The organism is Flavobacterium sp. MMLR14_040, from assembly GCF_033657265.1.
Lineage (GTDB): Bacteria > Bacteroidota > Bacteroidia > Flavobacteriales > Flavobacteriaceae > Flavobacterium.
This window is the reverse complement of sequence record NZ_JAWVWO010000007.1, coordinates 57,672-273,405: the sequence shown is the minus strand read 5'-3', so window position 1 is coordinate 273,405 and position 215,734 is coordinate 57,672. Positions and strand designations below refer to the sequence as shown.

Annotated in this window: 139 protein-coding genes, 1 pseudogene and 1 riboswitch (1 of these 141 running past the window's edge); of the genes and pseudogenes, 82 read left to right on the top strand and 58 right to left on the bottom strand. The window is 35.1% G+C overall.

Features of this window, described 5'->3' with window-relative positions; translation table 11 throughout:
* The first annotated feature begins 383 nt into the window (after positions 1-383).
* The gene (gene rpsA, locus SD960_RS12120) at positions 384-2,162 is read left to right on the top strand and encodes a 30S ribosomal protein S1 (protein WP_029270489.1); all 1,779 of its coding nucleotides are present in this window, start codon (positions 384-386) and stop codon (positions 2,160-2,162) included.
* Between the two features lie 162 nt (positions 2,163-2,324).
* Positions 2,325-4,916 (top strand): T9SS type A sorting domain-containing protein, encoded by a 2,592-nt coding sequence (locus tag SD960_RS12115; protein WP_318803399.1) that lies wholly within the window; start codon positions 2,325-2,327, stop codon positions 4,914-4,916.
* 89 nt (positions 4,917-5,005) lie between these two features.
* Here the strand turns inward: SD960_RS12115 and SD960_RS12110 are convergent, their stop codons facing one another.
* Positions 5,006-6,175: a DUF4861 family protein gene (locus tag SD960_RS12110; RefSeq protein ID WP_318803396.1), complete on the bottom strand. Its 1,170-nt coding sequence runs from the start codon at positions 6,173-6,175 to the stop codon at positions 5,006-5,008.
* A 228-nt stretch (positions 6,176-6,403) separates the two neighbouring features.
* Here SD960_RS12110 and SD960_RS12105 point away from each other — a divergent pair, with 228 nt between their 5' ends.
* From SD960_RS12105 to SD960_RS12070, 8 genes are all read left to right on the top strand, one after another.
* A complete protein-coding gene (locus SD960_RS12105) occupies positions 6,404-7,333 on the top strand; it encodes a hypothetical protein (RefSeq protein WP_318803395.1) in 930 nt (309 codons plus the stop codon).
* Positions 7,334-7,414: 81 nt separating this feature from the next.
* Positions 7,415-7,879 carry an NUDIX hydrolase gene (locus tag SD960_RS12100; RefSeq protein WP_318803394.1) on the top strand — a complete coding sequence of 155 codons (465 nt, stop codon included), beginning with the start codon at positions 7,415-7,417 and terminating at the stop codon, positions 7,877-7,879.
* Positions 7,880-7,956: 77 nt separating this feature from the next.
* A complete protein-coding gene (locus SD960_RS12095; protein ID WP_318803392.1) occupies positions 7,957-8,592 on the top strand; it encodes an HAD family hydrolase in 636 nt (211 codons plus the stop codon).
* 521 nt (positions 8,593-9,113) lie between these two features.
* Positions 9,114-12,041: a triple tyrosine motif-containing protein gene (locus SD960_RS12090; protein ID WP_318803390.1), complete on the top strand. Its 2,928-nt coding sequence runs from the start codon at positions 9,114-9,116 to the stop codon at positions 12,039-12,041.
* A gap of 512 nt (positions 12,042-12,553) precedes the next feature.
* Positions 12,554-16,516, top strand: a complete 3,963-nt coding sequence (locus SD960_RS12085; protein ID WP_318803389.1) for a family 16 glycosylhydrolase — start codon at positions 12,554-12,556, stop codon at positions 16,514-16,516.
* A 148-nt stretch (positions 16,517-16,664) separates the two neighbouring features.
* Positions 16,665-19,331, top strand: coding sequence for a beta-1,3-glucanase family protein (locus SD960_RS12080; protein ID WP_318803386.1), 2,667 nt, complete (start codon positions 16,665-16,667; stop codon positions 19,329-19,331).
* A gap of 113 nt (positions 19,332-19,444) precedes the next feature.
* The gene (locus SD960_RS12075) at positions 19,445-21,076 is read left to right on the top strand and encodes a glycosyl hydrolase family 18 protein (protein ID WP_318803385.1); all 1,632 of its coding nucleotides are present in this window, start codon (positions 19,445-19,447) and stop codon (positions 21,074-21,076) included.
* A 584-nt stretch (positions 21,077-21,660) separates the two neighbouring features.
* Complete coding sequence (locus tag SD960_RS12070; protein ID WP_318803384.1) at positions 21,661-24,534, top strand: RICIN domain-containing protein; 2,874 nt, start codon at positions 21,661-21,663, stop codon at positions 24,532-24,534.
* Positions 24,535-24,710: 176 nt separating this feature from the next.
* Here SD960_RS12070 and SD960_RS12065 read toward each other — a convergent pair whose 3' ends face one another.
* The 16 genes from SD960_RS12065 to SD960_RS11990 form a co-directional block, all read right to left on the bottom strand.
* Entirely contained in the window at positions 24,711-25,184 is a 474-nt protein-coding gene (locus SD960_RS12065) for a hypothetical protein (protein ID WP_318803382.1), read from the bottom strand.
* 47 nt (positions 25,185-25,231) lie between these two features.
* Positions 25,232-25,849 carry a hypothetical protein gene (locus tag SD960_RS12060; protein WP_318803379.1) on the bottom strand — a complete coding sequence of 206 codons (618 nt, stop codon included), beginning with the start codon at positions 25,847-25,849 and terminating at the stop codon, positions 25,232-25,234.
* A gap of 219 nt (positions 25,850-26,068) precedes the next feature.
* Complete coding sequence (locus tag SD960_RS12055) at positions 26,069-27,334, bottom strand: DUF6624 domain-containing protein (RefSeq protein WP_318803378.1); 1,266 nt, start codon at positions 27,332-27,334, stop codon at positions 26,069-26,071.
* Between the two features lie 208 nt (positions 27,335-27,542).
* Positions 27,543-27,959: a hypothetical protein gene (locus tag SD960_RS12050; RefSeq protein ID WP_318803377.1), complete on the bottom strand. Its 417-nt coding sequence runs from the start codon at positions 27,957-27,959 to the stop codon at positions 27,543-27,545.
* Positions 27,960-28,271: 312 nt separating this feature from the next.
* Positions 28,272-29,420 carry a cytochrome-c peroxidase gene (locus SD960_RS12045; protein ID WP_318803376.1) on the bottom strand — a complete coding sequence of 383 codons (1,149 nt, stop codon included), beginning with the start codon at positions 29,418-29,420 and terminating at the stop codon, positions 28,272-28,274.
* Positions 29,421-29,501: 81 nt separating this feature from the next.
* Complete coding sequence (locus SD960_RS12040) at positions 29,502-30,965, bottom strand: hypothetical protein (protein WP_318803375.1); 1,464 nt, start codon at positions 30,963-30,965, stop codon at positions 29,502-29,504.
* Positions 30,952-32,430 carry a RagB/SusD family nutrient uptake outer membrane protein gene (locus SD960_RS12035; protein ID WP_318803374.1) on the bottom strand — a complete coding sequence of 493 codons (1,479 nt, stop codon included), beginning with the start codon at positions 32,428-32,430 and terminating at the stop codon, positions 30,952-30,954. Before SD960_RS12035 ends, SD960_RS12040 begins: the two co-directional genes overlap by 14 nt.
* A gap of 4 nt (positions 32,431-32,434) precedes the next feature.
* Positions 32,435-35,761, bottom strand: coding sequence for a SusC/RagA family TonB-linked outer membrane protein (locus tag SD960_RS12030; protein WP_318803373.1), 3,327 nt, complete (start codon positions 35,759-35,761; stop codon positions 32,435-32,437).
* A 42-nt stretch (positions 35,762-35,803) separates the two neighbouring features.
* Complete coding sequence (locus SD960_RS12025) at positions 35,804-36,904, bottom strand: FecR family protein (protein ID WP_318803371.1); 1,101 nt, start codon at positions 36,902-36,904, stop codon at positions 35,804-35,806.
* Between the two features lie 67 nt (positions 36,905-36,971).
* Complete coding sequence (locus SD960_RS12020) at positions 36,972-37,571, bottom strand: RNA polymerase sigma-70 factor (protein ID WP_318803369.1); 600 nt, start codon at positions 37,569-37,571, stop codon at positions 36,972-36,974.
* Between the two features lie 297 nt (positions 37,572-37,868).
* Entirely contained in the window at positions 37,869-38,510 is a 642-nt protein-coding gene (locus SD960_RS12015) for a hypothetical protein (protein ID WP_318803366.1), read from the bottom strand.
* A 248-nt stretch (positions 38,511-38,758) separates the two neighbouring features.
* Positions 38,759-40,105 (bottom strand): DUF3526 domain-containing protein, encoded by a 1,347-nt coding sequence (locus SD960_RS12010; protein WP_318803365.1) that lies wholly within the window; start codon positions 40,103-40,105, stop codon positions 38,759-38,761.
* A 1-nt stretch (position 40,106) separates the two neighbouring features.
* The gene (locus SD960_RS12005; protein WP_318803364.1) at positions 40,107-41,543 is read right to left on the bottom strand and encodes a DUF3526 domain-containing protein; all 1,437 of its coding nucleotides are present in this window, start codon (positions 41,541-41,543) and stop codon (positions 40,107-40,109) included.
* Between the two features lie 8 nt (positions 41,544-41,551).
* On the bottom strand, positions 41,552-43,843 hold the full coding sequence (locus tag SD960_RS12000; RefSeq protein ID WP_318803362.1) for a TonB-dependent siderophore receptor: 2,292 nt from the start codon (positions 43,841-43,843) through the stop codon (positions 41,552-41,554).
* A gap of 25 nt (positions 43,844-43,868) precedes the next feature.
* On the bottom strand, positions 43,869-44,564 hold the full coding sequence (locus SD960_RS11995; RefSeq protein WP_318803360.1) for an ATP-binding cassette domain-containing protein: 696 nt from the start codon (positions 44,562-44,564) through the stop codon (positions 43,869-43,871).
* Between the two features lie 910 nt (positions 44,565-45,474).
* Positions 45,475-46,077, bottom strand: coding sequence for an RNA polymerase sigma-70 factor (locus SD960_RS11990; protein ID WP_318803358.1), 603 nt, complete (start codon positions 46,075-46,077; stop codon positions 45,475-45,477).
* A gap of 279 nt (positions 46,078-46,356) precedes the next feature.
* On the opposite strand from SD960_RS11990, the gene SD960_RS11985 reads away from it, so the two are divergent.
* The 8 genes from SD960_RS11985 (at position 46,357) to SD960_RS11950 (ending at position 63,415) form a co-directional block, all read left to right on the top strand.
* Positions 46,357-47,508 (top strand): FecR family protein, encoded by a 1,152-nt coding sequence (locus SD960_RS11985; protein WP_318803356.1) that lies wholly within the window; start codon positions 46,357-46,359, stop codon positions 47,506-47,508.
* Between the two features lie 272 nt (positions 47,509-47,780).
* Positions 47,781-51,377 carry a SusC/RagA family TonB-linked outer membrane protein gene (locus SD960_RS11980; protein ID WP_318803354.1) on the top strand — a complete coding sequence of 1,199 codons (3,597 nt, stop codon included), beginning with the start codon at positions 47,781-47,783 and terminating at the stop codon, positions 51,375-51,377.
* A 17-nt stretch (positions 51,378-51,394) separates the two neighbouring features.
* Complete coding sequence (locus tag SD960_RS11975; RefSeq protein WP_318803352.1) at positions 51,395-52,801, top strand: RagB/SusD family nutrient uptake outer membrane protein; 1,407 nt, start codon at positions 51,395-51,397, stop codon at positions 52,799-52,801.
* 103 nt (positions 52,802-52,904) lie between these two features.
* The gene (locus SD960_RS11970) at positions 52,905-54,044 is read left to right on the top strand and encodes a TlpA disulfide reductase family protein (protein ID WP_318803350.1); all 1,140 of its coding nucleotides are present in this window, start codon (positions 52,905-52,907) and stop codon (positions 54,042-54,044) included.
* 108 nt (positions 54,045-54,152) lie between these two features.
* A complete protein-coding gene (locus tag SD960_RS11965; protein ID WP_318803348.1) occupies positions 54,153-56,945 on the top strand; it encodes a pitrilysin family protein in 2,793 nt (930 codons plus the stop codon).
* 380 nt (positions 56,946-57,325) lie between these two features.
* Positions 57,326-59,326 carry a protein-disulfide reductase DsbD family protein gene (locus SD960_RS11960; protein ID WP_318803346.1) on the top strand — a complete coding sequence of 667 codons (2,001 nt, stop codon included), beginning with the start codon at positions 57,326-57,328 and terminating at the stop codon, positions 59,324-59,326.
* A gap of 22 nt (positions 59,327-59,348) precedes the next feature.
* Positions 59,349-60,845: an aminotransferase class V-fold PLP-dependent enzyme gene (locus SD960_RS11955; RefSeq protein ID WP_318803344.1), complete on the top strand. Its 1,497-nt coding sequence runs from the start codon at positions 59,349-59,351 to the stop codon at positions 60,843-60,845.
* A gap of 173 nt (positions 60,846-61,018) precedes the next feature.
* Positions 61,019-63,415: a TonB-dependent receptor gene (locus SD960_RS11950; protein WP_318803342.1), complete on the top strand. Its 2,397-nt coding sequence runs from the start codon at positions 61,019-61,021 to the stop codon at positions 63,413-63,415.
* A 575-nt stretch (positions 63,416-63,990) separates the two neighbouring features.
* Here the strand turns inward: SD960_RS11950 and SD960_RS11945 are convergent.
* The 4 genes from SD960_RS11945 to SD960_RS11930 are packed head-to-tail and all read right to left on the bottom strand — an operon-like array spanning position 63,991 to position 72,209.
* On the bottom strand, positions 63,991-64,839 hold the full coding sequence (locus tag SD960_RS11945) for an outer membrane beta-barrel protein (RefSeq protein WP_318803340.1): 849 nt from the start codon (positions 64,837-64,839) through the stop codon (positions 63,991-63,993).
* Positions 64,840-64,890: 51 nt separating this feature from the next.
* Positions 64,891-70,431, bottom strand: coding sequence for a T9SS type A sorting domain-containing protein (locus SD960_RS11940; protein WP_318803339.1), 5,541 nt, complete (start codon positions 70,429-70,431; stop codon positions 64,891-64,893).
* A gap of 15 nt (positions 70,432-70,446) precedes the next feature.
* On the bottom strand, positions 70,447-71,580 hold the full coding sequence (locus SD960_RS11935; RefSeq protein WP_318803338.1) for an ABC transporter substrate-binding protein: 1,134 nt from the start codon (positions 71,578-71,580) through the stop codon (positions 70,447-70,449).
* 53 nt (positions 71,581-71,633) lie between these two features.
* Entirely contained in the window at positions 71,634-72,209 is a 576-nt protein-coding gene (locus SD960_RS11930) for a phage tail protein (protein ID WP_318803335.1), read from the bottom strand.
* 537 nt (positions 72,210-72,746) lie between these two features.
* Here SD960_RS11930 and SD960_RS11925 point away from each other — a divergent pair.
* The 11 genes from SD960_RS11925 (at position 72,747) to SD960_RS11875 (ending at position 85,695) form a co-directional block, all read left to right on the top strand.
* Complete coding sequence (locus SD960_RS11925; RefSeq protein ID WP_318803333.1) at positions 72,747-73,979, top strand: PQQ-dependent sugar dehydrogenase; 1,233 nt, start codon at positions 72,747-72,749, stop codon at positions 73,977-73,979.
* Between the two features lie 231 nt (positions 73,980-74,210).
* Positions 74,211-74,426 carry a hypothetical protein gene (locus SD960_RS11920; protein WP_318803332.1) on the top strand — a complete coding sequence of 72 codons (216 nt, stop codon included), beginning with the start codon at positions 74,211-74,213 and terminating at the stop codon, positions 74,424-74,426.
* A gap of 177 nt (positions 74,427-74,603) precedes the next feature.
* Positions 74,604-75,083 (top strand): (2Fe-2S)-binding protein, encoded by a 480-nt coding sequence (locus SD960_RS11915; protein ID WP_318803331.1) that lies wholly within the window; start codon positions 74,604-74,606, stop codon positions 75,081-75,083.
* Positions 75,076-76,095 carry a xanthine dehydrogenase family protein subunit M gene (locus SD960_RS11910; RefSeq protein ID WP_318803330.1) on the top strand — a complete coding sequence of 340 codons (1,020 nt, stop codon included), beginning with the start codon at positions 75,076-75,078 and terminating at the stop codon, positions 76,093-76,095. The genes SD960_RS11915 and SD960_RS11910 overlap by 8 nt, the downstream gene beginning before the upstream one ends.
* 167 nt (positions 76,096-76,262) lie before the next feature.
* Positions 76,263-78,500, top strand: a complete 2,238-nt coding sequence (locus tag SD960_RS11905; protein WP_318803329.1) for a xanthine dehydrogenase family protein molybdopterin-binding subunit — start codon at positions 76,263-76,265, stop codon at positions 78,498-78,500.
* A 428-nt stretch (positions 78,501-78,928) separates the two neighbouring features.
* The gene (locus SD960_RS11900) at positions 78,929-79,453 is read left to right on the top strand and encodes a PPC domain-containing DNA-binding protein (protein WP_318803328.1); all 525 of its coding nucleotides are present in this window, start codon (positions 78,929-78,931) and stop codon (positions 79,451-79,453) included.
* 498 nt (positions 79,454-79,951) lie between these two features.
* Entirely contained in the window at positions 79,952-80,983 is a 1,032-nt protein-coding gene (metN, locus tag SD960_RS11895) for a methionine ABC transporter ATP-binding protein MetN (RefSeq protein WP_073398152.1), read from the top strand.
* Positions 80,976-81,629: a methionine ABC transporter permease MetI gene (gene metI, locus SD960_RS11890; RefSeq protein ID WP_318803326.1), complete on the top strand. Its 654-nt coding sequence runs from the start codon at positions 80,976-80,978 to the stop codon at positions 81,627-81,629. The genes metN and metI overlap by 8 nt, the downstream gene beginning before the upstream one ends.
* Positions 81,630-81,846: 217 nt before the next feature.
* Complete coding sequence (gene metQ, locus SD960_RS11885; RefSeq protein WP_318803325.1) at positions 81,847-82,665, top strand: methionine ABC transporter substrate-binding lipoprotein MetQ; 819 nt, start codon at positions 81,847-81,849, stop codon at positions 82,663-82,665.
* 158 nt (positions 82,666-82,823) lie between these two features.
* Entirely contained in the window at positions 82,824-83,435 is a 612-nt protein-coding gene (locus tag SD960_RS11880) for a biliverdin-producing heme oxygenase (protein WP_318803324.1), read from the top strand.
* Positions 83,425-85,695 carry an ATP-binding protein gene (locus SD960_RS11875; protein ID WP_318803323.1) on the top strand — a complete coding sequence of 757 codons (2,271 nt, stop codon included), beginning with the start codon at positions 83,425-83,427 and terminating at the stop codon, positions 85,693-85,695. The genes SD960_RS11880 and SD960_RS11875 overlap by 11 nt, the downstream gene beginning before the upstream one ends.
* Positions 85,696-85,778: 83 nt before the next feature.
* On the opposite strand, the gene SD960_RS11870 is transcribed toward SD960_RS11875, so the two are convergent.
* Entirely contained in the window at positions 85,779-87,176 is a 1,398-nt protein-coding gene (locus SD960_RS11870; protein ID WP_318803322.1) for a DUF1254 domain-containing protein, read from the bottom strand.
* A gap of 230 nt (positions 87,177-87,406) precedes the next feature.
* Positions 87,407-87,787 (bottom strand): helix-turn-helix domain-containing protein, encoded by a 381-nt coding sequence (locus SD960_RS11865; protein WP_318803321.1) that lies wholly within the window; start codon positions 87,785-87,787, stop codon positions 87,407-87,409.
* A gap of 92 nt (positions 87,788-87,879) precedes the next feature.
* Between SD960_RS11865 and SD960_RS11860 the strand changes: the two genes are divergently transcribed.
* Positions 87,880-88,869: an NADP-dependent oxidoreductase gene (locus SD960_RS11860; RefSeq protein WP_318803320.1), complete on the top strand. Its 990-nt coding sequence runs from the start codon at positions 87,880-87,882 to the stop codon at positions 88,867-88,869.
* Between the two features lie 66 nt (positions 88,870-88,935).
* On the opposite strand, the gene SD960_RS11855 is transcribed toward SD960_RS11860, so the two are convergent.
* The 9 genes from SD960_RS11855 to SD960_RS11815 all read right to left on the bottom strand — a co-directional run bounded on the left by SD960_RS11855 (position 88,936) and on the right by SD960_RS11815 (position 96,337).
* Positions 88,936-89,304 carry a response regulator gene (locus tag SD960_RS11855; protein WP_318803319.1) on the bottom strand — a complete coding sequence of 123 codons (369 nt, stop codon included), beginning with the start codon at positions 89,302-89,304 and terminating at the stop codon, positions 88,936-88,938.
* A gap of 398 nt (positions 89,305-89,702) precedes the next feature.
* A complete protein-coding gene (locus tag SD960_RS11850; protein WP_318803318.1) occupies positions 89,703-90,773 on the bottom strand; it encodes a BamA/TamA family outer membrane protein in 1,071 nt (356 codons plus the stop codon).
* A gap of 169 nt (positions 90,774-90,942) precedes the next feature.
* On the bottom strand, positions 90,943-91,458 hold the full coding sequence (locus SD960_RS11845; RefSeq protein ID WP_318803317.1) for a 4'-phosphopantetheinyl transferase superfamily protein: 516 nt from the start codon (positions 91,456-91,458) through the stop codon (positions 90,943-90,945).
* Positions 91,455-91,709, bottom strand: coding sequence for an acyl carrier protein (locus SD960_RS11840; RefSeq protein ID WP_042566812.1), 255 nt, complete (start codon positions 91,707-91,709; stop codon positions 91,455-91,457). The genes SD960_RS11845 and SD960_RS11840 overlap by 4 nt, the downstream gene beginning before the upstream one ends.
* A gap of 10 nt (positions 91,710-91,719) precedes the next feature.
* Positions 91,720-92,994 carry a beta-ketoacyl-[acyl-carrier-protein] synthase family protein gene (locus tag SD960_RS11835; RefSeq protein ID WP_318803314.1) on the bottom strand — a complete coding sequence of 425 codons (1,275 nt, stop codon included), beginning with the start codon at positions 92,992-92,994 and terminating at the stop codon, positions 91,720-91,722.
* Complete coding sequence (locus tag SD960_RS11830) at positions 92,991-93,428, bottom strand: 3-hydroxyacyl-ACP dehydratase FabZ family protein (RefSeq protein ID WP_318803313.1); 438 nt, start codon at positions 93,426-93,428, stop codon at positions 92,991-92,993. The genes SD960_RS11835 and SD960_RS11830 overlap by 4 nt, the downstream gene beginning before the upstream one ends.
* Before the next feature lie 19 nt (positions 93,429-93,447).
* Positions 93,448-94,500: a type III polyketide synthase gene (locus tag SD960_RS11825; protein WP_318803311.1), complete on the bottom strand. Its 1,053-nt coding sequence runs from the start codon at positions 94,498-94,500 to the stop codon at positions 93,448-93,450.
* Positions 94,497-95,210 (bottom strand): methyltransferase domain-containing protein, encoded by a 714-nt coding sequence (locus SD960_RS11820; protein ID WP_318803309.1) that lies wholly within the window; start codon positions 95,208-95,210, stop codon positions 94,497-94,499. The genes SD960_RS11825 and SD960_RS11820 overlap by 4 nt, the downstream gene beginning before the upstream one ends.
* On the bottom strand, positions 95,207-96,337 hold the full coding sequence (locus SD960_RS11815; RefSeq protein WP_318803307.1) for an NAD(P)/FAD-dependent oxidoreductase: 1,131 nt from the start codon (positions 96,335-96,337) through the stop codon (positions 95,207-95,209). Before SD960_RS11815 ends, SD960_RS11820 begins: the two co-directional genes overlap by 4 nt.
* A 139-nt stretch (positions 96,338-96,476) precedes the next feature.
* Between SD960_RS11815 and SD960_RS11810 the strand changes: the two genes are divergently transcribed.
* From SD960_RS11810 to SD960_RS11785, 6 genes are all read left to right on the top strand, one after another.
* Positions 96,477-97,082 carry a DNA-3-methyladenine glycosylase gene (locus SD960_RS11810; protein ID WP_318803306.1) on the top strand — a complete coding sequence of 202 codons (606 nt, stop codon included), beginning with the start codon at positions 96,477-96,479 and terminating at the stop codon, positions 97,080-97,082.
* Between the two features lie 174 nt (positions 97,083-97,256).
* Positions 97,257-97,778 (top strand): RNA polymerase sigma factor, encoded by a 522-nt coding sequence (locus SD960_RS11805; protein ID WP_318803304.1) that lies wholly within the window; start codon positions 97,257-97,259, stop codon positions 97,776-97,778.
* Positions 97,779-97,826: 48 nt separating this feature from the next.
* Entirely contained in the window at positions 97,827-98,036 is a 210-nt protein-coding gene (locus SD960_RS11800; protein ID WP_042567195.1) for a hypothetical protein, read from the top strand.
* 11 nt (positions 98,037-98,047) lie between these two features.
* A complete protein-coding gene (locus SD960_RS11795) occupies positions 98,048-98,890 on the top strand; it encodes a FecR family protein (RefSeq protein WP_318803301.1) in 843 nt (280 codons plus the stop codon).
* Positions 98,891-98,990: 100 nt separating this feature from the next.
* Positions 98,991-101,609 carry a TonB-dependent receptor gene (locus SD960_RS11790; RefSeq protein WP_318803299.1) on the top strand — a complete coding sequence of 873 codons (2,619 nt, stop codon included), beginning with the start codon at positions 98,991-98,993 and terminating at the stop codon, positions 101,607-101,609.
* A 5-nt stretch (positions 101,610-101,614) separates the two neighbouring features.
* Positions 101,615-102,457 (top strand): DUF4249 domain-containing protein, encoded by an 843-nt coding sequence (locus SD960_RS11785; RefSeq protein ID WP_318803297.1) that lies wholly within the window; start codon positions 101,615-101,617, stop codon positions 102,455-102,457.
* A 173-nt stretch (positions 102,458-102,630) separates the two neighbouring features.
* Here the strand turns inward: SD960_RS11785 and SD960_RS11780 are convergent, their stop codons facing one another.
* Both SD960_RS11780 and SD960_RS11775 read right to left on the bottom strand, forming a co-directional pair.
* Positions 102,631-103,401 carry an SDR family oxidoreductase gene (locus tag SD960_RS11780; RefSeq protein WP_318803296.1) on the bottom strand — a complete coding sequence of 257 codons (771 nt, stop codon included), beginning with the start codon at positions 103,399-103,401 and terminating at the stop codon, positions 102,631-102,633.
* A 230-nt stretch (positions 103,402-103,631) separates the two neighbouring features.
* Positions 103,632-104,387 carry a glucose 1-dehydrogenase gene (locus SD960_RS11775; RefSeq protein ID WP_318803295.1) on the bottom strand — a complete coding sequence of 252 codons (756 nt, stop codon included), beginning with the start codon at positions 104,385-104,387 and terminating at the stop codon, positions 103,632-103,634.
* A gap of 107 nt (positions 104,388-104,494) precedes the next feature.
* Between SD960_RS11775 and SD960_RS11770 the strand changes: the two genes are divergently transcribed.
* Positions 104,495-104,848 (top strand): helix-turn-helix domain-containing protein, encoded by a 354-nt coding sequence (locus SD960_RS11770; RefSeq protein WP_318803294.1) that lies wholly within the window; start codon positions 104,495-104,497, stop codon positions 104,846-104,848.
* Positions 104,849-104,921: 73 nt separating this feature from the next.
* Here SD960_RS11770 and SD960_RS11765 read toward each other — a convergent pair whose 3' ends face one another.
* Together SD960_RS11765 and SD960_RS11760 are read right to left on the bottom strand one after the other, a co-directional pair.
* Positions 104,922-106,088, bottom strand: a complete 1,167-nt coding sequence (locus tag SD960_RS11765) for an iron-containing alcohol dehydrogenase (protein ID WP_318803292.1) — start codon at positions 106,086-106,088, stop codon at positions 104,922-104,924.
* A gap of 69 nt (positions 106,089-106,157) precedes the next feature.
* On the bottom strand, positions 106,158-107,036 hold the full coding sequence (locus SD960_RS11760) for a helix-turn-helix transcriptional regulator (RefSeq protein ID WP_318803291.1): 879 nt from the start codon (positions 107,034-107,036) through the stop codon (positions 106,158-106,160).
* Between the two features lie 284 nt (positions 107,037-107,320).
* Here SD960_RS11760 and SD960_RS11755 point away from each other — a divergent pair, with 284 nt between their 5' ends.
* Both SD960_RS11755 and SD960_RS11750 read left to right on the top strand, forming a co-directional pair.
* Positions 107,321-109,501, top strand: coding sequence for an HAD-IIB family hydrolase (locus tag SD960_RS11755; protein ID WP_318803288.1), 2,181 nt, complete (start codon positions 107,321-107,323; stop codon positions 109,499-109,501).
* A gap of 1 nt (position 109,502) precedes the next feature.
* A complete protein-coding gene (locus SD960_RS11750) occupies positions 109,503-111,011 on the top strand; it encodes a glycosyl hydrolase family 32 (RefSeq protein WP_318803287.1) in 1,509 nt (502 codons plus the stop codon).
* Between the two features lie 408 nt (positions 111,012-111,419).
* On the opposite strand, the gene SD960_RS11745 is transcribed toward SD960_RS11750, so the two are convergent.
* The gene (locus tag SD960_RS11745; protein ID WP_318803284.1) at positions 111,420-112,016 is read right to left on the bottom strand and encodes a nucleosidase; all 597 of its coding nucleotides are present in this window, start codon (positions 112,014-112,016) and stop codon (positions 111,420-111,422) included.
* 223 nt (positions 112,017-112,239) lie between these two features.
* Positions 112,240-112,339, top strand: a riboswitch (SAM riboswitch).
* A 534-nt stretch (positions 112,340-112,873) separates the two neighbouring features.
* Here SD960_RS11745 and SD960_RS11740 point away from each other — a divergent pair.
* Positions 112,874-114,373, top strand: coding sequence for an aminotransferase class V-fold PLP-dependent enzyme (locus SD960_RS11740; RefSeq protein WP_318803282.1), 1,500 nt, complete (start codon positions 112,874-112,876; stop codon positions 114,371-114,373).
* Positions 114,374-114,634: 261 nt separating this feature from the next.
* Here the strand turns inward: SD960_RS11740 and SD960_RS11735 are convergent, their stop codons facing one another.
* The gene (locus SD960_RS11735) at positions 114,635-115,855 is read right to left on the bottom strand and encodes a DUF763 domain-containing protein (RefSeq protein ID WP_318803279.1); all 1,221 of its coding nucleotides are present in this window, start codon (positions 115,853-115,855) and stop codon (positions 114,635-114,637) included.
* 191 nt (positions 115,856-116,046) lie between these two features.
* Positions 116,047-116,382 carry a hypothetical protein gene (locus SD960_RS11730; RefSeq protein WP_318803276.1) on the bottom strand — a complete coding sequence of 112 codons (336 nt, stop codon included), beginning with the start codon at positions 116,380-116,382 and terminating at the stop codon, positions 116,047-116,049.
* 573 nt (positions 116,383-116,955) lie between these two features.
* On the opposite strand from SD960_RS11730, the gene SD960_RS11725 reads away from it, so the two are divergent.
* From SD960_RS11725 to SD960_RS11700, 6 genes are all read left to right on the top strand, one after another.
* Positions 116,956-117,393: a hypothetical protein gene (locus SD960_RS11725; protein ID WP_318803275.1), complete on the top strand. Its 438-nt coding sequence runs from the start codon at positions 116,956-116,958 to the stop codon at positions 117,391-117,393.
* Between the two features lie 186 nt (positions 117,394-117,579).
* On the top strand, positions 117,580-121,278 hold the full coding sequence (locus SD960_RS11720) for a two-component regulator propeller domain-containing protein (protein ID WP_318803273.1): 3,699 nt from the start codon (positions 117,580-117,582) through the stop codon (positions 121,276-121,278).
* Positions 121,279-121,655: 377 nt separating this feature from the next.
* Positions 121,656-124,625 carry a TonB-dependent receptor gene (locus SD960_RS11715; protein ID WP_318803271.1) on the top strand — a complete coding sequence of 990 codons (2,970 nt, stop codon included), beginning with the start codon at positions 121,656-121,658 and terminating at the stop codon, positions 124,623-124,625.
* A 16-nt stretch (positions 124,626-124,641) separates the two neighbouring features.
* A complete protein-coding gene (locus SD960_RS11710) occupies positions 124,642-126,384 on the top strand; it encodes a RagB/SusD family nutrient uptake outer membrane protein (RefSeq protein ID WP_318803269.1) in 1,743 nt (580 codons plus the stop codon).
* A gap of 244 nt (positions 126,385-126,628) precedes the next feature.
* The gene (locus SD960_RS11705) at positions 126,629-128,422 is read left to right on the top strand and encodes an alkaline phosphatase (RefSeq protein ID WP_318803268.1); all 1,794 of its coding nucleotides are present in this window, start codon (positions 126,629-126,631) and stop codon (positions 128,420-128,422) included.
* Between the two features lie 140 nt (positions 128,423-128,562).
* Positions 128,563-129,015, top strand: coding sequence for a hypothetical protein (locus SD960_RS11700; RefSeq protein WP_318803267.1), 453 nt, complete (start codon positions 128,563-128,565; stop codon positions 129,013-129,015).
* 41 nt (positions 129,016-129,056) lie between these two features.
* On the opposite strand, the gene SD960_RS11695 is transcribed toward SD960_RS11700, so the two are convergent.
* The 6 genes from SD960_RS11695 to SD960_RS11670 all read right to left on the bottom strand — a co-directional run bounded on the left by SD960_RS11695 (position 129,057) and on the right by SD960_RS11670 (position 138,027).
* Positions 129,057-130,253: an MFS transporter gene (locus SD960_RS11695; RefSeq protein WP_318803265.1), complete on the bottom strand. Its 1,197-nt coding sequence runs from the start codon at positions 130,251-130,253 to the stop codon at positions 129,057-129,059.
* A 143-nt stretch (positions 130,254-130,396) separates the two neighbouring features.
* Complete coding sequence (locus SD960_RS11690; protein WP_318803264.1) at positions 130,397-131,401, bottom strand: SDR family oxidoreductase; 1,005 nt, start codon at positions 131,399-131,401, stop codon at positions 130,397-130,399.
* 455 nt (positions 131,402-131,856) lie between these two features.
* Positions 131,857-134,907 (bottom strand): efflux RND transporter permease subunit, encoded by a 3,051-nt coding sequence (locus SD960_RS11685; protein ID WP_318803262.1) that lies wholly within the window; start codon positions 134,905-134,907, stop codon positions 131,857-131,859.
* 7 nt (positions 134,908-134,914) lie between these two features.
* Positions 134,915-136,000: an efflux RND transporter periplasmic adaptor subunit gene (locus tag SD960_RS11680; RefSeq protein ID WP_318803259.1), complete on the bottom strand. Its 1,086-nt coding sequence runs from the start codon at positions 135,998-136,000 to the stop codon at positions 134,915-134,917.
* 17 nt (positions 136,001-136,017) lie between these two features.
* Positions 136,018-137,352 carry a TolC family protein gene (locus SD960_RS11675; RefSeq protein ID WP_318803257.1) on the bottom strand — a complete coding sequence of 445 codons (1,335 nt, stop codon included), beginning with the start codon at positions 137,350-137,352 and terminating at the stop codon, positions 136,018-136,020.
* A 57-nt stretch (positions 137,353-137,409) separates the two neighbouring features.
* Positions 137,410-138,027, bottom strand: coding sequence for a TetR/AcrR family transcriptional regulator (locus SD960_RS11670; RefSeq protein ID WP_318803255.1), 618 nt, complete (start codon positions 138,025-138,027; stop codon positions 137,410-137,412).
* 370 nt (positions 138,028-138,397) lie between these two features.
* Here SD960_RS11670 and SD960_RS11665 point away from each other — a divergent pair, with 370 nt between their 5' ends.
* The 10 genes and pseudogenes from SD960_RS11665 to SD960_RS11620 all read left to right on the top strand — a co-directional run bounded on the left by SD960_RS11665 (position 138,398) and on the right by SD960_RS11620 (position 153,799).
* Complete coding sequence (locus tag SD960_RS11665) at positions 138,398-138,961, top strand: RNA polymerase sigma-70 factor (protein ID WP_318803254.1); 564 nt, start codon at positions 138,398-138,400, stop codon at positions 138,959-138,961.
* Between the two features lie 133 nt (positions 138,962-139,094).
* A complete protein-coding gene (locus SD960_RS11660) occupies positions 139,095-140,231 on the top strand; it encodes a FecR family protein (protein WP_318803252.1) in 1,137 nt (378 codons plus the stop codon).
* Positions 140,232-140,437: 206 nt separating this feature from the next.
* Positions 140,438-143,944 (top strand): SusC/RagA family TonB-linked outer membrane protein, encoded by a 3,507-nt coding sequence (locus tag SD960_RS11655; protein ID WP_318803250.1) that lies wholly within the window; start codon positions 140,438-140,440, stop codon positions 143,942-143,944.
* Positions 143,945-143,955: 11 nt separating this feature from the next.
* On the top strand, positions 143,956-145,359 hold the full coding sequence (locus SD960_RS11650; RefSeq protein WP_318803249.1) for a RagB/SusD family nutrient uptake outer membrane protein: 1,404 nt from the start codon (positions 143,956-143,958) through the stop codon (positions 145,357-145,359).
* A gap of 64 nt (positions 145,360-145,423) precedes the next feature.
* A complete protein-coding gene (locus SD960_RS11645) occupies positions 145,424-147,421 on the top strand; it encodes a TlpA disulfide reductase family protein (protein ID WP_318803247.1) in 1,998 nt (665 codons plus the stop codon).
* 21 nt (positions 147,422-147,442) lie between these two features.
* A complete protein-coding gene (locus SD960_RS11640; RefSeq protein ID WP_318803245.1) occupies positions 147,443-148,831 on the top strand; it encodes an alpha/beta hydrolase in 1,389 nt (462 codons plus the stop codon).
* A 111-nt stretch (positions 148,832-148,942) separates the two neighbouring features.
* A complete protein-coding gene (locus SD960_RS11635; protein WP_318803242.1) occupies positions 148,943-150,970 on the top strand; it encodes a protein-disulfide reductase DsbD family protein in 2,028 nt (675 codons plus the stop codon).
* A 253-nt stretch (positions 150,971-151,223) separates the two neighbouring features.
* Complete coding sequence (locus SD960_RS11630; protein WP_318803240.1) at positions 151,224-152,051, top strand: AraC family transcriptional regulator; 828 nt, start codon at positions 151,224-151,226, stop codon at positions 152,049-152,051.
* 138 nt (positions 152,052-152,189) lie between these two features.
* Positions 152,190-152,744: a sugar O-acetyltransferase gene (locus SD960_RS11625; RefSeq protein WP_318803239.1), complete on the top strand. Its 555-nt coding sequence runs from the start codon at positions 152,190-152,192 to the stop codon at positions 152,742-152,744.
* 36 nt (positions 152,745-152,780) lie between these two features.
* Positions 152,781-153,799, top strand: a pseudogene (locus SD960_RS11620) (alpha/beta hydrolase).
* Positions 153,800-153,958: 159 nt separating this feature from the next.
* Here SD960_RS11620 and SD960_RS11615 read toward each other — a convergent pair.
* The 9 genes from SD960_RS11615 to SD960_RS11575 all read right to left on the bottom strand — a co-directional run bounded on the left by SD960_RS11615 (position 153,959) and on the right by SD960_RS11575 (position 161,349).
* Positions 153,959-154,981 (bottom strand): hypothetical protein, encoded by a 1,023-nt coding sequence (locus tag SD960_RS11615; RefSeq protein WP_318803238.1) that lies wholly within the window; start codon positions 154,979-154,981, stop codon positions 153,959-153,961.
* Entirely contained in the window at positions 154,978-156,255 is a 1,278-nt protein-coding gene (locus tag SD960_RS11610; protein WP_318803235.1) for a glutamate decarboxylase, read from the bottom strand. Before SD960_RS11610 ends, SD960_RS11615 begins: the two co-directional genes overlap by 4 nt.
* Before the next feature lie 292 nt (positions 156,256-156,547).
* A complete protein-coding gene (locus SD960_RS11605; protein ID WP_318803233.1) occupies positions 156,548-157,360 on the bottom strand; it encodes a hypothetical protein in 813 nt (270 codons plus the stop codon).
* A 17-nt stretch (positions 157,361-157,377) separates the two neighbouring features.
* Positions 157,378-158,619, bottom strand: coding sequence for a TolC family protein (locus tag SD960_RS11600; RefSeq protein ID WP_318803232.1), 1,242 nt, complete (start codon positions 158,617-158,619; stop codon positions 157,378-157,380).
* A 205-nt stretch (positions 158,620-158,824) separates the two neighbouring features.
* Complete coding sequence (locus SD960_RS11595) at positions 158,825-159,211, bottom strand: hypothetical protein (RefSeq protein ID WP_318803231.1); 387 nt, start codon at positions 159,209-159,211, stop codon at positions 158,825-158,827.
* Positions 159,212-159,242: 31 nt separating this feature from the next.
* On the bottom strand, positions 159,243-159,695 hold the full coding sequence (locus tag SD960_RS11590) for a DUF2589 domain-containing protein (RefSeq protein ID WP_318803228.1): 453 nt from the start codon (positions 159,693-159,695) through the stop codon (positions 159,243-159,245).
* A 15-nt stretch (positions 159,696-159,710) separates the two neighbouring features.
* On the bottom strand, positions 159,711-159,992 hold the full coding sequence (locus tag SD960_RS11585; RefSeq protein WP_318803227.1) for a hypothetical protein: 282 nt from the start codon (positions 159,990-159,992) through the stop codon (positions 159,711-159,713).
* A gap of 31 nt (positions 159,993-160,023) precedes the next feature.
* On the bottom strand, positions 160,024-160,728 hold the full coding sequence (locus tag SD960_RS11580) for a DUF2589 domain-containing protein (protein ID WP_318803225.1): 705 nt from the start codon (positions 160,726-160,728) through the stop codon (positions 160,024-160,026).
* Positions 160,729-160,749: 21 nt separating this feature from the next.
* Positions 160,750-161,349, bottom strand: coding sequence for a hypothetical protein (locus SD960_RS11575; protein ID WP_318803222.1), 600 nt, complete (start codon positions 161,347-161,349; stop codon positions 160,750-160,752).
* A 188-nt stretch (positions 161,350-161,537) separates the two neighbouring features.
* Between SD960_RS11575 and SD960_RS11570 the strand changes: the two genes are divergently transcribed.
* The 8 genes from SD960_RS11570 (at position 161,538) to SD960_RS11535 (ending at position 172,048) form a co-directional block, all read left to right on the top strand.
* Entirely contained in the window at positions 161,538-161,771 is a 234-nt protein-coding gene (locus SD960_RS11570) for a hypothetical protein (protein WP_318803220.1), read from the top strand.
* Between the two features lie 651 nt (positions 161,772-162,422).
* Complete coding sequence (locus SD960_RS11565; protein WP_318803218.1) at positions 162,423-163,169, top strand: response regulator transcription factor; 747 nt, start codon at positions 162,423-162,425, stop codon at positions 163,167-163,169.
* Between the two features lie 361 nt (positions 163,170-163,530).
* Positions 163,531-168,087 (top strand): Ig-like domain-containing protein, encoded by a 4,557-nt coding sequence (locus SD960_RS11560; protein ID WP_318803217.1) that lies wholly within the window; start codon positions 163,531-163,533, stop codon positions 168,085-168,087.
* A gap of 196 nt (positions 168,088-168,283) precedes the next feature.
* Positions 168,284-169,189: an AraC family transcriptional regulator gene (locus SD960_RS11555; protein ID WP_318803215.1), complete on the top strand. Its 906-nt coding sequence runs from the start codon at positions 168,284-168,286 to the stop codon at positions 169,187-169,189.
* A 75-nt stretch (positions 169,190-169,264) separates the two neighbouring features.
* Entirely contained in the window at positions 169,265-170,101 is an 837-nt protein-coding gene (locus SD960_RS11550; RefSeq protein ID WP_318803214.1) for an SDR family NAD(P)-dependent oxidoreductase, read from the top strand.
* Between the two features lie 128 nt (positions 170,102-170,229).
* Positions 170,230-170,646, top strand: coding sequence for an OsmC family peroxiredoxin (locus tag SD960_RS11545; protein ID WP_318803213.1), 417 nt, complete (start codon positions 170,230-170,232; stop codon positions 170,644-170,646).
* A 110-nt stretch (positions 170,647-170,756) separates the two neighbouring features.
* The gene (locus SD960_RS11540; RefSeq protein WP_318803211.1) at positions 170,757-171,605 is read left to right on the top strand and encodes an AraC family transcriptional regulator; all 849 of its coding nucleotides are present in this window, start codon (positions 170,757-170,759) and stop codon (positions 171,603-171,605) included.
* 80 nt (positions 171,606-171,685) lie between these two features.
* Entirely contained in the window at positions 171,686-172,048 is a 363-nt protein-coding gene (locus SD960_RS11535; protein ID WP_318803209.1) for an aldo/keto reductase, read from the top strand.
* Between the two features lie 206 nt (positions 172,049-172,254).
* Here SD960_RS11535 and SD960_RS11530 read toward each other — a convergent pair whose 3' ends face one another.
* Complete coding sequence (locus SD960_RS11530; protein WP_318803207.1) at positions 172,255-173,061, bottom strand: hypothetical protein; 807 nt, start codon at positions 173,059-173,061, stop codon at positions 172,255-172,257.
* Positions 173,058-174,641: an arylsulfatase gene (locus tag SD960_RS11525; RefSeq protein WP_318803204.1), complete on the bottom strand. Its 1,584-nt coding sequence runs from the start codon at positions 174,639-174,641 to the stop codon at positions 173,058-173,060. Before SD960_RS11525 ends, SD960_RS11530 begins: the two co-directional genes overlap by 4 nt.
* A 376-nt stretch (positions 174,642-175,017) precedes the next feature.
* Between SD960_RS11525 and SD960_RS11520 the strand changes: the two genes are divergently transcribed.
* From SD960_RS11520 to SD960_RS11435, 18 genes are all read left to right on the top strand, one after another.
* Entirely contained in the window at positions 175,018-189,882 is a 14,865-nt protein-coding gene (locus SD960_RS11520) for a PKD domain-containing protein (RefSeq protein WP_318803202.1), read from the top strand.
* 43 nt (positions 189,883-189,925) lie between these two features.
* Complete coding sequence (locus SD960_RS11515; protein ID WP_318803199.1) at positions 189,926-190,843, top strand: type IX secretion system membrane protein PorP/SprF; 918 nt, start codon at positions 189,926-189,928, stop codon at positions 190,841-190,843.
* Between the two features lie 11 nt (positions 190,844-190,854).
* Positions 190,855-192,783: an OmpA family protein gene (locus SD960_RS11510; RefSeq protein WP_318803197.1), complete on the top strand. Its 1,929-nt coding sequence runs from the start codon at positions 190,855-190,857 to the stop codon at positions 192,781-192,783.
* 371 nt (positions 192,784-193,154) lie between these two features.
* Positions 193,155-194,759 carry an arylsulfatase gene (locus tag SD960_RS11505; RefSeq protein ID WP_318803195.1) on the top strand — a complete coding sequence of 535 codons (1,605 nt, stop codon included), beginning with the start codon at positions 193,155-193,157 and terminating at the stop codon, positions 194,757-194,759.
* A 226-nt stretch (positions 194,760-194,985) separates the two neighbouring features.
* On the top strand, positions 194,986-195,792 hold the full coding sequence (locus SD960_RS11500) for a DUF2490 domain-containing protein (protein ID WP_318803194.1): 807 nt from the start codon (positions 194,986-194,988) through the stop codon (positions 195,790-195,792).
* Between the two features lie 252 nt (positions 195,793-196,044).
* Positions 196,045-197,586, top strand: a complete 1,542-nt coding sequence (locus SD960_RS11495; RefSeq protein WP_318803193.1) for a histidine kinase dimerization/phosphoacceptor domain -containing protein — start codon at positions 196,045-196,047, stop codon at positions 197,584-197,586.
* A 146-nt stretch (positions 197,587-197,732) separates the two neighbouring features.
* Positions 197,733-199,343, top strand: coding sequence for a sensor histidine kinase (locus SD960_RS11490; RefSeq protein WP_318803191.1), 1,611 nt, complete (start codon positions 197,733-197,735; stop codon positions 199,341-199,343).
* 14 nt (positions 199,344-199,357) lie between these two features.
* Positions 199,358-201,304, top strand: coding sequence for a sigma 54-interacting response regulator (locus SD960_RS11485; RefSeq protein WP_318803188.1), 1,947 nt, complete (start codon positions 199,358-199,360; stop codon positions 201,302-201,304).
* 259 nt (positions 201,305-201,563) lie between these two features.
* The gene (locus SD960_RS11480; RefSeq protein WP_318803187.1) at positions 201,564-202,352 is read left to right on the top strand and encodes an alpha/beta hydrolase; all 789 of its coding nucleotides are present in this window, start codon (positions 201,564-201,566) and stop codon (positions 202,350-202,352) included.
* Between the two features lie 242 nt (positions 202,353-202,594).
* Positions 202,595-203,614: an alpha/beta hydrolase gene (locus SD960_RS11475; RefSeq protein ID WP_318803185.1), complete on the top strand. Its 1,020-nt coding sequence runs from the start codon at positions 202,595-202,597 to the stop codon at positions 203,612-203,614.
* 287 nt (positions 203,615-203,901) lie between these two features.
* The gene (locus SD960_RS11470) at positions 203,902-205,674 is read left to right on the top strand and encodes an amidohydrolase (RefSeq protein WP_318803184.1); all 1,773 of its coding nucleotides are present in this window, start codon (positions 203,902-203,904) and stop codon (positions 205,672-205,674) included.
* A 302-nt stretch (positions 205,675-205,976) separates the two neighbouring features.
* Positions 205,977-206,996 (top strand): MBL fold metallo-hydrolase, encoded by a 1,020-nt coding sequence (locus SD960_RS11465; protein WP_318803183.1) that lies wholly within the window; start codon positions 205,977-205,979, stop codon positions 206,994-206,996.
* Positions 206,997-207,307: 311 nt separating this feature from the next.
* A complete protein-coding gene (locus tag SD960_RS11460; protein ID WP_318803180.1) occupies positions 207,308-208,681 on the top strand; it encodes an alginate export family protein in 1,374 nt (457 codons plus the stop codon).
* A 43-nt stretch (positions 208,682-208,724) separates the two neighbouring features.
* Positions 208,725-209,225, top strand: coding sequence for a nuclear transport factor 2 family protein (locus tag SD960_RS11455; protein ID WP_318803178.1), 501 nt, complete (start codon positions 208,725-208,727; stop codon positions 209,223-209,225).
* 233 nt (positions 209,226-209,458) lie between these two features.
* The gene (locus SD960_RS11450) at positions 209,459-210,304 is read left to right on the top strand and encodes an oxidoreductase (RefSeq protein WP_318803177.1); all 846 of its coding nucleotides are present in this window, start codon (positions 209,459-209,461) and stop codon (positions 210,302-210,304) included.
* 29 nt (positions 210,305-210,333) lie between these two features.
* On the top strand, positions 210,334-211,290 hold the full coding sequence (locus SD960_RS11445) for a polysaccharide deacetylase family protein (protein ID WP_318803176.1): 957 nt from the start codon (positions 210,334-210,336) through the stop codon (positions 211,288-211,290).
* Positions 211,291-211,315: 25 nt separating this feature from the next.
* A complete protein-coding gene (locus SD960_RS11440; protein WP_318803174.1) occupies positions 211,316-211,438 on the top strand; it encodes a hypothetical protein in 123 nt (40 codons plus the stop codon).
* Positions 211,438-212,421, top strand: a complete 984-nt coding sequence (locus tag SD960_RS11435; protein ID WP_318803172.1) for an alkene reductase — start codon at positions 211,438-211,440, stop codon at positions 212,419-212,421. Before SD960_RS11440 ends, SD960_RS11435 begins: the two co-directional genes overlap by 1 nt.
* Before the next feature lie 117 nt (positions 212,422-212,538).
* Here SD960_RS11435 and SD960_RS11430 read toward each other — a convergent pair whose 3' ends face one another.
* Both SD960_RS11430 and SD960_RS11425 read right to left on the bottom strand, forming a co-directional pair.
* Positions 212,539-213,462, bottom strand: a complete 924-nt coding sequence (locus tag SD960_RS11430) for a hypothetical protein (RefSeq protein WP_318803170.1) — start codon at positions 213,460-213,462, stop codon at positions 212,539-212,541.
* 1,032 nt (positions 213,463-214,494) lie between these two features.
* On the bottom strand, positions 214,495-215,734 hold the 3' portion of the coding sequence (locus SD960_RS11425) for a hypothetical protein (protein WP_318803168.1). 53 nt of this gene lie beyond the right edge of the window; the window shows 1,240 of its 1,293 coding nt (coding positions 54-1,293); the start codon falls outside the window, past its right edge — the gene reads right to left on this strand; it ends in the stop codon at positions 214,495-214,497.

The following is a 215,734-nucleotide window of genomic DNA, read 5'->3' as shown; positions in this document are numbered from 1 at the left end:
CAATGATGTATTTCGCCCCGATAGAATTTTGCAACTTAGTTCTGTTTATCAATAGTTTATATTCAAAGATAAGATTTTGATATAATAATGTAAAGATATGAGCCCCGATAGAGCGGATATCCTTTTATGGTGGCGTTCACCATAAAAGATAGGAGCGAAAGCGGGACTGAACGTCTTGAAAAACCTGAAATCTTCTGCTCCTGAATAATTGATTGATTATCATTTGGTTTTATTTTGCCATTACAAATAAATGTATTAATTTTGCAGTCCTTTTGGCAAAGAAGAGTTTCCTTTAGGTATCAACTATTTATGTAAAACAACTTCTGTTTTTCTACTGCATTAAGAAACTCGAGAAATACAGAATACAAATTTTTTATCAGAGCATGTCTGAACAATTAAAATCACAAGAAGAGTTTTTAGCAAATTTTAACTGGCATAACTTCCAAGAAGGAATTGATGCAGTAGATGAGAAAAACTTACAAGAATTCGAAGAACTAGTTTCAAAAACTTTCATCGCTACAGATCAAGAAGAAGTAGTAGAAGGTGTAGTTGTTAGAATTACAGATAGAGACGTTATCGTTGATATCAACGCAAAATCGGAAGGTGTTATTTCTTTAAACGAATTCCGTTACAACCCAAACTTAAAAGTTGGTGACAAAGTAGAAGTATTAATCGACATCCGTGAGGATAAAACAGGTCAATTAGTATTATCTCACAGAAAAGCACGTACTATTAAATCATGGGATAGAGTTATTTCTGCAAACGAAACAGGAGAAATCGTTAATGGTTTTGTAAAATGCAGAACTAAAGGTGGTATGATCGTTGACGTTTTTGGAATTGAAGCTTTCTTACCTGGTTCTCAAATTGACGTTAAGCCAATTAGAGACTACGATGTATATGTAAATAAAATGATGGAATTCAAAGTGGTAAAAATTAACCACGAATTCAAAAACGTTGTTGTATCTCATAAAGCGCTTATCGAAGCTGATATCGAAGTACAGAAAAAAGAAATCATCGGTCAATTACAAAAAGGACAAGTATTAGAAGGTGTTGTTAAAAACATTACTTCTTATGGTGTGTTCATTGACTTAGGTGGTGTTGACGGATTAATTCACATTACTGACCTTTCTTGGAGCAGAATCAACCACCCAAGTGAAGTTCTTGAATTAGACCAAAAATTAAACGTTGTAATCCTTGATTTCGATGATGAGAAAACAAGAATTCAATTAGGATTGAAACAATTAAACGCTCACCCATGGGATGCTTTAGATGCTAATTTAACTATTGGTGATAAAGTAAAAGGTAAAGTAGTTGTAATCGCTGATTACGGTGCATTTATCGAAGTTGCTGAAGGTGTTGAAGGTTTAATCCACGTTTCTGAAATGTCATGGTCAACTCATTTACGTTCTGCTCAGGATTTCGTAAAAGTTGGAGATGTTGTTGAAGCTGTTATCTTGACTTTAGATAGAGATGACCGTAAAATGTCATTAGGTATCAAACAATTGACTCAAGATCCATGGACTGACATTACTTCTAAATACCCAGTAGGTTCTAAACATACAGGTATCGTTAGAAACTTTACAAACTTTGGTATTTTCGTAGAATTAGAAGAAGGAATTGATGGATTAATTTACATCTCTGACTTATCTTGGACTAAGAAAATCAAACACCCATCTGAATTTGTAAATGTTGGTGAGAAACTTGATGTAGTTGTATTAGAATTAGATGTTGAAGGACGTAAATTATCTTTAGGTCACAAACAAACTACTGCTAATCCTTGGGATCAATACGAAGATTCTTTCGCTGTAGGAACTATCCACAATGGTGAAATTTCTGAAATCGTTGACAAAGGAGCTACTGTAGAATTCGGAGATGATATCGTTGCTTTCATTCCTACTCGTCACCTTGAAAAAGAAGACGGAAAGAAATTGAAAAAAGGTGATACTGCTGATTTCAAAGTAATCGAATTCAACAAAGAATTCAAAAGAGTAGTTGCTTCTCACACTGCTATCTTCCGTGAAGAAGAAGAGAAAAATGTGAAAGCTGCAACTGAAAATACTTCATCTAACTCTACTACAAATGCACCAGCTGCAACTTTAGGAGATAACAATGATGTATTAGCTGCATTAAAAGCTAAAATGGAAAAAACTGAGAAAAAATAATTCTTAGTAGAGGCGCACAGCAGTGCGTCTCTACATTCCTATAGAAAATCCCACAGCAATGTGGGACTTTTTTTTGTTCTTTATTTTTAGTTTTAAGACATTTTAACAAATAAAGTTGTGTTATTGTCTTAAAAAGCTACTTTTGTAATAAAAATTCTATATATGAAGAAACTCTACTTTTTGGCTTTTGCTTTATGCTTTTTGAATACCTTGAATGCACAGATTATTAACATTCCCGACAATAATCTTAAAATGAAGTTGATATCATTAAATGTTGATACAAACTCTAATTTTCAAATTGAAACTTCTGAAGCACTAAATTTAAAATTTTTAAATATTAGTAATTCGAATATTAATTCTTTACAAGGATTAGAGAATTTTGCGAATCTTGAGTATTTGAACTGTAGCTCCAATCCAATATTTAATTCAATTGATTTTAACCTGCTTAAAAAGCTAACTTATTTAAACTATTCATATATACAAAGTACTACTTATTTTAATATTGATGGTTCAAATCTTACTACATTAATACTTGATGGATCTACAAATTTAAAACAACTTCTATGTACAGGTAATAAGAACCTAACATCATTAAGTATTAGCGGTGCAGTAAATATGACAGATCTCTGGTGTTCTAATAATAAGTTATCATCTCTAGATTTAAATGGGTTAACAGCTCTTAAAAATGTGCAATGTCAAGGTAATCAATTACAAACATTAGATGCAGGCAATTTAATCAATCTTAAAAGTTTAAGTTGTGGCGGAAATCTATTAAGCATACTAAACATTACCGGCTCAACAAGTTTAAATAGTTTATCTTGTCAAATGAATAAATTGCTTAAATTAAACGTAAGCGGTTTGATAAACTTAGTAAATTTAACATGTTTTTCAAATCAATTAATGGAATTAAACGTTAACGGACTAGTTAATCTTAAAGAGTTATACTGTGATGGAAATTACATTCCGTCGCTAAACTTAGAGGGTTTAGTTAATCTGGAGTGGTTAAATTGTACAGATAATCAATTAAAAACACTAACGGTAAATGGGTTGATAAATCTTAAGGGTATAAAATGTGGTTATAATCAATTAGGCACTTTAAATTTAAGCGGATTAACAAATCTTTTAAATCTTGAGTGTTATCATAACCAATTGAATACATTAGATTTAAGTGATTTAAATAAAATAGAACAATTTAGCTGCTATCAAAATGAGCTTACATCATTATTTATCAGAAACGGAAGCAATGAAGGAAAAACTTTAGACTTCTCGCAAAATCCTAATTTACAATATGTTTGTGCAGACGAGAGCCAGTTGGCAGATGTTCAAAACCTGATTACTAAATACGGTTATACTAATTGCAATTTAAATGCGTACTGCTCTTTTAAGCCAATTGGAACGTACTATACCATTCAGGGAATTAATAAATTTGACTTAAACAATAATGGTTGTGATGTTGCTGATTTAAGTCTTCCAAATTTAAAATTTAGTTTATCAGATGGAACTAATAATGCCAGCATAATAGCTGATGTAAATGGTGATTATTCAATTTACTTACCAGCTGGTTCACATACAATAACTCCGGTTCTGGAAAACGCATCTTATTTTAATGTTTCACCAACGGATTTCAATGTCACTTTTCCGGGACAAATAAGTCCGCTAGAACAAAATTTTTGCATAACTGCCAATGGTAACCATCCTGATTTAGAGGTTTCAATTTTACCAATTACCGCAGCTAGGCCAGGATTTGATTCTTCTTATAAAATTATTTATAAGAATAAAGGAAATACAACACAATCAGGTATTGTAAATTTAACTTTTGATGATGGTGTTTTAGATTTGGTTACCACAAATCCTGTAGCGACTCAAGCATTAAATAACTTATCGTGGAACTTTAGTAATCTAAAACCATTTGAATCTGCAGAAATTATTTTTACACTTAAAGTAAATACTCCAACAGCGGTTCCTCCAGTAAATAATGGAGATGTTTTATCGTTTAAAACATCTATAGTATCTGCCTTTACAGATGATACACCCTTAGATAATAATTTTACCTTAAATCAAACAGTTGTAGGTTCTTATGATCCAAACGATAAAACTTGTTTAGAAGGCTCAATTATTACATCTAGCCTTATAGGTGAGTATGTTCATTACATGATTCGTTTTGAAAACACTGGGACTTATCAAGCAGAAAATATTGTAGTAAAAGATATGATCGATTTAAGTAAATTTGATATTTCAACCTTACTTCCAACAAGTTCAAGTCATCCATTTATTACTAAAATCTCTGAAAATAATAAAGTAGAGTTTATTTTCGAAAACATTAATCTTCCTTTTGATGATACCAATAATGATGGTTATGTTGCTTTTAAAATTAAAACCAAACCGACACTTGTTGTTGGAGATTCATTCACCAACGATGCTAATATTTATTTTGATTATAATTTTCCAATCTTAACGAATAAAGCAATTTCAACTTTTAAAACTGTTAGTAATCTTGGGACTCAGGATTTCGAATTTTCAAATTATTTTACTTTGTATCCAAATCCGGCTAAAGATGTTTTAAATATTACTGCAACTCAAAGTGTAGAAATACAATCATTATCTATTTATGATATTTTAGGACAATTGATTATCGCTGTTCCAAACGCAAAATCAGCTTCTACTATTGATATTTCTAAACTTAGAACAGGTAATTACTTTGTAAAAGTGAAATCAGATAAAGGAAGTTCAAGTATGAAGTTTATCAAACAATAATAAATTCCTCTAAATAATAAGTCCCACAGCAATGTGGGACTTTTTTGTTTTTACGACATATAGGTTTGTTTCTAAAAAACATGCTTAGATTATTCTTTTACTTTCACAACAAGTGGATTATTAATCTTTTTAGCAAAAGAACTCAAATACGTTTCCCATTCTGTTTTGGTTTGAAACGGGCTTCCTTTTTTCCATCCAAAACCAACAAAATAGATTGCTTTATTGTCTTTTACTTTTAAGTTTCCATACAAATTACTTAAGTCTTTGTCATCAGTAAGATAATTATCAAAACTTGTTAAAGTGTTTTTTGGCGCAACTATACCGGTTCCTATTTCAGAATCATCAATTGGTTCCCAATGACTTAACCAGCCTTCTTTTATGTTTGTACCGATAGTTCCCTTTTTATCATGAAGTGTTAATCCCGCAGCTATTGTTTTTGTTCCTGTAATTGAAATTTCAAATCGGGATAAATAACTTCCATAATCCAGACTAATTAGTTTAGATTCGGTTATTTTATTTCCTTTTGCATCCCAATCGGCATAAGTTAGAATAAAACTGGTTCTAATTGGTCCTGTTGTAATAGTTTTCCAGCTAATGAAATTCTTAGAAAAGTAATATTTATTGTTAACTTTTACGGCTATTCCGCCAACGCCGCGGCTATTTCCAACATGAAAATTATCCAAACCTTCGCCAGTATCTTTATGATAAGTTCCTGTTCCGTTAGTGGCTTTTTCATACCATTTATTAATGATCGGATAATCGACTCTTTTTAGCCAGGCATCAATTCCGCTGGTCAGAGTTCCGCCTTCAATTTTATTCTCAACCATTTGTTGTGCTACAGGGCCATAAGTTCTAAAAGCAACCTTGTTGTTTTCCCAAGCATAATCGTCTGTTCTTTCGGGAACAAATCTCGAATAGCAAATACTATTTTTTGTTGCTTGTGTATTTTTTGCCATAACAATTTCAAAATCTTTTTGAGAAGAAGCATTTATTTTCGGCTGAAATAATAAAACATCCATTGTTCCGTCGCTATCGTTATCTACAGCTTGACTTTCGAGAAATAAATTACTATTTTTTTCCTTTACAGCAAATTCTTCCAATTTTGCAGAATCTGGTAATCTAAGTGATTTTTTTGTGAGTTCAACAGTTTCAAATTCCCTATCAATATTGAGAGAATTTATAACGGTTATAATTTTGTTTTGAGAATGAGCGACAAAATTACTTGCCAGAATTACGGTGAATAAAAGATATTTTTTCAATTTTTTGTGGTTTAATTTTCGTTAGAAAGTTTAGTGCTTTGAAATACTAATGACTTTCTAAAATTACAAATGAAACTTTAGATATAAATACATATTTGGTGTAAAAATGTACAAGATTTAATTGAGTGATTAATATAGATATCACTTTTTCTGTATTTAATCTATTGTATTGTAGTGTTTTGAGAGTTATTTATTACTTTTAGTGTATCAATTTAAATATTAGAAAAGATGAGAAAAAAATATTTGTTGATTACAATAATCCTCCTGAGTTTTCTAAAATTGTCTGCACAAGCTCAAACAGCTAAAAGTATTGACTACTGGAAAGAAAAGTTAAATTCAATAAATACTCAATTAGCAGATGCTTTTGTAAATAAAGACATCAATGTCATAATGAAATATTATGATGAAAATGAGCCAACCTGTATGCCTGAATATTATAAGGCAATATATTCAAAATTTGGTATAGCATATTACTATCAGCAATGGTTTGATAACGTTAAGATAAATTCGTATAAACGTACTATTTACGAAGTTTTGTTAATTAAAAATCACTTAGTAGAAATTGGAACTTTTACCAATAATTTTACTAAACCTGACAACACTTTATTTGTTTATGACGGAAAGTACATGAATGTATGGAGAATTGAGAAAGACGAGAATCTTACGCTTATATCAGAAATTTGGGGAGCCAACAGTGCAGTAGATAAATCTAATTTTTCATTCTTAAAACCGCAGGCCAGTACTATGCCAAAGCTCAAGGTAAAAAAATCTATATCTGATGAAGTAAACAAACGTAATAATCTTATTGCTAAGCTTGTAACAAAAAGAGAAGGAGAGAAACATGCTACAGAGTTGTTTACAAATGATGCCATATACATGACTTATGATACGCCAATGCTGGTAGGTATGGATAATATAAAACCTTATTTTGTTGAACATGAGAAACCAAATGGAGTATCAATTGATTTTTTAGAAATTAAAGCAAGCAAAATGATTGCTCTCGATAAATTTGTTATAGAATACGGCTATTATTATGTGGATGTTTCGTGGGACAAGAAAAAAGGAAAAGCAACTGTTACCGGAAAAAGCACAAATATCTGGAAAAGAGATGAAAATGGTGTTTTGATGCTATATCGACAAATGGTAAATCATGACTAAACAGAATCACTTTTGAAATAATATCAAATTGAACTTTTGCTAAATAAAAAGAAGTATCTTTAAGATTATAATATCAAAAAAATGAAACAAAGTGCCGGTTTATTACTCTACAAATTTATAGATGTAACGATTTACTTTTTATTAGTTCATCCTGGTGGCCCATTTTGGAAAAATAAGGATTTAGAAAGCTGGTCGATTCCAAAAGGAGAGTTTACAGATGATGAGGATGGATTGGTTGCCGCCCAGCGTGAGTTTCTCGAAGAAACAGGATTTGAAGTAGATGGCGATTTTATTAAACTGGAACCAGTAAAACTCAAATCAGGGAAAACAGTTTTTGCCTGGGCATTAGAATTTGATATTGACGTTACTTTAATAAAAAGTAATGAATTTGAAATTGAATGGCCGCCAAAATCAGGCAAACTTCAAAAATTCCCTGAAATTGACAGAGCCGAATGGTTCCAAACTGCAGAAGCCTTAAAGAAAATAAATCCCGCACAGGCAGACTTTATAGTTCAGATGGTATCTAAAATATCAGCTTCACTTTAATATTCAATAACTTTTTCAAAATTATTTTGTAATTTACATTCTTGTCAATTTGACGATTAAAATGTAAAAAATTAAATATGAATACTAAGTGTATAATTTTCGATTGTGATGGCGTTCTTGTTGATACCGAAAAAATTGGCAACGGAATTTTGCTTGCTATGGCCGCCGAACATGGTTTTGAAATGAAACTGGAAGACGCTTATCGCGATTTTAACGGTCGCAATTTAAAAGAATGTTTTCAGCATATAGAAACTGCAATCGACAAAAAACTTCCGGAGAGTTTTGAAAATGAATATCGTACCAAAAGTTTTGAAGCCTTTAGAACGCAGGTTAAACCGATGGAAGGTGTAGTTGAATTTATAGAAAAATTAAAAATCCCTTATTGTGTGGCTTCAAGCGGTCCGGTTGATAAAATCAGACTCAATCTTGAGGTTGCCGGATTATTGGATAAATTCGAAAATAGAATATTTAGTTCCTACCAAATTAATAGCTGGAAACCAGAACCCGGAATTTTTTTGCACGCAGCAAAAGAAATGGGTTTTGATGTAAAAGATTGTATTGTAGTCGAAGACAGCAAAGCAGGAGTAAAGGCAGGAAAAAGCGGTGGATTTAAAGTATATGGTTTTGCCAACGGGTATAACAATGAAGACTTGGCAAACGAAGGTGCAATTCTTTTTAATAGTTATGAAGAGTTAGAAAATCTTTTGAAATAGAGTTTCAAGCTGCGTAGTTCGTCTTTGCGAGGAACGAAGCAATCTCATTCGCCAAATCAAACTTTATTTATTTTTAGTGAGGTTACTTGGTTCCTCGCAATGACAATAGTGCGTTAAACCCGACAGGATTTTAAAAACCTGTCGGGTTTTGTGTTTATACTGCGTTAGCTTTGTCAAAGTTTAAAACTTTGACAAAGCTTTTACGAAACTTCATGTTCACGAGGTTTCGACTACGCCTGACAAGATTGTGTTTAGAAATTATCTTATTATCTAATTGCCCAATTATCTAATTAAACACATTATCAAATTATCTATTTCTAATGTAATTTGTTACAATAAAATAAAATTTTATATATTTGATTATATATAATTGTTTTTATAGCCCTGGAAATTATCAAATTATAATTTTTGAGAGCATTATAAAACGATTTTTTTTGCCTGAAAACAGCAATCCCAAGCTGTTGTTTTTAGGATTATGGTTTTCTCACGACCATAAAAAATAACCTACAGACAGAAACAAAATGACAAAATGTATAATTAGATTTTTAGTTGTATCGATCTTTTTTTTGCCTGCCATTATAAGTGCACAAATAAAAAAAATCGGGGTTCCGTTTATTACCAATTATAATCCAAAAACATACAAAGCAGCTTCAGAAAACTGGGATGTCTTGCAGGATTCCAAAGGAATGATGTTTTTTGCCAATCATTTTGGCATCATGCAATTTGATGGCGTGCGATGGAATATTGTCACACAGCCAGAAAATAAAAGTATGGTAAGGTCACTTGCAATCGATAAAAAGGATCGGATATATGTTGGGGCTCAATGCGATTTTGGCTATACTTTTCAGTTGCCAAACGGGCAATATAAGTATACTTCATTAGTAAAATTACTTCCGGTTTCGTCCCGAAATTTTGGTGATGTTCTGCATACTGTTGTTCGAAATAACGAAGTGATTTTTTTCTCAAACGAGAAAATATTTATTTATAAGAACAATAAAATCAAAGTAATACAATCTACTTCAAATTTTGATGAGTTTTTTAATGTTGATAATACTATTTATATTTTAGATAATGTAAAGGGTTTGTTGAAGTTAAAAGATGATGTTTTAATTCCCGTTGAAAATGGACAACAATTTTTGGGAATGAAAATTCGGAAAGCTTTTTCAACTAAAGACGGATTGATGCTGCTAACTCAAAAAGATGGTCTTTTTGTTTATAAAAATAATCAGATAAATCCTTTTGTTACAGAAGCTGATTATTTATTGAAACAACATCAAATTACAACCGCAATTTTGTTTCCCGATGGCTATTTCGGAATAGGAACACGACAATCGGGATTGATAGTTATTGACAGCGCCGGACATTTAATTCAGCACATTAATAAACAAATGGGGCTGCAAAATGAATATGTTACCAATCTTAAAACGGATAAAGAAGGCAATTTATGGGTCACTTTAAAAGAAGGCATTTCACTAATTCAGATTTCTTCGCCTTTGTCCAGAATATTAGATACATCAAGTTCGGAAACTAAAATATATTGCAGCCAGATTTATCAAAATAAATTATATATCGCGACGGATAACGGTTTGTTTTGGATGGATTGGCAGGCATATAAAAATGGAAAACGTGAAAGTACACATTTTCAACACATTTCAGGAATGTCTGAAAACGTGTGGAATGTTGGCGTTTTTGGCAAATCGCTATTGGCTTTTGAAAAAAACGGAATCTATGAAATCAAAGGTAATTCGGCTCAATTACTGGCAAAAACTGATGGTGCATGGCAAGGCATAAATATTCCTAATCGTCCTGATTTATTATTAGTTGGCGGTTATAACGGAATGCATTTGTTGAAAAAAATAAACGATTCCTGGGTTTATCAGCATAAAATTAAGGGCTTTGAGGAAAGCAGCAGGATAATTGTAACTGATAACGAAAGCATCTGGCTTGCTCATGGTTATAAAGGAATTTATAAAATTAAACTCAATAAAACATTTGATGCAGTTTCAGATCTTCAGTTTTACAATCAGGAAAGTGGTTTTCCTTCCAGTTTATTTTTGAATACTTTTAAAATTAACAATCAAATACTTTTCGGAACTACAAAAGGCATTTATAAACAAGACAAAACTTCAAAAAAAATGATTCCCGAGGCAGTTTTTAAAAAGTATTTGGGATTGGAAAATCATATTCGATTGCTTAAAGCAGATTATCAAAATAATATCTGGTATGTTTCCGGCGAAAATACCGGAAAAATGACCCGCCAGACCAATGGAAACTTTACTGTAGAAGAATTGCCTTTTAGAAAACTTCGATATTTATATGTTCCGGGTTTCGAAAACATTCAAACCACTACAAATGGCGATGTTTTTTTTGGTACACAGGATGGCTTAATTCATTACAACGCAACCAAAAATAAAAGTTATCAGGCAAAGTATAAAGCTGTTATTTCTGAGGTGAAATGTATTTTACCAAAAGATAGTCTGTTGTTTTCAAGTAGATATGATGTACTTCCTAATGATTTAAAATTGGATAAAAATGAACTTACTCCTGTTTTATCACATTCTAATAACGCTTTGCACTTTTCATTTGCTTCACTTTGTTATGATGAAGCCGATGCTACAAAGTACGAATATTGGCTGGAAGGTTTTGAAGAAAAATGGTCGGATTGGAGTTTGCAGACCGAAAAAGAGTATACCAATTTACCTGAAAACGAATATATTTTTCACGTAAGGGCAAAAAATATTTACGATGTTGTAAGTGATGAAGCTATTTTTAAATTTGAAATTTCACCGCCATGGTACAGAACAAGCTGGGCTTATATTTTGTATTTGCTGCTTTTTGGTGTTTTGATTTATGCGATTATCAAATATCAAAAAAATCTTGCCGAGCGCGATCGTGAACAATTGATTTTAAATCAGGAGAAAGAATTATTGCGAAACAGAGCAGAATTAAACGAACAAAAACTGGCATTAGAACAGGAAAACATGGCAATTATGCGCGAAAACCTCGAAGCGACCATTAATCTTAAAAATGCAAAAGTAGCTTCCAGTACGGTGAATCTTATCCATTTAAATGAAATTTTACTTTCGATAAAAGAACTTATCAGTCAGATTGATAAAAAGAATGACACCAATGTAAATTTCAGTTTATTGACCAAAATAAACCGATTGATTGATCACGAACTTCAGGGAGATCAGCATTGGAATGAATTTGAAGAAATTTTCAATCAGCTTCATGATAATTTTATGCAACGCCTGAAAACGAGTTTTCCTGAATTAACTCCCCGTGATATGCGTTTGTGTGCTTACCTGCGAATGAATTTCAATACCAAAGAAATTGCGCCGCTTTTAGGAATTTCCGTGAGAGGTGTTGAAGATACGAGATATCGCATACGCAAGAAATTACAGCTTTCGTCAGATGCGAATATTACGGAGTTTATTTTGAATTTTTAGTTTGATTTTTTGTCATTTCGAGGAACGAGAAATCACATAAAGTGAAGACACACAGTTCGTCGCTCTCTGGATGTGATTTCTCGTTCCTCGAAATGACAAACTAAACACAAAAACGAACTGCATTTCAAACCGGACAGGTTTTAAAACCTGTCCGGTTTAACGCATCCCGTTCTAAATTACAAAATAAGGACAGATTTATAATCTTTTTAATCATTTAATCTGTGGCAAATATTTCACTACGCATTCCTACAAAATAAATTCCAGTTCTTTCTCTCTAAAACCAAGGCCTGAGTAATTTTTAGTATCAGTAAAATCCTAAGTAGTTTTACGCTTTTTGAAAGCTGATTATTACATTTTTTTACAAACACCGTAGTCAAACCGTACCTCAAAATTGACATCTTGGATAGTTTATTTGTTAATATTGTCATCTTATTAATACAATATAGAACTGTTTTTTAAAAAACAGAAGATTTATTTTGTTAATAAGCTTTACTAATAAAAAACTAAAAAAAATGAAACAAAAAGACTTTTCTTTCGGCCGACCACCGGGAAGCAATTATTATTTTTTACTGAGGTGTATTATTCTGATACTATTTTTTCTTACACCTTTTTTAAAACTTCAGGCACAATGCAACACTTTAGTTTGGGCTGATGAGTTTAACGGAACCACAGTAGATTTAACAAAATGGCAAAGTATTTCCGGAAACGGCTGTCCTTCGCTTTGCGGATTTGGAAATGCAGAAGCGCAGCGTTATGATCCTAATCAGGCGACAATTGTTAAAGAAGGCACAGACAGTTATTTGAATATTCAGGCGAAATACGAGCCAAGTGCATCATTTCCGCAACAGCCCTATTCTTCGGCCAAATTAACGACTGAAGGAAAATATGCCATAAAGTACGGAAGAATCGAAGCCCGCATGAAGTTATCTAACGGAATGGGAGCGTGGCCTGCGTTTTGGATGTTGCCTGCAGGTACATCCAATTGGCCTTATACCGGCGAAATTGATATTATGGAAGCCAAGCACAGAAATCCAAAATCTGTAGACGGAACAATTCATTATGATGGCGGAGGCTATCATTTTACAGGAAGAAGTTATACATCACCAACAGATTTATCTAATGAATTTCACGTGTACGCTGTAGAATGGGGACCAAATATTATAAAATGGTTTATTGATGGCAATTTATTTCATACCGCAACGCCACAAACAACAGTAAACGGAGGCTGGCCTTTTAATGAGCAGCAGTTTTATATTATTTTAAATCTGGCTGTTGGTAGTTTAGGAACGCCTTATACAAGTGTAAATGGTGCAGGAGTTGAACCAATTCCGGCAGATTTTCCGGCAAAATTACAAGTAGATTATGTTCGTGTTTACAGCGGAAGTTTTAATTACGGCGTAGTGGGTGATGCAAAAGTGTACCAAAACGAAACCAATAAAACGTATTCTCTAAACGCAATTGCCGGTGCCACGTACAACTGGACAGTTCCTGCGGGCGCCAGTATTACATCGGGACAAGGAACAAACACTATTACGGTTAACTGGGGAACATCCGGAGGAGATGTTTCTGTAGCTACAACAGTTTCCGGATGTACTGCAAATACTTATAAACTGGCTGTAGCAACAGAAGCAGTTTTGCCGGTAGAAAAAATCCACGAAGATTTTCAGGCAAATCGAAATATAGTGTATGGTCTTAAAACAGGAGTTTTAACAGAAGCCACAGCAAACCCATCGGCAACAGGAATAAATACTTCTGCTTTGGTGGGGAAATATGTTCGCAACTCATCTGAATTATATGATGTTATGAATATTAAAAACGTCGTAATCAGCAATGCAAATGATTATGTCTACGGAAGAAAAAGAATGTCTTTTGATATTTATACATCTGCACCGGTTGGTACAAAAATCTCCATGCAATTAGAGAATAGCCTTGTAACAACAGCAACCAATTTTCCGTCAGGAAGACACAGCGGTTACAAAGCAACAACAACAGTACAAAACAAATGGGAAACAATCGAATTTGAATTCGAAAAAGTTATCGATCCCAACACAAGTGCGTTGACAATCAATACTGTAGTTTTTCTTTTTGAGTCTAATTCAAATTCTGGAGCCACGTATTATTTTGATAATCTATTGACAAAAGCAGCTCCGGAAAAGCCAATTATTGCGACAGATGTTTTGCAAAACTACGACGGCATCAATAAAATCATTAAAGGAACTACAACAGGAACTTATTCTGTAGTAGCAAATCCGGGGTCAAATTCAGTTAACGCTTCCGCGAATGTGGCGCGTTATGTTCGAAATGTAACCGAACAATACGACGTTTTATTTTTCAATACACAAAGCACGATTGAAGATGCCGGTTTATTGAAAAATCAGACCAATAAAATCATGATTGATGTTTATACTTCGGCACCAATTGGTACAGTTGTAAGTTTGAATTTAGAGAATAGCGCAACATCGCTTCCGGCTAATTTTCCAACAGGAAGAAACAGTAACTATGTAGCGATCACGACGAAACAAAATCAATGGGAAACGCTGACTTTCTATTACAATTCAAGTCCTGATGCAGGAACCTCAAATCTGGCAGTCAACCAAATGGTATTGTTATTTAATTCAGGTTCTTACACAAGCGATACCTATTATTTTGATAATATCAGAATTGGTTCAACCAAATTACCGGATACTTTTACGCCAGGCGTTGTTTATGAAGATTATCAAAACACACACAATATTACGTTTAGAGATGCCATCGGAACTTATACCGCAAACACGGCAAATCCAAACGCAAGTGGCATTAATACCTCTTCAAACGTTGGGCGATATGTTAGAAAATCAACTGAATTGTATGATAATTTTTCGTTCAATACGACTTTAACCAATATTGGAGATTTCAAATCAGGAACTAAAAAGTTCGCAATGGATGTGTATACTTCTGCGCCAGTTGGATCTATAATTTCGTGGCAGGCAGAAAGCAGCGCTTCGATTCCATCCAATTATCCTGCGGGAAGACATAGTATTTATCAAGGTGTTGTAAAACAAAGTAATGCCTGGCATACCGTAACATTTACCTATGCGAGTGCTCCCGATGCTTCAACATTAGACAGCGATGTAAATCGTTTTGTGTTCTTATTTGAACCTGGAACAAGTTCAGGAAACACTTATTATTTTGATAATTTAAGAGCTTTAAATTTAGTTTCTACAGAAAATCCTCCAACAACTTTACCTGCTCCATGGGTAAGTGCAGATTTAGGTGCAGTAACTCCTGCGGGAGAAGCAACACACGCTAACGGAACTTTCACCATAAAAGGTTCAGGAACTGATATTTGGGAAACCAGCGATCAGTTTCAATATGTATATCAACCGATAACTGGTGATGCCGAGATTATAGCCAGAGTAAATTCATTGACCAATACCAATACGTATGCAAAAGCGGGAGTAATGTTTAGAGAAACGCTTACGCCAACTTCTAAACATGCTATGACCACTATTACGGCTGCGGCAGGAGTAGAATTTTTATCAAGAGACGCAGTTTCAGTAGCAACAATTCAGCAGGGAGCAGCGGGAACTTTTCCTAAATGGCTTCGTACTGTTCGTTCAGGAAATGTATTTACGTCTTACACATCCGATAACGGAACAACCTGGACGCAAATTGGTACAGCAAGAACAATTGCTATGGCTAACACGATTTATGTGGGAATGGCAGTAACTTCTCATGCAAATGGAACTTTGACAACCGGAGTTTTCAGCGACGTAATTGTTCGAAATATTACACCTCCAAACAACAATGTCAATTTAGCTTTGGGGAAAATCGCAACAGCTTCAACAGAGGAAAATGCGACTTATTCTTCGGCGAAAGCCACAGACGGTGACGCAACAACCACAAGATGGGCGAGTAGTTTTGCCAATGCAAGCGAATGGATTTATGTTGATTTAGGATCTAATTACAACATTAATCGTGTGGTTTTAAAATGGGAAGCTGCTTTTGCAACCCAATATAAAATACAACTTTCTACAGATAATGTTTTCACAGAAAATGAAACCATAAATACTCAAACAGCAAGTGATGGCGCAACAGATGATTTAGCGGTAAGTGGAACAGGAAGATATTTAAGAATTTTATGTACTACAAAAGCACTGGCTCCGTACGGATATTCATTGTTTGAAATTGAAGCTTACGGATCTGCATCATCAGCTAAAATAGCAAATGTTGTGGAGGAAGCCGAAGTTGCCAATGCCGATTTTGTAATGTATCCAAATCCTGCAAGCAGTTACATCCAGGTTTCATTACCTGAAAAATTAGATCACAAAGTGGTTACCATTTATGATAATTCGGGAACAGCTTTAATACAAGCAAAAGTGGATGCTGATGCACACGAAAGCGTAATTGATATTAGCAGATTAACAAGAGGAATTTACATTCTGAATATTAAATCAGATCAAAAAAGCTGGACTAAAAAGCTGATTAAGCAATAATTATAATCCGTTGGGTGTAAAGTGATTTTAAAGAATATTCCCTGATCAAACCGGAATTTAAATTTAAAGGATAGCACCAAACAATACACCTGACGGACATAATTTTTTGATTTGAAAACTATTTAAGTAACCCCAAAATAATTTAGATATGAATAGAATTAAACTTAGAATTCCATTTTTGACAGCACTACTACTAGTGTTTTCAAATTTGATGTATGGCCAGGGAGCCATACCTTTTACAATTACCAATAGTTCAACCTTTAACGACAACGAATTGTACGTTGCCATTGTAGGTATCGATTATACAACCGGAAACCACGTTTGGGTCAATGCCAAAACGAGTCAGGTTTTGCCCATGAGTCCGTCTTATAATACCGTTACAGGACCCACAATTGGCGGAAACACCGGACCGGGACAAAACTCAAAATACGCAGCTTGTTTTACCAAGTTAAGCGAAATTCCAAATAAAACTTTTACATTGCCCTTAATCGCGGGCTGTAGAGTTTTTATTGCCAAAGGGCAGCAATTGTATTTCTACTTTTTTGGTGCCAATAGTGCGCCATCAGGATATACTTCGCCAAACCCTTTGAATGTTACAGATCCAAATCAGGGAATTTTATATGAAATCATCGAATTGACGAATAACCAATACGGTTTCTTCGGAAATCCTTCAAGAGTAGATTCGTATAAATACCCAATGGGATTAGAATTATTTGGTGCAAACGGATATCAGAAAAAAGTGGGTGAATTAAAAAAACACGCTGATATCGTGGCGGCTTTTAAAGCCAATGTTCCATCAGAATTTCAGGGATGTGTAAATGATGCCACGGGAGAAATTACAGCACCTTCAAAAACACCTGCTTTTGCAGACGGAACCGGAGGAACTTCTGTAGGACCTCAGGCCAATTATTTAAAATCTTATATTGATGCCATTTGGAACAAATATAAAAATGAAGATTTAATTTTTTACGCCGGAGATGCCGGAGTTTTCAAAGGAAGAGTTATTGGTGAACAACTGGAAATGGTTGGGCAATCAGGAGGTTTTGTTGGCCGAACAGGACGTGTTCAAAATCGCCCAACAACTCAGGAAGCCCTTGAAGGAAAAGGTGTTCTGGACAGAAGACTGGTTGACGGAGATTTAGATTTAGTAATTCAGGCACAATTAACGGCGGCAATAAACAGACATGTTGTAAATACGACTACGCCAAATCCGGGTCAGCAAAACTGGTACGATGCATCGAAATTTTATCAGGTAAACCCAACCAATCATTATTCTAAATTTTGGCATTTACCAGGTATTAGCATTGATAATTTGGCTTACGGTTTTGCTTATGATGATGTTGCCGATCAGTCGCCATCGCTTCATACGCCGCAGCCAACAAAAGTAATTGCTGTTTTTGGAGGATATGCCGGAACAGTTCCTTCGGTTCCTGCAACAACAGATGTGATTACGGTTTATAAAGATTGTAATTACGCAGGTTTTTCAGGCGGATTAACTATTGGAGATTACAACTTGGCGCGTTTAAATACTTTGGGTATTTTAAACGATGATATTTCTTCGCTTAAAGTAGCAAAAGGATTTCAGGCAATTTTGTATCAGGATGATAATTTTACAGGAACTTCAACGGTCATTAATTCTGATAATACATGTTTGAACACAACATGGAATGACAAAGTAACTTCGATCAGAATTCTGGCAAACGGAGTTACCACTTTAGGAAATCAAACTTTCTATCTTCAAAACAGAAACAGTAACCTAAATATGGATGTTTGGAATGCAAGTACAGCAAATGCTGCAAATGTGGCGCAGGGAACTCCAAATTCTGCAAACAACCAAAAGTTCACTTTCACACATTTAGGCGATGGATTGTATAAAATTATTGCCAACCACAGCGGACAATCTTTAGATGTAAATAATTTTAATAAAGATAATGGTGCCAATGTAGAGCAATATCCATACAATGCTACACCAAATCAACAATTTGTATTGGTGTCTACAGGCGACGGATTTTATAAAATTGTAGCCAGACACAGCGGTAAACTTATAGAAGTTGCAGGTGCAAGTACTACAAATGGTGCCAATGTACAGCAATGGCAGGATAACGGACAAACTTGTGCACAATGGAAACTGGTTCCGGCAACAAGTTCTCAAACTTCTGTTTTAATTCAGGCCGAAGATTACTCAGCCATGAGCGGAATTCAGGTGGAAGCAACTACAGATACCGGAGGAGGTTCGAATGTTGGTTACACAGAAACCGGAGACTGGTTGGCGTATAATAGCATTAATTTTCCAACAACAGGTTCTTATTTAATCGAATATCGTGTTGCAAGTGATGTTACAGGCGGAAGATTATCTTCTGATTTAAATGGCGGAACTATTGTTTTAGGTAATGTTGATATTCCGAATACAGGAGGATGGCAAAACTGGCAAACGGTTTCTCAAACAGTAAATGTAAATGCAGGAACATACAATTTCGGAATTTACATTCAAAATACTGGAATGAACATCAACTGGATTAAAATTACAAAAGTGGGTGCCGGTTTAGCTGCAAAAACACTTTCGACAGAAACAATTGAAGAAGATTCAGATGCGGCATTAAACGTTTATCCAAGTCCGGCAGAAAACACACTTTATTTTACAACTGCCGTAAGCAGTGAAAATGTAAGTATTGTAGATGCTCAAAGCGGAAATACAGTTTCTAAGCAAAAAGTAAACAATAATAGTGTAGATGTTTCTCAGCTTAAAAAAGGAATTTACCTGATTGTTTTAGAAAAAGATGGACAAAGAACGATAAAACGTTTTATCAAGAAATAAAAGATTTCAGATTTTAGAATTTAGATTTTAGATTCCAACCAATCTAAAATTTAAATTCTAAAATCTACCATTAAATATCCCCCATATTTATTAATCTATTAAAAAATGTTGCTATGAAAAACAATTACAAAGTGATCCAGCTAAAATGGATCTTAATTTTGGTTCTGGGTGTAGTTAATTTATCAGTTGCCCAAAAAAAAGTAATCGCTTACATTCCCAACTGGATCGATCTGAATTCATTTTCGAGCACTATTCAGTACAGTAAATTAACGCACATCAATATTGCGTTTGAAAATCCGGATGCCAACGGATATTTAACTTTCAACTCAGGATCAAACACAATTATTAATGCCGCACACGCACAAAACATCAAAGTTTTTGTTTCTCTTGGTGGAGGATCAGTTTCTGAGGGCGGCGCAATTCGTGACAATTATTTTAATCTGATTACGCCTGCTAATAGAACAGCTTTTATTCAAAAATTATATGATTACGTTGTAGCTCATAATTTTGATGGAATTGATGTAGATCTTGAAGGTCCGGCAATCAATGGCGATTACGGCGGATTTGTAATTGCGCTTGCTGCTAAATTGCATGCAAATGGCAAATTAATCTCTGCTGCGCTTTCAGAAGGATACGGTGGTGCTAATGTGCCAGCTTCGACTTTTGCAGCTTACGACTGGATTAATATTATGGCTTATGATGCAACAGGCCCATGGGCACCAGGTAGTCCGGGTCAGCATTCTCCTTACAGTATGGCTGTAAACCAGTTTAATTACTGGACAGGAAGAGGTTTACCAGCAAGCAAAGCCATCATCGGACTTCCGTTTTACGGTTACGGTTTTGGAGCTTCTGCCAATCAGGGAATTTCATATGCGAATATCGTAGCGCAATATCCTGGAGCAGAAAATGTAGACCAGGTTGGAAACACAATTTATTATAACGGAATTCCAACTATCAAAGCAAAAACAACTTTTGCGATTCAAAATGCTGGCGGAGTTATGATTTGGGAATTATCTCAGGATGCCGTTGGTTCAAAATCATTATTAACAGCCGTAAATCAGGTCATTACAGGAAGTCAGCCACCAGTTGGTACAGGAACTTTAATTCAGGCAGAAAGCTATTCGTCTATGAGCGGTATTCAAACTGAAGCAACAACAGATACAGGCGGAGGTTCAAACGTAGGTTACGCAGATACGGGAGATTGGATGGCGTATTTCAATGTTAATTTCCCAACTTCAGGAAGCTATGTAATTGAATATAGAGTAGCAAGTGCCGTTACGGGAGGAAGATTATCTTCTGATTTAAGCGCCGGAACCATTCAGCTTGGTGCTGTTAATGTACCCAATACCGGAGGATGGCAAAACTGGCAGACCATTACTCAAACCGTAAATGTAAATGCCGGAACGTACAATTTCGGGATATATGTTCAAAATACAGGTTTTAATCTAAATTGGTTCAGAATCACAAAAGCGGCTTCAGGTTTGGCGGCAAAATCTGCAGCTCCAACTTCAGAAGAGTTTGTGGCTTTAAATATATACCCAACTTCTACAGACAGCACACTTTCCATCAGTCAGGATGTAAGTACTGCTAAAGTAAGTATTGTTGATTCTCAAACAGGTGCTGTGGTTTCAGGACCAAAAGTAAACAACAATAGTGTAGATGTTTCTCTTTTAAAATCAGGTGTTTATTTGATTGTTTTTGAAAAAGAAGGTACACAAACCGTGAGACGTTTTATTAAAAAATAAGTATTTATAAAAAGTGCTATTTCTTCTTTTTGATCGAAAGGAGGAATAGTGCTTTTTTTTAAATTAAAAATTATTCATGTGCAGTATTAACATGTAGTTTGTCATTTCGACGGAGGAGAAATCTTCGCAAGTAACTCTGTAACGAGAATCAATCTTTGTCGAGCTTCTCGCGGAGATTTCTCCTCCGTCGAAATGACAAAAATGTGGATAAAATCTGCTCAATCTGCTCAATCTGCGAGAAAATTTTTGCCACAGATTTAAGGATTTACATAATTTTTATTTCACGCAGATTTTGCAGATTTTTATTTATCCTGTTTGAGCATAGTTTGTCATTTCGACGGAGGAGAAATCACATCCAGAGAGCAACGAACCGAAAATCCGTTATGTGATTTCTCCTCCGTCGAAATGACAAAAAATGAGAATAAATCGGCTCAATCTGCCAAATCTGCGTGAAAACACACACACAGCTATGTGCATTATAATCAAGTGAAACGCCTTTTTTAAGTTAAACAAAAGTCTATGTTTCTATGTGTTTAAATATACACACAGCATATCAAAAAGTAACCCCAAACCCCAAATACAATATGAAAAACAATTACAGATTTCGCTTAAGTTTATTTGTTTTTATAGCTTTTAGCAGTTTTGCCGTCGCGCAGACTTCTTTAGGTTCGAGTAAAGCATTTATGAATAATTTAAAAAACGGACTCGCAACCGCGACTTCAAAAAGTACTACAGAGAAAACAGTTTTGCTTCAGGCAGAAAACAAAAACTTCAACGGAAAAATCAATTACAAAAAATCAGATGCTTCAAGTGAATTTTTGATTGGAGAAATTAAGAATGTTCCAGAATCTTCTTTTTACATTAAAGTAATGGATAGATCGCTGGAAGGACACATTATTCTAAAGAAAACAAAAGAAGCTTACAAATACTATTCTGATGCAAAAGGAAATGCCTATGTTTCTAAAGTAGATATCAATACTTTGATTTGTATCAATTATGAAAATGTTCCTCAAAATACAGCAAAATCAGCAGATGTAACAGCGGCTGCACAAATTGCGCCTGCATTATTGAATCTGCAAAGTTTGCCAGGAGCGGCAGGTTGTGTAATGTTAGATTTTGATGGTTATAATATGCCGGCAGGAAATCTTTGGAACAACGGAAACGCCATTAACGCAGCGCCATCAGGAATGAGCGATGCAGATGTGCAGCAACACTGGGAAGTAGTTGCTGAAGATTACAGACCTTTTAACGTGAATATTACAACGAGTGAAGCTGTTTTTAACTCCTACCCAAGAAACAGAAGAATGCGTGTGGTGGTAACTCCAACCAATACTGCGGCCCCGGGGGCGGGGGGAGTAGCGTATATTGGTTCCTTCAATTGGGACAATGATGTGCCTTGCTGGGTATTTATTACCTCAGGCAAATCTGGTGGAGATGCCTCTGCGCATGAAGTTGGGCATACTTTCGACCTGGGTCACGACGGCCGTACAAATCCTGCAGAAGATTATTTTGTAGGGATAAACAATACTTCGTGGGCGCCAATTATGGGTGCAGGTTATTACAGACCTGTTGTGCAATGGAGTAAAGGCGAATACGATTATGCAAACAACAAACAAGATGATGTTGCCATTATTGCAAGTGCTAAATTTGGTGTAGGTTACAGAGGTGACGATTACGGAAACACAACTGCTTCTGCAGCCACTTTAGATTACAATGCAAGCGGAGCAATCAACCAAAAAAATGGAATTATTTCAAGTGAAGCTGATTATGATTTCTTTTCGTTTACAACAGGCGGAGGAAATGTTTCGATCAATGCTAAGACAGTTTCAAGAGACGGAAACCTGCATCTTTTAATTCGTTTATATAATTCTGCAGGAGCAGAAATGGGAACGTATTGGAACTCTGATCCGTTTGCTTTAAACGCTGCTATGAATGTGAATTTGCCAGCCGGAAAATACTTTATTGGTGTTGATGGCAACGGTGCCGGAAGTGCTGGTTATGGAGGATATTCGGCATACGGTTCTATAGGAAGTTATTCGGTTACAGGAACAATTCCGCCGGGAGGAAATATCGCAGCTTCTACAGATGTGATTACGGCTTATAAAGATTGTAACTACACCGGATTTTCTGGCGGATTAACAATTGGTGATTATAATCTGGCACGTTTAAATTCATTGGGACTTTTAAATGATGATATTTCGTCCTTAAGAATCACGCAGGGATTTCAGGCGATTTTGTATCAGGACGATAACTTTACCGGAGCTTCAACTGTAATTAATTCTGATAATTCTTGTTTGAATACTACGTGGAATGATAAAGTGAGTTCTATCAGAATTCTTGCAAACGGAGTTACCACTTTAGGAAATCAAACTTTCTTTTTACAAAACAGAAACAGCGGTTTAAATATGGATGTCTGGAATGCAAGTTTATCAAATGGTTCCAATGTCGCTCAGGGAACTGCAAATTCGGCTACAAATCAAAAGTTTACATTCACCCATTTAGGCGATGGTTTGTATAAAATTATTGCCAATCACAGCGGTCAGTCTTTAGATGTAAATAATTTTAATAAAGACAATGGTGCCAATGTAGAGCAATATCCGTACAACGGAACTACAAATCAGCAGTTTATATTGTTTTCTACCGGAGATGGGTTTTATAAAATTATTGCCAGACATAGCGGTAGAATTGTTGAGGTTGCAGGAGCAAGCACAACAAATGGCGCCAATGTACAGCAATGGCAGGATAATGGACAGGTTTGCGGACAATGGAAATTAATCTCAACAACAACTGCGCAAACTTCAACCCTAATTCAGGCAGAAGATTATTCTGCCATGAGCGGAATTCAGACCGAAGTTACAACTGACACAGGCGGAGGCTCAAATGTGGGTTATACAGAAACAGGAGATTGGTTAGCCTATAACAACATCAATTTTCCAACAACAGGTTCTTATTTAATCGAATACAGAGTTGCGAGCGGGGTTGCAGGAGGTAAATTATCATGTGATTTAAACGGCGGAACAATTATTTTAGGCAATGTTGATATTCCCAATACCGGAGGATGGCAAAATTGGCAAACTGTAACGCAAACGGTAAGTGTAAATGCCGGAACTTATAATTTTGGAATCTATATTCAAAATACGGGAATGAACATCAACTGGATCAGAATTACTAAAATTGGTGCTGCTGCAACTCCTGTAGCTTCGTCTATTACTGTTGAAGATGAAGTAGATTCAGTTGCTTTAAATGTATATCCAAATCCGGTTACAGATATACTTTTCTTCACTACAGATGTAGTGGGAGGAAATGTAAGTGTGGTAGATTCTCAAACAGGAAGTTTGGTTGTGTCACAAAAAATCAATGACAATAATTTGAATGTTTCCGGTCTGAGAAATGGAATTTATTTTATTGTTTTTGAGAAAGACGGGGCTAAAACTATCAAACGTTTTATTAAAAAATAGAGTTAGTTATGAATTATGAGTTATAAATTATGGCTTGTAATTTTAGTTAAAAGGCTGCCAGTTTAAACGGCAGCCTTTTCTATTATAATGTAATTATAAGTTATTTGCTTTGAGTTAAATTTTATGGTTTATGATTTTTATCCCTAACTCAAAACTCATAATTTATAATTCAAAACTCATTTTTTCGTTTTCTCCAATTCTCCAATAAACGGAATTTCATCCTGAACCGCAGATCTTATTGTGGTTTGAAAATATTGTTCTAACTGAATGAACTTTGCTGCATTAATTGGCCCAACTGCTTTTTTTGCTTTACCGTAAGCTTTAGATAAAAGCTTTTCAAAATCAACATTGTTTTTTAAATTATTTTTTGCCAGTTCATCAGCTTTTTCATCCGTAATTTTATCATAATTGATGGCGTAGTCGTTTATGATCTGCATTTTTTTCTGACCCAAAGCTTTGCGTTCGGCTTCATAATTATCGTAAACGGCCTGAAAAGCTGTAGCTTGTGGTTCTGGCAAATTCAAATAATCTTTTATAATATCTCCTTTAGATTTTCCGTAAAGACTTTGCACAAGTATCACATCATCTGTAGATTGAGCAAATAGGGTTGTTGAAGCTATAATGGCCAGGAAAAGAAATAATTTTTTCATAATTTGTGATGTTTATTGATTAGAGAATATTTTAAATACTATTGTGTTTATTTACTGAAATCATAACTTAAAGTCGCTCCTAAACCAAATTGATAGGTTGCTACAAAATCTGTTACACCAACCGGACCATAATAAGTCCAGTAATAGCTGGTGCCGACTGAGGCGGACATAGATTGTAAATAAGCATTTAAATTGATAGACCAAGGTGAAGAAGTTTTAATTTTTACACCACCTTTTATTTCCCAGGCAAAATAAGTTTCGTTTCCGCTTTGAGGTGTTTCAAGAATATTAATACCGGCTCCGGCGCCAAGATAGGGCATCACATTAGAACCAATATCAAAGTAATGTGCGTAATCAACTAAAATATAGTTTAACGCACCTTTATCATCTCCGGCATTCGCTTGATTTCCCAGAGGGCCGTATAAAGGTAATTTTGTATCAAGCCTGTTGTATTTTAATTCGATAGAACTATTTTCTACAATAAAATACTCAAAACCAATACCATATTCAAAGCCGTCTCCTACATAAGCATAAGAGTTATCATATTCTACTTTATCCTGAAAGGCGTAACCTGCATATAAATTAAGCAGAAATGAGTTTGAAGTTTGTGCTTTTGCAAAAATTGAAAATAAAAAAATAACGAATAATAGATTATACTTTTTCATAATTTTAGTTTTAATTTGATTTGTAATTAGCTCGTGTTAAAGACTTAACAGGGATTTAAAAATTATAATTCAAAATTAATTTTAGTTCTTAAGAAAAAATATTTAAACGCCTCAACTTGGTTTCACTTTAGAAAATGAAACAATTTTCATACAAAAATGCGTTGTATGGGGAATATTTTAAGGGGAAAATTTTGTTTTGGAATAATAAATTCGCGAAGATTATATTTGACTGATGATATCCAGCCATCTTTTTTCAGCAGAAAAACTTTTAAACTCTGTTTGATTCAGCACTTTTTTCTTGTTTAGGTTTCCTCTGAAAAATAGCAAAGTCAGAAAATCTAAGGAAATACTTCTATATTTTTCTTCGCCATTTTGATTGTAGATTTTGGCAAATAAAACTGCTGCTTCGTAATTTTGAAAATCCGACATTCCGCCCAAAATCATCGAAGCATTATTGTAATGATCGTATGTTTTTTGAAACTCTTTTGTTTGATATGCTTTTTTGGCTTCGTTAATCAATTGTAAAGCATCATTTAAATCTTTTTGATCGTTTTTTCGGGCTTCTTCAAAAGATATATTTTTATATTCAAATCCGTAGTTCAGCGCGTAGATTTTCAAAGGCAAAAGTTTAAAATCGGCACGTCTTTTATCTGCTAAATCTTCTTTAATGATAGGTCTGAAACCGGAGGCATTTCCATTTTGTGTCCAGTTTACCTGAGTTCCGTAAAGTTGCTTGTAGTTGAGATTGCATTGCACGCGATCATACAAAAAGGCGTAATTTTCCAGATCGATTTCTTTTGTTTCCATTAATTTTTCCATTTTGGATAAAGTTAATTTTTGAAACAAAATATCCTGATCAGCATGCTGTACGATAAGCCAGAAATTGTTTTGGCCGTCTTTTCCAATTTCAGTTATTTTTGGCCAGCCGTATTTTTCGATGATTTCTTTCGCTTCGTTGAGGTTCTTAAAATCGGAATCATTTATCTGCTGGTTCAAAACTTCTATTTCGCGTGGATCATTGGTCTGGCTTTTGGCAAACCGAAGTTTCTGATCCTGAATTGTCATTAAATTAATGCGTTTTCGCAAATCCGGAAGCTTTAGTGTTTTCTCGTATTGCTGTTCTTTCAACTTTGCTTTTTGTATGATAATCTGCCATTCAGCGTCATAATTATTTCGCAAAAAATCAAAATAAGGATCAATTACTAAAGCTTCAGTTTCTGTCCAGCCTTTATCCAAAGCCAAGTTTAAATATTGAAACGCTTCGGTTTTATTTTGATTTAATGCATAAACGCCTGCCATTTTGTAAGCGTTTAAAGCATCTGGCTGTTGTATTAAAAATGCTTTTTCGAAAGTAAGAATGGCATTTTTATATTCTTTTTGAAGATGAAACAAAGATGCTTCGGCAATTAATTCCTCATAATTATTCGTTTGCGCTTGACTATTAAAGTTGAAGAATAAAAGAAGTATAACAAAATATCGTTTCATTTCTATTTGATTTTCATCAACTAAATTACATATAATTTTTATAAATGCTTTGTTTATAGGTAGATATGGCTGTTTTTTATATTAAAAGCCCATTTAAAATAAATGAAACGTACCTTTTTCTTTGTCGATATACTTTGCGGGTATAATTTTTAAAATAAAAAAGCTCGTTCCAAACTAATGAAACGAGCTTTTGTTTTTTTTTAAAGGGTTATGCCATATCGATAAGACCTCTTTTTAGAAAATAATGATCATCATTTTTTACTAAATAAAATTGAGCAGCAAATCCCGAAGGTTCGCCTAAATAGGTTAAACTAACATCAAAATATCTTGTATTACCATTTTCTTCGGCCCACATATAATCATCTAAAATGTCAACATTATTTAACCATTCCAAATTGTTAAGCCATTCTTTTCCTTCAAAGGATTCATCTTTTGCAATCTCATGAATAAGATAATGATCGCGCCAGATTACATGTATAGATTCTTCCCAATCATCATATACATGATCGACTATATTTTTAGCATTGTCTAATTCGCCTTTTTTCAAATAAGCAAAAAAATCTTCTACTACTTTTTGTGCTTCAGTTTCAGTTGGTTTTTCTTTCCAGGTTTTAAGGGTTGCCATAATTTTAGTTTAGGATATATTTTTAAGAATGATTTCTCAGTTTTAAAAATTTGTTTTCATTACAAATAAAACAATTTCTTGTTAAAACTTTACAAACGCATTCCCTTTTTTTGTAAATATATTTGTACTTGAAACAGAAAGAAAACCATCAATAAGAATGCGGTTTTTTTTGAAGGTTGTTTGATTTTTTTTTAGTTGAAAAACTTTTTTAAAAAAATAATTGATTATTAATAAAAAAGCCCGTTCCAAAGTAATGAAACGAGCTTTATAATTGTGGAACTTTGGGGCGTATTCACAATTTATTAAATAATTTTATTTCGGCATTGTTGGCGTCATAATTCGTCTGGTTGGTGTGCTTAATGTCTCGATAAAAGCCAGTAAATCGCTAATTTCTTCTTTGCTTAGATTTAATTTTTTAAGCATTGGGTCTACTTTTGGAATCAGGGAATCTCTGGCAGTTCCTAAATATTTTTTCTGAATAGGAGAGGGATTTCCGCCATTGTACAATTCGACAACATCCAATAAAGACGGAAAATGCCCGTGATGCATCCAGGGTTTTGTGTTTGCGACTTCACGAAGTGTTGGCGTTCTGAATTTGCCAATATCTTTTACATCTTTTGTCACATTATATCTTCCAAAATCCTCATTTTTTGTTCCGAATAAAGTCTGACCATCATTATGAAATTGATTATCGCTAAAATAAGGTGTGTTATGGCAATTGATGCATTGCGCTTTGGTTCTGAACAAATGCAAACCTTTGACCTGAGCATCTGTAAAAGCTTCAGATTTTCCGCTAATGAAATTATCAAATTTACTTTTCGGACTATTGATTGATCTTTCAAAAGTCGCAATCGCATATTGAATTCTTTGCAGATTCACTTTTTTGTCCCCAAAAGCATTTGTAAATAGAGTATTATAACCTTTAATTTTCGCAATTTTATCTACTGCAATCGTTAGTTTTTCATTCATTTCCAATGGATCTCCAATCGGAAATTGTGCCTGATCTTCAAGACTGGAAGCTCTTCCGTCCCAAAATAAAGTTTTGGCATACGCCGAATTTAAAATCGTCATCGAATTGCGTTTTCCCGTTTGGCGATCGTGCCCAAAAGAACGCGTTAAGTTATCTGTCCAGCCCAATTCCGGATTATGACAGGAAGCACAGGCAATTTGCCCGCTAATGGATAACCTCGGATCAAAAAACAATATTTTCCCCAAAGCTTCTTTCTCTTTCGAATACGGATTATAATCCGGATACGGAACTGCAGGCAAAACACCAATATCTTCAAACTTAGATTTATCGATATTTTCATGTAATTCTGCCGCCGGCCATTTTGTAGCATCTCCGCTTGAATACAGTTTTCTTAATTCTGTAATATCGATATAATCGGGCTGTTCAACGCTCTTATAAGCTGTTAAACTTAGGAGAAGGACGATCGGTAGTATTAAGGTTTTTAATTTCATATTTATTTTTGTTTCAGGTTTCAGGTTTCAAGTTGCGGCAGAACATCAAACCTGAAACGTGAAACTTTTTTAATTTAAAACTTAAAGAGCGACTTCTTTCGGGCAAGCGTCGTTTATTGGATCTATTTTTGGATATGTTTTGTTGTTGTACATTTTGTATTGTGTAGAAACCGTTCCTCCAAAAAGTTCCTCATTGGTTAGTTTTAATTCAAAAGAAATTTCAAACAAACCAGTACTAATTTCTTTATAAGTTCCTTCACCAGCTATCGCAATAACATGAGATACTTTAGTAGTTCCAATGGTTATATATTGCGGAATAACAAGTACTTTTCCATCGGTTTTGCTGTTTCCATTTGTTGGAAAAAATTCAAGAGCCGAAGTAATATTAAATCCGGGAGAATATTGCGATGCTGTACTTTCGTTAGAGAAAAATCTTTTTAACCCAAATGAATTGGTTGTGTTTGTTCCGGTTACAACATTAAATCCAATTATAAAAGCATCATGATAAACATCATCAGCCGTATTTGTTGTGCCCTTATCACTATATAAAACAGCATTTTCGTTGTCTTTTGTCACTACAACAGGAAACGTAAAGGCATTAAAAGTCTGCCATGCACAGGTACCGCTTTTATCAAACCAATGCTCGCCGTAAGTCAGGTAAAACTGATTTGATAAATCATAAAATTTAGATGCAGGATTGGCCTGAACATCTCTTGGTGATTTAATTGGTTTTACAATTTGCAAAATCGTATTTCCGGTAGCGGTGTAATTTGTTGTATTGTTTAACGTAATATCAGTTTCATAACGAACATCATCATTTTGAATATCTTCTAAAAGCGTTAAATGATACGTAATTGAGCTTCTGTCATCTCCAAAATCATCGTGTGTTAAAGAATATTCAAAACCATTAAGAAATGTAAATATATCAAGATTTTCAATCTCAGAAGGAAAGAATCCATTTGGAAAATTGATTTTAAAATCTACTGTTTCTCCGGCCACTCCTTTAAGATTAATTCGGTTTACAGGAAAAGTATAAGTCGTATTTATTTCTCCCAGATTCACTGTAAACACGTCATTTACTGCTAATGTATTTAGATTACCAATGTGAATTGCAGGATCTGAAGTTTCTTTAAGTTTTAATGTAATACTTTGATTTGGCTGCCATCTTTTATCAAAAGAAAGAAAAAGGGTATCAGTAAGTTTTGTTCCTTCAAATAATAATTTATCAACAGGATTTAAAGTAAAATCATCTTCACTTCCGGTTGTGGTTACACTAAAAGAAGCTTCTACAGCATTTTTTAAATTTGTTGAGGTTAATGTTACTGGTATTTTTAAAGTTTTTACTGATTTATTTTCATAAATACCTGCAGGCAATAATGAAGTATTTATTGCCGGATATTCTAACGGAACACCACTACTTGTAGTCTGGAAATTAAACCTGATAAAGGGATCTATGTTGTTAGAATCTAATTTGTAATCATCTTTTGAACATGAAGTAAATAACGTTAAAACGATACTTACAGCTATAATTTTAATAGGATTCATTTTGTTTTAAGTTTGGGTTAACAATAATAGTGCTTCGTGGTATTGGCAATACAAATTTTGGCGACGGATAGGTTAAACTGCAACTAAGAGATATGCAGCCATCAGTACGGGAAATATTTTTTTTGTTTCTGGCAATATCAAAAAGCAGATGCCCTTCAAAACACAATTCTTTTCTTCGCTCAAGAAACAATGCCTCTTTCAAAATTTCAGTATCTGTTAATTCACTTGCATTTGCACGGGTTCTTATGGTATTAATGTCTTTTTTTGCCTGATCGGTATTGTTTAGTTCCAATGCTGCTTCGGCACGAATTAAATATTGTTCGCTCAATCTAAAAGCAACGTAGCCTGGATTTCCCTGAAATTTTTTAGTGAAATAATAATTTTGTTTGATTTGTTTATTGTTGACCAATGTTGATAATGGCTTTTCTAAAAACAGTTGCTTCCTAATATCCGTCGTTTCATACAAACTTAATAAGTCTTGAGAGGCTACATAGTTAGAATAACTGGCATCGCTGGTATAACCAAAATATGAAGATAATGATCCGCTGGCTGTTCCGTCTGAACCTTTTGGAATTGAAAACTCTAATAAAATCTCTGAAACAGGAAGATCGGGTTGTTCCCATTGTGCAATATAATCAGCCGAATTCATTAAGCTTACACCTGAATTTTCAATTACATCATTTGCTGTTTCATAAGCATTTTTCCAGTCTTTTTTAGACAAGTAAACTCTTGCTAAAAGAGCTTTTGTGCTTTTAGTATTAAAAAAGGAATAAACCGGACCTTGCAAAAGTGAACTGTCAGAATAAAGATTTAAGGCAGTTGTTATGTCATTAATTATTAAGGAATAAGTGTTTGCAGCAGTTTCCCTTGTCGGATATTGAATTCCTTCGGTAATAGATTTCGTATTATAAACAATTCCCAAATGTGATGCGTCATCAGTATAACCATAATTTTGGCTGTATATTTCACTCAATAAAAAGTGCATGTAGGCTCTTGCTGCTAATGCTTCGGCTTTTATCTGGTTTTTTTCAGCTTCAGTGGCGTCTGTTAAGGCATCTGTAAATTCTAAAATTAAATTGGCCTGATTGATAATATCATAACTATCGCCATAAAAAATTGAAAAATTAGATTCATCTGCAAGATCTCCAAAAGAATACAGATTTTTAATATTAGTCGGAATAGTCAATTGTCCTTGAGAACTGCTTGTTAATGACGGACTAAATTTTAAGTTTCCTCCCTGCAAATCTGCGTAAACAGCAAAACGTTCGCCTCTTACATTGGCTTCAATATCGCTATACAAACCATTTAATGCCTGTAAAACCCCTTGTTTTGTTTTTAATTGCTCAGTTATTGAAATCTGAGTTCCTGGTTCCTGTTCTAAAAAATCACTACAGCTTTGCAACAAACAAATTGTTGTCAAAAGCATAAGAAACTGTAATATCCTGATATTTTTGAAGTATTTCATCTTCTTAAAATTTAGTATTAATTCCACACGAGATAGTTCTGGCTTGTGGATAAGTGTAATTAAATTCTCTAATGCCATTCATTCCTGAAGGGCTTTTTTCTTTGTACCAGTAAAGCACATTAGACACATCTGCAAAAAGAGTTAATGTATCAAGAAAAGTATTTTTTAAAGGAACATTATAGCTCAGGTTAACATTGCTTATTTTGATGTATGAAGCATCATAAACATATTTACTCATGTTAGAAATTATAGTATTATCCCCAGGAGAAGGCTGTGAAACGATATCTCCCTGGTTTTTCCAATAATCATAGGCATTTACAGACATATTTCTGTTGGATGAAGTTCTGTATTTTGCTACTATTTCTTCTGAAACCAATTTATCTCCACCCCATTGAAAAGCACCATTAATTGATAAAGTAATTTTATTGTTTAATGAAAAAGAATTGCTGAAACCACCAAAAGCTTTTGGCTGTAAATCTCCAATTGGCACCCAGTCAGCCTCGCTAAATGTTCTTGCATAAGTTGTCGAATCATAAAGCTGTCCCTCTTTTTTAATAAGATCCCTCCCCGTTGCAGGATCAATTCCTACCCAGTTTACACCCCAAATAGTAGTGGTACTGTAACCTGTTTTTTGTGCAAGTGCAAGGTTTGAAATAGAGTAGTTGCTTCCTAAACCAACTAAATCGGTTACTTTATTGTCTACAGTTGAAATATTAAATGCTGAAGTCCACTTAAATTTGCCTTTTTGAAACCATTTAATTCGGGTTGTAAATTCAAAACCTTTATTATACATGCTTGAAGCATTTAATTGTACCGTTCCATATCCTGTTTCTGTTGGGATACTTCTGCTTGTAATCAAATCTTGTAAGTCATCATAATAATATTCTAATGATAATTCAACCGTATTAAATACATTAAAATCGATTCCGGTATTAAATTTTAGATTTTTTTCCCAGCTTAAATTTCCGTTGGGGGCAGCGCTTGGATTAGCTTCAAGATATCCGTTGTATCCATTTTGCGAAAGCGTATAAAGACCTTTTGAACGATACGAACCTATTCGGGAATTTCCCGTTGAGCCATAACTAATTTTAAATTTTAATAAATCTATCCATGAACTGGATTCTAAAAATTCTTCATTGCTCGTAACCCAGGCCAAACCTGCACCGCTGTTGTAAGCAACATTGGTATCATCTCCAAAAACAGAACTTTCGTCACGTCTAAAATTGACTAAAGCGTAATATTTCTTTTTATAATTGTAATTGATTTGCGTAAATAAAGAAACTCTTGAATTATTGCTAAAATCAGATCCTCTAACCTGTCTTGCCGTTGTCTCATCAACTAATGGAGTGGTCGTATCATCATCCTGAATGGCATCTTCAACTCTGTTAATTACATTTGGATTTGTAAAACCAGAAGCAGATGAATAATCAAAATTTGTTTTTTCTTCAGAAAGTTCAAAGCCTATTACGCCATCAATGCCATGATTTGGATTGATTTGTTTGTTATATAACATTTGTCCCTGCCAGTTCCATTTGGTTGAGTTTCGGTTATTAAAAAGTCGTCGTCCCCAATTTGGATAAGTTGTTCCATTTGAAATAAAAGATCCATTATTTTGTCCGCTTTCGTTTTCGCCCGAAAACCAGCGATCCTGAACTTTATCAACATAATCCATTCCGAATAAAGTGGAGAATTTTATATTTTTATTTAATTCGTAAGCTACATTCAAACTTCCTAAAAGTCCAAGTGATTCAGTCTCATTTTTATTCTGCTCAATTGCTGCCAGTGGATTTCCTCCCGTATTACCGCCAGATACACCTAAATTTGCATAAGTTCCATCAGCATTATATGGAGATATAGTGGGTAAATAAGCAAAATCATAATAAATATTTGGTGCATCTTTTTTAATATAACTGGGATTAAGCGATAAATTAATATCCCATTTTGATGCGCGATAGCCTAAGTTTATCCCACCATTAAGCTGTTTTGTAGTATTTCCTACTTGTGGCTCATCAATATTTAAATAAGAAATATTAGTTCGGTAAGAGAATTTTGAAGTGGCTCCCGAAACATTAAAATTGTACTTATTATAAATACCGGATCTGTTCAATAAACCAAACCAATCTGTATTAACTCCGTTATAAGCAACTGGAACATAGCCAGAAGTTGTGTTTTTTAAATACTGATTTCTTACTTCTGTATATTGTTCTCCGTTTAAATATTTAATTTGATTTATTGCAGAAGAAACACCAAGCTGATTGGAGAAACCGAATTTAGCTTTTCCTAATTTCCCTTTTTTTGTAGTAATCAAAATTACACCGTTTGCACCATCGGCACCATATATACCAACAGCTGCGGCATCTTTTAAAACAGTGAAGTTTTCGATATTATCTGGCGAAATCATTGCTAATGGGTTTGATAATCCTTCTGCCAGTCTTCCTCCGTCAAAATATTGGCTGTCAATTCCGGTTTGTTCACTCATAATTACACCATCAACAATAATTAATGGCTGCGTAGAAGTACCCAAAATAGAATTACTTAAAGATTTTAAACTTCCCTGACCGCGAATATTAATTTTCACCGGACCACCAACACCGGAAGTATTTTCGATTAAAACCCCAGCAATTTGTCCTTCCAGCATTTTATCAACGCTTTCTGAGGCTTGCTGTACAGGAATATCTTTCGCAGTTATAGTCGAAATACTTCCCACAATTTCTTCCTTCAGTTTTGTAGTTCCATAAGATGACGTAATTACAACCGGATTTAATTCGTCTACCGATTCTTCCAGATAAAACACAAAATCTTTCTTGTTTTCTGCCTTTTGAGATTGTGGAATCATTCCTAAAAAAGCAACTTCAAGAACAAGATTGTTGATGTTATTTCCTTTTAACTCATAAACAAATTTTCCATTAAAATCGGTTATAGCGCCCATTGCTGTTCCCTTGATGCGAATTGTAGCGCCGGGAAGAGGCTGTTTATCTTTGGCACTTAAAACGGTTCCGATAATAAATCTTTCTGTTTCCTGCGAAGGATTATTTGTAGAAACAGGAGCAGAGCTGGTTAGTAAAACTTGTTTATTCTGAACGTAAAATGAAATATTTTTTCCTTTAAACAATTGTGTCAAAACAGTTTCTAAAGCTGCATTATCTACATCAATCGAAACTTTTTGATCGGCATCAATTTTTCGGGCATTATAAATAATCCTGAAATTACTTTGCTCTTCAATCGATTTTATAATTACAGTTAAATGCTGGTCTTTGGCGTGTAATGTGATCGTTTTATTCTGGGAAAAACCTTTAAAACCAGATATGAACAGGGCTAGGAAAAATAGCATTTTCCTTAAATTGTGTATCGTAAATGTCATGTTTTTAGTTAATTATGGAATATTGGTAATGGTAATAGTATTTTCGTTTATGGCATAATTAAATGGGGTGTCACGTTTTAGTAATTCTAAAATATTCTCGACGCTCGACTCACTAATTTTTATAGAACCGGTAAAACTCTGTCTGGCCAAATCAGAATTTTCGTTGATGATTTTCACATCATAAGTGCGCTCTATAATTTTTGCAATAGTTGAAAATGGGGTATCTTTAAAAGCAATATCGCCTTTTGTCCAGGCAGCATAAATGCTCGTATCTACGAATTTGGTTGTAATTTTTTTCGAATTATTTTGCCATGTTGCCATTTGGTTTGGCACAATCAAAACAGCATTTGATTTGTTTTCGGCTTCAGCCATCTGAATACTTCCCTCGATCAAAGTGCTATTTACCGTTGGGTTTTCAGGATAAGCGCTTACGTTAAATTTCGTTCCCAAAACTTCAACTTCCACTTTGTTGGCGTGCACGATAAAAGGATGGGTTTTGTCTTTGGCCACTTCAAAAAAAGCTTCTCCCGTTAGATAAACATTTCTTTTTCCGTTAAGACCAAATTGCTCCGGATATTTTAAAGTTGTTCCCGAATTTAAATTCACAACAGTTCCGTCTGAAAGCTGGAGTTTAAATCTTTTCCCGTACGGAACTTTAAGTGTATTATACACCACTTCCTGATCCTGAACTTTTCCAAAATAAATAATTTGGTTTGGAAATTTTTTGGCAATCAAATCGCCTTTATCGTTTATGACTTTTGTTTCATTTTTCTGGATAATAAACTCAGAACTTCCATCAGCTAATTCTAAAACAATTTCTTTAGAATCTGTCTTCTGACTAAAGTTAAAAGCAAATTTCCCTAATCCAAAAAGCACTAAAAATACAGCAGCAAATTTTAAATATTTGATGACTTTATTTTTTGGTTTAAGTTGAATTACCGAAGTTTCACCAATTGATGCAACATCAGAAAGGGAAGTCATTGCCCAGATTTTTTTGGCGGTAATAAACTGTTTTTTGTTTTCTTCCGAAGCATCGATCCATTCAAAAAGAGTTTGAATTTCCTGTTCTGTCGCTTCGTTCGATAAATATTTATGAAGTATTTCTGAAATCATATTTTGAGTTTGGTTAATGTCTCCTAAGTAAGTACACGCGAACATTAAAAAACCCTATCTTTTATTTTTAATTATTACAAATAAGAATAAAAATAAGAAATAAATAATCCGATAATTTTGTTTTTAAAATCTTCAAAGCCTTTGTCATATGGGCTTCAACGGCTTTTAAAGTAACCTGCATTTCTTCGGCGATTTCTGCATTTTTTTTATTTTCAATTCGCTTTTTTATAAAAACTTCACGGGTTTTTGGAGGTAGATCGTTGATAGATTCATTAATGATGCGTTCTAATTCTGTTAATTCTAAAGTATCAAAACTTATCGAATTCAGAATTTCGATATTAAGTTCTTTTTCTTTTACGTTTAATACATCATTTTTAAAACGGTCTTTAACTTTGTTGTGCCTTATCGTATTTATACATTTTGATTTGGCGTAAGTGTATAAAAATGATCGTATTCCGTTGATAGAATCTATGTTTTCCTTGCTTTGCCATAAATGTAAAAGCGCTTCCTGTGCCAAATTTTCGGCTTCGTTTTTATCGTAAATAAACTGAACGCAAAAAGCCTGAATCCTGTTGAAGTATTTCTCGTAAAAATAAGTAAACGCAGCCTGATCTCCTTTTTTAAAAGATTCAAAAAGATTAAGTTCAAAACTGTTTTTATCAATCATCGAAACGGATTTCTGTTTTTGGAAAAGCACTATAAGTAATTTCTAAAAACCACTCGTTTTGCTCAGATTCCGGCAAATATAAAATATTATTTATACCAATTCTAAATAAAATTCAAATAAAGAATGTTTCCCGAAAAATTATTCAGAATAAGCGTAATTTTTTTTTCACCATATTAGTTCATATAAGTAATTTAAGTTTTAAGATGCAGAGATTTATATGACCTGTTTTGATTTAGCTTAAATCTGCACAAAGTATAATATGAACTTATATAACTTATATGGTTAAAACACACACAGTTAATTTACAATCAAATCGATATCTTTTGATAATCCCGTATCAATTTCGCCTTTTGTTCTGTTTGTCATTGTATACGGAGCAAGTCTGCCATTTTTAATGATTTCTTCTTTCGAATAAACTAAATCATAATACATAATCAGATCGTCTGGATTTGTTGGTACGGGAGTATTTTTTTTATTCGCCGGAATATCCTGATAATAGTATCTCGACTTTTTTAAATCCGGATATTTGCTTATTAAATAGTCGTTTATGGTATATGTTGCACCATCAACTTTATATAAATCTTCTGTTAGTATTCCCGTAATCGTGAGATCTTGAATATTTTGTTTTAAGTTTTTATAAGCTTCTTTTGTAGTCGAAAAATCAGATTGCAAAAGATTATTTTTATCTGATAATTTTCTGATGACAGAAAGCCTTACCAAATCGCCGTTTATTTCAATTACTTTAAAAGCAAAATAATAGTTCTGCATGCTTTGGCTTCCGTTTGAGCCTCTTTCTTTGCTAAAAATAAAACTGCCAACTTGTAGTTTATGTTCCGGACTGGTAATTGCTTTTTTCCATGCATAAGGTTTGTAAACGTATTGCTTAAGAACGTAGAAAACCGCAAGAACAAGTAAACCTATTAAGATTATTTTTTTCATTTCTACTTGGAGTATATTTTACCGCAAAGTACGCAAAGTTTTTTTATAGCAAAGAGCGCAAGGTTTTATTAAAAGCTGTTCTATTAATCGCACAAAGTCGCAAAGCCGCAAAGAAAATAAACTTTGCGTCCTTGCGACTTTGCCGCGAAATAAACTATCAAAGCTTTGTATAATCTTTGCGAACCTCTGTGTAAATCTTTGTGAATCTCTGTGGTAAAACTCACCACAAAGCTTAGCGAACCTTGCGGTTAAGAAACGTTACGCTTAAAATTTCGCCATCCAAAAACAATCAATAATAAATTGAAAAGTAATAAAGGTAAAAATGACTTCACAAAATTAGTTTCAGACGAATCACTAAAAGTTTCAACCTTAAATTTCGACCAGTTTTCTTTATCTACCGGAGTATTATCAAATATCTTCGGATAAAAATACAAACGCATTTTTTCATGAAAGTCTTTTGTTTTTTGCGTAAACAAAAGTTGATTTCCCAAATCAGATTTTGCAATTTCATTTAACTGAATTTGGGTGTGCAAAGTCGGAATAAATTGTGCAATTGTCTGGCTTGCCTGATTTCTTTGTGTCAGCTTGGTTTCTAATTCTTTCGACTGAATTGCCGATTCGTCGTCACCCATTTGCTGCATGGCATAATACCAAAGCCAGCTAAATTCCTTATCCGGCAAAGGATAAGTTTTAAATTGCGGATAATGTTTATAGAATTTATCCAGCGTTGTTTGCTTGTCCATATCCCATTTTTCGTGATAGGCATTTCGCTGTTTTAGTGTTAATTCTAAAGCTTCGGGAACCGGATATTTATTGACTATATAAGTATTAATTGTTGCCGGTAAAATGATAATCAGAAATAGCCAAATGGTTAACAAAATAACCGCATTAAAATTTGAATTCTTTTGCAATGAAACAATAAAAAAACAAACCGAAAACCAAAAAAGAATGTACAAAATACTAATCGTGTAAAATGTGAAAAGTGATTTGTTAAATGGAATATTCAGTATAAAAATGGCAATAAAAGTTACAATGGTTAATAATGCTAGTAAACTTAAAATTCGGATATAGAATAGTTTCAGAATATAAAAGAAAGTATTATCAGTTTGTGTTGCCACAATTTTCCAGGTTCCGCTTTCTTTTTCTTCAGAAACAATATTATAAGTAAAAGCGATTATTAAAAGCGGAAAAAGATAAACGAGAACAAAACTAAAATCAATATTCCCTAACAATAGATTGCTTGGATTATTTAACTCCGAATCATATTTCTGACCTTCCAAACCGCGAATCGTAACACTTTGAATGGACGGATTTACGTCTCGCTGTCCAATTGCCAAACCGTTTATAGGAAACGTTTTATTGACTAGCGAAAACTTGACATAATAGAGCAGAAGTCCCATTTCGTCTTTATGAAAAGCGGCATTTCGCGCAATATGTTCTTTTTGATATGCAGCAGCTTCGGTGATATTTTTAGTTTGTTTTTCCTGAAATTGTTTTCCAATTAAAAGGCTAATAAATCCGATAAGAAACAGAAACAATAATCCAACTTTTGTTCCTTTCGATCGAATGAAATTTTTAAATAGTAATACTAACATATTAAATGGCTTTAAGGTTTTTTGATGCTATTTTGATCAAAATAAATAAAAGACTAATCCAGAGAAATAAGGAAATAACAGAGATAATCTCATTTTTTAAAACAGCCCGGATACCTTTTGGTTCATAATGAAATTCCTTTACTTCTGCCCAATGATCTTTGCCAATTAAAGCCGGTTTACTTTTATCATTACTGATGTATTTAATTTGTAAAGCATTCATTTTTTGAGCCATATTATAACGATAGGTTTCGGCTTGTTTCTGGAAATCTATATACGAATCATAATCGGTATTGGATAAGGCCATCGAAAGGTTTTTCATGGCGATATACGGATTTAAAAATGACATAGCTCTGGAAAAACTGTTTTGTTTTTGGTAAACATGAAGCAAAGTATCCAAATGTTGGTTGTAAATTCTGGCGCTTATCTTTTCGCCTTCGGTCATGATAAAACCGGAATAATTAAAAGGTAATTTTTGAACCGAATCGACTTTGTAAACTGCAAGCAAAGAATCTTTGATTGCTTTATAATGCAAATCATTTGGATTGTGGCTGTCTCCTTGTTTCAGAATATCTTTTTCGATGTTGCTGTTAAATTCTATTTTAGAAGGAGCTTCAAAAATATAAGCACCGATTGCCTGCGTAACTCTTGGCAATATAATCGTAAAAAGCAACCAGATTCCGATAAGGGAAATCAAAGCTTTTTTTGAGGTTTTGCTTAAAGCAGAAATCAGAACCGCGATCACGCAAAAGAATATTAAATACAAAAAATGAAATACAATAAACAGCATCATCTTAATCGTTTCATCAAATGAAATGGTGAAATTTTGAAGCACTAACCAAATGAAAACCAAAACAATAATTGTTGGAATAAACAATATCATGATGACAGAAGCAATTCCGAGTGTTTTACCCAATAAAAGCTGTTTCCAGTTAATTCCCTGACTTAAAAGAAGTTTTAAAGTTCCGTTTTCTCTTTCGGCTGCGACCGAATTAAATCCGAAGAAAAAAATCAAAAGTGGCAATAAAATCTGCAAAATCATGGCAATGCTAATTTCCCCAAAACGCAACATGCTGTTGGAGAATCCGGCTTCAGAAAAATTGGCTGTATTTTGTTTGTGAGCTTCGAGGAAAATGGCATTTCCAAAAAACGGTTCCATTCCAAATTCAAAAACGCTTAGCGAAGTACTTTTGCGGAAAGCGAAATTGCCGTAATGCGCCATTCGGTGTGGATTTTTATCCGGATTTTTCAACCAGTCTTCACGAGATTCGTGCTGGTATTTTGCACTGGTTTCGTTTTGATTGGTATAATTTTCCCAACCGGAAAAAACGGCGTAAGCGAGTAAAATGCCAATAAAAAAGGTAATGATAAAAACAGCCGAATTCTTAAAAGCGGAGTTTTTTAAATGTTTTGCAATTAAAATTTCTACGTGTAAAGACATGGCTTTTATTAAAATTTATAAGTTAAAGTTAGCGTTGCATTTCGTGGCGCGCCAGGAAATAAGCGCAGATAATTTTGTGCGCCCAGCCAATAGGTTTTATTGAAAATATTGCCCGCATTAATGGCAATTTGCATATTGCTGTTAGTGGGTTTGTAATATAAAGCGGCATCAAAAACGGTAAAATCAGGAAGGGTAAAATCTCTGGTAAACCAAGGAATTTTGCTGCTTTGATACTGCATTCCCAAACCAATTCCGAAATCATTTAAAACAGAATCAGAGTTAAAATTGTAACGTGTCCATAAATTGGCGCTGTTTTTTGGTGTGTTTTGTTTTCTTGCACCAATTAATGAAGCGTCGCGATCATTTACAATTTTGGCATCGATATAACTGTATGAAGCGTTGATTTGCCAGTCGCGCGTGATATATCCCGACAAATCGCACTCGAAACCACGGCTTCTTTCGGCACCTCTGGTTACCAATAAATCAGGATTTGCAGGATCATTGGCATTCATCAAAATATTGCGTTGATTGATTTCGTAAACTGCCGCATTAAAACTCATGGTATTATCAAAAAAGGTTGCTTTTAAACCTGCTTCTTTCAAATTACTTTCCAACGGATCAAATAAGCTTCCGGCTGGTAAACTGCCTGTTTGCGGCATTAAAGTAACAGTGTTTGATTGTGGCTGATAGCCTTCAAGATAAGTTGTATATACGTTAATAGCTTTATTTACAGTATACGTAACGCCAACACGAGGCAGTAAAGCCTGTTTTTTTACTTTTAGTTCGTTGTTGGTTTCATAATTTGTAATGTCTTCAAACCATTCGTTTCTCAAACCCAGTAAAAAAGTAAATTTTTTCCATTGAATCATATCCTGAATATAAATGGCATTGGTTGTCGTTAATGCAGATGGCAATGCTGTTCTAACATTCAAAGTATAATCTTCGGGACTTCGAACTGTATATACCGGATTATTTAAGTTGAAAAAATTTACGTTTGGTTTTGGCAATACAACACCGTCAACCGTTATGGTTTGATAGTTTGAAGCATTTGCAGGAACAAAAGTGCTGGCAACAGTTCCGTCATTTAATAAATATCCTCTTGCTGCATTTTGTCCGCCGCCTTTGGTTTTGTTCCAACTGCTTAAATCATATCCAACTAATAATTTATGTTTTAGACTTCCGGTTTTAATATCAAAATTAAAATAAGTACTTAAATTGTCTACATTCCAATATTGCTCGCGCTGCACAAATTGCATCATCGCCAAACTGGTTACAGGCTGATTGTTCATATCGACCGCAAAAGCATTTGTTGTTCTGTGTTCCTGAAGATCTTCTGTCCAGGATTGCTTCATATATTGGGCATTAAAACCAATTTTTGAACTGAATTTATGCGCAAAATTGGTCATCATAATCAATTCTTTCGACTTAAAAAAATCACTTGGTGCACCCAAATTCAAACTAATTGGCGTTTGTTTTAAATTGGTAACTCCGGCAACGGCTCCAAAAATGGGCTGGCCACGATCCAGAATTCCCGTCATATCGCTTAAGATTAATTCGGCGTTAATAGCGGTTTTTTCATTGGGAATATAACTGAACGATGGAGAAACCAAAAACGATTTATTGCTCACTAAATCACGAAACGATTTGGCTTCCTGATACGCCGCATTTACGCGATACAAAAGTGTTTTTGATTCGTTTAAAGGTCCTGTAAAATCCAGTGTTCCGCGAAAAGTACTAAAACTGCCAACACTCAAAGTGACTTCTTTTCGGTCTGTTGCCAATGGTTTTTTGGTTACCAAATTGATGCTTCCACCGGGATCTACAGAAGAAAATGTAGCACTCGACGGACCTTTTATTACTTCAACACGTTCGATATTATTGGTTAAAGGCTGTAAAAAGTAATACTGACGCGTTCGCATTCCGTTGATAATCTGACCTTCTTCGTTCTGGCTGATTCCGCGAATGGTGTATTGGTTGTAATAACTTGACGGAATTACACCACTCGTCATTTTCACGGCATCGGCGAGATAAAATGCGGCTTTATCGGCAATTAATTCTTTGGTTACAGTCGAAATAGATTGCGGAATATCTTTGTTTAAAGCCGCCGTTTTTGTCGCTGCAAAAGAATAATCGCTGTTGTATTTTTTGGTAGACCGACCTACAATTTCAACAGTTTGCAATTCGTTGAGTGTTTCTGTTTTGGTGGAATCTTTAGCAATACTATCAGTAACTTTATTGGTTTGAGATTGTATGTAATTTGTACCAATTATTAAAAATATAAAGGAAAATATCTGTTTCATTTTTATGTTGATGGAATATTTCCTTTTAAACCGTTTGTAAATACAAATCTTCCAGTTCATTGGCCGAAATTTTCTCAGCTTCAATAACCGTTACCAGATTTCCCTGTTTCATAATTCCGATATGTGTTGCGACTTCACGCGCTCTGAAAATGTCGTGTGTTGCCATTAAAATCGCCGTTCCGTCTGCAGAAAGTTCTTTCAGGATTTGAGAGAATTCATTTGAAGCTTTTGGATCTAAACCACTTGTAGGCTCGTCTAATAAAAGCACTTTTGCTTTTTTGGCAATCGCAATCGCAATTCCCACTTTTTGTCGCATTCCTTTAGAATATCCGCCCAGATTTTGATCGTGCGCTTTGGTTTGCAAACCGGCTTTTGCTAGAAAATAAGTTAGTTCTCCCACAGAATAGTTAAATCCGGCGAGGGAAGAAAAGAATTTAAGGTTCTCTAAACCAGTAAGATTGGGATATAACATTACAGTTTCGGGAATGTAAGCCACATCTTTTTTTGTTTTTTCAGCATCGGTTACAACCGAAATATCATTGATTTTAATTTCTCCCTGCGTTGGTTTTATAAATCCCAGAAAAAGGTTTATCGTTGTCGTTTTTCCGGCACCGTTTTGTCCCAAAAGAGCAAAAATTTCCCCTTTGTTAATTGTTAAATTCAAGTTGTTTAGGGCAATATTATCGCCGTATTTTTTAGTCAGATTTTCTGCTGTAAGCATGGTTTATATTTGTTTGGGATTTAATTTTAATAATAAGATTACTGATTAATGAACTTTTTAAAGCTTATTAATTAGAACATTATATAATTTTGGAAGGTGTTGTTTACTAACGAATTATCCAGTTTCTTCAAGTAAGAAAAAGCGCATTTTAGATTTAGCATTCATCAAAAAAATGAAATAGTGATGTTCTTTGCTTCTAAATAAAGCAAAAGTTCAATCTAAATAAATTTCGTTAAGTAAACTAAAATAGAGTAGGAGGCGCTCGTAAAGCAAAGAGACTGCCTTTAAAAAATATTGAAGTGACTTTACGGTAGAAAAATACAGTTAAAGCCGAAACCTTTTGTTTTTGAAATGAAAAAGTATGAAATGAATTTGAAATAAAAGCACTAAATGTAAAATGACAAACAGGACAGTTATTTTCTACATTATGACTGTGTGTAATTTGGTTTTTGTGAGCGCTATATTTATGTTCGCAAGGTTTCTCTGTTAATTGCTTATAAACGTGCTCGTAAGAATGTATCGTTTGAAACAGCATGGCGAACAATACTGTCAACGACATTAAAAGATTAATTATTAAAAATTTCTTTTTCTTCATTCTTGATTTTGGAAAATCTTTTGCGGTAAATAACGCAACTTGGTTGCAAATATAGAATAAAATTAGAACTACTTTTTTATTTTTTTTGTTTTGCCACGGATTTGAAGATTAAAATGATTTTTGGTTTGCCACGAATTAAACTAATTTGCACGAATTAATTTAGTAGTTTTTGCCACGGATTGAATGATTAAAATGATTTTTGTTTGCCACGAATTGCACGAATTTACACTAAATCGTGAAATTAGTGGCAGAATATTTTTTTACAAAGATTAAAGTGATGGGAAATTTGTGCATTCGATACAAAAAAACTTTACTCTAATTTAATTCTAGTTTTTTCTTTTTTCCGAATAATAAAAACAGCACATTTTTTACTTTTTCTTCAAGAGAGGTGCGTAAAATAGAGAAGGCTTTGGTGATTTGGGCTTCGACAGTTTTTACAGAGACGTCAAGATGTTCGGCAATTTCTATATTGGTTAAACCTTCTTTTTTGCTTAAAATAAAAACCTCTTTACATTTTGGAGGTAAGTTCTGGATCTCTTTATTTACAACATTTAAAACACGCTGAAATGATTCTGAATCATCTTCAAAAACAATAGAATTCAAAGCATCATAATAAGATTTTTCGAGAGAAAACAACGATTGGTTTTTTCTGTATAAATCAATAAATTCATTGTAAACCAATTTATAAAGAAAACTTTTAAGGGCGTAATCTGATTTTAATCTGGTGCGCTGTTCCCACACTTTAATGAAAACATTTTGTACGATGTCTTCGGCGCTGTAAATGTTTTTTACCAGACTGTTTGCATAAACGCAAAGTTTATGATGATAAGTATCGATTAAATAGGCGTACGCTTTTTCATCTCCGTTTCTCAGAGCTTCAATCAGTACGTTGTTATCGCTATAATCATCATTTTTCATAGAAACAAATATATAAATTTATCGTTTTTAGGATTCATTTACTGGCTTAATTTCGCTCAGAATCGGTATTTTATCTTTTTTTATTTGAATTTTATTACAAATAAAAAGAAGCAAAATTGCAAAGATAAATCATTTACTTTATTATTTCTATTGAGTTAGTATAGTTTTATTGAAAGAAAAGACTTGTGAAAAACATAAAATTCATCAAAATGAAAAAAACTTTATCAAATTGTTAGGGTTTTGTTTTTTGGCTTCGTAATAATATTAAAAATAGCTAAAATGACAGTGAAAAAGTCAGAACGATTAATTGTAAAATACATCACCAATCAAGCCAATCAAAAAGAAATTGAAAAGCTAACAAAGTGGCTTGAAAAGGACAAAAACAAAATCACGTTTAAGGAGTTTGTAAAAACGAATTATGCCGTTGATAAGGTTATGTACACTTTTGATTCTACGGAAGTGAAAAAACAATTATCTGAAAGAATTCAAAGTGAGAAAAATGTTTTCTATAAAAGAAGATTCTCCTCTTATTATAAATATGCAGCGATATTGATATTGGTGCTGGGCAGTTTTTATTTCTATACAAATTCGACTTTATTTCAACATAAAGAGAATGTTGTGGTTCCGAGGGAAGATGAAATCGTTTTACAATTTGGTAACGAATCAGAACAAACGATTGATCCGTCTGAAGAGAGAAATGTTACCGATAAATTTGGAAACATAATCGGAAAACAAAGTAAAAACAAACTGGTTTATACAGATACTTTGTCGAGCGGAGAATTGGTTTATAATACGTTGAAGATTCCGTACGGTAAAAAGTTTGAAGTTCAATTATCAGACGGAACCATTGTGCATTTAAACTCTGGAACGTCATTGCGATATCCGGTTCAGTTTATCAAAAATAAAAGCCGACAAGTTTTTCTAACCGGCGAAGCTTATTTTGAAGTTGCCAAAGATAAAGCGCATCCGTTTACGGTAAATACACAAGAAGTTGATGTGGAAGTTTTGGGAACTAAGTTCAACGTGAATTCTTATACAGAAGATACAAGCACTGATATTGTGCTGGTTGAAGGTAAAGTTTCGCTTTATAAAGGTAAAAAAACAAACGAGAATCAGGTTTATTTAACTCCGGGATTAAAAGGAACGAATGTAAAAGGACAATTGGCAATTACAAAAGCAGAAGTCAATACAGATTATTATACGGCCTGGGTAAAAGGGAGTTTAGTGTTTAAAAATGAATCTTTTGCGTCGATCATTAAAAAACTCGAGCGTCATTACAATGTAACTTTCATCAATAAAAATAAAGTTTTAGGAAAAGAAATTTTTAACGCCCGTTTTGATAACGAACCTATAGAAGTAGTTCTAAAATATTTCAGCGACAGTTATGCTATTGATTATAAGATTGATGAAGATGAGATTACGATTAGGTAGTTAGGAGTTATGAGTTAGAAGCAAGAAGTTAGAAGCAAGAATATAGAATATAGAATATAGAATACATAATACATAATTAAAACAGAATCTAAAATCTAAAATCAACAATCTAAAATTAAAATAGAAATCTAAAATAAAAAAATGCCTATGAAGCAAAAATCCCGCTAAAGGATCGTGTTTAAAAAAAGAACCGGAAAATGCGCCAACATTTTCCGGTAGATAAAAATGCGATCAGTTTAATTAACCAACCACACTAAAAAACATTTAAAAGTATGAAAAAACTCTTGAACAAAATTAGGTTCGACAAGCCTTTTTTGAAATTTGATTTGAAAATGAAATTGACTACAATATTTTTATTGACCACTTTATCTGTAATGCACGCTGGAGTTTCGTACTCACAAAAAGCAAAGATTTCTTTTAATGCAAGAAATATGACTGTTGCAAAAGTGATAGAAAAGCTTGAGTATACTACAGATTACAGATTTGTTTATAATGTTAGATCTGTTGATCTCGATCGAATGATAGACATTAGTCTAACAAATGCTTCGATAGAAAATATTTTGAGCGTAATTTTTAATAATACAGGAACGGATTTTAAAATTTCGGGATCTCATATTATTCTAAGTGCTAAAAAAGCACCGCAGGAACCTGTAACAAACCCAATTCTAAAAGTATTTCAGGATTTTATTGTAAAAGGTAAAGTAACAGACGAAAAAGGAGTTCCGTTAGTAGGTGCCGCGGTTTCTGATAATGGTTCAGGAAGAGGTGTTCAGACTGACTTTAATGGTGAATATCAAATTATTGCAGTTAGCAGTGAAACTACTTTGGCCTTTGCTTATATGGGATTTGTGAGACAGGAAATTAAAGTTGACGGTAAAAGTGTAATTAATGTTGTACTAAAAGAGGAAACACTTCAATTGGGAGAAATTGTTTTAACTACGGGTTATCAAAATATTTCGCCTGAAAAATCTACCGGATCATTTTCAAGCCTGAAAGCTAAGGATTTTAAAGAACAGCGTTTAAGCAGTTTAGATAAAATTTTAGAAGGTCGTGTTGTAGGATATCAAAAAGGAAAAATTCGTGGAACGACTTCTATGAATGGTTTAACGACTCCTTTATATGTTATTGACGGTTTTCCGATAGAAAACACAAAATATACGCCTTATTTTAGTTTAGAAGAAAATCTTCCGAACCTGAATTTAGAAGATATTGAAACTATTACGGTACTAAAAGATGCCGCTGCTTCTTCTATTTATGGGGCGCGTGCTGCAAATGGTGTTGTGGTTATTACGACTAAAAAAGCCAAAGCAGGAGTGGCTACTATTTCTTTTTCAAGCAATTTAACGGTTACTCCGTATAGAAATTATACCGGAAACTTAACTGATTCTGCAGATATTATTGGTCTTGAAAGAGGTTGGGCTGCAGGAAATCCTAATTTGACGGGTGCAAACAGTGGCACTTATTCGCAATCTTTATTAGACAATGCAGCTTTTAAAAGCCAGGGAATGCAGACTATTTTAAACGGTTATGCCGGAAATATTTCTATGGCAGATATGAACAGCCGTTTAGATCAATTGGGTTCTCAGGGATATAAATATTATGATGATGTAGCCAAATATGCAAAACGCGATCAATATTTTATTCAGCATAACGTAAGCTTGGGTAAAGCATCAGAATCAAATAGTTTTAATGCATCTTTAACTTACAAAGGAAATAAATTTGAAGACAGGTATTCTGATAACCAATCTGTTGGTATCAATTTAAAAAATTCTACCCACATTAATGATTGGCTTTCTTTAGATGTAGGAACTTTTACTAGTTACAGCAAAAGCGATACACAAACGTATAATCCTCTTGGTACAGGTTTAGACCAGGTTAATCCGGGATATAGATTTCAGCCCTACAACCAACTGGTAAATGCAGATGGAACCAATTTTGTTTCAACAGCTGCATCCCGTTACAATGCTTATACGCTGAAGTCCATGCAGGATTATGGTTTGTATAACATGGATATTACACCAATGGATGAATTGGGAAGAAATTTGATTGAAGGAAAAAATCTTTTAAACAGGACTTTTGCAAAATTCAATGTCAAATTTAGTTCTGCTTTTACGTACAATGCTATGTTTCAGTACGAATACAGTGTTGACCGCACAAGTCAAATAAGAGAAAAAGAATCATTTGATGTAAGAAGTACCGTAAATGGTCTGGCTACTATTGTTTCTAATAAAGCCGTTTATAATTTGCCTTACGGTGATATTTTAAAAGAAAGCAATCAATTTTCTAATGCTTACAATTTTCGTCAGCAATTAAATTTTGACAAAACGTTTAAAAATGTACACGATGTAACGGCCATTGCAGGTATGGAAATACGTCATAACAAATTAGAATACAGCGACAATACACGTTATGGCTGGGACGAACAAACTTTGACTTTTACTCCTGTTAATCAGGTAGATTTGCTTAAAGTATACGGACCAATTTTTGGAGGTTATTTAAATCAGAATAATTTTGCGGCAGATCGCGAATTAGTAAATCGTTATGTTTCGTTGTACGGAACAGGTGGTTATACATACGACAAAAGATATTCTGTAACCGGAAGTTTACGCTGGGACCGTTCTAATCTTTGGGGAACAGACAATAAATACCAAAACAAACCAACCTGGTCAACCGGTGCGGCATGGAATATTGATAAAGAATCATTTTTTAAAGTTAGCTGGGTAGATGCGCTTAAACTTCGTGGTTCTTACGGTATTGGAGGAAATGTAGCTAAAAATTCAGCACCTTATCTTACCGCATCGTATTCTAATAATCCAAATGTTGGAGGAACGCAGGGTTACATTAATTCCAGACCAAACCCGGAATTATCTTGGGAAAAAACAACGACAACTAATATAGGTCTTGATTTTGCAATTTTTGGCAACAGATTAAGCGGAACTTTTGATGTTTACAACAAAAAAGGAGAAGATTTATTGGCCAACAGTGTAGGGGTTCCAACAGAAGGCTGGGGGTATTCTACCTATAAAATTAATAATGGTAAAATGACCAATAAAGGTTTCGAGGCAAGTTTAAAAGGAACAATTGTTACAACAGGTTCTTTCTCCTGGGATGCTTCTGTTTTATATGCATATAATAAAAATAAACTCGATTACATAAATGTAGAAGCTCCGGTTTATTATTTGCAATTAGATTATCCTGAAGCGTATCCAAGAGTAGGCAAAAACCTTAATTCTATTTACGGTTACAAATGGGCTGGTTTAAGCGATAAAGGTTTACCGCAGGTTTATAATGCAGCAGGCGAAAAAGTAATTTACAATCCGGCAGATTTAGATGCAATTCAGGATTATGGTTCAACTGTGCCTACACATAGCGGTTCATTTCATACAGCAGTAAATTATAAAAACTTCTCGCTATCGGCATTATTTATTTATGAATTAGGTCACAAAATAAGAAATACATTTTTACCGATGTTAAACAATAATTATTCTGGTGCATTGGGCGATTATGTAACAGATATTGCCGTGGTAAATAAAGACATTGTTAACCGTTGGCAACAGCCCGGAGACGAAGCGTTTACCAATATACCGCGTGTTGTATACGAGTACGAATCAGATTTTATATCAGATTCACGTGATATTTACCGTTACGCAGATATTAATATTCTGGATGCTTCAAATGTGAGATTAAGCAATGTTTCGCTGGGCTATCAAATGCCAAAAGAAGTGGTTAAAAGAGTAAGCTTACAAGATGTTCGCTTTAATCTTAATGCAGAAAATGTTTTTACCCTGGCCAAAAGCAGAGATGCTAAATATCTTTTAAATGGTTTTCAATCTCCATCTATCGTTTTTGGTGTAAATATTAATTTCTAATTTAAAAAGACTACACGATGAAAAAAATATATAAAAATATACTAGGCCTTTTAACATTAGGATTAGTTTTTACCTCTTGTGATAATTATTTGGACGAAGTACCAAAAGGTTCAAAAGTACCCACAACATTGGCAGATTTTGAGGCTTTTATTCGGGACGAATATACCAACCAGAGCGTAGATGTTACACAAGCATTAAACCTGCTCAATGATAAATATGTAACCATAGCTTCAATATCATCAGACAGGTTTGTAAAAGCCAATTATATGTGGGATGAAGAAGCAAATCGTATAGTGTTAAACCAGGCAGATGAAGGCACTTTTTACAGAAGTTATGCCGGAATTTCGACTTTTAACCTTATTATCGAAAATGCGCTAACAGCAACAGAAGCAACAGAGGAACAAAAAAGAGCAGTTTGGGCAGAAGCCAAGATTTTGCGTGCGATGAATTATTTCAATCTGGCCAATTTTTATGCCGATACATATCAGGCTTCGACTGCAGCAACAAAATTATCTGTTCCTTTAATTACTAGTGCTTCTATCAATGCACCAAGTAAACAAGTAAGTATTCAGGAAATTTATGATTTTATTCTTAAAGATGTAAATGAGGCTTTGCCTTACTTACCAAAAGTGTCACAAACAGCTTTACATCCTAATCTGGGAGCCGGTTATGCATTTTATGCGCGTGTGTATTTGCAAATGAACAATTACACAGAGGCTTTAAAATATGCAGATTTGGCTTTGGCCGAAAATAATAAATTGTATAACTGGGTACAAAATTACAATACCTATAAGGCTATAATCATTGATCCAAATTCTGATACAACAACTCCATCACCAATGGGATACAACTATGTTGAAAATTACAGCTATCGTCACGGCAGTAGTACTAGTTTAGGAACAGAAAATAGTATACCTGTAGAACGTGCAGCACGTTTTGAAGCCGGAGATGCGCGTTTCTTATCGCGTTGGAAACTAAGAACAGTAGGAGCCGACACGTATTACAGAAGAATATTGTCTGGTAATTTTAATTACGGAGGAATGACAACGGTAGAAGTGTATTTAATTAAGGCCGAATGTCTTGCACGCGCAGGTCAGATTACCCAGGCGCTTGATGTTTTAAACACCGTTCGTAAAACCCGTATTTTGCCAGAAGTGTATCAGGATATAACAACTTCAGACCAGGCAACAGCTTTGAATGCCATTTTTAAAACAAAAAACAATGAACTTATTTTAACCATTGTTCCTTTTGCAGATGCACGTCGATTAAACGCAGAAGGGGTTTACAAAGTGAGTTTTACTAAAGTAGATGCTGGAACGACGTATACATTATCATCAGAATCGCATTTATGGACAATGCCATTTCCACAAGGGGCAACAAACAATCCAGGAAACGGAACAATTACCCAAAATGTAAGTAAGTAGTATGCAGTTGCAACAACTTTGTCAAAGTTTTAGACTTTGACAAAGTTGTCAATGCTGGACTGAAAACTGCGACTAAAAAAATAATAAACAAAAAAATATCAATATGAAAAGTACAATCTTAAAATCAGGTTTTGCTGCATTGGCGCTGCTGACCGCACTTTCTTCATGCTCTAAAAAAGAAGAAGGATTTACTATTAACGGTACAATTGCCGGATTAGACAAGGGAACTGTTTATCTCGAAAATACAGATGAAAAAGGAAACAAAACAATAGCAGATTCTGCTCAAATTAATAAAGACGGCGCTTTTACCTTTACAGGAAAAGTTTCAGAACCATTATTGCATACGATTAAATTAAAAGGAGAAGAATATGGTGCTTTTTTTGTTTTAGATAATGAAAATATAAAAGTCGAAGCCAAAAAAGATTCTATTTTCAAGGCTAAAGTAAGCGGTGCAGCACAAAACGATATTTACAAATCGTTTTACGATAACGAATTCAAAAAAATACAAAGTATCGCAGGTCCTGTTTACAAATTATCAGATTCTTTAACTCAAAACGGAAAAGTAAAGCTGACTGCTGAACAGCAAACGATGATGGATAAAAAGTGGAAAGACCTTCAAACTTTTGCTGATGATTTAACAGATAAATTTATTAGAAAAAATAAAGATAAAATCGCTGCAGCTTTAGTAATTAATGACCGAATTGTTTCATACGGAACCCCGGAACAGGTAAAAACGTATTATGCTGTTTTATCTCCGGAAGTACAAAAATCAGTTTACGGAAAACAGCTAAAAGAAGCAATTGATCTTAATGATAAAACCGCTGTTGGCGTGACAGCTCCGGAATTTTCTCAAACCGATGTAAACGGAAAAGTAGTTAAACTTTCTGATTACAAAGGAAAATATGTTTTAGTAGATTTCTGGGCAAGCTGGTGCGGTCCATGCCGAAAAGAAAATCCAAATGTACTTGTAGCTTACAAAACCTATCATGACAAAGGTTTTGACGTTTTAGGAGTTTCTCTGGATGATAAAAAGAAACTTTGGGAAAAAGCAATTGAAAAAGACGGCTTAACCTGGACACATGTTTCGGATTTAAAAGGATGGAAAAACGATGCAGCTGTTTTATATGGCGTAAAATTAGTGCCAACAAATTATTTAATTGGACCTGACGGAAAAATCGTTGCCAAAAATCTTAGAGAAGAAGCACTTCAGTCAAAATTGAAAGAAATATTTAGTAAATCATAATTTTAGTCGTAGTTTTCAGTCGCAGTTTTCAGTCACAGTTACTGCGACTGCGACTGGGACTGAAAACCGAAAACTGAAAACTGAAAACTAAAAAAAATATCATAAAAAATGAAAAAATACATTTTTTTGGGCTACTGCTCATTAGCGTTTTGTACCTTAATTTCAGCACAAAATAAATCGGTTAACTTTAAGAAAATAAAAGAGTTAGGCGGAATAGAAGAATATTTATACACACCAAACGGTATGAATATTTTACTTTTGCAGGATAATGCATCACCGGTTGCAACCGTTCAAATTGTATATCGCGTGGGTTCTAAAAATGAAGTTTTAGGAAACACAGGCTCAACGCATCTTCTTGAACATTTGATGTTTAAAGGAACTACAGCTTTCAATAAAAAAAACGGAAATACAATTACGGATGTTCTTCAAAATACCGGAGCACAATTAAACGCTACAACCTGGTACGATCGTACTAATTATTTTGAAACTTTGCCAAGTGACAAAATTGGTTTGGCATTAGAAATTGAAGCCGACAGAATGCGCAATTCTCTATTATTAAAAGAAGATAAAGAAGCAGAAATGACGGTTGTTCGTAACGAATTTGAACGAGGCGAAAACGACCCAAATAGTTTACTGGACAAAGAAATCTGGGCTTCGGCATATATTGCACATCCGTATCATCATTCTACAATTGGCTGGAAATCAGATATAGAAAAAGCACCAATTGAAGTATTACGTAATTTTTATAACACTTATTATTGGCCGGATAATGCTACATTGACCATTATTGGTGATTTTCAGAAAGAAAATGTTTTTCAGTTAGTAGAGAAATATTTCGGTAAAATTACCAAAGCGCCAAACAAAATGCCACAACCGTATACAGAAGAACCTCAACAATATGGCCCTCGCAAAATTGTGGTTAAAAAACCGGGAGAATTGGGCGTTGTCAACAAAGCCTATAAAATTCCGGGTGCTTTGCATGAAGATTTACCGGCTTTAAATATTTTGGGTGAAATTATTGGCTCGGGACCTTCGGCGATTTTAAACAAGACTTTTGTAGACAGCCGTATGGGAATTTATGCGTATGCCAGTGCGACGAACTTTAAGGAAGTGGGACTTTTTACCATTGGTGTTGGTTTTCCAACAACATCAAAACATGAAGATATTGATGCCAAAATAAGTGAGGTTGTAGCTAAAATTCAAAAAGAAGGCGTAACGCAGGATGAAGTAAATCGTGTTGTGGCAAAAATTAGTGCTCAGACAATTTTGGCACGTGATGGTTCGGGTGTTATTGCATCAGAATTGAATGAAGCAATTGCTTCTGGGGATTGGACAGATTTTGTAACGGGAGTTGACCGACTAAAAAAAGTAACGCCTGCCGATGTGCAACGTGTGGCTCAAAAATATTTAGTTGAAGATCAAAGCACAACAGGATATTTTATTCCGAAACAATCTGGAAATCAAGGACAGGATCAGGCAAAAGCAGGGAATTTCATGCCAGAAAATGGTCCGTTTTATTATAGAGATACAAATCATAATCATTTAGAAGAAAGTCGTTCAGCTCTTTCATCGGAACAAAAAACTACAACAAAAGCTATTGATGAAAACTTAGAAAATGCAATTGAAAAAGGAGCTTCATCTTATAAAAGAGAAAAAATTGTCGGAATCGATGTGGTTTCTGTAAAAACTTCTGCCAAAGATTTTGTTACCGTTGCAGCAAGTATTTCGTTAGGAAACTTTGCAGGTGAAACTAAAAATTCGATGATTCCTTCGTTAACAACATCCATGTTATCAAAAGGAACTACGCTTAATGATAAATTCAAATTTTCAGAAAAACTTCAAAAATTAGGCGTAAACATTAATATTGGTGCATCAAACACGAAAATCAATATTGGTTTTAAATGTTTGAAAAAAGATTTGGATCAGGTTATTGTTTTATTGGCAGAAGAATTGCGTTCGCCATTATTTGACAAAACTGAATTTGAAAACCTGAAAATGCAATTTACCGGAAACACACAGCAAAACTTAAACGATCCGGGCGAAAGAGGAAGCATTGCTTTGTCACAATCAATTTATGAAAAAGGAAATCCAAATTACGATTTAAGCGTTGAAGAGGATTTAGCCAATATCAAAAATGCAACACTTGATGAAGTAAAAGCATTTCATAAAAAATATTTCGGTCCTGCGTCTATGCATTTTGTAATTGTGGGCGATACAGAAGGGGCAAACTTAGCTGCATCTTTAAAAAAATCATTTAAAAACTGGAATGGCGGCGTGACTGAAACGTTGAAATTTAATGAAACTCAAAAAGCAGCATCAAAAACAGAAGTGGTTACCATTCCTGAAAAGCCAAGTGCCGAATTATTTATTGGGCAGTACACAGGTTTAAAAAGAGCCGACGCAGATTATATTCCGTTTTACATTGCCAATTACACTTTAGGTGCTGGTTTTGCAGGACGTTTAATGCAGACTGTTCGTGATAATGATGGTTTAACTTATAGCATTTCGTCTGGTTTAGGCGGAAATATCACCACCGGAGGATATTGGTTTGTAAATGCCTCTTTCAACCCAACTTTGTTTCAAAAAGGATTGGATGCCACTATGGTTCAGGTTGATAAATGGGTAAAAGACGGAATTACCACATCAGAATTAGAGAATAAGAAAACCAATTTAATTGGAAGTTTTAAAGTAGGAATGTCAACTACAAACGGTATGGCCAGAACGATTTTGGGTTTTGTCGAAAGAGGTTTAGAGCCAAATTATATCGAACAATATCCAAAAGATATTGAGAAAGTAACGTTGAAAGAAGTAAACGATGCTATCAAAAAATACATTCAGTTAGATAAAATGATTATCATAAAATCCGGGTCTCTTGATAAGGATGGTAAGCCTTTGCAATAAATAGCTTTTTTGTGATCCTGAAGTAAACTTTGTCAAAGTTTTAAACTTTGACAAAGTTGTAGCACTCTGAACTCTGAAAACCTAACAAAAATAAATTTTAATAGCAGTCTTTCATTTTTCATTTTAGAATCTGAATTAGTAAGCCATTTTCTATGAAAGACCATAAAGAGCTGTTTTGCCGACAGCTCTTTTAAAAAATACAATTCTTAACATTTTAAACATAGACTTAAAATTCTGTTTGAAAGTTTCCGGAAAATCTAAATTTTTCGCTGAGCTTTTAAGATATGTTATTTTGAGCAAGGGCGACCTATGTCATTTTTGAACCTATGTTTTTATGTATACATATAAATTACACACAGGAAAAAAAATCAAATAACCAAATGAAAAATATCATAATAACAGTAATGCTGCTCTTTTGCGGAAGCATTTTTGGACAAATGTACAATCCCGTAAAATGGACTACAGCAGTTGAAAAAATTTCTGAAAAAGAATATCTTTTAAAAGCCGAAGCCACAATACAAGCTGGCTGGCATATGTACGGACAATATATTGAAGAAGGCGGGCCATCGCCAACAGCTTTTACTTTCAAAAAGAAAAACTTCGAATTATTGGGTAAAACTACCGAAGGAAAAGGACACGAAGTAGTCGATAAAATCTTCGATATGAAAATTAAATATTTTGAAGGTAAAGCGCTTTTTACACAAAAAATAAAACTCACTTCGGATGCTGTTTCAAACATTGCCGCTGAAGTTGAATTTATGGTTTGTGATGACAGCAATTGTTTGCCGCCGTCATCGGAAGAATTAATATTTAAAATTCCCAATGTTAAGAACTTGGCTTCCGCCGAAGAAACTGCTGCTGTAAAAAAAAATACAGTTGCAGCAGAAGAAAAAAATATTGCTGACGCAGAAAAGGAAATTAAAAAAGATAAAATTGATTCTGATAAAAAAAATAACTCAAAAGGTTTATTGGGTATTTTTATTATAGCATTTTTATCCGGTTTTGCTGCTTTGTTAACACCTTGCGTATTTCCAATGATCCCGATGACAGTAAGTTACTTTACAAAACAAAATAAAACGAAAGCCGCAGGAATTAGAAACGCCTTAATTTACGGATTCTCAATTGTAATTATTTACGTTTTATTAGGTTCGATTGTAACGGCGGTTTTTGGTGCCGATTCTCTAAATGCGCTTTCTACAAATGTTTGGTTCAATATTACTTTCTTTATTTTATTGGTTGTTTTTGCCTTCTCGTTTTTGGGTGCTTTCGAAATTATGCTGCCCAATGCATTAGCCAACAAAGTCGATTCGCAAGCAGACAGAGGAGGACTTATTGGTATTTTCTTTATGGCTTTGGCACTGGCAATTGTATCATTTTCATGTACGGGTCCAATTGTGGGAACTTTATTGGTCGAAGCAGCTTCAAAAGGCGGAATTGCGCCAATTGTTGGTATGTTAGGATTTTCAATAGCGATTGCATTGCCTTTTTCATTATTTGCCGCTTTTCCGGGTTGGCTAAATGCTTTGCCAAAATCCGGCGGCTGGTTAAATACAGTTAAAGTGGTTTTAGGATTTCTGGAATTGGCTTTGGCTTTTAAATTTCTCTCAAATGCCGATTTGGTTCTGCAATTGCATTGGCTGGAAAGAGAAGTATTTTTAACGATTTGGATTGCCGTTTTTGGAACTTTGGCTTTTTATTTATTCGGAAAAATTACACTTCCTCATGATTCTCCTTTAAATCATATTTCTGTTGGAAGATTAAGTTTAGGATTTCTGGTTTTAAGTTTTACCATTTATTTAATTCCCGGACTTTTTGGAGCTCCTTTAAAATTAATCAGTGGTTTTCCGCCGCCAATGCATTACAGTGAATCTCCATACGGAGTTGGTTTTTCTAAAAATACAGGAACAGCAAATACAGAAAGCTTACCCGAAGGTGCAGCATATGGTCCCCAGGATATTATCACCTTTCATGATTATGATAAGGGAATGGAGTTTGCCAAAAAAACTGGCAAACCGGTTTTGCTTGATTTTACAGGTTATGCGTGCGTAAATTGCCGTAAAATGGAAGAATTGGTTTGGTCTGATCCAAAAGTTTTGGGCGTTTTAAAAAATGATGTGGTTTTGATTTCCTTATATGTTGATGATAAAAAAGAGCTGCCGGAAAATGAACAATATGTATCTGAAACTACAGGAAAAAAAATAAAAACAATTGGTAACAAATGGAGCGATTTACAAATAAAAACCTATAAAGCAAACGCTCAGCCATTTTATGTAATTGTAGATCATAAAAGTGCGAATTTGACAGAACCATCAGCTTATAATCCTGATATTGAGAATTATTACAATTGGCTGAATTCGGGAATTAAAAACTTTAAAAAATAAGTTGTTTTAAGATATAGAAGTAATGAATACTATTTTGAATAAACTGGAAACGAGTCAGCTGGAAGAATATTTTTCTGAATTCAGAGAAAATACAATTGGCGTAAATCATCATTTTGAATCTATTTACGGAAAACAAAAATTGTTGTACGCAGATTGGATTGCCAGCGGAAGATTATACGCTCCGATTGAGGAAATCATCTGTATTAAAATGGGACCAATGATTGCCAATACACATTCATTTTCAAGTCAGACAGGAAAAGCTTCAACTTACGCCTATAATCATGCGCGCGATCTAATTAAAAAGCATGTAAATGCCAATGAATGTGATGTTTTGGTGACAACCGGAACCGGAATGACGGCAGCTTTGTCAAAGCTACAGCGAATAATGGGTTTGCGTGCCGCAGATAATATTTATAGTTTGCAACTGCTTCATGAAGATGAAAGACCAGTGGTTTTTATCACACATATGGAACATCATTCTAATCAGGTTCCGTGGTACGAAACTATGGCAGATGTTGTGGTTTTGCCTGCCGATGAAAACAATTTAGTTGATCCCAAAATATTATCCGAAGAAATAAAAAAATATGCTAACAGAAGTTTAAAAATTGGTTCGTTTACGGCTTGTTCGAATGTTACAGGAATCATTACGCCGTATCGTGAATTGGCCAAAATAATGCATCAAAACGGTGGGTTTTGTTTTGTTGATTTTGCGGCTTCGGCACCGTATGTGCCAATCGATATGCATCCCGAAGATCCCGAAGAAAGACTGGATGCGATTTTCTTTTCTCCACATAAATTTTTAGGCGGCCCCGGAACTTGCGGTGTATTGGTTTTTAATGAAAAGCTGTATCAGTCTAATTTCCCTGATAATCCGGGAGGAGGAAATGTAAAATGCACGAATCCTTGGGGAGAATATCATTATAGCGACGCCATAGAAATTAAAGAAGATGGCGGAACTCCGGGATTTTTGCAGGTTATGCGTACGGCTTTGGCTTTGGAACTAAAACAAAAAATGGGAATCGAAAACATGAAAAACAGAGAAAAGGAATTGTTGGATCTTTGTTTTTCAGAACTTCAAAAAGTAAAAGGTTTAAGTATTTTGGGAGATTTAAAAACCGAACGAATTGGCTGCGTTTCTTTTATAATCGAAAACATTCACTACAATTTAATAGTACGACTTTTAAATGATCGTTTCGGAATTCAGGTTCGTGGCGGCTGGTCGTGCGCAAGCACTTATGCACATTATTTATTTGATATTGATGCAGATAAATCAAAAGCAATTACAAACGGAATTCTTCAGAAAAACTTAACTGATAAACCGGGTTGGGTTCGTATATCTTTGCATCCAACAATGACAAATGAGGAGCTTTTATTTATTTGTGATGCCATTCAAAAAGTAAGTCTACATTATGAAGAATGGCAAAAGGAGTATCAATATAATCCTTGCACAAATGAATTTGATAATTTAGTAAAAGAAGAAACAATAATTGAAGAGGTGAAACTTTGGTTTTCTTTTTAAATTTTTACCTTGATTTTAAGAACAATAAGCGGATGAAGATAGTTTCATCCGCTTTTTTTATAGCGGATTATTAATAATAAAATCACTGTTTTTATTTAGAACAATTAAAAATAATTTGGATAAAAAGATTTTAGCAATTACTTTTGTCAGAAATTTTTAACACCATAACCAAAATGAACACAACAACCATAAAAAGAATTCTTTTTAGTTTATTGTTTCTGACCTCCTTAACAATGTTGGGACAGGAATCGGGAAAAGTAAGCGGGAAAATTGTCCTTAGTGGAAACACTCCTGCAGATAATATTACTGTTCGCCTTAAGGGAACAAAATATAATGCAGTTACGAATGATAAAGGGCAATACGAAATAAAAAATGTAAAGCCGGCAAATTATACAATTAGTATAAAATCAGTTGGTATAAATTCTGTAGAAGATAATATTGTTGTAACTGCGGGGCAGACAACAACTAAAAATTTCTCTCTTTCTGAGAGCAAAGAAGATCTTGATGAAGTAGTAATTACAAAAAATAAATACAAACAGGATAAACCTTCTTTATCTTTAAGATTACAAACTCCGGTACTTGAAATTCCGCAAAACATTCAAATTGTAAGTGGTCAAACCCTAAAAGACCAACAAATTACAAGTATGAGCGATGGGGTTATTCGTAACGTGAGTGGAGCTGTACGTTTAGAACATTGGGGAGATTTGTACACCAATATTACAATGCGTGGTTCTCAAATTCAGGCTTTTCGTAATGGTTTCAATGTAGTATCTTCTTTCTGGGGGCCACTTACTGAAGATATGAGTTTTGTAGATCATATTGAATTTGTAAAAGGACCTGCAGGATTTATGCTTTCCAGCGGTGATCCAAGTGGACTTTATAATGTTGTGACTAAAAAGCCTACAGGAATTACAAAAGGGGAGGTTTCTGCATTAGTTGGAAGTTATGATTTTTACAGAGTAAGTCTTGACCTTGACGGAAAACTGGACAAAAAAGGAAAATTATTATACAGATTTAACGGAGCTGCGCAAAAGAAAGGGTCTCACAGACCATTTGAACACAATGACCGTTATGTAATTGCTCCGGTAATTTCATATCAAATTGATGATAAAACAAAATTAACTGCTGAATATAATTTTCAGTATGCAAATATGACCGAAGTGGGTTCTTATTATGTTTTTGGTGCTGATTCCGGAGGATATGCAACGACTCCTGTAGATTTTACAATGACACAGCCAGGATTGCCAGATACTAATATTCAGGATCATAGTGGTTACCTGATGTTTGAACATAAGTTTGATGATAACTGGAAACTTACAGCACAAACTTCTTATTTTAAATATTTACAAGAAGGATATAGTTCATGGCCAAGTGCGGTAGGGCCAACTGTTGATGGAAGCTTAGGTACTGGTGAAATCATTAGAAATGTTGGTATTTGGGATGCGGAAAGCAATATGTATTTAGGGCAAATATTTCTTAACGGAAAATTTAATACGGGATCAATTACTCATAAAGTATTAGGTGGTATAGATTTAGCAAGTAAAGATTATATGGCAGATTGGGGACAATCTCATGATCTTGATACAGTAGACGATCCGTTTAATGTAAATAACCCGGATTATGGCACTCCATCAAACGGACTTCCAAATTTTGATCATACAACGCCTCTTAGTGTTAGAGCTGCTGCAGCGGGTGGAATTATGAGTTCAGAATATGCTGCCGGTTATGTCCAGGATGAGCTTGGATTTTTTGAAAACAAATTAAGAGTAACTCTTGCGGCAAGATATACCTGGATTAGCCAGACAAGTTGGGCAGAAACTCAGGCGGATAGCCATATTACGCCACGTGTAGGTATTAGTTTTTCTGTAACAGATAATCTGGCGGTTTACGGATTATATGATCAGGCATTTTTACCTCAATCAGGTATCATTCTTAACGGAGATAAAGTGAAACCTCTTACGGGTAGCAATATCGAATTTGGTATAAAGAAAGACTGGTTTGACGGATCCTGGAATACTTCATTATCGGCTTACCGAATTATAAAAGAAAATGAACTTACAGCAGATCCTAACAATGGTCCAAATGATCCGTATAAAATTGTATTGGGAGAAAAAAGAGCTGAAGGTTTTGAATTTGATGTGAGAGGAAAATTATTAGACGGACTGAATCTTATCGCGAATTATGCTTTTACAGAATCAATTGTAACAGAATCAAATATTTTAACTGTAGGTTCAGTTGTTCCCGGGTATGCTAAACATACCGCAAATGCGTGGCTAAATTATACTGTTCAAAGCGGTAAAATTAAAGGATTTGGCGCTTCTATTGGAGGAACTTTCCTTGCAGGACGTCAAACTGATACATGGAGCCCGGGAGCAGAAAGGTTGCCGGACTATTTTAAACTTGACGGAGGTTTATCTTATGAAATTGGAAAAGTAAAAGTTACTGCGAATGTGTTTAATATTTTGGATAAATACCTTTACAGCGGATCTTATTATGAATGGCTTAGTGCTTATTACTGGCAAACAGAAGCTCCAAGAAACTTTAGAGTAGGTGTAACGTATAAATTCTAATATTTTTTACAATTCTGATTATAAAGCATGCGGTTTCGCATGCTTTTTTTTTGTTGCGGGTTGAAAATTTTTATAAACTTTGAGGTTACTTTGCGGGAGACGCACTGCTGTGCGCCTCTACGATATACGTTGTGTTGATGTTTTTGTGTAGATATTTGGTATTCGTGTTTATGTTTTTTATTTCGACTATTATTGTTTTGTTGCGGATTGAAAATTTTTATAAACTTTGAGGTTACTTTGCGGGAGACGCACTGCTGTGCGCCTCTACGATATGCACTACCACGATATGCGTTGTGCAGATATTTTTGTGTGGTATTTTTTGTAAGGATATATGTTACTAGATGTTTATGTTCTTTATCTCGACAATTATTATTAAAATGTTCACCACAAATTATGTTCAATCTATATCGTAAAGACGCACAGCAGTGTGTCTACGTTCCAATAATCCGCATTTTTCCCAATTATAATATTCGAAAAACAAACAAAAATCACCTTGTAAAATTTGCTCTTTAAATAAAAAAACAAAGCCGGTTTCCCCCCAAAGAAACCGGCTTTATTAATTAACTAAATTACTATTAATGCAAGGCAAATCGTAATTTAAGGCCATACGATACCAATCGTACATCGTTTGTGTAGGATGTTTCCAATACGCTGTTATATTGTAATTGCACAGGCAGTTCCGGGTGATATTCAACCAGGGCTTTATTGTTGCCTTTATCGTAGATATTATTTAGTCCGTAGTCTAAATAAACACCAACATAAATCCAGCTTCTGTCTCCGATTTTTTGTTTTAAACCTGTTTCAAAAGTGGTAGAATAAGAAACCTCTGTGTCAATATCCTGTTTGCCTGCTGCTAAATTATCGGTACTTGCAAAACCTGCAAAGGCCGGACTAAATAGTTCTACATTATATTGTGGATAATAACCGCTTGTCGTCAGATTTTGCATTTTAGTTTCATAAGTTCCGCTAACTGCAAATCCAACTTTAAATCCTGCTGAAACATATAATTTTGATGTTCCGGGAGTTTCAAACTGAATGTTAACAGGAATATTTACATATCCCAGTTTTTGTTCTTCTCTTAGATTCGTTGCTCTGTATCTAAATTGAAAACTTTCATCTTCGGCATCAGTAGTCGTATAGGCTCCTGTTAAAAAACCGAATTTTCCATCAGAATTATACGTTTGATATTCGGCACCAATTCCGATGCTTAAACCTTCATTTAGGTAATAAGAATAACGAATTCCAGCATTGATACCATTTCCCGATTCTACTTCGCCAATCGAATTATATTTCATGAATGAAAACGGACCACCTACTGATATCGATATTTCCTGTTTTTTATCCTGGCCATAACTATTTAGGCAAATTATTAAAAGCCCGGCAATGGTTAATGATTTTATAGGATTGCTTATATATTTTTTCATCTTAAAGTTATATTAGCCAGTACCATTTTTATCTGATACTGGCGGGTTTATTTATTTTACAATTACTTTGAATGATTTTTTTATGTTCGCACTTTCAAGAACTACGAGATACATATTGCTTTCAGTCGTTGCAGGTAATTGTATTTCAGTTATTACTGAAGATGACTGAACTGTTTTAACCAGTTTTCCTGAAACAGAATAAAGTGAAATCTGCATATTTGCCAGATCTTCGGCAGGAAAATCGGCTTCTACGGTAAGTACTTTTCCAACTTCAATAGGGTTAGGATAAAGTTTGGTCTGTAATGAATTTTGTACTGTAATTGTCGATCCACAAGTTTGAAGTACTTTTCCATCTTTGGTAGTCATTTTCACGCTGTATGATGCAGTTGGGTCCAATACATTATTAGATTCATTTCCTGCAGTATAATATTGACCCGTTCCTATCAATTGTCCGTTTTTAAACCATTGGTAGGCAGTAAACTCGTAACCACCATTTGTTTGAGGATTGTTGTTTACAAGAAGTACATTGTTAAACTTTTGTTTTACAATATCATAGAAACCAAATGGTTTTTCTACCTTGATTGTATAATTAGCAGTACTGCTTCCATCTTCTGAAGTTATGGTTACGTTTTGTGTATAAATTCCCGGTTTAGGAGTTTGAACCGTAAAATTGGCAGATGGCGTTATTGTTGCATTTGTACTGTTTAAAATAGCGATGTTTGGATTGTTTTCTCCACATTCCATTACATACGTAATATCTTTTGCAGGATTGCTATAAACATCACCATTGATAGTGATACTTGTAATCGAAACATCGTTGTTTTTAATTACCAGAATTTGAGAAACAGAAACGGCTGGTAAATAGTTGTCATCACCATCCTGATGAGCCGTAATTACCAATTGTCCTGATCTTATCATATTTACTAAACCACTTGCAGACACGTTTGCCGGAGGAAGTGCAGAAGTATAAGTAAACGAATAACGAATTGGTAAACCTGAGTTTGCTGAAGCATCTAAACTGAAATCGTTATTAATTCCAAGGATTCTTGCAGCTAAAGCTCCAAAAGTAATTTGTTGAGATGCTTTTTTGATTTCAAGTTGTGCAGTAAGCGTAATTGGTGAACAATTTGGCGAACTTACAGAAGGAGAAACCGTTGCGGTAACTGTATAGAAACCTGCATCAACAGCTCCGTTTGATGTTCCTGTAGATGGAGTGGTGGTATAAACTACACTGGCTCCGGCAGGAAGATTAGCAACTTCTATGGTATGAACACTTCCACTATAAGTGAATTCTGCATCGGTAAAAGTTACCTGATCTAAAGGAGAAGCTATTACATTAATATTTTGTTGCTGAGATGCAGTATTTCCGCTATCATCAGTATAAATCCAGTTAATAACATAATTACCTACTGTTGTATAACTCAAAGGATCGGCAGTTGTTGCAGTTATAATTCCTGAACAATTATCATTTGCTGTTGGTATAGCGATTTCAGCAGGTAAAACCGAACAATAATTCGTAATATCAGGAAGATTTGTTACATCTGGTACTGGTAACGTTACATCTGGAATTGTAGTTATAGTTACAGTTTGTGTTAATGTGCAGCTATTGGCATCGGTTACAGTTACAGTATACGTTCCTGCTGACAAACCTGAAGCTGTATCTGCAGTTCCTCCTGATGGAGCCCATGAATAAGTATAAGAACCAGTTCCACCAGTTACGTTCACTGTCGCAGAACCATCACTTTGTCCGTTACAAGAAACATTAACTTGTGATGTTGTTGCTGCAAGAATAGCAGGTTCTGTTATAGTAACAACCGCTGTAGTTTGACATAGATTAGCATCTGTTACAGTTACAGTATAAGTACCTGCAGATAATCCTGATGCTGTAGCAGCCGTTCCTCCGGATGGAGACCATACATAAGTATAGGCGCCGGTTCCGCCTGTTACACTTACAGAAGCAGATCCGTTAGATCCTCCATTACATGAAACATTAGTTTGAGATACAGTAGTTGCTATAGCAGCTGGCTCCGTTATTGTAAAACTTTGTGTTGTCTGACATAAGTTAGCATCTGTAACTGTTACGGTATAAGTTCCTGCTGCTAATCCTGTTGCTGTAGCAGCCGTTCCGCCAGATGGAGACCATGCATAAGTATAGGCGCCGGTTCCTCCTGTTACACTTACAGAAGCAGATCCGTTTGATCCTCCACTACATGAAATATTTGTTTGTGAAGGTGTAACTGTTAAAGCAGTAGGTTCAGTTATTGTAAAGTTTTTTACAATCGAACATCCATTTGAAGAAGTTATGGTTACCGAATAATTTCCTGCAGAAAGTCCTACAGCTGTTGCAGAATTTCCTCCTGCAGGTGACCAAATATAAGTAAATGGTCCCGGAGCACCTGAAGGTACAACAGTTGCTGTTCCTGTATTGCTTCCATTACATAAAATATTTGTTTGAGATGTTGTGGCAACCAATGTATTTGTTGTAGTTACAGTAAAGTTTTTTGTAACAGTACATCCATTAGCATCTGTAATTAAACAGCTTACATTTCCATTGCTTAATCCCGTTACTGTTTGCGTAGTAGCGCCCGAAGGTGACCATAGATAATTATATGGCGGAGTTCCACCAACAGGTCCCACGGCTGCCTGACCTCCAGTTGTACAAGTTGCATTAATTAGCGTAGTAGTGGCATTTAATACTAGCGGCTGAGTAATTGTAAAGTTTTTAGTTAAAGTACATCCATTAGCATCTGTAATTAAACAGCTGTAGTTTCCAGCTGCAAGTCCTGTTGCCGTTGAAGAGGTACCTCCAGAAGGTGACCATACGTAAGTATATCCGCCTGCTCCCCCTGAAACAATTACTGATGCTGTTCCGCTTGCACTGCCATTACAAAGTGCATCAGTTTGTGCTGTTGAGGCTACCAAAACTGAAGGCTGACCTACAGTAACGGTGGCAGTTGTTTGACATGTGTTAGCATCTGTAACCGTAACCGTATAAGTTCCTGCCGCAAGTCCTGTTGCCGTTGCAGCAGTTCCACCAGATGGCGACCATGAATAAGTGTAACCCGGAGTACCGCCTGATGCACTTACAGTAGCAGTACCGTTCGTACCTCCATTGCATGAAACATCTGTTTTTACTGCATTTGCCGAAAATAGAGAAGGTGTATTTATTGTTACGTTCTTAATTAATGTACATCCATTAGCATCTGTAATTGTGCAGGTATAATTTCCGGCAGGTCTTCCTGTGATAGTTCCTGTAGTACCACCAAGTGGTGTCCATGAATAAGTGTATCCTGGTGTTCCGCCAGAAACTGTTACAGAAGCACTTCCATTAGATCCTCCAAAACAACTAACACCAACTGTCGCTGTAGTGGCAGAAAGAATTGCTACAGGTTGCGTGATAGTAAAACTTTGTGTCGTTTGACATAAGTTCGCGTCTTTAACAGTAACCGTATAAGTTCCTGCTGTAAGTCCTGTTGCTGTTGCAGCAGTTCCTCCAGATGGCGCCCATGAATATGTATATCCCGGAGTTCCGCCAGTTACATTTACCGTTGCAGATCCTGTAGCATCACCACGGCATCCAATATTGGTTTGTGCACTTGCTGTAGCCAACAACATACTTGGCTGATTGATAGTAAAAGTTCGTGTAGTCTGACACAGATTAGCATCTTTAATCGTAACTGTATAAGTTCCTGCTGTAAGTCCTGTTGCTATTGCAGCAGTTCCGCCAGATGGAGACCATGAATACGTGTAATCACCAGTTCCGCCAGTTACATTTACTCCAGCCGATCCTGTTGCAGCTCCATTACATAATATATCAGTTTGTGAAGTTGTTACAGAAAATGGAGTAGGTTGTGAGATTGTAAAATTTTGAGTTGCCTGACATGAGTTTGCATCTGTAACTGTAACCGTATAATTTCCCTGAGAAAGTCCTGATGCTGTAGCAGCAGTTCCTCCAGATGGAGACCATGAATAAGTATATCCTCCTGCACCTCCTGTAGCCGTAACAGTTGCAGATCCGTTTGATCCTCCATTACAGCTTACATTATTTATTGTACCTTGAGAAGCTGTTAAAACAGACGGCTGTGCCACTATAATATTACTTACAAGTTTTGTACATGCATTCGCATCTGTAATGGTCACACTATAAGTTCCTGCGGTAAGCCCGGTAATAGCAGAAGTTGTTGCTCCTGTATTCCATAAATAAGTATATCCGGGAGTACCTCCGGACGCTGTAATACTGGCAACACCATTAGACCCTCCGTTACAAGCAACATTTGTGACAGCCGGAGCTCCGTTAAGTATAGAAGGCTGTGTTATGTTGAAAATTCTGGTAATTTGTGTTGATTCACCATCTGTAATCGTTACAGTATAATTGCCGGCAGCGAGTCCTGTTGCTGCTGCATTTGTTCCTCCAGATGGAGACCACGAATAAGTATACGGAGTAGTACCGCCGGTTACTACAACAGAGGCCGAACCATTATTTCCGCCATTACAGCTTACATTAGTTTGTGGAGTTGATGAAGTGCTCAAAGCCGCTCCTGTAGTAAAAGTCAGATCGCTTCCGTAACCGGTGCCTCCGCTATTTGTAGCATAAGCTCTATAATGAATAGTTGTTGCTGCAGGAAGCGCTGTTACAAGATTAGAAAATGCTCCTGTACCTGTTCCTATTTGAACTTTAGTATTGGCAGTAGTTGGGTTTGCAGTCGTAGCCCAAACTATTCCTCTTTCTATGCTGGCATCACCACCGTCAGCAGTTACATTACCGGCAAGTGTTGCTGAAACAGATTTAACATTTGTAGCTGCAGTAGTTGTAACAGTTGGTGCTACTGCTGTAGATACCAAAGGTGCAGGATAATTTGAAGGAATAATTCCTAAATCAGTAGTTCCGGTACTATGTGACCAATATGTACTTGACGGATTATTAATTTTAGCTAATAATTCTGCAACAGTTCCCGTCAAAGTTCCTATATATTTACTATTAACAATTTCAGGCCCGGGTGCCGGAAATAAAGAAATACAATTTGTACCATTGGTTAAACCTGGAGGCAATGAACTTTCAGCACCACCACCTATGGCTGCTCCGGCTTTTGTATCCCATGTTGTTACAGGATCATAAATCGAAGAGTTATAATCTCCATGTATACCTGCAATAAATGTAGGTGATACAGGTTTTACTGATGCACCCTGATAAGCCAATATTTGGTCTCCCCCTAAAAGATTAAAGGCCGAGCCACTTGCTATTGTTATTGAACCCCCAGTCGTACCAGTTACTGTAAAACTATCGGCTGCTGTTTCTACTATTGATATAATTGTACCTGCAGGTGTAAAGGCTGGTACTGTCCACAATAAGTGAGTTTCAACGTTTGGTGAAATCCAGGCCCCGTCTCCCCATCCATTCTCTGTAAAATATACCAGTGTTCCGGCATTTATACTTTTAAGAGTAATAAAAGAAAAGCCATCGGTTGATGTTCCGGTTTGATAACCAATAAAAGCTATATCACCTGGTGCCAACACAGTTGGTTGGGCTCTAAGATTTTGTTGTACAAAAAATGTACACAAAAAGAGGATAAATAAAAGTAATTTTCTTTTCATAACATAGAGTTTAAATTAATGACATAAGTAGGCATTTTGCCAGCCGCCTACTTGTTCAGGTTTATTAGATAAAGTAAAAGTTTTAGAAAAATGTTCATCATTTATAAATGTTTCTATTTTATTAAAACTAATATTGTTATTAGAATCAATATTCAATTTATACATGTAATAATTAAATATTGTTCTGTTTGTATTCTTATCAAATTCAATATTGCCTCTTGGTCCGGCAATATTTAATTTACCAATTTCTTCAATTAAGAAACTTGTTTTATTGTCGTTTGTGTTAAGAAGAATGTTCTTTAATATGAGTCCGTTTTCATAACCTAAAACTGAAAATACAGAAGGGTTCTCAGCGTATATTTCTTTGTATTCAATAGTAAAGTTTATTGTATCATTATCATTTTGCATCCATGAACTTACTACGTAAAGTTCGTATGGCTCATTTTTGTATTCTTCTAAAATTTTTTCATTGATAAAAAATGGAGTTACATAAAACGGATACTTTTGAGTAATTTTATTTTGGTTTACAAAATCGGCATTTTCCTGTGCATACAAACCACTATAGAAAGCAAAAACAGCATCAGGTTCATGCGTATTGATAAACTGATACATCTGTGCAGACTCATTTTCTCTTGGTACAAAAGGAGTTATATAATGCCCTGAAAAAAGATTTTTTTCTTTAAAACCATATTCAATTGCAGATAACATACCGTAACCTGAATCATAAAAAGAGGTCGCACTTACAATTTTTTGATAGTTTTTACTTGTTAGGTAATTGCCTAAATGATAGCATGATTCTGTTAAACCAAAAGAATTAATATAGACTCCTTTATAACTTTGTGTTTCATAAGATATCGTTGCGCCAATTTCTGCGGCAAGCAATAAAACATAATTATTGGAAGCATAATTATAAACTTCCGATATATTATAATGTCCAAAAAAACCAATGAAAATAGATATATCTTCCTGAAAATTCAGCTTCTGTATTTTTTCAATTATCATTTTCTCGTCTGCACCAATACCAATACTTTCTACAAAAAATTTGACATTGAGATTGTTAAGTTTTAAGCCTCTTATAAAATCTCTGTCTAATGTTGGGTATTGTTGTGATTTTGGAATTAGAATTCCTATTTTAGTAGTGTTATCCATAAAATGAGATTAAAAAAACAGAGGCATAATCGCCTCTGTTGCTTCTAATTATATTAATTTCTAGAAGGAAAAATCCCTTCTATAGCTATCGAGTAATTTATACCAAGATAAGGGTTTCGTATACCAAAGGGTTGACTGCCTCCAGCGATGCCAGTAGTACCGCTAATTGTTGTAGTTATACCACCAATTTTAGTAGCTGTACCTGATTCACTATAGATGCTTGGAGTATTACCACCGGCAGCAAATGAATTATTACCATTATCAGGATCATTGCCTATAGTACCGTCAGCTAGTGCATTTGCAACTGTATTTACAAGAGCTTGACCTGCTACAAGAGCATGTGCGTGCATAGGCATGTTAGTTATTAATAATGTAGTGCTTTCAGTCCCACTAATCTCTCCTTGAGTAATATTAGTTAGGCCAGGTCCTTGTCCCATTCCAACAAGACTTCTTCCTCTTAAATCAGGTAAAGCAAATGTAGTTTGACCATTGCCACCATAAGTTGTTCCAAGTAGAGCGAAGAGCGCATTGTTTTGAGCTATTGACAAAAGTTGTCCGCTGCAAAGTTGCCAACCTCTTGGTGCGAAATTAAATCCAAATGCTAGAATTGTTCCTAAAAAAGTCTCCATAATTTTTTCCGTTTTTGTTTTGATAGTTAATAATTTTTTTTTTTTGATTTGTCACTATGTCTTTATAAATAGAGATAATAATGACAGTTTTTTAGTATAAAGCTAAATTACAGCATATCAACATTTTAAAAACAAGTATAAATACCTGTTTTTAAAGCTTTCGGTTCTTAATGTATTAGCTCTTAACAGAGTACATATTTCCGTATGCCTGATATGATAGTTTATCTCTTATAAATCAAAAATATAGATCAACCGGGGGGGAAGAGAAAAATATGTTACGAAACAGGATTTTTTTGTCATGAAATTAGCTTTTCATGATAAAAATGAACTTTAAGCTAACTTTTTAAAAGATTTTACATCCTGTTTTTTAATGAAACAAATAAATTGTATAAGTTTTGCGTTAAATTATGTAAGATTTTATATTCATAAATTTAAGAAATTTGTTTCAATTAAAACAAAAAAGAAGTAAAATCTTATATTTTTTTTAAATCTATTTTATTACAGCCTTATTTTTTAATTTTTAAACTCCCAAATACCATGAAAAAAAATCATTACATTTTTGCTATCCTTGCGGGTGCATTATTGGCTCTTACAAGTTGTTCAAGCGATGACAAAATTCCAGATACTGATCCGGGTACAATTACAAATCCGGTAGAAACAGAAACACCTAATACAACTTATGCCCCTGCATTTACAGGTCAGACCCGTATAAATGGCGTACAGACAAATACTCCATATGAAGGAAAAGTGATTACAACAAACTTAACTGCTCCATGGGGTGTAAAAAGCCTTCCTGATGGCAGATTATTAATTACTGAAAAAGGAGGAACCTTTCGAATTGTAACTAAAGAAGGAGCAGTTAGTGCCGCAATTATCGGGGCTCCGGCTGTAAATCCTGCAGGGCAGGGCGGACTTTTAGGTTTAGTGCTCGATCCTGATTTTACTACAAACAGAATGATTTACTGGGTTTTCTCGGAAGCAGTAACAGGCGGAAATCAAACATCAGTGGCCAAAGGAAGATTAGCAAATGACGAAAAAACAATAGAAGGCGCAACAGTAATTTATCGTGCCAATCCTGCAAATCCAAGTACACTTCATTATGGAGGAAGAATTCTTTTTGATAAAACAGCAAATCTTGTTGTAAGTACAGGAGAACGTTCTGTTCTTGAAACCAGACCATTGGCTCAATCGGTAAACGGAGGACTTGGTAAAGTTATTAGAATAACCAAAGATGGTCAGGCAGCATCAGGCAATCCAACTTTTAGCCAAAGCGGTGCATTACCAGAATTATATTCTATCGGACACAGAAATCCACAAGGCTTAGCACTTCACCCGGTTACAGGAGACATTTGGGAAAGCGAGCACGGACCACGGGGAGGTGACGAGATTAATCGCCTTAAAGGAGGAGCCAATTATGGATGGCCAACAATAACATACGGAATTGAATATAGCGGTGAAAAAATTGGAGCCGGAATTCAAAAACAAGATGGTTTAGAACAGCCGGTTTATTACTGGGATCCTGTTGTGTCGCCAAGTGGTATGACTTTTTACACAGGAAACCGTGTACCAGAATGGGAAAACAATTTGTTTATCGGTTCATTAAGTGCAACACATATTATTCGTCTTGCCATTAGAGATAATAAAGTAATTGGCGAAGAAAGATTACTTGCCAGCGAAGGTCAAAGATTTAGAGATGTTACACAAGGAAGTGACGGAGCTTTATATGCCGTTACGGACGGTGGAAGACTCTATAAAATTGATAAAAAATAGTTCGGAAGATTCACGATTTTTTTTAAATAAACATGACCGAAGGTGCAGTAATGCACCTTTTTTTTATTTAATTCATTAACGAAAGATGTTAACATTGTATTAGTTAACTTACTGCATTTTAGTTTTTTAGATGTAATATTTTGTAAAAACTAAAAATAATTATGTAAGAAATTAATGTAATCAAAGTCTAAATTTGAAACAATTAGTTATCAATATAAAAACCGTATTATTATGAAAACACTTATCAAATCCAAAGTTGCCTTACTTGTTGTTTTAGCAGGACTTGCATTTTCATGTAAAAAGACAGACACTGTCCCGGCAGATTCAACGTACGATTCAACCGATACTACAGTTGATAGTATCAATGCCGCCGCAGTAGATACTACAATGGTACCTGCTGATACAACAGCTGTAAAAGACACGACAGCAACTACAACTCCGAAATAGGAAAACAGCAAATAGATTAATAAATCTATGTATTGATTCAATTTATTTATAATGTTAGTTATTGATTCAGAGAAACCTGCAGTATTTATTTATTGCAGGTTTTGTTAAATTAAAAGCACTTGTGTCAGGTGTTTAAATTTTGAGAAGGTTTTTTATACTAATGAAAATCAAACAAAAATGAATGAAACGCACTCTATACAACTAAAAGTAAATGGCAAGGATTATCATTTAGATCTTTTACCGTGGACTTCTTTGCTTGATACCCTGAGGGAAGAAATTCATCTTACGGGAACAAAAAAAGGATGTGATCACGGACAATGCGGAGCCTGTACAGTTATTGTCGATGGCAAACGAATCTTAAGCTGTCTGACATTATCAGTAATGAAAGACGGATCGGAAATTACTACAATCGAAGGAATTGCAGATGGCGAAAACCTGCATCCCATACAAAAAGCTTTTATAGAACACGATGCCTTTCAATGCGGGTATTGTACACCGGGACAAATTTGCAGTGCAGTCGGAATGTTAAAAGAAGGCAAGGCAAATACAAGAGAAGAAGTAAAAGAATTAATGAGCGGAAATCTCTGTAGATGTGGTGCTAATAAAGGCATAATCGAAGCAATAATGCAAGTAAAGGAAGGAGGTTATCATGAATAATTTTTCTTATACAAAAGTAAAAAACACCGAACAGGCCATTTCTCAGCTTAACGGAGATATTCGGAACAAAATAGTGGCCGGAGGAACCAATATCAACGACCTTCTAAAATACTTTATCACCAAAGCCGATAAACTTGTTGATATCAATTCAATTTCAGAAAATAAATCCATACAGCGTCTCGACAATGGCGGAGTAAGACTTGGAGCACTACACACCAATGCCGATACCGCTTACGACCCGATAATTGAAGAACGTTACCCTTTATTATCAAAAGCCATACTCGCAGGAGCTTCGGCACAAATACGAAATATGGCAACCAATGGCGGCAACCTTTTACAGCGAACCAGATGTTATTATTTTTATGATATTAATACACCTTGCAACAAACGCGACCCTGGTTCAGGATGTTCAGCAATAAAGGGATACAATCGTATTCACGCTATTTTGGGACAAAGTGAAAATTGCATTGCCGTTTTTCCATCAGATATGTGTGTGGCTTTGGCGGCTTTAAATGCGACTGTAAACATTTCGGGACCAGAGGGAGATCGTGTTTTGGCTTTCGCCGAATTTCATAGACTGCCCGGAGACACGCCAAATATCGACAATAACCTCAAACATGGCGAAGTCATTACAAGCATAGACCTTCCCGAAAAAGGTTTTCCTGAAAATTATTCCTATCTCAAATTAAGAGACAGAAGTTCTTATGCCTTTGCACTGGTATCTGTAGCCACAGCTTTTGATCTTCAAAATAATAAAATCAAAGAAGCCAGAATTGCACTTGGCGGAGTGGCACACAAACCGTGGCGTGTTATCGAAGCCGAAGATTTTTTAAAAGATAAAGAGCCTACCAACGAAAATTTTTCGGCTGCAGCCAAAATTATATTGCAGGGCGCAAAAGGTTACGAACATAACGAGTTCAAAATCGAATTAGCAAAACGAGCCATTATACGCAATTGCTTTATGGCGCTAAATCCGGAAACGCAACGTCCGGGCGCAAAACCATCTTTATAATTTTATAATTAAAAATTGAGAATTAAAAATTAAAAATTGATTCTTTGATATTCTAAGCTATGTTTATTTAAACAAGTGAAACGCCTTTTTCAGCAAAAGAAATTCTATGTTTCGATGTGTTTAAAAATAAGCGCATTAAAATTAAATCAATTTAAAAAATTGAAACCATGACAAAATTACCCTCAATAGGAAAACCAATAAGCCGTTTAGAAGGTCGCCTGAAAGTTACAGGAACCGCAAAATATGCAGGAGAATATGAAGCGCCAAATTTATTATACGGTTATGTTGTAAACAGTACCATTACAAAAGGTAAAGTAACGGTTATTGATACCTCAGAAGCAAAAGCTTTAGAGGGCGTGATTGAAGTTTTTACCCACGAAAACAGACCATCAACGGCTTGGTTTGATTTTCAATATGCAGACATGGATGCGCCACCTGGAATGGTGTTTAAACCTTTAAAAGATAACGAAATCAAATATAACGGCCAGCCCATTGCACTTGTAGTTGCCGAAACTTTTGAAATGGCCAGATATGCGGCCACAAAAGTAAAAATTGCATACAAACAAGAGCAGTTTGAAACCAATCTTGAAATCAATAAAAATAAAGCAAGAGAACCTAAAAAAGGTCTTGCGTCTCTGTTAAAACCGCCTCCGCCAAAGCCAAAAGGCAACTTTGACGAAGTCTGGCACAATTCTTTTGCTCAAATTTCGAGTGAATTTAAACACGGAACAGAGCATCATAATCCAATGGAAATGTTTGCCACCACCGTTATTTACGAAGGGAAAGACAAACTAAAAATATTCGATAAAACACAGGGAACCATAAATTCGCAAATGTATGTAGCAAACGTTTTTGGTTTAAAAATGAAAAACGTTCAGGTCATTGCGCCGTATGTTGGTGGTGCTTTTGGTTCCGGACTTCGACCACAATACCAGCTTTTTATGGCGGTTATGGCTTCACTTCAGCTAAAGCGAAATGTTCGTGTAACTTTAAGCCGCGCCCAAATGTATACCTTCGGACACAGACCGCCAACTTTGCAATACACTAAATTTGGTGCCGATAAAAATGGAAAACTAAACGCTATATACCACAAGGCGATAGGGGAAACTTCTCAGTTTGAAGATTATGTAGAAACCGTTGTAAATTGGGCAAACATGCTTTATCCTGCCGAAAATACACTGCTTGAACATAAATTAGTTCCGCTTGATCTTTATACCGCGCTTGATATGCGTGCGCCAGGTGGAAGCACAGGAATGCATGCTGTCGAAATTACGATGGATGAACTTGCCTATCAATTAAAAATAGATCCGCTTGAATTGCGTTTGATTAACTATTCTGATATTGACAAAAGCACAGACAAAGAATATTCAAGTAAAGAACTCAGAGAATGTTATTTAAAGGGAGCAGAAAAATTTGGCTGGAGCCAAAGAAATCCAGAACCTGCAAGCATGAAACGAGGCCATAAATATGTAGGTTACGGAATGGCAACCGGAATTTGGGAAGCCAGCAGAATTTTGGCACGAGCCCAGGCCATTATGAAAAGTGATGGTAAAGTAGAAATAAAGAGTGCCGTAACCGATATTGGTACAGGAACTTTAACGGTAATGACGCAAATTGCTGCCGATGAATTAGGACTTCCAATTGAAGATGTTACTTTTTCATATGCCGATAGTAAAATGCCTTTTGCGCCCATACAAGGTGGCTCTTTTACCGTTGCAACCGTTGGTCCGGCTGTAAAAGCAGCTTGTAAGGCATTGAATAAAAAACTTTTTGATCAGGCAAAAAATCTTGAAAATTCTATTTTAAGTGAAGCCAAATTTGAAGATGTAACTTTTAATGATGGTTTTATCATTCACAAAAACAATCCTGATTTTATAATTGGTGTAAGCGAAATTTTTGAAGCCAACGGAAATAAAGAAATCAAAACAACCAATTCGTCGATGCCAAATCCTTTAAAATCAGGTAAAAAAGCAAAAGCTGTGCATAGTGCCGTTTTTGTTGAGGTAGAAGTCGATCAGGAATTAGGAGTTATAGAAGTAAAAAGAGCTGTTACGGCGGTCGCAGCCGGAAAAATTATAAATCCGAAAACGGCAGAAAGTCAAATTTTGGGCGGAATGATTTGGGGTATCAGCAAAGCACTTCATGAAGAAACTATTACCGATCATTATTTTGGAAAATATATGAACGCCAATTTAGCAGAATATCATATTCCCGTTCATGCTGATATTCATGATTTGGATGTAATTTTTATTGATGAAAAAGATGATATTGTAAACGATCTGGGCGTAAAAGGTGTTGGTGAAATTGGTATTGTTGGTATGGCGCCCGCAATTTCAAATGCCATTTTTCATGCCACCGGAAAACGTATCTATGATTTGCCTATTCACTTTGATAAATTGCTTTGATAAATTGAATATTCAGTTTATTCATGTGTAGTCCCTACGGGACACTATTTTTGGGGTCTATATTATTTTTTCTACCAATATATAATCTCTCCGAGATATTCTTTTTGAGTTTAAATATTGATTCAAGAGTTTTTAAAATAATCCTTTAGAATCAATTTCAAAGGCTTTCAAAAAATAATCCGTTAGGATTTACATATTGGTAGAAATATAAGACCATTAGATAAAATATCCCGTAGGGATTACACGTTACGGCAAGTTAATTACCAAAAAAAATAATCCGTTAGGATTTACATATTGGTAAAAAAACATATAGACCAACCAGATAAAATATCCCGTAGGGATTACACGGCATAGTCAAGCTAATTTGAAATTGTTAAACGACCAGCCTTGATTACTTTAAAAAATACAAAATTTAAACTATAAAAAAAATGAATCCATCAACCCGAAAAACAATATTCACAATACTATTCTTTATGGCACTAATTACAGCACACGCACAGGAAAAAGTAAATACCGAAAAATGCCGTTATATAAAAACAGCTTACGGTTATTTAATGGTTTTAAGAGAAGGCGATGACGTTTTGGCTAATATTGAAAATTTAGCCAGGGAAAAACAAATTCCCTCGGCCAACTTTACCGGAATTGGTTTTGCAAGCGAAGCCACTTTTGGCTTTTATGATTTTAATGCAAAGAAATTCAATCCCAAAACCTTCAATAAAGTCGAAATGGGAAGTATAACCGGATCAATCGCCTGGAAAGAAGGAAAGCCATCCATTCATGTTCACGGCGTAGCAACCGATGATAAATTTGATGCTTACGGCGGACATATTCTGGCTTTAAAAGTAGGAACAGGCTCTATGGAAATTTATATTACCGTTCATAACGAAAAATTAGAACGTAAACTCGAACAGCCTTTAGGAGCCAATGTTTTACAATTAAATTGTAATCAATAATTAATTGAATACCTTAAAATTATTCTGTTAAATATTTAGCAAATACTGCTCAATTCTTCAATTAGTCTATTATATTGATAGGGTTTAAAAAGTTTTACGTTTTTATGCATTCAAATTCAAATTATCTCTTTAAATTTGCCGCAGCAATGAAAAACAAGATCCAGAATTTTAGCCATTATAGCCATAACATGATGATGTGTTGTGATGCTGTTATGCAATAAAATGTCTGGCTTATATAAAAAATAATATGATTTATTACAAAAGCCTTTCATAATCATTGAAAGGTTTTTTTGTTTTAAAAAATACAAATAAATTTTACCGCAAAGCTCGCAAAGTTTTTTTTGAATATGCTAAGTTTTGTAAATGACAAAGTTCGCAAAGCTTTGTATTGATTAAGCTTTGCGAACTTTTTTTCGAAAGATAATATATAAAATAAACTCTTAGTGTTCTTTGCGGTAAAAAGACACTTACGATGCAAAATTAATTTGAATTAAAATAATGATTGAATTAAAAAATGTTACCAAAACGTTTCATCAGAAAAACAGAATTGTTACTGCTTTGGCTGATGTTTCACTTAAAGTTCCGCCAGGAAAAATATTTGGTGTAATAGGTACTTCGGGAGCAGGAAAAAGCACATTGATTCGATGTGTAAATTTACTGGAAAGACCAACTTCGGGAGAAATTATCGTCGACGGAAAATCGCTGATGCAATTATCCAATTCTCAATTGGCAATTGAAAGAAGACAAATCGGAATGATTTTTCAGCACTTCAATTTACTTTCATCAAGAACCGTTTTCGAAAATGTTGCTTTTCCGTTAGAATTAGTCGGAACTTCAAAAGCAGCTATTGAAACCCGCGTTCTTGAATTATTGCAATTGGTAGGTTTAAGAGAAAAAGCAAACGACTATCCGGCAAGTCTTTCCGGAGGACAAAAACAAAGAGTGGCCATTGCCAGAACTTTGGCAAATAACCCAAAAGTACTTTTGTGCGACGAAGCGACAAGTGCACTGGATCCTGCAACGACAAGATCAATTTTAGAATTGTTAAAAGACATTAACCGTCGTTTAAACATTACCGTTTTACTCATTACACACCAAATGGAAGTGGTAAAATCGATTTGCGATGAGGTTGCCGTAATTAGTCATGGAGAATTGATAGAGCAGGGAAGTGTAGGTGAAATTTTTGCTGATCCGAAACATGAATTAACAAAAGAGTTTATCGCTTCTTCTTTACATCTTGACGTTCCGTCTGTTTATCAGGACAAACTTCAAAAAGAAGACAATGGAACTTTAAATCCATTGTTGCGACTTGAAATGACCGGAAAATCGGTAAACGAACCTGTTATTTCAGAAGTTTCAAGATTATTTGATACTGATTTCAAAATCATTTCTGCACAAATGGATCAGGCCGGCGAAGTTAATTTTGGCGTGATGCTGATCGAATTATCCGGTAAACGCGAAAATTACAAAGCGGCAATCGATTATTTTATTTCAAAACATATTAAAACAGAAATCATAGGTTATGTCTGAAGCAATTATTGAATTATTAGTAAAAGGAACCTGGGAAACCATCGTTATGACTTTTGTGTCAGGCTTTTTTGGTTTTGCGTTAGGACTTCCAACCGGGATTTTACTTTTCCTTACCCGAAAAAATCAAATTCTGGATCAGCCCGTTTTAAACAGAAGTTTGTCTGTTTTGGTTAATATTTTCCGTTCTATTCCATTCATTATATTAATCGTCTGGATGATTCCGTTTACAAGAGCACTTGTAGGAACTTCCATTGGCGTAAGTGCGGCACTAGTTCCGTTAAGTATTGGCGCAGCGCCATTTATTGCCCGTCTTGTAGAAAATAGTTTACTGGGCTTACCATCAGGATTAATAGAAGCAGCAAGAGCATTGGGCGCAACGCCTTTTCAAATTGTGTACAAAGTATTGCTTCCCGAAGCATTGCCATCGTTAATAAATGCAGCATCCATTACCTTAATTACACTTGTTGGATATTCTGCAATGGGTGGAGCAGTTGGAGCAGGCGGTTTAGGGCAGGTTGGTTATCAATACGGATATATTGGTTATGATGCCGTAACGATGAATTCGGTATTGGCATTGCTGGTACTTTTGGTATTCCTGATTCAGTTTGTGGGCGATACGCTATCAAAACGCTTTGATCATAGATAGATAAAGTTGCCACAAAGGCTCAAAGGCGCAAAGTTTTTTTGTTCAATCTTGTCATTTCGACGAAGGAGAAATCTCCGCAAGTAACTCCGCAATAGAAGACAATCTTTGTCGAGCTTCTCGCGGAGATTTCTCCTAAATCTGCGTAAAAAACTTAGTGTCTTTGCGACTTTGTGGCAAATTCTACAATACATAAATATTAATTATAAAAATAAAAAACATGATTACTAAAAATAATTTTTTTAAAACAATCGCCATTTTAACCTTATCACTTTCATTGGTTAATTGCGGTAAATCAAAAAATAACGATCCGCATTTTATAAAAGTTGGTGTTGCAACCGGACCAGAATATAAAGTTGCTGAAGAAGCCAAAAAAGTAGCCAAAGAAAAATACGGACTTGAAGTAGAATTGGTTTCTTTTAACGATTACGTTATTCCAAACGAAGCTTTAAGCCAGGGCGATATCGATGCCAATGCTTTTCAGCATAAACCTTATTTAGATGAACAATCAAAACAAAGAGGTTACAAACTGGCGATAATCGGAAAAACATTTATTTACCCGATTGCAGCTTATTCTAAAAAAATAAAAAACCTTTCTGAGCTTAAAAACGAAAGCACCATCATTATTCCGAATGATCCAACAAATGGCGGACGTTCTTTATTGCTTTTGCAGAAAAACGGTTTGTTGAAACTTCGCGATGGTGTTGGTTTGCTTCCAAAAGTAACAGACATTACAGAAAATCCTAAAAACCTGAAAATATTAGAATTAGAAGCACCACAATTGCCAAGAGCTTTAGATGACGAAAATGTAACGATTGCCATTATCAACAATACTTTTGCATCTCAGGCAGGTTTAGTTCCGGCAAATGATGCTTTGTTTGTTGAAGACAAAGATTCGCCTTATGTAAATCTTGTTGTAAGCAGAGAAGACAATAAAAACGAGGAAAAAGTAAAGCAATTTTTAAAAGCTTTTCAATCTGTTGAAGTTGAAAAAGCAGCTGTTCGCGAATTTAAGGGCGGAGCTGTAAAAGGGTGGTAATATAATTTCATCAAATTTCTAAATAAGGAAGCGCTAATCTTTTGGTTTAGCGCTTTTTCTTTTTATAAATGCTATATTTGACAATCAAATTATGGAATAAAAAATGTTTCAAAATAGTATATTTGTACAAGTCAAAAAAAAATAATAGAAACAAAAAAATGACCTCAGATTTAAATTCTTCATTGTCCTTAGATTTTTTAAATACGCTTAAAACACAAACAGCCATTGCACATAAAAGACTGGAGCATTTACCGGTTTCTTCTTCTATTCTTTCACCGGAAATGAAAACAGAAGATTACGCCTATTATTTAAAATTGATGTACGACGTTCATTATGATGTAGAAGAAAATATTTTTCCGTTGCTTTCAGGCAATATTCATGATTTAACAGAAAGAAAAAAGAAGCATTTAATAGAAGAAGATCTTGCTTTTTTAAATTATAACAAACCCGTGGCAAGTCCTGTTTTTAATACTGAAAATATAACAATACCCTTTACATTGGGCATTTTATATGTGGTTGAAGGTTCTTCTTTAGGAGGTCGGTTTATATTGAAAAATATAGAAACAATAAAAGGACTTGATGAAGGTAAAGGAGTTTCGTATTTTACAGGATATGGCAACAAAACGGGAAGTCATTGGAAATCGTTCTTGAATGCATTAACCGAATATCAGGAAAAAAATAATTGTGAAGATGAAATAATTAAAGGAGCAATTTATGCTTTTGATTGTATTTATGACCATTTTGTGAAGAAAGAGAGAAATGAAAATTAGAGATATCGTAAATAAAGATATTGTTACGTTAACAAACTGCGAGCATGAACCCATACATATTCCGGGAAGTATTCAGCAACATGGTTTTTTAATTGGCGTTACTACAGATTGGAAAATAGATTATTGTACCGAAAATATTTCAGCCTTTGTTAATTTGGTTTATAAAGATATAATCGGCAAAGATTTTTGTGCCACTTTCGGAATTCAGGCAAAAGAAGAAATTGTTAACTATATCAATAGTGACAAAAAACAACTGATTTTTCCGCTTGAAATTGAGTTTTTGGGAAAACCATTTCAATTGAGCATTCACAAAAGTCATGATATTTACGTTCTTGAAGCCGAACCGCATTTTGGAGGCAAAGAGAAAACTGCTGAACTATATACTCAAATGGTTCAGTTTATAACCGACATGAACAGCACAAATAGTTTGAAGGACTTATGTGCACTTGTAGCAAAAGGAACACGAGAAATAACCGGCTACGATCGTGTTATGATCTACCGTTTTGATGCCGATTATAATGGCGAAGTTTATGCTGAAAATTGCAGGCAAGATTTAGAGTCATTTTTAGGATTACATTATCCGCACACAGATATTCCTGCGCAGGCGAGAGAATTGTATATGAAAAATCAGCTGCGATTGATAGCTGATATGAATTACAAACCGGTTCCGATTTTTACAATTGATGATACGGAAAATAAAAACCTCGATTTGAGTCTTTCCATTTTAAGAAGCACATCGCCAATTCATGTCGAATATCTTAAAAACATGGGAGTGGGCGCTACACTAACGATTTCTCTTATTCATCATGACAGATTATGGGGATTAATTGCATGCCATCATTATTCGGCAAAAAATATTTCTCCCGAAATAAGGCTTGCAGCAAAACTTCAGGGACAATTTATTAGTTCTCAAATCGATTTGCGACAATCTACAGATGAATATCAAATTGCGCGCAAAACATCTTTGGCACTCGAACATCTTACAGGTTTAGATCTGCCTTTGGACCCACTATCATTTGCAACTATTTGTGCCGATCCTGAGTTATTAAATCTTTGTAATGCAACCGGTGTTTCTATTTGCGTTGGAGACAAAATATATAAACACGGTGTTACGCCATCTGATGATCAGATTGAGCGAATCAATATAAAAATTAATTATTTTGCTAAAGAAGGAATATTCACTACCAACAAACTAACAGATTATTTTCCGGAATTTAATGATAATCCCGATGTTGCCGGAATTATTTACCATTCTTTAGGAAATGACAATAGTATTGTATGGTACAGATCCGAAACTATATCTGAAATAAATTGGGGAGGTGATCCGGAAAAAGCCATTATAAAAGACAAGAATGGGCTTCATCCCAGAAATTCGTTCAATATCTGGAAACAAATTGTTAAAAACCAAAGCAGTAGCTGGCTTCATCCCGAAATAAATGCAGCAGCAAGTTACGCGCACGTACTTCACAATCAGATTATTTTATTGATGCTGAGTGAGGAAGAGGAGAAATATAGAAGTCAGAGCGAAGTTTTAAAAGAAACAAACTCAGAACTTGAAAATATCAACTGGATTAGTACGCACGATTTACAGGAACCTTTGCGAAAAATTCAGCTTATTATTTCTAAGTTACTTCTCGAAATTGACAAAGTTCCGCCTCAATCTGTTTATGATTCTTTACAGCGTGTATCAAATTCCGCAAACAGAATGCAGGTTTTGTTACAGGATATTCTAAAATATACCCGTGTAAAATATACCAAAGACGCGCTTCAGAAAATTGATTTAAACCATATCATGGAGGTTACTCTTGATGAAATGAAGGAAGTATTTGCTGAAAGTGGTGGTGTAATTGAATATGAAGAGCTGCCTGAAATTTATGGAATTCATTTTTTGATGAAACAGCTGTTTTCTAATATCCTGCAAAATTCATTAAAATACGCATCTTCAGACAGATTACCTGTAATTAAAGTAACAGCTTCACAAAAACCTGAACCTTATCATTTTTCGAATCATATTTATTGTCATTGGGTTACTTTTACAGACAATGGAATTGGTTTTGAACAAGAATATGCAGCTTCTATTTTTAAAATATTTACACGATTACATCCACAAGAAAAATACAGTGGCTCGGGAGTTGGTTTGGCATTGAGCAAAAAAATAATGCAAACATGCGGAGGAACAATTCGCGCTGAATCTAAACCAAATGAAGGCACAGCCATCACGATTTATTTTCCTTGCGATCATTTAAATTCGTTGGTGTAAATTAAGCTAAATACTAGTAAAAAATAAAGCTCCGTTTTTTGGAGCTTTATTTTTTTGATTTTGTAAAAGTAATTCTCAAATAATTAATTAACCTTTTTTACCGCCGGTAAGCTATAAGTACCATCCAATACAGCTGTTGATGCACCATACATTCTCATGGTAAGATTAAAACTGCCTGCCGGAGCCGGTAACCAATTCGATTCTTTGTCTTTTCCCGGATTATCTTTCTGAATATAAAGATCAATGGAGCCGTCAGTATTTTGTTTTAAACCATCTGTAGTACTGCCTATGGTGTATCGCTTAAAATCATTTTCGATAAAAAGCTCTTTTTCATCATACATGGCCATATTCCAAAACACCGATACGGGCGGAATTTCAGCTTTTTCAAAATGAAGCACATATTTATTTTTTCCTGATAAAGGCTGGTTTTCTTTATCTACTTTAGTATTTGGATAAAAAAGCTGTTCAGAAACATTGGCTCCTAATAAATATTTTGCAAATGCAGATCTAAGTGCAAAATCATAACCACCACGTCCACCGGCCATACTGTATCGCCAGCCGTTAATCGTTACAGCAGAATTTTGGTAAGCATCATCAATAATTTGTTCTGCTGCAGCAACTGATTTGGCGAGTCCTTTTTTAGTAGGTTCATCAAGAGTTTGCCATTCAAAACCTTTCGAAACGCTTAAACCAATTTGTTTGAAGGAACTGATCATAGAATCAGAATAATCTTCATTGGCAGAAAGAAATAATTTCATTGCAAAACCAAGATGTTCAAAACTTTGAATATTTTGGGGAGCTGAAGGAGTAAATTGCGTAAAAGAAAAAGTTTTTGGCATTTCGTATTTTAAACCATGTATCTGAAATACAGATAAAGGCATCATATGAAAACCTTTTTGAAGCTCGCGGGCATTGTTAAGATCAGTTTCTCCTTTTACAAATATTCGCATGGCAACGATGGCTAATTTTGTATTTACTTTTATTTCCTTCATGCCAAAGGGAATTTTTCCATTATAATCTGGACCGGTTATGATGAAAAGTCCGGTTTCTTTTCCTTTATAACCCCCAATATTATAGACAACTTCATCAAACATATTTCCAATTTGAACAATATACCAGCGATCTTCCTGCGTAGCCGGAATGTTTATTACAACAGGTTCTATAGAAAGATCGGCATTTCCATAACCGTCGATTGTTACATTATTTGGCGTAACGACATAACGGTCTGCAGCTGTCTTAAGTTTATCAAATTTATGCCAGTAATTCATATATCCTGCCCCGGCTTTTACACCATTATAAATTGTTGTGGCGTATTCTACGAGTGGACGCCCCCATAATAAAGCCTGTATTCCGGTGGCATAAGCTCGTTCTTCTTTAATTTGATCAGATGAAAGTTTTTTTTCCTGAGCTAAAATTGGTGTACCAAAATTCAATATGATAAAAAAGAAAGGTACTAAAACGGGTATTTTACAAATTTTCATATTTAATAAGGTTTTGATTTATAGGTATTAAGAGGATTTTTTTTATGTTGAATAAAATTATGAGTTTATTATTTTTCCTACTCTTTATTCTTAAGAAGACAGGTTTCAAATTATAACATGCAACCAAAAACCAGCTTAGTCTGTATTTTTTTACTAGTGATCCATTTCAGAAAAGACATAAAAAAAATCCACTTCAAACGAAATGGATTTTTATATTTAAAATCAATATCTTATTTATTTATAGAATCTATAATTTTTTCACGATGGCTAAGCCCCCAGTTTACAAGTGTTTCCGTTACGGGTAAAACAGATTTTCCATATTCTGTAATGGCGTAAGCAACCGTAATGGGTTTGGTTTCCTGTATCGTTCTGCTAACGAGTAAATTAGTTTCCAGTTCTTTGAGTTCCTTGCTTAGCATTTTAGCAGAAATACCGTCAATTTCACGCTGCATTTTTTTAAAATGAATAACCTTATCCGTTCTGTTTGTCAGGAAACGTAAAATCATCAGTTTCCATTTGCCGCCCAAAACATCAAGACTATCGCGCATTGCCATTAATTCTTCTGAGCAATTTTCTTCCCGAACTATTCCGTTATCATTGATTTTTGCCATACTAGTTTCTCTTTGGTAACCGGTTACCTTGTGTTAACCCATAACAAAAATAAGGTATTAGCGCTGTATTTTTGTATAATAAAACAATAAATATGAAAGCAATAGTATATAAAAATGCTGCATTTATTTTGGAAGAAGCAGCTACTCCGATACCACTGGAAAATCAAATTCAGGTAAAAATTATCGCTTCTGGTTTTAATCCGATAGATTATCAGATGACAGAAGACGGCTCTGAAAAAAAGTATTTGCATTCGCCAATTCTTGGCCGGGAATTCTCCGGAATTGTAACAGCAATTGGAAAAAAAGTTACTGGTTTTAAAATAGGAGATGCGGTTTTTTGCGGATCAGGAAGTATGGGATCTAATGGAACTTATGCCGAATTTATCTGTATTCCTGAAGAAATTGCAGTGCATTTGCCAAAAAATATTTCTTTTGAAGAAGCTGCCGGAATTCCTTCCTCCGGACTTACGGCGCTGCAATGTTTTAATAGAATGCAGGCATCAAAAACAGATTCAATTTTGATTGCCGGAGCAGCCGGCGGAGTAGGTAATTTGTTGGTTAAATTGTTGATTGCAAACGGTTATCATAATTTTATTGTAACAGCAGGAAACGATCAAAGTATTGCTTCATTACTAGAAATGGGCGTAAACCCAAGTCAAATTATAAATTACAAAATTGATCCAATAGAGGAAACAGCACTTGTATTAAATGCAGCTAAAAAATTTGAATTTGTAATTGATTTAGTTGGAAATGCAATCTCGGATATCGTTGCAAAACTTTTAAAAACTAACGGAACTTATGTGGATGTTACCGCACTCTCGACCCAAAATTCCCGCGAAATACTTTTTGGAAAAGGAGCCACAATACTAAATATTTCAAATTATGCATACGGTCTTGAAAGGCGATATGATTATTATAAAAATGGGCTGGAGCAGCTGGCAGATTTATTAGAAAAGGAATTAATTAAACCTCCCGTAATTAATATAATTGGTGCATTAGAAGTTGCGACTATTAAAAAAGCACATCAAATGCTTCGGGAGAATAAAACTGAAGGTAAGAAATTAATAATGAAGATAAATTAAACAAAATTCAGATAATAAAAAATGACGCTGTTGGGCGTCATTTTCTTGGTTGTAACATTATTGGTTTCAGACTATATCCTTTAAAAGATTTTTAAGTTCGTTAAAATTGTTAGGTTTAGTCCAATAATCTTCTGCTCCAAGTACTTTGGGATAAGTAATGGGTGCTGGTCCGGTCGAAAATAAAATAACGGGTATGTTTTTTATTGATTCCGTTTTTTTAATTTCAGCCAAAAGCTCGATGCCCGTCATTAAGGGCATGTTAATATCCAAAAAAATTATGTCAGGTTTGATTTCTCTGCTTATTAATTTTTGCAAAGCTTCTACAGGATTATGTAAAGCCATATATACGGCATTGGATACAGATTCCAAAGCTTGTTGAAAAAATTCGCAATCATCAAAATCATCATCGATTTGCAAAATAGTTTTATATTTCATTTATAAAATGTTTGGTTGGCTTTTCTATTCTTAAGTAATTAATAATATAAGATTACGACCGTTTCTTAAAAGTATAGGGATAAAAAAAACTTGTATATAACAAGCTTTCTGTGTTTAAATATCATTGTTAGCAATATCCACGTAGTTCATGGAGTATCGTCTTCTTGCCATTAAATCTTTTAAATAATTTTTTATCATTTTACGTATTTATTAGAATAATCTGATTTTGAACTTTTAATCAATTCATATATTATTATCTATAGAATTGTTTTTCTAATAATGGATAGTTTATAAAAATAATCCGACAGTCTAAGACGGTTTTATATAATTTTTTTATTTTGTTATATAATTCTCATGTTTGCAATTTGGAATAATTGAAAAAAAGAAATGCAAATTATTTAAAAAGCCTCGCCAATACGGAAATAAATTCCCCAATCTCCTTTTCCTATTGCTGCATCAAGTCCGACATTAAATTTCTCTGTTTTAAAAGCTCTGTATCTGTAACCTACACCGGCGCCGGGATATAAATTCCAATCGAAATCTTCCGTATCAGAGCCATAAATTGTAGCAACCCCTGCAAAACCTACGAGTCCCATTTTTTTATTAAAATTGTAGCGATATTCACTTTGTAAAGCTATAAGTCCGTCGCCACGATATTTTCCTTCCGAATATCCTCTAATGTCCTCACCGCCAATAGTAACTTGTTGTTCAAAAGCAATATTTCCTAATCCGAATTTTCCCGAAAAACGCGCGGCAAGTACATCAGTTCCACTTCGCATTGGAAAATATTTATTGTATTCAGATAATATTTTATTGGCATTCACATCATTTCCAAACCATTGAGGATAAGTAATCCACCGCAATCTTATTTTATCGCCTTTGGTAGGATAATAAACGGCATTGCGGGTATCGTATAAAGTAATCAATTGTAAACCATTGGTATGAGTAATAGAAGCCGGTTGTACGTCATCTTCATATTTGGTGTTATAATGCGCGTATGAATAGCCGATTCCGAGGTATAATGATTTTATTATTTTACGCTGAAGACTCGTGTTTACGATTGTTGTTTTGGTTCCGTAATCATAAAAATCGGGTGCTTCGAGATCATCCATATAAAATTGTGAATTATGATCGCCTGTCATAAAAAATAATTGCGCACGCCATTTGTCTTCTTTAAAATACAATTTATTGAACAAGCATATAAAATAGGATTTATTGGTGGTATAAACTGCAGACAATCCTGAGAGTGATTTGGGAGAAATAGTATCTGTTTTATCTATTTTGTACATCATCATCGGGATTGCTCCAAGCATAAAATCAAGCGTTCTGTTATAGTTGATGTACGGCATTACATTAAAATCAATGTTTTTGACGGGAGCAGGAGTTGCCGCAGTATCTATTGGTTTGGTTTGTGCAATTGCCAATAAACAAAACAGGAAAAGTAGTAGTGTAAATGAAATTCTTTGCATTTGAGATATTTAGAAAGTTAATAGCTAAATCGCAAATTGATTTTTAATTTCATCTAAATTAAAGCCATTTTCCTTTTTTCAATAGTAGAAATTGATATAATGCGTTTCATTTTATAATATGCAACGCATTAAATAACTTTCAAAATGGATTAAAAAACTTTAAGTCGTTTTATAAATTTGGCGGAGTGTTAATCGTTACAACTTTTTCAAAACGACCATGATGACTAATCGAAACATCCTGAAATGTATTTAAAGCACTATTTAGCAAGTACGGAATACCGTTATTGTCTTTATAAATTTCTTTTCTTTCAATTTCGGTGACATTGTTCAAATCATGTAAATGGTGCGTTGCAATACTATGAATGATGTCCTGAGATAAAGTTGTTTTTGTAAAATAGGTATTTTCACAACAAATAACCTGACCAAAAACAGCATTCTTCTGTTGTGATAGTATCTTGCAAACCAGTTTTTTGGGAATGTATTCTCTAATTTTTGTCTGCCTGTTATACACTTTATAAGCAGCTTCTTTCATGCTCCATAACATCCAAACCATAATTTCAGGTTCTGGATTATGGATTATAAGTAACTGCTCATCAATTGTAAAAAGCTTTTGAATAAAGCCTTTGCGTTGCCAGTTGCTTTCATGACGTGATTGTAATATGTCTATCACATCATTACCAATCATTTTGCGGCAAGTTTAGTTTCTATGATTTCTACGGCCGTTTTTACATCAAGCATGCGTTCCATATCTGTATTGTCGATTACTACATCAAAGGCTTCTTCAATGTCTAGTACAATATCCACAAGGTTGGCCGAATTAATATTGAGATCATTAATAAAATCAGTTTTCTCTGTAAGGTTATCATAAGCCTCTGTATTTGTGGTGTATGGCTTTATAATTTCTTTTAGTTTTGCAATAAGTTCTTCTTTATTCATGATTGGTAGATTAATTTTCAAATTTCTTAAATAGTACACAGGCATTTACATCTCCAAAACCAAAACTGGCCTTAGCAATTATAGTAAGCTCTGTATTTATCGTTTTCAAAGGTATTTTTGATGCATCAATAAGCGCTGTAATTTCGGGATGTAAATCTTCGCAATTGGTATTTCCAAACAAAAAACCTTCGTAAAGCTGTAAAACTGTTGCCACACTTTCGATACTTCCGGCGGCGCTCAGGCAATGTCCCGTCATGCTTTTCAGCGAGTTTACATACGGAAAGTTATTTCCGTTTCGGTTTAATGCTTTTGTCCAGTTTTCGATTTCCAGACTATCTTTTGTTGTGGCTGTAAGATGTCCGTTTATGGCATCAATATCATTTGCCGAAATTCCGGAATTCGTAATTGCACTTGTAATGCATCGCTGTACGGCGTCACTGTTTGGTGCGGTCATGCTCCCGTTGCCTCTTTGTCCGCCAGAGTTTACATTGCCGCCTAATATTTCGGCATAAATAGTGGCGCCACGTTGTAAGGCACTTTCCAGATCTTCTATAACCAATGCTCCGGCTCCGCTGCCGGGAACAAAACCTGCTGCTGTGGCACTCATTGGGCGGGAACCTTCTTCGGGATTATCATTAAATTTGGAACTGCATACTCTTAAAGCATCAAATCCGCCCCAAATATAAGGGCCACTATCGCCCGTACTGCCTGCTAATATGCGTTTTGCCTGTCCGGATCGAATACGATCATACGCCATTATAATTGCTTCAGTACCCGTTGAGCAGGCCGATGAATTTGTAGTAACCTGATTTCCAAGTCCGAGTTTACCGCCAAGATAAGCACTAACACCGCTATTCATCGTTTGAGCCACAACAGTACTTCCTAATCTTCGGGTTTGCAGTTCGTCTATTTTATAAATGCTTTCGCGAAATTTATCAATTCCCGAAGTTCCCGAGCCAAAAATAGTTCCGTTATCCCAATCGGGTTCATTGTTGTTTTCTATAGGTAATCCGGCATTTTTCCAGGCTTCTATGCCTGCAATAACGCCGTATAAAATCCCTGTACTATTAAATCCGCGTAGTTCAAGCTCAGTAAAATACTGTGATTTCAGTTCATCAGTGATTTCCGGTTTACCCGCTATTTGGCAGGAAAACAGCAGCTCCTGCAATTGAGTATCGTGTTTTATGCCCGAAATACCATTTTTTAGCGCATTAGTAAATGCAGGAATTCCAACCCCGTTTGGAGCCGCTACACCCAGGCCTGTTATTACAACTCGTTTACTCATAATTTTGTAGTAATCATTCCGGCCACAATGCCTTTGCAGACTTCGAGTCCGGCTTCGTTTTTCATCACAACATCACATTTAAGTTTACCAAACCTAAAGAATGTTTTTTGAGAAGTTACAGTTACTTTTTCATTAGGATAAACAGGTTTTAAAAACTGCATATCTGCTGATGTAAAAGCAACTACAGTATCTTTTTTCAAGTCATCCTTTAATAAATAAATTCCAAGGCAAACCATACCAATCTGCGCCATAGTTTCGGTTAAAATAACGCCCGGAGTTACAGGATTATCTTTAAAATGACCTTTGTAAAAATCTAAATCTTCTCTAAAAGTAAATGTTCCCGTTGCGCCATTTTCATCAACATGAAGCAATTCATCTACAAATAAAAACGGTTCGCTGTAGGGCAGTTGTGCTATAATATTGTTAAGTTCCATAATTGTTTTTCCTAAATAATTACCATTGCAATAAAACACGCTGCGCCGAAAATCCGGGACCAAAACTAAGCATCAATCCTTTTTCTCCCGCTTGCGGTTTATTATCCAGAATACGCTCTAAAACATACAACACGGTTGCGCTGGACATGTTCCCGTATTGTTTAAGGACTTCTTTTGTATCGTCAATATTTTTGCCTAATCCCGAAAAAAGTGCCTCTACGGTTGTTACTATTTTTTTGCCTCCGGGATGAAATATCATATGATTCAGATCTTTAATTTCTAAATTGTTTTTTTTCAGAAATGGATGAATGATATCGTCAAAATGAGAAGCAATTGTGTCCGGAACTTCAATATCCAAAACCATTTGCAAACCGCCGTTGGTCAGTTTAAAACCCATCATATGTTCGGCATCATAAAAATGATACATTTCTTCGGCCAGTATTTCCGGGCCGTTATCTTCTTCATAAGAGGACAAAAGACAGCAAGCCGCTCCATCACCAAAAATAGCGGCACTTACAATATTCGGCATCGAAAAATCATCGAGCTGAAATGTCGCTGTAGGCGACTCGACCGCGATTACTGCAGCACGTTTTCCGGGATTGGCTTTCAGGAAATTTTTAGCATAAATTATTCCGGATATACCTGCAGCACAGCCCATTTCTGTAACCGGCAATCGTACAATATCCTGTTTCAGTTTCATTTTATTGATAAGATAAGCATCCAGCGACGGAATCATGATTCCGGTACAGCTTACCGTGATAATATAATCGAGAGATTGTGGTTCCCAGCCGGCTTTTTCGAGTGCTTTTTCTAAAACCTGTTCGCCCAAAATAATAACCTCGCGACTGTAAATATCATTTTTATCTTCAAAAGATGTCGCCGTAAAAACTTCAACAGGATCCATTATCGAATAACGTTTGTCTACAGCGGCGGCTTCAAATATTTTTTTAACTTTTTTTATAAAACGCTCTTCCTGTCCAGCAAGCCATCCATCCAAATACGGAAGTATATCGGCTGTTGTTCTTGAATATTGTGGGAGTTGTTTTGCAACAGTAACTATTTTTACACTCATATTTTAGTAATTATCCATTGGTAGCGAAAAGCCCATTTCCAACGTATGGTATAGTTTTTTAAACTTAGTTTTTTGGAGAATTCCTCCAGTTCATTTTTTTTAAATCCTCTTAAAATAGAAACCAGACCATCTTCGCGGGACATTCTTTCTAAATTAAATACAGAACAAATTATTTCAAAAAGCCTGTAAGCTAATTTACTGCGGTGCAAATCGTTTATCACAACACCAACGGCAGCATTCTTATTAAAGATAGTAATAATATTTAATATTTGTTCATTAGAAAAATGATGAAGTGTAAGCGTGCACAAAAGAATATCGTACTGAAGAGCTGCAAAATCTTCACTAAAAATATCAATACATTTATATCCAATATTGGGGTATAAAGTTGATAGTTTTTTGGCGTAATTGATAGTAAAAGCATTTGCATCTACGCCAATAAGTTTAAAATTGATATTATTTTTTTGTCCGTAATTGGATAACATTCGCAGCATATCACCATTGCCACAGCCAATATCTGCGATCGTTATGGTTTTTGAAGTATTGGCTTTTTTTAATAATTTCTTTACGCCGTTAAGCGTGAGATTATTTCCTCCCAGCAATTGGTTTATACGCGCAATTTGATCTAGTGCGGCCGTCAGCTCATTGCCCTGAAGCGAAAAATCGTCCATTATTTCGGCTTCCTGTGTTCTATATTTGGTATTGATGCTCATTGTTCGACTGCTATAGGTTTGCCATGCGTTTGTTTTATTATTGCAGATAATAGTGCAGGCATTGAAGCTACTATTGCAACAAACACATTGGTGATTGTTTTGTAGGTTAAAGTTTTTGCCAAAAAACGGCCCATAAGCAGTCTTTTTGCAAAATTCTTATTCCATTCTTTGCTGTATTTTTTTTCTAATAATTCACGTGATGTTATCTTTCCATTATGATAATCAAGCACTAATTCTGAAGCTATTTTAGCGCTGTGTATTGCCATAGCCATGCCATTCCCACACATCGGGTGAATAAGACCCGCCGTATCGCCAATCATTAAAATATGATTTTCTACGGGCAGTTTTTTATCAAAAGAGATTTGACTTATCGTTAATGGTTTGTCAAAAACGGGATTACTGTTTTCAAAAACCTTTTTAAGATGTTTGTTTTTATAAAGTACATTTTGCTGGTAATCGTCTGTATTTTTATATTTTTTAAAAGTGGCATAATCAGCAAGGTAACAAATGTTTATAACGTTGTTTTCTACTTTTGAAACTCCGCAATAACCGCCTTTAAAATTGTGTAAGCCCACAACATCATCTGGGAAATCTCCCGAAAAATGCGCTTTAACGGCTAGCCAGGGCGATTTTTTACTAATAAAATCGCGAGATAAAACCTGATCCAAATTAGAACGTTTTCCAAAAGCGCCCAATACTGTTTTTGATACTAAAACCTGATTTTGAGTTGTAACAGTAAACGTATTATTGTTGAAAGAAACATCAGTAACTGTTTCATTGATAAGGGTACAGCCGTTTTCTAATGCTTTTTGATAGAGAAAATTGTCGAGTGCAAAACGACTTACGCCAAATCCGCCCAATGGAAGTTTTGTTTTTGCCATTTTACCATTTTGTGTAGTAAACTCAAATTTAGAAATATTGGTTGGCTTCAATTGTAAAACATCAGCACCAAGCCATAGAAGGTAAGGCAGAATTTCATTAGAAATATATTCTCCACAAACTTTATGACGCGGATAATCGGATTTTTCGATAAGCGTTACTTTCAATCCTTTTTTAGACAGATGCAAAGCTCCTGTCAAGCCCGCAAGGCCGCCTCCAATAATTACTACATCCGGATTCGTTTTCATATATCCAATTTAGCAAAAAAATCTTAGAGAGACTAATGATTTTTTATTATAAATAGGTTAATTTGCTAATGAAATGAAGCGCTTTTAAATTAATTTAGAAGTCTGTAACTCTTTTATTAAAGCATTAAATTATTCAGTTTTGAAATTACCATTATCCTATTATCTCAATCCCGATGTGCTTTTTTTAGCCAAGGATTTGCTTGGGAAAGTGCTCTATACGCAAGTTGATGGACAAATAACCGCAGGAATTATCGTTGAAACGGAAGCTTATTTTGGCGAAATAGACAAAGCTTCTCACGCTTATGGCGGCCGACGCACGAAACGAACCGAAATCATGTACAGTGAAGGCGGGGTTTCGTATGTGTATTTATGTTACGGAATTCATCATCTTTTTAATATTGTAACTTCTGTAAATGGAGAACCTCATGCGGTTTTAATTCGGGCAATTGAACCCTTAATTGGTCAGGAAATTATGGAATTGAGACGGAAAATGCCGGCTTCTAAAAGCGCTATTTCATCTGGTCCGGGTTCTGCGGCGAAGGCTTTGGGAATTGATAATTCTTTCAATAAAAAAGATTTAGGCGGCGAAGAAATTTGGGTAGAAGATCATGGTATTCAATATCCTGATGATGCTATTGTGGCTGGTCCGCGCGTAGGTGTTGCCTATGCAGAGGAAGATGCTTTTTTGCCCTGGAGATTTTTTGTAAAAGGAAATAAATACGTTAGCAAACCCAATAAAATCTAATTAAATAGATAGAAACATTGATTTATATTTTTTATTAAAAAATTTTCGAATAAATTTCTGTTCTTTGCAACTTAGCATTTACTAAAGAAATGGTTAAAGCTGTCTTAAGCGATCAGCTTTAGAAGGCAATATTATTCTGAACATTGAGTTTAGAATAATTATCATATTTACGTTATGGACAACAAAAAGTTTATATTAAGTTTAAAAAAGGGTAATGAGGTTTCTTTCAAGGAAGCTTACTTGAAATACTACGATAAACTGATAAGCATTGCCAGACGTTTTAATTTTACGGTTCTTACCCCGCAGGATTTTGTTCAGGAAACTTTTTTAAGATTATATAATAAAAGAGAATTACTCAATGAAGATGTTTTATTTGATAAACAACTGTTTGTAATCTGCAAAAACATCATTATCAATCATCTTAACAGAGAAAATAAAATAATTCAGTTTGATCCTTCGCAATTTGAAATTGCAGAAGAAGATACTGATACAGGAATTTTTGAAGAAAGAAGCGAAAAATTATATAATTTCATTAATCAGCTTCCGGAACAGCAACAAAAAATATTTACTTTACATAAACTGGAAAACCTTAGCTATAAGGAGATTGCAGCGATGACGGATCTTTCTGAAAAGACCATAGCCAATCATATTTATCTCGCCAGTAAATTTATTAGAAAAAAAATCGAAAACCATTAGGAACTTTTATGTTCTCGTTTGTTATATATAAAAACGGAAACATAAGAAATGGAAATTGAGGCTTATAAAACAGATGTTACAACAAGGGAAGAGGCAAGGTTTATTGTAGCACTTCTTCAATTTGTTATTTCTGATTGTATCATGAATTTTGATTTGGAAGATTCAAATCATATTCTAAGAATCGAAACCAACAGAGATATTAAAGAAATGGTGTATGGTGTTTTTAATAAGCAGGGATTTTATTGTCAGAAACTTTAACGCTCAAAGACATGGATGAGAAAAAAATAGAAGAAGAATTAAAAAAAATCTGGGACGAAACTCCCAATTTACATTCTGATGCTGAAAAGGAGGCTTCGTGGGAGAGTTTTCAATCTAAAGCCTTTGCTCCAAAAAAGAAGGATTTTAAAATTTGGCGTTATGCAGCAGCAGCGGCAGTTATAATTTTCATGCTTATCGGGACCGGAATTTATTTTAACAGAAGTCCGTTGCAGGAAAATGTTTATGCGTCTTCGAATGTAATTGAAAATACGACTTCAAAAATAAAAACCGTTTTTTTGCCGGATAGTTCAAAAGTAGAATTAAGCCCAAATTCTAAAATTGTATATGCCAATAATTTTGCAGACAACAGAAAAATTGAAATTCACGGAGAAGCTTATTTTAAAGTAAAAAAAGATAAAAAACATCCTTTTCAGGTTTTTTGTAATGAAACCACAACTACTGTTTTGGGAACTTCTTTTACTGTAAAAGAATATACTCAAAAAGGAGCCATTATAGCACTTTATGAAGGAAGCGTTCAGATGAATGTAAAAGGTCAGGATAAAAAATGGATACTGGAACCGGGCGACAAATTTACGTACGGAAACGAAATAGCAGCCGTAGCTGAGTTTGACAGGTTTATTGATTTTGACAACGAAAAATTAACCGCATTAGGTACTTATATTGAGGAGAATTACGGTTATAAAGTGGCGATTCCGCAGGAATATTACAACCAGCGAATTACAGTGAGAATAAACAAAAAAGAGGATTTAAAAACAATTGTTCAATTAATATCAGAAATGTATAACCTAAACTTCGAAGTAAATGACGAATTAAAAGAAATTACTTTTCAATAGAAAAGAAAAGGATGCACTAGCCGCGAAACTAAACATCCTCCTCATAGTCAGGATAGTATAAAACTATTCCATTTAATAATATTCAAAAATACAAAAATTCATGAAGCATATAATTTCAGCGTGCTTTTTTTTATTCAGTTGTTGCATGTTTTCTCAAAACATAACTGTAACTGTTGACAAAACGGTAACCTTAAAAGAATTCTTTAAGCAAATTGAAAATCAAACCGATTTTAAATTTGCCTTTACCGATCAGGTTAATACAAGTCAAAAGTATTTTAATCAAAAAAACACCTATAAAAATATCGAAATCAAGGAACTTATTAATGAGCTTAATAAGAACGCTACGATTCAGTTTTCGATTGTAGGCAATAATATTTTCGTAAAGCAAAAAGCTTCTAAAACAAATACAGGCAGAATAAAAAAAAAGTTAACCGGTCAGGTACTTGACGATAACAATGAAACAGTTATTGGTGCAAATGTTTTTATTAAAGAATTGCAGACAGGTGCCACGACCGATAAAAACGGAATTTTTTCAATAGAATTGGATAAAGGAACTTACACCGTTGTGGTGAGCTATGTAGGTTTTAAAAATAAGGAAAAACAAATTACAGTTTCTGATGATGAAAAAATTAATTTTAAAATGGAATCCGACAGCCAGCAATTGGAGCAGGTGATTATAACCAACACCAAAGCAGTTGATGTAAGAAATACTCAAATGAGTGTAAATAAGCTTACTATGGAAGAAATAAAGAGAATTCCGGCTGCCATGGGTGAGCCGGATCCTTTAAAATCAATATTGACATTGCCGGGAGTTACAAATGCAGGAGAGCTTTCTTCAGGTTTTAATGTTAGGGGAGGTGCTGCCGATCAGAATTTAATTCTTTTAGACGGAGCTCCTGTCTATGGGGACTCTCATATGTTTGGTTTTTTCTCTGTTTTTAATGCAGATGCCATCAGCGGACTGGAGTTATATAAGGGTGGAATTCCTTCTAAATTTGGAGGAAGAGTTTCCTCGGTTCTTGATGTAAGCCAGCAAATCGGAGATTTTGAAAACTACAAAGTAAACGGTGGTATAGGTTTGATATCAAGTCGTTTATTGGTGCAGGGACCTATCCAGAAAGAAAAAGGTTCTTTTCTTATTGCGGGTCGTGCTTCTTATGCTCATTTATTTTTGAAACTTTCTGATAATAGTAATTCGGCGATGTTTTATGATATAAATGCTAAATTAAATTATCGCCTTAGTGCCAATAATACGATTGCATTTTCAGGATATTTAGGAAACGATGTTTTCGATATAAACGATCGTTTTGCCAGCACTTACGGAAATACAATGGGAATCTTAAACTGGAAACATAAATTTTCGGACAAGATAAATACCAATTTAGCGGTGTTCTACAGTGATTATAAATTTAATCTTGAAATTTCGACAGAAAATTTTGAATGGAACAACACCATAAAAACCTACGGTTTAAAATATGGCTGGAATCATGCTGTAACAGAAAAATTGAAACTTAACTACGGAATTGACGGTCAATATTATGATTTTAACCCTGGAACTGTACAGCCAACAAGCTCAGATTCGCAGTTTAATTACAAACAGTTTGATAAAAAATATGCTTTTGAATCGTCTGTTTATCTTGATTTTGAACATCAGCTTACAGAAAAATTAAATCTAAGATACGGGCTTCGTTATAGTATGTTTTATCGTCTAGGAGGTGAGACGATTAACACTTATGAAAACGGACAGGCAGTAGTTTACAATCCGTTGTATAATATTTATGAAGAAGGAACTCCAAACGGAAGTATCTCCTATAAAAGTGGAGCAACCATAAGTAAATTTGATAATTTGGAACCACGCGCAGCATTATCTTACGCTTTTAATGACAATACTTCGGTAAAAGCAAGTTACAACAGAATGGCGCAATACATTCATATTTTATCCAATACACAGTCGCCATTGCCAATGAGCATCTGGACACCAAGCGGACCCTTTACAAAACCACAGCTTTTGGATCAATATGCGGTTGGATATTTTAAGAATTTTAAAGATGGAGATTATTCTCTTGAAACCGAATTGTTTTATAAGAATATCCAAAATCGTATTGATTATATTGATGGTGCCGATATATTGGCAAACAATAATATAGAACAGGTTATTTTGAATGGTAAAGCCAGATCGTATGGTTTGGAATTATTACTTAGAAAAAATACCGGTGATTTTACAGGTTGGGTTTCTTACACATTATCAAGGGCAGAACAAAAAACTCCCGGCAGAACCGCAGCCGAACCAGGAGTTGCAAATGGTGATTGGTATTTATCAGGATATGATAAAATGCATAATCTGAATATTGTAGGTAGTTATGAATATAATAAGAAATGGTCTTTTAATGCTAATTTCTCCTTACAATCAGGTCAGCCTGTAACTTATGCAAATGGGTATTATGAGTTTGGAGGAATCAATATTCCTAATTTTTCATTGCGTAATGAAAACAGACTGCCACTTTTTCATCACTTAGATCTGGCGGCAACTTATACACCAAAACCGGATAAAAAGAAGGGCTGGCAAAGCTATTGGGTATTTAGCATTTATAATGTCTACAATAGAAAAAATGCCGCTTCGATGACGTTTGCAACAAACGAAGATACGGGAGCAAATGAAACCAGAAGACTGTCTATTTTTGGAATAGTACCTGGTATTTCTTATAATTTTAAATTTTAATGAATATGCAAAGGTTTAAACAATATAATTTTAAAAGTAAAGCACTGACTTTATTTAGCCTGTTTCTCGTACTATTTTTTGCATCTTGTGAAGATGTTGTAACGCTTGATCTGGAAACCGGAGAAACAAGATTAGTGGTAGATGCAGAAATTATTTGGCTAAAAGGGACAGATGGTAACGAGCAAACCATAAAAATTAGTAAAACGGCTCCTTATTATAATAATACAACACCAAAAGTTTCGGGCGCACAGGTACGAATTGAAAATACTAATGGTGATGTTTTTACCTTTAATGAGGCAGAAGCCGGCTCTTATGTATGTACTAATTTTGTTCCTGTAATAGGCATGGATTACACCTTGTATGTTACGGCAGAAGGGCAAAGTTTTACGGCTGTTGAAAAGCTGACTTCGGTAACACCAATTGATCGTGTAGAACAAGCGATGGTTCCAGATTTTGGAGGCGAAGATGTAATCGAAGTTACTTATTATTATAAAGATCCTGCTGATGCAGAAAATTATTATCTCACAGATTATAAATCAGAATCTTTAATTTTTCCGGAATATGAATTGACAGACGATGAATTTTTTAACGGAAATGAAGTAAACACAAGATTTTCGAATGAAGATAAACTGAAAGCCGGACATACACTTGAAATTACGCATCGCGGCATTTCGAAGAATTTCTATAATTATATGAATTTAATCTTAGAAATCTACGGAGGAAGCCCATTTTCTATTCCGCCAGGAAATATCAGAGGTAATATTATCAATACAAATGATGCCAATAATTATGCTTTTGGTTATTTCAGGCTTTGTGAAGCAGATAAAGTAGATTATTTGGTGCAATAAAATTAGGTTGTTAAAATTGATTTGTAATTACATCTGGCATATAAAATACTTTATGTCAGGTGTTTTTTTTTAATTCGTTTTCTAAAGAACAAAAACCTCCAAAATAATGACTTTGGAGGTTTTTGATTTTAGAGAATCAGGCTAAATCAATATTGAAATAACGCTGATTAATATTATTTCATCAGACTAATATTAGTCATACCGCCGTCTGAAAGGATTTCGGTACCCACTATAAAAGCCGAATCATCTGATGCTAAAAATACAGCAGCGTTCCCAATATCAGATGGAAGTCCTTGTCGACCAACAGGCGTAATATCGATCCAGATTTGTTTTACCTGCTCTAATTGTTCCTGCGGTACCAATTTCCCAAAAACAGGTGTATCAATAGAACCCGGAGAAAGTGTATTAACACGTATTTTTCTCGGCAGCAAATCCAGCGATAAACCTTTGGCCAAAGATATTATGGCCGCTTTTGCCGCTGCATAAATAGCCATTCCCGGGGCAGCGCGATGTGCAGCACTTGAACCAATAAGTATAACAGAAGCGCCATCATTTAAATAGGGAAGTGCTTTTTGTACCGTAAAATAGGCGCTTTTCAAATTCAGGTCCATATAGCTGTCGTAGCTTTCTTCTGTAACTTCGTTTATGGTTCCCATGGCAACACCATCTACAACGCCGCCGGCATTTACTACCAGAGCATCAATTTTTCCAAATTTGTCAGCGGTTTTTTTGAATACATTTTCCAAATCATCGCTGTTCGTAACATCACCTTTTATTGCTATAAAATCTTTGCCTAAAGTATTTACGGCAACATCAAGCGTTTTTTCATTTCTTCCGGTAATTGTACCAACGGCACCTGCGTTTTTAAATGCTTCTGCAATTCCAAATCCAATACCGCTATTACCGCCTGTAACAACCGTTATTTTATTTTTTAATTTGCTCATTTTCTTTTAAACTTGAATATTTAATAATAACCCCTAAAATTTCATTTAATACATAGAAACATAGATTTTAGACCTCTAAAAAGAGTGTGAAAAGAAACATGTTTCTTACACATAGCTAAACTTTGTGCCTTTTAAAGAAGTGAAACGCCTTTTTTGAACATGCAAAATCTATGTTTCTATGTGTTAAAACTAATTACACCCAACGGGTTAATAATATAATTGAGGAAGATTTATACACCGTAAATTCCTCCAGAAACAGAAATTTTTTCTCCTGTAATCCAACCAGCATCATCAGAAGCAAGAAATACAGCAACTTTGGCAATATCTTCCGGTTGTCCGGTACGCCCAAGCGGAGTGTTGGCAACAAATTTTGTTTCGGCTTCACTACCAATGAAACCTGCAGTATGCGAACCTTCAGTTTCTACAATGCCCGGTAAAATTGAGTTGATACGGATATTTCTTCCGCTGAATTCTTTAGACAATGCAATGGTAATGGCATCCAAAGCTGCTTTTGTAGCCGAATAAACAGATCCTGTTGCAAGCGGTGTTTTACCGGCTTCAGAACTGATATTGATAATATTACCGCCTTTATCGCCAAATAATTTTAGAGAAGCCTGAATTGTTAGCAATGATCCCAAAACATTGATGTTGAATTGCTGATGAAAAGAGTCTGCAGCGAATTCTTCGATTGGGGCATATTGATAAATACCGGCATTATTTACCAAAATATCCAAGGTACCAAAAGCGGTTTTTGTTTCTTCGAATAATCTTGCTACTTCTGATTCTTTTGATACATCGGCTTTTACAGCAATAGCTGTTCCTCCATTAGCTGTTATTGCTTTTACAACTTTTTCTGCATCTTCTTTGCTTGATGCATAATTCACTATAACTTTGGCACCTTCTGCAGCAAAAAATTTAGCTATTGAGGCTCCAATTCCTTTTGATGCGCCTGTCACTATTGCTACTTTGTTTTTTAACTTATTCATTATTTATATTTTTATGATTTTACAAAGGCAAATTTAGAGCAGATTAATTTATTTTAGTAACTTTGTAACTAAAAGTAACAGTAACCTTGAAGTAACAAAGTAACCTTATGGAGTGTACAGTACCTGAAAAAGAGCAACACAAAAAAGAGATGATGGCAGTCCAGGATTCAATGGATGTGCTTAGCGGAAAATGGAAAATTGCAATTATTTCCTCCGTTTGTTATTATAACAAAAGAAGATTTTCGGATATTTTGAATGATGTAGTTGGAATTTCAAACAAAATGCTGAGCAAGGAATTAAAAGAGCTTGAAGTAAACAAATTAATCAAGCGGACGGTTTTAGAAACACAGCCAATAAGTGTTCAGTACGAGCTTACGGAACACGGCAAAACCCTGCAGACAATAATTAATAATCTGACAGCTTGGGGAATAGAACACCGAAAAAAGATAATTGAAAAATAGAGATGTTATAAAAAAATAAACCAGACAAATAAAATAAATGTTCTGGTTTATAAAGTATTGTTTTGTTTTAGAATTAATTCAAGACAGCATCATTTGCATAAACGACACCTTCGTAACAGGCATTGTAAATATCTTTCAAATCTTCTACGCTGGTTACACGCGGATTAAAACCTGTACATGGATCAATGAATGCGTTGTTTGCAATATAATCCAGATTTTTATCCCAGTCTTCTTTTGAAATTCCGAATTCTTTTAGAGACGAAATATTATTCACTCTTTTTCTTAATCCTTCAATTGCCTGCGCTAATTCTTCGGCAGTTTGCAGTCCAATTACTTTTGCCAATGATGGAAATTTATTTGTAGCAACGCTATTATAACGAATTACATTCGGTAAAAATATCGCATTTGCACATCCGTGTGGAATACCGTATAACGCACCAACCTGATGAGATAATGAGTGAACAATTCCTAACCAGGCATTATTAAAAGCCAAACCTCCCATAAAAGAAGCGTCGTGCATGTTTTGGCGCGCTGCAATATTTGACGGATTTTTTACAGCTTCTTCCAGATTATCAAAAACAATTTCTAATCCGCCTTTTGACAATGCATCAGCAAAATTGTCATCAATATTAGAAACATAAGCCTCAACGCAATGTGTTAAAGCATCCAATCCTGTATTTGATGTAACGTGAGCAGGCATAGACGCACAAATTTCGCCATCTATTATAGCAATATCGGGAGTTAATTCGTAAGATACGATTGGGTATTTAACGCCTTTTTCACGATCTGTAATTACCGCCAAACCAGTTGTTTCAGTACCAGTTCCGCTTGTAGAAGGAATTGCGATAAATTTAGCCTTATTTCTTAATACCGGAACGCTGAAAGGTTTGATAAGCGAATCAAAATCAGTTTCAGGATGTTCGTAAAAAATCCACATTGTTTTGGCCGCATCAATAGCAGAACATCCGCCAATACCTACGATCCAGTCTGGCTGAAACGCTTGCATGGCTTCTGCACCTTTAAAACTTGTAGCAGATGAAGGATCTTCTTCAACACCATCAAAAACAAAAGTTTCAATTCCTGCCTCGTTCAAAAAAGCCAGAGCTTTGTCCAGCGTTCCGCTTTTTTTCATAGAACTTCCGCCGGTTACAACAAAAGCTTTTTTACCTTTTATATTTTTTAATTCTTCAAGACTTCCCGGACCGTGGAAAACTTCTCCTGCAACAAATAATTTGCTCATCTTTAATAGTATTTAATTATTGATGCAAAGTTAGCTGTGCGGGCAGGACAGGATGTTATACAAACAAGACTATGCGGTATAAATTTGCGCCAATTCCTGTTGCAGTTCAGTTGGGGTTTCTTTTAGTTTTGCCCTAACAAATTTATTAAGTGCCGATGGAGAACTAAATCCAAGATCGAATGCAATTTCTTTGTGAGAAAGATCAGAAAACAATAATTGTCTTTTGATTTCGGTCAAAATGCGGTTATGAATTGCATTTATGGCGGTTTCTCCACAATGTTTTTTGGTGATTTCGTTGAGTTTTTTTGGACTAATGGAAAGTTGAGAAGCATAATATTGCACTGTGCGCTCGCTTCTGTATTGCTCGTTTAAGAGTTTTTTGAAACCAATATAAATATGCTGATTTGTTTTTTGATGCAATACAGGATGTTGTCCGTGAACAGATTCTATAAGTCCCAATAAAAAAACTTTAATGTAAAAACGCGCCTGTTCTTTCTTGACAAGACTTGGTTTATTATAAATATTCTGGATGCTTTTTACAAGTGTAATTGCTTCTTCAAATTCCTGACCGGGAAGTGCCGTACAATTAAGATTGGCAGAAAGATTGACATTATAAGGGCTTAATTCATTTTTTAAAATATCGGAACAAAATAATACTTCTTCAAATAAAATTATTTTACCGGTTAAATCCTTGCTGAAGTTAGAGATAAAGCAAATTTGTTCCGGAAAAATGATAGAAATTTTTCCTGCTTTTAGAAAATGAATTTTGTCTTCGATCTGAACATCAACTTTTCCTGTTTCTACAATAATAATCAAAAAGTGATCATTTTTGTGAGGCTGCTGATAGTTTTGAATATGTTCTTTGTCTAAATCAAAAACGCGGAAAGATAAATTTTTGTCTTCTGCTTTTTCAATAATCTTCTTGATCTCCGACCTTTTTATATTCATCTTAAAAATTGCTGTTTTTGGCAAATTTACGGAAACTTATCAAGGTCATGCAGAATGCTGGGACAAAAACTATTCAAAGAGCTATTGTTTTGCTTGAATAATAAAGGAGAAATTTATTGCCAGTCAAAGATTTACATCTAAAAATAGTCATCGTTTTTTTGTTGAGATGAATGCAATTTTAGAGCCATAATTTTTACATATTTGATTTAAATTGTCTGTTTTTCCTCAGATTTTGGGTCGGTTCGCTTTATTTTTTGTACCTTAAAATTTAATTAATAAATAAGATGATGACAAAATTACGAATTTCATTGATCAACATTCACGGACTTTTGAAAGGCTCCGGCCTTGAGATTGGAAGAGATGCTGACAATGGAGGACAAACTAAATATGTTTACGAGCTTGCCGAATTTTTATCCCAACATGCAGATGTAGAGCATGTTGATTTATTTACCAGATTGATTGATGATCGCAGTCTTTCTCCAGAATATGCAGTTCCTATTGAAGTAGTAAATGAAAAATTAACCATAAGAAGAATTTCTTTTTTAGGAAAAAAATACAAACCCAAAGAACAATTATGGGAAGGTCTTGACACTTTTGTAAATGGCATTGTGCAACACATTAAAGTTCATGACATATTTCCCAACTGGATTCATTCGCATTACGGGGATGCGGGTTATGTGGCGAGCGAATTATCAATAATCCTGAATATTCCATTTGCTCATACGGGACATTCTTTAGGTTTTCATAAAAGAAAAAAATTGCTGGAAAGCGGGATAGACGAACAGGAACTCGAAAAGAAATTTAAGTTTAAAGCCAGAATTGCCGCCGAAGAAAGGACACTCGAACTATCAGAATTTATTATTACTTCGACAGAGCAGGAAATTGAAACTTATAAGCCGTATAAAAATTTTGATTTAGCCAAATACCACGCCATTTCCCCAGGTATCGATACCAGAAAATTTGTTCCTTATTATCATCTCGAACAGGATTTGGATAAGCAAATGGAGGAAGAACAAAGAAAATACTGGGTTGCCGAAACGATTTCTAAGTTTCTTACCAATCCGCACAAACCTTTTATATTGGCACTTTCAAGGCCGGATCGCCATAAAAACCTTCACACACTTATTGAAGTTTACGGCAAAGACAAAGAACTGCAAAGCATCGCTAATCTGGTTATTTTTGCAGGTATAAGAAAAGATATTTCACAAATGCCGGAATCAGAAAAAGATGTATTAACAGATTTATTGCTGTTAATGGATAAATATGATTTATACGGAAAAATGGCAATTCCGAAAAAGCATGATGTAGAAAATGAGGTTTCGATTATTTACCGTTATGCCGCCGAAAAAAGAGGGGTTTTTGTAAATCTGACCCTGCATGAAAATTTCGGTTTAACCGTAATAGAATCGGCTAGTTCTGGTTTGCCTGTTGTGGTTACCAAAAACGGAGGACCTTCTGAAATTATTCCGACCTGCCAAAACGGAATATTGGTAGATCCTTTAGATGTAAATGAAATTAAAAAAGCGGTACGAAATATATTAACCGATGAAAATCAATGGAAATATTATTCGAATAACGGAGCCATTAATATTCAAAAACATTACAGCTGGTTAAGTCATGTAAACCAATATGTTGAATTGATTAATGAGAATCTGACGCTTTCATCCGGGTCAGGAATTAAAAACAGACACTATCCCAATATTAATATTGAGCGTTTAAAAAGAAAAGTCGAAAACTTATTGGTTTCGGATATTGACGGAACGCTGATTGAACCCAAATTGAATAATCCGGGTTTAAAAGAATTAAAAGTGCATTTAGTAAATCGCACCAATAAAATGGCTTTTGCCCTGGCATCCGGAAGAAATTTGGCGCTGGTTAAAAAAGTGATTGATGAAGAACAATTTCCGTTACCGGATTTTATTATCTGTTCTGTTGGAACCGAAATTTATTATACAAATGGTACGGATTACATTTTAGATAAAGGCTGGGCGACTTTTTTATCAGGAAGATGGAAAAGAGATGATATCGAAAATCGTTTAAAAGTAATTCCCTGGATGAAACTGCAGGAAGAGGAAGCGCAAAATCCGTTTAAAATCTCGTATTATTATGATAAAGAAAAATACGATCATGAAGAGTTGGTTAAAGCTTTAGGAAAGGGATGGTATAAAATAAACATTATTCCGAGTCACGGACAGTTTCTGGATTTTATTCCCAAAAGAGCATCAAAAGGAAATGCAATTAAATTTTTATGCCGTAAATGGGCAATTCCTTTAACAAACGTAATTGCAGCAGGCGACTCAGGAAATGATATCGACATGTTCAGGGGTGCAATAAAAGGAATTATTGTGGGAAACAAAAGTATAGAATTAGATCATTATGAAACAACCAAAAGTATTTTTGTGGCAAAAAGCTCAGCATCTTTGGGAATTTTAGAAGGATTAAAACATTATAAAATAATAAAATAATATGTATTCAGGTTCAGGTTTTAGCAGTTGGGAAATAGGTGATGTTGATGTTTTTATTGATGAAAACGGACTTCATCATTTATTTCATTTGATTATTCCTAATCACGATTATATTGCACATGCCGTATCGCGTGATGGTCTTTCCTGGAAAAGGGTCAAAAATGCTTTGTGGGTTGGAGATCCCGGAGAATGGGATGACGATATGCTGTGGACAATGCATGTAAGTAAAAACACTGCGGGAGAAGGTTATGAAATGTATTATACAGGATTAAAACGCAAGGATAAGGGAATAATGCAAAAAGTGGGCAGGGCAGTTTCTCCGGATTTAATTCACTGGACGAAAGAAAACGAATATGGTCTTCCGTTAAAAAGTCAGGCACCTTATTATGAAAGTTCGGCCAATAATCCCCGCGAATGGATTAGTTTTAGAGATCCGTATAAGTATGAATTTGAAGGAGAAGATTATCTGCTAATTTGCGCCAGAAGTGCCATTGGACCAACGTACAGAAGGGGATGTATTGGTGTCGCAAAAAGAGAAGCGACTGGTTTTGTGCTTCAAAAACCGCTGCATGTTCCCTATGTATATGATGATGTGGAATGCCCTTGCGTAGTCGAAATAAAAGGAATGCATTATTTATTGGGTTCGATTCGCGAGGATATTAAAGTCCGTTATTGGTTTTCTCCTGATTTTAAAGGAGAATATCATGCTTTTCATAATAATGTGCTGATGCCACAAGGCAATTATGCCGCAAGAATTGTAAAAGAAGGCGATTACTTTTTGATCTACAATTTTTATTTTGTGGGAGGAAATGTCAACACGCATCGCGTAATTCCGCCACCAAAACAATTGGATGTTGATACGAGTGGAAGACTTTTATTAAAAACCTATCACCATTGGGAAACGATTTATCAGCGAACAATTGAGCAAAAGAACTTACCGATTCCGGTGCCAATTTTAGGAAATCCATCGGCAAATTTTGTTTTGGAACATGAAAATAAATGGCGTTTTGGATGCCGAAGCGGTTACGAAGTTTTTTGTTTTGAAAAACCATCGAATGATTTTGTTTGGGAAGGAACATTGGCGGTTGAAGGAATGGGAAAAACAGGTTTTGTAATTGAGTGTGATGAAGAAGGAACGGCCTATTATGTTTCGATTGATTTTGTAAATGGTTTTGTTCAGTTTCGAGCGTGGGGATTTAATGAAAAAGATGTCAAAAACAATTTTATCTTCGAAAACATTCAAACAAATCAATTTGAAATTGTCGACAAAAAAGAAATCTATTTTAAAATAATCCGTCACGGAAATTACTACGAAGTATCTATTAATGAAGTTGTTAAATTGACTTTGTTGGATTTTAAATACAGCGAAGGAAAAATAGGGGTTTATGTATGTTCTGCTATTGTATCCTTAAATGATTCGAAGATTCACGTAATTCCGGAACCAGAAAATGAATACGCAACTTCAGATCCAAATAAAGCTTTTGATGAATATTTGAAAAAATCGCATTAAGGAGGGAGAGGATAGAAGCAAGAGAATAGAAGCAAGAGAATAGAGAATAGAGAATAGAGAATAGAGAATAGAAAATAGAAAATAGAAAATAGAAAATAGAAGCAAGAGGATAGAAGTCAATGTCATTAAGTTGAGTTTTTTTTCTCATTTTATGTCATTTCGACGAAGGAGAAATCTCCGCGAGTAACTCCGCAACAATGATCAAATACTTTGTCGAGCTTCTAACGAAGATTTCTCCTTCGTCGAAATGACAAATAGTACGTAATAAAAATGCATTATGCCCCAACGGTTGAAACCGTTGGCAATGTTTATAAGTAAAAAAGAACACGAATTTCACGAATTTGCACTAATTTTTTAATAGTTAAATCTTAAAAAATTAATTCGTGCAAATTCGTGAAATCCGTGTTTTTAAATGTTATTTTTAGTAAGTTCCAAAATATTTCCGAAAGCTGCTGCAGCCTTATGAACCTGGATCACCCAATCATCAGCGGCATTGTCATCGGCACCGTCTGAAATATATTTTAAACATAAAAACGGAATATTTTCTTTCATGGCAATCATGGCAAGTGCGTAAGCTTCCATATCTACCACATCGTATATTTTGGTGGCATGACCCATTTCAAAACTATCACCAGTTCCACAAATACCGATTTGTAGATTATCCATTTCCAGACCATACTCAAGAATCGCTGGCAAATTAGAAAGCGGAGTTTGATATTGTGCAAATCCTAAACCTCTGACATCCATATCTCTTTGCACAAATTTAGTACAGCAAATAACATCTCCTTTTTGAAAAGAATTGCTTCCTGCTGATCCAAGATTTACAATTAAAGATGGTTTTTTGTTCTGAATAGCTTTGGTTAATTCATAAGCTGCATTTACTTTTCCGATTCCGGTAATGAGCGTATTTTGACCAACAAAAACATCTGCTGCTTCAGATTCTAATGCAAATGAGAATAATACATCTTTTAATGGAAAAGATAATTCGGGTGTAATTTTTATCATTAAACAAGTTTATTTTTCAATATGCAAAGATGCTCATTTCAACTAAATAATAGGTTATAGAAAGAAAGGATTTATGTCAATTGTTTGAAGTGTTTTTTTGTTCAGAAAAGAGATTAGATGATACTTAATACTTTATTTTCTATTAAAGAATAAAAAAAATAATTTTAAACTATATTAATTCGATAGAATTTGTATATATTTGCAAAGTAGAAAATTTCTACATGACTTATCCAGAAAGACTGAGGGAATAGGCCCGATGATGTCTTAGCAACCTGTTGCCAAATAAGGTGCTAAATCCTTCCGCTACGGCGGACAGATAAGAAAGATTTCGTTTAGTAATCTGAATAAGCTCATCAATATTAATTTTTTTATCATCAAATGAAAGCTGAGCTATTATTATACGCCAATTTAAAAGAAACCAATCTGCTATTTCAAGAAAACAAATCTTTAGTTTTTCGAATGCACGGCAGGTAATTTTTTCCAGTCTATTTCCTTTTAATGACGTTATGTTAGGCCATTTCAAATCGGTCAGGGAATACTTATGTTCAATTTTAAACCAAATTATTATGAAAAATTGGATTTATCCTAAAACCTATGGGTAAAGAAAAAAAATTACCACAGAGAACACTAAGTTTTTTTTTTACTCTTAGCTTTTGTAAAAGACAAAGTTCGCAAAGCTTTGTATTGATTTAGCTTTGTGAACTCTGTGCTTTTTTTAAGGCATTCTTAGATAAAAATCTTTGCGTTCTCTGCGGTAAAAAAATCGGTTATAAAACCATAAAAAATCACTTTGAAAATTTGAAATCTATAAAAGATTCAACCAGAAATAAAATATGTTAATTTAAAATGATAGGGAAATGAATGTTATTGAGAAGCAAGTAAAAACAAGCCAATTAGAAAAGTATTTTTCGAAATTTAGAGAAAATACAATAGGAGTAAATCACATTTTTGAATCCATTTACGGAAAGCAAAATTTATTATATGCTGACTGGGTTGCCAGCGGAAGATTATATATTCCGATTGAAGATATAATGCTCAATAAAATAGGTCCGATGATTGCCAATACGCATTCATTTTCAAGTCAAACCGGAAAAGCTTCAACGTATGCTTATCAGCATGCCAGAGCAATAATTAAAAAACACGTTAACGCCAATGAATCTGATGTTCTCGTTACCACAGGAACCGGAATGACAGCGGCTTTATCTAAATTACAGCGCTATCTGGGTTTGCGTACTGCCGATAATAAATTTCATTCTGAAACTGTCGATAAAACAGATAAACCAGTCGTTTTTATTACGCATATGGAACATCATTCTAATCAGGTTCCGTGGTATGAAACCAATGCCGATGTTGTCATTTTGCCTGCCGACGAGAACAATTTGGTAAACCCTGAAATTCTTGCCGAAAAAATAAAAAAATACGCCGACAGGAAACTGAAAATTGGTTCTTTTACGGCTTGCTCAAATGTATCCGGAATAATTACGCCTTATCATGAATTGGCAAAAATCATGCATCAAAATGATGGTTTTTGTTTTGTTGATTTTGCAGCTTCGGCGCCTTATGTAAAAATTGATATGCATCCAAAAGATCCTGAAGAACAATTGGATGCGATTTTCTTTTCTCCACATAAATTCCTTGGCGGTCCCGGAACCTGTGGTGTTTTGGTTTTTAATGAAAAGTTATATAAAAGCAACATTCCCGATAATCCGGGCGGAGGAAACGTAAAATGGACAAACCCATCGGGAGAATTCCAATATAGTGACATAATAGAAGTAAAAGAAGATGGCGGAACCCCGGGATTTCTGCAGGTAATAAGAACCGCTTTGGCTCTGGAACTAAAAGACCAGATGAAGGTAGAAAACATAAAAAACAGAGAAAAAGAATTGCTAGATCTTTGTTATGAAGAATTTAGTAAAATTCCGGGTTTATCTATTTTAGGAGATATTACCACCGAAAGAATTGGATGTGTTTCCTTTGTAATCGAAAATATTCATTACAATTTGGTCGTGAGACTTTTAAATGACCGTTTCGGAATTCAGGTTCGTGGCGGCTGGTCCTGCGCCAGTACCTATGCACATTATTTGTTTGATATTGATGAAGAAAAATCAAAAGAAATCACAAGCGAATTACTTCAGAAAAACCAAACCAATAAACCGGGATGGGTTCGTTTATCCCTGCATCCCATCATGACAAATGAAGAACTTTTGTTTATTTGTGACGCTATAAAGCAAGTTGCGCAAAATTATCAGGAATGGCAAAAGGATTACCAATACAATAGTTCTTCCAATGAATTTGAGAATTTTGTATTTGAAGAAAATATTGAAAAAGAGGTACAAAAATGGTTTGAGTTTGAGTAATATAATGTGCTTTTTTAAGCCGTTGGGTGTAATGTATAAAGTTTAATTAAACACATAGAAACATAGATTTTATGATTTTGAAAAAGTAAATCCAAAAGAAACTAGTTTCTCACACATAGCTATGTTTGTTAATGCAAGTGAAACGCCTTTTTTGAGTAGAATAAATCTATGTTTCTATGTGTTAAAGCAATTTCACATAACAGGTTTTAAAATCTCATTTCATTACCGAAATGGGATTTTTTTTACTAAACCTGTCATCAATTAAAATAATTCCAATTGATTATTAGGGTTTGAAGGTTTGTTTTTTGGAGGTTTGGCATCACCAAAAATAGTTCTTCCGCCATATTTGTGCGATTCATCGCGTTCTCTTTGAATCAGCGCATCAAAGTTAGAATTGGGTGTAAAACTTTCTTCTGCTTTTCTTGAAATTTCAGATAATTTCTGAATCGCCTGTATTTTATCACTATTTCCAATTTTAGCCCGATTAATTGCCCTTTGTAGAGTATCAATTGTTTCATCATAAATTTTTACAGGAACAGGAAACGGATGCCCGTCTTTTCCGCCGTGAGCGAAAGAAAAACGTGCCGGATCTTCAAATCGGGTAGGAGTGCCGTAAATTATTTCACTAACCAATGCTAGTGATTGCAAAGCTCTCGGGCCCATTCCTTTCAAAAGCAATAATTCTTCAAAATCTTCCGGTTTATTTTCGTGAGTTGCCCACAACATGGCACCCAATCTTTTCATATTCACATCTTCCATTCTTACATCATGATGCGCGGGCATAGAAAGATGCTGCACTTCTTTCATGATTCTTGTTGGAGATTCTTTAGATAATTCTAAAATACCTTCTCTCGATTTTGTGGCTGCTTCGGCCGTAAGATTTAAAATTGTGCCTTGGTTTTCGCCATAAATAAAGGTATGCGGCTCATTTATAAAGGATTTTAAATCTTGTGAATGCCAATGATATCTTCTGGCAGTTTGCGAATTCGGGTTCATTCCTTGCTGGATAACCGCCCATTGTCCTTTATTATCAACGATAAAATTGTGCTGGTACAATTGAAACCCGTCCTGAATGGCCGTGTTGTCAACCTTCGCGGTTAGTCTGCTGCAATTGGCAAGATTATTTCCGTCAAGGCCTGTTTTTTCTCCCACAAATAAAAGTTCTTTTGGCGTTAGCATAGAATGTTTGCCTTTGCCTCCGCAAATATATATTCCCAATTCTTTTGAATGCGGGTTTACTGATTTTTTTAAGGCTCCAAGTACAGAAGTTGTAATGCCCGAAGAATGCCAGTCCATACCCATTACGGCGCCAAAACTCTGAAACCAAAAAGGATTACTAAGTTTGCTTATCACTTCGGCAGTAGAAAATTCTAAGGCAATCGTTTCTACAATCGCAAAACCAAGTTTAGACATTCGTTCAGCAAGCCACAACGGAACGTGCCCATAATGTAAAGGAAGATCTGCTGTGCCGGAACGTTTCATTTGATAAAGATTTGGATTGTTACAAAATTAAGTAAAATAGTTTAAAACGCTTATTTACAAAAGAAATGATTAAGAATACATTAGGATATTTTAGTAAATAACAGAATTGTTGTCAGCAAAATAAAAACCGCCGGATTTCGTCCGGCGGTTTAAATTACTTTTTTGTAAATTCCGACTTTTGATGTACAGATTTATCGATTTACATCGTCATCTTCCGGTTCGGCAGTAGTTGCATTATATTCATCCAAAGTTCTTCTGTCCGGATCATTGTTATTTTTTAAATCTTCATCCAGATACTGTGGTCTATTGGTTTCTTTTTGAAAATTGGGATCAATATTATCGTTATCATCCATTCTATGCTGAATTGGATGCTCATTAGATTTCTCGTTATATTGATCTCTTTTTCCGGAAGTATCTGCCTGATCCTGATCCTGACCCTGATTTACTATAGTATCCTTGCTTTCCATGGTTTCAGATTTATTCGTCTGATTATCTGATCTGTCGTTTCTGTTGTCTGAAGTATTCATAATAATAAGTTTATAGTTAATAATTAATTCAAGTTGCTGTAAAAAAAAGTATAATCCCCTACGGGATATTTCTAGGGGCGTGCCTATCGTTTCTACCAATATTTTAATTCTACCAATATTTAACTCCTAGCGGAGTAATAAAAAACATCTTGTAGAGACTACATATTGGTAGGAATCAATCTATTTGTGCCATTTTTGTCCTGTAGGGAGTACATTTATTAAACTACCAGTTTTAATTCCTAACGGAGTAATAAAAATATCTCGGAGAGATTATATATTGGTAGAAATCAATTTATTTGTGCCCATTTTTTGTCCCATAGGGACTACACTTATTAATAGCAATTGAATTCATTACAAATCTATAGACTACAAATAAAAAACGAATTACATTTTTTTGATCATTAATTGTATTATTATCAGTTGTTTACTTTGAAATTCCATATAAGCTTTATGGACATTTTGTAATTTTTGACATAGAATAGTAGAATTTTTTCTCTTTCATTTTTATTTAATTTGATATATAAAATTACAGGGCTATACAATGTTCATTTTTTAACTAAAAATAACTTTATTATGAAAATACCAAGAGAAATTATTAACGGGATTTATATATTTTTAGGAATTGCTGCTTTCTTCTTATTAATGGAAGTTTTAAATCTTGCTCATTTATTTTATCTGCGTTTATTAAATGTACTTATTATTTTTTATGGTGTAAACAGAACTTTAAAAATGAATCTTGCTGATGGTAAGAACAGTTTTGTTCCCAACGCAATTTCGGCTATGGTAACTTCTTTTACAGGAGTGGTTATTAGCATCGTAGCATTACTTATTTATAGTTATGCTAAAGGAGGTGACCAATACGTAAAATCATTATCAGAAGCGTTTATGTTTGGAGGCGAGCCATCGGTAGCAACATATACCTTATGTCTGTTTTTTGAAGGAACGGCTTCTTGTATAATTGTTACATTACTTTTAATGTTATATTGGAATAACAAATATAAAGCCGACTAAACTTCGTGATTATAAAAACTGAAACTTTACTATAAATATAACCTGCATTTAATGGCAGGTTTTTTTATTTTAAAAGAATCAAGACTGTTACAATTTACTTTTACATTTTGCTTCATTTTTAACTTAACACACAGTTCATGTTTAAATTAACTTGCAATTGTAAACTTGCGGGTTAAATAATATAAAATGATTCGAGTAGTACTAGTATTTTGTCTTTCTACACTATATTCTTTTGGACAGCAGATAAAATTTGAAAACTTCACAACAAACCAGGGCTTATCAAATAATTCGGTACTTGATATAGAAAGCGATAAAGATGGCGGCCTGTGGATTGCAACCTGGGACGGTCTGAATTATTTTGATGGTTACAGCTTTAAGATTTTTAAGAACAATTTTAAAAATCGTAAAACAGTTTCAAGTAACTATATTACAAAATTACAAAAAGATGCCCTGGGACAAATCTGGCTCATTACAAAAGAAGGTAATGTAAACCAATATCTTGGAAATGATGAGTTTGCAGCATTTAAGTTTAAAAGCACTCCAAAAGGCATCCATTTATCTCAAAAAGGAAATATAGTAGTAGAAACAAGTACGGATTATTATGAATTTAAAAATAATTCTTTTGTTGAAATACCTCAAAATAATGTACAAAGAACAGATTTTGAAAACCTAAAAAGTATTTTACTTAGAAAATATCCTAAACTTATGATCAATGATATTTTAAAAGATAAGTTAGGAAATATATGGTTTGCCACACGTGAAAATGGAGTCTATATCATTACAAATGAATCTAATGATAATAATATAGAACATTTTACTTCTGATTTGTATGCGCCATATTCTTTGACAAATAATGAAATAGAAACGCTTCATGAAGATGATTTTGGAAATATCTGGTTAGGGCAAAAAGACGGTGGTTTGAGTATGGCATTTACCGGTTCTGAAAAAATAAATTCTGTTATGCCGCATCCTATAAAAGAACCTAATCTGCCGGATGAAACTATTAGAGCAGTTACCAAAGACAGCAAAGGAAAAATTTGGTTGGGTTATTATACAAGAGGGCTTTATTGCTACAATGACAGAAGCCATTTGTATGAAAAATTTAAAATAGACAAAGCTGCTTCAAATCCGGATTGGGAGCGAATAAGAACTTTGTTTACCTCAAGCGATGGGTCAGTCTGGGCTGGAACTTACAAAGGAATTTTGCGTATTTCTGATGCTAAATGTACCAGTTATGAAACGAGCAATATTAAGGGAATGCCCGTTAACAGATGTTATTCTATGTTTGAAGATCAAAACAAACAGCTGTGGATGGGATGTTGGGGAGGTTTGGCTAAATTTAATTTGACAACCGGAAAGTTTGAAACATTTAAAGGTCAGGAATTATTAAATAAATACAATGTAAGATGCGTTAAAAAAAACAATCAAAATCTTATTCTTGCAACAGAAAATAATGGCGTGATTGTATTTAATTTAACGACGAGTGCTTTAAAAAAAATCACTACCAAAGATGGAATTTTAGGCAATAGCGTCTATTCTGTTTTTGTTGATAATGAAACAGATAATTACTGGATTGCTTCTTTGGGAGGTATAAGCGTTTTTAATAAAAAGACCGGCATAGTAAAAAATATTACAGAGGCTGAAGGATTGCCAAGTCATATGGTTTACGGACTTATTGATAATGGAAATAAAATCTGGTTTAGCACCACAAAAGGACTCGCTTCTATTGACAAGAAAAAATTTACCGTAACTTCTTATAATCCGGATCACGGCTGGCAGGCGCCTGAATTTTCTGAAGGAGCGTATCATCAGGATTCAAAAGGGAATTTGTTTTTTGGAGGTATAAACGGACTTAATTATTTTAATCCCGGAACGATTCACACCGAAAATTCAAAAGCAAGAATAAAATTGAAAATCGATGGTAATGAAAATTATCCGGCAGCAATAGAAAAAAGCTTTAGTGATAATGAATTGGAAATTGAAATAATACCCATACTATTTCCAAAAGCCAAAAGAAGCGATATTTATTACAAGCTCGAAGGAAATGATGACGAATGGATTTCTTTGGGTGCCAACAATAAAATCGAATATACTGATTTATCTTCCGGAGATCATGCCTTTATGATAAAACAGGGCAAGAACGGGATTCCCGAACCTGCATTTTTTACGCTTCACATTACCGAAGCATTTTATGAATCGGCATTGTTTTATATCCTTTTATCAGGTTTTATATTGCTGGTTTGTGTAATCGTAATTTATGTTAAAAATAAAAGCGCGCTTGTGCAGCAAAAATATCTGGAAGAACTTGTAAAAGCACGTACTAATGTGATTGAAAAGCAGAAAAAAAATCTGGAAGAAATTAATGCGGAACTGGATAAAAAAAACAAAAAAATAGAAGAACAAAAAGAGAAACTTTTGATTTTGCACAGCAATTTTAAAAACGAAAATTTTGAAATTGAAAAGTTTAAAACTTTTATGCTGGCAGAATTTCAGGATCCGATAGCCAGAATAATTGAAATCTCAAGTTCGTTTAAAAAAGATACAGAAACCCAGCGCGCCCTGATGTCAGAATCGGGTAAATTGGTGAACCTTATTTCTGAATGGAATTACCTCGAACATGTTAAGGATCTTGGCCCCATAAAGAAAACAGCTGTCGATTTGTTTCCTGTTTTAAAAAACAATGTCGAAAAACTTAAGAAAGATTTACAGCTTAATGAGGTCAATTTTAATTGTGAAATAGACAAAACAGATTGTTTTGCCATTATTGATGTTTTGCGTTTAAAACTGGCATTGCAGTATTTTTTCAATGATTTCTGCAAATATTCAGATAGAGACAGCACTTTAAGTATTGCAATTACCTATGAAAATAATTTTTTAAAAATTAATGCCGTTTCTGATAGTGTCATCTTAAAAAACAACTGGCAAAATATTGTGCATTATAGTCCCTATTTTAGAGCTTTACAGGTTTTAATACGAGATCTGGAAGGAGAGTTGATCCCCTCTTCAGAAGAACAATTTCAAACCACAATCTTAATTCCGATAGAGATTGTCGATCCCGAAACCAACTTTAAAGAAACAATTTCCTGGAAAAATTTTAATTATGAAGATCAGTTTTCTTCAGATAAAAAATGCCTTTTGGTTTTTGGTGATCCATTTAATAATGCGGCCGCGAATCAGGTTTTGGAAAGCGAAAATTATAACTTGATTTTCGAAAATTCTGTTTCTAATTTAAATGCAATCATAAAGCAGATTGATATTGCCGCTTTGGTTTTTTATCAGGCAGCGTTCTCCAATGACCTGATTCATTTTTTAAAAACAAAAAAAGAAAATACGAATATAAAAATCCCGATGATTTATATCTCAGAAGATATTAATTATGAATTAGACGAACAATTATTAGAAATTGGTATAGATACGCATATTAAATTGCCTGCAAGAGCATCATTTATTAGAAAGAAAATTGATAGCCTGATCCATCAAAATGCAGAGCCTTTGCGGGAATATAAAATTCAGCAGAAAATATTTGAGATTCTCACGGAAGACAATGAGCATATTACACCAAACGAAAAACTTTTAAAAAGGGCTTTAGAAATAATTAAAGACGAATTACAAAATCCGTCTTTTAATGTAGAAATGCTTGTGGAGCAATTGGGAATTTCGAGGGTAAAATGCTATCGTTTGTTTAAAGAAACCCTAAACCAGTCTCCTTTGGATATCTTAATGTCGCTTCGATTACAAAAAGCAGAAGTTTTGCTAAAAACGAAAAGGCTGAACATATCCGAGATCAGTTTTGAGTGTGGATATAACGATCCAAAATACTTTGGGCGCTCCTTTAAAAAGTATTTTGGCAAAAGTCCGAAGGAATATAAAGAATATAGCGCGTAACCCGTTGGATGTTAATTAGTTTTAACATAGAGACATAGATGTTGCATGTTCAAAGAAAGGCGTTCACTTCTTTAAAAGGCACAGAGTTCAGCTATGTGTAAGAAACATGTTTCTTTTTTGCACTCTTTTTAGAGGTCTAAAATCTATGTTTCTATGTGTTAAATGAAGTTTTAGTAATTACACCCAACGGGTTAGCGCGTAGTTTTTTGTTAGGACTGTATTTATAGAAAGTTAGCGCAATGTTAATGAACAAAAATCACCCTTTTTTGCCGTTAAATCTGTCCTAAATTGCATTAAAAGTCCACTTTTCAAATACAAAAATCCTCCTATTGCCGGGATCCATAAAATACTTTTGGCGAAACTAAAAAAGTATTTAAATGAAAAAAGTTTACGCATTGTTAATTCTTGCCTTAGGATGTATGTCATACTCCCATGCGCAGGTATCAGTATCAGGAATCGTAGTTTCTGATCTTGAAAAAGTACCCGTACCAGGGGTCTCTGTTTATATTAAAGGAGAACCAAAAGGCGCTGTTACGACAGATTTTGACGGAAATTTTAAAATTAAAGCACAACAAAATGATGGTGTTTTGGTTTTTTCTTACGTAGGATTTAAAACAAAAGAAGTCTCTTTCTCCGGAAATCAAAAATTGACTGTTGGTCTTGCTGAAGAAGTTAGTACTTTAAATGAAGTAGTGGTTGTAGGTTACGGTTCTCAAAAAAGATCTGATGTAACCGGCGCTATTGCTTCTGTAAAAAGTGAAAATTTTAATAAAGGAGTGGTGGCCAATGCCGGACAATTGATTCAGGGAAAAGTTTCCGGGGTTAACGTTGTTGGGGCAAGCGGTGAGCCGGGAGCCTCGCAAGATATCATTATTCGTGGGGTCGGGAGTTTGCGTTCAGGAACAACACCGCTTTATGTAGTAGACGGATTTGCCCTGGATAATACGAATAATGGAGTTGCTTCAAATCCTTTAAACTTTATCAATCCGCAGGATATTGAAAGTATTGAGGTACTTAAAGATGCATCTGCTTCGGCTATTTACGGTTCGAGAGCGGCAAACGGAGTAATTGTAATTACAACTAAAAAAGGAGCGAAAGGACAAACAAAAATAAACCTTTCTATGAGCACCGGATTTTCAACATTGGCGAATAAAGTTGACGTTTTTAGTGCCGATGAATTTAGAAAACAAGTTGTTGCTGTAAATGGAAATTTACAAGACGGAGGAGCAAATACAGACTGGCAGGATGAATTAACCAGAACGGGAGTTTCTCAAAACGTTAATTTCTCTATGAGCGGAGGAACAGATAAATCAACTTATGCAGCATCTGTAGGAGTAGACAATCAGGAAGGTGTTTTACAAAATAGTGATTTAAAACGCTATTCAGGACGTTTAAATTTAAACCAAAAAGCATTTGACGATAAGTTTAATGTTGCTTTTAACATGACAGCAACAAAACTTGAAAATTCAAGACCAGACGCAAGAGGTATTGTGGGCAGCATGTTGACAATGAACCCAACCGATGCAGTTTATGTAAATGGAGAACCAAATGTAAACTTGAGCAATGATGCTGTAAATCCTTTAATCAGTCAGAGAATTTATTCTGATGAAACCAACAACAATCGTATTTTGGCTAATATCGCGCCATCTTATGAGTTCATAAAAGGATTAACGTATAAGTTTAATCTTGGAGTTGATTATTCAATGTCTGAAAGAGACATACAAGTTTTACCTTATACTTCGGCGACTAATACAACCGAAAGTACTTTGAACAATATTACAACTACTAATAATAATATCTTATACGAAAATACACTGACGTATAATTTTAGTAAAGATGTTCATAGTTTTACAGTTTTAGCGGGTCAGTCTTACCAGAAAATACAAGTAAACCAAAAGAATTACGACTTTAAGGGATTCCCTGACAATGGTGTTGAACCAAAAAATCAAATAGAAGCCGCTACTGAGCTTAGAACCAAGTCTTCATCTGCGGTAGAAAATGAGCTTCAGTCTTTCTTTGGAAGATTAAATTATGGCTATGACAACAAATATTTGCTTACCGCAACGATGCGTGCCGATGGTTCTTCTAAATTTGGTAAAAATAACAGATACGGATATTTTCCATCTGTTGCATTGGGCTGGAACATTACAAAAGAAGATTTTTTAAAAGAATCTGAAATGCTTAACAATCTTAAGTTAAGAGCAAGCTGGGGTCAGACAGGTTCTCAGGAGATTCCTTCTAAAATTACAAAAGCAAGTTATACAGAAAGCAACAGCGGATATGATACGTATCCATTAGATCCATCTGCTACAGATTTAGCTGGATATCCTTATGGTTCAATTTACACACGTTTAGCCAATCCTAATATTCAATGGGAAGTTTCAACACAAACCAATATTGGTTTAGATTTTAGTTTATTCAATAACAGATTATCAGGTACTGTTGATTATTTCAACAAAGTTTCGGAGAATATTTTATTAGAAGTAGCGCCGGTAGATCCAATTCAGCCCACATCAAAATATTGGACAAACATTCCTAATATGGAAATCAAAAACGACGGTATCGAGGTTGCTTTAGATTACAGCAGCGACAAAAGCAAAGATTTCTCTTATAGCATTGGCGGAAATATCTCTTTTACAAACAACAAAGTAGAAAATTCACCTTACCAAATTTTAACTACAGGAGGAGCGCAAGGTGGCGGACAATCCGGAGCAACGATAAACGGTGTGCTAAACGGACAGCCAATTGGTTCTTTTTATATGCTTGAATTTACCGGAATTGGTGCTGATGGTTTAAACCAGTTTAAAGATACAAATAACGATGGTAAGATTCTGGACAATGACCGTATCGTTGCAGGAAGTGCTTTACCGGATTATATTTACGCGTTTTATTTGAATTTGAAATATAAGAATTTTGATTTTGGAGCTAATTTTAACGGAGCTCAGGGAAATAAAATCTACAACCACGTTGCAATGTCATCTTTCAACAGAGGAAGTCTGGCAAATTCTTTTAACACTACAGACAGGGCTTCTCAATATTTAAACGAAGCATCTACGAATTCAAATACAGTTTCTACAAGATATTTAGAAGATGGAAGTTTCTTAAGATTAAATAATGCAACTCTGGGTTACAATTTAAGCCCAAAATCAATTGGACTTGATAATATAATGGACAACATTCGTCTTTCGGTAACAGGACAAAATTTATTTGTAATCACAAAATACAGTGGTTATGATCCTGAAATTAACACTGGAACTTCAGTAGGCGAAATTCAGTCTTTTGGAATTGACTATTTCAGTTACCCAAGAAGCAGAACCATTGTATTTGGCTTAAACGCGGCATTTTAATCAAAAATAACAAAACATGAAAAACAAAATAATAATAGCAGGTCTTGCATTCAGTTTATTTTTTAACTGGAGCTGTACTGACTTAGAAGAAAATGTCCTGGACGAATCCTTAAATGGGGCAGGACAAGCAGAGGCAATTAGTGGTGCAATTGCTCCCGCTTACGGCCAATTAAAATCGACATGGTATCATACAAACAATTTTGGTTTACAGTTAATTGCAAGTGACGAAGGTATTTTACCTTACAGAGGAGGAACTGACTGGTATGATGGAGGTAAATATTTAGCCGTTCACGCGCACACTACAACACCTACAAATGACCTGGTTACAACTACCTGGAATGCGCTTACTAAAAACATTTCGAGAACATTATCTGCTATTGAAGTATTAACTCCTCTTGCAGAAGGCGGAAATACAGAAGCACAAGGAGCACTTTACGAAATGAAAGCCCTAAGAGCTTATTTAAATATGCAGACATTAGACAGCTGGGGACTTGTGTTTAAAAAAGAATCATCGGCCAGTACTTCAGAAATATTGAGAGGACAAGATGCGGTTTCTTATATAGAAAGTGAATTATTGTCTGTTGCCGATGTGATTAATACTAACAGAGGACCCGGAAGAATGACACAGGCTGCGGTTTGGGGACTTCTTTCAAGATTGTATTTAAATGCTGCTGTATATCGTGATCCTTACGGAACGCCTGCATTTGCCGCGGCAGATATGGATAAAGTAATTAAATATACAGATAACATTATCAACTCAGGTAAATTCAGTTTATCTCCAGAGTATTTTGACTTATTTGATGATGCTAATAATTCAAACCCTGAATTAATTTTTGCAATAGATCAGCGTGGAGTTTTAGCAGATGAGCACAACCGTTGGGCATACTGGTCAATACCGGGATCAATGTTCGCAAGACCAGAATCAATTAACGTAGACGGAACTGATGGTCCGGCGATTACGTCAGATTTTTATCAAACATGGGTTGATGCTTACGGAAGCGTAGATCCTGCCGATGCCGATTCAAGGTTTTATAAAAATAATGCAAAAGTGCCGGATAACTTAAAAGACCTTACCGGACTTTCGCCATTAAACGATGAAAATCATTATTACTGTGTAAAAGCTGAAGACTTTGAAATTGACAGAGGAATTATGAGAGGTATTCCGTGGGCAGCCAGAAAAGATGCAAACGGCGCTTTTTATAAATGCGATGGCGGATACCGAATTTATCCGGTTAAGCAAATTAAAGGAAACGGACCAGACAAAAACGTGGGTTATGTGAACCTTACCCTTAAAGTTGATTTTACTAACGAAGGCAGTACGCACGCTGCTGGATACAGAGTGTCGAAATATCAGTTTAGCCATACTTCTCCTGATGGAAATACGTACAGCAGTGTAGATATGGTATTGCTTAGATATGCAGAAATTTATATGATGCGTGCCGAAGCTAAATTAAGAAAAGGACAAATTGGTGAAGCATTGGCAGATATGAATATCGTAAGAACTTCAAGAACGGCACGTGCTCCAATTCCTGCTGCGCTTACGGTTATAAATTTGGATATTTTGTACAGAGAATATGGTTTTGAATTTTACTGGGAAGGTTTAAGAAGAACTACTCAAATTCGTTTTAACCATTTTGAAGATAAATGGACTGAAAAATCAGATGTAGATGTAAACCACAGATTGTTCCCAATTCCCCAGGTAGCAATTGACGGAGCTTCAAACACACCTGGATATTTAGTACAAAATAAAGGATATTAAAAATTTGTTTAATTGTTTTGAATTGAAGGCTGTTCGTTTTTTGCCATTGCTTTAATGAGCAGTCTTCTTGTGTTTATTTTTTTTAAAACAAGGGTGTTTGGAATTTTTAAAACGCCCTGTTTTTTACATTTTTCTTCTTTCAGAAAACCTACAAATTTGAAAGAGAAAAAAATCGATTTATTACACCAACACCTTTTTGCCCCAATACCCAATTGTTTTTTTTCAATTCATTAATTCATTTCAAATGAAAAAATCATTTTTATTCATAAGCTTGTTCCTGTCATTATTAGGAGCAGGAAATTCAATATATTCTCAAGATTTAGTAAAAGTACATTCACACAACGATTACAATCATACAATTCCTTTTTGGGATGCGTATTCAAACGGAGCGGCATCTATAGAAGCTGATATTTTTTTGAAAGACAATGATTTATATGTTGCTCACGATCAGGAAAATATTACGGCTGCGAGAACATTAGAATCTTTGTATTTAAAACCTCTGGAAACTGCTTTAAAAATGCAGTACAAAAAAGGGCAGCAATTATTTTTGTTAATAGACATTAAAACGGATGCTGAACCAACACTTAACAAACTCGTTTCTGTTTTAAATAAATATAAAACAATCACAGAGGATCAGAATATTAAAATCATCGTTTCGGGAAACAGACCAAATGCTGATAATTATGTAAAATATCCTAATTTTATCTACTTTGATTTTCAGGAATTAGGGAAATCAATTTCAAAAGAAAATTGGGAAAAAGTTGCGATGGTTAGTGTAGATTTTAAAAAATATTCTGTTTGGAATGGATTGGGAAAACTAACAAAAGAAGATCACGATCGTATAACTTCAATTATTGCTAAAGCAAAAGCAACCAACAAGCCATTTCGTTTTTGGGGTGCTCCGGATACCAAAAGCGCCTGGAAAGCATTTTCAGAATTAGGAGTAGATATTATCAATACAGACAAACCTTATAATTGTGTTCAATATCTTGGATTTTTGCCAAAGAGATTTATAACAGCCAGAAATTCGTCAACAGTTTACAAACCTAGTTACAAAACAGATCAAAAAAATAGTCCTGTTAAAAATGTAATTCTTTTAATTGGAGACGGAAATGGTTTATCTCAAATATCTTCGGCTGTTTTGGCCAATAACGGTGCTTTGTCATTGACGCAATTAAAAAGCATTGGTTTTATAAAAACACAATCTGCCGACGATTTTACAACAGATTCTGCGGCCGCAGGAACGGCATTGGCAACAGGTCAAAAAACAAATAACAGAGCCATTGGAACAGATAGTTTGCAAAAACCAATCACTAATATTTTGGAAATTTTACAAAAAAGAAAATTTTCTACAGGTGTTATAACAACAGATGAAATTACTGGAGCAACGCCCGCTGCTTTTTATGCTCACACAATAGAAAGGTCTAATACAGAAGTAATTGCTAAAGATTTATTAAAGAGTAAATTGAACTTATTTGTTGGAGGCGGCGCTTCTGCTTTTAAGAATATTGCGTTAGATTCTAAGTTTAAAGTATTGCCATCTGTAAAAGACATGCAGACAGTAAATGCCGATACTATTGGAGTTTTTCTTTCTCAGGGAAAAGTGCCGTCTGTTTTAGAGGGAAGAGGAGAAGTATTGGCAGATGCTACAAAATACAGCCTTGAATTTTTAAACAAAAAAAACAAACCCTTTTTCCTAATGATCGAAGGTGCCCAAATTGACAGTTTCGGGCACGTTAACAATGTTGCCGGAATAGTAGCTGAAACAATAGATTTTGATACAGCCATAACCCAGGCACTTATTTTTGCTGATAAAAATGAAGGAACATTGGTTGTTATTACAGCAGATCATGAAACTTCCGGATTTGGTATTCCACAAGGAAATGTGAAAAAACACCAAATAGAAGGAGATTTTATAACAAACGATCATACTGCAACGATGGTGCCTATATTTTCTTATGGACCACATTCGCAGGATTTTCAGGGAGTATATGAAAATAATGAAGTGTTCAGTAAAATACTTTCGCTGTTAAAATAAAATTGAATAAAGAAATCAAAAAACAATAAACATGGGAATTATATAAATCCTGATAAAAATTATGTAAACCAAAAAGTCTTAGAAAACAAAAATTTGGAATTAAGATTATTCTGTAATTATAAACCTAAAAAATTTTAGTTATGAATAAAAAAGGACCAATTGTTATTATTGAGGATAACGAAGATGACCGCAAATTGTTTGCAGAAATATTTTCGGACTTAAAATTACCCAATAAAATGTTTTGTTTTAGTTCCTGCAACGAAGCTTATCAATATTTGATGTCAAAGAAAATAAAACCTTTTTTACTTTTTTCAAATATTGTTTTGTTTCAGGGCGGCGAAGATCAATCTACGTACAATAAACACAAAAGTATGTGTTTAGAGTTTTGTTGTCCGTGCTTGTTTTTTACAACATTATTTAATCAGTGTTTTATAATTGATACGTATTCAGTACCCACACATAGTTATTTTGTAAAACCTTATACTTTCGAGAAATTCAAACACGTCGTTGATTCGATTATACAATATTGGAGTAAAGACAAATCGATGCAACAGTACAAAAAGAAGGAACTTCAAAACAGATACTTTAGCTAAAACTTTAGCCATAAATAATGACTTAAAAGTTTTTAGTAATTTTAGTTTTCCTCAAATTTTATGCTTGTGGCATTTTGCAGCACATTTGATTCTTCTTTAATTTTATAAACAAGGAAAATCATAATAGCGGTAAGAAAAGTTATAATTCCGAAAGAAACCCGCATACTGGTAGCTTCAGAAATGAAACCAATAAGAGGCGGTACAGCCAAAAATCCGAGATAACTGATGCTTGATATAGCAGCAAGAGAACTTGCGCTGCTATGAATTGCCGATTTTCCGGCAAGGCCAAAAACAAGGGGTGAAATACATGAAATTCCTAATCCAATTAGTATAAAGCCAAGAATTCCCGTAAAAGGATAGGGCAGCAGTACAACCAGCAAGAAACCTAGACCAAGAAGTGTAGCACTGTATAAAAGCATTTTTTTTACACCAATCCTGCTCACGATACGATCGCCTGCAAACCTGCCCAGAGTCATCATAATCATGTAAACGGCAAATGCACCTGTTGCCATAGAGTGAGAAGCATTCATAGTCTTTTGAAAATATACACCGCTCCAGTCGTACATCGTATTTTCGCATGCCATACAGATAAAAACGATAATGGCATAGTTTAGTATGGATTTGTCTGGAAGTGCAAACAATGTTTTATGTTTTTGTGTATCGGGAGGAGCATAGAGTGTATATTGATATTGATAAAGTGTTAATGCAATCATGATAATTCCAACTAAAGGAAAATGCCATTCTATACCAATGCCAAAACTTACCAGAACATAACCTAGTGCCGCACCAGCAAATCCGGCAACACTCCAAATACCATGAAATGTAGTTATGATAGATTTTTTATCGTATAGTTTTTGAACGCTAACTGCCTGAGCATTCATGCTGATATTTAAAAGATTTCGTGATGATCCAAAACAAAATAATATAATAAAGAGCTGCCAAACTTCAGAAACAAAACCGGTTAAGCATAAAACACCATTGAAAGCAATTGATCCGATAAGCATTATTTTTTTACTGCTGTTTCTTCCTAAAAGATAATTTGTTAACGGCAGCGTGCATAATAAACCAATTGGCATTGCAAACAAAATACTTCCAAGCATACTATCGCTTAGATTAAAAGTAGTTCGAATCGTGGGTATTCTCGAAGCCCATGCCGCATATCCAAATCCGGAAATAAAAAAGAAAATAGCATTGGCAATTCTGCTTTTTCGTCGTTTTAAAAGTGCTGCTTCATCCATAATAATATAATTTTAGCAGAGTGTTTTTGCATTTTTAAGTTTTGTTAAATATTCTTTATTCTGAATCTGAAATACTTTACTGTTCAATATTTATAAATAGCATTTTCCTTTAGTATTTAAAAAGCTTTTGTACTTATTGCTTTTTAAGGATTTCCTTCTCCACCGCTTGAACCGTAAATTTGACCAGTAGCATAACTAGCATCATTTGCGGCGAGTTGCACATAAATCGAAGCTAGCTCTGCGGGTTGTCCCGGTCTTCCTAACGGAGTTTGTCCACCAAATTCTTTGAGTTTTTCCATGGTAGCTCCTCCGCTAACCTGCAAAGGAGTCCATATTGGTCCCGGCGCAACACCATTAACACGAATACCTTTTGGAGCAAGTTGTTTCGCCAGCGATTTAATATAATTTGTAGTGGCCGCTTTTGTTTGTGCATAATCGTATAAATCCTCAGTGGGAGCGTAGGCTTGTACAGAACTGGTTCCAATTATAGAAGCCCCGGGTTTTAGATGCGGAAGAGCAGCTTTGATAATCCAAAAAGGAGCGTAAATATTAGTTTTCATCGTCCAGTCAAATTCCTCTGTAGAAATATCAAGAATTGACGCATGTGTTTGTTGGCGTGCCGCATTATTAACTACAATATCAAGTCCGCCAAGACCTTTTACTGCCTGTTCAACCAATGATTTGCAAAATGCCTCGTCACGCAAATCCCCCGGAATTGCGACAGCTTTACGTCCTTCTGCTTTTATCAATTGAATAACTTCTTTGGCGTCTTCTTCCTCATTTGGAAAATAATTTATCGCCACATCAGCACCTTCTCTTGCATAGGCAATAGCAGCAGCTCTTCCCATTCCCGAGTCACCACCTGTTATAAGTGCTTTACGGCCTTTTAATCGTCCGGTTCCTTTGTAGCTTTTCTCGCCGTGATCTGGTCTTGGATCCATTTTACTCACAAGTCCCGGCCAGGGCTGTGATTGTTCTTTAAATGGAGGTCTTGGATATTTTGTTTTTGGATCTTCCGGTCCGGTTGATAAACTAATTTCATCATCATTTAAAGCACTTGCCATAATTGGATTAATCGATGCAGTTGCCAATATTGCTCCCATACCCGTAATTGCAGATCGGCGGGATATTGTGTTTTTTGTCTCCATAATTGTAATTATTATTTTGTTTCTATAAAATTTTTAACTCTTGATATTATTGATATTCAGTCAAATATAAAAAATGACCTTACCATGATTTTATAGAATTTTTATAATATGTTACAGAAATATAAGTCAGCTGTTATACAAAACAGAAAAAGGCTGTCTGACAGCCTTTTTGTTTTTGATGTGTAATTTTGGTAAAGTGTTTTTTATTCTATTTATCAGATTTCCCAATTATAATTAATTCAAGTTGCTAGTTAATAAGTGTAGTCCCTACGGGACAAAAAATGACACAAATAAATTGATTTCTACCAATATGTAATCTCTCCGAGATATTTTTTATTACTCCGTTAGGAGTTAAATATTGGTAGAATTAACGAAGGGCACACCCTGGAAATATCCCGTAGGGATTATATATTTTTTACAACCAATTTACTTGTTAAACTAGCAACTTGAATTAATTATTCAATATCAAGATTAGGAGGTATTAATTTATACATTACCGGTGTTACGATTCTGGAAAGAATAGTAGAACTTATCAAACCTCCAATTAATACAATCGCCAATGGCGCAATCAATGGATTTGAGTTTAAAGCCAAAGGAATAAGTCCGCAGATTGCCGTAATGGATGTTAATACAACAGGCAGAAAACGGGTTTCGCCGGCAATGGCAATTGCTTCATCAATAGAATGTCCTTCTTGTCGCAACTGATTGGTAAAATCGACCAGTAAAAGTGAGTTTTTAACTTGTATACCAGAAAGTCCGATAAAACCAATAATCGCCACCAATGACATCGGGCTTCCGTCGATTAACAAAAATACGACGCCACCCAAAATCCCTAACGGAATGATAGACAATACTATGATGATTCCTTTAAAGGTTTTAAACTGCAGCAATAAAACCGCAATGAATAAAAAAGTACTCAAAATTATGACCGAAAGAAAATTACCTCCCAGCGAATCACCTTCGGATTCTTTTTCGCCTGCGAGTTTGTAATAATATCCTTTTGGCATTTTTAATTTATCCAATTTAGGAATTATGTCTACCAACAAATCATTCGCATAAAAACCATGTTTAGAAACTGCTGTAACTTTTGAGAATCTGGATTTATTGAAATGATTGATTGCCGTTGGCGAGGTTTCAAAAGAGATTGTCGCAATCTGATTCAGCGCAATCGGCGTTCCCTGAATATTGTTGACGTACAAGTTTTTTAAGGCGTCAAGATTGGCAAACTTATCTCTTGGCAGTGTGAGCGTTACATTTCTGGCATCGCCACGATCGTCAATATAATCTCCAACGGTTAATCCGGCAACTGCAAGGCGAATCACTTTATCGACTTCACTAGTTAAAATCCCCAATGTTCTTGCTTTTTCTTTGTTGATTTTTACCTTAACATCAGTTTTATAAGTATTCAGTTCGTTGTTAACGTAAATTGTTCCTTCCTGATTTCTTAAAATATTTTCTACTTCCGAAGACAGTTTTCGAAGCACTTTCTGGTCTTCGCCAAATAAACGTACCACGATATTAGCTTCCAGCGGCGGACCTTGTTCAAAATCTTTTACTTCGATTTTGGCGAACGGCATTGTTTTAAACTTCTCTCTTAAATTTTCAATCAATTCCGTTTTAGCAGAAGGTTTTGCCTCATCTTCCAACTGAACAAAAATCTGGGCAAAATCAGGTTTTCGATCCTGTGGGTGTACGTTATAGTAAATTTGCGGATTTCCTTTGCCAACATTTGAAGTATAAAAAGCGATTTCCTTATGATTTTTTAATTCTGCTTCTATCATTTTGGTAACCCTGTCGCTTTCTGAAATATTCGATTGAAGCGGTGTTTTTATATTGATTAAAAACATAGGCTTTTCAGAAGTAGGAAACAATTTAAATCCTGTAAGACTGAATAATCCAAAAGCTGTAAAACTTAATAATAAAGAAATTGCAATGGTTGTTTTAGGATATTGTAAAGCTTTTGGCATAATATCACGATAGGATCTGGTTAGAAACTTTTGCAGATATTGAAGAAAAATATTCCCACCGGCGTGATCGTGTGTTTTTAAAAATCGGCTGGCCAGAAAAGGTACCAATGTTAAGGCAACAACCATAGATGCCAAAACACTTGTAATAACCGCCATTGGAAGGCTTTTGATAAATTCGCCCGCAACATCCGGCAGAAAAGCCAAAGGTAAAAATGCAATAATCAGTGTTGCGGTACATCCTACAACAGCAATTCCGATTTGTTTTGTGCCTTTCAGAACCGCTTCCATTTTGGAGTGGCCCTCACGAAGCCAGCGTTCAATATTTTCGACAACCACAATACTGTCATCCACCAGTAAACCAAGTGCGACAACCAGTCCCACGATACTTAATTGGTTTAAAGAAAAACCTAAGGCATTCATCGCAATTAATCCTAAAGCCAATGAAAGCGGAATCGAAATCATCACAATTATAGAAGCTCTTGATCCTAACGGTAAAAGCGTGATAATAACGAGAAAAATGGCAAGCCCGAAATCAAAACCCAAATGGCCTAAACGCTGCGACACCATATTCGCCTGATCAAAGTTGGTGATCAATTTAATATTTTGAGGTAATTCTTTTGTAAATTCGGCTACAATTGGGTCGTATTGTTTTTTAACATCGGTGATGTTTACATTGTCTTTCATTCCGGCTGTAACCAAAACACAACGATGTCCGTTAATGCGGGTAATATGATCTACCGTTTGAGATTTGTAGCTTACTTCGGCAACATCTTTCATGTAGATTATTTTTCCGTTTGCATTGTAAATAACGGTATTGGCAACGTCTTCTTCATTTTTAAATTTTCCGCTTGTTTTCACATTAAAAACCTTGGTATCAAGATCAATACTTCCTCCGGGAATATCGGCGGCTTCACTTTGTAAGCTCCCCATAACGACGTTCAACGGAATTTTTAATTGTGCTAATTTATCCAATTGAAGATCAATTCGAATTTCCTGTTCGGGAACGCCTGAATATTTTACGTCTTTTAAATTGGTGATTTTTTCCAGTCTTGATTTTAATTCATCCGCTTCGTTGCGCAGTTTTTTATCCGAAGCATTTTCAGAAACCAAAGCCACCTGAAGAATTTTTACATCAGAAGAAGCAATTTTTTCTGTTTTAATCTGATAAATATCTTTTGGAAGTTCACTGTTTTTCAGTGCATTCATTTCAGTAGAAATTTCCTGATATTTGTTGTCAACATCAACTCCGTATTTAAATTTTACCTGAAAAGCAGCAACACCATCTTCGACAGTAGTTAAGATTTTATCGATATTTTCAAGTCCGTAAATCTTATTTTCAATAGGTTTGACAACTTGTTCCTCCATATCCTTCGGACTCGTTCCGGGATAAATAACCGTAATAAGATATTGGGGCGGGTGCGTAGAAGGATCTTCTGATCTTGGCATCGAAAACAGCGTAATATACCCCACAACCGACACTAGAAGAAATATAATCAGCGTAAACTGATAATTTTTAACGGCAAAGTTTGTTATCTTCATCTTATGATTATTTAATGATTTTGATCGTTGATTGTTCATTTAAATAAGCACTGTTTGAGATCACAATCTGATCTGTTTTTTGCAGGCCGTCTTTGATGTAAACCGTATTATTTTCAAATTTAAAAATAGAAACAGGCTTTCTTTTTACTTTGTTGTTTGCTACAATAAATACAAAAGCTTTATTTCCATCGGCTTCAATAAGAGCATCATACGGAATTGTAATGACATCTTTTGTCGCATCAGTATGTATTTCGGCTTTGCCAAACATTCCCACGGCCGGTTTACTGTTTTTCATGTCCAGTTTTAATTCGGCCTGAAAAGAGCCAAGTGCCGCATCTGCCGCCTGAGATTTTCTAAAAACAGTTGCATTAAATTGATTATCAGGATAACCGTCAAGAGTTACAATGGCTTTTTGTCCCAATTTTACGGCTGCCCATTCTTTGTCTGTCAAACCAATTTTTAATAAATAATTATTGTTTTGGGTTGTTTCGTTTATGGCCAAAATAGGAGAACCGGGTGCCACAACTTCGCCTTCATTGGCTAATTTTTGCGAAACAAAACCATTGGCAGTAGCATATATTTTGGCATAACGTGCATTAAAAGCCACGGCATCTTTTTGTTTTTTGGCAATGTCCAGACCGGTTTTTGTGTTTTGAAGCTGTTCTAAAGTATAGACGCTGTCTTTGTACAAATTGTAAGCACGGTTATAATCGCGTTCGTATTTTTTGACGTTGAGATCTGTCTGGTTTAAACCTGCGCTAATTTCCGTAGCATCCAAAGTGGCCAGAAGTTGTCCTTTTTTAAAGAAATGACCTTCTTCAACATAAATTTTATTGATTACGCCTCCAATTTTAAAAGCATAATTAGCAGAATTTTCAGTGGTCACTAAACCGGAAGCATTTATGTTGCTTGTTAAGGAAAGAGATTCGACAGTCGCTGTTTTGATAGCAACAGTTTCGCTGTTTTCAAATGGAGTAGTTTCTTTTTTTTCTTCATGACAGGCATAAAAAACGGGAAATACAAAAAGACATATTGCGAATGCTTTTTTATGTATAAAATTATTATTGAGGTATTCGTAAATTTTTGATTTCATAATTTTTGTTTTTGGGATTATTTAAAAGTAAAAGTGGCATTGGCTCTTTCTAATTCGGCAAAAGCAATCCAGGAATTATAAAGTGAGATATTCGTATTGAGCTGGGCATTAACCCATTGATTTTGTGCATCAAGCAATTCGATATAAATCGCCTGACCTTCTTTGTATAATTTGGTAATATCTTCGTTGTATTTTTTAGCCGATTCTTTTTGGTTTTTATCTGCATTAAATTGTTCCAACGCCGACTTGAGATTGTTTTGAGATACCTGAAACTGAAGCAGTAATTGCTGTCTTACATTATCGGTTTGAGAACTTATTTTTTTACTGTCTTCGTCAACCTGTTTTAGCTTGTATTTGTTTTTGTTGCCCGAAAAAATGTTCCATTCTAAACCAACTCCTGCAAAATAATATCGGGATTGTTTGTTGACTTCAAAATCAAAATCCTGAAAACCAAAATCAGCAAAGCCGCTTAATTTTGGATACCAATACGATTGGGTTAGTTTGCTGACATTACTGTTAATCTCGCTAACCTGAGTTAATTTTGAAAGTTCTTCGCGGTTTGAAGTATTTTCATTTACCAAAATAGTAGGCGTAGCTTCGTTGTTTGCATCAATTTCAATTTCACTATCCAGTTTTTGATTGATTAAAAAATTAAAATAAGTTTTAGCGTTGCTGTTTACTTGTTTGGCTGTTTCCAGGTTTGCTTCGATGCGAATTACCTCATTATCACTTCTCAAAACGGCGGTACGGTTTATTTTATCATTTTTAAATAAAGACTGATTGACCCTTTGGTTTTCTTTAACCAGTTTTAAAGCATCCTGATAAATGTTAATTCCTTCAATAGATTGCAGGTATTTGTAGTAGGCAATTTTGATTTCCTTGACCAATTCTCTCTGGTAAATTTCAAGTTCTATTTTTTGTAAAGAAGTCTGCTGGCTTTTAATCCTTTTGTTATAAATAATTTCAAAATTCAACAATGGCATTGTCGTATGAATCTTGGCATCATAAAAATTATCGGGATTAATCAGCACAGATTGATTTTGCAAAGAAGGAAATGCATTCGAATTTGTAATCTGATTTAAGGTATTGTAAACCGGATTCAGCATATCGCCAATCGGAATATCGATTGTTCTTCCGCCATCTGCCTTGGTGTAATTGGCATTTAAGGAAACGGTGGGGTAGAATAGGGCATGAGCTTCTTTAAGCGCATACATGCTTTTGTTGATGTCAAAATTATGCTGTTTAATGACTTCATTACTTTTTAATCCAATCTGGATATAATTATCGAGTTTGCTTTGGGAATATCCAAGAAATCCAAAACAAAAAAGCATTAGGGTTATTAGTGTTTTCATTTTATTGTACATTGTTTATTAGTTGAACGTTGTTCATTTTTTTGATCAAAAAAAAATTTAAAGCTTTTCTATTATTTTTAAATATTCGTTATATCCGTCAAACAAGATTGTATCCGGATTAGAGAATTTTACTCCCGTTGTTCTGTGGCGTATTTCAAGAGAGCACATGCCATGAACCATACTCCAAATCATAAAGGCTAAAGGTTCTATAGAGTGGCCTTTAAAATGTCCTTTTTCTATGCATTCTTCCACAGTACTTTTTAAGGCTCCAAAAGTTCGGACACCTTCATTCCAGGCATCATTTTCAGAGTCTTCAATAAATTCCATTGGGGCTTTAACAATAAACATCAAATCGTACATTTCTGTATTTTCAAGGGCAAATTTGATATAGGTAAACCCCATTTTTTTTAGGCGTTCCATAGGATCTTTTATCAAAAATAATTCTTCAAAATATCCTCCTAATTCTTGAAAACCAATAGAATGTAAATCGTGTAAAATGGCATTTTTATCCTTAAAATACACGTATACAGTTCCAACGCTATAATTTATTTCGTCAGCAATATTGCGAATAGTAGTCTGCTCAATACCGCGTTCTAAAAAGAGTTTTTTGGCTCCTTTTAGAATAAGTAGTTTTAGGGCTTCTTTTTCACGTGCTTTTCTTTCGGCAGTACTCATTGCTGTAATTTATTCTGCAAATATAAAATTATTTTTTGAACAGTGTTCATTTTTTGAAATTAATTTGTTTCTTTATATTTTAATAGTGAAACATAAACTTAAAAAGGGAAGTTTACGTACATATAGTATTAAGTTTAGCAATCGCCTAAGATTAATAGTATTAAAGCAATATCAGTATTGAGTAAGAGAATTACTAATATTGTTTCTTTATAATAATTAAAATCTCGTTTTTTTATTATTTCTCAATTATTGTTCTAATTTGGCGATCAGTTTTGATAGTATTCAAAGAAATTGGAATGATATTTCAGGATAAATTAAATTTATATAGATTTGTTTTTTACACAAACATATTCTTTTTTTAACTCTCACTTTGGAAATAAATATAGTTTTAGAAGAGCTCCGCAGTCAGAATAAATCTGTTTATAATAATGTTTTTAATCATTTTTATAGAGGGATGGTTTTGTATGCGAATAACTTTTTATATGACAAAGATGCCAGTGAAGATGTTGTGCAGGAAGTTTTTATTTCACTTTGGGAAAACTCAGGCGGCATTGAAATTAAATCTTCTCTAAAAGCCTATTTGTATGCCATGGTTCGGAATAAATGCCTGAATTATCTTAAATCCCTAAAAATTACAGACGACATTAATTTAATCGATTTGAATTCAATATTGGTCCTGGAAGAAGATTTTGAAATGATTTCTGAAGAAGAAAAAAGAATCTTATATATGCAGATTTTAAAAATCATTGAAACTTTTCCGGAGAGCATGCAGGAAATTTTTAAATTAAAATTTGTAGAAAATTACAAATACATCGAAATAGCCGAAAAGCTCGATATATCTGTCAATACGGTAAAGACGCAGCTTAAACGTGCCAAACAGAAAATTAATCAGGCTATGCCATTGCTGCTTAGTTTGTTCTCTCCATTATTGTAAGTTAAGTTTTGCTTTTTAGGCTAATTTTACTTTTTTTTCACTTTTTATTCATTTTTTGTCACCCATTTTCATCTTTCGGTTGTCTTGCTAATATATTACATTAAGTAATTGTTAATTTAAAGAGATTCTGAAAATGGAATTTAAAATCATCATAGCGAAAATAAACGATACTCTTTCCCCAGAAGAAGAATCGATTTTTGATACATGGTACAAGGAGTCAGCTTCACACAGGGAATATTTTGAAAGGGCTAAGGAAAATTACCAAATTGAAATTAGCGAAGCCGAACTTGATCTTAATAAAGCATGGCAGGCAGTTGATAAAAGAATTTCTCCTAAGAAAAGTAGAAAATCGTATTATAAATATGCCATTGCCGCATTTGTGGCCTTATTATTTGGAATTGGATATTTTACAGTAACCAAAACAAACGTAATTGATTCCGGAAAAGGAACAATTGAAAACAAAGAAGCAATTCAAAATTCTAATGATATTGTACTTACTTTATCTGACGGTTCAAAAGTAATTTTGAATGATCAGAAAAATGGAGTTGTTGCCAGCCAACAAAGTGTGATAATTACCAAAGATAAAGACGGAAGCATTCGATATGATGAAAATAGCGATCAGCATACCGGAAAACCTACTTATAATACATTAATTACGCCCAACGGAAAAACTTTTCAAATTGCATTGCCGGACGGTACCAATGTTTGGATGAATGCTGGTTCATCCTTAAAATACCCCACTTATTTTGATGGAAACGAAAGATCGGTTGTTTTAACCGGCGAGGCTTATTTTGAAGTTTCGCATAATGAAAAAATGCCTTTTAAAGTTTTCTCAAACGGACAGCAGGTTGAAGTTTTAGGAACTCATTTTAACATCAGAGCTTATGAAAATGAGCCGGTTTTAAAAACTACTTTATTAGAAGGAAAAATCAAAGTGACCGAAGATGATAATACAATGATCGTAAAACCGGGTCAGCAAACTACCGTAACAATCGACAGGCATACAATGAAAATTGCCGAAGTAAATACAGAACTCGCCATCGCCTGGAAAAACAGACTCTTTTATTTTGAAAATGCAAAATATGATGAAATCATGCGGGAGATCGAAAGATGGTATGATGTGAAAGTAATTTATAAGGGAAAAATTCCTGATGAAAAATTTCAAGGAGCCATTCAAAAAGATTTAAAACTAGATCAGGTATTAAAAATGCTTGAAAGTAAAGATGTTCACTTTAAAGTTTCAGGAAAGGAGGTGATTGTGACACAGTAATATAGTGGCGCAAGAACTTCACGCAAAAAAAATACCCATAGCGTTGGCGCGCTGTGGGTATGCATAGTGTAGTTCTAAATAAAATTAACCGATCCTATTTAATAACTAACCGTTCAAAAGTAATGAAATTTTTAACCAATCAAAAATTACAACCACACAAGAATTCTTCCCAAATAGAAAAATTCTTGTCCATCACAACTGGTAATTTGAAAAAACTATACCTTATATTATTGCTGTTTCTTAGTTGCTTGTCTTTTGCACAAAGCACTAAGACAGTGACTATTGATGGCAATAATTTAAGTTTTCAAACCGTATTTAACAGTATTACAAAGCAAACAGGATATGTTTTCTTTTACAATGTGAAGATATTAGAGAATGCAAAACCGGTCAACCTGAATATTCAGAAAAAAAGTATTCCGGAAGCCTTAGCCATTATTTTTGAAGGCCAGCAGTTTTCTTTTTCTATTCAGGACAAAACTATTGTTGTCACTTCTTCAAGACCGGAGAATAAAAGTACCGGATCTATTCAGGTTAAAGGAAAAGTCCTTAACGCGCAGAAAGATCCTTATCCGGGCGTAAATGTTTGGGTAACAGGAACAAAAATTGGAGCTGTAACCGATTTTGACGGAAGCTTCGTTTTATATGATGTTCCAACAGATGCGATTATCGAAGTTACAGGATTAACCGTAGAAACAACAAATGTTTTTCTTGAAGGTCGGCCCAATATCACAATAACAGCAAAAGAAAAAGTAGCCTTAATGAACGAAATTGTCGTGAATAACGGTTATCAGAAAATTTCAAAAAACAAATCGACAGGATCTGTATCTGTAATTACTTCAAAAGATTTGGAGAAAATTCCGGTTTCAAATGTAATGCACCAATTAGAAGGTCAGGTTGCGGGTTTGGCAATCGACGTTTTAGATTCTGATAACTCATTTGTATACGGAAACTTATTTGGCGAAAATCAGGGCAAGGGAAGTTACAACTTTAGAATAAGAGGCCAGTCGACTTATAACGCCAACAGTATGCCATTGATTATTTTAGACGGAACACCAACGGAATTGGATATCAGAACGATAAATCCTAAAGATATCGAGAAAATTACGTTTTTAAAAGATGCTGCTGCGGCTTCAATCTATGGGGCAAGATCTGCAAATGGCGTTATGGTAATCGAAACCAAAAAAGGAAAAAGAGGGAAAACAAAATTTAGTGCTTCTCAAAATTATGCTATTGCAGATAAAGCTTCTTTATCGCGCTTGCCACTAATGAACTCCTCTCAGGTTTTAAATTTAGAGCAGGAACTGGTAGATAAAGGAATTATTACAGATCCGGCAATGGCTTTTAGTCTTTTTAATTCAACACCTGTGAGTGAGGGAGTCGAATACATGCTTCAGGAAAAAAGAGGAACTATTACTGCTGACCAGAAAAATGCACAACTGGATATTTTAAGAGGCAGAAATAATTATGATCAGATTAGTCAGTATTTCTTGCGTCCATCAGAATCTAATACTTATGATTTTTCCTTTAGCGGAGGCGAAAATGATTATACATATTTTACATCGGCCTCTTTTTCTAACGAAAAAACGCAGGCCGTTGGTACTGGTGGTAAACGTATGACATTTACTGTAAACCAGGATTTTAAAATGTTTAATTACTTAAAAGTAAGTACAAGTTTTAAAGGGTCTATTTTTGATTATGATCAAAATGGTTTAGGATTAATGCCGCTTGGTTCGTCTTTAACAACGTATTTGCCATACGACCAAATTGTAGATGCTAATGGAAATTCAGTTTCATACGAAAGACGTTTTTATAGTGCAGATACCCAAAGACTTCAAAGTCAAGGATATTTGCCGTGGACTTACAATTATATTGATGAATTAAATAATGCAGATACAAATTTAAAAGAGCGAAATTACTCTGCCAATATTTCGGTTACGGCACCTTTGTTTAAAGGTTTGGATGCAGTTGGAGCCTATTACATCGAAACTTCTAATCTGGACAATAGAAAATTATCTAATGCGAATACTTTTTTTGCCAGAGATTTTGTAAACCAGTATACTTATCTTGATCCGGCCACAAACGAACTTGTTTATGGAGTTCCGGTAGGAGGTATAAATCAAAGTTCAAGATTTGGTAAAGACAGTTATACTGCCAGAGGACAGCTAGTTTATAACACGCTTTTGGCCGATAAACATTCTGTTGATGTTATGGGCGGTATTGAGTTTAGAGAAACGAAAGAATCAAATCAGTCAGGAACATTATTCGGTTACAATGATACGGCTCAGACTTCTATTGATCTTCCATCTACTATGCCTAACACAATTTATGGTTATGCTCAGGGCATTAGTTACAATAATACCTTAAAAAATGCAACCCGCCGCTTTTTGTCTTATTATGGTAATGCAGCTTATACTTATGATGGTAAATATACCATTTCAGGAAGTGCGCGATTGGACGACTATAACAATTTTGGTGTAGATAAAAGTTACAGAAGAACTCCTTTATGGTCTACAGGTTTTAAATGGAATATCATAAAGGAAAATTTCATGAAAGGCGTAAACCTTTTTGATAATTTGGCTTTTAGGGCAAGTTATGGATATAACGGGAATATTAGTTTGAATACTTTTCCTTTTACCAGTATTTCTCTTGGAGATGTTGACAGATTATCACAACAACCATTTGCTTTTGTTTCGGCGGCAGCCAATCCAGCATTGCGTTGGGAAAAAACAGGAATCATGAATTTTGGTTTAGATTTCAGTCTTCTTAATTATCGTTTAAACGGAACTGTAGAATATTATAAAAAAGACAGCAAGGATTTAATTATGGAATTTCCGGTTTCGCCATTTTACGGTACTCCAAATAGTATGTTAGTGAGAAATGCATCAACTTTAGAAGGGCATGGAATTGATTTGAATTTAAATGCTGTTATAGTTAAAAATAAAAATTTTGGTTTTGATTTGAATTTGGTAACGTCTTACAACGAAAATGAGGTAACCGATTCAAGATTTACAAATTTTAGCAATATATTAAACGGTTCAGGAAGTACAGCACCATTAGTAGGATATCCAACTGGGAGTGTTTTTGCTTTTAGAAATGCAGGTTTAAATGCTTCGGGAGCAACTCAGGTGTATGATAAAGAAGGAAACATTGTACAGCCAAATACACTGTTGACTGATATTGAAGACATGAAATACATGGGAAGTTCTACACCAAAATATTACGGAAGTTTAAGTGCTAATTTAAGTTATAAAAAACTTTCCCTATATCTTTTAGCAACCTATAAATTAGATTATGTATTGTTTAAGCCTGCATTTAGCAATTATGTAAGCAGATACGGAACATTTAACGGATATGATTTAACGGCAGAAATCGACCAGAGATGGAGAAATCCGGGAGACGAAGCAACTACAAATGTTCCCGGTGTTAGAGGAATGACCGGCTACAGTTACGGACGCTATATTTTTAGTGATAACCGTGTAATTGATGGAGACCATGTTCGTTTTAAGGAAGTTTCATTGAAATATGATTTATCAGAATTGTTTGCCAATACTTTTATCAATAGCGCCTCACTGACTTGTTCTGCAAGAAATCTGGGCATTATCTGGAGAAAAAACAAAGAAGATTTAGACCCTGATTTTCTGCCATATACGGGAAATACCATGAAATTACCTCCAACAGCAATGTATTCAATGGGATTCAATTTTAACTTTTAAAAGCTGCAACGATGAAAAAATATTTAATTTATATAGGCATTTTATCAACACTTTTAACAAGTTGTGATAATTACGTAGACATACAAACCGAAGGGAAACTAATTCCCAAAGAAACAGTAAACTACAGATATTTACTTCAGGGAGCCAGCACGTTTAACAGCACATATGGTTTAATAGATATGGCTTCGGATGATATTGTAATGCGTGATGATCATGCCGCTTATTTCGAGCAGTATTATTCTGGTTCTGCCTACAACAGACCTTATGTACAAACGTATAAATGGGCTGATGAAATTATTCCGGTAGGGGAAACAGACAGTAATATGAATTCATTGTACATGTCATTGTACACCTGCAACGTAATTATTTCTGAGGTAATGACCAGTACAAATGGTACAGATGCCGAGCGTTTGGCCATAAAAGGAGAAGCACAGGTACACCGAGCTTATATCTTTTTAACTCTGGCAAATGTATTTGCTAAAGCATATGATCCTGCAACAGCTGCAACAGATCCGGGAATTCCGCTATTAACGGAGCCAACAGTAACCGAAAACATTACAAGAGCATCTGTAAAACAAGTTTATGATCAAATTATAAAAGATCTTACAGAAGCTACTACATCAGGATTAAAAGCCGTACAAACCGGAAGAAACATTTGGTTTCCTTCAAGAGCCTCTGCTTTTGCACTTTTGGCAAGAGCCAATTTGTATATGGGAAATTATGCAGAAGCACAGCAAAGTGCCGAAGCCGCATTGGCTTTGCAAAATAGCTTATTGAACTTAGAAGATTATCAAAATCTGGGCGATTACTCATGGCCGAGAACTTTTCAGGATCCTGAAAATATACTGGCTAAAGAATCAGGTACCTATATGTATTCTCCGATGGTTTTATCTTTCAGCGATGAGTTATTAAATTCATTTGACACTAACGATCTTAGATACCAGTTGTACACCAGATCATTAAATGATATGACTTTTGGAACTCTTACTCAGGGAAGAGCTTACTCAAAAGAGCTTTTATCTGGAGACGGACGTAACGCAGGGCCAACTGTACCTGAAATGTACGTGATTAAAGCAGAATGTGAAGCCAGAGCCGGAAGCGCCGCAGCAGCAATGAATACGATTAATACTTTAAGAAAAAGTCGTTTTAGAGCCGCAGATTATACTGATTTAACCGCCGTTGATGCTAATGATGCACTTATTAAAGTTCTGGCCGAACGCCGAAAAGAATTAATGGGAAGAGGCGGATTTAGATGGGCTGATTTGAAACGTTTAAATAAAGATCCTCGTTTTGCTAAAACCATTACACGCACGTACTTAAATGAAACTTTTAGTATCGAACCAAACGGAGCCCGTTACCAATTTCCTTTTGCGGCAATCTACTTTGATTACGCCCCTGATTTACAGCAAAATTAATAAAATTCAATAGTATACAGCACGCCTAAAAACCTACATAGGCGTGCTTATAAAATCAAAAAAAATGAAAATATTAAAACTATTAGCACTTTTTATAGTTGCGAATGCTTCTATGTACGCGCAAGATCAACTAAAAACATTTGATGTTTCGCCAGAACAGCCAAATCCGGGAGAAGAAATAACCATTACATATGATCCTTCACAAACGGTTTTAAAAAATGCAAAAGAAGTTTCGGCAAGACTTTATACTTACGATAATTTCAAATGGCAAATTAAGGATATTGACCTGAAGGCAAATTCAGATAAAAAATGGCAGACGAAAATTAAACTTTCTGATCATGCTTCGTTAGTAACTTTTGTTTTTACTTCGGATACTTTAGTAGATAAAGGCGGACTGACTACTTACAGCTGGATGTTGCCAAAATCTCCAGGCGCTTATATTGGCTGGGGAATGCTGCGAAATAAAGTTTTTGCAGATGATGTTCCGAATATTGTAGACGAAGCAGCTTTTAAAAATGATTCTGTGGCAGTAATGTGGGTCAATTACGAATTGCAATACCATCCGGAAAGCCGTAAAAAGATTTTTTATCCTGCCTTAAAAGTGGCTCAGATTGTAAGAGGCGGCGATTTTTCTCCTCGTATTAAAAAAGAACTTCGATTTGTACTTACTAATGAATTAGACAATCAGGATCAGTATAACGTAACCAGAACATTGAATTTATTAGAACCAACAGCTAATAAAGTTTTTATAGACTCGGTACAACAGGCACTTTTGAAAAAATATCCAAAAGGGGTTTTGGCTCGCGATATTGAAATCAAAAAAATGTTTATGGAAAAAGATTTCGATAAAAAAGTGAAACAATACACAGAATTTGAAAAGAACTTTCCAAAAGAAAAATTTCTGGATGTTGTTACCGAAACAGAAAATCTTTACAACGATAAATTATTTAAAGCAATCGCCTATAATTATATCGTAAAAAACAAAGATTACGACTTTGCAATTAACAGCGTAAAAAAAGTTTCGTTTTATAATGTATTAGATTATTCGTGGCATTTAATTTCAATTCCGTTTAACAGAAATGAGGACGGAGTCGAAAAAACATCTTTAGAAACATTAAAAAAATATGCCGATGTCATCATTCCTGAAATGGAAAGCAGGGAATTGTATGTTCCGAAAGATTTTGTTCAAAAATTATCTCCAAAAGAATGGCAGGCTCAGGCATTGAATTATGCAGCAAGGGAATATTTTACCTATGCAAAACTTCAGGAAATTTTTAAAAATTACGATTTAGAAAGAAGGTATTTAGATAAAATTAAGCCCTTTTATGGCTATAAAGATGCCTCGTATAATGAAGTTTATGCCAGAATGCTTTTAAGAGAAGGTAAAACGCTGGACGCTAAAGAATTATTGGCTATCAGTATTAGAGAAAACAAAGCAACTCCGGAAATGCTGGCTTCATTAAAAGCCATTTATTTAAAAGAAGGCGGAAAAGAGGCGGGTTTTGAAGCCTATTTTAACTCATTTAAATCAGACAGTAATATTCAGGAACACAAAACCAAATTGATAGCAGAACTTATCAATAAGCCAATTGAAGGCTTTGAATTAGAAAGCAGCAAAGGTGGTAAAGTAAAATTAGCCGATCACAAAGGAAAAATTGTGGTGCTTGATTTTTGGGCGATGTGGTGCGGACCTTGTAAAAATGCAATGCCGGGAATGCAAATGGCGGTTGAAAAATACAAACAGGATCCTAATGTAAGCTTCTATTTTGTGGATACTCAAGAATATATCAAAGATTTTAAAACACAAACACAGGCATTTATAAAAGAGAAAAACTTTGATTTTACGATTTTGTATGATGGAAAAAATCCAAAAACAGGAAAATTAGACGAAGTATATGAAAAGTATGCAAAAGTATTTCAGTTTTCGGGAATTCCTGAAAAAATGATTATCGATCAAAACGGAAAATTGAGATGGATGTCTAATGGATATTTTGGAAGCCCAACAGAACTTGCCGACGAAATTTCGATCATTATAGAATATTTAAAAGCTGAGAAAAAATAATTTAGAAAAAAAGGTTAGAAAATGAAAATTGTTAATTTTTTATATCTCAGTATTTTGTTATTGTGCTGTCAGACTGGTTTTTCGCAAACCATCTGGCAGGGACAATATCATTCGTACCGCATTATAGTTTCAGGCGATTTCGAAACCAAAACAGATTCGCTTTTATTGACTATTCCTGAATTAGACATAAAATCTAAAGTTGCCATAAAAGTAGTTTCGGATAGTGTTTCTTTTAAAAATGAAATGTTTGGTTTTACTTTTAAAGGAAAATACAACCCGGACAAAACAGCAATTTCAGGGATTTTCAATAATTATTCGATTCTGAATGCAGCCATTTTTTTAAAGAAACAAAATGAAATTAAACCGTTGTTTTTTGCACAGCATCCGCAAGAACCATATCCGTATGAAGTGAAAGATTTTACCTTTTCAGGGAAGAATACCAAACTGACGTATGGCGCAACATTGACACTTCCGAAAAATAAAAAGAAATATCCTGTTGCTGTTTTAATTTCCGGAACAGGACAACACGATCGTAATTATACTTATGTAGGAAGAGAATTTTTTACCGTTTTAGCAGATTATCTTGCAAAAAACGGAATCGCTTCTTTGCGCGTTGACGACCGTGGAATTGGCAAAACGACAGGAGATTTTGAAATCGCTACAACCGGAGATTTTGCCGATGATATTGAGGAAGAAATTGCTTACCTAAAACACGATCCAACTATCGATGCATCTTATATCGGTTTAATAGGTCATAGCGAAGGAGGTATGATTGCATCGATTGTAAGTTCGAGGAATAAAGATGTAAAATTCATGATAAGCTTATCCGGAGTAGGAGTAAGCGGACTTGAAATGCTGAACTTGCAAAATTCGGCAATCCTTAAAAGTTATGGTTTTACAGAGGAAGTTGTCGCAAAACAAATGGAGCTGTACAACATATTGTTCAAAGCCGTTTATAATACAAAAGATGCTGAATCTGCAAAACCTGTTATTGAAGAAAAAACAAAAGCCTGGATGAAAATGCAGGATTCGGTTATGCTAAAAAAAATACAGCTTTCAGACAGACGTGATGAGACTTTTACCTACCGATATGCAAGAGATGCTGATAAAAAATGGTATCGATATACTATTCATTATAATCCAGAAGATTATTTGCCCAAAATTACAATTCCGGTATTTATAGGAAATGGAGACAAAGACATTCAGGTTCCGGCAGTAGAAAATGTAAATTCATTCAAAAAACACCTGAAAACCAAGGATCTTACGACTAAAATTTATCCGGGATTAAATCACATGTACCAGCATTGTACAACTTGTACGCAGAAAGAAGTCAAAGAAATAGACGAAGTTTTTGCTCCAGAAGTTCTGGACGATATCGCTAAATGGATTTTAAGCCGATATAAAAAGTAACAGTCTCTCGTTTTGTCACCCTGAGCGGAGTCGAAGGGCGCTCCAATAGGCACGTGGGCTTCGACTCCGCTCAGCCTGACAGAAAAATCTAAAATACAATTCTTCTTTATCATGAAAAAATTAATTCTCTTTATCGCAATTTTCTTGGCGATACATAATCTTACTGCTCAAATTTACGATCCGGTATCGTTTAAAACAGCTGTAAAAGAGTTAGATAGTAATACTTATGAATTAAGTATTACAACCCAAATAGAAAAAAACTGGCATATTTATTCTCAAAATGTCCCGCCAAACGGGCCAATGCCAACAAGTTTTAAATTTAAAAAAGCTAAAAATTACATAGTAAAAGGCGGTGTTACAGAACCAAACGGACATGAAGTTGATGATCCGGTTTTTAATATGCGCATTAAGTTTTTTGAAACCAAAGCCATTTTTACACAAAAAATAGAGCGAAAAACAAATGAAGCTTTTAAGATAAATGCGACCATAGAATTTATGGTTTGTAATGATCAAAGCTGTTTACCGCCAACCGAAAGAGAATTTGTTTTTGAAATTCCGAAAGGGGATTTAAAAGAAGAAACAAAAACAATTGCGGAAACTAAAGTCATAAATACTGATACAATTGCAACAGTTAAAACAGCTACTGTAAAAGAAAATACAATCAAACCGGAAATTAAAAAAGCGGTTGTTGCCGTAAAAAATGTTCCCGCAACGGAAGAACAAAATATCTGGAGTGTTTTTCTACTGAGTTTTCTGGGAGGTTTGGCAGCATTGTTAACGCCTTGCGTTTTCCCGATGATCCCAATGACGGTTAGTTTTTTTACCAAACAAAGTAAAACCAGAGCAGCCGGAATTCGAAATGCATTGCTGTACGGCTGGTTTATCATTATTATTTATGTAGCATTGGGAACATTGGTAACTACCATTTTTGGTGCTGATGCGTTGAATGCGCTGGCCACCAATGTTGTTTTTAATTTGATATTCTTTTTATTATTGGTTGTTTTTGCTGTTTCTTTTTTGGGCGCTTTCGAAATTGTATTACCAAGTTCATGGCTGACCAAAGTCGATAATAATTCACAAAAAAGCGGAATTATTGGTATCTTTTTTATGGCTTTGGCATTAGCCATAGTCTCTTTTTCCTGTACAGGACCAATTGTGGGCACATTATTAGTGCAGTCAGCAAGTCAGGGCGGTTTGGCTCCCATTATCGGAATGTTTGGATTTTCATTGGCTATTGCTTTGCCTTTTACACTTTTTGCTGCTTTTCCGGGCTGGATGAATTCACTTCCAAAATCAGGCGGTTGGTTAAATTCGGTTAAAGTAGTTTTAGGCTTTTTAGAATTGGCTTTAGCCTTTAAATTTTTATCCAATGCCGATTTGGTGCTGCAATTGCATTTACTAGAAAGAGAAGTTTTTCTGGCTATCTGGATCGCGATTTTCCTTGTTTTGGCTTTGTATTTATTTGGAAAAATCCAATTATCGCATGATTCACCAATAACGCATCTTTCCGTTGGAAGATTGAGTTTAGGAATTGCAGTTCTGGCTTTTGTAGTGTATTTAATTCCGGGACTTTGGGGTGCTCCGTTGCAATATATCAGCGGTTTTCCTCCGGCAAAACAATATAGCGAATCGCCAAATGGCTTTGGAAACACGGCGGTTTCAAATGATACAAAAGAGTTATTGCCCGAAGGCGCAGAAAGCGGTCCAAACGGAATCACGACTTTTCACGATTATGAAACCGGTTTGGCCTACGCCAAAAAAGTAAATAAACCCGTGATGATTGATTTTACAGGATATGCTTGTGTTAATTGCCGTAAAATGGAAGAGCGCGTTTGGCCGGATCCGAAGGTTTTAACACAGTTAAAAAATGATGTCGTTCTAATTTCGTTATACGTAGATGATAAAAGACCACTTGCAGAAAACGAGCAGATTGTGTCAAAAATAACAGGTAAAAAATTAAAATATATCGGACAGAAATGGAGTGAATTTCAAATCCTGAAATACAAAACCAATGCCCAGCCTTATTATGTTTTAACAGATCATAACGGAGAATCCCTAAATCAGCCAACGGCATATAATCCGGATATTCAATTTTATATGAATTGGTTAAAAGAAGGAATAGGAAACTTTAAAAAATAAAAGAATACAATATTGGTTTTTCAAACATTATTATTTTAGAAGTATTTGAATTAGTAAGCTTGTACATCATTTGAGAAACCCTAAAAGAGCTGTTTTTGCCAACAGCTCTTTTTTAGGTTTCGTTTAGAACTGCTTTTGAGTTACTGCCAGTAATCGAATTGAGCCTTACAGAAAGATTAAATGAACCTCACAACAAAGCGATACCAAAATATAAATTTTAATTTTGTATGTTAGTAATACAGTATCAGAAATCATGGACGTACAGGAAGACGATAAATTAAAAACATTAAGCTATTCGGGCATATTCTTGTCCTGCTTTAGTGATTATAGCGAAAAGTGTATTCACGCCACGCCAGAGCATGTTTTGGTTTATTTGTATTCAGGCGAACAGATTATAGAAGACAGAAACGAAAAAATAATATTACAGGCAGGCGATTGTGCTTTTATCCGAAGAGATCATCGGTTGAAAATGTATAAAAACAGCAAAGGCGAAGATTTATATAAAGGGATTTCATTGACTTTTAAGCGAAATATTTTACGTGATTTTTACAACAAAATGAATAAATCTGAAATTCCTAAAGTTGTAAAAGTTACCGATCAAACGGTTTTTAAATTAGATACAACTCCCGCAATAGAAAGTTTATTTCAATCGCTTACTCCTTATTTTGACAGCAATGTAAAACCAACGGAAGGTGTTACACATTTAAAATTACTGGAAGGAATTTATGCTTTGCTAAACAGCAGTGAACAGCTTTATCCAATACTTTTTGACTTTGCTGAACCCTGGAAAATTGACCTTTTGGAATTTCTCAATGAAAACTATAATCAGGAACTTTCAATGGAGCAAATTGCTTCGTTTACAGGACGAAGCCTGGCTACTTTTAAAAGAGATTTTAAAAAAATAAGTAACCTCACACCCCAAAAATGGCTCATAAAAAAACGTTTGGAAATGGCTTACATAAAACTAAAGGAAGAAGGCAGAAAAGTACAAGACGTTTATATCGAGGTTGGTTTTAAAAACCCGTCTCATTTTTCAACCGCATTTAAAAAACAATACGGAATTTCGCCAACGGAAGTTTAGGCTTTTTTATCTTTTAATTTTCCCCCATCTGATTATCGAAACAAAAAATTATTGAGCTTGTCAGAAAGATTCTTTGAGCCTCGCAGTAAAGTCACTGCGAGGCTTTGTCTTTAATTTTGTGTTTTAAATATTAAAGATATGCAAACAATATTCGACCGATTAAGAAATGGAGAAATCATTTCGACAGCAGATAAAGATGCCTATAAAATGCGCGAAGCTTCTTTTGCTACAAAGAAATTATTGCTTCAAATGAATAATTCATCAGATCCTGATGAAATCATAAATTTTTTAAGTCAAATCACAGCTACTGAGATTGATGAAAGTGTAACTGTATTTACACCGCTATATATCAATTATGGAAGAAATACCAAAATCGGTAAAAATGTATTCATCAACTTCGATTGCGTTTTTCTTGATTTGGGCGGAATTACCATTGAAGAAAATGTATTAATAGCTCCGAAAGTAAGTTTGCTTTCCGAAGGTCATCCAACTTCTATCGAAAACAGACATTCTTTAATTCCAAAACCAATTCTCATCAAAAAAAACGCCTGGATTGGTGCCAATGCTACCATTTTGCCGGGCGTAACGATTGGCGAAAATTCAGTTGTAGCAGCAGGAGCAGTAGTTTCTAAAGATGTTCCCGATAATACCATCATAGGCGGAATTCCTGCAAAATTTTTAAAAACAATTTAATTTAATAAAATGAAAAAAACATTGATTATTACAATGATGCTTCTTTTAACAGGGCAAGCATTTTCTCAAGACAAAAAATCAAATTCAGAAAAAATGAATACATCCAAAGAACATTATACTTTCAAATTAAGCGATAAAGTAACCCGTCAAAAAGTAAGTTTCAAAAATCGTTATGGTATTACTTTGAGTGCAGATTTATATCTTCCGAAGAATGTAGGAAACACAAAATTAGCTGCGTTAGCAATTAGCGGGCCTTTTGGAGCTGTAAAACAACAATCATCAGGATTATACGCCAATATCATGGCCGAACGTGGTTTTGCTGTTGTAGCATTCGACCCGTCTTATACAGGTGAAAGTAGTGGCGAACCACGAAATGTCGCTTCTCCGGAAATTAATACGGAAGATTTTAGTGCCGCTATTGATTTTTTGGGATTGCAAAAAATAGTGGATAGAAATAAAATTGGTATTATCGGGATTTGTGGTTTTGGCGGTTTTGCTTTAAATGCAACTGCAATTGACAAACGAGTGAAAGCGGTTGCTGTAACAAGTTTGTATGATATGACCAGAGTAATGTCGAAGGGTTATAATGATTCAGTAACTCTGGAACAAAGAACCAAAACATTGGAAAATCTGGTGAGCAGCGTTGGAAAGATGCAGAAAACGGAAAACCGGCAGCTGGTCCAAGAAACTTACCGGAAACTTTGAAAGGCGATGAGCCACAATTTATAAAAGAATATTTTGATTATTACAGAACACCACGTGGTTTTCAGGCTAACTCTGTGAACTCAAACGGAGCCTGGTTGGTGACAAATCCAATATCTTTTATGAATATGCCAATACTAAGTTATGTCAAAGAAATTTCGCCAAGACCGATGCTTTTAATCGCAGGAGAAAATGCGCACTCAAGATATTTTAGCGAAGATATTTTTAAAGTGGCAAATGAACCAAAAGAATTAATTATTATCCCAAATGCAGTTCACGTTGATTTGTATGATAAAGTGAATATGATTCCTTTTGATAAATTAGAAAAATTCTTTAAAGATAATTTGAAATAATATATCAAATGGCAATTTGAAGCAATGCCAAATATTTCTAATAAATGAGGAAATAAATCGGGCGTATCAGCATTTATCTCAATTACAAACCTCCAAAGTTATTCTGATTTTGGAGGTTATTTTATGTTTACGGGCTTTTCGCCAAAGTTATAAGGGCTTTCAAAAAAAGATAACAAATATGCAGATCGTAATGTAACAGATGTAAAGCAAGGGAAAAAATAATTTAAAAAACGTATTGATTCTATACGTTGTCTTGTCATTTTTAGAATAGGCATAAGTGAAAATTATCGCTATTAAGGTTAGAAATATAAATATATAGCCTGATATAATTATCAGTTCTATAAAAGTATTATAAGGTAATGTGGGTAATAATGAGGAAGTATAAAAATTAAAAGTTACCATGGTTAACATCAGTGTAAAAGAAATATTTAACTGGTTTGCAAAATCCTTAACCCAAAAAACCAGCCAGGAGGCAACAACAAGAATACCGATAGGCAACATTACTTTCCAGATGTAATATTCTAATTTTCGCTGCGCATAAATCTCAAAATTACAGCGTGAAAATACTTCCCCTTTTTTATTTGTACTCAGATGATTATAAACCATTTGATTGACGTAATCTTTTTTGCCCAAAATTTTCCATTCTTCAATATAGGATTCATCCAATACTTTTGGAAAAAGTTGTGGATTGATAAAAACAAGATCTTTTTTTTCCATCGAAAAAGCTTCCAATTGTATCATAAAGCATTGTTTATCATTTGGATACTTATGAAAATCCATATTAGATGTAAATCTTCCGTGAAAACGTTCGTTGTAAATTAAAGTTTTATCAGGATTAACTATTAATTGCTTATTAATGATGTCCCGATTGCCCAGAATATTAATAAATTCGAATGAGGGAACCAGGATAGTTTCGGGAAATTTTTCATTTTCGTAGATGATTTTGGTTTTGTTATTTCCATATATCCAATCCGGAACAGATGTATCCTGCCATGAAACGACTAAATAGGCGTCTATTACATAGGTTTTGTGTACCGAATTGATATCGTAGATTTTATTAAGATGAATCGATACGGTAACCACCAATGGTTTTGAATACTTTTGGTTTTCTTTAGGCAATTTTGCCGCTACAGCATATGTTGATACCAAAAAGAGCAGTAGGAGATAGTAAAACTGTTTCATAAACGATAATTGTTTAATTTTTGAAATACACTAATGAGATCATCGCATAATTGTGTTGCCATGGCAGGATTAAAATTTCCTTTTACCACTATCCGCATAAGTTTGTTGGGTTCAAAATTCCCAGGAATTGCATAAAGGGGTAGCATCCAGTTTTTTGCTTTAAGGTGTAATTGAAATTTATAAAGATCAACTGAACCCGTCGTTTTTAATTTAAAAACCACAACTGGTAAAATTCCCTCATCTACAATTTCAAAGTAATTAGATTGTCTCAGTCTTTCTCTGATGATTTCAGCCGTGTTGCAGCAACTTCTGATTATTTTTTTATAACCGAAAGTACCATGTTGATGTATCGAAAAATATTGGGCCAGAATCATTGAAGCTCCTTTAGAATAGTTTAGTGTGTAGGTTTCTATTTGTTTTCCCAAATAATGGGAAGAAAAAATTAAATCTTTGGGTAAAAAAAACGCATCCCTGAAAATGAGCCAGCCAATTCCGGGATATACCAACCCGAATTTGTGTCCGGAAAGGTTGATACTTCGAACCAAAGACAGCCTAAAATCCCATTGCATTTCTTGCGATTTTAAAAAAGGAAGCACAAACCCACTAATGGCCGCATCTACATGTATACCCACGTCCCAATTGTTTTGTGAATTGATTTCCAGTATTTTGGTATTTAATTCCTCGATAGGGTCAATGCTTCCTGTATAGGTATTTCCTGCAATAGCGCCTACGCAAATGGTGTTTTCGTCTATGTTTTTCAGGATTTCATCCATAGGATAGGCGTGTAAAGAGGAGATAGCAATTTTTCTTGGTTCGACATCAAAATATAAAGCAAATTTATCCCAACAAACATGAGCATTACTAGTGTAAACGATATTCGGTTTTGTTGTGTTTAGGTTTAAGGATTGCTGTCTTTTTTTCCAGTTCCACTTGTGTGAAAGTAAAGCAAGATGTATTGCTTCTGAAGATCCAAGAGTTGCTGTTCCATTGATAGATTTGCTATTGGGCGCATTTAATAATCCTGAAAGTATGGCAATAATTCGATCGTGAATTTTTTTGGTTTGTCCGTATTCGCCATAATCAATAAAATTTTTTCCTAATTGTTCTATAATAAGTTTATCTGCATAGGAATTCATTATAGTGGTACTAAAACTGCCAAGATCAAGATGCACGTTTCCATCCATAGCAAGTTCTAAACAAATTTTGTTATAGACTTTTGCTGCCTTGTTTCCTTTTTCGGGAAAGGTGTTTGGTAAATGATTATTCTTTTTCATGAGAATATGGAATTAAGATCTTAAAAAGTGATTTTCGTTAAAGAAAATCTAGCTTTTCAAAACTGTTATGGTTAATTTAATCCGTTGGGTTTAATCCTTGAAAAATTAATTAAACACATAGAAACATAGATTTTATGATTTTGAAAAAGTAAATCCAAAAGAAACTTGTTTCTCACACATAGTCCCGATAGCTATCGGGATTAATACAAGTGAAACGCCTTTTTTGAGTTCAATAATTCTATGTTTCTATGTGTTAAAAAATAATTACACCCAACGACTTAATTGACTAAAATTATAGTTGTGCAATTGCCTGAATGTTACCATAAAGAATATCAGCGATAAAAACACAGGCTACAGCAATAAATAGGTTATGCAGAAGTGTATCATCTATAAGATAGGGCGCAAATATTTTTGTATGGATCAATAGTATTGCACTTATACTGCCAAGTAAAATCGCCATCCAGCAAAACGGAATTTTATGAGCTGTTAAAGTGCTGTTGTCTATTTGTTTTAGCAATTTTGGAAAGAAGTATAACATGGCACCCAGAAAAGCCGTAGCTATTACATAAAGTTGATCTATGATAAATAAAGCAGTATCTGTAAAAATGTATTTGTCTGTAAAAATCCCGGATTCAATTATAACATATCCTAAGCTCGTAAGGAGAGTACTAATTATCGCAATTACCATAAATTGACGCACTATTTTTATTCTTAATAAAACAACCCTTGCATTCAATTTATTCCGGTATTGATTGATATAATGTATACTTTTTGGTGTCACGGGGTGTATAGCTTCTTTTAGCATTTCGTGCAAAACTATTTTATGAGATAGTTTTTTGGTTTCGGCCAATGAGCCAATTTCCGATGCTATTTTTTTTCCTTTTCTAATATTGAATTGCAGCATTGTTTCAATCTCTTTTTCGATGAGAGTTTCAAAAGCTGTTTTGATATTTGCTGTTACAGGTTTAACTTCAACCGGAATAAAAGCATCTTCCTCAATAGGCTTTTCGATTACAATCTCCTGAGGAGTACTTTCTGTTGGTGACTCAGGAATTTCAGAAGTATAGGCCGAACGATTTTTTACTTTATCAAATATTGCATTCATAATCTTAGTTTTAGTCGTTATAAAGTTTTTCCTGTATAAAAGTCAAGAAGCTTTGCCTGGGTGATCGTTTCGTATTTAAGCACAACAGCTTGCAGCGCATTTTGCCTGTTCCAGTTTCGTATTATTAAATAAGCTTCGTAAGGAGTATTTCCGGCTTCTAAATTCTTTGTACTTTCGTTCAATAAAAGCGTGGTTTTATCCAATGTGCTGAGTATATTTTGATAAACAATTTCTTTATTTTTCAACTCATTAATAATAAAATCCACGGTGTTGCATAAGGTCTTTTTTTGATTTTCGAGCTGTGTTTTTCGGTAATTAAAATTGATAAAAGCACGCTGGATATTTGCGTTTTGACCTTTTGTATTGAGTATAGGAATGGCAACACGTAACCCTAAGTAATTCTGAATTCCAGACAAATTGTTGTTATTATTTAAAGTATAAAAAAAGCTTCCCTGAAAACTTATTACAGGAGCAAGAAAGCTTTTTGCAATAGCAATATTTTTTGCTGCAATACCCACCTCTAATTGATTACTGCTTATTTCGGGATCGGCCAGAATAGCTTTAGGAAATGCATCTGTAAGTGCTGTATTGGTTGGGGCAAAAAGGGGAATCTCTTCAATATCAAAATCAGGTGAATTGTCAATATTGATGAGCTGCCTGATTTTTAATAATGCCAGTTCGTATTGCAGACTTAACGATTCTATTTCATGCCAGTCTTGTTGTAGCATTGCTTCAAAAAATGTTTCATTTGTATTGGTAAATGAGTTTTTATCAGATACCTCATAACGCAATTCCAAGGCTTTTTGATAAAATCTAACAGCAACCAGAAATTGCTCTTTTTTTGAAAGTGCATCTGTGTAAGCATACAAAACCTGCAGTTCAATATCATTTTGGTCAATGGCAATATTGTATTCACTTTGTATAACTATCATATTGGCTTTTTCAAGCTCCTGTTTTTTTCGGGATCCTGAATAAATAATGGTATTAGTTTCTAACCCAAAACTAAATTGCGACAAATAAGTCCCCGGAATTTTTGTATAGGAAGGATTTAGTACAGCATTAAATTGAGGAAGATATAAGGCTTCAATATTTTTTTTATCTTCTAAGTAAGTCGCATTTAGTATTGTATTTTCTTCGGCCTTAAAACTACGTTTCCTGCCGTAGGCAATACACTCTTTAAGTGTCCATGTTTTTTGAGCCATTAATTTTGGAACAAGACATAGCAGGGCCAGGCAAATTAATGCAATCTGTTTTTTCATGATAAATGATTTTAAATGAAAACTAGTTTTTTGCTAACTCATTAAGGTTAATAGCATTATCATCTAATGTTAGCCTGTTAACTTTGTTGATTAAACTTTGATGAACATTACATTCTAATGAATAAATTCGTGATAACCTCTTACACATCCGGATGTTTTTTTGAGGAACTCCCGCAGGAGTTTTTAAATTTTAATGCTGAAACAACTAAGTTCTTGTACAGCTTCTAATTTGTCCATTTGAAACATAAGTAATCTCGAAGATTCTTGGCGTTCCGTCTGGGTTTTGAGTAACGTAAAAGTGGAATGCCCTATTAGCTGCATTTCTTCCTGTAAAGTGAAGACAAAATCCGCCATGAACTAAATCTTCCGGTTGATGCGTACCTTGCTCAATTGTGTAAACTTGTGTGCTCGAAGCTACCGCAGTTCTGATAAAATCTGCTGCTACAGGATCTGCAAAATGAGAGTTAGCTTCACTAAATGCCTGTTCGATCAATAATGTTGTCAATGTATCAAGAAAAGCCTGATATTCTCCGTGACGTGCTACAGTAAGTGGAATGGCTGCATTCCATCCTGGTCTAAAATTAAGTGCCATAATATTTATATTTAAAAGTTAATAATGAATGTTATACTACACTTTTTACCAGATAGTCATTAATCCTTAAAAAAGATTCTGACGGATCTCCGGCTTCAAATGTAATTTCAACCTTTGCAGTAGCTTGTTTTTTTCCAAAAATTCCGCCGCCGCCGCCCATGTCAACATCCAGACTTGGCCCATTTTTACTATCTTGTTCTATCTTAATTTTGCCCAAACCAACTTTAAACTTTAGTTTGAGTTCTTTAATCTTGATTGCCGATGGCGGCAAAAGACTTAATAAAGGAACACTTAGTGTTGTCATTACGTTAGGATCATCATCAGGATCAAGGGTTGGTACATGAAGTTCTTGTACAAGTGGTTTTCCATCTTCGTCAAAATATTTTGCGATTTGCATGATATGCTGCTCCTCGGTTAATTCCTGAGCTTTCAAGACTGCACTATGGATAGCCTGTAATAAATGGTCAAATCTTTGTTGTGCCATGGTTTCTTTTTTTTATTATTTTTCATCCAGCCAATATGGCTTTCTCGTAAAACCTACATGATAGGTTGTGCTTTGCATGTTGAGTTCGTGCTCACCAAGCTTGAAACTTCCAATAGAAATATCTTTGCCTATTATCGTTCCTTTAGGGTGCTGTGAAAGGCATTTGTTAAGCAACACCAATTGATCTTCCCGCATTTCTTCAGTAAAAGGTGCACTTGGATTGATAGAACCTATGGTTATTTTTTTTATATATCGTATATCTGCGATAGTGATCTTTTGTGAATTATCCGGTAGCATACAATTGGTGTTAGATTACTTAATCAATTTACTAATCCTTTTTTTCTGCAGGTGGAGTTGTTTCGCTTCCGTCTGCACTAACAAGTTTGCCTTGTTCTTTTGGTTTACCATCTTCGCCTCTTTCAATTTCGCCGTTAGCATTTGGTTTATAAGCCATAATCTGACGTGGTTTTGCGGCATCATTCATAATGTCAAGCACTCTTGCCAAACCTTCGGGCAAACCATGATTAGTGGCTTTTACCTCGACATGATATTTAGCAGAGTGATCTGTCGAGCGGGTGTTTTCTTTGCTTGATGAAATAGAACCCGAAACGCTCGCATTGATTGAAAAGAAGGCAATTTTTGCGCTCATTGAGGCACTAAATTCTCCTTTAGAAGAAGATGACTCAACAGATTTTGTAGAGCTTTTAACCTCCATGTCAAAAGTGATATCTACCAAATCTACTTGTAGGTTAGGGATCGGTACGATGGCAAGCATCGGTACCTTCATTTTAACCTCTTCCACGGTAGCATTTCCTTCTTTATCCAGCCCGGGGCGTTCAAAAACAAAATCTACCATTCGCGCAGGACCCGGAACAATTATTCCTTCTGCGTCTTTTACTTTTTCAAAACCGATGTCGTTAATAAACGCTGCAGTAGCTTTCGCTAAATCTGTATTTGATTTTACAGCTGCTGATAACGGTCCACCGATAAGGTCTTCCATAGGAAGTCCCTTAAATTGATCTCCAATGTTCATAATTAAATATTTTAAATGTTATTACTTGGTGATAAAGTCATCTTCTTCCAGTAAGGTGTAAGTGAAAGAATTGCCGTAATGACCTTTTGATTTGTTGCAGATATCCATAAAGAATTTAAAATCGGCGACTTTTTTGAAAACGGTGCATCCGGCAGACCATTTTTCAACCGCTTGAGATTCAGTGTCCGGATTACTGCGATGGATATTAATCCCGAAAATACCTTCGTGCTGTGGTCCTGAAAACTCCAGCTTGCCATCTTTGTTGGCATCTCTCCACACTTTTACGGGCCCTTTTTGTACCAATGCTTCATATTGTCCTTTGTGCAGTCCAATTTGATGGGATCCTTTGTACTGGCCCGGCACTAAAATGGCAGTGCCGTTTACATTTAATGGATTTTTTAGCCAAAATAGTCCGGGATCTGTGGTTACGGCAAAACTGAATATTTGCGGACTAAGACTGTCATCGCTAAAGATTAAACACAATGTATCATCAAAAGAGTTGGCGATTACATTTTTACTTCTAATCCCTATAATGTTTATATTATAAGGTTTGTTCAGGTCAAAAAAAGTATATCCTTTTTTGGTAAGAACAGACTGGATTTCATTAATAGATGGTTTCATATTCCTTTTTTTTATTTGATAAATTGATTATCAATTATTTACATGACAATATTACTTCCGGTTAACAGAATTTTTCGGTTTAAAGGTACGAGTGGTAAAGATTTAGTTATGAACGGTTTAATCTTAATTATGTAAGATTTTATTTCTTATTTTTGATTCATTGTATAACCCCAAAATAAATCGCAATTATGACTATTAAAGAAATTAGTGTTGAAAAAAGGGTTCAGAAATCCACAAGAAAAATGAAGGATTTGAGCCAGATTACTTTTTTAAATACTGTATCACAATCAGATCAGTATTATAAAAGTAGAGTAGTCAGGGCAATTGAGAGCCGTTATTGTTTGCGCTTAAAAACAAAAACTGCAAAAAAAATCCCTGTCGTTATGATCAACTTTATTTGTTTGCCGCGTCCTTTTTATTAATAAAATTGATTGAGAGTCAATAAAGGAATTACAGTCACATATTATAGAAATTTTAAAAGTGTAATTTCTCATTTATATTAATTTATGATCAATAAAGACATGAAAAGAGGAAACTTTCGAGGCTCGCTATTTCATTCTATAATGAGATACTGAAATTGAAATTAGTTGTTTAATTTTTAATAGTATACTATTGAATTTTGAAATAATACTTTATTTAGAACTAAATACGAAATTTATAGTCTTATAATGTTAGATGTTATTTCAATTATAGATCTATACCAATTTCCTGAAAAAATAATACAGGTTGTTATTAAATTGTAACGCTATAATTTTTTTCAGGAGATTGTTAGTGATTTTTCCCCGGTTTTTTAATGCTTAATTTCATTTTCTGTTTGAGATTCTTCAACAGACTTTCCTCTTGATACTATTTACTTTTTAATCTCGTCAACAGTTTTGGTGAGGAATTTTTGTGTGCTGATTTATAATCATTTAAAAATCGGCCTTAAAAATCCTGCGTCCAAAATAGATCGGATCGAGGCATTGAACTATACTTTTTGAACTTTTTTAATTAGCCGGAATTTTTAGGCAGTTTTAAAAGCAATAAAGGGTATGTTAATGTGCGCATTTATAACATTCAAAAGATAAAATATTATGAAAATAAGAATACTAATTATAGAAGATGAGGCCTTGCAGGCACAATCTCTAAAAGAAGCACTTGAAGAAAGAGGATATGAAGTTACGGCTATAGCCAATAATTTAAAAGATGCATTAGGTTATTATTATGCTCAAAAGCCTGATATTGTAATTATAGATGTATACCTGAACGGTAAACCAGACGGAATTGTATTTGCCCAGCGAATAAATGAAAATCAATTTACATTAAAACCTTTCGCTTTTTTAACAAGCGCTATAGACAGAAAAACTTTTGAACTGGCCAGAATTACAAACCCATATTGTTATTTGATCAAACCTTTTAATGTTCTCGAATTAGAGTTCGCTATTGAGCTTGCCATTGAGAAGTTTATGGGCATGCAGGGTGTCTTTTCGGGCAGTCAATCCGGTGCCATTTTAATGGATGGTTTTTTTCTGATCAAGAAAAGAGACACTTTGGTAAAAGTATCTTTCAATTGCATAGAATATATTTATGTGGAAGGAAAATACACTTCGATTATCACGAAAGATGAATCCTTTCTGGTTGAAATATCTCTAAAACAAATTCAGCAAAAGCTGCCCGATAAACAGTTTATACAAATACACCGCAATCATATGGTAAATTTGAATGTGATAAAAAGAATCCATATTTCAGACAGTCATATCGAATTATTATCTGGTAAAACAGTATCTATGAGCCGTAGGTTTAAAGAAAAATTTGGCGAGCATTACTCAATCCTGAAATAAATAAACCAAAAAACATAATTAAACAAAGGGTATCAACTTACAATCGAAGTGAATTTTTGGAGACCAATCCAAAGGTTGTATACCAGGTTTTCTTCCAAAAGATAACCTTTTCATTCTCCTAAAATTGTTATAGCTCATATATATCGCTTCAAATTTCGCGATATATATGGGTTCTTTTTTTTCGGGTTTTTACTTAATTGTTTGTTTTTATTAGCGAAAATAGATACTTAACTGGCAATTATGTAATTGCAAAATGGTTAACTGTAAATACAGCAAATTTTAAAAGTTGTAACTTTATTCTTATATAAAGCCAATAACTAACGATTATCTAATTTCCCCAGATAAAAATAATCCGAAAATTATGCCAATACGCCATTTTCCCCTAGATATAAGCCTGAACTTTAAAAAAGTAATATGCTTCGTTTTTGTTTTTATATTCAATCAAATTGCGCGCAGTCAATGTGCGACACCGGTTGTAGGATGTCCAAATGTTAATTTATCTAATTTTGGAAGTGAGTCAAATAACGATGCTGCAACAATAGAATATGATAATTTTGTCTCAAGTTTTCACACCACAGTTGTAAGAACTTCTGATGGTTCTTTCCAGGTCTGGGGAGAAAAAATTGCAAATAATGGCTCTACAGATGTATTAGCACCGCTAACGATAAATAAATCAAACTTTCCGGCATTAACAGGTATCCCCTTAAAGGTTGCTTTGGGAAGTAATTCTACCGGCAATATTCAGGGTATTCTTTTAGCAACTGATGGATTGTATGCATGGTCAACAGAAGGAACCGTTATTAGTAATACAATTACCTCAAGCACAAATTTTCAAAAACTTACTATAAATGGTAACTCAAATGGTCTGCCAACTGATGTAAATCCTCAGGATGTTAAAATGATGTTTGCGACTTACAAAACATTAGCTATAACAACTTGTAGTGGAGATGTATTTGTACTTTCACAAACCGCAACTGTAAGAGGTAATGGAGGAAGAGGAAATTCTGTTACGTGGTACAAAGTAACAACTTCAAATACCGGAAATCCATTTTTGACAGACATCGTTGCCTGTAGAGGAAATAGTGATGGACTTATGGCATTGAAGTCAGACGGTAGTGTATATGTATGGGGTAATAATGTATTATTGGGAAATGGCTCGGCTGTCATTCCAAGTCAGCAGACAGCTATACAGATGACTCTTCCTGTGAATGCAACTCCAAAAATGATTGGTTCGACGGGAAACGGGACAGCAAGATCGTATTTTATTTTAGCAAGAGACGGTAATTTATATAGCGTAGGTGAAAATTCTAATAGCGAACTCGGAGATTGGACAATTACTGACAGATTATCGTGGGTACAACCCAGGTATTCATCTGCAACAGGTCGCGTGATGAATGATATTAAATGGTTCAGCCCTCAGGAACATGACAGTCAATATGGCGCCATAAATGTGATTAATAATCGGAAAAGCATTTACGCATTTGGAAATAATGGCTTGTTACTTGGAGCTTCAGGTGCTACCACAAATCCTTTTACTCCTAACGGTTTAAAAGACACAGATCAGATCCTGGCGGTAGAAACCGGTGGTCATACCTCAATGGTTGTTAAAAATTGTGAAGCTAAATTTGGATATGTAGGACATAGGTATCATGGAAGTATGGGCGATGGCAGTAATATAAATACAAATGAATTAAGTTACACTTTTGCTACAGCTCCGGTACAAATTTGTGGTGTAGAGTCACTTCCTATTATTCAGCCTCTTACTGCAGGAACAGGACCTGATATGAAATATTGTGTTAATGATCCTGTTTTATTAGATCCAACTCCTGCAGGAGGTAAATTAACTATACGAAGCGGTCCGGGAAAGCTGACAGGAAATACACTAAGTTTTACCGCAGCGGGAACTGTTATGGTTCAATATTTAGTAACTACTTCTTGTGGAGGCACATCATTGGTGTCTAAAAGTTTTGATAGTACAATTTGTCCGTTGGATTTGGAGGTTACAAAAACAGTGGATAATCTTAATCCAAGTATCGGCAGTACTAGTGTTTTTACAATAGAAGCAAAAAATAATGGCCCCTATAAAACTACTGGAGTGATTGTAAAAGATGTGCTTCCATCGGGTTATGTCTTTGTTAGTGCAAATCCTTCTATTGGGACATGGTCACCGCCAAACTGGAATATTGGTAACCTTTCCAACGGAGAAGCTGCAACACTTGAAATTGTTGCAACAGTTAAAGCTTCAGGAACATATGCTAATACAGCTACCATTACTGCCAATGATCCTGATACTAATATGGCAAATAATACATCAACCGTCAGACCCACAGTTCAGAGCAATCTTTCGATAGCGAAAACCATTAGCAATAGCATGCCGAATGTTGGGGAGAACATTAGATTTACCATCACTGCTTCTAACGCAGGGCCAAGCGCTGCAACGAGAGTTTCTGTAATAGATGTTCTTCCTTCTGGTTACACCTTTGTTAGTGCAACGCCTTCAACAGGAACCTGGTCATCACCAAACTGGGTTATCGGTGGTCTTGCCAACGGAGCTACTGCAGTACTAAATATCGTTGCAAGAGTGAACGCTACAGGTGATTATAACAATACAGCAAGTATAAAAGGAGCAGAGCATGATCCAAGCCTTTTAGATAATTCTAGTTCTGTTTCTATCAATCATGCGCCAGTAGCAGTTGATGATATTTATACAGTTGCAGAAGATGCTACATTGCTACTAAATCCCTTAAATCTTGATTCAGATTCTGATGGCGACACATTAAACATTACGTCTATCAACGGAACGGCTTTAACCGGAACGGCACAGTTGATTACTGTAGCGAATGGAACCGTAAATATAGCTTCTACAGGTGTTATTACTTTTACACCTGATGCAAATTTTAATTCACCTGTAGCCATTAGAATTCCTTATTCAATAAGCGATGGGAAAGGAGGTACTGCTACAGCAAACATGCATATTACCGTTACGGCTGTCAACGATAATCCCGTTGCTGTTGATGATATTTATATCATTACAGAAGATGCAACGGTAACATTAAACCCATTAAATCTTGATTCCGATCTTGATGGCAACACTTTGATTGTTACATCCATTAATGGAACGACATTAACAAGTTCAGTACAAGTTATTCCCGTAACGCACGGTATCGTAAATATATCGGGTGCAGGTGTAATTACTTTTACACCCGATAAAAACTTTAATTCGGCTACAGCCATAAGCATTCCGTATGCAATAAGCGATGGAAATGGAGGAACTGCTACGGCAAACCAGCTTATTACGGTTACGGCTGTCAATGATAATCCGGTTGCCGTAGACGATATTTATACAATTGCAGAAGATGAAACGGTAACATTGAACCCATTAAATCTTGATTCAGATCCTGATGGTGATACATTGACTATCACTTCAATTAACGGAACAGTTTTAACAGGTGTTGACCAAATGATAATTGTACCAAATGCCAAAGTAAACGTAGTAGCTGGTGTGATTACTTTTACGCCGGATGTTAACTATAATTCGGCTACGCCCATCAGTTTTCCTTATATAATCAGTGACGGAAATGGCGGAACCGCAACAGCAAACCAACTCATTACAGTTAAGGCTGTTAATGATAATCCGGTTGCAGCTGATCATGTAAATGCGGCAATTTTATCTACATCCGGCGCAACATCTATCGATAAATTAACGGCATCAGATGTTGACGGAACTATCGTTAGTTACACAATATTAAGTTTACCCGTTCACGGTGTTTTGGCTTTATCAGGTATCCCATTACGAACAAACCAGACATTAACACCAACGCAGGCAGCAATGCTTACTTATGATCCCAGCGGAACATTTGTTGGTAACGATAGATTCACATTCACTGTAAGAGATAATCAGGGAAGCATAGATTCCAGCCCGGCAACTATAACACTTGTAATTTCAGCTGCATTATTGGAAGCAGTAGGAGATCCTACATGGAATGCGGACGGCATTAATGGTTCATTAGAAATAGGGAATGTTTTGGATAATGACAAGCTGAACAGTATTCCTGTTACTGCTTCACAGGTGATAATAAAAGCTATTGATTCTCCCGCCGGAATTACTATTAACGCCGATGGTACAATTGATGTGGCGCCAGGTACGCAGGCAGGAAATCATACGTTCAGTTATCAAATATGTGAAGTAGCTAATTTATCTAATTGCAGTACAGCAACGGTGCGCGTTTTTGTGGAAATTCCGGCCATTGCAATAGTTAAGAAAGGCGTCTTTAACGATGATAACGGAAATGGATATACGGAAGTGGGCGAAACTTTAACTTATAGCTTCGAAATAGCAAATAAAGGAAACTCTGATCTTGAAAACATAACAGTTACTGATCCTTTACCTGGAATTGCGATAATTGGTAGTCCTATCAATTTAGCTATTGGGGAAATGGATAATTCTTCCATTAGAGGAACCTACACCTTAACTCAGGCAGATCTTAACGCCGGGTCAATAAGCAATCAGGCAATAGCATCAGGAGTTAGTAAAAGCGGAATCATGGTTATGGACAAATCAGATTTTAATGATCTTAATGGTGAAAGACCAACTGTTTTAGAATTCGGTGATTGTCTGATCAAAATCTTTAACGCTGTTTCTGCAAATGGAGATGAAAATAACTCAAGATTCTATATTCAGGGTTTAGAATGTTATCCGGACAATACAGTGCAGATTTACAACCGTTCGGGAATTTTGGTTTTCGAGAGAAATCATTACAATAATAACGACATCGCCTTTAGAGGTATATCAGAAGGAGCTTTTGCTAGTAAATACTCAAGCGAATTAGAAGAAGGTACCTATTTTTATATAATAAGATATAAAGATAAGCAATCTAAAACCCATGAAAAGACTGGATATTTATACCTGAATAATTAATTTATTACCAATGAAATGGCGTGTCAAAGCTATATTTCTATCTCGTATTTTCGAGGTTTAAATAGACTTTTTTAAACTAGTCTCCATTAGTAAATAATAAGAGATGTTTGTCTGTTCCATCAGGATTCAAATAAAATTGAAGTAAAAGCATGATCTTCAAATAAAAAGTTTGAAATTTGCAAAATATACCAGACTCATGGCAAAATCAACAGAATCTCTCGAAGAATTTTACAGGCATAAATTCATTACTTTATCTCAAAATCTCACTAAGCATACTGGTCAATTTAATGTTTTTAGAATTGAGGACCGTATTGCAACAAATGAAACATCTGCCACTTATATTCGCAGGGATTTTTTTAAAATTATGCTATTTTGCGGCAATAATGTATTTCATTACGGGGATAAGAGCATTGCTGTTAGCGGAAATACATTGTTGTTTTTTAATCCAAAGGTTCCTTATACTTATGAGGCATTAGATCCGGAAACCAAAGGATTATTCTGTGTATTTAAAGAGGAATTTTTTCAAGAGAGTTTCCGTATTAATTTAAGTGAATTACCGCTTTTTTCAATGGAATCCTATCCCATTTTTAAACTCAACGATGCAGATTATATGGAGATCAGTTCCATTTTTGAAAAGATTATAAATACCATTGAAAAAGATTATATCTATAAGTATGAGTTAATTAAAAGCTATGTCAGCGAATTGATCTTTTTAGCACTACAGTTTGACCCTGATGAAGATTTTTATCGGCATATTGATGCAGGATCGCGAATTACAGCTGTATTTACGGAACTTCTGGAACGACAATTTCCTATTGAATCGACAGCCCGGCGTTTTGAGTTAAGATCGCCCAAAGTTATAGCCGAAAGACTTTCTGTACATGTTAATTATCTCAATCGGGCGATTAAAAAAACTACAGGTCGCACTACGACAGATCATATTTTTGAAAGGCTTGCGACTGAAGCAAAAGCATTACTCAAATATACAAATTGGAGCATCGCCGAAATTAGTTATACACTCGGTTTTGAGGATCAGGCACATTTTAATAACTTTTTTAAAAAACAAACCAATAGCAGTCCATCATCTTTTAGAAAGGTTTGAATTTGACAAAAAATGGTTCTGTTTTAACAAAACCGTCCTGTTTACACATTATACCTTTGTCTCAAAATAAAAATTATGAGCAAAACTAAAGTTTGGTATATAACGGGAGCCTCTAAAGGAATGGGATTTTCTGTCGTGAAGCAACTGCTTTCTAAAGGTCACAGCGTAGCTGCTGCGTCAAGATCGGTGAATGCATTGGAGCAATTTTCAGAATATGGAGACAGATTCCTTGCGTTGGAGGTTGATTTAAAAAGTGAGCAATCTATTGAGTTGTCGTTTAAAAAGACAATCAAAAAGTTTAGTAAGGTCGATGTAATTGTAAACAATGCAGGTTATGGTTTAGGTGGTGCATTGGAAGAACTTACTTCTGAAGAAATCAACGAAAATTTTGAAGTTAATTTTTTTGCTGTCGTAAGGATTGTTCAAAAAGCTTTACCCTATCTTAGAAAACAGCGTTCGGGTCACATCATCAATATTGCATCAATTGCCGGTTTTGCTCCGGGATTGGGATGGTCAATGTATTGTGCTGCAAAATTTGCATTAAGCGGATTGTCTGAAGCGCTTGCGAATGATTTAAAACCATTGGGAATAGCTGTTACAAATGTTTTACCGGGCTGGTTCAGGACAAGTTTTGCAAAACCAGATTCTATTGCTTATAACAAAAACCAGATGAAAGAGTATGATTATCTTCGTGAATATCACGAAAGAATGAATAGTATGGACGGAATTCAGCTGGGAAATCCAGACTTAATTGCTGACGCCTTTTTACAATTAGTATTTAGTGAAAATCCTCCGATCAACTTATTTTTAGGAAGCGATGCTTTTAACAGGGCAAAAAGTAAAATTCTACAATTGAATAAAGAAATGTCTGACTGGCAAGCTGTTTCAATATCTACAGATTTTTTATCTTAAGAAATAAAGTATTCCTTTTGAACTAAATTATCAAATAATTGAACTAATTCACAAAACGTTATTCTGTTTTGTATTACAAATTTGCATGGTCAATATGACATACAACTTTTTAAAATAAACAGAATAAAATGAAACGTACAGCACAAGCACAATGGATCGGTAGTATAAAAGAAGGAAAAGGCGAATTAACTACACAAAGCGAAGTTTTAAACAAAACAAATTACAGTTTCAAAACTCGTTTTGATGGTGATGAAAAAGGTACGAATCCAGAAGAGCTTTTGGCAGCGGCGCATGCAGGATGCTTTACAATGGCTGTCAGTTTTGCATTAACAGAAAGAGGTTTAAGCTATGCCTCATTAAATACTCAGGCAACTGTATTGATGGAAGGCTTCGAAATCAAATCTTTACATCTTTCTATTATTGGTATTGTGCCTGGTATTACTGCTGAAGAATTTGAAATTGTTAGCAAAGGAGCAAAGGAGAATTGCTTGATTTCTAAAATACTAAATATTCCTGTTACTTTAGAAGCTCATCTGGGAGCTTAACAGCACAGTTTGCCTAAAGCAGTTTACAAGTTTGACATTCGGCATTTATCTCTACTTTTGGCTATAAATGCTGAATTGGTTCTTACAATTTGCAATGAAAAATATTTAAAATGGTTACAGACTATAAAAAAATTGACTTATTCGGTCACACTTTAATTCAAAAAGTAATATTAAAACCACCTTTTGAATTTCCTTTTCCGGTATCTGATAACGCTTGCTTTTTATTTTCTTTGGAAGGCGAAATACAATTTCATGCAGAAGAGGAGCAGTTTGTAGTTCCAGGCAATTACTCATTACTTCTAACTTGCGCAAATACCGGAAAGAAAGTCAGCAATTCTGCCACAAGCACTCAGAATGAATTAGTCGTGATTAGTTTTCATCCTGATACTTTAAAAAAAATATATCAAAGGGATCTTCCATTGTTGCTTCAAAAACCAAAAAACAGTATATCAAATCAGTGCAGTGAAAAAATCAATAATGACTTTTTGATAAAAAAATATATTGAAGGGCTTTTATTTTATTTCGAAAATCCATCTTTAGTAAATGAGGAAATTTTAATTTTAAAATTAAAGGAAATCATTCTTTTATTGTCTCAAACACAAAATGCAGCAACAATTCAGGTAATTTTATCCCAGCTTTTTTCGCCAGCTACATATTCTTTCAAACAAATTATAGAAGCAAATATATTTCTGCAGGTTAGTGTTGAAGACCTCGCGCAGAAAACAAATTTAAGTGTTTCCTCTTTTAAAAGAGAATTTACTAAACTTTACAATGATTCTCCCGCCAATTATATCAAAACTCAAAGGCTTGAGAAAGCTGCCGAATTACTTATAGTCTCTGATGAGCGTGTAACAGATATTGCTTTTGATTGTGGTTTTAACGATCTGGGAAACTTCACTAAAAGTTTTCATGATAAATACAATATTACACCAACTAACTATCGACTGAAGCTAAAATAAATAATCGTTGTTTACAATAATGCCCGTAGAAGAAATTAACAATGATCTATTCTATGGGCATTTATTTTGAATAAAAGTTTTTGTTCTTTTTTGGTCTAAATTGTCAAATAGTTGAGCTAATACGCAAAACTCTTTCCTTTTTTACAGCGCAACTTTGCAGAGTCAATAATGCTTACAAGGAAAATGATTTTACAAAAAAAATAATAGACCAGCTTATTATAATTTCTGAAGAAGTTGGTATTACACCCGGTCAGGTAGCGTTTGCATTGATTTTATCAAAGGATGCTTTTCCAATAGTGGGTGCTCGTGCTGTCTCTCATTTAAATGATACTTTGAAGGCAATATCTGTTCAGCTTACTGCAGATCAAATTACAAATTTAGATGAACTTAGTAGCGTATCTTTGGGTTATCCGAATGATTTGCTGCAACAAGTTCGAGGCTGAGATATGTACACAAATTGACAGCCTTGGTTTTTTGTGGTAAAAAGGTATCCACCTGAAATAGATTGTGTGACAGCACTTGTTTCAAATCAATGGTAATTTTTTTATATCTTCATCTCAAACAAAAAATAACAAATCTCCAAAAATCTTAGCTTTGGAGATTTGTTATTTGTTTAATATTTGATTTAACTTCTTTGTTTGAGAAAATATTATGGTTTCAAATCCACAGTTACTTTTTCAATTTTACCCTGAAATGTAAAAGGTACTTCGTAAGTTCGGTTAACAGGTGTTCCGAAATCCTCTCCAACATCTAAAGTTTCATCAGCTGAAAACCTGCTTGGTACTGTTCTTGGAATATCACCGCTTGCCGCTTTTTTGCCATCAACCATTAATGTAGCTTTTGCAGCTTTTCCGGCCCCGCCGCCGGCATAATCAAAGTTCAGAACAATAGTATGTTTTCCTGCTGTTAACGCAGTAGGAGACTGGATGCTCCATTTATGTTCAGGATAATGAGAGAAAGCATAAGCAAAGGTTGGTTTCCCTTTTTGAAGCATTAAGGCCATTCCTGCAAAATAACCGCCTTGTGTTATAATAATTCCTTCTTGTCCTGCTTTTACTTCAATTTCGGCAGTAATCGTAAAGGTAGTATTTTTCATGTTTGGGGCCATTCCTTCGGTGATACGCGAACTGCCCTGATGGAAAATATATTTAGTTCTTCCTTTATTTAAATTTGGACGGTTCTCCGGATTTACCCTGTCAATATAACGATCATCAAAAGGAAATACTTCATATTTTTGAGCTTCTTCCATAAAAGCTTTCTGCATTTCTTTCAGCTTTTCAGGATTTTTCGCAGCAATATCATTGGTTTGGGTAAAATCCTTTGTAAGATCATACAATTCCCATTTATAATCTTTTACCGGATCTTCAGAAGGCACAGGGTGTCCTTGCCATGGTAGATTTCTTGGAGTTGTATTGGCCATCCAGCCATCTTTATAAATACCTCGATTGGCAATCACTTCAAAATATTGGTAGTATGGGTTTCTGGAGCGGCAGCATTGTCAAAAGTATAAACCAGACTTTTTCCTGCGAAAGGCGTTTGTTCAAATCCGTCTACTTTTTTCGGTTGTGGTATGTTAGCAGCTTCCAGAATTGTAGGAACAATATCGGTAAGATGTGAAAATTGGCTTCGAATTTGACCTGTTTGTTTGATTCTTGCCGGCCAGGAAATAACCATACCGGTTCGGCTTCCGCCTAAATGTGAAGCTATTTTTTTATCCCATTGAAATGGAGTATTCATGGCATGCGCCCAGCTCATAGAATAATGTTCAGCCATCCACGGTCCGCCAAAATCATCAAGGTGTTTTACCATATATTCTTCGGTATCGACTACGCCATTAACCAGAACACCAATCTCGCTTGTTAATCCCTGACCAGTTGGGTCTTCTGCACTAGAACCATTATCACCCATAATAAAGATAATCATAGTATTGTTTAGTTCTCCCAAATCTTCTACGGATTGAATTACTCTTCCAATCTGATAATCACAATGCGCTAACATTGCGGCATAAACTTCCATTTCTCTTGCTGCTACTTTTTTCATACCGGGTGAAAGCGCATCCCATTTTTGATATTCCGAAGGAGTGGGAGCCAGTACAGCATCAGGAGGTATAATGCCCAGTTTTTTCTGGTTTTCATACGTTGCAATGCGTTGCTTATCAAATCCCTGATCAAATTTCCCTTTAAATTTTGCAATCCATTCTTTAGGTGCCTGATGTGGCGCATGAGCTGTTCCGGGTGTATAATAAGCAAAGAAAGGTTTGTTGGGCGAAACACTTTTTTGTGTCTGAATCCAGTGAATGGCGTGATCTGCCAAATCTTTGTCCAAAATATATTCATCATCCACTTTTTCATCTTTTAAATACGGATCGACGGGTTTTGTCCCTTCAAAAATAGCAGGTCTGAATTGGTGCGCATCGGCTCCAAGAAACCCGTAAAAATATTCGAATCCTAAACCGGTTGGCCATAAATTAAAAGGCCCCGCAGGAGTAGTCAGCCAGTCCGGTACATTATGATTTTTACCAAACCATGAAGTTCCGTAGCCGTTGTCTGTTAGAATTTTTCCTATCGAGGCAACACTGCGCGGTACTAAACTATTGTACCCGGGATAAGGAGTAGAAAATTCCATAATAATACCAGTTGCTGCGGTATGATGATTTCTACCCGTAATAAGCGCGGCTCTTGAGGGCGAACAAACAGCCGTAGTATGAAAACGATTGTATTTGAGTCCATTTTTAGCAAGTTTGTCAAAATTTGGTGTTGGAATGGGCCCACCAAATGTAGAACTGGCACCAAAACCAACATCATCAATCATTATTAATAATACGTTAGGAGCTCCTTCCGGTGCACTAATTTCCTTTGGCCAGTCAATTTTATCCGAATCTTTTATAGTGGGAGCTACTTTGCCAACTTTTTGATAAGGTTCTATGGGTAAAACGGTTCTGTCAGGCCAATTTTTAGGTGCAGAATTCTCCTGGGCATTTATCGAAACAAAATTCATCAAAATAAATATTGCTGTAAGTAATATGTTGTTTTTCATAACTTTATAATTATAGAATGATTTTTTAATAAATATTGTTTAATAAAATTTAGCTGTTAAGATCAAGCAGATACTAAGTTATTGATTAACGGGAGTTTTTTTTTTTCAAAACTGGTTTCACATTATAATTTGCAACGTGATTTATTTTAATATGGGTTTCATTTTATGCTACTTAGTTTCATTTTATAAAGTGAAACAATGTTGTAAGACATATACATAAGTTAGAAGGCAGGAATACTTATTTTTATTTGTGAGATTCCTCTTATTTGTTAAAATGAGTTACCAAAAAGGCTTGAATAGTAATATCACTTAGTTTTCCTGTTTCTTTTTCTAAAGCTTAGGTTAAATTCATTTTTAAATTTTAAACCGAACAATTATGAAATTAAACTACTCATTTATTGCTTTTAGAACGGTTAAAAAAGTTTTAGTTTATCTGTTTTTAATCTTACCAGTTTACACTTTTTCGCAAAACTGTACTGTAAATGCCAATACAGACCGTAGCCAATGTCCCGGTGGACAATTTTCATTGCCTCAGGATCAGTTTTATTTGATAGGAACTGCAAATGAAGATGCTGGTGCTGCTTTCCTGCAAAATCCATCTTGGACACAAATATCAGGAAGCGCTGTCAATATAGAATATCCAAATTTAGTTCAGTCGCTCGTTTCCGGTGCGTTACCCGGTAATACCTACGGGTTTAGGCTAACTGCGCAATGTGCAGACGGAGCAACCGTTTCGGATGATGTATATATAACAATATTACCCATTACTTTTGCCAATGCCGGGGCAGACCAAACGTATTGTCCGGGTACTTATGCTGTAAATGCAAATCTGCCAAGTGTTTCAGAAACGGGTGTATGGAGTATTAACGGCTCAAATGATGCCGGCATTACCATTAATAATCCCAATTCTCCAAATGCCACTATTACAATTTCCGGTACATCTGCCGGAAATACTTCACTGATTTGGACGATATCTAATTCTTCATCAGGTTGTGATTCTTTTGATGAAGTTGTTATTTCTACTTTAGGAGGAATAGAGCCTGTTAATGCAGGTGGAGATATTGTACTTTCCAATTGTTACTCTGCTACACAAAATGTAAATTTAAATGGTAGTTTTGGAGGTAGTACACCGGGCGAACAACAAGGCATATGGACGGTGGTTTCCGGACCAAATGTTCCTGTTTTTACCAATGCAAACGATAACGATACAAATGTAAGTGGTTTAATTGAGGGGACTTATGTTTTTAGATGGAGTGTTGCAGGTAGCTGCGCCAATGGAACGGATGAAGTTACAGTTACTGTTCCGCCACCAACAGCCGATGTTACCGATGTGGGTAATGTATCTTCTTATTTTTGTGACGGAAGAACCTCAACTGTTTTGCAGGGAACAGTGCCATTATATGTAAATGAAACAGTACAGTGGACGCAGACCGGTGGGCCGGCGGCTACTATTGAAAATCCTGCTTCACCTTCGACTTTAGTTACGGGCATGAATACCCTTGGAACGTATACTTTTCTGTATACGTTGACTAATAATGTTACCAACTGTGTCTCTACAGGAACGCATACTGTGGTGCTCGAAGAATTAATCTCAATCTCCGCCGGCACAGATCAGGTTTTGGCTTGTAATGTGACTTCAGCAACTATTCCTGTTACGTCTACCGGAAGCGGGCAAACGAAATGGCAAATAGTGAGCGGCCCCAATGTAAATCCGTTATTAAATCCTCCATATCCTTCTTATCCAACTCCTTTAGTAAATTTTTTTGGTAATAGTTTTATTGTGGAGCAATTAACCTATTCAGGAACTTATATTGTGCGAGTGATAAAAAATCCGAACCCGGGCAGTGGCTGTGAGACGGTTTATGATGACATTGCTGTTGTTGCATCAGTAGTACCGGCAGGTTCCGTTCAGGGCACAACCGAAATTTTACCCTGTAACGCAACTTCCGCAGCTCTGGCAGGAAATATTCCTACTAGCGGTAAAGGAACCTGGTCGCAGGTATCCGGACCTTCTGTAGCAATATTTGCAGATGTTAACGATCCTACAACAATAGTTTCTTCTTTAATAAATGGACAATATCAATTTAGATGGACAATCTCCGGCGGTTCAGCTTGTGATGTTTCTCAAAGTATTTCTAAGGTTGTTGTTTCGAGTGTAACCCCAACTCTTGCAAATGCAGGCCCTGATCAGACTCTTTGTATTGGATCGCCTGTTCAGCTACAGGGAAATGCAGCTATTACCAGCGAAACCGGAACATGGACAGTAAGTCCCGCTGCGGGCGTCATTTTTTCAGATGATAATGATCCCAATGCAATTGCAACAGGATTAGCGGGAAATACAGTTTATACCTTTACCTGGACTATTGCAAATGGGTGTGGCACAACGTCGGACACTGTCGATATTACCACTAATAATTCGCAGGGTGGTTTTGCAGATGCAGGCCCTGACCAATGTTTGCCAACAGGAACAACGTCAATTACGTTAGCAGCAACTGATCCTTTGCCAGGCACAGGATTGTGGACACAGGCCTCGGGAGCGTTGGCAACAATAACAAATCCGAATCAATATAACACTACCGTTACAGGATTAAGCGATGGAAATTATGAATTTAAATGGACCGTAACAAACATATCCGAATGTACTGATGCTGAAGATACCGTTGCCATTACTATTGCGCCGGTTATTACGGTTGCACAGGCGGGAGCAGATCAGAATATTTGTGGAAATGTGGCAACAGTAACAGGAAATACTCCGGCCGCTGGAGAAACGGGATTGTGGGAATTTGTTAGTGGGGGAGACGGACCTGTAATAACGAATCCAACAAGTCCGACAACAACCATTACAGGCTTAACAACAGGCTCATGGGTGTATAAATGGACTATTTCAAGAGGTGTTTGTGCCGCCTCATCAGATTTGATACAACTGAATATTGATGAAGCCCCGTCAGTAGCCAATGCAGGTCCTGATCAGACTGTTTGTAACCAGACGAGTGTTACGCTTGGAGCCACACCACCAACAGCAGGAAGAGGTATCTGGTCACTAATCTCAGGACCTAACCTGCCTCTGTTTTCTGATTTAACAGCTCCAGCTTCAACCTTATCCAATTTAATTACAGGAGAATATATTTTAGAATGGACAACCTTTAGTGGCGTTAATTGTCCTGAAAGCAAAGATCGCGTTAGTATTAAAGTTACCGAAATAGCAGCTGCGGGATCAGATTATTCAACGTGTTTAGAAGGACCTCTTTATTTAACAGGAAATGATGGCAGTACCGGAACCTGGACGTATGTTTCAGGACCCAATATACCTGTAATAGCAACTACAGGAATGAATAGTGCGGCAGTAACCGGTTTAATTCCGGGTGTTTACGTTTTTAGATATACTATTGCGGCGGAGGGATCTTGTCCGGAAACATCTGATGATATTAGTATAACGATCAACGGACAAATTACTACGCCGCCCAATGCCGGAACCGATCAGTTGTTTTGTGATGCAGGCCCGCTGGCGATACAACTTTCAGCTACGACACCTGATCTGGGAACAGCTGGATTTTGGACAAAGTTATCAGGACCAGCAGCTGGAAATTTTATTGATGCTACAAGTCCAAATACCATATTTGCAAATCCGGGTTATGGCATTTATGTTTTTAACTGGACTGTTAGTGCAGGAACCTGCAGCAGTTCAGATCAGGTTAGGATTGAGAATGCTCAGACACCATCTCCAGCCGTTCCGGAAGGGGATAATGCGATTTGTGGTTCGACAACAGAACTTAGTGCGACACCGCCAGCAGTTGGAACAGGAAACTGGGCTCAGATTTCAGGACCTACAACTGCAACCTTTAGTTCTTTGATTTCACCTGTAACAACCGTTTCTAACTTAACGGTAACCGGAGGTGTTTATGTTTTTAGCTGGACTGTCAGCAATGGACCACTTTGTACACCAACCACAAATAATGTTACCATAACTGTAACAGCAGATTTGACGACTCCAAAAGCAGGACCCGACCAAACGATTTGTGTCTCGGGAAACGCCACTTTAGCGGCAAATGCCATTACAGTTGGAACTGGAGCCTGGTCACAATTTACTGGTCCGGCGGCAGGGGGAACTTTTTCTGATGTAGCAAGTCCAACTTCAACATTTACTCCAAATGCAGCAGGGACTTATGTTTTGCGTTGGAAAGCCACAAATCTTACTTGCGAGTTTTTTGATGATATGATATTAACAGTTGATCCTTTACCATCAACATCAAATGCCGGAACTCCAATTTCAGTATGTCAGTTTCAGCCTGTAAATTTAAATGGAAATACACCAACAGTTGGAACTGGTTTATGGACACAAGTTTCAGGAGGAACAACAGCCGTTTTTGCAGATGCAACTTCGCCTACAACAGCTGTTTTGGGTACTCAGGCAGGTGTTTATGTTTTTAGATGGACTATTTCGAGCGGAAGCTGTCCTGCAAGTTCAAGCGATGTAATCGTAACGATAAATGAATTGCCTCCTTTGGCAGATGCAGGAGCTGATCAAACTATTTGTAATACTCCAACAGCAACTTTGGCAGGAAACGATTCAGGAACATCAACCGGTACGTGGACATTTGTTTCTAATGCCGGTAACACTGCCGTTATAACCAATCCGAATCTTTTTAATACAACAGTTACCGGAATTTCAACAGGAATTACAAGATTAAAATGGACGATTTCTAATGGATCGTGTACACCATATTCTGATGAAGTTCAAATTACAAGACCATCTGATTTAACCACTTCTCCATTAACAGCCACTAGTACTATTTGCCTTGGAGGAACTATAACCTTAAGCACAACTCCGTCTGGAAGTTTAACACCTTATACTTATCAATGGCAAGTCTCAGCAGACGGAATTTCTGGCTGGTCTGATATTTCAGGTCAAACAAATGCGTTTTACATAACAGATAGCAGTTTAGCAATTGGAAACTATTATTACAGAGTAAATGTTGCTAATTCATGTACTCAAATAACAAGTACTGTAGCGCAATTAACAATTATTGCTGATCCGGTTGTTACCACTCAGCCCATAGGAAATACAATTTGTTCAGGTGAAACGCACACTATGAGTGTAGCGGCTACCACTACAAATTCAGCTGCCGGAGCAATTAATTATCAATGGCAAAGCTCTGTTGACGGAACTTCTGGCTGGACGAATGTATCTGGAGGAAATGGGGCAACTACAGACACATATACAACTACGGCTTTAACTTCAAACTTATATTTTAGAGCAAGAATATCACAAAACGGAAGTGGCTGCGAAACTTTCTCAGATCCTGCATTGGTCAATGTAACTACAATTACAGCACAACCAACAAATCCGGCACCAATATGTAATGGGGGTATTGTAAACATTACTATTACAGCTTCTTTAAATGGTGGAACGGGAACATTAAGATATCAATGGCAAAGCGATACGGGTTCAGGTTTTGTTAACGAAAGTAATGCTTCGGCAACCACTCCAAATTTTACATCAGATCCCTTAACCGGAGATACCAATTTTAGATGTTTGGTTACATCATCAACAACAAATTGTACACTAACTTCAAATACAGTAACAGCAACGGTTGTTCCTGATCCAACAATCACAGTTCAACCGGATAACGGAGCAGTTTGTGTAGGAGGCTCTTTTACTTTGAACGTTACAGCTACAGGAGGAACACCTGATTTAAATTACCAATGGTACGGTGGCCCCGATACGGCCAGTTTTGCACCAATACCAGGGGCAAATTCAAGTTCCTATACCACTCCGGCACTTACTGTGATAACACATTATAGAGTAGAAGTTTCAGCCACAGGAAATGGCTGTGGTTCTGTAACCTCAGAAAATCGTATCGTACTTGTAGGCCCGGATCCTGTGGTGAATCAGCAACCTGTTGGAAATACAATTTGCTCAGGAAATACGCATACTATGACAGTTACGGCTTCAGGGAATACTATTTTACCTTTAGATTATCAATGGCAAAGTTCACTTGATGGTTCAACAGGATGGGCTAATGTAACTGGCGGAACAGGAGCAAATACAGATACGTATACTACACCCGCGTTAACTTCAAATTTATATTACAGAGTGCAGGTTACACAATCCCCTAATGGTTGTGAGACTTTTTCAGATGCAGCACCGGTATTTGTTACCACTATTACGGCACAGCCAACTAATCCTGCACCAATTTGTGTTGGAGGAATTGTAAATCTAGACATTTCGGCTTCATTAAACGGAGGAGCAGGAACATTGAGTTATCAATGGCAAAGCTCGCCAAATGGAACAAGTGCTTGGGCGAATGTTATAGATGGTACAGGAGCAACCACAAATGCTTATACATCGGGAGTATTATCAGTCAATACTTTTTATCGCTGCATCGTGACTTCATCAGTAACAAATTGTACACTTATATCCAACGCAGTACAAGCCATTGTTGTACCTGATCCGACTATTACAGTTCAGACAGCAGGAACAACAATTTGTTCGGGAGGAAGCTATACCTTATCCGTAACAGCGACTAATGGTACCCCAAACTTAACGTACCAATGGTTTGGCAGTACAGATAATCTGAACTTTACAGCTATTTCGGCAGCAACAGCATCCACTTTTACAACACCGGCTTTAACACAAACTACTTATTACAGAGTAGCTGTTTCAGCAAGTGGAAATGGGTGTACAACTGTAACTTCTTCTGTAGCTACAGTTGTGGTACTCTCTGATATTTCGATTACCACACAACCTGTTTTGAGAACCAATATTTGTAGTGGCTCAACAGCTACCTTAAATGTAGTAGTTAGCGGAGGTTCTGGTAATTATAGTTATCAATGGAAAGGGTCTACAATTCTCGCCGGACCTTATACCAATATCGCCGGAGCAAATTCAGCATCTTATACAACTCCTGTTTTAACACAAAATAACTATTATGTAGTCGAGATTTCAGATGGGACGCAAGGATGTGACCCTTTAACCTCAAATATTTCTGCTGTTATAATTCCAACGATTACAACACAGCCATTAACTCCTGCACAGGTTTGTGTTGGTGGAACAATTTCATTATCAGCCGCAGCTTCAGCAAATGGAGGATCGGCAACCTTTACGTACCAATGGCAAAGTTCGACAGACGGCACTACTGGCTGGGCGAATGTTTCTGGCGGGACAGGTGGCACAACAGCAAATTATACTTCGGGCAGTTTAACCGTGACAACATACTATCGTGCAATTATTACTTCTACCAATCCAAATTGCATTCTGACTACCAATGTGGTAATGGCAACCGTAATTCCGGATCCGGTTATTACAACCCAGCCCGTTGGTGGAAATATATGTGAAGGAGGAACTTTTGCACTGTCAGCTGCAGCTGCAAATGGCACCGGAAGTTTTACGTATCAGTGGCAAAAATCATTAGATGGAACCACAGGATGGGCGAATGTAACAGATGGGACAGGTGCCAACACCACAAATTATACCACATCCAGTGTTACTACAGATACTTTTTACAGGTTACAGGTTACTGACTCTGGGGTCGGTTGTGGAGTTGTCAATTCAAATCCGGCTTTGGTAGATATTTTTGAATCCCCAATAATAAGTACAGAGCCTGCAGACGCCGAAGTTTGTATTAACCAAACCCATACTTTTACAGTGGCAGCTTCTGGAAATATTCCATCTTCAACAATAACGTATCAATGGCAAACGGCAACTGCTTTGGCAGGTCCGTATACTAATGTAACCAGCGGAACAGGAGGCACAACAGCTTCGTATACAACGCCGGCTTATTCAACCCCCGGTAATCGATTTTTCAGAGTTTTAATTTCTCAATCGGAGGCAGGTTGTCAAACCATTTCCAATCTGGTTACGTTACAGGTTTTTGATATACCGGCAGCTCCAATAGGTGATGTTACCGATCAGCCATCCTGTGATCTTGCTTTTGGAACAATTGCAATTTCCAATCCGGATGTGGGTACCGGTTATGAATACAGCATTGATGGCGTTAACTTTCAGGCAAGTAATATTTTTACCAGTCTTACACCCGGAATTAAACAGATATCTGTTAGGAGGGTTGGGTTAACCACTTGTATATCTCCATCAACTTCCTTTACTATTTTTAACAGAATTTGTGCTGTTGCTGAAACTTTCGCAGAAATCTCAGGAGATACAGGAGGAAATACCGGAGCACAGACTATTTTAGATTCTGATGTATTGAACGGAGTACTTTTAAATCCGGCAGACGTAACGGTAACTGTAAATTCAATTTCAAGTTATTTAACTTTTAGCCCTGTGACCAATACAATTTCTGTAGCACCGGGAACACCTGCAGATTATTATACACTTACGTATACTATCTGCGAAAATGCAAATCCTTCCAACTGTTCATCGGTTACAGAAACAATAATAGTAACTACAGCCGGAATACAGGCTATAGTTGATATTGTTCCTACGATTATAAATGGATCTATTGATAATCCGGCCGTTATCAATGTTTTAACAAACGACAAATTGGCCACTTTGCCTGCTACGACTTCAAATGTTCAAATTTCTTTGGTTCATCCGGCTTTGCCTGTTGATCCTGCTATTTTATTAGTTCCTGTTTTAAATACCGCTACAGGAAATGTTGATGTGCCAGCAGGAACAGTGTCAGGAGTTTATGAAATAGAATACAGAATATGTGAAGCGGCGGCTCCCGGAAACTGTGATACAGCAAGAGTTATAATCCCGGTGGGAGTAGCCAATATTGATGCTAATGATGATGAGGTTGAAAATATTAATGGCTACGTTGGTCAGCTGAATGCCATAAATGCGCTATCCAATGACGAGATAAACAATGTACCTATTAACGGATCAAACTTTAATGATATAATCATCACACAGGAATCTGGTGCGACTCCGTTATATCCAGGAGCTAATGTGCCTTTATTTAGCACCACTACGGGATATGTTATTGTACCCGAAAAAACACCTGCTGATACTTATTATATTACCTACGATATTTGTGAGAAACTGAATCCGACGAACTGCTCAGATGCCAGTATTGCCATCGTGGTAAATGCCGCCCCGTTGGTAGCCAATGATGATGTTATCAATAATGTTAATGGTTTTACAGGAGCAGCGAATATCCTTAATGCATACACAAATAATGATTTCTTTAATTCAAGTCCGGTTAATATCACTTTGACAGGCGTTATTACACCTACAATTTTAAGTCCGGCTACGCCTATAAATGGCGGACCTGTTCCAGAATTGATTGCTGCTACCGGAAGGGTCAACATTCCCGCAGGAACTCCGGCCGGACAATATCAAATTAAATATCAATTGTGCGAAGACCTTAATCCGGGACATTGCGATGATGCCATAATTACGATAAATGTAATTGCACCGTTAATTCTTGCAGCAGATGATTTGGCAACAGATATAAATGGTTATGCGGGTGCTGCAAATGTTGTAAATGCTTATGATAATGATTTATTAAATGGAGGTGCGCTTGATCTTAGTAAAATAATTATGACAGTTATTTCTCTTCCGGCTGCAATAAATGGAGGTCCTGTTCCATCATTTGATAGTACAACAGGTTTTGTCAGTGTTCCTCCGCAAACGCCTTCAGGAGAATATAAATTTGTTTACAAAATTTGTGAAGATCTTAATCCCGGTAACTGCGATGAGGCTACGATTACAATTATAGTGAGTCCGGCGCCAATTATTGCAGAAGATGATGTACCGTTTACAGCTGTAAATGGTTTTACAGGCAATCCAAATGTTATTAACGCTTTGGATAATGATACTTTAGATGGCGTTCTGGTAACTCTTTCAGAAGCGGAAATCAATGTTTTGGTACCTGCGACCTCTATTAACGGAAGTCCAGTGCCAGTTTTAGATCCTTCTACAGGAAATGTCAGTGTTCCGGCTGGGACTGCAGCTGGCAGTTATTTTATTACGTATCGTTTAAACGAGCGATTAAATCCAAACAACAGAGATACTGCTATCATTACCATCGAAGTTGTAGCCCCTTCTATTGTGGCCAATGATGATACCGTTGCCAATATTAACGGTTACATACCTACTGCAAATGCAATAGATGTTTTAACAAATGATACACTAAACGGACTTACAGCAAACTTAAATCAGGTCGCTATTACAATAGACACTCCGGCAACGTCAATTAATGGTGGACTCGTTCCGGTATTACAACCGTTAACCGGAATTGTAAGCGTTCCGGCGGGAACTCCAGAGGGCGATTATGAAATTAAATATCATATTTGCGAAAAATTAAACCCTAGCAATTGCAACGATGCAACCGTATTTATTAACGTAACAGTTGCACCAATTGATGCTGTTGATGATACTGTAAATAATGTAAACGGTTTTGTCGGCGCAACAAATATTATCAATGCGCTGACTAATGATACGCTAAACGGAGTTGCTGTAATTCCATCACAAGTAAGTATTAGCAATGTCGTTCCTGCGATTCCAATTAATGGAGGACAAATTCCTGTCTTAGATCCTTCAACCGGAAATGCAAGTGTTCCGGCGGGAACAGGAGCAGGCACTTATACCATTGCGTATACTTTAAATGAAAACCTCAATACAGCTAATATAGATACGGCTGAAATAACGATAGTTGTTGTAGCGCCGACTATTATTGCGAATAATGATTCGGTTAATAATATCAACGGATTTGTTGGTGCCAATAACATAATAAATGCCATCACAAACGACAGATTAAATGGTTTGGATATTCCATTAACTGAAATTACAATCACGTCAGTTAGTACAGCTACTCCTGCAGATTATGTTTCAGGCAATCCGGTTCCGGTATTGAATACAATAACAGGAAATGTTGATGTACCAGCAGGAACATCCGGAGGAATTTATACCATTCATTACAGAATTTGCGAAAATCTAAATCCATCAAATTGTAGTGAAGCTGATATTGTAGTTACAGTTTTAGCCACAGGTATTGTTGCTAATGATGATTTTGCACAGGAAATTAATGGATACAGGGGAGGAAATAATATAGTAAATGCCTTAACAAATGATGAACTTAATGGCGTACCTGTTTCATTCCTTCAGGTTATTATTCGTCATATTGGTACTATTGTTCCTTTAAATTCAATTAACGGAAATGTACCTGTATTGAATACCATAACAGGAAATGTTGATGTTCCATTATTAACATCTTCAGGAACCTATATAATTCAATATGAAATCTGCGAAAAATTAAATCCAACTAATTGTAGTATTGCTTCAATTTACGTTCTGGTTGACCGACCAGAAGTTAAAGCTGAAGATGATACGATTTCTAATATCGACGGTTATCTGGGAGCATCAGAAGTATTGAACGCCTTAACCACCAATGATAGATATGACGGTTTCCCTTTAACTGATATCAATTTGGTATTGAGAACTGTTATATCTCCTGCACAACCTATCAATGGAGGGTTTGTTCCTTTCATGGTTCCTGCAACTGGATTGGTAACAATTCCGCAACGTACTCCGGCGGGAGTTTATCAAATTAGATATGGAATTTGTGACAGGTTAAATCCATTAAACTGTGATGAAGCACTTATTACTATTTTGGTAGTAGAACCACCAATTATTGCCAATGATGATTTTGTAGATAACATTAACGGAAATACAGGTGCAAATAATGTATTAAATGCATACAGTAATGATACTTTAGATGGAAATCCAATAAATTTAGCAGATTTCACCGGTACATTATTAACTCCGGCAAGTTCTATTAATGGCGCTCCGGTTCCGGTATTAAATGTATTGACCGGAAATGTCGATGTTCCGGCAGGTACACATGCTGGAGAATACTTTATTGGCTACAAAATCTGTGGCAAATTAAATCCATTAAACTGTGATGAAGCTGTAATTATAATCAGAGTTGTGGCAGCACCAATTGATGCCGTAGATGATAATGTTTCGGGAATTAATGGTTTTGTGGGAACTCCAAATGCTATCAATGCTTTAGATAATGATACTTTAAACGGGGTATTAGTAACTCCGGCTGAGGTTCTTATCACAAATGTAGTTCCGGCGACAGCAATAAATGGCGGTACGGTACCAGTTTTAGACGCGTCAACTGGTATCGTAAATGTTCCGGCAGGAACAACTGCAGGAACTTACACGATTACTTACAGGTTGAGAGAAGCAACAACTTTATTAAACTATGATGATGCAACTATAACAATTATAGTTGATGCACCTGCAATAGAAGCTAATGATGATACTTTGACAAATGTCAACGGTTATGTGGCAACAAATAATGCTATCGATGTTTTAACAAATGATACGCTTAACGGAGCACCAACAAGTCTGACAAATGTGAATGTCACTGTTGATGTTGCTGCTACGCCAATTAATGGAGGACCAGTTCCAATATTAGAGCCTCTGACTGGAAAAGTGAGTATTTTGGCAGGAACTCCGGCAGGTAATTATGAAATCAAATATCATATTTGTGAAAATCTAAACCCAACGAGTTGTAATGATGCAACTGTTTTTATTACAGTTGTTGGACCAACAATTCTTGCGGTTAATGACAACATTACGAATGTAAATGGCTATACCGGTGCAACGAATGTTGTAAATGCGATAACAAATGATTTATTAAATGGAACAGCAGCCCAAATAGCGCAAATAAATATTACTTCAATTAACACCGCAACACCGGCTGATTATATTGCAGGAAATCCAGTTCCGGTATTGAATATTACCAATGGAAATGTTGATGTACCTGCCGGAACTTCAAATGGAACGTATATCATTCATTATGGAATATGCGAAAAACTGAATCCAGCAAATTGCAGTGAAGCTGATATTACAGTTGAAGTAAGTGCCGCTGCCATTATTGCCAACAATGATATTGATTTGAATGTAAACGGTTACGTGGGAGCAACAAATGCACTGAATGTTGTGGATAATGATTCCTTCAATGATTCTTCAATAGAAGCTAAAAAGGCTAAAGTAGTTGCTATAAACATTAGCCAAATTACCATTACAATTCTGGATCCTGCAGATCCTGTTAACGGAAATCCAAATATTCCGGTTTTAGATCCCGCGACTGGAATCGTGAGTGTTCCGGCGCAAACCCCGGCTGGATTGTATACAATTCAATATCGAATAGCAGAGAATTTAAATCCATCCAACTTTGATGATGCAACTGTATTTATTACGGTTACTGCAACGGCAATAGAAGCTAATAGCGATACGGTTTTAAATATAAATGGTTTTAACGGTCAGCCTAATGTCGTAAATGCAATTACGAATGATAATTTGAATGGGGTTTCTGCTCAATTAGCCGAAATTACTATTGGAATTGTGACACTGGCTACGCCAATAAATGCCGGGCCAGTTCCTACATTAGATATTGTTTCCGGAAATGTTAGCGTTCCGGCAGGCACGCCAAGCGGAACTTACACCATTCGTTATTCAATTTGCGAAAATTTAAATCCAACCAATTGTAGTCAGGCCGATATTATTGTAACAGTTATTTCGGGACCAATTATTGCCAATGATGATGCCATAACCGATATTAATGGTTTAGACGGAGCTGCAAATTTGCTAAATGTTTTAACGAATGATTTATTAGATAATGTCGCACCAACTTTATCTCAGGTTACTATAAATTTATTATCTCCTGCTGATCCAATTTCTGGCGGAGCAGTTCCGGTATTGAACACTGCAACCGGATTAGTAAGCGTTCCGGCTGGTACATCATCTGGAATTTACACAATTGTTTATTCCATTTGCGAAAATCTGAATGCTGTAAATTGTGATCAGGCGGTAATTAAAATCTCCGTTTCACAACCCGGAATTACGTTGGTTAAAAGAGGCGTTTTCTCTGATAGCAATGGCGATGGTTATGCACAGCCTGGAGAATTGATACGCTATTCTTTCTTAATTACAAATACTGGAGCAATAGATTTAACTAATGTTACAGTTACAGATCCAAAAGCAACTATTGTTGGAACTCCAATTGCGACATTAGCAGTCGGTCAGTTTAATACAACCAACTATACTGCAAATTATGTATTAACACAAGCAGATATCAATGCAGGCTTTGTAGTAAATCAGGCTTTGGTTAGCACACAGCCTATTGTTGGAACGGCGATTCAGGATCTGTCTGACAGCGATGATCCAACGTTAATTGGCAATGACGATCCAACGATTACGCCAGTTATTCAGTTTAATGATTTGACCTTAATTAAAGGAGGACAATTAACAGGTGGCGGAGGTGTTGGTTCTGTAATCAATTATAGTTTTACGGTTACAAATACCGGAAATACTTTACTGACAAATGTAGCAATAACAGATCCGATGGTAGCAGCGGCATCAATACCGGTAACCCCGGGTACACTGGCTCCTGGTGTAACAGGAACTGCAACCGGATCGTATACGATTACAACGGCAGATGTAGCAAATGGGGTGGTCGTAAATACCGCTCTTGCAATTGGAGATGATCCGCAGGGAGATCCTGTTCTGGATATTTCAGATAGTACTGATCCAACTTTAACAGGTGACAATGATCCGACAGTAATCGATTTGACTTTACGACCTTCGATTGCCTTAGTTAAAACTGCAATATTTAATGATGAAAACAAAAATGGTTATGCAGAAATAGGAGAGACCGTGACATATAATTTTGCTGTAACCAATACCGGAAATGTTGTTTTGGTAAACATTGTAATAAAAGATCCTAAATCCGGACTTACCATTTCCGGAGGTCCGATTATTTTGAGACAAGGCGAAACCAATACTACTGCTTTTGTTGGCACTTATGTTTTAACAGCTGCCGATATTGATGCCGGAATTGTAGAAAATCAGGCTACAGTCGAATCTGCAACCGCCGACGGCTTAACAGCAACAGATCTTTCGGATGATAATTCCAATCTGGAAGATGATCCTACAATTCTGCCATTAAATGCTTGTAAAGTGACGATTTACAATGCCGTTTCTCCTGATGGTGATGGTAAAAACGAAATCTTCAAAATTGATGGTATCGAATGTTATGCCAACGCTTATGTACAAATTTATGACCGTTGGGGAATTCTGGTTTACGACGCTTATAATTACGATAATAATGCAGTGGCATTTAGAGGTATTTCTGAAGGAAGAGCAACAGTGGCCAAACAAAAAGGATTGCCAGACGGAACTTACTTCTATGTAATTACCTATACGACTTATTTGAATGAACCCGTGAGTAAAACAGGTTATTTATATCTATCCGGAAATAATTAACAGGCTAAATATTGATAACATTAATTGAAAAAACAATCATTGTATGAAAACCAAAATATTTTTTCTCGTCTTATTATTCACATCAATAACTGGTTTTGCACAGCAAGATGCCCAGTTTACGCAATATATGTACAACACCATAAATATTAATCCAGCTTATGCAGGGTCTCGCGGAGCGTTAAGTATTTTTGGCTTATATCGCACGCAATGGGTCGGACTGGACGGAGCTCCTGAAACGAGTAGTTTTTCTATCAATACACCAATTAATAATAGTAATCTCGGGATTGGGGCTTCGCTGGTAAATGATAAAATCGGACCAACAAATGAGAATAATATTTCTGTTGATTTGTCCTATACCGTTCAGACATCTGCCGATTTCAAACTTTCTTTTGGGATCAAGGGAACAGGCAATATCTTCAATCTAGACATAAGCAAACTAAATCCCGAAGATCAGGGCGATCCTCAGTTTCAGGATCTCGATAATAAATTTTCTCCAAACGTGGGAGCCGGTGTTTATTGGCATTCTGATAAGGCATATATTGGTTTATCTGTTCCTAATTTCATTGAAACCAATCGCTATGATGATGATGACGTAGCTATTTACAAAGATAAAATCACTTATTATTTAATGGGAGGCTATGTATTTGACCTGGATAAATACCAGTACATAAAATTTAAACCTGCTGTACTTGCAAAAATGGTCGAAGGTGCACCGCTTCAGGTAGATTTATCAGCCAATTTTATGTTCTATGATAAGTTTGTGGCAGGTGTTGCTTACAGATGGAGCGCTTCGTTAAGCGCGATGGTAGGATTTCAAATCACCGATGGACTTTATTTAGGGTATGGTTATGATCGTGAAACCACTAATTTAAATAATTATAATTCAGGATCACATGAGATATTCCTGCGCTATGAATTCATCAAAAACAATAGTAAAATGACAACCCCGCGTTTCTTTTAAAGACAGTAAAGATGAAAAAATATATAGTATTATACCTGACATTTGTAGTTTTTCCGCTTAAGCTTTATTCTCAGCAGGCTAAAGTAAATACGGGAGATAAAAACTATAACAATTACGCTTATAGTAATGCAATTAAAAGTTATGAAAATGTAGCCGATAAAGGATATAAATCTGAAGGGATGTTTAAAAGACTGGGAAACTCCTATTATTTTAATTCTGATTTTGAGAACGCTGCAAAATGGTATGGAGAATTATTTGCAATGAATGTAGCAGTCGAGCCTGAATATTATTATCGATATGCACAATCTTTAAAATCGGCGGGGGAAATTGAGAAATCCAATAAATATTTTGCTGAGTTTAATGCTAAAAATCTTTCTGATAACAGGACAATACTTTATAATAAAGACCAAAATTACAGAGAAGAAATCAAGAAAAATTCGGGACGCTATACCGTAGAAAATGCAGCAATAAACAGTCCCTATTCAGATTACGGATCGTTTGTTTACAATCATAAAGTTTACTTTGCTTCAGCAAGGGATACAGGAAATTTCACAAAGCGTAAACACAAATGGACAGGTAAATATTTTACCAATATTTATAATGCCGATATTGATTCGGTAACAAATCTTCCATCCAAAGTAAATAAAATAAAAACTACTTTAAATTCCAGATTTAATGAATCCTCACCAGTATTTACCAAAGATGGCAAAACAGTTTATTTTACCAGAAACAATTTCGTAAAGGGTAAAAAAGGTAAAGACAGTACCCGAACAACCTTAATAAAAATATACAAAGCTACACTTGAGAATGATAAATGGACGAATATAGCAGCACTTCCATTTACAAGTGATAATTATAGCACGGCACATCCTGCCTTAAGTCCGGATGAAAAAATATTATATTTTGCATCAGACATGCCGGGAACAGTTGGTCAGTCGGATATTTATAAGGTTGATATAAACAATGGGAGTTTTGGTGCACCAATAAACTTAGGAAAATCAAGTAATACCGAAGGAAAAGAAACATTTCCGTACGTAACTCAGGACGAAATTTATTTTGCTTCAGACGGGCATCCCGGACTTGGCGGACTAGATGTTTTTGTTGGCCAGATCGAAGATAACGGAACCATCAGTAATATACAAAACGTGGGTGCCGATATTAATTCTCCTAAAGATGATTTTGCTTACGTCATTGATCCTGTTTCAAGAAGAGGTTATTTTAGTTCAAACAAGGATGGGGGACAGGGATCTGATGACATCTATGTATTTTTAGAAAACAAAAAATTAAAATGTACTCAGGAATTAGAAGGCATTATTACCGATGTCATAACCGGACACGTTTTGCCGGAAACAAAAGTAACCTTACATGAAAATGGAGTCGAAAAAAGTACTATGATTTCTGATGCTGCAGGATTTTATACTTTTTCTATAGAATGCGGCAAAACTTATTTGGTGAAAGCTGAAAAACAAAATTATAAAATAAAAGAACTTTCTGTAAATATTGGTAAGCTGAACGGAAAAACAAGTTTACCAATAACATTAGATCATTCAAGATGTAAATTTGCTGTTGGAGATGATTTAGGAAAATGCTTTGGTATTAAAATGATTTATTTTGATTTGAATAAATGGAGTATTGAAACCAAAGCAGAAGTAGATTTAGAAAAAATCTTGGCAGCATTAAATCACAATCCAAACCTGAAGCTTGATATCCGTTCTTATACAGACAGTCGTGGCTCATCTAAATACAATGAAAGTTTATCAGACAAAAGAGCAAAAGCTACAATAGAATGGCTGGTAAATAAAGGCATAAGTCAGGAACGATTAACAGGAAAAGGATATGGAGAATCACAACTTGTAAATGGATGCTCTGATGGTGTAAAATGCTCTGAAGAAGAGCACAGTTTAAACCGACGAAGCGAGTTTATAATCATTGCCATATAGATTATTTATTTCCAATTTTCAGTACTCTTATATTCTTAGTTAAAAGAATTGCACCGATATGAAGCGTTTTAAAACTAAAGCGGAATATGCAAATGATCATGCCACGTACTATTGCTTACAGTAAATGTATCTTAATTTCTTTTTGAGTGTTTTCATTCGTATTAAATCGCATTTTTTGTTGTTTCATTTTATAAAATGAAACCAAACTTTGTAAATCTGGTAAGTTCTCTTCTTTAAATTTACAATACGCTAAATTTTAGTAAAGCAACGTCTTTTCTGAAATCGCAATCAACTACAGTAATAGTTTTATAAGAATTATAGTCTGTAAAAGTAAGTTTTCATCATTTGTATAATTTCTAAAATCCATTATTATGAACAAGAAAATTTTTTTATTAACACTATTTGTGATCTTTTGGCTACCAGGCTTGAGTAATGCACAAACAAAGAAGAAACCAAACATTATAATGTTGATTTCAGATGATACAGGTTGGGGAGATTTGGGAGTATATGGCGGAGGGAAAAGCCGTGGTATGCCAACACCAAATTTAGATAAAATGGCCAAGGAGGGAATGCAGTTTTGGGAATTTTATGGTCAGCCGAGCTGTACACCAGGACGTGCAGCCATGATAACCGGCCGTAATCCAAACAGAAGTGGTATGACTACTGTAGCTTTTCAGGGACAGGGAGGAGGACTTCCTAAGGCAGAATGGACACTTGCTTCTGTATTAAAACAAGCTAACTATAAAACGTATTTTTCTGGAAAATGGCATTTAGGAGAAGATGATTATGCAATGCCGATAGCACACGGATTTGATAAAATGCAAAATGTTGTGCTTTATCACTTAAATGCCTACACGTACGCATTTCAATCATGGAATCCTGATATGTCGCCAGAAATGCTTGCTTTCTTTAAGAAAGTTACCACAGGTGTTCTGGAAGGTGAGGCAGGAGGAAAAGCAAGAGAAGCATCTAAAGTAACAGAAGAAAATATAGCAGAGCTTGATATAATGATGACCGATAATGTGCTTAAGCAATTAGATTCTTATGCAAAAGGGGGAGACCCGTTTTTTATGTGTGTAAATTTTGCCAAGAACCATCAGCCCAATCTACCGTCCAAACAGTTTAAAGGGAAATCACCTGCCGGAAGTAAATATGGAGACTGTGTGATGGAAATGGACTATAATGTTGGACGCGTAATGGATGAAATCAGAAAACTTGGTATTTCAGATAATACTATTGTAATTTATACCGTAGATAATGGCGCTTGGCAGGATGTGCACCCTGATGCTGGTTATACGCCTTTTAGAGGTTCTAAAGGTACCGACAGAGAAGGAGGAAGCCGTGTACCTGCAATTGCATGGTGGCCAGGACAAATCGAGGCAGGAAGTTACAGTCATGATATTGTGGGGGGATTAGATTTAATGGCCACTTTTGCTAATCTTGCCGGAGTTGCACTTCCTAAAAATGACCGTGAGGGGCAGCCTATAATTTTTGACAGTTATGATATGGCCAATGTACTATTTCAAAAAGGAACGCCTCTTCGTGACCGCTGGTTTTATTTTACAGAGGCTGAACTTGCTCCGGGAGCGGTAAGAGTAGGTCATTTTAAGGCTGTATTTAATACACGTGGTGATAATGGTGCTCAGGCAGGAAGTGATTCGCCAGGTCAACAGCTTGGATGGAGAGGAGATGAAACTTATGTTGCTACTGTTCCTGCCATTTATGATCTTTGGCAAGACCCTCAGGAGCGTTATGATTTGTTTATGAATAGTTTTACAGAAAAAACATGGACGCTTCCAATATTTAATAAAGCGACTCAGGAATTAATACAATCTTATGTCCAATATCCTCCAAGACCATTACAAGGAGAAACTTATACTGGTGAAATGGGAATTACCCGATTTAGAAATATCCAGGAAGCTAAAAAATTACTTGATCAAAAGGGAATTAAACTGCCTAATGAAATTAAAAAGTAAAATAATCCCAATATAAGACACAGAGATTAGTAAATATTAACAGCCAACGGAGCTGCATTTAATTTCTGGTTTAATATTGTTGAGCCTTAAATAATTAATATAGTATGTACAATAAAAAGAGACTTTCGTAATTCATTTACGCAGTCTCTTTTTAATTAATCAACCAATACAAAGTATCTAAGTCTTAATTCACGTTACTCTTTGTATTTAATAACGATTTTATACTATGAGCATTCTTAAAAAAGTTTTTATTACGTTAAGTTTTTTAATAGTTGTACAGGTTACAAAAGCACAGTCACCACCTCCATATACATTTGGATTCATTCCGGCTTCTATATCAGAAGGCGACATAGCTTTCCCTATTTATGAAAAATGGCATTTAAGCGGCCAGGCCGATGTACAATTAGTAACTCAGGGATCGTATGATACCCAAAATCCTTTTGAATATACCCAACGTGTTGTGGTTAGGCCATGGCTTATATATTCTGGTTTTAAGAATATTAAACTGTGGTTGGGATATGCACACAATCAAAAATATGCAGTAGCAGAAATGGGTAATTATGAGACTTTAGAAAATAGATTAATCATAATGGGTTCATTTTCGCAGAACATGCCAAGAGGAAACATCTTTGAGCAGGTTCGTTTTGAAACCAAATTCTTTGATGATCGAAACGGAGTGCATCAAACGATACCCAGAATCAGAATGAGGTTCGGGGTAAACCATTTTCTTGCTCAAAGTAAAAGCAAACCACTTTTTTTGGCGCCAAACATTGGCTATTATGCTGAATTAATGCTAAAATTTGCTTCTAAAGATTATGCCGAGGAGAATTTTGATATTTTTAGGCTTTCTGCATATTACACGGCGGGAATTACTCCAAATATTCATTTTTTGGCAGGCGTAATTGGACAGATGCAGCTTCGTACAAATGGAACCCAATTTGATATTTATTACGGCCCAATGGTGTCGGTAAAATATACTATAAAGCCAAAGGAACGAGAGACATTTGACAGTGTAGATGGGGGAGCGGATTAATATTAAAAGGTATTCAAACCAAAAATTTTAATTGATTTTCCTGAACTGGCCAGTATTAAAATAAAGTACACTTGCTGTATAGAAAACAACCGGCATAAGCACAGGCGAGGGAAGCTGGCGAGGGAAGTATTCTGCACCGGAGTAAAAGAAAACAACGATATATCGTTTTCTTTTAAAATGACCTTTCGGTTCATTATAATCTGATTTATCAATAACTTTGGTACTTTCATTTTTAACTCCTGAAAACAATACATGAAACCGTTTGCTTTAAAAGAATACTGCATATTTGTGCTATTACTCATAGGGCAGTCTGTCAGTATGGATGCAAAGGAAACAAACTATACGCAGGGACTTGTCAAAAGTGATGAGCGTGCTTTGGCCGGTTTACATGGCATCGAAAAAGTCAACACCTTATTACAGTTAAGCGACTGGTATGAATCTCAAAATTTTAAAGCAAGACAACTTCAAAAAGCATTTGATTATGCTCAGCAAGCCCTTAGACTGAGCCGCTCTTTGCATTCCGTTCTTTATGAAGGAAAATGTTATCTTCAGCTTTCCATGTTATATCAGTTACGTAATAACAATGAGATGATCGAGCAATGTGCCAGAGAGGCTATTGCGCTGCTGTCAAAAACAAATCATAAAGATGACCTGGCAGAAGCATGGGTGATGGTATGGTCTGCAAAAATGCGTAGTGAGGCACCTATGAAAGAGAAGTTTATGCCGATTCGCAAGGCCGCCGCTTTGTTCAAACTTTCGGGAAATATAAAAAGAAGCAGTGACTGTTACAGGGAGATTGGTGAATTGTACTACAGGTACAAAAATTTTCCCAAAGCAATGGCTTCGCTGGAAAAAGCAATGGCCCTCTATAAAGCAGCAAATCTGGAGGAGAAGGATTTTTATCCTATTTACACCAGACTTAATATCCTTTATGAAACAGAAAAGAAAAATAAGGATATTATCATTCTGCGCAATCAAACCCTTCTGCAGCAGAATGAACTTAGGAATGCGACGTTCATAAGAAATTCCATGATCACCTTTCTGGCGTTGTTACTAATAATTCTGGGATTGCTATATAAAAGTTTTAAGTTTAAGAAAAAAACAAATAGAGCACTCGAAGGAAAGCAGGAGGAGATTAATCAAAAGAATGCCACCCTTCGTAATATGCTCATTGAAAAGGAATGGCTCTTACGTGAGATTCATCACCGCGTGAAAAATAACCTGCATATGGTGGTGGGACTGTTGGCAAGCCAGACCGAATTTTTAAAGAATGAAGAAGCTCTGCAAGCGATCAACAGCAGCCAAAACAGGATTCATTCTATGTCGCTGATTCATCAGAAACTCTATCAGTCGGAGAATTTATCCATTATTAACATGCCGTCCTATATTTTCGAACTTTCAGAATATTTAAGGGATTCCTTTCATATGGGAAAGTCAGTTCGGTTTGTTCTGGATATTGATAATTTTGATTTACCGCTGTCTCATTCCATACCTATTGGATTGATCTTCAATGAAGCAGTTACCAATTCTATAAAGTATGCTTTCAAAGATACGGTTCATGGAATCATTGATATTTCGCTTAAAGCAGGCGATAATAATAATTTTACATTGAAGATCCGGGATAACGGTAGTGGACTTCCCATAGATTTTGATCCTGTTCACAATGCTTCTTTGGGACTCAAATTAATGCGAGGGCTTGCAGAGGATATACAGGCCGAATTTGAAATCAACAGTAAGAACGGAACTCTTGTAGTCCTGAAGTTTACTTTGACTGAATCCGTAATTATAGCCTAGAGAATGATTGTTTACTTTTTTAGTTAAACCTAATTTTATGTAATTGGGCAAAACAACGATATATCGTTGGCAGTCAATTTTCGAATATTTTAAATTTAAATAAAGAAATATCGATACCTTCGTTAAGCTGATTAATTCCAAAAAAAATGCTCTCAAAGCACTACAGAATATTTCTGTTTCTCCTTGTATGGTTCACAAGGGGAGAAGTAAACGCATTGGCTCGTTCTAAGAGCATAATGCAGATAGGAATTGATGAAAAGGATCTTTCCAATCTGAAAAATAACCTTGATCAGGAAGTAGCATACAACGAATTGCAGGTAAAAAAAGCAGAGGACTTGCTAAGCCAATTACCCGAAAGCATAGACAAAATCAAAGTTTTACTAAAAGTAAGTGACTGGTATGAGGCTTCGTATAATAATCCTAAAACCCTGCTAAAGGCATTTCAATATGGAGAGGAAGCTCTTCGAATAAGCCAGAACCTTCATTCTAATATTTATATTGGTAAATGCTATTTACAGCTTTCTATGGTGCAGGAGTTACGAAATAACAACGCAATGATAGAAGTCAATGCCAGAAAAGCAATAGAGGCATTAACTAAAACAAATCAAACAGATGATTTGGGAGAAGCCTGGGTAATGGTCTGGTCAGCTAAAATGCGTACTAATGCACCAATAAAAGACAGATTAGATCCAATTTTTAAGGCCGCATCGTTATTTGAAAAGTCCGGAAACAATAAAAGAAGCGGTGATTGTTACAGAGAAATCAGCGAATTGTATTTTTCAATCTCCGATTTTCACAATGCGCTAAATTGGCTTAAAAAAGCCATATTTTTCTATAAAGCAGCCAATCTTAAAGAAAGCGATATTTATCCTATTACCTCCAGACTCAATATTATCTATGAAACAGAAAAGAAAAGCATGGATATTATCAAACTTAAAAATAAAACCTTATTACAGCAAAGCAAGCTTAAAAACGAGGTGTTTTTACGTAATTCAATGGTAATTTTTGTTTTACTTTTACTTATAATACTTGCATTACTTTATAAAAGTTTTATGTTTAAGAAGAAAACCAATAAGGTACTGGAAACACAACAAAATGAAATCAATAAAAAAAATAATACGCTGGAAAAACTGGTTGTTGAAAAAGAATGGCTTTTGCGTGAAATTCATCACAGAGTAAAAAATAACCTGCACATGGTGGCTGGTTTGCTTGCCAGTCAGGCTGAATTTTTAAAAAATGAAGAAGCTCTCCAGGCCATTAACAGCAGTCAGAATAGAATTCATACCATGGCTTTAATTCATCAGAAGTTATATCAATCGGAGAGTTTATCGATAATTGATATGCCATCTTATATTTTTGAATTGACTGAATATTTGAAAGACTCATTTGAGATCAAAAAATCAATCCGTTTTGTGCTTGATGTTGACAGCTTTAATCTGCCTTTGTCTCATTCGATACCCATTGGACTCATTTTTAATGAAGCAGTTACAAATGCTATTGAATATGCTTTTCCAGATCATAATAATGCAATAATTAGGATTTCCCTTAAAACAGAGGATAATAAAAATTATATTTTAATTATTGAGGACAATGGTATAGGGCTTCCGTCTAACATTGATCCTTATGACAGTCCATCGTTAGGTATAAAATTAATGCGTGGGCTTTCGGAAGATATAAGAGGGAAATTTCAAATTACTAGTGAAAATGGTACAAAAATAACTTTGGAATTTAGTACTGTCGATAGTAATCTTTATTAATTTAATTTTATAAGATGGCAAAACCATTAAAAATACTTATAGTTGAAGACCAGTTTGTTGAGGCAAATCATTTACGGTTAATGCTGAAAAAAGCCGGACACTCTGTTATTGGAATGGCAAGATCTGTTCCTGATGCTAAATACTATATTTCAGAACAGAGGCCGGAATTGGTTTTACTGGATATTTTCCTGTCGGGAAAAGAAACCGGGATTGACCTTGCCGAAATGCTTAAAGACGAAAATATTCCTTTTATTTATCTTTCTGCCAACTCTAACGAAGAAGTTCTAAGTAAAGCTAAACTAACTCATCCTCAAGGTTTTTTGGTTAAACCTTTTAGGGAAAAAGATTTGTTGGTAACAATTGAAATTGCAGAATATCATCAGCAGTTTGGAATAGAATCTTCCATTAGAAAAGAGCATTTGTTTCAAAAACAATTAAAAAATATAGTAACAAAAAGCGGCACTTGGGACGACAGGGTTCTTAATATCGTTACTGCTCTACAATCTCTTATTTCTTTTGATCTTGTAATGGCTGTTTTTTATATGGAAAACAAATTGTCCAGTAAACTTTTGGGATATGCAAGAACAGGTTTGCATGAATATCAACGAATTGGAATTGAGGAGTTACAAAATATCACTGCCTTAAAAGTATCTGAGATTACGGACATACAAAATAAAAGCAAAGTTGAAACGAATGCCATATTCTATAATGGAGAGGATTTTATAAAAATATGTGAAAAAACCCCTATCAAAAAACTGATGGCAACTTCAATGAATATGAAATCGAATCTTATGCTGCCAGTTCCTTTGGCATTGTCCGGAAATGGAGGACTATACTTATCTTTTTTCAGCAGGCAGGCAGACAATTACAATAAAAATCATTTAACGCTCTGCGAAAGACTTCAGGAACCTTTAATTTTTGCAATTGAAAATTTGATCAGTCACGACAAAAAATTGGATAAAAAAAAGAATTATTCTGAAAAACCTGTAACCACTAAGAACAAGGATTTAGGATTTGAATCAATTGTTGGTAAAAGTCCGGCTTTGCTAAAAATATTTGACCATATATTACAAGTTGCTCCCGCTGATACAACGGTTTTAATTACCGGGGAAAGCGGTACAGGAAAAGAGAGTATTGCCCATAGCATTAAGGAACTTTCAAATAGAAAAAATCAGCCGTTTGTAAAAATTAATTGTTCAGCCCTTCCGCCAAGCCTTATAGAATCGGAGTTATTCGGACATGAAAAAGGGGCTTTTACAGGTGCAGCAGAAAGACGAATTGGTAAATTTGAACAAGCAAATAACGGCACTTTATTTTTGGATGAAATTGGTGACATGCCATTAGAAATGCAGGCAAAACTACTGCGGGCAATTCAGGAAAAAGAAATTGAACGTGTTGGAGGAAATGACTCAATAAAAGTTAATGTACGGATTATTGCCGCTACCAATTGTAATCTTGAAAAAGAAATTGCTGACGGGCGTTTTAGATTAGATCTCTATTACAGGCTAAATGTATTTCCGATTCAGCTGCCTCCTTTAAGAGAGCGTAAAGAAGATATTGGACTTCTTGCCCGTCATTTTATTGCTGTCTATAGTTCTAAAACGGGAAAAAATGTGACCGAAATAGCAGAAAGTGCTTTAAAAAGTCTTTTATCATATCAATGGCCAGGAAATATTCGGGAATTGGAGAACCTTATTGAAAGAAGTATTCTTTTGGCAAAAACAAATACGATTGAGCATATTCCGCTTCCGGCTTTTGATGAAGCTAAAATAAATACCAAGTCAAATGACTGGTACTTTAAAACTATTCAGGAAAATGAAAGGGAACATATTATTAATGTGCTTGAAAAATGCAACGGAAGAATCAGAGGTGCCGGCGGCGCATCAGAAATCTTAGGACTTCCACCAACTACGCTCGCTTCTAGAATGCAAAAACTGGGTATAAAGAGAAGTCATTTTTAATTGTTATGGTTAGTTGTTAATTATTAATTATTAATTGATTTATTTATTATGGAAAAAGGATATAATATCTATGTTCATTTATAATTAATAATTAACCATTAATAATTACACAAACGATATTAAGTTGCTCTATTTTCGTTTTACGACGATATATGGTTGGCTTAAAATTACGTAAATAATATAACTGTTTGATTATTAGTTATTTATTTAAACGGTTCGGTTTTCGTTTACACTTTGGCATAACATTAAAACGTGTATTATGCTAACTGAAAACCCTACCACAATACTTTTTATTACAGGTGCATTTGTAAGCAATAAATGCTGGAATGACTGGAAAGTCTTTTTTGAAAACAAAGGTTTTAAGACGCTGGCACCGGCATGGCCTTACAAAGATGCTCCTGTAGATGTTTTACGTTCCCGACATCCAGACCCGCAGATTGCCAGTCTGCGCTTAACTCAGCTAATAGATCATTTTGAGAACATAGCCAAAAATCTTCCTCAAAAACCTATTATAATCGGGCATTCTATTGGCGGACTTATAGCACAGATACTTTTACAGCGTAATTTGGCATCAGCAGCAATTGCCATACATTCAGTTCCGCCTCAGGGAATTATGACATTTAAGTTTTCATTTTTGAAAGCCGGTTGGGGTCCGCTTGGTTTTTTTACTTCTGCTAAAAAAACTTTTTTAATGAGTTTTAGCCAATGGCAATATGCCTTTACTAACGGAATGCCCGAAGAATGGCAGGAAAAAGCTTATTGCGATTATCTTATTCCTGAATCTAAATTAATCGTTCGTGACACCATAACTTCAGCAGCAAAGGTAGATTTTAATGCTCCTCACAATCCATTATTACTAATTGCAGGATCAACGGATCATACTATTCCGGAGTCACTCAATTATTCCAACTATAAAAAATATACGCACAAAAAGTCTATTACCGATTTCAAGGTTTTTCCCGAAAGAAATCACTTCGTTTTAAATCAGCCCGGATGGCAGGAAATCGCAGTCTTTATAGAAGACTGGATAGCAAAACTGCCTGCATAAAAATAATAAACAACCTGTGTAATTATTTTAACACATAGAAACATAGAATAATTGAACCCAAAAAAGGCGTTTCACTTGCTTAACAAATATAGTTAGCTCTATGTGTGAGAAACGAGTTTCTTTTTGATTTCCTTTTTTCAAAAGCATAAAATCTATGTTTCTATGTGTTTAATAAAATTTTTACCGCATTCAAAACCAACAAGTAATAAAAAATGATCAATAACCAATTAATATTTTAAATTATGAAAACAAATTTATTAAAAACTACTTTTTTAAACGTAAAAAGTAAAACAGTCCAATTTTTAACCGTTGCACTTTTACTGCTGGTTTTAATATCCTGTAATAAAAAAACTGAAGAAACTCCCGTTACAGAAACAACACCTGCAGCATCTTCAGAAACAACTGAAACTGCGCCTGCAAATCCGCCAGCCAATTTTAAACATGAGTATGCAGAAGTAAATGGAGTAAAAATTCATTACGTGATTGGAGGTAAAGGAGATCCTCTTGTATTAGTGCATGGTTTTGGACAAAACTGGTACATGTGGAACCGTCTTTTACCGGAACTTTCAAAACATTTTACCGTTATTGCTCCAGACTTAAGAGGTGTGGGAGAATCTGATAAACCAGAAGGAGGTTATGACAAAAAAAACATGGCGAAAGATATTCATGAACTGGTAAAAAAATTAGGCTACGACAATATCAATCTGGCAGGACATGATATCGGACTTATGGTAGCGTATGCTTATGCAGCACAATATGGAAGCGAAGTTAAAAAGATAGCTTTAATGGATGCCCTTCTTCCTGGTATAGAACCTGTTTGGTCACAAGTTTCAGCTTCTGCCTGGTGGTTTGGATTTTTTGCATGGCCGGCTTCGGGAGATATTGTTAAAGGAAAAGAGAAAGAGTTTTTGACGAATTTCTGGCCAATGGTTGGACACGTAAAAGATCCTTTTACACCAGAAGAAACAGCAGAATTCGTGAGAGCGTATGCAGTAAAAGATGGTGCAAAATCTACTTTTAAATGGTTTGGAGCATTTCCGCAGGACGGAAAAGACAATTTGGTTTTAGCAAAAACAAAACTTAAAATGCCTTTGCTTGCTATGGGCGGAGAATATTTTGCGGCAGCCTTCTTAAAAGAGCATTCAAAATTAGTTGCCGAAAATGTAACCGAATCTAAAATTGCAGGTTCAGGACACTGGCTGGTTCAGGAAAATACGGCTCAGGTTCAAAAAGATTTATTGGCTTTTTTCCTTGCTAAATAAAACAAATAAATAATTGAATATGACTATTTGTGATTAATACTAATTGATAAAATTAACCCGTTGCGTATATTTTTTTAAACAAATAGAAACATAGAATAATTGAACCCAAAAAAGACGTTTTACTTGCATTAACAAACAAGCTAAGCTATGTGTTAAGAAACGAGTTTCTTTTTGATTTCCTTTTTTTAAGATTATAAATTCTATGTTTCTATGTGTTTAATATTACACCAACGGGTTAAAATCAGTGGCAAAAAAAGATTGCAAATTATCAGACAATTAAATCAAACATGATGAAACAATTATTTATAATACTATTATTTTTCTTTGGTCTGTTGGCGCAGTCTCAGGAAAAGGCAGATTTGATTCTGTATAACGGAAAAATTGCCACGATGCAAAAATCAGGCGAGTTTGTTCAGGCGTTGGCGATAAAAGACGGAATTATTCTGGAAACAGGAACTTCAAAAAGTATTTTAGAAACCTACAAAACTGCAGCAACTAAGGTTATTGATGCAAAAGGAAAAACGGTAATTCCGGGTTTAAACGACAGCCATATTCATGTCATTCGCGAAGGGTTGAATTATAACTCAGAATTGCGTTGGGATGGCGTAAAAACGCTAAAAAGAGCCATGGAAATGCTGAAAGAACAAGCAGCCAGAACTCCGCCCGGCGTTTGGATCAAAGTGATTGGAGGCTGGAACGAATATGGTTTTGAAGAAAAAAGACAGCCAACCATTGAGGAAATAAACGCCGCCGTTCCTGACAAACCTGTTTTTATAACTTATTTGTACGGTAAAGCCTTTTTAAACAAAAAAGGAATCGAAGTTTTGGGTTATACGAAAGATACTCATTATGAAGGAAGTGTTCTCGAACAAGATAAAAACGGAAACCTAACTGGATTAATGTTTGCCAAAGAAACACCAAAAGCCATTTATACCACTTTGGGATTAACGACAAAATTAACTCCCGAAGAAAGAATCAACAGTTCGCTTCAGTTTAATCGCGAATTAAATCGTTTCGGATTAACGTCAGTAATTGATGCAGCGGGTGGATCACAAAACTTTCCATCCGATTATGCGACTTCTATGGATTTGGCCAAACAAGGAAAACTGAATCTTAGAATTTCTTATTATTTATTTGCACAGCAAAAAGGAAAAGAACTTCAGGATTATGAAAAATGGGTGGCAGAAACGGTAATCAATAAAAACGATAATCTTTTAACAGCCAATGGTTACACTGAAGAAGGTGCGGGAGAAAATATTGTGGCTTCGGCGGCAGATTTTGAAAACTTTTTAGAACCAAGAATTGTTCTTTCTGATGAAATGGAAAAAGATCTGGAACCGATTATTCGTTTATTGGTTAAAAACAGATGGCCTTTTCGATTGCATGCCACTTACGGTGAATCGATTGACAGAATGCTGAATGTTTTTGAAAAAGTAAATAAGGAAATTCCGTTTAACGGCTTGCGTTGGTTTTTTGATCATGCCGAAACGATTACGCCTCAGGAATTAGAAAGAGTAAAAGCACTTAATGGCGGAATCGCAGTACAATTCAGAATGTATTTTCAGGGAGAATTGTATGAGAAAATGTATGGTGCTCCAAAAACACAATTACCTCCAATTAAAAAGATGCTCGAAATGGGAATTCCGGTAGGAATGGGAACAGATGCAACACGTATTTCAACTTATAATCCGTGGATGGCGCTGCATTGGCTCATTACAGGAAAAACATTAGGAGGCATGCAGTTCTGGCCAAAAGAGCAGATTTTGGATAAGTTTACCGCACTTCAATTGTATTCTTCAGGAAGCGCCTGGTTTTCGGGTGAAGAAAAAGAAAAAGGAAAACTGATAAAAGGAATGTATGCCGATATGTCAATTTTATCCGAAGATTATTTTACAGTTTCAACCGATAAAGTTCGAAATATCGAGTCGGATTTGACTATTGTAAACGGAAAAGTAGTATACGGTGCAAGAGATTTTAAAGCACTTGATCCTGAAATCGCTCCGGTAATTCCGGATTGGTCGCCAGTAAAATATTTCGGCGGATATACTAAAAAACTTTAATACCAAATAAAATTCGTTGCATGTGATTGGTTTAAACACATAGAGACATAGATTTTTTTTAAATTAAAAATGGAGAATTAAAAATTAAAAACATTTAGAATTCGCACAAATATGTTTGTTTAAATAAGTGAAACGCCTTTTTTTAAGGTTGCAAAATCTATGTTTCTATGTGTTTAAATAACAGCCAAAGATTAAAGAATTAAATAGATTGAAAAAATCTGCCAAATCTGCTAAATCTGCTTGAAAAACTAACCAATTACATCGAATGAATTTAATCAAACAAAATCTATAAAATTCAGATCATGAAAATTCAAAAAATAATTTCGGGATTGACAATCATCATATTGTGTTTGTTAGCCAATACACAGGCTTATGCACAATTCCCAATGCCCAATCACGTACCCATTTGGGACGCCAACAAAGTGACTTTAAAATTGCATAAAATTTCAGAGAATGTTTATGCCGTATCTCCAAGTACAACCGAAACCGAAACCACAAAAGGAATTGCACAAGCAACTTCAGCAGGTTTTATTGTAGGTGACAAAGGAGTTTTGCTTATTGAAACCATGTTAAGCAAAGGATTGTACGATCAGCTTTATAAACTGATTCGATCTGTAACGCCAAAACCTATTGTTTACGCTATAAATACAAGTGATCACGGCGATCATTGTTTCGGGAATTATTTACTTCCAAAAGAAACTATTGTCATTCAAAACGAATTCTGCAAAGACAATCTGGCTAAGAATTACGACAATATCAAACAATTTATGATCATGCTTTTTGGTAAAGGAAGAGGAATTGAAGAAAGCGTGTATCGTCCCGCTGATATTACAATAGCCATCAACCAGACTATGAAAATTGATATGGGAAAAGGCAATATCGTAGAGGTAATCAATGTGGGAACAGCACAATCTCCAGCCGATCTTTTTGTGTATCTAAAATCATCTACGGGAAATGTTTTATGGGCAGGAAATCCTTTTATTGCCGAGAGTCCAACAATTCCGTGGTTGTTTGACGGGTATTTTCTGGAACCGGTTCAAAACCTGAACAAAATTTACAATATGATTTCTGATAAAGATATTGTCGTTCCCGGACACGGACGCATTACCAATAAAGCAGGAATTAAATATACGATTGATTACGTAACCGCGTTGCAGACCAATGTTGAAAATGCAGTTAAAAAAGGTTTGTCATTAGAAGAAACAAAAGCTACTGTAACCATGAAGGAATTTGACAAAGGTTATGAACTTTTTGATTGGCTGCATTTCAATTTTAATATTCCAAATGCTTATAAAGATATTAAGCAAAACGGGGTTAAATAATTAAAAATTGAGAATTAAAATTAAAAAAAAATAACCCTTTGGCAATGTCATTAAGTTAGGGAAAATCTATAATGCTATGGATAATAAATCTCTCTCACGGTAATGCTCAAACTTACTGTTTGTCATTTCGACAGAGGAGAAATCTTCGCGAGAAGCTCGACAAAGATTGGATTCTCGTTGCGGAGTTACTTGCGAAGATTTCTCCTCCGTCGAAATGACATAAAATGAGGAAAAAATGCAAAAAAACTTAACTTAATGAGATTGACAGTTGGGTGTAATGTTTTATGCGTTTAAAAATTAAAAATCAAATCATGAAATACAAGTTATTATTACTGGCTGTATTCTTTTCATTCTCTGGTTTTGCACAACAATATCCGGGTTTTAAATCACTCCGATTTGACGAAGATTATAGTGTTCTAAAAAACGATACGGTAAGTAACAATTGGTACAAAACAGTGAAATTCCTGCCTCTTTCTGCTTCGAGGGAAACGTATATCAGTTTTGGGGGCGATATACGATTTCAGTACTTCTATGCTAAAAATGAAAATTGGGGAGATGGCCCGCAGGATAACGATGGTTATGTTTTAGGAAGATATTTATTTCACGCCGATTTTCATGCCGGAAAATTTTTCAGAACTTTTGTTCAAATGCAAAGCAGTACGGCTGATGGTAGAATTGATCCGAGTCCGGTGGAACAAAACCCGCTTGAAGTACATCAGGCTTTTGCAGATTTCAATATTATAAACGAGGGCAGTAAAAGACTTATTTTAAGAGCAGGAAGGCAGGAACTCACTTACGGATCACAGCGTTTGGTTGCCGTTAGAGAAGGACCAAATAACAGGCAATCGTTTGACGGAATTAAAGCAATTGTATCCAGGCAAAATTTCACAACCGATTTGTTTTATACACATTACGTCGTAGCGCACGATGGTATTTTTGATGATGCATCGAACAAAGACCGACAATTATGGGGAAGTTATCTGGTGTTTAACAAAATACCAGTGATCAAAAACATTGATGTTTATTATTTAGGATATGAAAGAGCCAATGCCGCATTTAATGATGCATCGGGTAAAGAAAACCGACAATCTGTAGGAACAAGAATTTGGGGTAAAACAGAAAACTGGCGTTATGACGGAGAAGCTGTTTACCAATTTGGCAATGTTGCAGATAAAAACATTAGTGCCTGGACAGCTTCAATTAATGCCGGATATCGTTTTAATACGGTAAAATTTCGTCCGGAAATTGGTTTTAAGACCGAAGTAATTAGCGGAGACAAAAGGGCTGGCGATACAAGTCTGCAAACCTTTAATCCGCTTTTTCCAAGAGGCGCTTATTTTGGACTGGCTTCGGTAATCGGGCCATCGAATTTAATAGATTTTCATCCTTCATTGAGTTTTGAAATTTTACAAAATGTCGATTGGGTTATTGATTATGATATGTTTTGGAGATACAGCAGCAATGATGGAATCTATGCGCCAAATACAACATTGATTTATCCCGGAGATACAACCACAGAAAAGAAAATCGGAAACCAGTTAGAAAGCGAAATCATCTGGGAGCCGAATCAATATCTGTATTTCAGACTCGAAGCGACCTGGTTTCAGGCTAAAGATTATATCCAGGCATCCGGAACAGGTAAAAACATATTTTTTACAGGAATTACAATGCAGCTTCATTTTTAAGTTTAAAATTAAGTTGCATCAAAATAACTTTAAAAATAGTATTATGAAAAAAACTGTATTCAAACCAAGAATGAAAAGCATAAAACTAATAATAGCAATGCTATTGATTGGTTTTTCAGCACACGCGCAAGTCTATACTGATGAAGAAATCAAAACCAAAGAAACAGCAGAGAAGTTCTTTGGATATATTGGAGCAAAAGATCCAGAGAAAATTGCTTCTATGGTTTCAGAAAAAGTCGACTGGTATATTTTCGAATCGAAATATATGCCATGGACGGGACATCGATCTAAGAGAGAAGAAATCTCAGTATTATTCAAAACGCTCTTTAGTTATTTTGTTGATGGAAGCGAAAAACTAGACGCACAATCATTTTTAGTGCGAGGAAATGAAGTGGCTGTTTTTGGTTTTGTTGAAAGAACGGTCAAAAAAAATGACAAACATTTTAAAATGCCGCTGGCGATTCATATCACAGTAGAAAACAATCTGATCAGTAAATTTTCACTCTATGAGGAAACATTGATTATTGAAAAAGTACTTAAATAAAATATTACTAAATATAATTGGTTGAGTATAACAATTTTTTTAACACATAGAAACATAGATTTTGTAAGCTTAAAAAAAGGCGTTTCACTTGCATTAATACCAATAGCTATCGGGACTATGTGTGAGAAACTGGTTTCTTTTTGATTTCCTTTTTTCAAAACTATAAATCTATGTTTCTATGTGTTTAATTAAAATTTTATGCATTTAATAAACTAACTTAAAATAATAAGATTATGAAAAATGATAAAAAAACCTGGTTTATTACAGGAACTTCTCAGGGTATAGGCCTTGTATTGGTTAAACAATTATTAGCTCAAGGATTTAATGTTGTTGCCACTGCAAGAAATGTAGACTCGGTTAAAAAAGCGGTTGGGAGTTCATCTGATCAATTTTTGCCTTTGCAAGTGAACTTGATTAATGAAGAAAGTGTAAAAGAAGCTGTCAATTCAGCTATAGAACATTTTGGCGCCATAGATTATTTAGTTAATAATGCCGGTTATGGTTTAATAGGCGGCATAGAAGAAAGCTCAGATCTAGAAGTTCGTGCCAATTTTGATGTCAATGTTTTTGGTTTGCTTAATGTTACAAGAGCCGTATTACCTCATATGAGGGCAGAAAAATTCGGACATATTATTAATCTTTCATCTGTTTTTGGTTTAATTGCAGGTGGAGGCTGGGGAATTTACTGTGGTACTAAGTTTGCCGTTGAAGGCCTTTCTGAAGCACTTGCGCAGGAAGTGAAACCATTCGGAATTAATGTAACGATTATAGAACCAGGTTACGTGCGTACTAATTTCTTAAATACTTCTTCCTTAATCACATCGGCAAATCCTATTGAAGAGTATACAAGCATCCGCGAAGGCGTACGAGCGCATCAGAATGATATTCCGGGGAATCAACCTGGAGATCCGGAGAAAGTAGCCGAATTAATTATAAAAGTGACACAGAATGCAGAACCGCCGCTTCGTTTGCTTACAGGTTCAGATGCTTATGGATTTGCCAATTACAAGATTGATTCGTTGAAAAATGAAATTGAATTAAATAAGGAACTTACTTTTTCAACAGACTTCAAGTCATAATTTCATTCACAAACCAAAAATCAAAAGATATGAAAGACAGAAGAACATTTATTAAACAAGCAGGTCTTGCCGGCCTTGCGGGTTTAATACCAATAAACACATTGTCAGCAAGCGATTTTAAAGCAGACGAATTAACCAATAATGAAAATTCTGCCTCAAAATGGGCTGACGGATCGCGTTTGGTGGTATCAGTTTCGATGCAGTTTGAAGCGGGCGGACAGCCTATAAATTCAGAAAGTCCGTTTCCGCAAAACATGCAGAAAGGATTTGTAGATCTTCCCGGTGAAACCTGGTATCAATATGGGTATAAAGAAGGAATTCCGAGAATGCTGGACAATTGGGATAAATTCGGAATCAAAGTTACCTCGCACATGGTCGGTTCGGCAGTATTGAAAAATCCGGAACTTGCCAAAGAAATTGTACAAAGAGGACATGAAGCCGCCGCTCACGGAATGGACTGGGCAACGGAATATTCTATGCCGTATGAAACAGAAAAAAAGTTCATCAAAGATGGGGCAGATGCCATTAAAAAAGTAACCGGTTTTCAACCTGTAGGCTATAATGCCAATTGGTTAAGACGCGGCCCAAATACACTGGAAATTCTGCAGGAACTTGGCTTTAAATATCATATTGATGACTTAAGCCGCGATGAACCGTTTTTATTACAAGTAAAAGGAAAAGATTTTGCAGTTGTTCCATACACCATTCGCTGTAACGATATTGTGTTAATAGAAGGAAAAAATTTTAGTGCAGATCAGTTTGCGCGTCAGGTTATAATGGAATTTGACCAGCTTTACATTGAATCTGAAAAAAAGCGCAGACAAATGTCTATAAGTTTTCATGATCGAATAGGAGGGACACCGCAAATGGTTGCTGCTGCTACAGAAATCATCAGTTATATCCAAAAACATAAGGGAGTAAGTTTCAAACGAAAAGACGAAATTGCTCAAATGGCTTATCAGGACAAGAGCACCATAAGAGAATAAAACGATTACTATAAACAATACTACTATGAAGTATCAGAAATTATTTCAACAATATAATTTAAGTGGACATCTTTTAGAAAACCGTTTTTTAATGGCTCCTATGACGCGTTCAAGAGCTTCACAGCCGGGTGATATTCCAAATGCTTAATGGCTGAATATTATGCACAACGAAGTACAGCAGGTATTATAATTACCGAGGCAACTCAGGTTTCTCTGCAAGGGAAAGGATATGCTAAAACACCCGGAATTTATAGCGAACAGCAAATAGAAGGCTGGAAATTAATTACAAATGCAGTACATCAAAACGGAAGCAAAATATTTTTGCAATTGTGGCATGTGGGCAGAGTAAGCAGTTCAAAAGTAAATGGTTTACAACCAATAGCACCATCTGCATTAATAGCTCAAAATACCAGTGTTTACATTTTTGACGGCGCTCCAAATGGGGATGCCACTTTTGTTCCGGTTGAAGAACCAAGAGAAATGAATAAAACCGATATCGATACTGTAATTAAAGAATTTGTACAAGGTGCAAAAAATGCAATCGAGGCCGGATTTGACGGAGTTGAAATTCACGGAGCAAATGGGTATTTAATAGATCAGTTTTTACGAAGCAATAGCAATACAAGAACGGATGAATATGGCGGAAGTAAGGAAAACAGGATTCGTTTGCTGATTGAAATTTCAAAAGCGGTAGCCCATGCAGTCGGAAAAGAAAAAACCGGAATAAGATTATCGCCATTTATCAGTTTTAAGGATATGAATGATCCTGAGATTTTGCAAACGATAATGCTTGCAGCAAAAGAATTAAACAAACTTGATGTAGCTTATATTCATCTCTGTGAGGCCGATTGGGATGATGCACCTCAAATTCCAATAGATTTTAGAACAGAACTCCGCTCAAATTTTAAAAATACCATTATCGCAACAGGTAATAAAACGCCCGAAGAAGCGGAGAAATTACTTCAGGAAAACCTGGTTGATTTAGTTGGCTTTGGAAGACATTTTTTAACCAATCCTGATTATCCTGCCAGAGTAAAACAAAATTTGAGTTTAAATGAAATTTCAGATAATCACACCTTATTTGGTGGCGGTACAGCGCGAGGTTATACCGATTATTCTTTTATGAAGTAGCTTTAAGCTTTATTATTAATTCAGAATTTCATGTAAACGCCTATTAAAACATTTAATGGGCGTTTTTCTTTTTTGAATTCATTTTTTATTTTTTAATACTTGTGTTAGCGTGTCTGATCATTTTTTTTCTAACACATGGATTACTTTATTTTTGGTATCCCATATCGTAATGTACTCTGATAAAAAAGCATGGTCAAGAGTTAGTGTGTTTTTTTCTGTTATTTCCAAAGGCTTATGTGCTGGACTCGAATCTTCTTTTTCCATTCCATAAAGGTTCACCGTTAAACGATCATTAATTTTAATGTTAGACCAATTGTAGAATGAACCGGGTTCTTCATTAAAATTTTCGATATCGCCTTCTTTTTTCAATTTTTCAAAATACGAATCCTCTATTATAAAAGTACCTTTTCCGCCCGCTGTATCAAAAGTTACTAAAAGATCGGTTCCTTTATTTTTTATTTTGATCATGGGATGATTGTCTAATTTTCGTGTAAAGTAGGGAAGCGAGGTAATGTAATTTTTATGTTTTTTGATGTCTTTCCAGTTCTCAGTATTTTCTTTTTGCTTGTAGAAAGTAAGTTCATTTCTTAAATAATCTATCTTCATGTCATAGCCTCTAAAAAAATCAAAACCAATTTGACCAATAACAGTAGGGGAAATCTGCTCCAGAAAATCGAAATTATTACCTTTTATATTGGTTAAAGCTTTATATTCATTAGTTCCAACCTTGACCTGCTCAATTAACGGATATTCAAGTACTTCATATTTTTGTCCGCTGGCCACAAATCCGGAACCTACTACTTTAGATTCAACTCCAACTGCTTTTTTAGAATGAACAGAAAAAGCTCTGCTGTTTCCCGTGTCAAACATCCAGCGACCTTTTACACCATTAATTTCACCATCAATAAAGGGCCAGTCATTAATAAGATCTACGGGTATTTTTACTATATCACCTTCTAAATAAATCCTTTTGTTTTCCTGAGCATAAATAGTACAAAAGGTACTGATAACGATGAAAAGCAATATTTTTAGTAGCTTCATATTTCTTTTGATTTCTTTTATTTCTTGGCTCTGCTATTGTATTTCAGCAGGCGATACTTTTTGTTTTGTGTTGTTTTACAGCCTTATTTTCCAATACAGAAATTAGCAGTCCAGTCTTTACTGGGATTGACAGATGTCGAGGTACAAAAGAGATACAAAATCTGAATAAAATATCGCAAAACAACAACAAACAAACTTTATTTTTTTAGTAGAATGTAGAATTTTGTTAAACTGTATTAGCATCTTTTTTAAGAACACATTAATCCAGTGGTTGAAACAAATTTATAAAATTATTTATAATAATATTGTTCTATTTTTTTATTCTTTAACGCTCAATTCGAAGCGCGGAGAAAGAGGGATTCGAACAAAACCGTCACATCCCGCTTTTATACTGCATTTCTAATATTTTTTCTGCTGTGCCACGAGTGTGTCACAAAACTAAAATTCTTTTTTTGTTTTAAGCTATAAAAAAATAAAAAAAATCCCTGTTTCTGAAGCAGGGATTTAATTTAAATAGATTTGAAACATTATTTACTACGTGATTAGTGAAACCACCGTCAAACACAACAATTCCATGCTACTGTTTTTCTTTTTAGTTTAAAATTGGAGTTGAATTTATGCCCAAAGTGTGGAAAAATAGCCAGAACATCTACAGCTAAACAATGCCGATTTTGTGGAAATGATTGGCACTAATTATATGATCGTTTGAGGATGGACGAGACTTATGTAAAATCCGGCAGTTAAATATAAAAGTATAAAAATCTATTCAAGTGTGTGTATAAGTATAAATACTGCTTTTTATACAAAAGCGCCAATTATATTTAATTGACGCCTTTGGTTATTGTGATACTTAATGGATAAATTACAGATCACTTTATGAAAGATTTAAACACGTTGTGACAGTACATGGATAATGAAATAATATATCATTTTATTGATTGATTCACTTGATGAATTAGCTTAACTTATGATTTCAGGCAATTAGCTATTGTTCACAATCATGCTGCCTTGATAATATATTTATAAAAAGTATTATCTATTGCCGCTTGAAGCTGTAATTTTTCCTAATTGTAATCTAAAATCGGGTTTTTTAGCATCGAATATGTCAACAAATGTTTCTCTATTGTCGCTTTTCGAAGAAACATTAAAAAACAAACTATTTCCATACCAGTGTTCCAAATCTTCATTGTTACTATTTCCTTCTGAAAGAATGTTTGCTTTACATAAATTGAAGGACATTTCTTCGAATTTAATTTTCTTTAAATTAGCATCATTGATTGCTGTTTTACCGTCTATTATAGCAGCAGGGTTAAATCCGGAAACTACACTGCGTTTCATTTCAAGAGAAGCGCCATCAGCAATGTAAATCGCTTCCTTTACAAGACCTGACTGAATATCAGCATTAATGTTTTCGCTGTCATTTAGAAATGTAATATTGGCTGCTGTAACATAAGTCGGTTTTTTGGTAAAATCGGTTTCATTTTTATTTTCGTATAATTTCACTTCTAAACAACGGGAACCATCTCTGTTGCTTGATAAATAAGAAGATCTCACTCCCAACGAATTATACAAACGACATTGAGCTCCCTGAGTGAATTTATAATCGTCGTTAATTGATTTATAGGAAACAAATTTTGTAGCATTTACATCTCCGCCATAAAAAGCAAATGAGTTACCTCCGCAATAGCTAACCATTATATTCTCTAAAATGGTGTGGCTTCCAATACCTGCAATTGTTAAACCATTGAATGCATCAGAACCTTTAACATTTTTTCCTGCAAATTCAATTCGTACAAATCGTAAAATTCCAGAATTTGATAAAGCGTTATCGCCTCCATAAGTAGCTAAAGAAGGATCAAGATCTAAATTATAAGAACCAATATTTCCAAATTTATTGATTGGAGCATCACCAAGAAGAACAATGCCTCCCCAGTCTCCGGCTTTTTTCTGGCTGCGGTTAGAGGTAAAAACAATTGGGTCAGTTTCCTGTCCGTCTGCCACAAGTTGAGCACCTTTTGTAATTACCAGCGTTCCTTTTGTTTCAAAATCGCCAATAATCAAAGTCCCGGGCTCTATTGTTAAAACAGCATTATTTGTCACGTAGACATTTCCTTGTAAAATATAAACATTCCTCTTCAGTAATTTAGTATTAACAGAAATGTTTCCGGCTAAAATTTGGTTAGGATCTCCATATTCTACTTTATGGGGCTTAAATTCAGACCAGTTGCTTAACCAGTTTGTGTATCCTATAATTCCTTTTTCTTGTTGTGCA

Excerpts from the sequence above, each read along its gene's own strand:
- rpsA (WP_029270489.1), top strand. The coding sequence starts at position 384 with ATGTCTGAACAATTAAAATCACAAGAAGAGTTTTTAGCAAATTTTAAC.
- SD960_RS12115 (WP_318803399.1), top strand. The coding sequence starts at position 2,325 with ATGAAGAAACTCTACTTTTTGGCTTTTGCTTTATGCTTTTTGAATACC.
- SD960_RS12105 (WP_318803395.1), top strand. The coding sequence starts at position 6,404 with ATGAGAAAAAAATATTTGTTGATTACAATAATCCTCCTGAGTTTTCTA.
- SD960_RS12100 (WP_318803394.1), top strand. The coding sequence starts at position 7,415 with ATGAAACAAAGTGCCGGTTTATTACTCTACAAATTTATAGATGTAACG.
- SD960_RS12095 (WP_318803392.1), top strand. The coding sequence starts at position 7,957 with ATGAATACTAAGTGTATAATTTTCGATTGTGATGGCGTTCTTGTTGAT.
- SD960_RS12090 (WP_318803390.1), top strand. The coding sequence starts at position 9,114 with ATGACAAAATGTATAATTAGATTTTTAGTTGTATCGATCTTTTTTTTG.
- SD960_RS12085 (WP_318803389.1), top strand. The coding sequence starts at position 12,554 with ATGAAACAAAAAGACTTTTCTTTCGGCCGACCACCGGGAAGCAATTAT.
- SD960_RS12080 (WP_318803386.1), top strand. The coding sequence starts at position 16,665 with ATGAATAGAATTAAACTTAGAATTCCATTTTTGACAGCACTACTACTA.
- SD960_RS12075 (WP_318803385.1), top strand. The coding sequence starts at position 19,445 with ATGAAAAACAATTACAAAGTGATCCAGCTAAAATGGATCTTAATTTTG.
- SD960_RS12070 (WP_318803384.1), top strand. The coding sequence starts at position 21,661 with ATGAAAAACAATTACAGATTTCGCTTAAGTTTATTTGTTTTTATAGCT.
- SD960_RS12065 (WP_318803382.1), bottom strand. The coding sequence starts at position 25,184 with ATGAAAAAATTATTTCTTTTCCTGGCCATTATAGCTTCAACAACCCTA.
- SD960_RS12060 (WP_318803379.1), bottom strand. The coding sequence starts at position 25,849 with ATGAAAAAGTATAATCTATTATTCGTTATTTTTTTATTTTCAATTTTT.
- SD960_RS12055 (WP_318803378.1), bottom strand. The coding sequence starts at position 27,334 with ATGAAACGATATTTTGTTATACTTCTTTTATTCTTCAACTTTAATAGT.
- SD960_RS12050 (WP_318803377.1), bottom strand. The coding sequence starts at position 27,959 with ATGGCAACCCTTAAAACCTGGAAAGAAAAACCAACTGAAACTGAAGCA.
- SD960_RS12045 (WP_318803376.1), bottom strand. The coding sequence starts at position 29,420 with ATGAAATTAAAAACCTTAATACTACCGATCGTCCTTCTCCTAAGTTTA.
- SD960_RS12040 (WP_318803375.1), bottom strand. The coding sequence starts at position 30,965 with ATGAATCCTATTAAAATTATAGCTGTAAGTATCGTTTTAACGTTATTT.
- SD960_RS12035 (WP_318803374.1), bottom strand. The coding sequence starts at position 32,430 with ATGAAATACTTCAAAAATATCAGGATATTACAGTTTCTTATGCTTTTG.
- SD960_RS12030 (WP_318803373.1), bottom strand. The coding sequence starts at position 35,761 with ATGCTATTTTTCCTAGCCCTGTTCATATCTGGTTTTAAAGGTTTTTCC.
- SD960_RS12025 (WP_318803371.1), bottom strand. The coding sequence starts at position 36,904 with ATGATTTCAGAAATACTTCATAAATATTTATCGAACGAAGCGACAGAA.
- SD960_RS12020 (WP_318803369.1), bottom strand. The coding sequence starts at position 37,571 with ATGATTGATAAAAACAGTTTTGAACTTAATCTTTTTGAATCTTTTAAA.
- SD960_RS12015 (WP_318803366.1), bottom strand. The coding sequence starts at position 38,510 with ATGAAAAAAATAATCTTAATAGGTTTACTTGTTCTTGCGGTTTTCTAC.
- SD960_RS12010 (WP_318803365.1), bottom strand. The coding sequence starts at position 40,105 with ATGTTAGTATTACTATTTAAAAATTTCATTCGATCGAAAGGAACAAAA.
- SD960_RS12005 (WP_318803364.1), bottom strand. The coding sequence starts at position 41,543 with ATGTCTTTACACGTAGAAATTTTAATTGCAAAACATTTAAAAAACTCC.
- SD960_RS12000 (WP_318803362.1), bottom strand. The coding sequence starts at position 43,843 with ATGAAACAGATATTTTCCTTTATATTTTTAATAATTGGTACAAATTAC.
- SD960_RS11995 (WP_318803360.1), bottom strand. The coding sequence starts at position 44,564 with ATGCTTACAGCAGAAAATCTGACTAAAAAATACGGCGATAATATTGCC.
- SD960_RS11990 (WP_318803358.1), bottom strand. The coding sequence starts at position 46,077 with ATGAAAAATGATGATTATAGCGATAACAACGTACTGATTGAAGCTCTG.
- SD960_RS11985 (WP_318803356.1), top strand. The coding sequence starts at position 46,357 with ATGACAGTGAAAAAGTCAGAACGATTAATTGTAAAATACATCACCAAT.
- SD960_RS11980 (WP_318803354.1), top strand. The coding sequence starts at position 47,781 with ATGAAAAAACTCTTGAACAAAATTAGGTTCGACAAGCCTTTTTTGAAA.
- SD960_RS11975 (WP_318803352.1), top strand. The coding sequence starts at position 51,395 with ATGAAAAAAATATATAAAAATATACTAGGCCTTTTAACATTAGGATTA.
- SD960_RS11970 (WP_318803350.1), top strand. The coding sequence starts at position 52,905 with ATGAAAAGTACAATCTTAAAATCAGGTTTTGCTGCATTGGCGCTGCTG.
- SD960_RS11965 (WP_318803348.1), top strand. The coding sequence starts at position 54,153 with ATGAAAAAATACATTTTTTTGGGCTACTGCTCATTAGCGTTTTGTACC.
- SD960_RS11960 (WP_318803346.1), top strand. The coding sequence starts at position 57,326 with ATGAAAAATATCATAATAACAGTAATGCTGCTCTTTTGCGGAAGCATT.
- SD960_RS11955 (WP_318803344.1), top strand. The coding sequence starts at position 59,349 with ATGAATACTATTTTGAATAAACTGGAAACGAGTCAGCTGGAAGAATAT.
- SD960_RS11950 (WP_318803342.1), top strand. The coding sequence starts at position 61,019 with ATGAACACAACAACCATAAAAAGAATTCTTTTTAGTTTATTGTTTCTG.
- SD960_RS11945 (WP_318803340.1), bottom strand. The coding sequence starts at position 64,839 with ATGAAAAAATATATAAGCAATCCTATAAAATCATTAACCATTGCCGGG.
- SD960_RS11940 (WP_318803339.1), bottom strand. The coding sequence starts at position 70,431 with ATGAAAAGAAAATTACTTTTATTTATCCTCTTTTTGTGTACATTTTTT.
- SD960_RS11935 (WP_318803338.1), bottom strand. The coding sequence starts at position 71,580 with ATGGATAACACTACTAAAATAGGAATTCTAATTCCAAAATCACAACAA.
- SD960_RS11930 (WP_318803335.1), bottom strand. The coding sequence starts at position 72,209 with ATGGAGACTTTTTTAGGAACAATTCTAGCATTTGGATTTAATTTCGCA.
- SD960_RS11925 (WP_318803333.1), top strand. The coding sequence starts at position 72,747 with ATGAAAAAAAATCATTACATTTTTGCTATCCTTGCGGGTGCATTATTG.
- SD960_RS11920 (WP_318803332.1), top strand. The coding sequence starts at position 74,211 with ATGAAAACACTTATCAAATCCAAAGTTGCCTTACTTGTTGTTTTAGCA.
- SD960_RS11915 (WP_318803331.1), top strand. The coding sequence starts at position 74,604 with ATGAATGAAACGCACTCTATACAACTAAAAGTAAATGGCAAGGATTAT.
- SD960_RS11910 (WP_318803330.1), top strand. The coding sequence starts at position 75,076 with ATGAATAATTTTTCTTATACAAAAGTAAAAAACACCGAACAGGCCATT.
- SD960_RS11905 (WP_318803329.1), top strand. The coding sequence starts at position 76,263 with ATGACAAAATTACCCTCAATAGGAAAACCAATAAGCCGTTTAGAAGGT.
- SD960_RS11900 (WP_318803328.1), top strand. The coding sequence starts at position 78,929 with ATGAATCCATCAACCCGAAAAACAATATTCACAATACTATTCTTTATG.
- metN (WP_073398152.1), top strand. The coding sequence starts at position 79,952 with ATGATTGAATTAAAAAATGTTACCAAAACGTTTCATCAGAAAAACAGA.
- metI (WP_318803326.1), top strand. The coding sequence starts at position 80,976 with ATGTCTGAAGCAATTATTGAATTATTAGTAAAAGGAACCTGGGAAACC.
- metQ (WP_318803325.1), top strand. The coding sequence starts at position 81,847 with ATGATTACTAAAAATAATTTTTTTAAAACAATCGCCATTTTAACCTTA.
- SD960_RS11880 (WP_318803324.1), top strand. The coding sequence starts at position 82,824 with ATGACCTCAGATTTAAATTCTTCATTGTCCTTAGATTTTTTAAATACG.
- SD960_RS11875 (WP_318803323.1), top strand. The coding sequence starts at position 83,425 with ATGAAAATTAGAGATATCGTAAATAAAGATATTGTTACGTTAACAAAC.
- SD960_RS11870 (WP_318803322.1), bottom strand. The coding sequence starts at position 87,176 with ATGAAAATTTGTAAAATACCCGTTTTAGTACCTTTCTTTTTTATCATA.
- SD960_RS11865 (WP_318803321.1), bottom strand. The coding sequence starts at position 87,787 with ATGGCAAAAATCAATGATAACGGAATAGTTCGGGAAGAAAATTGCTCA.
- SD960_RS11860 (WP_318803320.1), top strand. The coding sequence starts at position 87,880 with ATGAAAGCAATAGTATATAAAAATGCTGCATTTATTTTGGAAGAAGCA.
- SD960_RS11855 (WP_318803319.1), bottom strand. The coding sequence starts at position 89,304 with ATGAAATATAAAACTATTTTGCAAATCGATGATGATTTTGATGATTGC.
- SD960_RS11850 (WP_318803318.1), bottom strand. The coding sequence starts at position 90,773 with ATGCAAAGAATTTCATTTACACTACTACTTTTCCTGTTTTGTTTATTG.
- SD960_RS11845 (WP_318803317.1), bottom strand. The coding sequence starts at position 91,458 with ATGATTGGTAATGATGTGATAGACATATTACAATCACGTCATGAAAGC.
- SD960_RS11840 (WP_042566812.1), bottom strand. The coding sequence starts at position 91,709 with ATGAATAAAGAAGAACTTATTGCAAAACTAAAAGAAATTATAAAGCCA.
- SD960_RS11835 (WP_318803314.1), bottom strand. The coding sequence starts at position 92,994 with ATGAGTAAACGAGTTGTAATAACAGGCCTGGGTGTAGCGGCTCCAAAC.
- SD960_RS11830 (WP_318803313.1), bottom strand. The coding sequence starts at position 93,428 with ATGGAACTTAACAATATTATAGCACAACTGCCCTACAGCGAACCGTTT.
- SD960_RS11825 (WP_318803311.1), bottom strand. The coding sequence starts at position 94,500 with ATGAGTGTAAAAATAGTTACTGTTGCAAAACAACTCCCACAATATTCA.
- SD960_RS11820 (WP_318803309.1), bottom strand. The coding sequence starts at position 95,210 with ATGAGCATCAATACCAAATATAGAACACAGGAAGCCGAAATAATGGAC.
- SD960_RS11815 (WP_318803307.1), bottom strand. The coding sequence starts at position 96,337 with ATGAAAACGAATCCGGATGTAGTAATTATTGGAGGCGGCCTTGCGGGC.
- SD960_RS11805 (WP_318803304.1), top strand. The coding sequence starts at position 97,257 with ATGGACAACAAAAAGTTTATATTAAGTTTAAAAAAGGGTAATGAGGTT.
- SD960_RS11800 (WP_042567195.1), top strand. The coding sequence starts at position 97,827 with ATGGAAATTGAGGCTTATAAAACAGATGTTACAACAAGGGAAGAGGCA.
- SD960_RS11795 (WP_318803301.1), top strand. The coding sequence starts at position 98,048 with ATGGATGAGAAAAAAATAGAAGAAGAATTAAAAAAAATCTGGGACGAA.
- SD960_RS11790 (WP_318803299.1), top strand. The coding sequence starts at position 98,991 with ATGAAGCATATAATTTCAGCGTGCTTTTTTTTATTCAGTTGTTGCATG.
- SD960_RS11785 (WP_318803297.1), top strand. The coding sequence starts at position 101,615 with ATGCAAAGGTTTAAACAATATAATTTTAAAAGTAAAGCACTGACTTTA.
- SD960_RS11780 (WP_318803296.1), bottom strand. The coding sequence starts at position 103,401 with ATGAGCAAATTAAAAAATAAAATAACGGTTGTTACAGGCGGTAATAGC.
- SD960_RS11775 (WP_318803295.1), bottom strand. The coding sequence starts at position 104,387 with ATGAATAAGTTAAAAAACAAAGTAGCAATAGTGACAGGCGCATCAAAA.
- SD960_RS11770 (WP_318803294.1), top strand. The coding sequence starts at position 104,495 with ATGGAGTGTACAGTACCTGAAAAAGAGCAACACAAAAAAGAGATGATG.
- SD960_RS11765 (WP_318803292.1), bottom strand. The coding sequence starts at position 106,088 with ATGAGCAAATTATTTGTTGCAGGAGAAGTTTTCCACGGTCCGGGAAGT.
- SD960_RS11760 (WP_318803291.1), bottom strand. The coding sequence starts at position 107,036 with ATGAATATAAAAAGGTCGGAGATCAAGAAGATTATTGAAAAAGCAGAA.
- SD960_RS11755 (WP_318803288.1), top strand. The coding sequence starts at position 107,321 with ATGATGACAAAATTACGAATTTCATTGATCAACATTCACGGACTTTTG.
- SD960_RS11750 (WP_318803287.1), top strand. The coding sequence starts at position 109,503 with ATGTATTCAGGTTCAGGTTTTAGCAGTTGGGAAATAGGTGATGTTGAT.
- SD960_RS11745 (WP_318803284.1), bottom strand. The coding sequence starts at position 112,016 with ATGATAAAAATTACACCCGAATTATCTTTTCCATTAAAAGATGTATTA.
- SD960_RS11740 (WP_318803282.1), top strand. The coding sequence starts at position 112,874 with ATGAATGTTATTGAGAAGCAAGTAAAAACAAGCCAATTAGAAAAGTAT.
- SD960_RS11735 (WP_318803279.1), bottom strand. The coding sequence starts at position 115,855 with ATGAAACGTTCCGGCACAGCAGATCTTCCTTTACATTATGGGCACGTT.
- SD960_RS11730 (WP_318803276.1), bottom strand. The coding sequence starts at position 116,382 with ATGAATACTTCAGACAACAGAAACGACAGATCAGATAATCAGACGAAT.
- SD960_RS11725 (WP_318803275.1), top strand. The coding sequence starts at position 116,956 with ATGAAAATACCAAGAGAAATTATTAACGGGATTTATATATTTTTAGGA.
- SD960_RS11720 (WP_318803273.1), top strand. The coding sequence starts at position 117,580 with ATGATTCGAGTAGTACTAGTATTTTGTCTTTCTACACTATATTCTTTT.
- SD960_RS11715 (WP_318803271.1), top strand. The coding sequence starts at position 121,656 with ATGAAAAAAGTTTACGCATTGTTAATTCTTGCCTTAGGATGTATGTCA.
- SD960_RS11710 (WP_318803269.1), top strand. The coding sequence starts at position 124,642 with ATGAAAAACAAAATAATAATAGCAGGTCTTGCATTCAGTTTATTTTTT.
- SD960_RS11705 (WP_318803268.1), top strand. The coding sequence starts at position 126,629 with ATGAAAAAATCATTTTTATTCATAAGCTTGTTCCTGTCATTATTAGGA.
- SD960_RS11700 (WP_318803267.1), top strand. The coding sequence starts at position 128,563 with ATGAATAAAAAAGGACCAATTGTTATTATTGAGGATAACGAAGATGAC.
- SD960_RS11695 (WP_318803265.1), bottom strand. The coding sequence starts at position 130,253 with ATGGATGAAGCAGCACTTTTAAAACGACGAAAAAGCAGAATTGCCAAT.
- SD960_RS11690 (WP_318803264.1), bottom strand. The coding sequence starts at position 131,401 with ATGGAGACAAAAAACACAATATCCCGCCGATCTGCAATTACGGGTATG.
- SD960_RS11685 (WP_318803262.1), bottom strand. The coding sequence starts at position 134,907 with ATGAAGATAACAAACTTTGCCGTTAAAAATTATCAGTTTACGCTGATT.
- SD960_RS11680 (WP_318803259.1), bottom strand. The coding sequence starts at position 136,000 with ATGAAATCAAAAATTTACGAATACCTCAATAATAATTTTATACATAAA.
- SD960_RS11675 (WP_318803257.1), bottom strand. The coding sequence starts at position 137,352 with ATGAAAACACTAATAACCCTAATGCTTTTTTGTTTTGGATTTCTTGGA.
- SD960_RS11670 (WP_318803255.1), bottom strand. The coding sequence starts at position 138,027 with ATGAGTACTGCCGAAAGAAAAGCACGTGAAAAAGAAGCCCTAAAACTA.
- SD960_RS11660 (WP_318803252.1), top strand. The coding sequence starts at position 139,095 with ATGGAATTTAAAATCATCATAGCGAAAATAAACGATACTCTTTCCCCA.
- SD960_RS11650 (WP_318803249.1), top strand. The coding sequence starts at position 143,956 with ATGAAAAAATATTTAATTTATATAGGCATTTTATCAACACTTTTAACA.
- SD960_RS11645 (WP_318803247.1), top strand. The coding sequence starts at position 145,424 with ATGAAAATATTAAAACTATTAGCACTTTTTATAGTTGCGAATGCTTCT.
- SD960_RS11640 (WP_318803245.1), top strand. The coding sequence starts at position 147,443 with ATGAAAATTGTTAATTTTTTATATCTCAGTATTTTGTTATTGTGCTGT.
- SD960_RS11635 (WP_318803242.1), top strand. The coding sequence starts at position 148,943 with ATGAAAAAATTAATTCTCTTTATCGCAATTTTCTTGGCGATACATAAT.
- SD960_RS11630 (WP_318803240.1), top strand. The coding sequence starts at position 151,224 with ATGGACGTACAGGAAGACGATAAATTAAAAACATTAAGCTATTCGGGC.
- SD960_RS11625 (WP_318803239.1), top strand. The coding sequence starts at position 152,190 with ATGCAAACAATATTCGACCGATTAAGAAATGGAGAAATCATTTCGACA.
- SD960_RS11615 (WP_318803238.1), bottom strand. The coding sequence starts at position 154,981 with ATGAAACAGTTTTACTATCTCCTACTGCTCTTTTTGGTATCAACATAT.
- SD960_RS11610 (WP_318803235.1), bottom strand. The coding sequence starts at position 156,255 with ATGAAAAAGAATAATCATTTACCAAACACCTTTCCCGAAAAAGGAAAC.
- SD960_RS11605 (WP_318803233.1), bottom strand. The coding sequence starts at position 157,360 with ATGAATGCAATATTTGATAAAGTAAAAAATCGTTCGGCCTATACTTCT.
- SD960_RS11600 (WP_318803232.1), bottom strand. The coding sequence starts at position 158,619 with ATGAAAAAACAGATTGCATTAATTTGCCTGGCCCTGCTATGTCTTGTT.
- SD960_RS11595 (WP_318803231.1), bottom strand. The coding sequence starts at position 159,211 with ATGGCACTTAATTTTAGACCAGGATGGAATGCAGCCATTCCACTTACT.
- SD960_RS11590 (WP_318803228.1), bottom strand. The coding sequence starts at position 159,695 with ATGGCACAACAAAGATTTGACCATTTATTACAGGCTATCCATAGTGCA.
- SD960_RS11585 (WP_318803227.1), bottom strand. The coding sequence starts at position 159,992 with ATGCTACCGGATAATTCACAAAAGATCACTATCGCAGATATACGATAT.
- SD960_RS11580 (WP_318803225.1), bottom strand. The coding sequence starts at position 160,728 with ATGAACATTGGAGATCAATTTAAGGGACTTCCTATGGAAGACCTTATC.
- SD960_RS11575 (WP_318803222.1), bottom strand. The coding sequence starts at position 161,349 with ATGAAACCATCTATTAATGAAATCCAGTCTGTTCTTACCAAAAAAGGA.
- SD960_RS11570 (WP_318803220.1), top strand. The coding sequence starts at position 161,538 with ATGACTATTAAAGAAATTAGTGTTGAAAAAAGGGTTCAGAAATCCACA.
- SD960_RS11565 (WP_318803218.1), top strand. The coding sequence starts at position 162,423 with ATGAAAATAAGAATACTAATTATAGAAGATGAGGCCTTGCAGGCACAA.
- SD960_RS11560 (WP_318803217.1), top strand. The coding sequence starts at position 163,531 with ATGCCAATACGCCATTTTCCCCTAGATATAAGCCTGAACTTTAAAAAA.
- SD960_RS11555 (WP_318803215.1), top strand. The coding sequence starts at position 168,284 with ATGGCAAAATCAACAGAATCTCTCGAAGAATTTTACAGGCATAAATTC.
- SD960_RS11550 (WP_318803214.1), top strand. The coding sequence starts at position 169,265 with ATGAGCAAAACTAAAGTTTGGTATATAACGGGAGCCTCTAAAGGAATG.
- SD960_RS11545 (WP_318803213.1), top strand. The coding sequence starts at position 170,230 with ATGAAACGTACAGCACAAGCACAATGGATCGGTAGTATAAAAGAAGGA.
- SD960_RS11540 (WP_318803211.1), top strand. The coding sequence starts at position 170,757 with ATGGTTACAGACTATAAAAAAATTGACTTATTCGGTCACACTTTAATT.
- SD960_RS11525 (WP_318803204.1), bottom strand. The coding sequence starts at position 174,641 with ATGAAAAACAACATATTACTTACAGCAATATTTATTTTGATGAATTTT.
- SD960_RS11520 (WP_318803202.1), top strand. The coding sequence starts at position 175,018 with ATGAAATTAAACTACTCATTTATTGCTTTTAGAACGGTTAAAAAAGTT.
- SD960_RS11515 (WP_318803199.1), top strand. The coding sequence starts at position 189,926 with ATGAAAACCAAAATATTTTTTCTCGTCTTATTATTCACATCAATAACT.
- SD960_RS11510 (WP_318803197.1), top strand. The coding sequence starts at position 190,855 with ATGAAAAAATATATAGTATTATACCTGACATTTGTAGTTTTTCCGCTT.
- SD960_RS11505 (WP_318803195.1), top strand. The coding sequence starts at position 193,155 with ATGAACAAGAAAATTTTTTTATTAACACTATTTGTGATCTTTTGGCTA.
- SD960_RS11500 (WP_318803194.1), top strand. The coding sequence starts at position 194,986 with ATGAGCATTCTTAAAAAAGTTTTTATTACGTTAAGTTTTTTAATAGTT.
- SD960_RS11495 (WP_318803193.1), top strand. The coding sequence starts at position 196,045 with ATGAAACCGTTTGCTTTAAAAGAATACTGCATATTTGTGCTATTACTC.
- SD960_RS11490 (WP_318803191.1), top strand. The coding sequence starts at position 197,733 with ATGCTCTCAAAGCACTACAGAATATTTCTGTTTCTCCTTGTATGGTTC.
- SD960_RS11485 (WP_318803188.1), top strand. The coding sequence starts at position 199,358 with ATGGCAAAACCATTAAAAATACTTATAGTTGAAGACCAGTTTGTTGAG.
- SD960_RS11480 (WP_318803187.1), top strand. The coding sequence starts at position 201,564 with ATGCTAACTGAAAACCCTACCACAATACTTTTTATTACAGGTGCATTT.
- SD960_RS11475 (WP_318803185.1), top strand. The coding sequence starts at position 202,595 with ATGAAAACAAATTTATTAAAAACTACTTTTTTAAACGTAAAAAGTAAA.
- SD960_RS11470 (WP_318803184.1), top strand. The coding sequence starts at position 203,902 with ATGATGAAACAATTATTTATAATACTATTATTTTTCTTTGGTCTGTTG.
- SD960_RS11465 (WP_318803183.1), top strand. The coding sequence starts at position 205,977 with ATGAAAATTCAAAAAATAATTTCGGGATTGACAATCATCATATTGTGT.
- SD960_RS11460 (WP_318803180.1), top strand. The coding sequence starts at position 207,308 with ATGAAATACAAGTTATTATTACTGGCTGTATTCTTTTCATTCTCTGGT.
- SD960_RS11455 (WP_318803178.1), top strand. The coding sequence starts at position 208,725 with ATGAAAAAAACTGTATTCAAACCAAGAATGAAAAGCATAAAACTAATA.
- SD960_RS11450 (WP_318803177.1), top strand. The coding sequence starts at position 209,459 with ATGAAAAATGATAAAAAAACCTGGTTTATTACAGGAACTTCTCAGGGT.
- SD960_RS11445 (WP_318803176.1), top strand. The coding sequence starts at position 210,334 with ATGAAAGACAGAAGAACATTTATTAAACAAGCAGGTCTTGCCGGCCTT.
- SD960_RS11440 (WP_318803174.1), top strand. The coding sequence starts at position 211,316 with ATGAAGTATCAGAAATTATTTCAACAATATAATTTAAGTGGACATCTT.
- SD960_RS11435 (WP_318803172.1), top strand. The coding sequence starts at position 211,438 with ATGGCTGAATATTATGCACAACGAAGTACAGCAGGTATTATAATTACC.
- SD960_RS11430 (WP_318803170.1), bottom strand. The coding sequence starts at position 213,462 with ATGAAGCTACTAAAAATATTGCTTTTCATCGTTATCAGTACCTTTTGT.